A 230686-nucleotide genomic window follows, 5' to 3' on the forward strand; every position below is an offset into this window, starting at 1 on the left:
GAACTACCGCGTACGCATCGCGATTCCCGCAGACTCCGCCGAATCCCCATGAGCCTCAAGACCCTGATCGTTGACGACGAAGCCCTGGCCCGTTCGCGCCTGCGCACGCTGCTGCGCGACTGCAGCTCGCCCGCCGCCGAGGTGACGGCCGAAGCCGCGCAGGGCGAGGAGGCGCTGGCGCACCTGGCCGCGATGGACCTCGACCTGGTGCTGCTCGACGTGCACATGCCCGGCGTCGACGGCATCGAGGTGGCGCGCGCGCTGCGCAGTCGGCCCGACGCGCCGGCCGTGGTGTTCGTGACGGCGCATGCCAGCCACGCGGTCACGGCCTTCGAGCTGGAGGCGGTCGACTACCTCACCAAGCCCGTGCGCGCCGAGCGGCTGCAGCAGGCGCTGCAGAAGGCCGAGCGCTTCCTGAAGGAGCGTCGCGCGTCGCAGCCGGCCGCCGAGGCCACGCCCGAGTCCGTACTCATCCAGGACCGGGGCCGCGCCGAGCGCGTGCCGCTGTCCGAGGTGCTGTATCTCAAGTCCGAATACAAGTACCTCACGGTGCGCACCGCCACGCGCAGCCACATCCTCGACGGCTCGCTCAATGACTTCGAAGAGCGCTACCCGAACCGCTTCCTGCGCGTGCACCGCAACGCGCTGGTGGCGCGCTCGGCCATCCGCGCACTCGAGCGCTACGACGACGGCGAAGACGCCGAAGGCTGGGCGCTGCGGCTCGATTCGGTGCCCGAGCCCGTGGCGGTGTCGCGCCGCCAGCTGGCCGCGGTGCGCGAGATGCTCAAGGAATCGCGATGACCGACGAGACCGCGGGCGGCACGACGCCGCCGCCTGAGCCCCGGCCCCCGGCGTCCGAGGTGCCGCCGCCCGCGCCGCAGCCCCCGCCCGAACCACCGGCGCCTGCGCCGGTGGAGGCGAAGGACGAGGCGCCGGGCGAAGACGCCACGACCGCCACGACCGCCGCGCGCCGGCGCTTCGTGCTGCACATGCCGGTCGACGTGCGCAGCGCCTCGCTCGTGGTGCTGGCCGTGCTCGCCAGCGTCTTCGCGCTGCGCTGGGGGCAGGCCGTGTTCGTGCCGCTGATGCTGAGCCTGATGCTGAACTACGCGCTGTCGCCGCTGGTCGAGCGCCTGCACCGCTGGCACGTGCCGCGCTGGATCGGTTCGGCGGCGATCCTGCTGGGCCTGTTCGGCGGGCTCGGGTGGACCGGCTATTCGCTCTCGGGCAGCGCCTCGCAGCTGCTCGACTCGCTGCCGGTCGCCGCGCAGAAGCTGGGCCAGGCCATGCGCCGCGACAAGAACGCCAGCGCCACGCCGCTGGACAGCGTGCAGCAGGCCGCCGCCCAGCTCGAAAAGGCGGCCGAGGAAAACTCCGCGCGCGTCGCCTCGCGCAAGGGCGTGGCGCGCGTCGTCATCGAGCGGCCGGGCTTCAACGTGCGCGACTACCTGCTCAGCGGCACCGTCGGCCTGCTCAACGCGATGGGGCAGCTCACGCTGGTGGCCTTCCTCACCTACTTCGCGCTGTGTTCGGGCGACACCTTCCGGCGCAAGCTCATCAAGATCACCGGGCCCAGCCTGCAGAAGAAGAAGGTCACGGTGCACGTGCTGGACGACATCACGCGCAACATCGAACGCTACCTGCTGGTGCAGATATTGGTGAGCGCGCTGGTGGGGCTCGCCACCGGCTTGGCGTTCTGGCTCATGGGCGTGGAGAACGCGGCCGTGTGGGGAATCATCGCGGCCGTGACCAACCTCATCCCCTACATCGGCTCGGTGATCGTGCTGGTGGCGGCGGGGCTCATGGCCTTCCTGCAGTTCAGCAGCATCGAGATGGCGCTGCTGGTGGGCGGCGTCTCGCTGGCCATCCACACGGTGGTGGGCAACCTGCTCATGCCCTGGCTCACCAGCCGCACCAGCCGCATGAACCCCGTGGCGGTGTTCGTGGGCGTGATCTTCTGGGGCTGGCTGTGGGGCATCTGGGGGCTGCTGCTGGGCATCCCGATCACCATGGTCATCAAGTCGATCTGCGACCGGGTGGAAGACCTGCAGCCGATCGGCGAGCTGCTGGGCGAGTAGGCCGGAGGGCCTTCAGGAAAGTGCGCCGTTCGGTGCTATAAATTATTGCGAATCAATTCGCAATAATTCAATGTCCGACGTTTCATCCGCCTCCTTGCCACCCCGCGCCGGCGCCCCGGCCCGGCTGCTCTCCATCGACGCGCTGCGCGGCCTCGTGATCCTGTTCATGCTGCTGGACCACGTGCGCGAAACCTTCTACCTGCACCACCAGGTGCCCGACCCGATGCTCGTGGCGCAGACGCCGCCGGCGCTGTTCTTCGGCCGCCTGCTGGCGCACCTGTGCGCGCCGGTGTTCGTGTTCCTGACCGGGCTGTCGGCCTTCCTCTACGGCGCCAAGCAGGCGGACGGCCGCGCGGCGGCGTCCTCGTTCCTGTGGAAGCGGGGCGTGTTCCTCGTGGTGCTGGAGGTCACGGTCGTCAACTTCGCGTGGACCTTCCAGTTCCCGCCGGCCACGGTGTTCCTGCAGGTGATCTGGGTGATCGGGCTGTCGATGCTGGCGTTGTCGGCGCTGGTGTGGCTGCCGCGCCGGGCGCTGGTCGTGTTGGGCGTGGTGCTGGTGGCGGGGCACAACCTGCTCGACGGCCTGCACTTTCCCGTGGGCCATGTGTTGCACGTGCCCTGGGCCGTGCTGCACGACCGGGGCTGGATCGAGGTGTCCGACGCCTTGAGGCTGCGCACGTCGTACCCGCTGCTGCCGTGGATCGGCGTGATCGCGCTGGGCTATGTCGCCGGGCCGTGGTTCCTGCCCGGCGCCGATGCGCCGCAGCGCCAGCAGCGGCTGCTCGCGTGGGCCGTGGGCCTGCTCGTCGGCTTCGTGTTGCTGCGCGCACTCGACGTCTACGGCGACAAGCCCTGGGTGGCGGGGGACAGCGCGCTGACGACCGCGATGGCCTTCCTGAACATCACCAAGTACCCGCCGTCGCTGCTGTTCATTGCACTGACGCTCGGCGTGGGGCTGTGGCTGCTGCGCCTGTTCGAGCGCCGGCAGGGCGCGGCATGGCTCGCGCCGCTGGCCGTGTTCGGCGCGGCGCCCATGTTCTTCTACGTGCTGCACCTGTACGTGCTCAAGTTCCTCTATCTGGGGGCCGAGGCGACATGGGGCCCCAACCAGGGCCGCTTGTTCGGCTTCGACGCTGTCTGGATGGTGTGGCTGACCACCGGGGCGCTGGCCTTTGCGCTGTACCCGGCGGTGCGCGCCTTCGCGGCCCTGAAGGCGCGGCGCCGCGACATCGCGTGGCTCAAGTACCTGTGAGCGACGGGCGATGAGGCGGGTCTGCGGCGCGGCCCTCGCCATGCTGGGCACCACCGCCCTGGCGGCCGAAGGCGGCGGCTTCGTCGAGGACACGCGCTGGCGCGTGCTCCAGCGCAGCGTGTACGAGCACCGGAGCTATCTGCACGGCGACCGCAGCAACGGCGGGCGCAATGCCTCGTTGCCCCGGGCGCGGCGCAGCGACCACGCGCAGGAGTGGGGCTACGGCGTCATGGGCACCCTCGAGTCCGGCTTCACGCCGGGCTGGATCGGCTTCGGCGTGGACGCGCATGCCTCGTTCGCGCGCAGCCTCGACGGCGACGATCTGCGCGTCGGCAAGATCCGCATGCTGCCGGTGGACGGCGCGGGCTACGCGCAGGACGGCATCGCGCGCGGCGGCGTGGCGCTGAAGGCGCGCATCTCCGCCACCGTGCTGGCGGTGGGCGAACAACGTGTGAAGACGCCGGTCTTCAGTGCATCCGACACGCGCCTGCTGCCCGAGACCATGCGCGGCTGGTTGCTCACCAGCCGTGAGTTCGACACGCTCACGCTGCAGGTCGGCCGCTTCACCGGGTCGACCGACCGCCATGCGCGCGGCACGAACCATCCGCTCATCGTCAATTACCTCGACCCGAAGTCACCGCGCGGCGACGTGTTCGACTTTGCCGGCGGCACCTGGAAGGGAAGCGCTTCGCTGTCGCTCACGGCCTACGTCGCGCGCCTGAAGGACACCTGGAACACCGGCTACCTGGGGGCCCACTACACGGTGCCGCTGGCAGACAAGCGCGCGTTGTCCTTCGACCTGCACGTGTACCGCAGCAAGGACACGGGCCGTGCGCTGGCCGGCCCGGTGGACAACACCACCGCCAGCCTCATGTCCACCTACACCCACGGCCCCCACCGCGTGGGCCTGGGCTGGCAGAAGGTCGCGGGCGACACGCCGTTCGACTATGTGACGCGCGGCGCCGTCTGGCTCGGCAATGCGGCGCAGCTGTCCGACTTCAACGCGCCGCACGAGCGGTCGTGGCAGCTGCGCTACGAAGTCGATGCCGCGCGTTGGGGCGCGCCCGGGTTGAGCCTGGGCGCCGCCTACATCCGCGGCAGCGGCATCGACGGCAGCCGCGCGCCGGCGCGCGGAGGCTACGCATGGCTGGGCTACGGGCAGGGCGGCCGGCACTGGGAGCGCGACTTGTGGCTGCGCTACACCGTCCCGCAGGGCCGCGCCAAGGGCCTGGCCTTCCTGCTGCGCTATGGCGAGCACCGCAACAACAAGGCGCAGGCCGAACTCAACACGCGCCAGATCCGCGTCGCGCTGGAGTACCCGATCGGCAATGACTGAGCGGGCGGCGCCGTCAGGCTGAGGTGACGGGCAGCTTCTTCACGAAGGTCACGGCGGGGTCGAGCGGCTGGCCGTCGCGCGTGCGCAGGTCGATCGGCGCCACCGGCTCGCCGTGCTCGCGCTCCAGCAGCACCGAGTGCGGCTCGCCCGGCGCGAACAGGTTCGCCTCGCCCCAGTGCCGCAGGCCGACCACCACGGGGAACAGGCCGCGGCCCTTGGCCGTCAGCGCGTACTCCTGGTAGAGCGAGCCGTCCGAGGCCGGAACGAGGTCGAACACGCCTTCCTGCACCAGCCACTTCAGCCGGTCGGCCAGGATGTTCTTGGCCACGCCCAGGCTCTGCTGAAATTCGCCGAAGCGCCGCATGCCGTCGAAGGCGTCGCGCACGATCAGCAGCGACCACTGGTCGCCGACGATCTCGAGGGCGCGCGCCATCGGGCAGGCGTCGAACCTCAGACTTTTTCTCCTGGCCATCGTGTGTGTTTCCTGTGCGTCCCTGGGATGGCGGGATTAGACCGTAGCCCTGGATTGGTTGCAAATTAAAACTGATGCGGCTAGCATCCATCTAGTTTTAATTTGAAACCTGAAATGACCATGACCGTTCCAGCAAACATTCCTTCCGGCGGCGACGCCGTGCCCGGCCTGCGCGCCAGCCCCGTGCGCGTGGCCGTCGTGCAGTTCGACCCGCAGGTCGGCGTCGAGAACCTCGCGCGCAATGCCGCCGCCGTGCGCCAACAGCTCGAGGCTGCCGTGGCCGGCGGCGCGCAGCTCATCGTGCTGCCCGAGCTGGCGACCACCGGTTACTGCTTCAACGGCCGCGCCGAGGCCTTCGCCCACGCCGAGCCCGTGCCGCACGGCCCCACCGTGCAGGGCTGGGTCGCGTTCGCGGCGCAGCACGGCGTGTACCTCGTCGGCTGCCTGGCCGAGCAGGACGGCATGCAGCTGTTCGACACGGCCGTGCTCGTCGGCCCCGAGGGCTACATCGGCCGCTACCGCAAGACGCACCTCTGGAACAACGAGAAGCTGTGGTTCACGCCCGGCAACGAGGGCTACCGGGTGTTCGAGACGAAGATCGGCCGCATCGGCCTGCTCGTGTGCTGGGACCTCTGGTTTCCCGAGGCGCCGCGCATCGTGGCGCAGCAGGGCGCCGACATCATCTGCGTGCCCACGGGCTGGGTCTGGACGCCGCCACCGCTGTACGACGCCAGCGGCGTCTGCATGCCGGCCTACCTGACGATGGCGGCTGCGCACACCAACAACGTCTTCATCGCCACCGCCGACCGCGTGGGCCAGGAGCGCGGCACGGGCTTCATGGGCAACTCGCTGATCGCGGGCACCAACGGCTGGCCGATGGGACGCATCGCCGGGCCCGAGGAAGAAACCATCCTCTACGCCGACGTCGACCTGGGCGCCGCGCGTTCGGCGCCGATCTGGACGCCGCTCAACGACCTGCACCGCGACCGGCGAACCGATCTGTATGACGCGATGCTGGGGTACCGGGGCGGGGTGGCACTGCCGCGTTGACTTGCGCCACGCTGAAAGAAACGGGCGACCCTCCACGGCCCGCGCCCGACCGGGTTGCACCCGCCCCGCAGCGCGGGGGCGTGGGCGTGGTCAGCGCAGTTCACGCTGCATCAGCACGGTGTCGACCCACTGGCCGAACTTGAAGCCGACGTTGCGCAGCACACCGACCGTCTCGAAACCCAGGCCCGCGTGCAGCCGCTGCGAGCCCGCGTTGCCGCTGTGGCCGATGCACGCGACCATCTGCGTGAAGCCGGCCTCGGTGCAGCGGTCGATCACCGCCTGCAGCAGCGCCGTGCCGATGCCGTGGCCGTGCATGTCGGGCGCGACGTAGATCGAGTCTTCCACCGTGTGCCGGTAGGCCGAGCGCGCACGGTAGGGGCCGGCGTAGGCGTAGCCGGCCACCTCGCCATCTTTCAGTGCCACGAGATACGGCAGGCCGCGTTCCTGCACGTCGATGCGGCGTGCCTGCATCTGCGCGAGGGTGAGCACTTCTTCTTCGAACGAGCACAGGTCGTGCTGCACGTAGTGGCTGTAGATGGCCTGCACGCGGGCCATGTGGTGGGGCGCGGCATCGGCAATGTCGAGTGCGGCGGAAGCGATGGAAGAGGAGGACATGGCCCGATCTTGACGAGCCAGGATCTATAAGTGAAGCTGGGTCCATCTATGCAGCGCATAAGAAATACTTTGGAAAAAAACCTCAACCTCGACCAGCTCGCCACCTTCGGCCTGGTGATCGAAACCGGCAGCTTCTCCGCCGCGGCCGACCGGCTCGGCCTGTCACAGCCGGCCGTGAGCCTGCAGGTGCGCCAGCTCGAACGACGGCTCGCAGTGCGGCTCATCGAGCGCGTCGGCAAGCGCGCGCGGGCCACGCCGGCCGGCGCGGAGCTGCTGCGCCATGTGCCGCAGATCGAGGCGGCGGTCGAGAACGCCATCGACGCGCTGGCCGACCACGCGCGCGGCATCACGGGCCGCGTGCGGTTGGGCACGGGCGCGACGGCCTGCCTGTATTTCTTGCCGGCAGTGCTGCGCCAGTTGCGCGAGGAATTCCCGGCGCTCGGCGTGGTGGTGAGCACCGGCAACACCGACGAGCACGTGCGCAAGGTGGAAGACAACAGCATCGATCTCGCGCTGGTCACGCTGCCCGCCGCGGGGCGCTCGCTGAGCGTGATGCCGGTGTGCGACGACGCGTTCGTCGCCATCGGCCGTGCCGACCTCGCGCCGCTCAAGGCCCGCGTGACGCCGGCTGACCTGGCGACGCTGCCGCTGGTGCTGTTCGAGCCTGCAGCCAACACGCGCAAGCTGGTCGATCGCTGGTTCGCTGCCGAGGGGTTGCAGCCGCAGCCCGTGATGGAGCTGGGCAGCGTCGAGGCGATGAAGGAGATGGTGGCCGCGGGGCTGGGCTACGGCCTGGTGCCCGGCATGTCGATGGCGGGGCGCGGTGCCCATCCGGCGCTGAAGGTCAGCCGCCTCGCCCCGCGCATGCACCGCACGCTGGCGGTGGTGGTCCGTCGCGACAAGCCGCTCAACAAGGCGCTGCGCACGGTGCTCGAGGCGATCGTGGCGGCCGGCAAACCGCGTCGCTCACGCTAGAGCGCGGGTGCTTCGCTCACCGGGGCGGCGGTGTGCCTGGGGGCGACGGTGACGAGCTTGTAGCCGCAGCCGTAGATGGCGCGCAGCACGAATCCGTTGTCGACCTCCAGCGCCAGCTTCTTGCGCACGTTCGCCGCGCAGACGTCGATCACCCGGCCCACCACGCGCTCGGGCGGGGCCTTCCAGATCGCGTTCCACAGCCACTCCCGCGTCAGCACCGTGTCGGCGTTCTGGAACAGCGCCGATGCGAAGGCGAAGCACTGGGGCGGCAGGTAGATCTCGCGATCGCGCAGGCACACCGTGCCGGACGCGTCGTCGATGAACCGGTAGGCGCCCCGGACCATCTTCGTGTGCAGCAGGGCCTGCGCCGGCGGCTCCGATGGCGCCGCCGGAGGGCCCTGCAGCAGCACGTCGTTGTACATCGGCAGGCCTTTCCAGGGCTCGCCTGGCGGCACCACCAGCATCGGCATGCCCAGCACCTCGCATGCGGCGTGCAGGCCCTTGTGCGTCACTTCGTCCCACGAGGCCAGCAGGATCAGGTCGAAGCGACGCCCGTTGCCCAGCGCGGTGAGCAGGGCTGCGGCGCTCGCGAACTCGGTCACCCGGTGGGGCATCGTTCCCAGCCGGTCCTGCACCGCCGTGCCGCGGGCATTCGCTTCCTGCAGCAGCGCCAGCGACAACGGGCCGCGCAAACCGAAGGTCATCCGATGTCGCGCGTACACCCGGGCGGCAGACGGCGGGCGATGCGCGTCAATTGAACTCATAGCCCACGCCCACCCCGATGTTGAACTTGACGCCGCTGTAGCCGCCGTTGACCTTGTAGATCCACTTGCCGCTGTCCGAGCGCGACGAGAAGCCCAGGGCCAGCGCGCTGTAGCCCGCGTAGTTGCCCACGCCGACCGCCAGCAGGGTCTTGCCGGGTGTCATCGCCTGCGGCATCGTGCTCATCGCGGTGGCCATGGCCACGCCCGAATAGGCAATGCGCTGCGTGCTGGCGAGCTGGCCTTGCAGTTGGGCCTGCGCGGCGTTCAGCTGGCCCAGGTTGACCGCATCGCCCGGCAGCACGCCTGGCGCCACGTTGCCGATGCGCGTGCCGCCTGGCGCTTCGCCGGCGCCCAGCGTGATCTGGTTGTAGTTCACCGACCCGTCGGGGTGGGTGGCGTACTGCACGGTGCTGGCCTTCGACGCTGCCGAGGCCGCCTTCAACTGCGCCACGTTGGTCGCGTCGCTGTCGGCCGTGCCGGCCGCCACGCCCGTGATCTGGCGGAACTGGCCGCTGGCTGCGTCGCCCACCGACACCGCGCCCTGCGTGCTGGTCGTGGCCCGGATGGCCGCGGCCTGCGCCGCATTCGCGCTGCCCGGCACGTAGCCGGCCACGCCCGCCGCCGTCGAGGCCACCGAGTTCGCCCCCAGAGCCACACCGCCGGTCTGCTGCACCACCGCGCCGAAGCCGATGGCCGTGCCTTGCGAGATGTTCTGCGCCTTGCTCAGCGGCGTGCCGCCAGCGTCGGCACTGTCGCCGAAGGCCGCGCCGCCGCCGCCGGCACGGGCGTTCGCGCCGAAGGCCTGCGAGCCCGTGGCCAGCGCCCCGGTGCCGATGGCGATGGCGTTCGTGCCCGTGGCCTGCGCCCCGAAGCCCACCGCCACTGCACCGTCGGCCGTGGCCTTCGCGCCGTTGCCGGCGGCGAAGGCGTTGGCGCCGCTGGCCTCGGAACGCGGCCCGATCGCCACCGCTTCCTGGCCGCTGGCCACGGAGTCCGCCGCCTTCGAGTTGGCGTGGAAGTACTTCGTGCCCCCGTTGTAGATGTCGGTGACCGCCGTGCTCAGGGTGCTGACGTTCTGGTTCGTGGTGCCCAGCCCCGTGGACAGGCTGCCGACGCCGCTGGTCAGCGTGCTCAGGCCGGTGGAGGTCGAGGTCGACAGGCTGCCCACACTGCTGTGGGTGGTGCTCAGACCCGAGGACAGGCTGGAGATGCCGCTCGTTGCCGTGCTCAGGCCCGTCGATGTGGAGGTCGAGAGGCTGGCGAGGCTGCTGTCCGTCGTGCGGAGGCTCGTGGACAGGCTGTCGATGCTGCGGGTCGCGGTGCTCAGACCCGTCGACGTCGACGTGGAGAGACTGCCGATGCTGCTGTTCGTGCTGCTCAAGCCCGTCGAGAGGCTGCCCACGCTGCTGTTCGCCGTACTCAGGCCGGTGGAAGTCGACGTCGACAAGCTGCCGATCACGCTCACCGAAGTGCTCAGGCCGGTCGACAGGCTGACGAGCCTGCTGTCGGTGGTGCTCAAGCCCGTGGAGAGGCTCGAAATGCCACTGGTCGCCGTGCTCAGGCCACTCGACGTTGACGTCGACAAGCTGCCGATGTTGCTGCTTGTGGTGCTCTGGCCTGTGGACAGGCTGTCGATGCGGCTCGTGGCCGTGCTCAGACCCGACGATGTCGAAGTCGACAGGCTGCCCACGGTGCTGTTTGTCGTGCTCAGGCTCGTGGAGGTCGACGACGACAAGCTCGCGATATGGCTGGTGGCGGTGCCCAGGCCGGTCGATGTGGAAGTCGACAGGCTGCCCACGCTCTCGTTGGTGGTGCTCAATCCGCTGGACAGGCTGGCCATGCCGATGGACACCGCGGTCGACAGCGAGGTCAACTGGCCGAAGTTCACGGCGTCGGTGGGGTTCACACCCGCAGCGACGTTCGTGAGGATGACTGGCGTTGTCGCGCCGGCGCCGCCCAGCGTGACCCGGGTGTGGCTGGCGTCGTCGTACTGGACGGAATTCGAAAGACCCGTGGACAGGCTGCCGATGCTGCTGTGGGCCGAGCTCAGGCCGGTCGACAGGCTGCCGATGCCGCTCATGGCGGTGCTCAGCCCCGTGGACGTCGAGGTCGACAGGCTGCCGACGCTGCTCGTGGCGGTGCTCAGGCCCGTCGAGGTGGAGGTCGAGAGGCTGTCGATGCCGCTGACGGCCGTGCGCAGGCCGGTCGATGTCGAGGTCGACAGGCTGCCGATGCTGCTGCTGGTGGTGCTCAACCCCGCGTAGAGCTGGCTGCCGTTGACCGCATCGGTCGACGTGGCCGTGAGGCGACCCGCGGCGACGTTCGTCACCTGGCGCTCGGCGCCTGCCGCGCCCACGCTGACGACGCCGACCGGCGCGGCGCCTGCGAAGTTGCCGTAGGTCACACCGTCCACCGTGGCATCGGGCACCGGAGTGGCCGTGGCGGTGGAAGCGCCATCGCCCAGCGCCACGCTGCGCGCGTGGCCCGATGTCGCACCGCGACCGATGGCGATGCCCGAGTCGGCCTGTGCAGCGACGGAGGACTCTCCGCCGATGGCGATCGAATCGGTCGCCGCCGCCCACGCGCCGGCAGTGGGGTTCGTGCCGAGCGCCGTGGCGCCGGCGGCGGAAGCCTTTGCCGTGCGGCCGAGCGCCGAGGAATAGTCGCCGGTGGCATTGGCGCCGGAGCCGATGGCCAGGCTGCGATCTGCCGTCGCGGTCGCATTGGTGCCGAGCGCCAGGGCGTTCGTTCCGCCGGCATTCGCGGCGTAGCCGAACGCGGCGGACGTGGGGCCGGTGGCCAGTGCGAGCGTGCCGAAGGCCGTGGACCCGCTGCCGGTGGCGTTGGACGAGTTGCCGAATGCCGTGGAGGGCGCCAGGCCGCTCGCATCGCCGACGGCGCGCGCATTCGTGCCGACGGCCATGTCGTTGCCGAACGCGGCGTTGGCGTTGTTGCCGACAGCCATGGCGCCGCCGCCGTTCGCCTTGGCACCGGCGCCGACCGCCACCGTGTTGGAGCCACTGGCATGGGCGTCCAGGCCGATGGCCAGTGAACCCACCGACGCGGCGGTTGCGCGCGTGCCCAGCGCGATCGAATCGTCGCCGAGTGCTGATGTCGCCGTGTCGCCGCCGCCGATCGCCAGCGCGCGGTTGCCGGAGGCGGCGTCCAGCGTGGCGGTGCTGCCGATGCGCATCGCGCGGGTCGGGCTTGCGCCGCCGAGTCCCAGGTTGCCGGAGTTGACGAACAGGTCGCCGCCGAGGCTCAGCGAGTTGGCGCCGGTGCCGTCGCCGTAGAAGAGCGCACGAAGGGCCTGCGTGGCCTTGTCGCCTGCCGTACAGCGGGTGTCCGCGGTTCCCAACTGGGCGAGGGTGGGAACGCCGTTGTTCGCGCCGCCATAGCTACCGCCTGCCGTGTTGTTGCCGCCGGAATTCGCACCGTTGGGCGCCGTCGTGCCTGCGTACAGGCCGATGGGAGAGAGGCCTTGCGTGTCGAAGGTCCACAGGCATCCGTTGTCGGTGCCGTCATTGATGAAGATGCCGTAGCTGGCCGCAGCGGGCAGGCTGGCCAACCCCAGGCATGCCGCGAACGCCGCACCCGATACGGCTGCAAGGCGGAATCGCTGTCGGACGGGGCTTGCGCTGCGGCGGTGCACGCTGCCGGAGGGTTTGCCCCCGGCACTGACAACTTCCGCCACGGCCACCCAGGCGCCAAGCGATTCGTTCCACACCGAACGGTAGATCTTGTTCATATCCAGTCTTCTCCCAGTGGTTGCAGGATGTGCAGGCGCGGGCGTTCTGGAGCCCGTCGTCATCGCGTGCGCTGGTTCAACGACAGGTCGTGAAACAGGGGCACTCCGGCTTCGTTGAAACCCGGTTGCAGCCCACCGATGCACCCGACGCGATCACACAGCGCGTCGATTGGGTGTTGTGCCGTCCCTGTTAACTTTTGTTTTGAATCCGCAGCGGCGCGAGTCTAGGAGTCGTGATTGCTTCTTTGCATTGGCTTTTGCTCACCATTGCGTACTTTGATAGCGTTTGTTAACACTAGTTATTTTTCAAAATCAATTTGAAGTTCTGCGCGATCTTCCAAGGGAGGAAGAGCGAAATGGAGAGGAAGAAGCGCAGCGGAAAGTAATGAGGCGAGGCGCCTGAAATTCCCCATCGAGGCAAGAAATTGATTACTTGAATGAATCATTTCTTTGGCAATGAAAGGGCGCCGAACGGCCGACAAACGCCAAAACGCCGGCCCTGCAGAGCAGTCCGGCGAAATGAAAGAAAGAAGAACCCGGCACTGTGTCCGGGAGGCATGCACGGGGCCCGGCGCACCGGGCCCGTGCAGCGCAGGCGCGTTATTCCGGAATGGCCGCCAGCGGCGCCGCACCGCCGCGTGCGCGGCCCAGCGTGCCGACGATGAGCGCGGCGATCAGCACCAGCACGCCGCTGAGCACCATCGTGGGCGAGATGCCGCGGCTGTCGACCATGAGGCCGCCGATCAGCGCGCCCGAGGCGATCGCGACCTGGAAGCCCGTCACCAGCAGGGCCTGGCCGGCTTCCTGCGCGTCGGGCACGGCTTCCATCATCCAGCCGGTGAGCGCCACCGGAATCAGGCCAAAGGCCACGCCCCAGATCACCACCACCACCGCGCCGGCCACCATGCCGGTGCCGATGAACGTCGACAGCAGCAAGGCCGTCGCGAGCATCAGCGCCGCCAGCAAGGTGGTGCCGCGCACGCTGCGCGCCACCAGGCTGCCGCCGAGGAAGGTGCCGATGAAGCCGACCGCGCCGTAGACCAGCAGCAGCGTCGAGACCCCGTTGGCCTGCAGGCCGAACACCTGCTGCAGCAGCGGCTTCAGGTAGGTGTAGGCCGCGAAGTGGCCGGCAATGAAGAACAGCACGGCGAGCAGGCCGACCTGCGCCATGCGGCGCGTGAGCGGCGTGAGCAGGTCGCGCGCACCGATGGCGCGTTGCGGCGGAATGGCCGGCAGCAGCCACAGCTGCGTCAGCAGCACGGCCGCGGCCAGCGCGCCGGTCACGGCGAATGAGGCGCGCCAGCCGAACATCGTGCCCAGCCACGAGCCCGCGGGCACGCCGAGCACCGTGGCGGCCGACACGCCGGCCAGCACCAGCGACATGGCGCGGGGCTTCGAGGCATCAGGCACCAGCTGCGTGGCAGCAGCGGGGGCGAAGGTCCAGAAGCCGCCGACAGCCAGGCCGAGCATCAGGCGCGCGACCACCATCGTCGTGAAGTTGGGCGCGAACGCGGCCAGCAGGTTCGAGGCGATCAGCAAGAGCGTGAGTGCGATCAGCACCGTGCGCCGGTCGAGCCGGCCCGAGGCGACGATCAGCGCCGGCCCGGCGAAGGCGGCGAGCACGCCGGGCATGGTGATCATCAAGCCGGCCGTGCCGTCCGACACGTTCAGGCCGCGCGCGATGTCGGTGAGCAGGCCGATGGGCATGAACTCGGTCGACACCATCGCGAAGGTGCCGACGGCGATGGAGCCGACCGCGAGCCACGCGGAACGGGTAGGGGCGGCCACGGCTGATTCGCGCGCGGGCGCTGCCAGGTCGTCGATGCAGGGGTTGCTGCCGGAAGAATTCATCATGGAGATGCTGTCCTTGAACGCATCGGCGATGAAGGCGCCAATGCCGGTGAGGGGGCATTGGAGTGTGCGAGTTGAGCGCCCTGCGACCAAGGGGCGGTGGAGCAGTAGACAGTTTCCCTGCGGCGAACAATCGACCCTTTGGGTGCCTGAAGCCACCCAGTGACGCGGCAATGGCGCCTTTCGCCATCACCGTTTTCGTGTGCTGCGGAAATTAGGTGTTGGCGGGGCGCAACTCGAGCGCCCGTCCATCGGCCACGAACGCCTCGTCGACCAGCACGCGAAAGGCCGTGCCCTGCGGAAACTTCGGCTGCGCGACGGCCGGCGAGAGGAATTCGATGTCGAGCGCAATGGGCGTGCCGCGCACCAGCGATTCGCCCTGCGGCACGCGCCAGCGCACCGAGAAGCCTTCCTTGTCGAGCACCAGCGCGCCCCGGTATTCGCCGGGGCCCAGCGGCACGTCCTGCGACGGCACCGAGGGGCGGCGGAAGGTCAGCTCCGCTTGCAGGTGCGGCGTGAATGCGGGCAGTGCGTCGAAGCCCGCGGGCGGCGCCTGCTTGGGCGTGCGGCGCGGCAGCTTGCCGATGAGCCACGTGATCACGTTGCCGATGATCGGCACCCACAGCACCATCAGCAGCGTGGCGATGTCGCGCGTGGTGGTGCCGGGCGCCGCGTAGTGCCGCACGATGCCGCCGCCCACGGCCACGCACAGGAGGATCAGGACGATGACGCGTCGGCGGAACTGGATTTTGGTCATGAAGGCGCGGAGAGGGCGGGGGTGAAAGCGGCTTCGGACCTTACCCTACCCGCAGCACCGCATCCGCCGGCAGCGCCTGCCAGTCGGTCCATTCGCCCACCGCCACATGGTGCGTGGGCGCGGCGGTGCCTTCGACGGTGCCCCACTGCAGCGTGAGCCGGCGCTGGCCGAGCCGCAGCGCGAGCTCGAAGCCCGGCCAGTGCGCGGGCACATGCGGCGTCATCGACAACTGCCGGCCCTTCACGTTCAGGCCCAGCAAGGTCTCGACGGCCGCGCGGTGCAGCCATGCGGCCGAGCCGGTGTACCAGCTCCAGCCGCCCCGGCCCACATAGGGCGCGGCGCCGTAGACATCGCCCGCCATCACATAGGGCTCCAGCTCGTAGACCGGGCCACGCGCGGGGTGCTTTGCGCGGTGGGCCGGGCTCAGGCCTTCGAAGCTCTGCCAGGCCGCTTCATGGTCGCCCTGCAGCGCCTGCGCCATGAGTGCCCACACGGCGCCGTGCGAGTACTGGCCGCCGTTCTCGCGCACGCCGGGCGGATAGGCCTGGATGTAGCCCGGGTTGTGGGTCGAGTTGGCAAACGGTGGCGCCAGCAGCCGCAGCAGGCCGGCCGGCTCGTCGTGCAGGTGCGACTGGATGGCGGCCATGGCCGGGCCGGTGTGGGCCGCGTCCGAGGCGCCCGAGAGCACCGACCAGGCCTGTGCGATCAGGTCGATGCGGCACTCGCTGTTGATCGACGAACCCAGCGGCGCGCCGTTGTCGAAGAAGGCGCGGCGGAACCAGGCGCCGTCCCAGCCGGCGTCGTGCAGCGCGGCGATCCAGCCCGTGCGCGCCGCGGTCCAGCGCGCGGCGCGTTCGTGTTCGCCGCGTGCTTCGGCGATGGGCGCGAAGCGCTCGACCACGCTGCACAGGAACCACGCGAGCCACACCGATTCGCCGCGGCCTTCATGGCCGACGCGGTTCATGCCGTCGTTCCAGTCGCCGGTGCCCATCAGCGGCAGGCCGTGCACGCCGGTGGTCAGGCTGCGGTCGATGGCGCGCGCGCCATGGTCGAACACGGTGGCCATGCGGCCGCTGTTCTGCGGTGCGTAGTAGGCGTCTTCGGCGCCCTCGGGAATGCCGGGGCCTTCGATGAAGCCGACCATTTCGTCGAGCAGCGAGGCATCGCCCGTCACCTCGACGTAGTGCGCCGACGCATACGGCAGCCACAGCAGGTCGTCGGAGAAATGCGTGCGCACGCCGGCGCCGCCGGGCATGTGCCACCAGTGCTGCACGTCGCCCTCGGGGAACTGGCGCGCCGCGTTCACGAGGATCTGCGCGCGCAGGCGCGGCGGGTCGGTGAGCGCGAAGGCCATCGCGTCCTGCAGCTGGTCGCGAAAGCCGAAGGCACCGCCGGCCTGGTAGAAGCCGGCCTTCGACCAGAGCCGGCAGGCCAGCGTCTGGTACACGAGCCAGCGGTTGACCAGCGCATCGAACAGCGGGTCGGGCGTGCGCACCTGCAGGCGGCCGAGCAGGTCGTCCCAGAAGCCGCGCACCTGCGCCAGCGCTTCGGGCACGTCGCGCTGCCGCCAGCGGCGCGCAAGCTCGAGCGCCGCATCGGCATTGCCCGCGTGGCCCAGCACGAAGCTGAAGCTCGCGGTCTCGCCGGCCGCCACGACGAATTCGCCGCCAATCGCCGCACAGGCGTCGAGCCCGCTGCCGGCGCGCCGTGCCAGCGTGTCGGGCACTTCGACGATGCCGCGGCCGGCGAAGAATTCGCTGCGGTCGCAGGTCCATTGCGTGGCCCCGGTCGTCGCGCCTTGCAAGCCGGCGAGCAGCAGGAAAGCCGCGCTGCCGCCGAAGCCCGCGCTCGATTCGCGCTGCTGGCCGAACACGGCCGGCTGGTCTTCGGGCTTCCAGCAATGCACGGTGCGCCGTTCGCCGCGCGCGGCGCCCAGTTGCCACTCGACCATCGCGAGCGCGCGCAGGCGGCGCTGGCCGGCGCCTTCGTTGCGCACGCGCACATGGACCAGCTTGACGGCTTCGTCGCGGTCCGCGAAGAAGGTGGTCTCGAGCACGAGGTCGCCTTGGCGGCACTCGAAGACGGTGTAGCCCTGGCCGTGCCGTACGCGGTGGCGTGTGGCGCCATCGTTGCCACCGGCGGGCGTGAGCGGCAGCATCTCGCGCGTCGCCACGTCCTGCAGCAGGTAGTGCTCGAAGGCCGGGTCCTGCACCGGGTCGTTGGACCACGGCGTGACCTGGTGCATGCGGCTGTTGCCGGCCCAGGTGTAGCCGGTGCCCCATTCGGACACCTGGAAGCCGAAGGTGGCGTTGGCAATCACGTTGATCCAGGGGCGCGGTGTGCGGCGGTCGGGGCCGACCTCGAAGCGGAACTCGCCGGTCTCGGCGTCGAAGTCGCCGGCGGCGGTCGTGGACGTCGACGAGGCGGCCTGCTTCGTCAACAGCGGCGTGCGGTGCTGCACTGGCGCGCTGCTGTCGTCCGCAATCGTCGGGCTGCGTGCCTCGTGCAACGCCGCCACCTGCACTTCGAGCGCGCGGCCGTCGGCGGTGAACACCACGCGCGCCAGGCTGGAGAGCGCGGCCTTTTCCGACGGCACCACGTCCTGGTCGCGCAAGAGGTAGAAGCCGGCGGTGTCGTTGCGCGGAAAGCTGTTCTGCGTCTGCTGTGCGACGCGCGTGCGCAGCATCTCGATCTCGCGCTGCAGTGGCATGAGGTACGAGTTCGGTTCGCTGTTGAGCACCACCAGGTCGCAGGCCACGCCGCCGAAGCCCCACCACGGCTGCGCGCGCAGCAGCGTGTTGATGAGGCCCATGCCGTTCATCGAGTGGATGTAGACCAGCACGATGGGCTTGTCGCCCGAAATGCCGAAGCGCCAGATCTGGCGCAGGTCGATCAGCCCGCGGTCGCTCATCACGCGCGGCGTGGTGTAGGTGAGGATGGTCGTCAGGTCTTGCAGCGCGAGGTTCTGCGCGGGCGCGATGCTCAGGTCGCGCAGCCGCACCTGCGCCAGCGTGGCGGCCATGCGGGTGGCGCGCTCCACGTGCATCGGCTGCAGGTAGCGGTCGATGCTGGGCATCAGCGCCTCGATGCTCTCGTCGGCGGCGGTGGCAAAGCTCAGGCGCGCGGTGGTGCCCGGCGCAATCGACAGGCGCACACGCAAGCAGGCGATGGGGTCCAGGCCGTTCACCTGCTTGCCCTGGGCCGTGAGCGGTTGCGCATCGAGCGCGGGGTCGGCCAGCGTGCGGTTGCGGCCGATGAAGGCGCGCCGGTCGGTCATGCAGTCGATCGACAGCACGTGGGCATCGACCGAGGCCACGAAGTGCACCGCGGCCACCACCGCATCGCCATGCAGGCGCGGCTTGCGCGACAGCAGCAGCGCGCGCCACGTGGGCTCCCAGCGCGATTCGACGAACAGGTTGGCAAAGGCCGGATGTGCCTCGTCGGCCTTGGGGTTCGACAGCACGGGCTCGAAGTACGAGACGAGTTCGAGCGTGCGCGTTTCGTCGCCGCTGTTGTGCAGCGTGATGTTGCGCAGCTCGGTGTCGTCCTCGGGGCTGATGAGCACCGTGGTGCGCACCTGCAGGCCGGGGCCGGTCGCATCGAACTGCACCTGGTCGGCCAGGAAGCGGGTGCGGTAGTGCCAGTCGGCGCCGGGCGCGGGCAGGGCGGTGAGCGAGGTGAGTTCGCTGTTGCCTTCGTCGCGCACGTAGAAGAAGGTGCCGTAGCTGTCGCGCAGCGGATCGTCGCGCCAGCGCGTCACGTTGAACGCGCGCCAGCGGCTCACGCCCGCGCCGTTGGCGCGCAGCGCCACCGTGTAGCGGCCGTTCGACAGCAGGTGCGTGGGCTGGAAGCCGGGCCCCGTCGGGTCGACCAGGCGCGGCTGGAACAGCGGCGCCAGCTCGGTCTGGCTGGGCTCGGGCGGCGTGCGCGGGTCGGCGCTGCCGATGATCTGGCGCGGCGTGCGCTCGTGCAGCAGCGACTCGTGCGCCTGCACCAGCGCCGCGCTGCCGAACCAGCGGCGCGGTGCGTCGTCGCGCAGCACGTTGCACAGCGCCACCAGCGACATGCCCTGGTGGTGCGCCATGAAGTTGCGCACGACAGTGAAGTCCTGGCCCTCGGTCTGGCGCGAGGCGGTGAAGTCGATCGCGTCGTGAAAGCCGAACTCGCCGCGCGCGCCGAGCGATTCGAGCAGCGCGAGGTTGATGACGGCCGCTTCGGGCGCGAACGGCGCGGCCATCAGGCTGGCGTAGGGCGCCACCACGCGGTCGGTCGGCGGCGTGCGCCGCAGCGCCAGGCGCGGCACGCCGAAGGGCGAGTACTGGTAGGCCAGCGAATGGTCTTGCGCGAAGTAGGCCGACTCGGACACGCCCCACGGCATGTTCTGCGCGCGGCCGAAGGCTTGCTGCTCGGCGATGGCCGCGGCGTTGGCCACCTGCAGCAGGCCGTCGGTGGGCTCGGTCATCACGAGCGCCGGCATCAGGTACTCGAACATCGAGCCTGACCACGATTTGAGGCTGGGCTGGAAGCCCACCAGCAGGAACGGCCGGCCGAGCGCCATCCAGTGGCGGCGCGGCACGTCGCCCTTCGCAATCGCCAGAAAGCTCAACAGGCGCGACTCGGAAGCCAGCAGGTCGTAGTAGCTCGCGTCGAGCACGTTCTCTTCGACGCGCAGGCCGATGTGGAACAGGTGGCGCTTGGCGTCGTAGAGGCCGCTGAAGTCCATGCCGTCGTGCAGCGCGTCGCAGCGTCGGGCCAGTGCTTCCAGTGCGGGTGCTTCATGACTCTGGCAGCCTTCTTCCGCCGCGAAGGCGCGGCAGGCCTGCGCGACGGTGACGAGGTGGCCCGCGAAGTTGCCGCTGTCGACGCTCGACACATAGTCGGGCGGCAGCGGCTTGAGCGTCTGCGTGTCGTACCAGTTGAACAGATGGCCGTTGTGCTTCTGCATGCGGTCGACGGTGTCGAGCGTGGCGGTGATGCGCGCCAGCAAAGCTGTTGTGTCGAGCCAGCCGAACTCGCGCGCGCAGCAGGTGGCCAGCAGGTACATGCCGATGTTGGTCGGCGAGGTGCGGTGCGCAAGCGTCGGCTGCGGCTCGAGCTGAAGGTTGTCGGGCGGCAGGTGGTTGTCGTCCGGGCCGACCACATGCTCGAAGAAGCGCCAGGTGTCGTGCGCCAGCGTCTCGAGGTAACTGCGTTGCGCGGGCGCGAGCGGGTCTTCGGTTTGCACATCGACGCGGCTGCCCCACCAGGCTGCGATGGGCGCCAGGGACCAGAGCACGAAGAGCAGGGGCCCGAGCACCGGGTAGGCGCTCCAGTTCGCGAGGAGGGCCAGCACCAGGCACACCGCGCTGCTGAGGGCCGCGCTGCGCACGAAAGGCTTCAGGCGCTGGCTCGATTGCGCTTGCGCCTGGTCGGCCGTCGTCCATTGCAGCAGGTGCCTGCGGCTGACGACCACCCGCCAGGTGGCGAGGAAGGCCGCGTCGAGCAGCAGGCGCGTCTGCGCCGCCAGCTGCACGAACTGCCAGGCCGCGCCGGCCATGGCGCGCAGCAGCTCGACCGCGCCCACGTCGAAGAAGTGGCGCAGCTCGATCGCGCGGCGTGTCGGCACCAGGCCGGCCAGTGCGCCCAGCAGCGGGCCGAGCGTGAGCGCCGCACCGACGGCCGCCAGCGCCCAACCGAGCGGCATGGCCTGCGTGAAGATCACCAGCACCAGCAGCGCGAACGACGCCGGTGCGACCAGCGAGCGGCGCAGGTTGTCGCACATTTTCCAGAGGCCCAGCGCGTCGATGCCGAAACGGCGTGCGCGCCACATCAGCGGCAGCAGCTGCCAGTCGCCGCGCACCCAGCGGTGCACGCGCGAGGCGGCCACGCCGGCATGGTGCGGATGGTCTTCGACCAGCACCACGTCGCTGACCATCGCGCAGCGCGCGACGCTGCCTTCGAGCAGGTCGTGGCTCAGCACGGCGCTGTCGGGCAGTCGGTCGTTCAGCGTAGCGTGCACCGCGCGCACGTTGAGCAAGCCCTTGCCGGTGAAGGAGCCGCTGCCGAACACGTCCTGGTAGATGTCGGACGCGCCGCTGCCGTACGGGTCGAGCCCGCACTGCCCGGCGAACACCCAGTGGAAGAAGGAGCGCTCGCTGCGCATCGGGAACGGCGTGACGATGCGCGGCTGAAGAATGCCGAAGCCCGCGACCACGCGCCGGCTTGGCATGTCGATCTCGGGCGCGTTCAGCGGATGCGCGGCAATGGACACGAGGTCGCGCAGCGCGCCGGGCGGCAGGCCGGTGTCGCTGTCGAGCGTCAGCACATAGGGCGTGCGGCCGGGCGCGAGCTGCTGGCCCGGTGCGAGCGGCAGAAAGCCGCTGGCGTCGCCGCTGGCCAGCAGGCGCATGAGCATTTCGAGCTTGCCGCGCTTGCGCTCCCAGCCCATCCAGCGTTGTTCGGTCTCGCTCCAGCTGCGCGGGCGGTGCAGCAGCAGGAAGCGCGGTGCAGTGCCTTCGGCCGGCGGGTACTTGGCGTTGAGTGCGGCGATGCGTTGCTGGGCATCGTCGAGCAACGGTGCGTCGCCGGGCAGCGCCGCTTGCGAAGCGTCGGCCCAGTCGGTCAGCAGCGCGAACTGCGCGTGGGCCTCGCGGTTGGCGAGCCAGTGCAGTTCGAGCCGGTGCGCGAGCTTGGCGTTGTTCGCGGTCGAACCCAGCATCGTGGGCATGACGACGAGCGCGCGGTGCCGCTCGGGAATGCCGTTCGCGAAATCGAGGCGTGGCAATGCCTGCACGCGCACCGACTCCGCCATGATGCGTTGCGCCAGCGCAATCAGCGCTTCGGACAGCGGCCATGCGAGCAGCAGCAACGCCGCGACGGTGGTCCAGTCGCCGCGATGCGGCAGGCCGTGCACCACGGCCGCCAGCAGCAGCGCGGTGCCGAGGGCGACGGAGCCCACGTAGACGGGCAGGCGCCAGCCGCGATGGCTGCGCGCGGGGCGCTTGCTTGCGGTGCGTGCGGCTTGGCCTGCCGTTCCGTTCGCCTGCAGCGAAGCGATCAGCGCGGGCCGGCCCTGGCCGAAGAGGTAGTAGCCGGCGGTGCCGTCGGCGCGGTCGGTCTCGGCGCCGGCTTCGTCGGCCGGCGCGCTGGAGGCCAGCGTGACCACGGCCTGTGCCACTTCGCGCTCGGGCCGTTCGGTGCTGCGCGCCACCTGTTCCATCGCATGCGTGATCTGCTGGCGTGTGAGTTCGCTCTCGTTCGCAAAGCTCGGCAGTTCGCGCAGCACGCGCAGCGAGCGGCTCACCGGTTCGATGAGGTCGCTCCACTCGACCTGGCCGATCATGCGCAAGGTCGTGATGATGTTGCCGACCGTGAGGTTGGCCGCGGCCTGCGCGTTCTGCGCGTCGTCGATCAGCGCCGGGCCGTTGGGGCAGTGCTGTTCGGTCCAGCGCACCAGCGCGGGCATGTCGTCGCCGTGCTCGACGGGCAGGCGCTGCCACAGCTGCGTGAGGTAGCTGTCCTGCAGGCCGTGGCTTTGCAGCGCGCGGTAGAGCACGTCGAGGTCCTGCACCGAGAGGTGCGGCGCCGCGTCCCACGCGGCATGCGCGATCTCGCGCGCGACCTTGTTCTCGGCAATGCGCTCGGCCACGCGGCGCAGGTTTTCGAGCAGCACCACGCGCAGCGTGGTGGGCAGTGCCCACAGCTCGCCGAGCATGAGCTCGTCGATGTCCTGGTAGGCGTTGGGGAAGGCCGTGAACAGCGTCTTGTTGAGCACGCTGTCGGTGTGCGCCACATAGGCCCACGCAATGCCGTACACGCGCGGCAGCCCCGCCAGCGGCGGCGTGACGAGCTTGGGCAGGCGCGCGTAGTAGCTGCGCGGCACGCCGTCATGGATCTGCTGGAGCTGCGCCTCGACGAGGTGGAAGTTGTCGAGCAGCCATTCGGCCGCCGGCGACACATAGCGCCCGCTCAGCGAGATCAGCGCGATGTAGTCGAAAGCGGCGCGCAGCGACTCGAGGTTCTCGTCGACACGCGGAAAGAAGGGCGCGCCTTCGCGCGCGCGGTGGTGTTCGTCTTCCACCACCTGGGCACGGGCCAGGCTGTGGCCGTGCTGTTCGAAACGTTGGGCACCGAAGAGTTCGGCGCGGATCGGGAGAGCTACCGGGTCGTGCGGACCGAGCAGAAGGGTCCGGGCGTAGTGACTGAGCCCTTGGAGGCGGTCGACGACGGCAGCGGCGCTCAAGTGACCGCGAACAGGCCGATGCCCAACACCACGGCCACGCAGGCCATCGTGACAATGCGGCCCGCAGCGAGCGCGCGCACACGTTGCATGTGGCTTCGCAGCGAGAACCATCGCCCGTGGGCACGTGCACAGTGGTGCATGTGTGAAGCCAGGGCTTCGAAATCGCTGCCGACAAAATCGATCTGCGAATGGGAAAGGGACTGCGGGACGGACATTGCAACGGGCTCCTGTGAAACGACTTCGAGCTGCCGCGCGATTGCGAGAACTGGGAACGTGTCCCGACCGTACCCTTTTAAATGACCTTACAGGTACCTCATTGCCGACAGCGCTCGTAGGAAAGGGCGCACAAGGCGCCCTTTGTTCATCGAGGCTGCGTGCAGATCAGCCCGTGTTGCGCAGCCCCGCCGCCACCCCGTTGATCGAGATGTGGATGCCGCGCTGCAGCCGCTCGCCACCGTCGCCCGCGCGATAACGCCGCATCAGCTCGACCTGCAGATGGTGCAGCGGGTCGATGTACGGGAAGCGGTGGCGCACCGAGCGCTGCATTTCGGCATTGCCCTCGAGCCGTTGCTTGGCGCCCGTGATGAGCGTGAGCGCGTCCGAGGTGCGTTGCCATTCGCTCTCGATCATCGAGAACACCTTCAGGCGCAGCTTGCGGTCGGTGACCAGCTCGGCATAGCGCGAGGCCAGCGCGAGGTCGCTCTTGGCCAGCACCATGTCCATGTTCGACAGCAGCGTGCGAAAGAACGGCCACTGCGCATACATGCGCTGCAGCAGCGCCACGCGTTCCTTCTTGCCCGCGGCGTTGCCGGCGGCGGCCAGGAACTGCTCCACGCCTGAACCGAAGCCGAACCAGCCCGGCAGCGTGAGGCGGCACTGGCCCCAGCTGAAGCTCCACGGCACCGCGCGCAGGTCGTCGATCTTGTGGCTCGGGTTGCGCGAGGCGGGGCGCGAGCCGATGTTGAGTTCGGCAATTTCGCGGATCGGCGTCGAGCCGAAGAAGTAGTCGCCGAAGCCCGGGGTCTCGTACACCAGCTTGCGGTACGCGGCCATGCTCGCGGTCGAGAGTTCGCCCGCGGCCGACAGGAAGTTCGCAGGTGCCGACTTGCCCTGCGGCAGCAGCGTGGCTTCGAGCGTGGCGGCCACCAGCGTCTCGAGGTTGCGCCGGCCGATCTCGCGGTTGGCGTACTTGGAGCCGATGACTTCGCCCTGCTCGGTGAGGCGGATCTGGCCGCGCACCGTGCCGGGCGGCTGCGCCAGGATGGCCTGGTAGCTCGGGCCGCCGCCGCGTCCCACCGTGCCGCCGCGGCCGTGGAACATGCGCAGGCGGATCGGGTTCTTTTTCTTCTTGTTCAGCTCGTCGAACAGCGACACCAGCGCGATGCCCGCGCGGTACAGCTCCCAGTTGCTGGTGAAGATGCCGCCGTCCTTGTTGCTGTCGCTGTAGCCGAGCATCACGTCCTGCTCGCCGCCCGAGCGCTCGATGAGCGCCTGGATGTTCGGCAGCGCGTAGAAGGCGCGCACGATGGGCGCGGCATTGCGCAGGTCTTCGATGGTTTCGAACAGCGGCACCACGATCAGGTCGCAGGTCGCGTTGCTGTCCATCGCGCCGCGCAGCAGGCCCACTTCCTTCTGCAGCAGCAGCGCTTCGAGCAGGTCGCTCACCGTTTCGGTGTGGCTGATGATGTAGTGGCGGATGGCCGCCGCGCCGTAGCGCGCACGCGCGGTGCGTGCGGCCGCGAAGATGGCCAGCTCGCTTTTCGCAAGCGGCGAGTAGTCGGCGTCGGGCACGCGCAGCGGACGCGCGTCGTCGAGCAGCTTGAGCAGCAGCGTCTGCTTGGCCTCTTCGGCCAGCGAGGCGTACGAGGGCTCGATGCGCGCGGTGGCCAGCAGCTCGGCGATCACGGCCTCGTGCTTGTCGGAGCTCTGGCGCAGGTCGACGGTGGCCAGGTGGAAGCCGAACACCTCCACCGCGCGGATCAGCGGGCGCAGGCGCGGCGCGGCGAGCACGGCGCCGTGCTTCTCGACCAGCGACTCTTCGATGGTGCGCAGCTCGGCCAGAAACTCTTCAGCATTGGCATACGGGTTCTGCGGCGCGACCGCATGGCGCGCGGCCTCGCCGCCGCTGAGTTCACGCAGCGTGGCGGCCAGGCGCGCGTACACGCCCGTGAGCGCGCGGCGGTAGGGCTCGTCCTTGCGGTGCTCGCTGGTGTCGGGCGAACGCTCGGCCAGCGCCTGCATCTCGACCGACACGTCGACCAGCGTGGCCGACAGCGACAGCTCGCCGCCGAGGTAGTGCACCTCGGTGAGGTAGTGGCGCAGCGCCAGTTCCGACTGGCGGCTCAGCGCGTACTCGAGCGTCTCGGCCGTGACGTTGGGGTTGCCGTCGCGGTCGCCGCCGATCCACTGGCCCATGCGCAGGAAGGGCGCGACCGAGGGCGTGACGCCGCTCTGGACCAGGGCCTTTTCGAGGTCGGCGTACACGCGCGGGATTTCGCGCAGGAACGTGGCTTCGTAGTAGCTCAGCGCGTTCTCGATCTCGTCGGCCACGGTGAGCTTGGAGAAGCGCAGCAGGCGCGTCTGCCAGATCTGCGTGACGCGGATGCGCATCTGGGTTTCGTTCTCGGCCAGCTCGATGGGCGAGAGCGCGTCTTTGCCGCCTGCATAGGCGTTCTGGCGCAGCTTGATCTCGTCGCGCGTGGTGAGCAGCAGGGCGATGGCGCGCTCGGCATCGAGGATGCTCTTGCGCTGCACTTCGGTCGGGTGCGCCGTGAGCACGGGCGACACGTAGCTGTGGGCCAGCGAGGCGACGATCTCGTCGGGCTTGATACCGGCCTTGCGGATGCGCACAAGGGCGGTCTGCAGGTCGCCGTCGGCCTGCACGCCTTCGCGCTCGGCCTCGGTGCGGCGGCGGATCTGGTGGCGGTCTTCGGCCAGGTTGGCCAGGTGGCTGAAGTAGGTGAAGGCGCGGATCACGCGCACCGTTTCGGCGGCGCTCAGGCCCTTGAGCAGGTTCTTCAGTGCGCGGTCGGCGGCATGGTCGGCGTCGCGCCGAAACGACACGGAGAGGGTGCGGATCTTCTCGACCAGCGCGTAGGTTTCGTCGCCCTCCTGCTCCCGGATCACGTCGCCGAGGATCCGGCCTAACAGCCGGATGTCGTCGATCAATGGCTGGTCTTCGGTCTGGCGGCGCTTGGCGGGGATGGCAGGAGTCTTGCTGGCTTTCATTCGATGTTGTTCCTGGGGACTTGAATGGACGCGCCGCCTCCGTTGCTGCGGCGCAACATGCTAGCATTCCGGAGGTCAGAAACCACGTACTTTTTGGGAGCGATCTTGAGCAATATCGTGATCGCCACGCGCGAAAGCCGGCTGGCCCTGTGGCAGGCCGAACACGTGCAAACGCTTTTGCAAGAACGCGGCCACACCGTCAGCCTGCTGGGCATGACGACCCGCGGTGACCAGATCCTGGACCGCACGCTGAGCAAGGTCGGCGGCAAGGGACTCTTCGTCAAGGAACTCGAAGCCGCGCTCGAAGACGGGCGCGCCGACATCGCCGTGCATTCGCTCAAGGATGTGCCGATGGAGCTGCCCGAGGGCTTCACGCTGGCCTGCGTGCTGGAACGCGAAGACCCGCGCGACGCGCTGGTGTCGCCCGGCTACGCCTCGCTCGAGGAACTGCCGCAGGGCGCGGTGGTTGGTACCTCGAGCCTGCGCCGCGTGGTGCTGCTGCGCGCGCAGCGGCCCGACCTGCGCATCGAACCGCTGCGCGGCAACCTCGACACCCGCCTGCGCAAGCTCGACGAAGGCCACTACGACGCCATCGTGCTCGCGGCGGCCGGGCTCAAGCGGCTGGGCCTCGAAGACCGCATCCGCGTCGCCTTCGATCCCGACACCATGCTGCCCGCCGCAGGGCAGGGCGCCCTCGGCATCGAGGTGCGCGCCGACCGCCAGGACCTCATCGACCTGCTGGCCCCGCTGGCGCACCGCGGCGACTGGCTCTCGACCACCGCCGAGCGCGCCGTGAGCCGCGCGATGGGCGGCAGCTGCTCCATGCCGCTCGCGGCCCATGCGCGTCGGCAGGCCGACGGCACGCTGCGCATCGACGCCGCCTGGGGCGACCCGGAAGGCGACGCGCCGCTGGTGCGCGTGCACGCCCAGGCCGAGGCCGGCGACTTCGCGACGGCCGATGCGCTCGGCCAGCACGCCGCGAGCCTGCTGCGCGACGCCGGTGCCCACTGATCGCCGTGGGCGCTGAGCGATGAGCGCGGGGCCCGTCATCGTCACGCGGCCCGCGCATGAAGCGGCGGCGTGGGTGCGCGATTTCCAGTCGGCCGGGCTTGATGCCGTGGCGCTGCCGTTGATCGCCATCGCACCCGCGCTCGATGTGGAACCGCTGCGCGCGGCCTGGGCGCGGCTCGCGGACTACGCGGCGCTGATGTTCGTGAGCGCCACCGCCGTCGATCATTTCTTCCAGCACCGGGGCACCTCGGCACTCGCCGGTTGCCGCTTCTGGGCCACCGGCCCCGGCACCGAGCGCGCGCTGCTGCGCGCCGGCGTGCCGCCCGCCGCCATCGACGCGCCGCCACCCGGCGCCACGCGCTTCGACTCCGAGGCGCTGTGGGCGCTGGCGCACGGGCAGGTGTCGCCCGGTGTGCGCGTGCTCATCGTGCGCGGCGGCGATGAAGCGGGCCAGCCGGCCGGCCGGCAATGGCTCGCCCGGGAGATCGATGCCGCCGGCGGCGTGCGCGACACCGTCGTGGCCTACCGGCGCCTCGCGCCTGCGCTCGACGATGCACAGCGCCGCATCGCGACCGAAGCCGCCGCCGGACACGGCATCTGGCTCTTCAGCAGCTCGGAAGCCATCGGCAACCTGCAGCGCGCGCTGCCGGGCACCTCGTGGCAGGCCGCACGCGCCATCGCCACCCATGCACGCATCGGCGAAGCCGCACAGGCCGCGGGTTTCGGGGCGTTGCGTGTCTGCACACCCCTGCGGGAAGCGCTGATCGCGTCGATAGAATCCTTCGCATGAGCGCCGCGTCCCCGTCCGACGACCTTTCTCCCCCTTCCGCCCCCACGGCGCACCCCTCGGTGCATGTGCCCGCCACGGTGGCGCCGCACCAGACGCCCGCCGCCCAGGCGGCCGCGGCCACCCTGCTGGCGCGCATCGGCATGGGCCTCGTGGCCCTCGTGGCGCTGATCGCGCTGCTGTCGACGATCGCGCTGTGGCAGAAGGTCAGCGGCATGAAGGAACAGCTCGCGCGCCAGAGCGCCGAGGCCACCGCCCAGTCGATGGAAGCGCGCACGCTGGCGCGCCAGGCCAGCGACACGGTGCGCGATGCCGCCGCCCGCGTGGCCCTCATCGAGACCCGTGTGGCCGAAGTCGCGCTGCAGCGCTCGCAGCTGGAAGAACTCATTCAAAGCCTCTCGCGTTCGCGCGACGAGAACCTGGTGATCGACATCGAATCCGCCGTGCGCCTCGCGCTGCAGCAGGCACAGGTCACCGGCAGCCTCGAGCCGCTGCTCGCCGCGCTCAAGGCCGGCGACCTGCGCATCGGACGCGCCGCGCAGCCCCGGCTCGCGCCCGTGCAGCGCGCCATGCAGCGCGATGCCGACCGCCTGCGCAGCACCGCCAGCACCGACGGCGCCGAAGCGTTGCAGAAGCTCGACGAGCTGGTGCGCAGCGTGGACGACCTGCCCACGCTCAACGCGGTCGCCGTGCGCGGCACCGGCGTCAACGCCTGGCGTCCCGAACCCATTCCCGCCGATGCGCCCTGGTGGCAGCGCGTGCTGCTGACCATCCGCGGCGAAGCCCGTTCGCTGGTGCGCGTGGGCCGCATCGAGAGCCCCGAAGCCGTGCTGCTGGCGCCCGAGCAGTCGTACTTCCTGCGCGAGAACCTCAAGCTGAAGCTGCTCAATGCACGGCTGTCGCTGTTGTCGCGCCAGATGGACGCCGCGCGCGGCGAACTGGGCCAGGTCACCGCATCGCTCAACCGCTATTTCGATCCGGCCTCGCGCCGCACGCAGGCCGCGGCCACGCAGCTGCAGCAACTGCAGCAGCTCGTGCGCAGCACGGAGCCGGTGCGCATCGACGACACGCTGGCCGCGCTGACCACCGCGGCCGCAGGGCGCTGATCCGTTCATGCGCGCTGCAATCTGGCTCCTCGCGCTGTTCGCCGTCGCTGCGGCGGTGGCGCTGTTCGCCGGCAACAACCAGGGCACGATCACCGTGTTCTGGCCGCCGTGGCGGGTCGACCTTTCGCTGAACCTCGTGCTCGTGATCCTGTTGCTGACCTTCGTGCTGCTGCACGTTGCGTTGCGCGCGCTCGCGGCACTGTTCTCGCTGCCCACGCAGGCGCGCCACTGGCGGCTGCAGCAGAAGGAACGCATGCTGCACTCCGCCTTGCTCGATGCGATGGTGCAGCTGATTGCCGGCCGCTTCTCGCGCGCACGCAAGGCCGCGCAGGCCGCGCTCACCCAAGAAAAGACACTGGCTGCGCTTGGCGCCGACCTGCCGCAAGCGCAGCAGGTGCGCGTGCTGTCGCATCTGCTGGCCGCCGAAGGCGCACAAGCCCTGCAAGACAAGGCGGCGCGCGATGCGCATCTGCAGCAGGCCCTGAACGAAAGCGCTGACCGCACCGTGCTCGCGAGCCCGGAAACCCGCGAAGGCGTGCAGCTGCGCGCCGCCCGCTGGGCGCTTGACGACCGCGACCCCACGGCCGCGCTCGCGCGGCTCGAAGAACTGCCGCAGGGCGCGCAGCGTCGCACGCTGGCGCTGCGGCTGCGGCTCAAGGCCGCGCGCCAAGACCGTCGCACGGTCGAAGCACTCGACACCGCGCGCCTGCTGGCCAAGCACCGCGCCTTCTCCGACGCGGCGGCGCAAAGCATCGTGCGCGGCCTCGCGACCGAACTGTTGACCGGCGCACACGACCCGGCGCAGCTGCTGCGTGCGTGGTCCGAGCTGGATTCCGCCGAACGCCAGATGCCCGAGGTGGCCATCCACGCGGCCCAGCGCATGGTCGCGCTGCGCGGTGACCTGGCACTGGCACGCGGCTGGTTGCTGCCGGCCTGGGAACGCATGGTGGCGAACCCGCGCGGCCTCGGCGATGCGCTGCGCGTGAAGCTCACGCGCGCGCTCGAAGCAGGGCTCGACTCGGTCGACGCCGACTGGCTCGCACGCATCGAGAGTGCGCAGCGCAACAACCCACGCGACCCGAACCTGCAGTACCTCGCCGGCATGGCCTGCATGAAGCGCCAGCTGTGGGGCAAGGCCCAGCAGCTGCTCACGCAAGCCGGGCTCGGCTTGCAGGACCCCGACCTCTACCGGCGCGCGTGGCTCGCGCTGGCCCAACTGGCCGAGGCGCGCGAAGACCACGCGCAAGCCGCCGACGCGTGGAAGCGCGCGGCGCAGATCGACAACACCCCCTGATCGTTTTCTGGGTCCGTCGTGCGCCCTGGCCTCAGGAGCACGCGGATTCCTTGGCGGCCGCCAGGCCCGTTGTTCGCACCGATGGCTTGCCGTTGCCGAAGATCAACAGGCTGAGGCCGGCCAGCACCCACACCCCGATGCCGCCGTAGAGCATCACCCACCCGAAGCTCTGCACCAGCGCCGCATGCACGACGGCGCCCGACGGGTCGGCCTGCGACAGCACCGGAAAGGTCTCGGGCAGCGACGCGAAGCTGCCCGCCGCGACCTTCTCCGCCAGCGCGCGCAGCTGCTCTGCATCGAGCGATGCCGACAGGGCGCTTTTCAGGTGTGCATGAATGCCTTCGAGCAGCAGGAACCCCATCAGCGCGATGTTGATGGCCAGCGTGATCAGCCGCGCGCTCATGTCCATGCCCGAGGCCATGCCCGCGCGTGCGCTCGACACCGAGCCCGTGGTGGTGTTGGTCACGGGCGTGTTCGTCAGGCCCAGCCCGATGCCGGCCAGCAGGCAGCCGGGCAACAGCGTGAGCCAGCTCGCGTGCGCCACGCCGCTGCCCCAACGCATCGCGATGAAGCCGAGTCCGATCACGAACAGCCCCGCCGGGATGACCACGCCGGGCCGGTAGCGCATCGACAGGCGCTCGGCCAGCGGCGGCAGCACGAGCGTGGGCAGCGTGTAGGCCAGCAGCGCCGAGCCGGCCGTGACGGCGTCGTAGCCCAGGCCGCTCTGGAAGTAGATCGGCAGGTAGATCATGAACGGCCAGAAACTGAAGTTCATGCCGATGGAGCCGACGATCGAGCCCGAGAAATTGCGGATGCGGAAGACCGAAAAGTCGAACATCGGGTGCGGGTTGATCGTCTCGACCCACAGGAAGACGGCGAAGCTGGCCAGCGTCGCCACGAGGATGCCGATGGCCGCGGGGCTCGCGAAGCCGAGGCCCGGCCCCTGCGTGATGTAGTAGGTGAGGCCGAACACCGCCAGCGACAGCGTGACGATGCCCGGCAGATCGAGCCGTTTCGCGTCGGGGTCACTCGACTCTTCCACGCTGCCCCACACGAGCGCCAGCGCCACCACGGCCAGCGGCACGTGGACCAGGAACACCCATTGCCAGCTCGACAGCGCCACGATCGCGCCGCCGACGATCGGCCCGAAGCCCAGCCCCATGCCGAACACCACGCCCCAGATGGCGAAGGCCTTGCTGCGCTCCTTGCCTTCCTGGAACTGGTGCGACAGCACCGCGAGCTGGCAGATCAGCATCGCGCCGCCGGCCAGGCCCTGCAGGAAGCGACTGACGATCAGCACCCATGCGTTGCCTGCGATGCCGCACGCCAGCGAGGTGAGGCCGAACAGCACCACGCCGACGATCAGCACGCGCTTGCGGCCGTAGCGGTCGGCCACGGTGCCGGCCGCCATCAACACCGTGGTGCAAGCGAGGGTGTAGGCGTTCATGATCCACTGCATGTCGCTGAAGTCGCCGTGCAGTGATTTTTCGAGCGTGGGAAGAATGACCGGCACGCTGGAGATTTCCAGGCCGAACATCAAGGCAATGAGGCAGACCGCGGACAGGGCGATCCGGTTCTTGCCGGCGGGAGAGAGAGGCATCAAACGGCTTTCCAGAAGAGGTTCATGCGATTCTGTTGAAACCCTCTTCATGATGGAAATGATTTGATTTCCTAGAATTCATTAGGAACCATCATTTATCCAGGATCGCCATGGACTTCGACCCCACGCTGTTGCGCGCCTTCGTGGCCGTCAAGGAAACCGGCGGCTTCACGCGCGCCGCCGAGCGCCTGCACCTGACCCAGTCGGCCATCAGCCACCAGATCCGCAAGCTCGAGGCGCAGGTGGGCCGGCCGCTGCTGCACCGCACGACGCGCCGCCTCACGGTGACCGAAGACGGGGAAGACTTCCTGCGCTACGCGCAGCAGATTCTCGACACGCTCGACGCCATGACGCGGCGCTTCCAGCCCTCGCCGATCTCGGGCGTGGTGCGCTTCGGCGTGCCGGACAACTTCATGGGCGACCGCCTACCGCCGCTGCTCTCGCAGTTCGCGCGCGGGTTTCCGGCGGTGCGCATGGAGGTCTGCGTGAGCATGCACATCGACCTGCGCGCCGCCATCCGCGCCGGCGAGCTTGACCTTGCGGTCGTGATGTCGCCGCCCGAGGTGGTGGAGGGCACGTGCCTGCGGCGCACCCAGCTCGTGTGGGCCGCGGCCGAAACCTTCGAAGCGCCGAAGGGCGCGTCGCTGCCGCTGGCGTTTTTTCCGAAGCCTTGCGTCAATCGGCAGGTGGCCGGCTCGGCGCTCGACCTGGCGTCGCTCGACTGGCACGTGGTCTTCACCTCGGCCAGCCCGCAGGGCATTCGCGCGGCGGTGCTGGCGGGGCTCGCAGTAACGGTGCTCACGCGCGAAGAGGTGGAGCCGGGCATGAAGATCGTCGACGGCCGCTACGGCCTGCCGTCGCTGCCGAGCGTGAACTTCTCGCTGATCTGGAGCGAGAACGGGAAGACGCCGTGCGCCTGTCGGTTCGGGCAGCTGATCCTGGAGATGCCGGACCTGCCCGGTGTCGAGGCACTACCGCAGCAGGCCTGAACTTTGAAGCAAAAAAAACGGCGCCACGAAGGCGCCGTTTTTACTTGCGAGGAAGCAGGGCTCAGAGCGAGCGCTGCTGTTCCTGCGGCTGCTGTTGCTGTTCGAACGGCAGCGCCATCGAACCGAGGTCGCGGCGGGTTTCGACCAGCACCAGCGGACCTTCGTCGAGCACGATCACGGGCGGGCGCTCACGCGGCACGTGGACCGGCTTCGGCTCGGCGGCTATCGCGGCGCGCGCTTGCGCGATGCGGTCGGCATCCGAGTTGACCCACTGCAGGCCCGAGCTCTCGGCGATCTGCGCGAGTTCGTTCAGCGGCAGCTCGAAGGCCTGCACCTTGGGCAGTGCGCGGCCGTTGCCGGCGGGCGCTGCGGCTGCGGCGGGCTTGGCTGCCGTTTCCACCACGATGGGCGCTGCGGCGACAGGTGCCGGTGCGGGTGCAGCGGGGCGCTCGAAGCGCGGTTGCTCTTGCACCTGCGGTGCGGGTTCGCGCACTTCGACAGCGGTGGCCACCACAGCCACGGCAGCGACTTCCGCCACCAGCGGCAGTTGCTGCTGAGGCTGGCGCTCGGCCTGGCCTTCGGCAGCAGCCACGGCGCCTTCGGCGACCGGTGCGGCTTCTGCGGCATTGGCTTCGTTGCCACCGTTGCCGGCGTCGTCACGCGGACCGCGTTCGCGGCGGTCACGGCCGTAACGGTCACGCGAACGGCCGCGGCGCTCTTCGCCGTCGCGGCGCGGGGCTTGCTGCTCGTTGCCTTCGTTGTTGTTGCCTTGCTCGGCGTCGCCGGCGGCAGCCGATTCGACCACGCGTGCGTCGCCTTCGTTGGCTGCAGGTGCGTCGTTGCGGCGCTCGCGGCGGCCGTCGTTGCGCTCACCGCGCTCACCGCGCGGGCCGCGCGACTCGTCGCCACGGCCGTTGCGGGGTTGGCGCTCGCCGTCGCCGGCGGGTGCTGCCTCGTCGTCGCGCGGCTGTTGCTGCTGCGCGTCGCCGCTGCGTTCACCGCGGTCGTTGCGGTCGCCGCCACGTTCACCACGCTCGCCGCGCTCGCCACGTTCACGGCGCTCGCCGCGGGCGCGCGGTGCGCGTTCCGCTGCGGCATTGCCGTTCTCGTCGCCGCCGGGTGCCGGCTGCTGTTGCTGCGCGTCGAGGTTCAGGTTGCCGTCGAGCAGGGCTTCGGCCGGCGCGTTGCGGCCTTCGCCACCTTCGCGGCGCTCGCCGCGACCGCCACGGCGCTGTTCGCCGTCACGCGGGGCGCGTGCTTCACGTGCCTCGCGCGGTTCGCGTTGCTCGCGTGCCGGGTTGGTGCTGTCGTTGCGTTGCTCGGTGTTGCGAGCCTCGCCGCGGCGTTCGCCACCGCCGCCTTCACGGCGCTCACCGCCGCGTCCGCCACGGCGCTCGCCGTCGCGACCGCCCGAACGGCCGCCGCCTTCGCCACGGCCTTCGCCGCCGCGTCCGCCGCGGCGCTGTTCGCCGTCGGCGCCGCGCGCGCCGCGCGCTTCGCCGTCACGGCCTGCACCACGGCCACCATCGCGGCGGGGCTTCGGTGCTTCGACCGGAATGGCGCTGGGCGCCGGAGCCGGTGCGGGCGCCGGCGAGCCGCCGCCGAAGAAGCTCTTGATCCAGGCCATGAAGCCGGTCTGTGCCGGGGCCGGTGCGGCCACCACGGGCGGGGCCACCGGTGCCGGGGCGGGCGCAGCTGCGCGCACCGCTTCGGGCTTGGGCGGCACCACCGGCGCGGGTGCGTCGGGCAGCACGCCCTTGATGACCGGCGTCTGCTTGTTGGTGGGTTCTTGCGAACGGCGCGTGACCGAGGTCGGGTCTTCGATCTCGTCGGCCATCTTGTAGCTGGCTTCGATGTGATCGAGACGCGGATCGTCGTGCTTCAGGCGCTCGAGCTTGTAGTTCGGCGTTTCGAGCGTCTTGTTGGGCACCATCAGCACGGTGACGCGCTGCTTGAGCTCGATCTTGGCGATTTCAGGGCGCTTTTCGTTCAGCAGGAACGAAGCGACTTCCACGGGCACCTGCACATGCACGGCGGCCGTGTTGTCCTTCATGGACTCTTCCTGAATGATGCGCAGGATTTGGAGCGCGCTCGATTCGGTGTCGCGGATGTGGCCCGAGCCGCCGCAACGGGGGCAGGGGATCGACGAACCTTCGGACAGCGCCGGCTTCAGGCGCTGGCGGCTCATTTCCATCAGGCCGAACTTGCTGATCGAACCGAACTGCACGCGGGCGCGGTCTTGGCGCAGCGCGTCGCGCAGGCGGCTTTCGACTTCGCGGCGGTTCTTCGACTCGTCCATGTCGATGAAGTCGATGACGATCAGGCCGCCCAGGTCGCGCAGGCGCATCTGGCGGGCCACTTCGTCGGCGGCTTCGAGGTTGGTGCGGGTGGCGGTTTCTTCGATGTCGCCGCCCTTGATGGCGCGGGCCGAGTTCACGTCGACCGAGACCAGTGCTTCGGTGTGGTCGATGACGATGGCGCCGCCCGAAGGCAGCTGCACGGTGCGGGCGTAGGCCGATTCGATCTGGTGCTCGATCTGGAAGCGGCTGAACAGCGCCGCGTCGTCGCGATAGCGCTTCACGCGGGCGGCATGCTCGGGCATGACGTGCGCCATGAACTGCTGCGCCTGGTCGTAGATGTCGTCGGTGTCGATCAGGATGTCGCCGATGTCGTGATTGAAGTAATCACGGATGGCGCGGATCACGAGCGACGATTCCTGGTAAATCAGGAAGGCGCCCTTGCCGCCCTTGCCCGCGCCGTCGATGGCGGTCCAGAGCTTGAGCAGGTAGTTCAGGTCCCACTGGAGTTCGGGCGCCGAGCGGCCGATGCCGGCGGTGCGCGCGATGATGCTCATGCCCTTCGGGTACTCGAGCTGGTCCATCGCCTCCTTGAGCTCGGCGCGGTCGTCACCCTCGATGCGGCGCGACACGCCACCGCCACGGGGGTTGTTCGGCATCAGCACGACATAGCGGCCGGCCAGCGAGATGAAGGTGGTGAGGGCGGCGCCCTTGTTGCCGCGTTCTTCCTTTTCGACCTGGACGGTGAGTTCCTGGCCTTCACGGATCACGTCCTGGATGCGGGCCTGGCTGGCCGACACGCCTTCGGCGAAATACTGCTTGGAGATTTCCTTGAACGGCAGGAAGCCGTGGCGGTCTTCGCCGTAGTCGACGAAACAGGCTTCGAGCGAAGGCTCGACGCGGGTCACGACCGCTTTGTAGATGTTGCCCTTGCGCTGTTCACGCCCTTCGATCTCGATTTCGTAGTCGAGGAGCTTTTGCCCGTCGACGATGGCCAGGCGCCGTTCTTCCGGCTGCGTGGCATTGATCAGCATCCGCTTCATGATGCGTTGTCCTTATATGTATCGTTCTACCGGCTCATGACGAGCCAACGATGCACGGACGACGCCCGCGAAACCAGGGAATTGCCGCTTGGCCCCGGATGCTGTGACTGCCGCGCCAGGCGCGAACAGGCCTCTCGAGCGTCAGCTCAAGAAGACAGCCGGGGTGGGGGCGCGTGGATGGGCGCGAGCCAGATTCGGTGTTGGGTGGCTGTCTTATTGACAGCCGGTTGCGCAAGGGTGGCGCGCACTGCGGGCAATTCAATGCCTGAGGCGACTGGTCGAAACCAGGTCGACCAGCGCAGGCATATTTGAATCAGCAGCATCAACACAACAAGGGACTCGCTTCGATCCGCCTGCAGCTTGGAAGCTGCAGGCTGGGTATTCCGTATCGGTGTTTCGTGGGTGTCGGCTTGACTTGGGTGCCTGGCCTGCCACTTTGCGCGATTGCGCGGGGTTTGCGGGCTGGACGCCAAAGCGGCATCGACCTCACAGCATGGTCGTCAGTGCTCTAAACTTCTGTCTAATCAAGCACTTACACGACCGCGCTGGTGAAAAACATTATAGGTGCGAAGAAAAGCCCCACGGGGGCTCCAAATCCCGCGGATCGACCCGCGGGCGCCGACACCGGCACGCCGCACGCGGCCATCCACTTCCTGACCGTCGACGCCGAATCGGCAGGGCAGCGTCTCGACAATTTCCTGTTTCGCCATCTGAAAGGCGTGCCGAAGACGCACGTCTACCGGATCATCCGGTCGGGCGAGGTGCGCATCAACAAGGGCCGTGTCCAGGCCGACACCCGAATCGAGGACGGCGACCAGGTCCGGATTCCGCCGGTGCGGATTTCGCCGCGCGCCGAAGAGGGCGCCACGCCACCCGCGCCGGCGCGGGAGTTTCCGGTGCTGCTCGAAGACGAGGCCGTGCTGGCCATCGACAAGCCGGCCGGTGTCGCGGTGCACGGCGGCAGCGGCGTGAGCTTCGGCGTGATCGAGCAATTGCGCACGGCGCGTCCGGGCGCCAAGTTCCTCGAACTGGTGCATCGGCTCGACCGCGAAACCTCCGGCATCCTGCTGGTCGCCAAGAAGCGCAGCGCGCTGGTGGCATTGCAGGACCAGTTCCGCGAGCGTGAAACCGGCAAGACCTACCTGGCGCTGGTCGAGGGCGACTGGCCCTCTAACAAGAAGGTGCTCGACGCGCCGCTCGCCAAGTACCTGCTGCCCGACGGCTCGGGCGCTGGTGCCGGCGAGCGCCGCGTGCGCGTGGTCGCCAAGGACCACCCCGACGCGATGCGCGCCGTCACGCTGGTGCGCGTGCTCGCGCGGCTCACGCTGCCGGGCGACGCGACGCCACTGTCCTTGCTGGCGGTGACCATCAAGACGGGGCGCACCCACCAGATCCGCGTGCACCTGGCCTCGGCCGGGCATCCGATTGCCGGCGATGACAAGTACGGCGAGTCCGATCGGCAGCGCGCCTTGCACAAACTCGGCCTCAAGCGCATGTTCCTGCATGCGTGGCGGCTGCAATTCAACCACCCGGCCAGCGGCGAGCGCATCGCGCTGCAGGCCGGACTGCCGCCCGAGCTGCACACGCTGATGTCGCGTGCGGCGCTCGAGGCGATGGCGCAACACCCCACCCCCACGGCCCATGACTGATTCTTCCGCCCGCCCTGCACGTTCCCCTCGTTTCGACCTGATCGCCTTCGACTGGGACGGCACGCTCTATGACTCCACCCGCCTGATCGTGCGCTGCATCCAGGCGGCCGTGGTCGATGTCGGCGGCGCCAAGCCCAGCGAGGACGATGCCGCCTGGGTGATCGGCCTGGGTCTGGCCGAGGCGCTCGCGCGCGCGGCGCCCGACGTGCCGAAGGAAAAGTACCCCGAGCTCGGCGCCCGCTATCGTTACCACTTCCTGCAGCACCAGGACGATCTCGTGCTGTTCGACGGCGTGCTGCCGATGCTCGATGCGCTGCGCGCGCGCGGCCACAAGCTGGCCGTGGCCACGGGCAAGTCACGCCGCGGCCTCAACGAAGCCTTGAAGACGGTGGCGCTGCGCGACCGCTTCGACGCCTCGCGCACCGCCGACGAAACCTTCGGCAAGCCGCATCCGCGCATGCTGCTCGAACTCATGGAAGAACTCGACGTGCCGGCCGAGCGCACGCTGATGATCGGCGACACCACGCACGACCTGCAGCTGGCGCAGAACGCCGGCTGCGCCAGCGTGGGCGTGGGCTTCGGCGCGCACGCGTCGTCGACCTTCGACGAATTCAAGCCGCTGTACGTGGCGCAGTCGATCGCCGAGCTGCAGGCCTGGCTGCTCGACAACGCCTGAGGGGGCGCGCATGAGTGATCAGCGCATCCCGTTGTGCAATGCCTCGGACCTGGTCGAGGGCGGCAACGCCGTGCCCTTCGACGTGGTTCATGGCGGCGAAACCTGCCGCGCCTTCGCGGTGCGCTTCGAAGGCCTGCCGCATGCGTACCTCAACCGCTGCAGCCATGTGGCGATGGAGATGGACTTCCAGCCCGACCGCTTCTTCGACGACTCCGGCCAGTGGCTGCTGTGCGCCACCCACGGCGCCGTCTACGCGCCCGACACCGGCGAATGCGCGGGTGGGCCGTGCCGCGGCGGGCTCGTCAAGATCGCGCTGAGCGAAGAAGACGGCGTGGTGCACTGGCATACTGACTGGAACCTCCAACCTCTTTCCTTCTGACATGACCGATCCGAACCGCAGGGAGCCCCAAGGTTTCGAACCGCTGGAGCCGGTCGCCCCCCTCACGACATCACAAGACAGCCCGAACACCATGGCCCAAGATCCCACGCAGCGCCCCGGGTGGGAGCGCGCCACCCTCGAAAAACTCGCCTTTGCCTCCCTGAACGAGCAGAAGGCCACGCGACGCTGGAAGACCTTCGTGCGCCTGGGCTGGTTGGCCTTCTTCGTGTTCCTGGCCTGGTTCGCGTTCTCGCGCAGCACGCCCAGCACCGCCAAGACCACGGCCCACACGGCCGTCGTCGAGATCAAGGGCGAGATCGCCAACGGCGGCGACGCCAGCGCCGAGTTCGTGATCGCCGCCATGAAGACGGCCTTCGAGGACGAGGGCGCCAAGGGCGTGGTGCTGCTGATCAATTCGCCGGGCGGCAGCCCGGTGCAGGCCGGCATCATCAACGACGAGATCAAGCGCCTGAAGGCCAAGCACAAGAAGCCGGTCTATGCCGTGGTCGAAGAAACCTGCGCCTCGGCGGCGTACTACATCGCCGCCGGCGCCGACAAGATCTTCGTCGACAAGGCCAGCATCGTCGGCAGCATCGGCGTGCTGATGGACGGCTTCGGCTTCACCGGCGTGATGGAAAAGGTCGGCGTCGAGCGCCGGCTGCTGACCGCCGGTGAGAACAAGGGCTTCCTCGACCCGTTCAGCCCGATGAGCGACGCACAGCGCGCGCATGCCCAGACGATGCTCAACCAGATCCACACGCAGTTCATCAACGTGGTGAAGACCGGTCGCGGCGACCGCCTCAAGCTCGACACCCCGGGCCTGTTCAGCGGCCTCTTCTGGAGCGGCGAGCAGGCTGTCGAGTTCGGCCTGGCCGACCAGTTGGGCAATGTCGACTTCGTGGCGCGCGAGGTGATCAAGGCCGAGGAAGTCATCGACTACACGCGCCGCGACAACGTGGCCGAGAAGCTGGCCAAGAAGTTCGGCGCCGCCATGGGCGCGGCCTCGGTGAGCGCGCTGAAGACTTCGCCGGCGCTGCGCTGAGCGGCGCGGCTTTTATCAGGCGGTGTTGTTGTCGCCGCTGTCGGTGAACCGGGCCGAGGCCGCCAGCGCAGCGGCAAAGGCCACCACCACATAGAGCGCGGCGGTCAGCGAGCTGACCCGCGCCAGCAGGCCGATCACCGCGGGCCCAGCCATGAACCCCAAGTAAGCGATGGCCGACACGGCGGCAATGCCGTTGGCAGGCGCCACGCCCGGCACGCGGGCCGAGGCGCCGAACAGGATCGGCACCACGTTCGCGAAACCGACGCCGACGCCCGCGAAGCCGAGCAATGCGAGCCAGGGCAGGTCGGTCAGCAGCACCAGCGTCATCGCCGCTGCGGCGAGCAGGCCGCTGCCGCGCAGCAACGCGGTGGGGGAGAAGCGGGCGCGCATCGCATCGCCACCGAAACGCGCCGCCGCCATCGCGGCGGAAAAGCTCGCGTAGGCCAGTGCGGCCTGCTGCTGCGGGCTGCCCAGTTCCTGCTGCATGTAGAGCACGCTCCAGTCGTAGATGGCGCCCTCGGCGATCAGCCCCAGCGCGGCCAGCACGCCGAGCACCGCAAGCACACCGCGCGGCAGGCGAAAGCCGTGGTCCGCCGCGGCCGCACCGTCAGCGGGGGCGGTCGGCGTGGGCAGCATGCGCGTCGACGCGATTGCGACCACCCCGATCATCACCACGGCCACTGTCCACAAGTGCGTCTGCGGGGCCATGCCGGAGGCCAGCGCCGCGCTGCCGCTCGCAGCGCCGACCATGCCGCCGAGGCTGAACATGCCGTGCATGCCGCTCATCAGCGGCTGGTTGCCGCGCAGTTCGAGCTGCGCGGCCTCGGTGTTGATCGCCACGTCGAACACGCTGGTGACGAGGCCGAACACCGCCAGCAGGCCCAGCAGTGCGGCGTAGCCCGGCATCGCGATGAGGCCGGCGATCAGCAGGGCGTAGATGCAGCCGCAGAGCGCGGCCATGCGGCGCGGGCCGTGGCGGCCGATCCAGCGCCCGGCGCTGGTCAGGCCGACCATCGCGCCGGCGCCTGCTGCGAGCATGGCGAGCCCGAGTTGCGCCTCGTCGATGGCGTAGTGCGCCTTGACCGTCGGCACGTGCACGCCCCAGGTCGCAAAGATGAAGCCCGACGCGAAGAACTGGGCGCGCGACGCCCAGCGCGTACCGGCCGTGACGCCCGGCCCCACCGTCAGCGCCCGATCGCGAACACGGCGGGCAGGCGCTCGTCGGTCGCGGCCTGCGGCTTGGCGGCGCGCCAGGCTTTCACCGTCTCGCTGCGCACCTGTGCGGTCGCCAGCGTCAGGCCGCGCGCGACCGCCAGCCGGGTGTTGTGCTGCAGCGTCTGCACCAGCGCCTGCAGCAGGGCTGCGTTGCGGTACGGCGTTTCGATGAAGAGCTGCGTCTGGCCGGTCTTGAGTGCGAGCGCCTCGAGTTCGCGGATGCGCGCCTGGCGTTCGCCGCCGTCCTGCGGCAGGTAGCCGACGAAGGCGAAGTTCTGTCCGTTCAGGCCGCTCGCGGCGAGCGCCAGCAGCAGCGATACCGGGCCGGTGAGCGGCACGACGGTGATGCCCAGGTCGTGCGCGGCGCGCGCCACCGACGAGCCGGGGTCGGCCACGGCGGGCATGCCGGCTTCGCTCAGCAGGCCGATGTCATGGCCTTCGAGGGCCGCAGCCAGCAGCGGGCGGGCGTCGAACTGGCCGGCGTGGTCGCCTTTCTTGTGCACTTCGCGCGGCAGTTCCTGGATGTTCTGCGCCTGCAGCGGCGCGGCCAGCGGGGCGACTGCGTCGATGCGCTTCAGGTAGGCGCGCGCCGACTTGGCGTTTTCGCAGATCCAGTGCGTGATGCCGGCGGCCGTCTGCAATGTGCCCAGCGGCAGGGCGTCCTGCAGGGGCGCCTGGAGATCGCAGCCGAAATCGAGCGGCGCGGGGACGAGGTAGAGCTTGCCTGGGGTGGTCACAGCAGGTCGACCCCCGCGGCGCGCAGCATCCGGCAGGTGCGGATCAGCGGCAGGCCGACCAGCGCGGTCGGGTCGTCGCTGTCGATGGCGTCGAGCAGCGCAATGCCGAAGCTCTCGCTTTTGGCGCTGCCGGCGCAGTCGTAGGGCTGCTCCGCTAATAGATAGCGCTCGATGGCGGCGTCCGAGAGGTCGCGGAACACCACGCGCACGGGGGCGATGTCGCGCTGGACGAAGCCCGTGGACTGGCAGACGACGGCCACGGCGGTCTGGAAGATCAGCGTCTGGCCGCGCATCCGACGCAATTGGGCCGTCGCCCGTGCGTGGTCGCCGGGCTTGCCGAGCGCTTCGCCCGCCAGGTCGGCGACCTGATCGGAGCCGATCACCACCGCGTCGGGAAAGCGCGCGGCCACGGCGTTGGCCTTTTCCAGCGCCAGGCGCTCGGCCAGCGCACGGGGCGTTTCGCCTTCGCGCGGGGTCTCGTCGACGTCGGGCGCGTGCACGTCGAAGGGCAGATGGAGGCGGGTGAGCAGTTCGCGGCGGTAGCGCGAGGTCGAGGCAAGGATCACGGTGCGTTGCATGCAGCGATTGTGCGTGAGCGACCGGACCCGACCCGTCCGGTGGGTTGCTCGCCTGGGAAGCCGGCCGGCACGCTAGACTGGGACAGATGAAGAGAGAATTTGCCCCCGAAAGGCTCAATGTGCCCGCGTTCACCGCGGCAGCGGCCACCCTGGACGGCGACGACCCGGTTCCGGGCTTTGCGCGTCTCGTCGCCGAACTGGCAACGCCGGCCGCCGACGCCGTCATCCACTGGGAAGCGACCGGCGAGGAGCGCCCCGGCGCCGACGGCAAGGCGACGTCCTGGCTGCACCTGGACGTCGAAACCACCGTGCCGCTGGTGTGCCAGCGCTGCCTGTCGCCGGTCGATACCGAACTGTTTGTCGATCGCTGGTTCCGTTTTGTGGCCGACGAGGCCACGGCCGAGGCGGAAGACGACGAGTCCGACGAAGACCTGCTGGTGATCAGCCGCGATTTCGATCTGCGTGAGCTCATCGAGGACGAACTGCTGATGGAAATCCCCACCACGCCGGTCCACGACGTGTGCCCGACACCGGTGCGCCTGTCGTCGAGCGACGACGATTTCCAGGCGGCCGAAGAGGCCAAGCCGAACCCCTTTGCCGTGCTCGGTGCGTTGCGTCCGCGCAAGCCCGAAGAGGGCAAGTAGCCCTTTCTCTGCGGCTGGGCTATAATCATGGGCTTCGCGCGCGCCGCCGTGAGCAGCAATGCATACAAGGCAAAGGCAGAACGTGGCATTCCATGCATGCCGCCGGAGCTTTCGCCTCATTGCCACCGCTTGAGCCCGCATCCAGTCACCCACCTAACCGTCCAGGAGCCATCATGGCCGTCCAGCAAAACAAGAAGTCGCCTTCCAAGCGCGGCATGCACCGTTCACACAACGCTCTGGTTGTCCCCGGCATCGCCGTGGAGCCGACCACCGGCGAAACGCACCTGCGCCACCACATCAGCCCCAACGGTTTCTACCGTGGCCGTCAGGTGCTCAAGAACAAGTCCGAAGCCTGATCTCGAATCCCAAGGCCGAGGCCCGAAGCTACTTTTGCTGTAGCGTCGGGCCTTTGTTTTGATGGCTGCGCCTTTTTCTCCCGAACTCACTGCTGCGCCCGCCGCAATCACGCTCGCCGTGGATTGCATGGGGGGTGACCATGGGCCGCGTGTCACGCTCGCGGCCTGCCGCGCGTTTCTCGCGCGGCACAGCGAAGCCTCGTTGCTGCTCGTCGGTGCGCCGGCCGCACTGGCGGGGTTTGCCGATCATCCGCGCGCCCGCATCGTGCCGGCCAGTGAAGTGGTCGGCATGGACGATCCCATCGAAATCGCGCTGCGTAAGAAGAAGGACTCTTCGATGCGCGTTGCAATCCAGCAGGTGAAAGATGGCACTGCGCAAGCGGCCATATCTGCTGGCAACACGGGTGCATTGATGGCGATTGCACGCTATCTGCTCAAGACGCTCGATGGCATCGACCGTCCTGCCATCGCTCCCCAGCTGCCGAATGTGAAGGGCGGGGCGACCACCGTGCTCGATCTCGGTGCGAACGTCGATTGCGACGCCGAAGACCTGCTCCAGTTCGCCGTTCTTGGTTCGGCGCTCGTTTCGGCGTTGACCGGCAACGAATCGCCTTCGGTCGGTTTGCTCAATATTGGCGAAGAAGCCATCAAGGGCAGCGAAACCATCAAGAAGGCGAGTCAACTGCTGCGTACGGCTGCCAACTCCAAGGATCTGAACTTCTACGGCAACGTGGAAGGCAACGACATTTTCAAGGGCACGACCGACATCGTCGTGTGTGATGGATTTGTCGGCAATGTGGCGCTGAAGGCCAGCGAGGGCGTCGCCTCGATGATCGGTGAGTTCATTCGCGTCGAGTTCTCGCGGAACATCTTTACCAAACTGGTTGCAGTTGTCGCTTACCCGGTTCTAAAAGCGTTCAAAGGTCGCCTGGATCACCGTCGCTACAACGGCGCGGCCTTGCTGGGCCTGCGCGGGCTGGTGTTCAAGAGCCATGGCTCGGCCGACGAAGTGGCTTTCGGCCATGCGTTGGATCGCGCTTATGATGCCGCTCGCAACAACCTGCTCGATCGCGTGCGGGCCCGCATCGCCCACGCCGCGCCTTTGCTCGCGCGGCAGGAGTCGGCGGCGCCGGCCGACGCGACAGCCCTTCACGCTTGATGACCCCTTTTTCGCGCATTACCGGCACCGGCAGCTACCTGCCCCCACGCCGCGTCACCAATGACGACCTTGCCAAGGATCTGGCGACTCGCGGCATCGAAACTTCCGATCAGTGGATCGTCGAGCGCACCGGCATCCACGCGCGCCATTTCGCGGCGCCCGATGTCAACAGCAGCGATCTCGGCCTCGAAGCCGCGAAGCACGCGCTGGAAGCCGCCGGCCGCAAGGCAAGCGATGTCGATCTGATCATCGTCGCGACCTCGACGCCGGACATGGTGTTCCCGTCGTCGGCCGCGATCCTCCAGCACAAGCTCGGCATCGCCGGCTGCCCGGCCTTCGATGTGCAGGCGGTCTGCAGCGGTTTCGTCTATGCACTGACGGTGGCCGACGCGATGATCCGCACGGGCACCGCGCGCTGTGCGCTGGTGATCGGCGCCGAAGTGTTCTCCCGCATCCTCGACTTCAACGATCGCACGACCTGCGTGCTGTTCGGCGACGGCGCGGGCGCGGTGGTGCTCGAGGCCTCCGACGAGCCCGGCATCCTGGCCAGCGACCTGCATGCGGACGGCAAGCACGTCGGCATCCTGTGCGTGCCGGGCCATGTGTCGGGCGGCAACGTGCTCGGCACGCCGCTGCTGCACATGGACGGCCAGGCGGTCTTCAAGCTGGCGGTCCGCGTGCTCGAAGAAGCCGCGCGCGCCACGCTCGCCAAGGCTGGCAAGACCGAAGCCGACATCGACTGGCTGATCCCGCACCAGGCCAACATCCGCATCATGGAAGGCACGGCCAAGAAGCTGAAGCTGCCGCGCGAGAAGCTGGTGGTCACGGTGCACGAGCACGGCAACACCTCGGCCGCCTCGATCCCGCTGGCGCTCGACGAAGCCGTGCGCTCGGGCAAGGTGAAGAAGGGTGAGACCCTCATGCTGGAAGGCGTGGGCGGTGGCTTCACCTGGGGCGCGGTGCTATTGAATCTGTAGTGCGTTGCGGCGCCCCGGAGCGGGCGTCGGCGCGGTGACGAAGAAACAACAATGAAATCCTTTGCTTTTGTCTTTCCGGGTCAGGGCTCGCAGGCGGTCGGCATGCTCGACGCCTGGGGCGACCACCCGGCTGTGGCCGAGACCCTGCGCGAAGCCTCTGATGCGCTGAGCGAAGACATCGGTGCACTGATCAAGAGCGGCCCGAAAGAAGAACTGGCGCTCACCACCAACACGCAGCCCGTGATGCTGGTGGCCGGTGTGGCCGCATGGCGCGCTTGGCTGGCCGAGGGCGGCGCCGCGCCGTCCGTCGTGGCGGGTCACTCGCTGGGCGAATATTCGGCACTGGTCGCCTCGGGCGTGTTGACGCTCGCACAGGCCGCGCCGCTGGTGCGTTTCCGTGCACAGGCCATGCAGCAAGCGGTGCCGGTCGGCGTCGGCGCGATGGCGGCGATCCTCGGCATGGCGTCGGACAAGGTCATCGCCGGCTGCGCGGAAGCCACCGCCACGTTCGGCCCCGGTAGCGCCGAGGTGGTCGAGGCCGTGAATTTCAACGATCCGATGCAGACCGTGATCGCCGGCAGCAAGGCTGCGGTCGACAAGGCCTGCGAGCTGCTGAAAGCCAATGGCGCCAAGCGCGCGCTGCCGCTGCCGGTGTCGGCACCGTTCCATTCGAGCCTGATGAAGCCGGCGGCCGAAGCCCTGCGCGAAAAGCTCGCGAGCGTGGTGCTGGCTGCCCCGCAGATTCCGGTGCTCAACAACATCGACGTGGCCGTTGAAACCGACCTCGACCGCATTCGCGACGCCCTGGTGCGCCAGGCCGCCGGTCCGGTGCGCTGGGTCGAAAGTGTTCAGGCCTTGAAACTGCGCGGTGTAGCCGCCATCATCGAGTGCGGTCCCGGCAAGGTGCTGGCCGGCATGGTGAAGCGCATCGCCCCCGAATTGGAAGCCGCGTCGGTGTACGACCCGGCCACCCTTGCGGACGTTCGACAATCGCTCGCCGGCTGAACGCCGCCAGGCCCCGATACTCTTTCTCTTCTATGAGCACTCCCAAATTCGAAGGCCAGGTTGCCCTGGTCACCGGCGCAACGCGCGGCATCGGCGCTGCCATTGCGCTTGAGCTCGCGCAGCGCGGCCTCAAGGTCGTGGGCACCGGCACCACCGACGACGGTGCTGCCAAGATCACCCAGGCGCTGAGCGCGTTCGACGGCCGCGGCCGTGCACTCGACGTGAACGACGGCGCTGCCGTCGAGGCCCTGATCGACGAGATCGTGCAGGCTTACGGCGCGATCCACGTGCTGGTCAACAACGCCGGCATCACGCGCGACACGCTCGCCATGCGCATGAAGGACGACGATTGGGATGCGGTGCTCGACACCAACCTCAAGGCTGTTTTCCGTCTCTCGCGCGCGGTGATCCGTCCGATGATGAAGCAGCGCTATGGCCGCATCATCAGCATCACGAGCGTGGTGGGCGCGTCCGGCAATGCCGGCCAGGCCAACTACGCGGCCGCCAAGGCCGGCGTGTCGGGCATGACCCGTGCGCTGGCCCGCGAACTCGGCAGCCGCAACATCACGGTCAACTGCGTCGCGCCGGGTTTCATCGAAACCGACATGACGGCCAGCCTGCCGGAAGCCCAGCAACAGGCGCTGCTCTCGCAGATCCCGCTGGGCCACCTGGGCAAGCCGGCCGACATCGCGCATGCAGTGGCCTACCTTGCATCGCCGCAGGCGTCGTACGTGACGGGGCAGGAACTGCACGTCAACGGCGGCATGCACATGTAGCCGAAAGGCGCAATCTTTTTCCGTACCGGAGCGCGGGGCAAATGCCACGGGCCGCCCGGCTAAAATCCACCAGTTACCTACAACCCTTAGAGGGAATCAAATGAGCGATATCGAAGCACGTGTCAAGAAAATCATCGCCGAGCAGCTCGGCGTGGAAGAGTCCCAAGTGACGAACGAAAAGGCTTTCGTGGCCGACCTCGGCGCTGACTCGCTCGACACGGTCGAACTCGTGATGGCACTCGAAGACGAGTTCGGCATCGAGATCCCCGACGAAGACGCAGAGAAGATCACGACGGTGCAGAACGCCGTCGACTACGCCACCAAGAATCAAAAGGCCTGATCGGCCAGCTGACACTGCAACGACGGCCGGCGGCTCTTTTTTAACCGCCCGCGCCGCTCGGCAGTGGTCCAGCGCTTCCAGAAAGGTTTGCCGGCATGACCAAACGCCGCGTCGTCGTGACCGGACTCGGTTGCATCGCTCCTGTCGGAAACACCGCAACCGAATCCTGGACCAACCTGTTGGCCGGGAAGTCGGGCATTGCGAACATCACCGCGTTCGATGCAAGCGCCTTCGCCTGCAAGTTCGCCGGTGAGGTCAAGGGTTTCGACATCACCCAATACATCTCGGAGAAAGAAGCGCGTCACATGGACCGCTTCATTCATCTGGGACTCGCCGCCGCCATCCAGGCGGTGCAGGACAGCGGACTGCCGACCGGCGACGCGCTGCCCTATGAAAAGGCCGTGCGCATCGGCTGCAACATCGGTTCGGGCATCGGCGGTCTGCCGATGATCGAACAGACGCATGGCGAATACGCGAGCCGCGGCCCGCGCCGCATTTCGCCGTTCTTCGTGCCGGCGTCGATCATCAACATGATCTCCGGCCACGTGTCGATCAAGTACGGCTTCAAGGGCCCGAACATCGCCGTCGTGACCGCCTGCACCACCGGCCTACATGCCATCGGCACGTCGGCACGCATGATCGAGTACGGCGACGCCGACGTCATGATTGCGGGCGGTGCCGAATCGACCATCTCGCCGCTGGGCATCGGCGGCTTCACCGCGCCTCGCGCGCTGAGCACGCGCAACGACGATCCCGCCACGGCCTCGCGCCCGTGGGACAAGGACCGCGACGGCTTCGTGCTGGGCGAGGGCTCGGGCGTGCTGGTGCTCGAAGAGTACGAACACGCCAAAGCGCGCGGCGCCAAGATCTATGCGGAAGTCTCCGGCTTCGGCATGACCGGCGACGCGTACCACATGACCGCGCCCGACGTCGACGGCCCGCGCCGTTCGATGGCGATGGCACTGGCCAATGCGGGTGTCAACGCCGACGAGGTCCAGTACCTGAACGCGCACGGCACCTCGACGCTGATCGGTGACCTCAACGAGACCAACGCGGTCAAGCTGGCGTTCGGCGATCACGCGAAGAAACTCGTCGTCAATTCGACCAAGTCCATGACCGGCCACCTGCTGGGCGGCGCGGGCGGCATCGAATCGGTGTTCACGGTGCTGGCTCTGCATCACCAGAAGAGCCCGCCGACCATCAACATCTTCAACCAGGATCCGGAGTGCGATCTCGACTACTGCGCCAACGAGGCGCGCGATCTGAAGATCGACGTCGCGGTCAAGAACAACTTCGGCTTCGGCGGTACCAACGGTACGCTGGTGTTCAAGCGCGCTTGAGCGTCGCTCTCCCATGTACAGCGCACCGTCGGTGACCTATCCGGTGGGGCGCACCCGCGGCGCGACCCGGATTCTTCTGGCCCTTTGGACCCTGGGCGTCTGCTGCGCGGGCGCGGCCTGCTATCTGTTCGATAGCAATGGCTGGCGCCAGCTGCTGCTGCTCCTCAGCGTCGTCTTTTCTGGTGTCGCCGCGGGTTTCGGCCTGCGACGGGACGGTGCGGCCACGCTGCACTTCGACGGATTGCACTGGTCGCTGACCGGTGCCGATCCGTCGCGCGGCGTGCTCGCTGCACGCGCCATCGTGGCGCTCGACTTCCAGTCGTTGCTGCTGATCCGATTGGCCGAACCCGGCCGCGCAGCGCGCTGGGTCTGGCTCGAGCAGCGGGCCATGCCCGAACGCTGGCGCGACGTGCGCCGTGCGGTCTATGCGCGGCCCCCGGCGGCCGAACCGGCCGGCGACCCCTGGCGCGCGACCGCTCCGGCCGATGCGCCCTGACCCCTTTCGATGACCACTTCCTTGCCGCCCGCGCCTCCGGAGTCCGCGCTGCCCGATGGGGCGGCCGAGGCGCCGCGCCCGGGTGAGGTCGACTTCCAGCTGGTTCAGCGCACCGTTGCGGGCGACCAGAAGGCGTTCGAGCTGTTGGTCATCAAGTACCAGCGCCGCATCGAACGCCTGATCGGGCGCATGGTGCGCGATGTCGATCTGGTCGAGGACATCGCCCAGGAAACCTTCATTCGCGCCTACCGCGCGCTGCACCAGTTCCGCGGCGAGGCGCAGTTCTACACCTGGCTGTACCGGATCGCGGTGAACACCGCCAAGAAGGCGCTGGTGGACATGAAGCGCGATCCGACCGTCTCCGAAAGCGCACTGCGTTCGTCCTCGGACGACGAAGATGAAACTTACCGCCCTGGAAACGAACCAACCACCGATGAAACCCCCGAATCGGTCATGGCGGCGAACGAAATCGCCAGTGCCGTCGAGGCTGCCATGGAAGCGCTCCCTACCGAGTTGCGCCAGGCGGTCACGCTGCGCGAGATCGACGGGATGAGTTACGAAGAGATTGCCGAGGTCATGGATTGTCCGATCGGCACGGTGCGTTCGCGTATTTTCCGGGCGCGCGAGGCCATTTCGGCCAGGGTCAAGCCGCTGCTGGACAACCAGTCCGGCAAGCGTTGGTAGATCAGCAGGTGAATGACATGAATCAGACGATGACGGTTCGGGAACAGGTGTCCGCACTCGCGGACGGCCATTTGCAGGGCGAAGCGTTCGCGCGTGCGATCGAATCCGTCTGCGCTGAAGACGATTCGCGCGACGCCTGGCACGCGTACCACGTGGTGGGCGATGTGCTGCGCTCGTCGGCGCATTCGCGCTGCAGCGACACGTCGGCCTTCCTGGCGCGCTTCCAGCAGCGGCTCGCGCAAGAGCCAGTCGTGATCGCTCCGCCCGCGGCCGTGGCGCCGCTCGCCGCCGTGCCGGCCGCGATGCCCGAGCGGCAACGCGCCGAGGCGGCCAACGAGCCGGTGTTCCGATGGAAGCTGGTGGCTGGCGCCGCGTCGTTGATGGCCGTGGCGGCCATCAGCTGGACGCTGGTCGGCAACGGTGCCGCGGTGCCGAGCGGCGGTGCCCAATTGGCAGCGACGCAGCAACCCGTGGCGAACTCGGTTCTGGCGGCAGCAGCCGGTGGCAGCGCGTTGCCCGGCAACGGCGTCCTGACGCCCACCCGCGTGCTGGTCGGCAATGGCAACCCGCAGGTCATGCTGCGCGATCCGCGCCTTGACCAGCTGCTCGAAGCCCACCAGCAGGCCGGTGGTGCATCGCAAATGCCGTCCGGTTTCCTGCGCAACGCCACCTTCGAGGGCCCCACGCGCTGAATGCGCGCCCGTCGCCGCCTGCAATGACCGTTCACATGCCGATTTCCGCACGCACCTTCGTGCTCGTGTTCGCCGTTCTCTGCCTGGGGCAGATGGCCGCCGCGCAGACCCGCTACGGGCCGGCCAACACGAAGAGCGTGCCCTCGGCGCAGAACGACGAGCCGCCGGCCATGGGTGTGACCGAGTGGCTGCAGCGCATGCACGCGGGCGCACGGCAGCGCAGCTACGTGGGCACCTTCGTGGTGTCGGCCCCGGGCGGTGACCTGTCGAGCGCGCGCATCTGGCATGTGCGCGACGGCGATCACCAGCTGGAGCGCATCGAAGCGCTCTCGGGTCCACCGCGCTCGACCTTCCGGCGCAACCGCAATGTGATGACCTTCCTGCCCGAGGCGAAGGTCGTGAAGGTCGAGAAGCGCGAGAACCTCGACCTCTTCCCCAATCTGCCCGACAAGCCCGACTCGTCGGTGGGCGACTACTACGACGTGCGCGCCATTGGCAAGGACCGCGTCGCGGGCTTCGATGCCGACGTGGTGCAGCTGGTGCCGCGCGACGGGCTGCGCTTCGGCTACCGCATCTGGAGCGAACGACGCTCCGGCCTCGTGGTGAAACTTCAGACCGTCGACAGCGACACGCGCGTGGTCGAGCAGTCGGCGTTTTCCGAACTGCAGCTCGACGCGCCCGTGAAGGCGCAGGCGCTGGTGCAGATGATGGCCAACACCAACGGCTACCGCATCGAGAAGCTCGAACTCGAGCGCAGCACTGCGCAGGACGAAGGCTGGATGCTGCGCACGCCCGTGGCCGGATTCAAGCCCCGAAGCTTCTTCCGACGGCCCGCGCTGCCCAGCAGCGACGGCAAGCCGCCCAAGCCCGAGGCGACCACCGTCCAGTGGACCTTCTCCGACGGCCTCGCGACGGTCTCGCTCTTCATCGAACGCTACGACCCCACGCGCACGCCGGGCGACGGCGTGCTGACCATCGGTGCCACCAATGCGATCCGCAGGCGACTGCCCGCACCGGCCAGCGACTGGTGGCTGACCGCGGTCGGCGAGGTGCCGCAGCAGACGCTCAATGCCTTTGCCCAGAGCCTTGCGCGCACGCGCTGACGGGCGATGGGCTGACGCCATGCAGGCGCCCATGCTGAACCAAGCCGACGCTGACTACTCATAGCCTCTGTCGTTATTTGCAGCTCTGTTCTTTTTGAAAGACAACCGATGATGTTCAAAGTCGAGGGACACAAGCTTCGTTCCGGTCTGCTGGCCTGTGCGCTGGCGCTGACGGCCGGTGCCACTTTCCTGCCGGTCGAGTCGGTGCATGCGCAAACGCGCACGCTGCCCGACTTCACCGACCTGGTCGACCAGGTCGGTCCGTCGGTGGTCAACATCCGCACGGTCGAGAAGGTCGCGCAACGCGGCGGCGGCAATGGCGAGATGGACGAGGAGATGCAGGAGTTCTTCCGCCGCTTCTTCGGCCAGCCGGCGCCGGGCACCCCGCGCCAGGGACCGCGCCCGAACCGTCCGCAGCAGGAAGAAGAGCGCCCGCGCGGCGTAGGCTCGGGCTTCATCCTGACGGGCGACGGCTACGTCATGACCAACGCGCACGTGGTGGAAGACGCCTCCGAGGTGCTCGTCACGCTGCCCGACAAGCGTGAGTTCAAGGCCAAGATCATCGGTGCCGACAAGCGCACCGACGTGGCCGTGGTCAAGATCGAAGCCACGGGCCTGCCCGCGGTGAAGGTGGGCGACATCTCCAAGCTGCGCGTCGGCGAATGGGTCATGGCGATCGGCTCGCCCTTCGGCCTCGAGAACACCGTCACGGCCGGCATCGTGAGCGCCAAGCAGCGCGACACGGGCGAGTACCTGCCCTTCATCCAGACCGACGTGGCCATCAACCCCGGCAACTCGGGCGGCCCGCTGATCAACATGCGCGGCGAAGTGGTGGGGATCAACAGCCAGATCTATTCGCGCTCGGGCGGCTTCATGGGCATCTCGTTCTCGATTCCGATCGACGAAGCCATCCGCGTGAGCGAGCAGCTGCGCACCTCGGGGCGCGTCTCGCGCGGCCGCATCGGCGTGCAGATCGACCAGGTCACCAAGGACGTGGCCGAAGCCATCGGCCTGAGCAAGGCGCAGGGTGCGCTGGTGCGCGGCGTCGAAGCCGGTTCGCCGGGCGAGAAGGCCGGCGTGGAGCCGGGCGACGTCATCACCAAGTTCGACGGCAAGGCGATCGAGAAGCCGAGTGACTTGCCGCGCCTCGTGGGCAACACCAAGCCGGGCACCAAGAGCACGCTCACCGTGTTCCGTCGCGGCAGCGCGCGCGACCTCAGCGTGACCATCGCCGAGATCGAGCCCGACAAGCCGGCCAAGCGCGCGAGCGATCGTGACGAGCCGGCCGCGAAGCCGTCGGCTTCCGCAGCCTTGAAGTCACTGGGCCTCGGGGTCAGCGATCTCACCGACGCGCAGAAGAAAGAACTCAAGCTCAAGGGCGGTGTGAAGGTCGATGCCGCCAACGATGCGGCCGCGCGGGCCGGTCTGCGCGAGGGCGACATCATCATGGCCGTGGGCAATCTCGAGGTGGCGAATGCCCGCGAATTCGAGGCGGCGGTCGCCAAGGCGGACAAGGGCAAGCCGCTGAGCGTGCTCTATCGCCGGGGTGACTGGGCGCAGTACGCCCTGATCCGACCCGCACGCTGATACGGCGCCGGCGTCAAGTGGCCCCACCCGGCAGTCGGGTTTGGGGCCATTTTTTCGAGGTGTTTACGACGCTTCGGCGCCGGCCTCTAAAAAAATCCGGGGCCTCGAAAACGCCAAGATTTGTTTGCAATCACTAACTTATAAAAGGCCTAAGGACGAATTTCGGTAGAATAGACAGCTTCTGGCGGCCAGTCAGCGCATAAAGAGGGCGATGGCCTTCACGATGCGAGATGTCAGACAGCCGTCCACCGGTGCTCCACAGATCGCCCACAAGTTGTTCAGTGAGTGCTCCACCTATCTTGTGGATAACCTGTTTGTATCTTTGATGTTGTGGACCTGCAACGAGCCCTTTGGACCCTGTTCCCGGATGTACGTGCTTCCCTTTTTGCCTACAATGAAGTTCCAACTACTGCAGTTGCCATTGCTTGTTGGTTCAGGGCGCGTCTCCAGAAGACGCGCCCTTTTTTCTTGGCCCCGCCCCTCGGCGCCCGAGCCAATTCAAGTACTTAAGCGTTCCCGTTGATGAATCACATCAGAAATTTTTCGATCATTGCGCACATCGACCATGGCAAGTCGACACTCGCAGACCGTTTGATCCAGCGTTGCGGCGGTCTCGCTGAACGCGAGATGGAAGCGCAGGTGCTCGACTCGATGGACATCGAAAAAGAGCGTGGGATAACCATCAAGGCGCAGACCGCCGCGCTGCACTACAAGGCACGCGACGGACAGGTCTACAACCTCAATCTGATCGACACGCCGGGCCACGTCGACTTCTCGTACGAAGTGAGTCGCTCGCTGTCGGCATGCGAAGGCGCATTGCTCGTCGTCGATGCATCGCAAGGCGTCGAAGCGCAGACGGTGGCCAACTGCTACACCGCGCTCGACCTCGGCGTCGAAGTGATCCCGGTGCTCAATAAGATCGATCTGCCGAACGCAGACCTCGACAACGCGCGCACCGAAATCGAAGACGTGATCGGCATCGACGCGACCGACGCGATTCCGTGCTCCGCAAAAACCGGCGTCGGCATCGACGAGATTCTCGAGACCATCGTCGCGCGCATGCCCGCGCCGCGCGGCAATCCCGACGGCCCGCTGCGCGCGATGATCGTCGACAGCTGGTTCGACGCCTACGTCGGCGTGGTCATGCTGGTGCGTGTGGTCGACGGCCGCCTCGTGAAGGGTGAGCGCATCAAGATGATGGCGTCGGGTGCGATGTACAACGCCGACAGCGTCGGCGTGTTCACGCCCGGCAACGAGCCGCGCCCTTCGCTCGAAGCCGGCGAGGTGGGCTACATCATTGCAGGCATCAAGGAGCTGCAGGCGGCCAAGGTCGGCGACACGGTCACGTTGATCCGGCCCGGCACCGGCGGTGCGGCCGCCACGGCCACCGAGGCGCTGCCCGGCTTCAAGGAAATCCAGCCGCAGGTGTTCGCAGGCCTGTACCCGACCGAAGCCAGCGAGTACGACTCACTGCGCGATGCGCTCGAGAAGCTCAAGCTCAACGATTCGTCGCTGCGCTACGAACCCGAAGTAAGCCAGGCGCTCGGCTTCGGCTTCCGCTGCGGCTTCCTCGGCCTGCTGCATATGGAGATCGTGCAGGAGCGCCTGGAGCGCGAGTTCGACCAGGACCTGATCACGACCGCGCCGAGCGTGGTCTACCAGGTGGTGCGCAACGACGGCGAAGTCATCATGGTCGAGAACCCGTCCAAGATGCCCGACGTCGGCAAGATGGCGGAAATTCGCGAGCCCATCGTCACCGTGCACCTGTACATGCCGCAGGAATACGTCGGCTCCGTCATGACGCTGGCCAACCAGAAGCGCGGCGTGCAGCTGAACATGGCTTACCACGGCCGCCAGGTCATGCTGACCTACGAGATGCCGCTGGGCGAAATCGTGCTCGACTTCTTCGACAAGCTGAAGTCGGTGAGCCGCGGCTACGCCTCGATGGACTACGAGTTCAAGGAGTACCGCGCGTCCGACGTGGTGAAGGTCGACATCCTGCTCAACGGTGACAAGGTCGATGCGTTGTCGATCATCGTGCACCGCAGCCAGTCGCAGTACCGCGGCCGGGCCGTGGTCTCGAAGATGCGCGAGATCATTTCGCGCCAGATGTACGACGTGGCGATCCAGGCGGCCATCGGGGTCACCATCATTGCGCGTGAGACAATCAAGGCGCTTCGCAAGAACGTGCTCGCCAAGTGCTACGGCGGCGACATCTCCCGCAAGAAGAAGCTGCTCGAGAAGCAGAAGGCGGGCAAGAAAAGAATGAAGCAGATCGGCTCCGTCGAAGTCCCGCAAGAGGCCTTCCTCGCGATTCTGCAAGTCGAAGACTGATCACCACGAACATGGCATACCTCACCACCCTGGTTCTCGCGGCGTTCGCCAGCTACGTCGGCGCCTGGTATTTCGGCGCGCTCGAAGGCAACTTCGCGCTGCTGCTGTTCGTGGCCACGGTGGTCACCGGGGTCTACTGGCTGGCCGAGCGCTTCTACTTCCTGCCGAAGCGCGAACGTGCCGCCGCCGCACTCGACAGCGCCATCGCCGAGCGCAACACGCGGCTGGCAGGGCAGGGCATCACCCAGGTCGACACCACCGACGCCAAGGCCAGCGAGCGCCTGCTGATGCAGCCCTGGTGGCTCGACTGGACCGCGGGCCTGTTCCCCGTGATCCTGGTGGTGTTCCTGCTGCGCTCGTTCCTGTACGAGCCCTTCAAGATTCCCTCGGGCTCGATGATGCCCACGCTGCTGACCGGCGACCTGATCCTGGTCAACAAGTTCACCTACGGCCTTCGCTTGCCGGTCATCAACACCAAGCTCACCGACGGCACGCCGCTGGCGCGCGGCGACGTGGTGGTGTTCCGCTACCCGCCCAAGCCCAGCATGGACTACATCAAGCGCGTGGTCGGCATTCCGGGCGACGAAGTGGCCTACCTGAACAAGAAGCTCACGATCAACGGCCAGCCGGTGGGCAAGGCCCCGATCGCCGACTACCTCGATGGCGAGTCGATGCGCATCCTGAAGCAGTTCAACGAAGACCTCGGCGGCAAGCAGCACAAGATCCTCAACGACGAGAACGCCCCCGCCTTCGTGCCGGGCGCCAGCGACTTCCCGTTCCGCGAGAACTGCCGCTACTCGGTTGAAGGCGTGGTGTGCAAGGTGCCCGAAGGCAACTACTTCATGATGGGCGACAACCGCGATAATTCGGCCGATTCCCGTTTCTGGGGATTCGTGCCGGACAAGAACATCGTGGGCAGGGCCTTCTTTGTCTGGATGAACTTCGGCGATCTCGGTCGCATCGGTCCGTTTCAATAATTAATCAACAGTCAACGACACTGTTCGAGGGGTAAGAGGGCATGAGAACCAACAGTCGGTCCATCCGTGGCAGTGCCGCGCACCAGCGCGGCATCTCTTTCATCGGTTTGCTGTTCGTCGCGGTGGTGCTGGCCTGCGCAGGCGTCGTCGTCGCGCAGGTCATTCCGACGCTGATCGAATGGCAGGCGATCGACAAGGCTGCCAACAAGGCCAAGGAAGGCGCGACGGTGCCCGAGATCCGCGCGATCTTCGACCGCGCCCAGGCCATCGACGACTTCAAGTCGGTCAGCGGCAAAGACCTCGAGATCAAGAAGGTGGGCGACAAGGTCGTCGTGTCGTATGCGTACGAACGCGAGATCCCCCTGTTCGGGCCGGCCTACCTGACGCTCAAATACAAGGGCGCGTCCCGCTGACCGCGGTGTCGCACAAGAAGGTGGACGGCAGCCTCGTCGCGCTGCAGGCGCGCCTTCAGTACACGTTCTCGGACCCGCGGCTGCTCCAGCTCGCGCTCACGCACCGCAGTTTCTCGGCCGACCACAACGAGCGCCTCGAGTTTCTCGGCGACTCGGTGCTGAACCTGGCCGTCTCGCACCTGCTGTACATCCGTCTCTCGGAACTGCCCGAGGGCGACCTGTCGCGCGTGCGGGCCAACCTGGTCAAGCAGGACACGCTGCACCGGCTCGCGCTGGGGCTGGCGCTGTCGCCGCTGCTGCGCCTGGGCGAAGGCGAGGCCCGCTCGGGTGGCCCGAACCGGCCCTCCATCCTGGCTGACGCGCTCGAAGCGCTGATCGGTGCGGTCTACCTCGACGCCGGCTTCGCGGCCGCGCAGTCGCTGGTGCATCGGCTCTACGAGGCGGTCGAGATCAATCCGCGCATGGACGCCGCCGCGAAAGACCCGAAGACCGAATTGCAGGAATGGCTGCAGGGCCACAAAATGAAGCTGCCGGTGTACCGCGTGGCAGCGACGCTGGGTGCAGCGCACAAGCAGACCTTCGATGTCGAGTGCGAGGTGCCCGAGCTGGGCCTTCGCGAGCGCGGCATCGGCGGCTCGCGCCGCGCCGGCGAGCAAGCTGCCGCGGCCGCCATGTTGATCCGGCTCAAGGCACGCGGCGCCGCGTGAAATCAGAATGAACGACGTTATTAATCCCGAAGCGGAACCCGAAGACACCGCAGGCGACACGCCTGCCACCGGGCCGCAGCACTGCGGCCTGATCGCCATTGTCGGCAAGCCCAATGTGGGCAAGTCGACGCTGCTCAATGCGCTGGTCGGTCAGAAGATCAGCATCACCTCGCGCAAGGCGCAGACCACGCGCCACCGCATCACCGGCATGCGAACGATCGGGGCCACGCAGTTCGTGTTCGTCGATACGCCGGGCTTCCAGACCCTGCACGCCAACGCGCTGAACAAGTCGCTCAACAAGACCGTGCAGGGCGCGGTGGGCGATGTGGACCTGATCCTGTTCGTGGTCGAGGCCGGCAGCTTCACGCCGGCCGACGAGCGCGTGCTCAAGCTGCTCGGCAAGGGCATCCCGACCGTGCTGCTGGCCAACAAACTCGACAACGTGCACCGCCGCGGAGACATCGCACCCTGGCTGCAGACCATGCAGGCCAAGCACAGCTTCGCCGAATTCGTGCCGATGTCGGCCAAGAACGCGAAAGACGTCGAGCGTCTGTTCGGCATCTGCGAGAAGTACCTGCCCGAGCAGCCCTGGTTCTACGACGAGGACGAACTCACCGACCGCAGCGAGAAATTCCTTGCTGGCGAGCTGGTGCGCGAGAAGCTGTTCCGTTTGACAGGCGACGAGCTGCCCTACACCTCGACCGTCATCATCGACAAGTTCGAGGAAGAGCCGCCCCAGAAGAAGGGCCAGAAGCGCCTGCTGCGCATCGCCGCCACCATCGTGGTCGAGCGCGACGGCCACAAGGCCATGGTGATCGGCGACAAGGGCGAGCGCATCAAGCGCATCGGCATGGAAACCCGTGTCGAGCTCGAGAAGCTGGCCGACGCCAAGGTGTTCCTGGAGTTGTGGGTGAAGGTGCGCTCCGGCTGGGCCGACGACGAAGCCCGCGTCCGTTCGTTCGGCTACGAATGAAGTGGCCGCCGCACATCGCGTTTCGCATGAACCGGCTTACGTGCTCCATCGCTACGACTGGAGCGAGTCGAGCCTGATCCTCGAGGTCTTCACCCGCCACCACGGGCGCATCGCGCTCGTGGCCAAGGGGGCGAAGCGGCCGAGTTCCAATTTCCGTCCGGTGCTGCTGCCGCTGCAGCCGCTGCAGCTCAACTACGGCGGCGACGCCGAGATCCGCACGCTGAAAGGCGCCGAGTGGATGGGCGGCCACGTCATGCCGACCGGCGAGGCGCTGCTCTCGGGCTACTACGTCAACGAACTGCTGCTGCGCCTGCTGGCGCGCGACGACGCGCACGAGGCGCTGTTCGACGCCTATGCCGGTGTGGTGCAGGTGCTGGCCGGCGACCACGCGGGCGCCCAGGCGGCGACGCAGGCCGCCGCACTGCGCGCCTTCGAGCTGCTGCTGCTGCGTTCGGTCGGCCTGCTGCCTTCGCTCGACGTGCAGACGCTCACCCTGGAGCCGCTGGCGGCTCGCACGCGCTACTGCCTCGTGCCCGAAGCCGGCCTGCGGCAGGCGGCCAAGGACGAGGCCGCGCTGGCCGGTGCCGACTGGCGGGCGCTTCAGGATGTGCTCGACGACCGCACGCCGTTCACTGCCACCCTGCGCGAGGTCGCGACCATGAACGCCGGCAGCAACAGTGCCCTGCGCAACCAGCTGCGCGCCTTGCTCAACTACCATTGCGGCGTGACCACGCTGCGCACGCGGCAGATGATGAGAGACCTGCAAGCGCTCTAGTCCGGCGCGCGATCGATCGAAACGCCAACCTGAGAACCGAAGCCATGCGTCTGGGTGTCCTCGTCTACGTCGACGACAAGAAAGAAATCGTCGACGAGTTCCACTGGCTGTACCGGAGCATGATCGTCTCCGGCGTCTTTGCGCGCGGCGGCGAGCTGATCGCGGTGTGCCACCCGAACGTCATCGCCCAGTTGCCCACCGACGAGCGCATCGTCGTGATTTCGGGCCTGCCCTATGCCGACCAGCACGCCGAGTGGGCGGGCTACGGCTACATCAATTCGATCGCGAACCTGTGCGACCCGGCGGTGCTCGCCGTGTGCCGCAACTACGACGCGGTCCTCAAGACCGACTGCGACACCTTCGTCACGCCGGCGCTGGCCAGCTTCGAGCCGACCGGCCTGTGCTTCGGCTTCGGCGCCTATGCGTACCAGGAAGAGGTTCGCCGCAAGCTGTCCGAGTGCAGCGCGCGCTGGGGCTTTCCGCATTCGGGGCTGCACAACGTGGGCGCCTCGGTGCTCGGACCGACCGAGTTCGTGGGCAACTTCGTGCAGGCCCAGCTCGACTACTGCCACAAGCTGCTCGACGAGGAGTTTCGCGATTTCCAGGGCGAGTGGCCCGGCTGGTGCAAGAACGTGCTCACCATGTACGCCGGCGAGCTGGCGTTGCGGCGCACCTACCCGCAGCGCTGCTCGCTGGGCCTGCTCGACCACCTGCCGTACGCCGACCGCACCCTGGGCGGCGACGTGCTGCACATCCACGGCTGGCATACCGACCAGTACTGGTCGAAACATCATTTCCGTGCCGGCGCCTACGACCACATGGCGCCCGGCGACATCGACAGGACGACGCTCGGCGGCTACTGTCACTGGCTTGCCGTCACCCCCACCGACGACCTCCGGGCCGGCGCGGGCGGCGCATGAACGAAGAGAAGAAAGCGATTGCGTCCATGAGCGATACCTCCGGCACCTCCTACCTCCCTCGCACCACCACGGCCCTGTCGGTCAACCTCAACAAGGTGGCTTTGGTGCGCAACACGCGCCACCTCGGCATCCCGAGCGTGGTGGGCGCCGCCCAGGCCTGTCTGGCCGCAGGCGCGCAAGGCATCACCGTGCACCCGCGCCCCGACGCGCGCCACATTCGTGGGCATGACGTGAGCGACCTGTCGGAACTGCTGGCACGCGATTGGCCGGCCATCGAGTTCAACATCGAAGGCAACCCCTTCCACAACCTGATGGACTTCGTGCGCGACCTGAAGCCGCACCAGGCCACCTTCGTGCCCGACAGCGAAACCCAGTCGACGAGCGACCACGGCTGGAGCTTCCCCGAAGACGCCGAGCGTCTGCGCCCGCTGATCGCCGAAGCCAAGGCGCTGGGCGTGCGCGTGAGCCTGTTCATGGACCCGATTCCCGAGATGATGGCCGCCGTCAAGGCCGTGGGTGCCGACCGCGTCGAGCTCTACACCGAGGGCTACGCCGCTTCGCGCGGCACGCCGCAGGAAGCCGCCGTGCTCGCGCGCTACGTGGCCGCGGCGCAGGCCGCCCACGCGGCGGGCCTGGGCGTCAATGCCGGCCACGACCTGAGCCGCGACAACCTCACGCCCTTCCTGCGCGCGGTGCGCGGCGTGCACGAGGTGTCGATCGGCCATGCCTTCGTCGCCGATGCGCTCGAACTCGGGTACGCCGCCACCACGCGCGACTACCTGCGCTGCATCGCCGACGCCGCATGATCTACGGCATCGGGACCGACATCTGCGATGTGCGCCGCATCGCGGCCACCTTCGAGCGCCAGGGCGAGCGCTTCGCCCGCAAGGTGTTGAGCGATGCCGAATTCGCCATTTGGCAGGCCCGCGCCGCGCGCTGGCCCAAGCGCGGCCTGAGCTACCTCGCCACGCGCTTTTCCGCCAAGGAAGCCTTCAGCAAGGCCATTGGCCTGGGCATGCGCATGCCGATGAGCTGGCGCCTGTGCGAGATCGCCAACCTGCGCAGCGGCAAGCCGGTGATCGTCCTGCACGGCGAGCTGAAAGACTGGTTCGAGGCACAGGGCCTGACGGCGCACGTGACCGTCACCGACGAAACCGAGTACGCCGCCAGCTTCGTGGTGGTGGAAAAGGCCTGAACGAAGCTCCGGCGCCACGCCGACCGATTGACCGATCGACAGACATGACCGAACTGAACCACGCGCCGCTTCTCATCGATGTGGCTGGCACCGAACTCACCGCAGCCGACCGCCGGCGCCTTGCCAACCCGCATGTGGGCGGCGTGATCCACTTCACCCGCAACTGGCAGGACCGCGCGCAGATGACGGCGCTCAATGCCGAGATCAAGGCGATCCGGCCCGACCTGCTGATCTGCGTCGACCACGAAGGCGGCCGCGTGCAGCGCTTTCGCACCGACGGTTTCACGCGGCTGCCCTCGATGCGCAGCCTGGGCGAACTGTGGATGCGCGATGCCCTGCGCGCCACGCAGGTCGCCACCGCCGCTGGGCAGGTGCTGGCCGGCGAGCTGCGGGCCTGCGGCGTCGACTTCAGCTTCGCGCCCGTGCTCGACCTGGACTACGGCGGCAGCAGCGTGATCGGCGACCGCAGCTTTCACCGCGACCCGCGCGTGGTCGCGCTGCTCGCCAAGAGCGTGATGCACGGCATGCTGCACATGGGCATGCGCAACTGCGGCAAGCACTTTCCGGGGCATGGCTTCGTGCAGGCCGACTCGCACGTCGAGATTCCGGTCGACCGGCGCAGCCTCAAGGCCATCCTGGCCGACGACGCGCAGCCCTACGACTGGCTGGCAGGCACGCTCGCGGCCGTCATGCCCGCGCATGTGATCTACCCGAAGGTCGACAAGCGGCCGGCGGGTTTCTCGTCGAGATGGCTCAAGGCAATCCTGCGCCAGCGCTTCGCGTTCGACGGTGCCGTGTTCAGCGACGACCTGAGCATGGAGGCGGGGCGCTACATCGACGGTGAACTGCTGAGCTATACCGATGCTGTGCTGGCGGCCCTCGCGGCGGGTTGCGACCTGGCGCTGCTGTGCAACCAGAGCATCGGCGAAGGCCGGCCGCTCGACGAAATGCTCGACGGCTTCACCGCCGCGGCGGCCGACGGGCGTTGGCAGGGCGATGCGGCCAGCGAAGCGCGGCGCCGGTCGCTGCTACCGGGCGATGAGCCACTCGACTGGCAGGCGCTCACGGCTTCGACGCGCTACGTACAGGCGCAACGCCTGCTGGCCGGCGCTCAGTCCCGGAAGGGCCGCACCGGCAGCTGATTCGCTGCGGGGCCGAGCAACACGGCCACCTCGGGCGTCTCGAACAGCGACTCCAGCCAGGGCTTGTCGGCCAGGCCGGCCTGGAAAAACACCTGCAGCAGCCGCAGCGCTTCGGTGCGCAGCGCGCGCGTCAGCATTTCAGCGTCGATCCGCGGCGTGCCAGCAGGCGTGGCACAGGCGTGCGCCACGGCGCGCAGCAGCTGTTCGGCAAAGTCGCGCTGCGGCGGCCACAGGTGCGCGTAGAGCTGGGCGATCAGATCGATGTCTTCCACGCGGCTGCGCGGCAGCAGATGGCGCAGCACCGCGCGCCGCGCGCGCATGGCGAGCGAGGCGGCGTGCGCGAGGTCGGTCGGCGGCGCGACCGGCGCGGGGCGGTGCAGCACTTCCGGCATGACCGCGAAGCGCGCGCCGGCCACGATGCAGCGGCAGAGCATCTGCAGGTCGTCGTGCACCGCGAACTCGGGGTCGTGGCGCACGCCGGTGCGTGCCAGGAAGCCACGGCGGACCAGGCAGGCCGACAGCTGCAGCGGCTCGGAGCCCAAGGCTTCCGCCACGATCTCGTCATGCCGCTGGGCGGATTTCAGCGGTCCGGCCAGTGTCTCGCTCCAACAGCCGACGATGTCCAGGTCGGGGCAGGCGGCGAGCAGCGCGGCCTGGCGCTGCAGGCGGCCGGGCAGGGCGCAGTCGCCCGCATCGGCGAAGACGACGTGGTCGCCGGTGGCCTGTGCGAGCGCGAGGTTGCGCAGGGTGGCGCGGTCGCAGGCCACGGGCAGTGCGATCCATCGCAGGTTGGGGGCGATGGCGCGCGCCTCGCTTTCGGCCGCTGCAGGCAGACCCGCCGCCACCACGACCAGCTCCAGTGCTACGTCGGTCTGTGCCGTCCAGTCGCGCAGGTCCTCCAGCCAGTCGTCGCGGCTGCCGTCGGGTGTCAGACAGACCGTCACGCGCGGCATCGCCACGGGCGGCACGCGGTCGGGTTGCTGGGCGCGCCACGCGAAGTAGCGTTCCAGCGCGGGGCCGATGTCCGGTGGTGCGAAGGCCCGCTGGAGCTTGTCGAGCCCGTCGCGTTCGAGTTGCGCGCGGCGCGGCGCATCGGCGACCAGCGCGACCACGGTGTCGACCAGCTGGTCGTAGGGCACGCCCACCACTGCGTCGCGGAAGGCGGGATCGACCTCGCTGTCGGGGTAGAGCTCGCAGACCACGGCCTTGCGGTGGCGCAGCAGGATCGACAGCCGGGGCGTTTCGACCACGCGGGATTCTTCCCAGTTGTGCAGGTTCAGCATGACCTTGGCGCGGCGCATGCGGTCTTCGCGCTCGGCCTGGGTCCAGAACCCGCCGCGCGTCATCTCGACGCGCAGGCCGCGCGCCATCAGCGCCTCCAGCACGTCGATCCGGCGCTGCGTGAACGAGCCGAAGAAGCAGACATCGATGTCGCGCTCTTCTTCGGGCAGCACCTCGGACCACGGCAGGATGCGCGCGGCGTCGGGTTCCCAGCCGAGCGGCACGTAGTCCGCGTTCTGGTAGCCGAGTTCGCGGTGGCGCTGGAAGTTGGTCTTGCTGTACTCCCACACGTAGCAGCGCGGGAGCAGGTCGAGGTAGCGGTCGTTCCAGGCGTGCGTGCCTTCGACCATCGGCTCGAAGTTGACGACGATGCAGTTCGGGTGGAACGGCTCGAGGCTCTTCCAGGGGAAGTTCCAGAAGAAGAACAGGATGTTGATCGCGCTCGGATCGACATTCGCCGGCGCGTAGGTCGTCGGGTAGCCCAGCCGCTCCGCCGCCAGCCGGTAGGTCCGCACGATGTCGCCGCAGACTGCGTCTTCGGACAGTGACGTGAAGTTCAGCCGTGGCAGGGTCATGGGCGACGACTGTACCGGGTCAGTCTGCGGCCGGCGCGCCTGGCGCACCCACGGCTGCGGGCCACAGCGGTGCGCCCCCCGCCTCCAGGTATGTCAGGTACAGCCGCAGCTCGAACTCGAAGCGGTGGTACTCGGGCTCCATGTGCGTGCACAGCGCGTAGAAGGGCTTGTCGTGGTTCTTCTCGCGGCTGTGCGCCAGCTCGTGCACGACGATCATGCGCAGCCATTCGAGCGGCACGGTCTTGAACAGGCTGGCCACGCGGATCTCGCGCTTGGTCTTGAGCTTGCTGCCCTGCACGCGCGCGATGGTGGTGTGGGTGCCCAGCGCATGGCGCACCACGTGCAGCTTGTTGTCGAACACCGCCTTGGCCAGGGGCTCGGCCTTGCGCATGTACTCGCCCTTGAGCTCGCAGGCGTAGTCGTACAGCGCGCGGTCGGTGCGGATGTCGTGCAGGCCGGCGTAGCGCCCGCGCAGCAGGGCGCCGAGCTTGTCGGCGGCCATCAGCTCGCTCACCTGCGCCAGCAGCGCGGGCGGGTACGCGGACAGGTACTTCATCGGCGGCTTACCCCGCCGTGCGCGCCGAATAGGCGAGCCCGGCCGCCACGCCGCCGAGCAGGTCGCCTTCGATGAGCGGCACGCCGGCGAAGCTCGCGCGCAGCGCCCGCTGGAAGGGGCGCAGGGCCGACGAGCCGCCCGTGAGGTAGATGGCGTCGAGGTCGCCGCTGCGCAGTCCGGCGCGCTTCACGCAGGCGTGAGCGCAGGCCACCACGTTCTCGAGCGGCGCCGCGAGCTGCTGCGCCATGTCGGCCGGCGTCAGTGCCGAAACCAGCCCCGTCTCGATGCACGACAGGTCGATCTGCACCTCGGCGTCGCTGACCGAGCCGTTGATCTTGGCCTGTTCGACCTCGCTGGCGATGCGGTGGCCGTGGCGTTCCTCGAGCACCGTCATCAGGCGGTCGTGCAGCTGCCGGTCGCTGTAGCTGGTGCGCAGCTCGCGCGCCTGGCGCACGGCCTTCGGGGCGTAGAGCCAGTTGATCAGGTGCCAGGACGACAGCTCGAAGAACACCTTGCTGGGCACCTCGCGCCCGCTCGCGCCGAGATGGCGCAGCCCGAGCAGCGGCATCACGCGCTCCAGGTTCAGGCGCTGGTCGAAGTCGGTGCCGCCGATGTGCACGCCGCTGGTGGCCAGCACGTCGTCGGCGCGGTCGGCGCGCGCCATGCGCTCGGGGCCCAGGCGCACCACGGTGAAGTCGGAGGTGCCGCCGCCGATGTCGACGATCAGGATCAGCGACTCGCGCGTGACGCGCTGCTCGTAGTCGAAGGCCGCGGCAATGGGTTCGTACTGGAACGACACGTCGCGCAGGCCGGCGGCGCGCGCGGCGTGGCGCATGCTTTCTTCGGCGCGCTGGTCGCGCTTGGCGTCGTCGTCGACGAAATGCACCGGGCGGCCGATGACCACGCGCTCGGGGCGCTGGCCCAGTTCGCGTTCGGCGCGCGACACCAGCTCGTGCAGGAAGCGCGCGATGATGTCCTCGAAGCTGACCAGCCCGTCATAGACGGCGGTCTTCTCCTGCATCAGCGGGCTGCCGAGCAGGCTCTTGAGCGAGCGCATGAGCCGGCCTTCGACGCCGGACAGGTACAGCGCGATGGCGTCGCGGCCGAAGTGCGTGCTGCGGTCCTCGGCGTTGAAGAAGAGGGCGGTCGGCAGGGTGGTGGCGCTGCCTTCGATGGGCAGCAGGCGTGCGGCCTCGCCGGGGGAGGCGTAGGAGACCGCGGAATTCGAAGTGCCGAAATCGATGCCGATGGCCGGGGTGCGTAGGGGATTCATTCAAGCAGGAAATCGGAGGGCCCAAGAGTGTAGAGGGTCGGCCGGAGCGCGCGATAGACTGCGGCCCAATGACCACCCCACCCGGAAGCCGTCGATGCCGCTGTGCCTGACATTCTTCGACCGGTTCGACGAGCCGGTGCTGCGCAATCACGGGCACTACTGCCGCCGTTTCGGCTACCCCCACGCCTGGGTGGAGAGCGACCGTGCCGGGCACCCCGCGCTGCGCGATTGCGCGAAATACGCCGAGATGCTGCGCCGCCTGCGCGGGCTCGACGAAGGCGACTGGCTGCTCTTTCTCGACGGCGATTCGGTGGTGTTCCATCCGGTGGCCGTCGAGCTGCTGATGGAAGGCCGCGACCTGCTCGTGGTCGACGGGCCCAAGGGCCTGCCGCTCGTCAACCTGATGATCCTGCGCAACACGGCGGTCAACCGTGCGCTGTTGCATGCGCTCATCCGGGCGGCGAGCCAGGTCGTTGCGCGCGTCACGCCCCGTCTCGACGCGGCCGAGCTGCTGCGCCCGGCCGGTCTGCTGCCGTGCAATGGGCTCATCGGCGACTGCTATGTGAACGTCTCGTGGCGCATTGCAGCCTGGTTCGGCGCTCGCATCTTCGTGGTGCACCTGGCGGCCCTGCAGGAGCTGGATGCCGAGGGCCGTGTGCTGGAAGAGCTGCTGCACGACGCGAACCTGCAGCGCCTGCTGGTGCGCCGGGTGAACGCGGCATTGATCGACGGCGAGCCCGTGCTGCCGCCGCCGGCCTACCCGGCGATCTCGGAGGACGCGTATTCCTGCGTCAACCCGCAGGCGTCCGTCGCCTTCGTCACGCTGTACACGCACCACATCAATGCCTACGCGCGCGTGTCGGAGCACAACGTGCGGCGCTACTGCGAACGGCACGGGCACGGCTACCACGTCTACCGCGCGATCCCGGACGAACTCGACCCGTCGATCAGCGGCGCCTGGGTGAAGAGCTGGCTCGTGAGGCGTCACCTCGCGCAGCACCAGTGGGTGGTGTGGATCGACGCCGACACCCTGTTCGTCAACCAGGCAAAACGCATCGAGCCGCTGCTCGAAGGCCGAGACCTGCTGTTCGCCAAGGACATCGGCGCGTGGGACGTCAACTCGGGCGTGATGGGCTTCCGGAACACGGAGCGCAACCTCGAACTGCTCACACAGCTGTGGGAGCGCATCACCGGCGTCGACGACAAGTCGACCGTGTACGCCAGCCAGGGCGACCAGTACTACACGAACGTGGTGCTGGGCGAGCATGGCCTGATCGGCGATGCGGTCGTGACGGACCTGCTGAGCATCAACACGCCGCCGCACCTGGCGGGCGACGACAGCCTGCTGGTGCACTTCGTGGGGCTCGGGGAGCCTTACCGGTCGGTGTACATGGCGGACGTCGACGCGCGGTCGAAGCGCCTGGGCTGAGCGGGTGGCGCGCGCCGCGCTTCAGCCGCCGAAGGTGTAGGTCGTCGGGTAGCTGTTCGACGCCATCTCGCGCTCGTGGTCGTCGCGGAAATCGCCGTGATGGGGGCTGATCAGGTAGAGGTTGCGGTCGGCGCACAGCCGCGCCAGGTCGTCGGCCGATGCGACCTGCAGCGAGAGCCCGCCCAGCGTCAGCACCAGGGGGAAGGGCTCCGCCTGGTGGCGCTCGTAGATATCGCGGCCCTGGCCGAGGTAGTCGAGCCGGTGGTCGAGCACGCGGTACCCGGTCTGATAGAACATCTTGCGCGCATCGAAGTCCGTGAAGAAGCGCAGGTGCGTGAAGTCGAGCAGACCCCAGTGGGTGTAGCGCCAGTGTCCGCGCATGGCGTCGTACAGCATCGGCAGGTTGGACGCATTCGGCAGGCTCACCAGAATCTGCGCATCCGGCGCGACGATGCGCTTCAGGCCGCTGAGCAGCTGCCACGGATTGACGAGGTGCTCCAGCACGTCGAACAGGCACACGAGGTCGAAGGGGCGGGTGAGCCCCAGCGCAGCGAAGTCGACCGTTTCCACGTCCTGCTCGACCACCTTGTCGAAGTGTTCGCGCGCCACCTGTGCCGCCGAGGCGTTGAACTCGCAGCCCCAGAGTTCGACGCCGGGGTGGCGCCGGCGCAGTTCGTGGCCGACGCCGCCGGAGCCGCAACCGATGTCGAGCGCGACCGTGGGCGGGCGCTGGACCATGTCCAGGCACTCAGGCCTGGGGTTGAACGGGTAGACGTACTCTTTCTTGTCGCGGTCTTGCCAGAGAAAGTCAGTCACGGACAGCGTCCCCGTCGGGTGGGTCAGAGTTCGCGGCGCAGCGCGGGGAACAGGATCACGTCGCGGATGCTCGGCGAATCGGTCAGCAGCATCATGAGGCGGTCGATGCCGATGCCGCAGCCGCCGGTGGGCGGCATGCCGTACTCGAGCGCGCGCACGAAGTCGTGGTCGTAGAACATGGCTTCGTCGTCGCCGCTGTCCTTGGCAGCCACCTGCGCGTTGAAGCGCGCGGCCTGGTCTTCGGCGTCGTTCAGCTCGCTGAAGCCGTTGCCGAATTCGCGGCCCGTGATGTACAGCTCGAAGCGCTCGGTGACCTCGGGGCGGTCGTCGTTGGCGCGCGCCAGCGGCGAGATCTCGGTCGGGTGTTCCATGATGAAGGTCGGCTGCCAGAGCTTCTCTTCCACGGTTTCCTCGAAGTACATCACCTGCAGGCTCGCGAGGCTGCGCTGCGAGAGCTTGTCTTTCTCTTCGCTCAGGCCGAGCTTGCGCAGGGCATTGATGAGCCAGGTGGTGTCGTCGACCCCGTCACCTGCCTCGGTGTGCTTGAGGATTGCTTCGCGGATCGTCAGGCGTTCGAAGGGCTGCGTCAGGTCGACCGGCTTGCCGCCGTAGGTGAGCTGCTGCGTGCCCACGGCCTTGTCGGCGATGGTGCGGATCAGCGTCTCGGTGAAGTCCATCAGGTCGCGGTAGTTCCAGTAGGCCGCGTAGAACTCCATCATCGTGAACTCGGGGTTGTGCCGCACCGAGATGCCCTCGTTGCGGTAGCTCCGGTTGATCTCGAACACGCGCTCGAAGCCGCCGACGATCAGGCGCTTGAGGTACAGCTCGGGCGCGATGCGCAGGAACATCTCCTGGTCGAGCGCGTTGTGGTGCGTCTTGAAGGGCTTGGCGTTGGCGCCGCCCGGAATGGGGTGGAGCATGGGCGTCTCGACTTCGAGGAAGTCGTGCGACACCATGAACTCGCGCAGCGCGCTCACGGCCTTGCTGCGCGCGGTGAAGCGCACGCGGGCCGACTCGTCGGTGATCAGGTCGACGTAGCGCTGGCGGTACTTCTGCTCCTGGTCAGCCATGCCGTGGAACTTGTCGGGCAGCGGGCGCAGGCTCTTGGTGAGCAGGCGCAGCTTGGTCACCTTGACCGACAGCTCGCCGGTCTTGGTCTTCATGAGCGTGCCTTCGGCGCCGAGGATGTCGCCGAGGTCCCAGCGCTTGAAGTCGGCGTACGCCTCTTCGCCGATGGCGTCGCGCGTCACGTACAGCTGGATGCGGCCGGTGGCGTCCTGCACGGTCGCGAAGCTGGCCTTGCCCATCACGCGCTTGAGCATCATGCGGCCGGCCACGCTGACGGCCACGGCCTGCGCTTCGAGCGCCTCGGGCTCGGTGCTGCCATGCTGTTCGGCCAGGGCCGCGGCGCGGTGGCCGGGCTTGAAGTCGTTCGGGAACGCGACCCCCTTGCCTTCGGTCTGCGCCGTGCGCAGCAGCTTGAGCTTTTCGCGGCGTTCGACGATGAGCTGGTTGTCGTCGGCCGTGGACGTGGGAGAAGAGGAGGGCAGTTGTTCGTCGGACATGGGAGGCGTGTGGGGGCGCAGCAAGAAGAGGAAGGGTGTGCGCGGGCCGTGCATTTTAGCCCATCGGCCTTGAGCGGAATCGGCCTGAAGCGCCCGTCAGTTCTGTGAGGATTGCTATCAAAAGTGGAGCTGAATCCTCAGCGTTTTCAGCCGTTCGGCGGTGTCGCGGGGTCTGGCGCGCCTGCGTGGCGGCGCGCGATCTGTTGTGCGTCGTGCTGCATCACCAGCGTGCGCAGGCGATCCGGGTAGCCCATGTAGTGCAGCATGAAGCTGTCGCCGTCGTACAGCGCGGGGTGCGAATTGAAGGACACGCCGTCGGAACGCGGCATGACCGCGTCGCCGCCGGCCTCGGCCCAGGCGGCAACGAAGAAGGCCTGGTCGCCGCCCGAAGCGTAGACGCCGCGCTTGTCCTGCACGTCGTCGATGAGCGCCTGCACGCGTTCGAGGTACGTGATGCAGGCCGGCGTGTTCGAGAACACCATGAAGCCGCTGTTGAATTCGTAGCCCGACACGTCGCGCGCCAGCGCCACCGGCCGGCCGCGCAGGATGGATGCGAGCGGCCGTGTGCGGTCGTGGATGAGGATGTCGGCATCGACCCACGCGACCTGCGCGTGTTCGGCCAGGTGCTTGAGCAGCAGCCGGGGCTTGATCCAGTTGCCGGCCACCTGGCCCCGCAGATCGGCAGGCAGGTCGCGGTAGACGTGGTGGGTGTAGCCGTGGTGGTCGGCGTACGCGGCGATGTTGCGTTCCGACAGGGCGGCGTAGCCGGCGATGTTGGGCGTGTAGCTGGTGAGCAAGGCGACGGGCTGGCCGGGGTTGCGCACCGCGTAGCCGGGCTCGCCCGTGGGCGCGGGCGGCAGGTCGTCGTAGAGCTGGCCGTCGCGCGCCAGCACCGCGTTCAGGTGCGCGACCAAGATGCTGCGCACGCGCATGTCCTGGACATCGATGTGGACTGTGGGGTTGAACGAGAGCACGAAGGCCGAGACCTCCGGCAGGTAGTGGCCGAAGCGGGCGAACAGCAGGTTGGGGTAGTGCCGGCCGTCGATGAGTTGGTGGTGCGGGTGGGCCGCAAAGCCTTCGAGTTCGCGGTGTGCCCAACGGTCGGTGCCTGCGTCGGGCGCGACGCGCAGACGGTCGAGCACGGAGGCGACCAAGGCCGTGGCCTCGGGGCCGGCGCGCAGCATGAAGCAGCTGCCTTCGGGGCGGTGGTGGTGTTCGTTCTCGGCGATCCAGTGCGTCGCGTCGCCGATCACGGCCGGCGCCGGCAATGGGGCGAGAAAGGCCACGTCGTCGTCCGCGAAGACCAGCAGCGTGCCGTCGGGCGCATCGGCCAGCGCGGCGCTCACCACGCTGTACTTGTAGACCAGCAACGTGCGCGCGCTGTTGTGCGGCGTGCCGATGGCGTGCAGGCGGTGCGCGTAGCCCCAGCGGGCGCAGTAGGCGCGGTGGTTGTCCGCGAAGGCGTCCGAACCCGCGCGCAGCAGGATCGAGTGGAAACGGACCGGCGCCGGGCTCATCTCGCCAACCGATTTATTCAGTGATGCCGGTGCGCGTCAGCAGGTCGCTGACCAGCTCCAGGCGCATCAGCGGGCTGTCGAGTTCCATGAGGCGCTGCTTCAGCGTGAGCTGCATCGGCACCAGCTCACACCAGCGGTTGGCCACCCAGCCGCAATCGTCCAGGCGGTAGGGCGCGCCGATCGGCAGGCGCACCGTGTCGCCTTGCGCGCGGCGGCGCTCTTCGAGGGTGTCGAGCAGGCGGCGCAGCGCGGTGGCGGTGTGCTGCAGGTCGTCGGGAATCTCGAGCGCGACGTCGTCGGCGATGGCGTCGACCTCGGCAATCCACAGGCCGTGCTTCTGCAGCTCGCTGCTGCGCACGCGAAAGCGCTGCGTGCCGACGCATTCGATCTGCAGCAGGCCGCTCTGCGGGGCGTCGAAGGTGCGGATGTCGGCGAGCGTGCCGACGGCGGCAAAGCTTTCGGCCTCGGCGCCGGCCTTGCGCACTTCGGCGCCGCTCGTCAGGCTGACCACGCCGAACGGGGTGCCGGCCTTGCGGCACTTGCCGATCATGTCGAGGTAGCGGACCTCGAAGACACGCAGCGGCAGCAGGCCATCGGGGAACAGAACCGTACCGAGCGGAAAGAGAGGAATGAGCACGTTGGAAAAGACCGGGTCACACGCCGCGGTCAGCTGGGTTGAAGGATCAGGTTGAGGACGGTCGCGTGTTCGGGCCGCAGTATCCCCTGCGCCTGGAACGCATGGCGCGCGTGGTTGAGCAGGTTCAGGATCGACTGCTGGCATTCGCCGGCGCTCTGGCCCCAACGCGTGTCGACCTCGGACAGGGCGCTGTGCGCCGCGCGATGCAGGTCGACCAGGTGCGCCAGCGTCTGGGGCATGTCGCCAGGGCTGCGGTACAGCGTCAGCAGCTGTTCGCACTCGCGGCCCTGCAGGCGCGGGAAGACCTGCGGCAGCAGGCGGCGGTAGATGCGGTCCTTCGAGGCGTAGAGCCGGTCGCGCGGCAAGGTGCGGGAGGTCATGCCCGGGTGGATGCGGTAGCGCGTCAGCGGCTCGGGCAGGTTCGCGAAGCGCGCGCCATGCAGCATGCAGTCGACCCAGAAACCGAGGTCGTCGACGGCGTAGAGGTTGGGGTCGAACTGCAGCCCGTGCGCGCGGTAGAAGTCGAGCCGTCCGGTCGTGCTCTGGTTCGCGAGGTAGTCGTAGCCTTCGACCATGCGGGCCTTGATCGTCGCGTCGTCCAGCGGCAGGCCGGTGATGCCGGCCTGGTCCTGGAAGTGCTCGAGCTGGCTGCCGACGACGGTGACCGACGGGTTGTCTTGCAGGAAGGCGACCTGCTTCGCGAAGCGGTCCGGCGTGGCGCAATCGTCGTGGTCGACGCGCGCCAGGTAGGTGCCCCGGGCCATCGCCATGGCGATGTTCATGTTGGTCGGCAGGCCGACGTTGCAGGCGTTGCGGTGCCGTCGGATGCGCGGGTCGTCGAAGGCGGCCAGGCGTTCCCAGGTGCCGTCGGTGCTGGCGTCGTCCATGACCAGCAGCTCGAAGTCGGTGAAGGTCTGTGCCTGCAGCGACTGCAGCGTCTCGGCCACGAACTCGCCGCTGTTGAAGGTGGGCAGCACGACGCTGAGCAAAGGCATGGGGTTCCGTAGGGCGGTGTGGCCGGGGGCGAGGCTTGTGGTCCAGAATCGGAGCAGTCGCGCGCGTGCGCACCTCTCTGCCCATCCGACATGTTGTACCAGATACCCTCGTTTCTTCTCGACGTGATCGTCGGCCTGCTCGGTGGCGCCTGCCTGCTGCGCCTGTACATGCAATACCACCGCGTGCCCTTCGGCAATCCGCTGGGGCGCTTCGTGTTTGCCGTCACCGACTGGATCGTGCTGCCGCTGCGGCGCATCGTGCCCGCCGTGAAGCGCTGGGACCTCGCGAGCCTGATCGCGGCCTGGCTGCTGGTGATGCTCAAGTTCCTGGTGCTGTGGCTGCTGGCCGGCAGCCTGGCGCGGATCACGGCGCTGCCGCTGGTGTCGCTGGTCGGCCTGCTGCAGCTGGCGGTGTCGGGCCTCACGGCGCTGCTGGTGGTGTACGCGGTGCTGTCGTGGATTCCGGGCGCTTCGCCGATGCTGCTCGACCTGATCTCGCGCCTGGCCGAGCCGCTGGTGCGGCCGTTCCGCCGCTTCATCCCGCTGATCGGCGGGGTCGACCTGTCGCCGCTGGCCGCGATTGTGGTGCTGCAGGTGGCGGCGATCGTGCTGGGCAACCTGCTGGTCTTCGCGTTCCGGCTCGGCGCCTGAGGGCATTCACCTCGGAAAGTAAAACGCCCGCTCCGCCTTCACGGCGTGCGGGCGTACAGGCCGGAGCCCGTAGCGGTCAGAGCACCGCGTCGGCCGGCTGGCGCAGCAGCATGGCCAGCGTGCTGGCGATGGTCTTGCGCAGTTCGCGGCGGTCGCTGATGAAGTCGATCGCGCCCTTGGTCTGCAGGAACTCGGCGCGCTGGAAGCCTTCGGGCAGGGTCACGCGCACGGTCGACTCGATCACGCGCGGGCCGGCAAAGCCGATCAGCGCCTTGGGCTCGGCGATCACCACGTCGCCCACGAAGGCGAAGCCGGCGCTCACGCCGCCCATGGTCGGGTCGGTCAGCACGCTGATGTAGGGCAGGCCCTTCTTCGCCAGGCGCGTGAGCGCGGCGTTGGTCTTGGCCATCTGCATCAGCGAGAGCAGGCCTTCCTGCATGCGTGCGCCACCGGTGGCGGTGAAGCAGATGAAGGGCACCTTCTGCTCGATGGCGGTCTCGACGCCGCGCACGAAGCGCTCGCCGACCACGCTGCCCATGGAGCCGCCCATGAACTCGAACTCGAAGCAGGCCACGACCACGCTGATGCTGTGGACGGAGCCGCCCAGCACGACCAGCGCGTCGGTCTCGCCGGTGTTCTCCAGGGCTTCCTTCAGGCGCTCGGGGTACTTGCGGCTGTCCTTGAACTTCAGGGCATCGACCGGCAGCACTTCCTGGCCGACTTCGTAACGGCCTTCGGAGTCCAGGAAGGCATCCAGGCGCGCGCGGGCGCCGATGCGGTGGTGGTGGCTGCAGCTCGGGCAGACGTTCTGGTTGTGCTCGAGGTCGGTCTTGTACAGAACGGTCTCGCAGGCCGGGCATTTGATCCACAGGCCCTCGGGCACCTGGCGGCGCTCGGACGGGTCGGTTTGTGCGATCTTGGCGGGTAGCAGTTTTTCAAGCCAGCTCATAAGACTCCGGAATTAGCTCCCCTGTCCCGCATGCGCGACAGGGGCTGGGGGTGAGGGCAACCGAGATTATCGGCCAGCCGCATTCTTGGGGGTAGCTGCCGGCAGGGCGTCCAGTGCTTCGCGGATGCCGGCGAGGAATTCGCGCACCACCGGCACCACCTTGTTGCGTGGCTGGTCTTCAATGAGTTGAATGATCTTCGTGCCGATGACGACCGCATCGGCCGCCGAGCCGACGGCCTGCGCCGTGCGCGCGTCGCGGATGCCGAAGCCCACGCCGACGGGGATGCTCACGTGCTCGCGGATGCGCGGGATCATGCGCCCGACCGCCTCGGTGTCGAGGTGGCCGGCGCCGGTCACGCCCTTGAGCGACACGTAGTACACGTAGCCGCTCGCGATGCGCGCCACCTGCGCCATGCGCTCGGCGGTGCTCGTGGGGGCCAGCAGGAAGATCAGGTCGATGCCGGCGGCCTTCAGGTCGGCGGCGAAGTCCTCGCATTCCTCGGGCGGGTAGTCGACGACCAGCAGGCCATCGACGCCGGCCGCGGCCGCGTCGCGGATGAAGGCCTTCTTGCCGTGCACGAGGTCGTAGCGCTCGACTGGGTTGGCGTAGCCCATGAGCACGACCGGCGTGGTCGTGTCCTGGGTGCGGAACGCCGCCACCATGGCGAGCACCTGCTTCATGCCGACACCCAGCGCCAGCGCGGCTTCGCCGGCTTTCTGGATCACGGGGCCGTCGGCCATCGGGTCGGAGAAGGGCACGCCCAGCTCGATCACGTCGGCACCGGCCTCGACCATGCCGTGCATGAGTTCGGGCGTGATGTCGGCAAACGGGAAGCCTGCGGTGACGTAGGGAATCAGGGCCTTGCGGCCCTGCGCCTCAAGCGTCTTGAAGGTGGCGGCAATGCGGCTCATCACTTGCCTCCCTTCACGCTCAGGCCGCGCATCGAGGGGCGGTCGTAGAAATCGACGCCCGACAGGTCGGCGACGGTGCCGATGTCCTTGTCGCCGCGGCCCGAAAGGTTGACCAGGATCGACTGGTCGGGGCGCATAGTCTTGGCGAGTTTCATGGCGTAGGCCACGGCGTGGCTGGATTCGAGCGCGGGAATGATGCCCTCCGTGCGACACAGATAGTGAAAGGCTTCGAGCGCCTCCATGTCGGTGATGCCGACATACTCGGCGCGGCCGATGTCGGCCAGGTAGGCGTGCTCGGGGCCGACGCCCGGGTAGTCGAGGCCTGCGCTGATGCTGTGCGTCTCGGTGATCTGGCCGTCGTCGTTCTGCAGCAGGTAGGTGCGATTGCCGTGCAGCACGCCCGGGCTGCCGCGCAGGATCGAGGCCGAGTGCTTGCCGCTGTCGAGCCCTTCGCCGGCCGCTTCGACGCCGATCAGGCGCGTGTTGGCGAACGGAATGTAGGGGTGGAAGATGCCCATGGCATTGCTGCCGCCGCCCACGCAGGCGACCACCACGTCGGGCTGCTTGCCCTCGGCTTCGCCGGTGATGCCGTCGGCCGCGAGCATGGCGGGCATCTGGTCGATGCACTCGGTGCCGATCACGCTCTGGAAGTCGCGCACCATGGTCGGGTAGGGGTGCGGCCCCGCCACCGTGCCGATGATGTAGAAGGTGTTTTCGACGTTCGTGACCCAGTCGCGCATCGCTTCGTTGAGCGCGTCCTTCAGCGTCTTGCTGCCCGATTCGACGGGCACCACGGTCGCGCCCAGCAGGTTCATGCGGTAGACGTTGGGGCTCTGGCGCTTCACGTCCTGGCTGCCCATGTAGACCACGCATTCGAGGCCGTAGCGCGCGCAGATGGTGGCGGTGGCCACGCCGTGCTGGCCGGCACCGGTTTCGGCGATCACGCGGGGCTTGCCCATGCGGCGCGCGAGCATCGCCTGGCCGATCACGTTGTTGATCTTGTGCGCGCCGGTGTGGTTGAGGTCTTCGCGCTTCAGGTAGATCTGCGCGCCGCCCATTTCACGGCTGGTGCGTGCGGCGTGGTAGATCGGCGAGGGGCGGCCGACGAAGTGCTTCAGTTCGTAGTGGAACTCGGCCAGGAAGGCCGGGTCGTCCTTGAACTTCGCATACGCGTCGCGCAGTTCGTTGATCGCGTGGGTGAGCGTTTCGCTCGCGAAGGTCCCGCCGTAGTTGCCGAAGTGGCCGCTGGCGTCGGGTTGCTGGTAATCCTGGAAATTGCTTTGCATGGTTCTCTCGATCGTTGGGCCGCAGCCCGAATGACGATCGGGTGCGGCGGCTAACTAGAGAAGGACGTGTCGGCGGCTCTTACGGCGGCGACGAATTGCCGGATCTTTCCGGCGTCCTTCAGGCCCTTGTTCCCCGGGCCGTCGATTTCGACGCCCGAGCTCACATCAACGGACAGCGTCTTGCAGCGCGTCCGCAGGCTGTGAATGCCATCGCTCACGTTTGCAGGTGTGAGCCCACCACTCAAGACGAGGTGAGCGTCGACGGCGGGTGGAAGAAGTGACCAATCGAAAGCCTTGCCGCCTCCGCCATAACCTTCGACATGGGCGTCGAGCAGGATGGCCTGGGCGTGGGAGTAATCGGACGCGTATTTTACGAGGTCGAAGCCGGCCCCGGCCGCACCGAGCGGAATGCGGGCGGCGCGCATGTAACGAAAGGCCCCCGGACCGGTGGCTTCCTCACATTGCTCGGGCGTCTCTTCGCCGTGGAACTGCGCGATGGCGCCTTTCACACGGGCCAGCGATGCTATGACTTCAGTAGCAGTCTCGTTCACGAACAGCAGCACGGGCGTGATGAAGGGCGGCAGGCGCGAGGCCAGTTCGGCGGCGCGCTCGACGCTCACGGCGCGCGGGCTCTTCGGATAGAGCACGAAGCCGATCGCGTCGGCGCCGGCTTCCACCGCCGCGTCCACGTCGGCCTCACGTGTGAGGCCACAGATCTTGATGCGGGTGCGCGGGGCGAGGAAGGCGGGGGATGTCATGGCGGGCCATCATACGAAGCCCGGTCGCCCTGGAACGTGGCCTCGGCCGGCAGACCCCACTTGGCGTCGTACAACGGGCCGAGGAAGTACAGGCCGTCGGCGGAGAAGGTGGGCGCCGCGACCTTGCGGCTGCGCGCCTCGAGCACCTCGGTGATCCATTCAGGCCGTTCGTCGCCGCGGCCGATGCGCACGAGGCTGCCCATCAGGTTGCGGATCATGTGGTGCAGGAAGGCGTCGGCCTCGAATTCGAAGTGCCAGCGGCAGCGTTCGCCGTCGCCCAAGCGCGTGATCTCGAGGCGCCGCAGGTCCTTGACCGGCGAGAGGGCCTGGCAGGCCGAGGCGCGGAACGAGCTGAAGTCGTGACGGCCCACCAGCAGCGCCGCAGCGGTGCGCATCGCATCGCCATCGAGCGGGTACATCGACCAGCCGACCCGGCCCGCATCGAGGCTGGGCCGCACGGGCGACTGCGAGAGCACGTAGACGTAGCGACGCGCCAGGGCACTGGCGCGGCAATGGAATTCGGCGGGTACCGGGTGCGCCCACTGCACCGCGATGTCGTCGGGAAGGTAGCGGTTGGTGCCGCGCATCCAGGAGAAGGGGTCGCGCTCGATGTCGGTGTCGAAGTGCACCACCTGCATGAGCCCGTGCACGCCGGCGTCGGTGCGGCCGGCGCACAGCGTGCCGACCCTGCTGCCGGCGGGCAGCCCGGCGAACTTCGCGAGGGCTGCTTCGAGCTTGTCCTGCACCGTGCGGCCCGAGCGCTGGCTCTGCCAGCCCTCGTATGCCTGGCCGTTGTAGCGGATGCCGAGTGCCAGCCTCACGAAGCGATCAGAAGGGCAGTCGGCAACCGGCTCAGCGCAGTTCGGCGAGCAGTTGCTTGGCTTGCGACTTGAGGTCGCCAGCGCTTTCGGCTTCGACTTCCTCGACCAGCGAGCGCGCGCCTTCGACGTCGCCGATGGCCTGCAGTTCGCGGGCCAGCGAGAGCTTCACGGCGTGCGGGTTGTCGTCGCCGTCGTCGTCCAGCGCGGACGGCGAGGTGGCCACAGCCGCAGAGCGCGGAGCTTCAGCGACGGCGGAGCGGGCCGGCAGGCCGGCGAGGGCGCTCATGTCGAACTCGATGAAGCCCGAATCAGCGGGCAGCGTGTCACGCAGCATGGCTGGGCGGGTGTTGTGCTCCGCGTCGTTCAGCGACGAGGGGCGCGTGTGGGCGGTCAGCGCGCCGGGGGCCGTGTCGAAATCGTTCTCGAGGTCGACAGGTGCCACGGCATGGCCGTTGCTCAGCGGGGCCGGTGCGGCCGTCGGCGCGTAGACCGACTTCGGCAGGCTGGCACCCACCGGCGCAGGCGCCGGTGCGGGCGGCTGGGTCAGGTCGAGGTCGAAGTCCAGCGGCGCGACCGAGGGCATGAAGGCCGGCGGGGCCGACGCGACGGGCGGTGCGGCCGGGGGCGGCGGTGCCACGACGGCTGCTGCGGCTGCGACAGCCGGCTTGGCCGCGGCTGCCAGTGCGCCTGCGAACGCGGCGGTTTCGGCCTGGCTGGCGCCACGCGCGGTGCCCGTGCCCGATTCGTACAGCGGATTGCCCGGATCGAGGTCCTTGCCCATGTCGACCACGCGGTTCCATTCGGAGCCGGCGCCGTTGGTCAGCTTGTGCACTTCGGTGGCCAGGCCGTCGAAGGCGCGCACGTCGCGGCGCTTGGCGTGGATCTCGAGCAGCTTGAGGTGGATCGCGGTGCGGTCCGGGTTCAGGCGCAGCGCTTCACGCAGGATTTCCTCGGCCTGCAGATCGCGGCCGTAGGCGAGGTACACGTCGGCTTCGGCGACCGGGTCGACATCGCCCGCGTCGAGCTGGCTCGGCGAGTACGACAGCGACGACACGGTGGAGTCGCCGCGGTTCTTGGTGTCGACCGATTCGCCGCCGCTGGCGCCGAAGAACGAGTCCTTGGGAATGCGGCTCTCGAGGAACACGCTTTCGCTCATCTCTTCGCGACGGCGGCCCAGCACGCGGTACAGCAGGAAGCCGATCAGCAGCGCGATCAGCGCGGCGCCCGCGAGCATCAGCGGGTTGTCGAGCAGTTCGTCGAGGAAGCTGCGCTCCGGCGGGGGCGGTGGCGGCGAGGCCTTCACCACCGGCTTGGGCGCGACGATGGGGGCAGCGGCGGCCGCGGCGCTGGCAGCGGCCGCCACGGGGAGGGCGGCTGCGTCGGTGGCGGACGGTGCGGCTGCTGCGGCGGGTGCAGCAGCAGAGGCCGCGGCGACAGGGGGCGTTGCAGCGGGAGCGGCTGGTGCAGCGACCGGAGCTGGCGTTGCCGGTGCGGTGGCAGCGGCTGCGGGGGCAGCGACAGGAGCAGGAGCAGCCGGGGCCGCCGGCGTCGTGGCGCCGGTCAACGGCGCGGGAACGGCGATGCCGGGCGTGGTGGCCGGCGCTGCAGGCGCGGTGGCGGCAGCGGACGATCCGGTGCCGGTGCCGGCACCGGCCTTGAGCTTGTTCAGCTCGTTGATGTTCTTCGAAAGCTCGGCGACGCGGTTGCTGCTGTCCTGCGCCTGGCGGGCCTGCGCGACCTTTTCGTCGGCGGCGCGTGCGGCGGCGTTGCCTTGCGACACCGTGAGCTTGTCGGGTGCGCTGGCGGCGGCGTTGCGGTCTTCCACGCTGGCCTGCAGCTTGCCCGAGGCCTGGCGGCTCGCGGCGGCCACGTTGGTGGTCGGGGCGTTTTCGGCGAGGCGCTGGCGGTAGCTGCCGAAGTCGCGGCTTTGCGCGGTGATCGTGCGGCGTGCGTCGGCGGCTGGCACGGCACTCGCTGCGGCAGCGTTCGGCAGGTCGAGCACGGCACCGGCCTTCATCCGGTTGACGTTGCCGCCGACGAAGGCGTCGGGGTTGGCGTTCAGCAGTGCGACCAGCATCTGGTCGAGCGACACATCGGCGGGCTTGTGAGCGGAGGCGATCTTGCCGGCGGTGTCGCCACGGCGCGTTGTGACTTGCTCGCCACTGCCGCCACTGGGCGCGGCGACGGCGGCACGTGCCGGCGCAGGAGCCGGTGCGGCAGCAGGGGCCGGCGCAGCCGCAGCGGGTGCGGGCGTTGCGGCAACTGCGGGCGCAGGCTCGCGGCGCACGCGCGGGGCCGGCGCGGGGCGCTCGACCGGCGTGGCGATCTGCGGTGCGATGGGCGCGACCGGTGCGGCTGCCGCCTGGCGCGTGGCCGGCGGATCGAGCAGCACGGTGTAGTCGCGCACGATGCGGCCCGAGGCGCCATTGGCTTCGAGCAGCAGGTCGATGAAGGGGTCGTTGAGCGGGCGGTTGCCGGCCAGGCGCACCACGTATTGGCCACCGGCGCGGCGTTGCAGCGTGGCTTTCACGTCGCCCAGGGCCGCGTTGTACGGGATGCCCGCGTTCTTGAAGGCTTCGGCCGTGGCGATGTTGATCTTCAGGCCTTCCGCTTCATTGGCAGCCATTTCGGTGACATCGATCTCGGCGCGCAAGGGTTCGCCCAGTGCCGACTGCACCCGCAGCGGCCCGAGCGCGAAAGCGCTGGCGTCAGGGCTGGCGAGCCCCAGCGTCAGGGCGGCGGCAGCGCCCAGGATGGAAAGGCGCCAGCCATTTGACGGCAGGGCGGGGCGGGCGGCCGAAGGGCGGGCCGCGGGCAACAGATGTCTTGTCATGCTGATAGGGGCGGCTCAGGCCCTGAATTTGTAAGAGGACGTTAGCATCATCAACATGCACTGACAAGGCAATGCGCCTGATCTACCCAGTGCGCGCATACTTCCGATGACATCCAGTGTTGCCTTTCGGCAACATTTTTGTATTCCAAGGCCCTGAGCTGCCCGCATCAGGCTTCGAGCAGGATGCGCAGCATGCGGCGCAGCGGTTCGGCGGCGCCCCACAGCAGCTGGTCGCCGATGGTGAAGGCGCCGACATACTCGGGGCCCATTGCCAGCTTGCGGATGCGGCCGACCGGGATGTCCATGGTGCCGGTCACGGCCACAGGCGTCAGGTCCTTGACCGTGGCTTCGCGCGTGTTCGGCACGACCTTGGCCCAGGGGTTGTCGGCGGAGATCATCGCTTCGATGTCGGCCACCGGCACGTCCTTCTTCAGCTTGAAGGTCAGCGCCTGGCTGTGGCAACGCATCGCGCCGATGCGCACGCAGAAGCCGTCCACCGGCGTGGCGGCGGTACCGAAGCCCGCGCCCTGGCCGAGGATCTTGTTGGTCTCGGCGCCGCCCTTCCACTCTTCCTTGGACATGCCGTCGCCCAGGTCCTTGTCGATCCAGGGGATCAGCGAGCCGCCCAGCGGCGCGCCGAAGTTGGCGATTTCGGAGGCGCTCAGGTTCTGCTGCTTGTGCAGCACCTTGCGGTCGATCTCGAGGATGGCCGACTTCGGGTCGTCGAGCAGCGCGCGCACTTCGGCGTTCAGGGTGCCGAACTGGGTCAGCAGCTCGCGCATGTGCTGCGCGCCGCCGCCCGAGGCTGCCTGGTAGGTCATGCTGGTCATCCACTCGACCAAGCCGGCCTTGTAGAGGGCGCCCACGCCCATGAGCATGCAGCTCACGGTGCAGTTGCCGCCGACCCAGTTCTTGCCGCCCTTGGCGAGCGCGTTCTGGATCACGGGCAGGTTGACGGGGTCGAGCACGATGATCGCGTCATCGTTCATGCGCAGCGTGGAGGCCGCGTCGATCCAGTGGCCGTTCCAGCCGGCGGCGCGCAGCTTGGGGAACACCTCGCTGGTGTAGTCGCCGCCCTGGCAGGTGATGACGATGTCGCACTTCTTCAGTGCCTCGATGTCGTTCGCATCCTTCAACGCGGTTTCGTTCTTGGCCATCGCCGGGGCCTTGCCGCCGGCGTTGGAGGTCGAGAAGAAGACCGGCTCGATGAGGCCGAAGTCGCCTTCGGCCTGCATGCGGTCCATGAGGACCGAGCCGACCATGCCACGCCAGCCTACAAGGCCGACCAGAGGTTGCTTGGATGCGTTCGCCATTTCAGTTTGCCCTTAGTGAAGAAAGAAAAAATCAGTCTTTTTTGCCCCCGACTCGTCGGCCGGGGGAGGGCGTGACGAAGCGGGCTGCGGTTAGCCGGTAATCGTCTTTTTGGTGATGGCTGCTACGACCGCGTCGCCCATTTCGCGGGTGCCGACGCGCTTCGTGCCTTCGGACCAGATGTCGCCCGTGCGCAGCCCGGAGGCAAGCACGTGCTTGACCGCCGACTCGATTCGGTCGGCAGCTTCGGGTTGGTTCAGGGAGAAGCGGAGCATCATGGCAGCGGACAGGATTGTAGCCAAAGGATTGGCAACCCCTTTGCCGGCAATGTCTGGCGCGCTGCCGTGGCTCGGTTCGTACAGGCCCTGGTTGCTCGCATTGAGCGAGGCCGAGGGCAGCATGCCGATGGAGCCGGTGAGCATCGCGGCCTCGTCCGAGAGGATGTCGCCGAACATGTTGCCGGTGACGACCACGTCGAACTTCTTGGGCGCCTTCACGAGCTGCATGGCCGCGTTGTCGACGTACATGTGGTCGAGTTCGACGTCCGGATATTCCTTGCCGACCTCGGTCACGATGTCCTTCCAGAACTGGAAGGTCTCGAGCACGTTGGCCTTGTCCACGCTGGTCACGCGCTTGCTGCGCTTGCGAGCGGCCTCGAAGGCCACGCGGGCGATGCGCTCGACCTCGGGGCGCGAGTAGCGCATCGTGTCGAAGGCTTCTTCAGCGCCCGGGAAGTGACCGTCGGTGGCGATGCGGCGGCCGCGCGGCTGGCCGAAGTAGATGTCGCCGGTCAGCTCGCGGATGATGAGGATGTCCAGGCCCGCGATCAGCTCGGGCTTCAGGCTCGAGGCGTCCACCAGCTGCTCGTAGCAGATGGCCGGACGGAAGTTCGCGAACAGGCCCAGGTTCTTGCGCAGCCCCAGGATGGCCTGCTCGGGACGCAGCGGGCGGTCGAGCTTGTCGTACTTCCAGTCGCCGACGGCGCCGAACAGCACCGCGTCGGATGCCTTCGCGAGCGCGAGCGTCGACTCCGGCAGCGGATGACCGTGCGCCTCGTAGGCCGCACCGCCGACGAGCGCCGACTCCATCTCGAACTTCAGGTCGAGGACTTCGAGCACCCTGACGGCTTCCGCCACGATTTCGGTGCCGATGCCGTCACCCGGGAGAACTGCGATTTTCATAAGTTGGTCTGAGGTTTTTTGAAAACGGAAATGCGGTGAACGCTCACGAGATCATCGTGTGCGCGAGCCAGGGCTTCTGCGCCAGGCGCTCGGTCTCGAAGGCCTTGATCTTGTCCTTGTGGCGCAGCGTCAGGCCGATGTCGTCCAGCCCGTTGATCAGGCAGTACTTGCGGAAGGCCTGCACGTCGAACGAGAGTTCGCCGCCGTCCGGCTTCACGACCACCTGGCGCTCCAGGTCGATGGTCAGCGCGTAGCCGGGGAAGGCCAACGCTTCGTCGAACAGCTGCGCAACCTGCGCTTCGCTCAGCACGATCGGCAGCAGGCCGTTCTTGAAGCTGTTGTTGAAGAAGATGTCGGCGTAGCTCGGCGCAATGATCGCGCGAAAGCCGTACTGGTCGAGCGCCCACGGCGCATGTTCGCGCGACGAGCCGCAGCCGAAGTTCTTGCGCGCCAGCAGCACCGAGGCGCCTGCGTAGCGCGGCTGGTTCAGCACGAAGTCGGGGTTCGGCTTGCGGCTGGCCGGGTCCTGGCCCGGAAAGCCGGCGTCCAGATAGCGCCACTCGTCGAACAGGTTCACGCCGAAGCCGGTCTTCTTGATCGACTTGAGGAACTGCTTGGGAATGATCGCGTCGGTGTCGACGTTCTCGCGGTCCATGGGGGCCACGAGGCCCTTGTGCACGGTGAATTTCTGCATGTGATGTCTCCAGATCAGGCGAAGGTGCGCACGTCGACGAAGTGGCCGTGCACGGCGGCAGCGGCGGCCATCGCCGGGCTCACGAGGTGGGTGCGGCCACCGGCGCCCTGGCGGCCTTCGAAGTTGCGGTTCGAGGTCGATGCGCAGCGCTCGCCGGGCTCCAGGCGGTCGGCGTTCATTGCCAGGCACATCGAGCAGCCGGGCTCGCGCCATTCGAAGCCCGCGGCCTTGAAGATCAGGTCGAGGCCTTCGCGTTCGGCCTGTTCCTTCACCACGCCCGAGCCGGGCACGACCATCGCGAGCTTCACGTTCTTTGCGACCTTCTGGCCGAGCTTCTTCACCACGGCGGCGGCTTCGCGCATGTCTTCGATGCGGCTGTTGGTGCACGAACCGATGAACACCTTGTCGATGAAGATGTCGTTCATCGCTTTGTTGGGCTCCAGGCCCATGTAGACCAGCGCGCGCTCGATGGCGCCGCGCTTGCTGGCGTCCTTTTCCTTGTCGGGATCGGGCACGCGGCCGTTGATGTCGACCACCATCTCGGGCGAGGTGCCCCAGGTCACCTGCGGCGGGATCTGCGCAGCGTCGAGCTCGACCACGGCGTCGAAGGCCGCGCCGGGGTCGGACTGCAGCGTGCGCCAGTAGCCCACGGCCTGGTCCCATTCAACGCCTGTGGGCGCGAGCGGGCGGCCCTTCACGTAGGTGATGGTCTTCTCGTCGACCGCCACCAGCCCGGCGCGCGCGCCGGCCTCGATGGCCATGTTGCAGACCGTCATGCGGCCTTCCATGCTCAGGTCGCGAATCGCCGAGCCGGCGAATTCGATGGTGTAGCCCGTGCCACCGGCGGTGCCGATCTTGCCGATGATGGCCAGCACGATGTCCTTGGCCGTGCAGCCCAAGGGCAGCTTGCCTTCGACCTTCACGAGCATGTTCTTGGCCTTCTTGCCCAACAGCGTCTGCGTGGCCATCACGTGCTCGACCTCGCTGGTGCCGATGCCGTGCGCGAGCGCGCCGAACGCGCCGTGCGTGGAGGTGTGCGAGTCGCCGCAGACGACCGTCATGCCCGGCAGCGTCGCGCCGCTTTCCGGGCCGATCACGTGCACGATGCCCTGGCGCTTGCTCAGGAACGGGAAGAACGCGGCGGCGCCGAATTCGGCGATGTTCTTGTCCAGCGTCGTGACCTGCTCCTTGCTGGTCGGATCGGCGATGCCTTCGTAGCCGCGCTCCCAGCCGGTGGTCGGCGTGTTGTGGTCGGCCGTGGCCACCACCGAGCTGATGCGCCACAGCTTGCGGCCGGCTTCGCGCAGGCCTTCGAAGGCCTGCGGGCTGGTCACTTCGTGCACCAGGTGGCGGTCGATGTAGAGGATCGCGGTGCCGTCTTCCTCGGTGTGGACGACGTGTTCGTCCCAGATCTTGTCGTAGAGCGTGCGTGCCATGTCGGTCTCTTCTTTCGTGGGAAAATGGATTGTCTGTCGACGCGGTCTAGGCCGCGAGTCGTTCGGTGGCGTTGGCCGAATCGGCCGCCGCGTGCAGGTGGTTCACCAGCGTGCGCGCTGCCACCGGCAGGGTGGAGAAGTCGCGCGCCACCAGCCGGATTTCGCGCGCCGCCCAGGTGTCGTTGAGCGTCACGCTCACGAGGCCGCGGCCGATGCCGTTGTGCATGAGTTCGAAGGCGCGCTGCGGCATCACGCCGATGCCCAGCCCGTTGTCGATCATCCGGCACATGGCGTCCAGGCCCGTGACGTGGATGCGCAGTTTCACGCTGCGGCCGGCGCTCAATGCGGCTTCGTGCATCGCCACGTAGATCGAGCTGTTGGTGTGCAGGCCCACGTGGTCGAAGGCCAGCGAGTCGATGAAATCGATCGCGTCCTGCGCGGCCAGCGCGTGTCCCTCGGGAACGATCAGCGCGAGGCGGTCGTGCCGGTAGGAAAGGCTCTGCAGTTCGCCCGCGCCGCCGGCCACGTGGCACACGCCGAGGTCGGCCGCGCCTTCCTGCACCGCGCGGATCACCTCGCTGCTCAGGTGCTCCTCGAGGTCGATCTTGATGGCCTCGTGCGCGCGCGAGAACACGCCCAGGTCTTCCGGCAGGAACTGCACGATGGCCGAGATGTTGGCGTGCACCCGCACATGGCCGCGCACGCCGTCGGCGTATTCGCTGAGCTCGCCCTGCATTTTCTCGAGGCTGTAGAGCACAGAGCGGGCGTGGTGCAGCAGGCTTTCGCCGGCCGGCGTGAGGTCGACGCCGCGCGCATGGCGGTAGAGCAGGGCGGTGCCGAGCGTGGCTTCCAGGTCGGACAACCGCTTGCTGACGGCCGAGGCCGCGATGAACTCGCGCTCCGCCGCGCGCCCGATGCTGCCCAGCTCGCACACGGCCACGAACAGCTGCAACGACGTGAGGTCGATGCGGCGGGCGAAGTTGCGTTCGGAGGTGCTCATGGGGGGCTTGGGCATCGCGTTTGGCGATGAGTTGGCTATTTTCTTCCTGTTTTAAAGCCATTGCCATCGCGATGCACGATGGCCTTGCTGCCGGCCTGCGAGGAGGGGCATGCCGAACGGGCAATAAAAAAGCTGCCCGGAGGCAGCTTTTCAGGGAGCGAAGGTTCCGCAGTCGATCAGCGGGCCGAGATCGGCTTCACGTCACGCTTGGGCGAGCCTTCGAACAGCTGGCGCGGGCGGCCGATCTTGTACTCGGGGTCGCCGATCATTTCGTTCAGCTGGGCGATCCAGCCGACCGTGCGGGCCAGCGCGAAGATCGCGGTGAACAGCGGCACGGGGATGCCGATGGCGCGTTGCACGATGCCCGAGTAGAAGTCGACGTTCGGGTAGAGCTTCCGCGACACGAAGTACTCGTCTTCCAGGGCGATCTTTTCGAGCTCCTTGGCGAGCTTGAACAGCGGGTCGTTTTCCAGGCCCAGCTCGGTCAGCACTTCGTTGCAGGTTTCCTGCATGAGCTTGGCGCGCGGGTCGTAGTTCTTGTACACGCGATGGCCGAAGCCCATCAGCTTGACGTTCGAGTTCTTGTCCTTGACCTTCTTGATGAACTCGCCGATCTTTTCCACGCCGCCTTCGCGCTGGATGTCGTACAGCATGTTCAGCGCCGCTTCGTTGGCGCCGCCGTGTGCCGGGCCCCACAGGCACGCCACGCCGGCTGCAATGGCCGCGAAGGGGTTGGTGCCCGACGAGCCGCACAGGCGCACGGTCGAGGTCGAGGCGTTCTGCTCGTGGTCTGCGTGCAGGATGAAGATGCGGTCGAGCGCGCGCTCGAGCACCGGGTTCACCTTGTACTCTTCGCACGGCGTGGCGAACATCATGTGCAGGAAGTTGCCTGCATAGCTGAGTTCGTTCTTCGGGTACATGTACGGCTGGCCGACGGTGTACTTGTAGGCCATGGCCACGAGCGTGGGCATCTTCGCGATCAGGCGGATCGCGGCGATCTCGCGGTGCTCGGGATTGTTGATGTCCGTGCTGTCGTGATAGAAGGCCGACAACGCGCCCACGAGGCCGGTCATGATGGCCATCGGGTGGGCATCACGGCGGAAGCCGCGCAGGAAGAATTGCATCTGCTCGTTGACCATCGTGTGGTTCGTCACGAGCTTGGTGAAGCTGGCCTTCTTGCCTGCGTCCGGCAGTTCACCGTACAGCAGCAGGTGGCAGGTCTCCATGAAGTCGCAGTTGGTCGCGAGCTGCTCGATGGGGTAGCCGCGGTACAGCAGCTCGCCCTTGTCACCGTCGATGTAGGTGATGGCCGACTGGCAGGCGGCGGTCGACATGAAGCCCGGGTCGTACGTGAACATGCCGGTCTGTGCATACAGCTTGCGGATGTCGATCACGTCAGGGCCGATGGTGCCCTTGTAGATCGGCAGTTCGACGTTGTCGCCGCCATTGCTGAACGACAGCGTGGCCTTGGTATCGGATGCTTTCATTTCGGTTTACTTTCAGAGGAGGATTCAGGACGAAGGAGAGATTGCGGGACGCTGCGCGCCATCGGTACGCATCAGATGCAGCAATGCGACCACCTCGGCGCCGGCCCATTCGGGCTCGGGCTCCTTTCTGCGCAGCAAAAGGTCCAGGAGGTCGTTGTCCGACAGGTCCATCAATGTCTCCATCGCTCCCGCCTGACCGTTGGTCATGTGGGATTCGTGCCGCTCGAAGAAGCGGGCGATGAACAGGTCGTTCTCGAGCAGGCCGCGCCGGCAACGCCATTTCAGTTTGCTCAGCGCACGTTCGCTGAGCGGCTGCTGGAGTTCGTCGGCGGTTTGCATGGTGGTGTCTTGAAAAAAGGTCAGATGGCGCGACGCACCATCAGTTCCTTGATCTTGCCGATGGCCTTGGTGGGGTTCAGGTTCTTCGGGCACACGTCGACGCAGTTCATGATCGTGTGGCAGCGGAACAGGCGGTACGGGTCTTCCAGGTTGTCCAGGCGTTCGGCGGTGGCTTCGTCGCGGCTGTCGGCGATGAAGCGGTAGGCCTGCAGCAAGCCGGCCGGGCCCACGAACTTGTCGGGGTTCCACCAGAAGCTCGGGCAGCTTGTGGAGCAGCTCGCGCACAGGATGCACTCGTACAGGCCGTCGAGCTCTTCACGCTCTTCGGGCGACTGCAGGCGTTCCTTTTCGGGCGGCACGGTGTCGTTCTGCAGGTACGGCTTGATCGAGTTGTACTGCTTGAAGAACTGGGTCATGTCGACGATCAGGTCGCGGATGACGGGCAGGCCCGGCAGCGGCTTGAGCACGACGGTGCCCTTGAGCGTGTTCATGTTGGTCAGGCAGGCCAGACCGTTCTTGCCGTTGATGTTCATCGCGTCGGAGCCGCAGACGCCTTCGCGGCACGAGCGGCGGAACGACAGCGTGGGATCCTGCGCCTTGAGCTTCATCAGGGCGTCCAGCAGCATGCGTTCGTGGCCGTCGAGTTCGACCTCGATCGTCTGCATGTAGGGCTTGGCGTCCTTGTCCGGGTCGTAGCGGTAGATCTGGAATGTGCGCTTCATCGTATGGACCTTGTAAATATTCTTAGAACGTGCGGACCTTGGGTGGCACGGATGCCACCGTCAGCGGCTGCAGCTTGACGGGCTTGTACGAGAGGCGGTTGTCCGCGCTGTACCAGAGCGTGTGCTTCATCCAGTTGGCGTCGTCGCGGCCCAGCGGTGCGACCGGGTCGTCCGCGGGACGCTCGTAGTCTTCCACCGTGTGGGCGCCGCGGCATTCCTTGCGGGCGGCGGCCGAGACCATGGTGGCCTGCGCCACTTCGATCAGGTTGTCGACTTCCAGCGCTTCGATGCGGGCGGTGTTGAACACCTTGGACTTGTCCTTCAGGCCGATGCTCTTGACGCGTTCGCGCACGGCGGCGATCTTGACCACGCCTTCGTCCATCGAGGCCTGCTTGCGGAACACGGCGGCATGCTGCTGCATGACGGCGCGGATCTCGCCAGCCACGTCTTGCGCGTACTCGCCGCCGGTGGCGGCTTCGAGTTCGTTCAGGCGCTGCAGCGTGCGGTCGGCCGCATCCTTGGGCAGTTCCTTGTGTTCCTTGAGCTTGTCGTTGAACTCGACGATGTGGTTGCCGGCCGCACGGCCGAACACCAGCAGGTCGAGCAGCGAGTTCGTGCCCAGGCGGTTCGCGCCGTGCACGCTCACGCAGGAGCATTCGCCCACGGCGTAGAGGCCGTTCACGATGGCGCTGTTGTCTTCACCCTTCTGGATGACGACCTGGCCGTTGATGTTCGTCGGAATGCCGCCCATCTGGTAGTGGATGGTGGGCACCACAGGAATCGGTTCCTTGGTGACGTCGACGTTGGCGAAGTTGATGCCGATCTCGTAGACCGACGGCAGCCGCTTGTGGATGGTGTCGGCGCCCAGGTGGTCCAGCTTCATGTGGATGTAGTCCTTGTTGGGACCACAGCCACGGCCTTCCTTGATTTCCTGGTCCATCGAGCGCGAGACAAAGTCGCGCGGTGCCAGGTCCTTCAGGGTGGGCGCATAGCGCTCCATGAAGCGTTCGCCGTTGCTGTTCAGCAAGATGGCGCCTTCACCGCGGCAGCCTTCGGTCAGCAGCACGCCCGCGCCGGCCACGCCGGTGGGGTGGAACTGCCAGAACTCCATGTCCTGCAGCGGGATGCCCGAACGCGCGGCCATGCCCAGGCCGTCGCCGGTGTTGATGAACGCGTTGGTGGACGCACCGAAGATGCGACCTGCGCCGCCGGTGGCCAGCAGCACGGTCTTGGCCTGCAGGATGTGCAGGTCGCCGGTTTCCATTTCGAGGGCCGTGACGCCGACCACGTCGCCTTCGTCGTCACGGATGAGGTCGAGCGCCATCCATTCGACGAAGAACTGGGTGCGGGCTTCCACGTTCTTCTGATAGAGCGTGTGCAGCATCGCGTGGCCGGTGCGGTCGGCCGCGGCGCAGGCGCGCTGCACGGCCTTCTCACCGTAGTTGGCCGTGTGGCCGCCGAACGGACGCTGGTAGATCGTGCCGTCGGGGTTGCGGTCGAAGGGCATGCCGAAGTGTTCGAGCTCGTACACGACCTTCGGGGCTTCACGGCACATGAACTCGATCGCGTCCTGGTCGCCGAGCCAGTCGGAACCCTTGATCGTGTCGTAGAAGTGGTAGTGCCAGTTGTCTTCGCTCATGTTGCCGAGCGAGGCGCCCACGCCGCCCTGGGCAGCGACGGTGTGCGAACGCGTCGGGAACACCTTGGAGAGCACGGCCACGTTGAGGCCGGCACGGGCGAGTTGCAGCGAGGCGCGCATGCCGGAGCCGCCGGCACCGACGATCACGACGTCGAACTTGCGCTTGGTGATGTTTTCTTTTGTGTAGGTCATGGTGGGTCAGATCTTCCAAAGCACTTGAATAGCCCAACCCGCACAACCGACAAGCCAGACGATGGTGAAAACTTGCAGCACGAGACGGATGGCGACGGGCTGGACATAGTCCATCCACACGTCGCGCATGCCGACCCACACGTGATAGAGCAGGGCAACGATCACGGAGAAGGTGAGCACCTTCATCCACTGTGCGGCGAAGATGCCGGCCCACAGGTCGTAGCCGATGGGGCCGCGCGAGAAGACCACCTGCGCGAGCAGGATGATCGTGAAGAGCGCCATCAGGGCGCCGGTGATGCGTTGGCTGAGCCAGTCGCGCAGACCGTAGTGCGCGCCGACGACGATGCGCTTGGAGCCGTAATTCACAGACATGGGGGGCTCCTTCTCAGTACAGGCCGAACAGCTTGGCGCCGAGCGCCAGCGTGAGGATGATGCTCGCGCCCAGCGTGAAGAGGGCGGAGGTGTGGCCGAACTCCTTGGTCACGGCGGCGTGGCTCACGTCCATCCAGAGGTGACGCAGGCCGGCGATGAAGTGGTGCAGGTAGGCCCAGATGAGCGCCAGTGCGATGAGCTTGAAGAACCATCCCGGAGCGAAGCCGACGCCGATGTTGAAAACAGACTTGAATTTCGCGAACGAATAGTCAGATGACAGCGAGGTGTCGAACATCCAGATGATGAAGGGCATCAGCAGGAACATGATCACGCCGCTCACGCGGTGCAGGATCGACACGATGCCGGCCGGCGGCAGCCGATAGGTCGTGAGATCGGTGAAGGCATTGATGTTCCGGAATTCGCGACGCGGCGGCCGGGGGGGAGTTGCAAGCTCTGTCATAGGGAGATGGCTTTCGTGGCTTTGTGACTTGTTGGCTTGTTCTGAGAGCGAACGCTTTTGTTTCTTCTGCGGAATGCAAACAACGCAAAATTCTATTGCAATGCACCATCGCGCATCGGACGCACAGGAGTCAACGCACTGCGGCAGTCGGATGCTCGGGGATTGAGCTTGCATTGCGCGGGCTGAGTGTGCGCGTTTGTGCCCGCGCGGGCGAGGTTCTTCGGCGCCATCGGGTCAGCCCAGCTGGTTGCGGTAATGGTGGGTGTCGGTGCGGTACAGGCCGCGTCGCAGTTCCATCGGCATGTCGTGGTACGTGTGCGCCACGCGCTCCACGCTCAAGAGCGGCATCTGCAGCGGCACGTCGAGCAGCTGGGCCTGTTCGGCATCGGGCAGCACGGCGCGGATCTTTTCTTCGGCGCGCACCATGCGCACGCCGAATTCGGTTTCGAACATGGCGTACATCGGGCCGGGCCAGGCGCGCAGCCGGTCGGCCGTGAGGCCCTTGAAGGGCGCGCCGGGCAGCCAGAGGTCTTCGAGGATGGTCGGCACGCCCGCGTAGGCGAGCACGCGGCGCACCTGCAGCACGGCGTCGCCGGTGCGCAGGCTCAGTGCGCGCGCCACGTCGGCCGAGGCGCGCAGGCGCTTGCAGTCGACGATGGTGCGCTCGGCCGGGCCTTCGGCGCTCGGGCTGCCGGCGTCGGGCACCAGCTTCAGAAATCGGTACTGCACATGCTGCTCGGCATGCGTGGCGACGAAGGTGCCCTTGCCCTGGCGGCGTACCACCAGGTTTTCGGCCGACAGCTCGTCGATCGCCTTGCGCACCGTGCCCTGGCTCACGCGGTAACGCACCGCCAGGTCCATCTCGCTGGGGATGGGTTCGCCCGGCTTCCACTCGCCGGCCTGCAGGCTCTGCAGGATCAGGGTCTTGATCTGCTGGTAGAGCGGACTGAAGGACGGCGTCGTGGGCTCGTCGAGGGTGGAGGGCGTGTTCATGGCAGCGGTGGGGTGCGCCGTGGCGGACCCCCAGAGGATATCTTATATAAGACATAAGACGGCCTTTGTCGATTCGGCTTAAAATGTGGCCCGGTCCCGCGCCGCGGGAAAGCTTCCCCCCGCAGGACCGCTGGCGCCCCACGAGAGCGCAGCCCCGTTTCACTACCTTCTGGAGTCTTCCCATGAGCAAAAAGCCTGTCCGCGTTGCCGTTACCGGTGCCGCCGGTCAAATCGGTTATGCCCTGTTGTTCCGTATCGCTTCCGGCGAAATGCTCGGCAAAGACCAGCCGGTCATCCTGCAACTGCTCGAAATCCCCGACGAGAAGGCCCAGAAGGCGCTCAAGGGCGTGATGATGGAGCTCGACGACTGCGCCTTCCCGCTGCTGGCCGGCATGGAAGCCCACGGCGACCCGATGACCGCCTTCAAGGACGCCGACTACGCCCTGCTGGTCGGTTCGCGCCCCCGCGGCCCCGGCATGGAACGTGCCGAGCTGCTGGCAGTCAACGGCGCCATCTTCACGGCACAAGGCAAGGCGCTGAACGCCGTCGCCTCGCGCAACGTGAAGGTGCTGGTCGTCGGCAACCCCGCCAACACCAACGCCTACATCGCCATGAAGTCGGCACCGGACCTGCCGCGCAAGAACTTCACCGCCATGCTGCGCCTGGACCACAACCGCGCTGCCAGCCAGATCGCCGCCAAGACCGGCAAGGCCGTGGCCGACATCGAGAAGCTCACCGTCTGGGGCAACCACTCGCCCACGATGTACGCCGACTACCGCTTTGCGACCATCAACGGCGAAAGCGTCGCCAAGATGATCAACGACCAGGAATGGAACGCCAACACCTTCCTGCCGACCGTCGGCAAGCGCGGCGCGGCCATCATCGAAGCACGCGGCCTGTCGTCGGCTGCTTCGGCCGCCAACGCCGCCATCGACCACATGCGCGACTGGGCCCTGGGCACCAACGGCAAGTGGGTCACGATGGGCATCCCGTCGGACGGCCAGTACGGCATTCCGAAGGACGTGATGTTCGGCTTCCCGGTCACCTGCGAAAACGGTGAATACAAGCTGGTCGAAGGCCTCGAGATCGACGCATTCAGCCAGGAACGCATCAACAAGACGCTCGAAGAGCTCGAAGGCGAACGCGCCGGCGTCGCCCACCTGCTGTAAGTCAAGCCAACCCGCCCGCATGCTCGACTGGAACCCCGCGCTCTATCGTCGCTACGAGGACGAGCGCACCCGGCCCGCACAGGAACTCCTGGCGCGGGTCCCGCTTGCCGAGGCCGCCCATGTGGTCGACCTCGGATGCGGACCGGGCAATTCCACCGAGCTGCTGGCACATCGGTTCCCCACGGCGCAAGTCACGGGCACCGACAACTCCGAAGCCATGCTGGTCAGCGCGCGCGAGCGCCTGCCGGCGGCGCGCTTCGAGCTGAGCGACATCGCGACCTGGGCGCCGCGTGAACAAGAAGCGCCCGATCTCATTTATGCCAACGCGTCCCTGCAATGGGTGCCGGATCACGAGACGCTGATCCCCCGCCTGTTCGACGCGCTGGCCCCGGGCGGCGTGCTCGCCGTCCAGATGCCCGACAACCGCCAGGAGCCCACGCACCGCCTGATGCGGGCGGTGGCGGCCGAAGCGCCCTGGGCCGAGCCCATCGGCGACGCCGACAAGCTGCGCACCCTGCTGCTGCCGCTCGGCGGTTACTACGACCTGCTGGCCGCACGTGCGGCCCATGTGGATGTCTGGCACACCATTTACCAGCACCCGATGGCAGATGCCGCGGCCATCGTCGAATGGGTGCGCAGCACCGGGCTGAAGCCTTTCGTCGACCGGCTGCCGCCCGACCTGCAGGCGAGCTATCTGGCCGAATACGAACGCCGGGTGGACGAGGCCTATCCGGTGCGCACCGACGGCAAGCGCCTGCTCGCTTTCCCGCGCATGTTCATCGTGGCGCACAAGAAAAAAGACGCATGACCACCCAGACCGCCACCGCCGCCCATCCCGCGGACGTGCTGCTCGGCGCACAGGCCGGCGCCGTGACCCTGCCGGTGTGCGACCACTACAGCGGCGTCGAAGCCCGCATGAAGAAGAGCCTCGCGCTCCAGGCCGAGATGGCCGACGAGTTCGGCGCCTGTGTGTTCGACGTCACCCTCGACTGCGAAGACGGCGCCCCGGTCGGCGGCGAGGCCGAGCATGCCGCGCTCGTCACCGAGCTCGCGCTGGCCGCGAAGCCCGGCATGCGCGTCGGTGTGCGCGTGCACCCGGTCGACCATCCCGCCTTTGCCGGCGACGTGATCACCATCGCCGGACGCGCCGGCCATCGGCTGAGCCACCTGATGGTGCCCAAGGTCGAATCCGTGGCCGATGTGTTTCAGGCTGTTGCCGCGCTCGACGCCGCCGATGCCGCCACGCTGCCGCTGCACGTGCTCATCGAATCGCCGCTGGCGGTGCACAACGCCTTCGAGATCGCCGCGCATCCGCGCGTGCAATCGCTGAGCTTCGGCCTCATGGATTTCGTGTCGGCGCATGCCGGCGCCATTCCCGCCGACGGCATGGGCGCGGCGGGGCAGTTCAGCCATCCGCTGGTCGTGCGTGCCAAGCTGGCACTGGCCTCGGCCGCGCATGCCTACGGCAAGGTGCCCTCGCATTGCGTGGTCACCGAGTTCAACGACATGGACGCAATGCGCACCGCGGCCCGCAAGGCGGCCACCGAATTCGGCTACACGCGCATGTGGAGCATCCACCCGAACCAGATCCGTCCGATCCTCGAGGCCTTCGCGCCCGACGAGGCGCAGATTCAAATTGCCACAAAAATCATTACAAAAGCCGCAGACGCGGATTGGGCACCGACACAAATTGATGGCACATTGCACGACCGCGCGAGCTACCGCCACTTCTGGCAGGTCCTGACGCGCGCCCACGCAACAGGGCGCGCGTTGCCCCCCGAGGCGAAAGCCTGGTTTGCATCGCGGTCTCCTGAAACCCACTGAATCAGCCTGAAGGAACCCCGCACATGAAGAAAATTGCACTGATCGCCGCCGTTGCACTGGCCCTGCCGTTGGCCGCCGTGGCGCAGAACGCCACTGCCACCAAGCCGGCCGCCGCCAAGGCCGAAGCCAAGAAGGCCCCGCCGAAGCGCCAGGTGACCCGCAAGGCCGCCAAGGCCGTGGAAGAAGTGACGCCGATCAACACCGACACCGATGTCGTTCTGAATGACGCCGACCTGGCTGTCGCACAGCGCGTGTCCACCGGCAAGGCCCAGTGCGAACTGGGCGCCGACGTCACCGTCACGCCCGACGAGAAGAAGCCCGGCTTCTTCAACGTGACCACCAAGGGCCTGAAGTACCGCATGCACCCGGTCGAAAGCCGCACCGGCGCCATCCGCCTCGAAGACCCGCGTGCCGGCGCCATGTGGCTCCAGCTCGGCAACAAGTCGATGCTGATGAACCAGAAGGCCGGCCTGCGCATCGCCGACGAATGCCAGACCGCTGCCCAGGTCGCCTTCGCCGACGAGATGAAGAAGAACCCCCGAAGGCCCTTTTCGAAGGTGCCGACGCAGCCAAGAAGTAAGAAGAGCACCGAACCCGGGGTGCGGCGCGGCTCTTGCTTGGCCGCTCGAGACCGTTCCGCACGCCCGATAGCCTAGTTTCCGGAGAAAAGAAGATGTTGCAAGCCTACGTTGATCATGTTGCCGAACGCGCCGCGCTCGGTATCCCGCCGCTGCCCCTGAGCGCGAAGCAGACCGCCGAAGCGATCGAGCTCCTGAAGAGCGCGAATGCCAAGGACGGCGCCTTCCTGCTGGACCTGCTCACCTACCGTGTGCCCGCCGGCGTCGATGACGCCGCCAAGGTCAAGGCGAGCTACCTCGCGGCCGTGGCCCACGGCACCGAGAAGAACGCGTTCATCACGCGCGCCCGCGCCACTGAACTGCTCGGCACCATGCTCGGCGGCTACAACATCAGCCCCATGATCGACCTGCTGGATGACGCCGAAGTCGGCGCCGTGGCGGCCGAAGGCCTGAAGAAAACCCTGCTGATGTTCGACCAGTTCCACGACGTCAAGGAAAAGGCCGACAAGGGCAACGCCCACGCCAAGGGCGTGCTGCAAAGCTGGGCCGATGCCGAGTGGTTCACCAGCCGCCCGGAAGTGCCGCAAAGCATCACCGTCAGCATCTTCAAGGTGGCTGGCGAAATCAACACCGACGACCTGTCGCCCGCACCCGATGCGACGACGCGTCCCGACATTCCGATGCACGCCCTGGCGATGCACAAGAACGCCCGCCCCGGCATCGTTCCTGAAGAGGACGGCAAGCGCGGCCCGGTGAAGTTCATCGAAGACCTGCGCGCGCGCGGCCACCTCGTGGCCTACGCCGGCGACGTGGTCGGCACGGGTTCGTCGCGCAAGAGCGCCACCAACTCGGTGCTGTGGTTCACCGGCGAAGACATTCCCTTCGTGCCGAACAAGCGTTTCGGCGGCGTCTGCCTCGGCGGCAAGATCGCTCCCATCTTCTACAACACGATGGAAGACTCGGGCGCACTGCCCATCGAGCTCGACGTGACGCAGATGAACATGGGCGACGTGGTCGAGCTGCGTCCCTACGAAGGCAAGGCGCTGAAGGACGGCAAGGTCATTGCCGAGTTCACCGTCAAGAGCGACGTGCTGTTCGACGAAGTGCGCGCCGGCGGCCGCATTCCGCTGATCATCGGCCGCGGCCTCACGACCAAGGCGCGCGAAGCACTGGGCCTGCCGGTCTCGACGCTGTTCCGCCTGCCGACCAGCCCGGTCGACACCAAGAAGGGCTTCTCGCTCGCACAGAAGATGGTCGGCCGCGCCTGCGGCCTGCCCGAAGGCACGGGCGTGCGCCCGGGCACGTACTGCGAACCCAAGATGACCTCGGTCGGCTCGCAGGACACCACCGGCCCGATGACCCGCGACGAGCTGAAGGACCTGGCCTGCCTGGGCTTCTCGGCCGACCTCGTCATGCAGTCGTTCTGCCACACAGCGGCGTACCCGAAGAAGGTCGACGTCAAGATGCACCACGAACTCCCCGAGTTCATGGCCAACCGCGGCGGCGTGTCGCTGCGTCCGGGCGACGGCGTGATCCACAGCTGGCTCAACCGCCTGTTGACGCCCGACACCGTGGGCACGGGCGGCGACAGCCACACCCGCTTCCCCATCGGCATCAGCTTCCCCGCGGGCTCCGGCCTCGTGGCCTTCGCAGCCGCCACCGGCGTGATGCCGCTGGACATGCCCGAGTCGGTGCTCGTGCGCTTCAAGGGCAAGATGCAGCCCGGCGTCACGCTGCGTGACCTGGTCAACGCCATTCCGCTGTACGCCATCAAGTCGGGCCTGCTGACCGTGGCCAAGCAAGGCAAGAAGAACATCTTCTCGGGCCGCATCCTCGAAATCGAAGGCCTGCCCGACCTGAAGGTGGAGCAAGCCTTCGAACTGAGCGACGCCTCGGCCGAACGCTCGGCCGCCGGCTGCACGGTGCACCTGAACAAGGAACCGATCCAGGAGTACATCAACAGCAACATCACGCTGATGAAGTGGATGATTGCCGAAGGCTACGCCGACGCCCGCACGCTGGCACGCCGCATCGCCGCGCAGGAAGCCTGGCTCAAGGACCCGCAATTGCTCAAGGGTGACGCCGACGCCGAATACGCCGCCGTGATCGAGATCGACCTGGCCGAGATCCACGAACCCATCGTGGCCTGCCCGAACGACCCCGACGACGTGAAGACGCTGAGCGACGTGGCCGGCGCCGTGATCGACGAAGTGTTCATCGGTTCGTGCATGACCAACATCGGTCACTTCCGCGCCGCATCGAAGCTGCTCGAAGGCAAGCGCGACATCCCGGTCAAGCTGTGGATCGCACCGCCGACCAAGATGGATGCGCAGCAACTCACCGAAGAAGGCCATTACGGTGTGTTCGGTAACGCCGGCGCTCGCACCGAAATGCCGGGCTGCTCGCTGTGCATGGGCAACCAGGCACAGGTGCGCGAAGGCGCGACGGTGATGTCGACCAGCACCCGCAACTTCCCGAACCGCCTGGGCAAGAACACGAACGTGTACCTGGGCTCGGCCGAACTGGCCGCCATCTGCTCGCGCCTGGGCCGCATCCCGACCCGCGAGGAGTACATGGCTGCGACGGGCGTGCTCGATGCATCGAGCAGCCAGATCTACCAGTACCTGAACTTCGACAAGATCGAAGACTACAAGGGCGTGGCGGACACGGTCGCGGCCTGAAGGTCGCAGCAGCCGGCAATCGATCGAACGATCGGTTCGCCGGGCTCATGAAAAAGCCCCGCTTCGGCGGGGCTTTTTCATGGGCGGTCGTTCGGTGGTGGTGTCAGCCGTGCGGCGGGTTGGACTTGAGGTGCTCCTGGCCCTTCAGCACCATCGTCATTCCAGCGGGAGCGCCGACCGCGTAGGGCAGCGACGCCTGCAGCGACTGCGCGAAGTCCCCCCGGTACAGCTTGGCGCCCTGGTGGGTCAGGTTCGAATTGACATCGATGTAGATCGACTCGCCCAGGCCCGACCACAGCCGGCAGAAACCGTAGTCTTCCGACAGGTAGCGCCGCGTGACCGGGTCGACCATCACATCGAAGAAGCGGTAGTGCAGCCCGCGGTCGGCCTCGCCGATGCTGTCGGGCACATACTGCAGGTCAGGGTAGGCAGCCATGAGCCGTTCGAATACGCCGCGCCGGATCACCATGAAGCCCGTGGGTGCCTCGGCCATCTTCATGAAGCCGTCGGGCTGCACCTCAAGCTCGATCTGCGTCGCGCCTTCTTCCGCCGTGGCATTGACCGTGTAGCGCGTGAAGGCGGCCTCGAACTGCTGCTGTGTGGTGCCTGCCGCCACACCATCTTGCGGCCAGTTCTCGCGCTTCAGTGGGTAGACGCCGGCGGCGATGTCGTAGCCCGACAGCAGCAACCGGAACGCCGCATCGGCCGAGAAGCCGATGTCCGCATCGATCCAGAACAGGTGGGTCCACTCCGTGTTGGCCAGGAACTGGGCCACGCAGTTGTTGCGCGCGCGCGTGACCAGGCTCTCGCCCTGGTGCATCAGCACTTGCACCTTCATGCCGGCGCGTTCGGCGCTGATGGTGAAGTTCAGCAGCGACGCCACGTAGTTCTGGAAGAACTTGCCGTCGTGGCTCGGTGTCACGATCACGGGATAGAACTGCCGGAGTTCGGACGGGTCGAGCATGCGAGAGGGCTCCGTGGGTCTAGCGGGCAGGGCGCTGCATCAGACCCTGCAGCAGCGTGTTGTAGGTCTGAGTGGCCGCCGCATCGCCGGGCAGGTAACGCGCGATGAGCGCGCGCTGCCGTTCGCGATAAGCCTGCGCCTGGGCGTCGTGCCCGTCGATGGCCTCGATCACACGCGCACTGCCTGCGGCCACGTCGTTTTCTGCGTAGTAGTAGCCCAGGTCCGCGCACAGGTGCGCGTTGTGTACCAGCGGATAGCCTTGCCAGCAGGTCTCGAGGTAGAAGTAGTTGAGCGGGTTCTCCCACTGGTGGGAGACCACGATGTCGGTGTTCTGCGCCAGGAACACCGGGGTTTCGTGCCGGCCCAGGAAGACCGCCTTGTGCTGGCGCACCAGGTCGAGCTGGTTCATCAGCGTGATGAACTCCATGCTGTCCTTGGCCATGCGCTCCACGTTCGTGACCTGCAGCAGTTCGATCGCCTCGGGCCGGGCGCGGTACGCCAGCTCGGCGATCAGGATGGGATAGACGCAGAACTTCACCACGTTGATGTTCGGCTCCATCACGCTGAGCCGCCGCGGGCCGCTGCGCGGCTGGTAGGCGCCGCCATCGGGCAGCGCTCGGGCGCGTTCTTCGAGGAACACCGGGCTCCAGACGAAGGGCACGGCGCGCGCCTCGGCGCGGCGCAGTACCTCGAAGTACGGCTGGCTGATGTGGGCCACCTGCGGAACCATCCAGATGTCGTCGTAGCGCTGGTTGATGAACAGGTTGCGCCCCCACAGCGGCTTGCCGAACAGCATCGACTCCATCGCGTGCACGTACTCGAAGCCGCAGCAATACGACACCAGCCGCGCGCCGCGGCGCTTCAGGTGCTCGGTCTGGTCGGCGTCGATCTGGCCGCCCAGCTCGATCAGCACATCCACGCTGTCCTTGGCCGCCTCGAAAGTCACGGTCGGCCAGCGGGCCCGGTCCCAGGGCAGGGCGGAAGTGATGGGGGTGGCGGTGGTGTTGACCAGCACCACGGAGGCGACGCTGGGGCAGTGCTTCAGCGCCTCCGCCAAGAACACGGCGTTCTGCTTGATCCCGTTGTTCCAGAGGGTCTCGGCCTCGTGGTGAAGGCCGATCGTGATGCCGATGCGCAGGCCGGCACCCGAGGCGGTGGTCATTGGTTTTCGCGGGGGATGTAGCCGGTCAGGCGCCAGCCTTGGGGTTCGAGGCGGAAGCTAACTTTTTCGAAGACGGTCTTGTTGTTCTCAAGGCGCGTGGCGAAGTCAACGTTGGCATACAGGCCGGCGGGAATGCCGGTGCTGTCATCAGGGTAGAGAAACCGTGTGACGCCCGCCCAGTCGCGTTTCGCCACGACGCCCACGTTCTGACGCGCTCGTTGTGTATTGGCCACAAAGTCGGCTCTTGGAAACCGGGTCTTCACGAATGCCGACGCGTCGTCCCAGATTTCACCTGATCGACCCTCATCGATCTGTTTGAGGCTGTTGAGGCCCGCCCGGATGAGTTCGTCGGCGGAAGTGCCGTCCTGTGCCAAGGCGCAAGAACTGGCGATGGCCAGCGTACATGCGGCCAGAAAACGGAAGGAAAACGCCTTCATTCGGAGAACCTTTGTGAAGAAAACCGCTATGGCAAACGGCGGCCGCGATTCTAGGCGGCGCGTTTGAACCAGCGTTTCACACCGCATCCGCCTCGAACCAAATTTGTCGCCAATCGTGAAAGTTTGTGAACTAAATCATCATTTGACGGTTTCCGGTAGTCCGAAATGGCTGCAAATGTAAACGGCTGCGTACATTACCGCGTCCATTGTGAACGTCAGGGTAACTACGCCCTGCATGGGGCGGCGACCACGGGCGGTCGTTGCTCTTCCTCCGCCGTTGATAGCGCGCCCGCCCTCTGTGAACCGAGCTCGAAGAATATGAACAAGTCTTACCGAAGTATCTGGAATGAAGCCCTGGGGGCCTGGGTTGCGGCGTCTGAACTGACTTCGGCGCGGGGAAAGAAAAGCAAATCGCGCGTGGCGAAGGTGGCAGCTCTGGTAGTGGCGGGGGCTGCGGTGGGCTACGGGGCCGGTGCATTGGCTCAATATGCGCCACCTGGTAATACGACATCCACCAATTGGGGCGTTGCAACTGGCGAGTCGGTAGCCATTGGCAGCAGCAGCGGCACGGACAGGGCTTTTTCGTCTGGCAACGGATCTGTCGCGCTGGGTCAAGGTGCGAACGCGAATGGCAATGGCGGCTCAGCTATCGCCATTGGCGGCAGTGCAAACGCGGTAGGTGCGGCGGGCTCCACAGCCATTGCCATCGGGCAATCGGCGACTGCGGCAAGCGGTGGCATCGCCTTGGGATATGCCGCCTCCGCGCCGCAGAACGCAGCTGTCGCAATCGGATGGAGTGCGAATGCCACTGGATCGGCCTCGGGCATCGCCATCGGGGATCGTGCCAACGCGACGGGGACCAATGCGATTGCGATCGGAGGTAACGCCAACGAGACGGCCACCTCGGCGAATGGCGCCGGCGCCCTTGCGGTAGGTTCTGGTGCGCAGGCCAACGGTACGGGCTCGGTGGCGTTCGGCGGCTTGGGTGGTGCAGCCGGTGGCTCCCGCGCCACCAATACGTATGCCGTCGCCATCGGTGCCGCGGCCCAGGCGACGGGTTCCGGGGCTGTAGCGCTCGGCGGCGACGCCACCGGTGCCGCGGTCGCGGCCGGCACCAACTCCCTGGCTTTCGGCTCGGGCGCCAAGACGAATACAGGCACGACCGGCGCCGTAGCGATGGGCGCCAACGCCCAGGCCACGGCCTCCGACGCGTTCGCCATGGGTACGGGGGCCAAGGCCAATGTCGCTGGCGCAATGGCATTGGGCTTGAACGCGCAGGCGATCTCGGCCAACGCGGTTGCTATCGGTGCCAACGCGATTGCTGACACTGCGACTGCGACGTCCAGCGCGACGATCGGCTCGGTGACCTACTCGGGCTTCGCCGGCGCTGCGCCCATTGGCGTGGTCAGTGTGGGCTCGGCCGGTAACGAGCGGCAGATCACCAACGTGGCGGCTGGACGGATCACTGCGACCAGCACGGATGCCATCAATGGCAGCCAGCTGTACTCGACGCTGAGCACGACCAACAGCAGCATCGGCAGCCTGTCGACGTCGACATCGACGGGTCTGAGTACGGCGAACAGTCGCGTCAACAGCCTCTCGACGTCCACATCGAGCGGTTTGAGCACGGCGACGAGCGGCATCGCGAGCCTGTCCACGGGCCTGAGCACCACGAACAGCAATGTCAGCAGCCTGTCGACCTCCACGTCGTCGGGCCTGAGCACGGCCACGAGTGGCATCTCCAGTCTGTCCACTGGCTTGAGCACTGTGAACAGCGAACTGGACAGCCTGTCGACTTCCACGTCGAGTGGTTTGAGCACGGCGACCAGCGGCATTTCCAGCCTGTCGACCGGCCTGAGCACGACGAACAGCAACGTCGGTAGCCTGTCGACATCTACATCGTCGGGTCTGAGCACCGCGAGCAGCCGCATCAACAGCCTGTCGACGTCGACGTCGTCCGGTTTGAGCACGGCCACGAGCAGCATCTCGAGCCTGTCCACGGGACTGAGCACCACGAACAGCAACGTCGGCAGTCTTTCGACCTCCACGTCAACTGGCCTGAGCACGACCAACAGCAACGTCAGCAGCCTGTCGACTTCGACGTCGTCCGGTCTGAGCACAGCGACCAGCGGTATCTCCAGCCTGTCCACGGGGCTGAGCACGACGAACAGCAATGTGAGCAGCCTGTCGACCTCCACGTCGAGTGGCCTGAGCACGACCAATAGCCGCGTCGACAGCCTGTCGACTTCGACGTCGTCCGGTTTGAGCACGGCGACCAGCGGTATCTCGAGCCTGTCCACGGGCCTGAGCACCACGAACAGCAACGTCAGCAGTCTTTCGACCTCCACGTCGAGTGGCCTGAGCACGACCAACAGCCGCATCGACAGCCTGTCGACTTCGACGTCGTCCGGTCTGAGCACTGCGACCAGCGGTATCTCCAGCCTGTCCACGGGCCTGAGCACGACCAACAGCAATGTCAGCAGCCTGTCGACCTCCACGTCGAGCGGCCTGAGCACGGCTGCGAGCGGCATTTCGAGTCTGTCCACGGGCCTGAGCACCACGAACAGCAATGTCGGCAGCCTGTCGACCTCCATGTCGTCCGGGCTGAGCACCAGCAACAGCCGCATCGACAGTCTCTCGACGTCGACTTCAAGCGGTCTGAGCACGGCGGCCAGTGGCATTTCCAGCCTGTCGACCGGCCTGAGCACGACCAACAGCAACGTTGGCAGCCTGTCGACGTCCACGTCGTCGGGTCTGAGCACAGCAAGCAGCCGGATCAACAGCCTGTCGACTTCGACGTCGACTGGTCTGAGCACGACGAACAGCAACGTCAGCAGTCTTTCGACCTCCACGTCGTCGGGCTTGAGCACGGCCACCAGCGGTATCTCCAGTCTGTCGACGGGTCTCAGCACGACGAACAGCAACGTCGGCAGCCTGTCGACGTCGACTTCGTCCGGACTGAGCACGACCAACAGTCGCATCGATAGCCTTTCGACTTCGACGTCTTCGGGCCTTAGCACGGCTACGAGCAGCATCTCCAGCCTGTCGACGGGTCTGAGCACTACGAACAGCAACGTGAGCAGCCTGTCGACCTCGACGTCGTCGGGTCTGAGCACGACCAACAGCCGGGTCGACAGCCTTTCGACCTCCACATCGAGCGGCTTGAGCACCGCCACCAGCGGCATCAGCAGCCTGTCGACGGGTCTCAGCACCACGAACAGCAACGTCAGCAGCCTGTCGACCTCGACGTCGTCGGGTCTGAGCACGACCAACAGCCGCGTCGATAGCCTTTCGACCTCCACATCGAGCGGCTTGAGCACCGCCACCAGCGGCATCAGCAGCCTGTCGACGGGTCTCAGCACCACGAACAGCAACGTCAGCAGCCTGTCGACCTCGACGTCGTCGGGTCTGAGCACGGCCAACAGCCGCGTCGACAGCCTTTCGACGTCGACGTCCTCGGGCTTGAGCACGGCTACCAGCGGCATCAGCAGCCTGTCGACGGGTCTCAGCACCACGAACAGCAACGTGGGCAGCTTGTCGACGTCTACGTCGTCCGGTCTGAGCACGGCCAACAGCCGTGTCGATAGCCTTTCGACCTCCACATCGAGCGGCTTGAGCACCGCCACCAGCGGCATCAGCAGCCTGTCGACGGGTCTCAGCACCACGAACAGCAACGTGGGCAGCTTGTCGACGTCTACGTCGTCGGGTCTGAGCACGGCCAGCAGCCGCGTCGACAGCCTTTCGACCTCCACGTCGAGTGGCTTGAGCACCGCCACCAGCGGCATCAGCAGCCTGTCGACGGGTCTCAGCACCACGAACAGCAACGTGGGCAGCTTGTCGACGTCTACGTCGTCCGGTCTGAGCACGGCCAATAGCCGTGTCGACAGCCTTTCGACCTCCACATCGAGTGGCTTGAGCACCGCCACCAGCGGCATCAGCAGCCTGTCGACGGGTCTCAGCACCACGAACAGCAACGTCAGCAGCCTGTCGACGTCTACGTCGTCCGGTCTGAGCACGACCAACAGCCGCGTCGATAGCCTTTCGACCTCCACATCGAGCGGCTTGAGCACCGCCACCAGCGGCATCAGCAGCCTGTCGACGGGTCTCAGCACGACGAACAGCAACGTGGGCAGCTTGTCGACGTCTACGTCGTCCGGTCTGAGCACGGCCAATAGCCGTGTCGACAGCCTTTCGACCTCCACATCGAGCGGCTTGAGCACCGCCACCAGCGGCATCAGCAGCCTGTCGACGGGTCTCAGCACCACGAACAGCAACGTCAGCAGCCTGTCGACCTCGACGTCGTCGGGTCTGAGCACGACCAACAGCCGCGTCGATAGCCTTTCGACCTCCACATCGAGCGGCTTGAGCACCGCCACCAGCGGCATCAGCAGCCTGTCGACGGGTCTCAGCACCACGAACAGCAACGTCAGCAGCCTGTCGACTTCGACGTCGTCCGGTCTGAGCACGGCCAATAGCCGTGTCGACAGCCTTTCGACCTCCACGTCGAGCGGCTTGAGCACGGCTGCCAGCGGTATCGACAGTCTGTCGACGGGCTTGAGCACGACGAACAGCAACGTGGGCAGCTTGTCGACGTCTACGTCGTCCGGTCTGAGCACGGCCAATAGCCGTGTCGACAGCCTTTCGACGTCGACGTCCTCGGGCCTGAGCACGGCTACGAGCAGCATCTCCAGCCTGTCCACGGGTCTCAGCACGACGAACAGCAACGTCAGCAGCCTGTCGACCTCGACGTCGTCAGGTCTGAGCACAGCGACCAGCAGCATCGGCAGCCTGTCGACTGGCCTGAGCTCCGCAACGAGCGGGATCTCCAGCCTGTCGACGGGACTGAGTGCGACCAACAGCAGCCTGGACAGCCTCTCGACATCTACTTCGAGCGGGTTGAGTACAGCCGCAAGCAGTATCGGCAGCTTGTCGACGTCTGTGTCCTCGGGTCTGAGCACGACGAACAGCAACGTCAGCAGCCTCTCGACTTCGATGTCGTCGGGGTTGAGCACTGCCACGAGCAGCATTGGAAGCCTGTCGACATCCGTTTCGTCTGGCCTGAGCACCACGAACAGCAACGTGAGCAGCTTGTCGACCTCGACGTCGTCTGGCTTGAGCACGGCTACCAGCAGCATCAGCAGCCTGTCGACGTCTACGTCGTCGGGTCTCAGCACTGCTACCAGCAGCATCGGAAGCCTGTCGACGTCTGTCTCGTCCGGCCTGAGCACGGCGAACAGCAATGTGAGCAGTCTGTCGACTTCGACGTCGAGTGGGTTGAGCACGACAAACAGCCGCGTCGACAGCCTGTCGACGGGCCTGAGCACCACGAACAGCAACGTGAGCAGCTTGTCGACATCGACGTCGTCGGGCCTGAGTACGGCCACGAGCAGCATCGGAAGCCTGTCGACATCGGTGTCGTCTGGCCTTAGTACGACGAACAGCAATGTCAGCAGCCTCTCGACCTCGACGTCGTCTGGCTTGAGCACGGCCACCAGCAGCATCGATAGCCTGTCCACCGGCCTGAGCACGACAAACAGCAGCGTGAGCAGCCTGTCGACTTCGACGTCGAGTGGTCTGAGCACGGCCACGAGCAGCATCGACAGTCTGTCGACGGGCTTGAGCACGACGAACAGCAACGTCAGCAGCCTGTCGACGTCCACGTCGTCTGGCCTGAGTACGGCTACCAGCGGCATTGACAGCCTCTCGACGGGTCTGAGCACGACGAACAGCAACGTGAGCAGCTTGTCGACATCGACGTCGTCGGGCCTGAGCACCGCCACGAGCAGCATTGGCAGCTTGTCGACGTCTGTCTCGTCTGGGCTGAGCACCACGAACAGCAACGTGAGCAGCTTGTCGACATCGACGTCGTCGGGCCTGAGCACCGCCACGAGCAGCATCGGCAGCTTGTCGACGTCTGTCTCGTCTGGGCTGAGCACCACGAACAGCAACGTGAGCAGTCTGTCGACTTCGACGTCGTCTGGCTTGAGCACGGCCACCAGCAGCATTGAGAGTCTGTCGACGGGTCTGAGCACGACGAACAGCAATGTGAGCAGCTTGTCGACCTCGACGTCGTCTGGCTTGAGCACTGCCACGAGCAGCATCGGCAGCCTGTCGACATCCGTTTCGTCTGGCCTGAGCACGACCAACAGCCGCGTTGATAGCCTGTCGACGTCTACGTCGTCTGGCCTCAGCACGGCTACCAGCGGCATTGACAGCCTCTCGACGGGTCTGAGCACCACGAACAGCAATGTGAGCAGCTTGTCGACCTCGACGTCGTCGGGTCTCAGTACGGCGACCAGCAGCATCGACAGCCTGTCGACTGGCCTGAGCACCACGAACAGCAATGTGGGAAGCTTGTCGACCTCGACATCGTCGGGTCTGAGCACCACCAACAGCCGTGTCGACAGCCTCTCGACTTCCACGTCGTCGGGTCTGAGCACCACGAACAGCAACGTCAGCAGTCTGTCGACCTCGACGTCGTCTGGCCTGAGCACCGCCACGAGCAGCATCGGCAGTCTGTCGACATCTGTCTCGTCTGGCCTGAGCACGACGAACAGCAATGTCAGCAGCCTCTCGACCTCGACGTCGTCCGGGTTGAGCACGGCCACCAGCAGCATCAACAGCCTGTCGACATCCGTTTCGTCCGGTCTGAGCACCACGAACAGCAACGTGAGCAGCCTGTCGACCTCGACGTCGTCGGGTCTCAGTACGGCGACCAGCAGCATCGACAGCCTGTCGACTGGCCTGAGCACGACGAACAGCAACGTCAGCAGTTTGTCGACTTCGACGTCGTCTGGGTTGAGCACTGCCACGAGCAGCATCGGCAGCCTGTCGACGTCTGTTTCGTCCGGTCTGAGCACCACGAACAGCAACCTGGACCGCCTCTCGACGTCTACGTCGTCGGGTCTCAGCACCGCCGCCAGCAGCATCGGCAGCCTGTCGACTTCTGTCTCGTCTGGGCTGAGCACGACGAACAGCAATGTGAGCAGCCTGTCGACCTCGACGTCGTCCGGACTGAGCACTGCCACGAGCAGCATCGATAGTCTCTCAACGGGCCTGAGTACGACGAACAGCAACGTCAGCAGCCTGTCGACCTCGACGTCGTCCGGGTTGAGCACGGCCACCAGCAGCATCGATAGCCTGTCCACCGGCCTGAGCACGACCAACAGCAACCTGGACAGCCTTTCGACGTCCACGTCGAGTGGGCTGAGCACAGCTGCGAGCAGCATCGGCAGCCTGTCGACGTCCGTCTCGTCTGGCCTGAGCACGACCAACAGCAACGTCAACAGCCTCTCGACCTCGACGTCGTCCGGCCTGAGCACGGCCACGAGCAGCATTGACAGCCTGTCGACGGGTCTGAGCACGACGAACAGCAACGTGAGCAGCCTGTCGACTTCCACGTCCTCGGGTCTGAGCACGGCTGCCAGCGGTATCGACAGTCTGTCGACGGGCTTGAGTACGACGAACAGCAACGTCAGCAGCCTGTCGACCTCGACGTCATCCGGCCTGAGCACGGCCACGAGCGGCATCAACAGCCTGTCGACCGGCCTGAGCACGACCAACAGCAACCTGGACAGCCTCTCGACCTCGACATCGTCTGGCCTGAGCACGGCCACGAGCAGCATCGGCAGTCTGTCGACATCGGTCTCGTCCGGCCTGAGCACGACGAACAGCAACGTGAGCAGCCTGTCGACTTCGACGTCGAGCGGCCTGAGCACGGCCACGAGCAGCATCGACAGTCTGTCGACGGGTCTGAGCACCACGAACAGCAACGTCAGCAGCTTGTCGACTTCGACGTCGTCTGGGTTGAGCACAGCCACGAGCAGCATCGGCAGCCTGTCGACGTCTGTTTCGTCCGGTCTGAGCACCACGAACAGCAACCTGGACAGCCTCTCGACGTCTACGTCGTCGGGTCTCAGCACCGCCGCCAGCAGCATCGGCAGCCTGTCGACTTCTGTCTCGTCTGGGCTGAGCACGACGAACAGCAATGTCAGCAGTCTCTCGACCTCGACGTCGTCTGGCTTGAGCACTGCCACGAGCAGTATCGGCAGCCTGTCGACATCCGTCTCTTCTGGCCTGAGCACGACGAACAGCAACGTCAGCAGCCTCTCGACCTCGACGTCGTCTGGCTTGAGCACTGCGACCAGCAGCATCGACAGCCTCTCGACGGGTCTGAGCACGACGAACAGCAACGTCAGCAGCCTGTCGACCTCGACGTCGTCCGGCCTGAGCACCGCCACGAGCAGCATCGGCAGCTTGTCGACATCCGTTTCGTCTGGCCTGAGTACGACGAACAGCAATGTGAGCAGCCTCTCGACTTCCACATCGAGCGGGTTGAGTACAGCGACCAGCAGCATCGATAGTCTGTCGACGGGCTTGAGCACCACGAACAGCAATGTGAGCAGTCTGTCGACGTCGACGTCGTCGGGCTTGAGCACGGCCACGAGCAGCATCGGCAGCTTGTCGACATCCGTTTCGTCTGGCCTGAGTACGACGAACAGCAATGTGAGCAGCCTCTCGACTTCCACATCGAGCGGGTTGAGTACAGCGACCAGCAGCATCGATAGTCTGTCGACGGGCTTGAGCACCACGAACAGCAATGTGAGCAGTCTGTCGACGTCGACGTCGTCGGGCTTGAGCACGGCCACGAGCAGCATCGGCAGCTTGTCGACGTCCGTGTCGTCCGGCCTCAGCACCACGAACAGCAACCTGGACAGCCTCTCGACGTCGACGTCGTCGGGTCTCAGCACCGCCGCCAGCAGCATCGGCAGCCTGTCGACCTCTGTCTCGTCTGGGCTGAGCACGACGAACAGCAACGTCAGCAGCCTTTCGACCTCGACGTCATCCGGCCTGAGCACCGCCACGAGCAGCATTGGCAGCTTGTCGACGTCCGTTTCGTCTGGTCTGAGCACGACGAATAGCAACGTCAGCAGCCTCTCGACTTCCACATCGAGCGGGTTGAGTACGGCGACCAGCAGCATCGGCAGCCTGTCGACGTCTGTCTCGTCTGGGCTGAGCACCACGAACAGCAACGTCAGCAGTCTGTCGACCTCGACGTCGTCGGGTCTGAGCACAGCCACGAGCAGCATCGGCAGTCTGTCGACATCTGTCTCGTCCGGCCTGAGCACGACGAACAGCAACGTCAGCAGCCTGTCGACGTCCACGTCGTCTGGCCTGAGTACGGCTACCAGCAGCATTGACAGCCTCTCGACGGGCCTGAGCACCACGAACAGCAACGTCAGCAGCTTGTCGACTTCGACGTCGTCTGGGTTGAGCACTGCCACGAGCAGCATCGGCAGCCTGTCGACGTCTGTTTCGTCTGGTCTGAGCACTACGAACAGCAATGTGAGCAGTCTGTCGACATCGGTGTCGTCCGGCCTGAGCACGACGAACAGCAACCTGGACAGCCTCTCGACTTCCACATCGAGCGGGTTGAGTACGGCGACCAGCAGCATCGGCAGCCTGTCGACGTCTGTTTCGTCCGGTCTGAGCACCACGAACAGCAACGTGAGTAGCCTGTCGACCTCGACGTCGTCTGGCCTGAGCACGACCAATAGCCGTATCGACGGCCTCTCGACGGATCTGAGCACCACGAATAGCAACGTCAGCAGCCTCTCGACCTCGACGTCGTCCGGGTTGAGCACGGCCACCAGCAGCATCGATAGCCTGTCCACCGGCCTGAGCACGACGAACAGCAATGTGAGCAGCTTGTCGACCTCGACCTCGTCCGGTCTGAGCACGGCCAACAGCAACCTGGACAGCCTTTCGACGTCCACTTCGAGTGGGCTGAGCACAGCTGCGAGCAGCATCGGTAGCCTGTCGACCTCGACGTCGTCCGGCCTGAGCACGGCCACGAGCAGCATTGGCAGCTTGTCGACGTCCGTTTCGTCTGGTCTGAGCACTACGAACAGCAATGTGAGCAGTCTGTCGACATCGGTGTCGTCTGGCCTGAGCACGACGAACAGCAACGTGAGCAGTCTCTCGACTTCCACGTCCTCGGGTCTGAGCACGGCTGCCAGTGGTATCGACAGTCTGTCGACGGGCTTGAGCACGACGAACAGCAACGTGAGCAGCCTTTCGACTTCGACGTCGAGTGGTCTGAGTACGGCCACGAGCAGCATCGATAGCCTGTCGACGGGTCTGAGCACCACGAACAGCAACGTGAGCAGCCTGTCGACCTCGACGTCGAGCGGCCTGAGCACCGCTACCAGCAGCATTGATAGCCTGTCGACGTCCGTTTCGTCTGGTTTGAGCACGACGAATAGCAACGTGAGCAGTCTGTCGACTTCGACATCGTCTGGCTTGAGCACGGCCACCAGCAGCATTGAGAGCTTGTCGACGGGCCTGAGCACCACGAACAGCAACGTGAGCAGCCTGTCGACCTCGACGTCGTCCGGCCTGAGCACGGCCACGAGCAGCATTGGCAGCTTGTCGACGTCTGTCTCGTCTGGGCTGAGCACCACGAACAGCAACGTGAGCAGTCTGTCGACTTCGACGTCGTCTGGCTTGAGCACGGCCACCAGCAGCATTGAGAGTCTGTCGACGGGTCTGAGCACCACGAACAGCAACGTGAGCAGCCTGTCGACCTCGACGTCGAGCGGCCTGAGCACCGCCACGAGCAGCATTGGCAGCTTGTCGACGTCCGTTTCGTCTGGTTTGAGCACAACGAACAGCAACGTGAGCAGTCTCTCGACTTCCACGTCGTCGGGTCTGAGCACGGCTGCCAGCGGTATCGACAGTCTGTCGACGGGCTTGAGCACGACGAACAGCAACGTGAGCAGCCTTTCGACGTCCACGTCGAGTGGTTTGAGTACGACCAACAGCCGCGTTGATAGCCTGTCGACGTCTACGTCGTCTGGCCTCAGCACGGCTACCAGCGGCATTGACAGCCTCTCGACGGGTCTGAGCACGACGAACAGCAACGTGAGCAGCTTGTCGACATCGACATCGTCGGGTCTGAGCACCACCAACAGCCGTGTCGACAGCCTCTCGACTTCCACGTCGTCGGGCTTGAGCACTGCGACCAGCAGCATTGACAGCCTCTCGACGGGTCTGAGCACCACGAACAGCAACGTGAGCAGCCTGTCGACCTCCACGTCGAGCGGCCTGAGCACCGCCACGAGCAGCATCAGCAGCTTGTCGACGTCCGTTTCGTCTGGTTTGAGCACCACGAACAGCAACGTCAGCAGCCTGTCGACGTCCACGTCGTCTGGCCTGAGTACGGCTACCAGCGGCATTGACAGCCTCTCGACCGGCCTGAGCACGACCAACAGCAACCTGGACAGCCTCTCGACCTCGACATCGTCTGGCCTGAGCACGGCCACGAGCAGCATCGGCAGTCTGTCGACATCTGTCTCGTCCGGCCTGAGCACGACGAATAGCAATGTCAGCAGCCTCTCGACCTCCACGTCGTCGGGTCTGAGCACGGCTGCCAGTGGTATCGACAGTCTGTCGACGGGGCTGAGTACGACGAACAGCAACGTGAGCAGCCTGTCGACGTCTACGTCGTCGGGCCTCAGCACGGCTGCCAGCAGCATTGACAGCCTTTCGACGGGTCTGAGCACGACGAACAGCAATGTGAGCAGCTTGTCGACCTCGACCTCGTCCGGTCTGAGCACTGCCACGAGCAGCATCGGCAGCCTGTCGACATCCGTCTCGTCTGGCCTGAGCACGACGAACAGCAACGTGAGCAGTCTCTCGACTTCCACGTCGTCCGGTCTGAGCACGGCTGCCAGCGGTATCGACAGTCTGTCGACGGGCTTGAGCACGACGAACAGCAACGTGAGCAGCCTTTCGACCTCCACGTCGAGCGGTCTGAGCACTGCTACGAGCAGCATTGACAGCTTGTCGACGGGGCTCAGCACCGCAACCAGCGGCATCTCCAGTCTGTCCACCGGCTTGAGCACCACCAACAGCAATGTGAGCAGCCTGTCGACCTCCACGTCGAGCGGTCTGAGCACTGCTACCAGCGGCATCTCCAGCCTGTCCACGGGCCTGAGCACGACGAACAGCAATGTCAGCAGCCTGTCGACCTCCACGTCGTCCGGACTGAGCACTGCTACGAGCGGCATCGACAGCCTGTCGACGGGTCTCAGCACTGCTACCAGCGGCATCTCCAGTCTGTCGACCGGTCTGAGCACGACCAACAGCAACGTCAACAGTCTGTCGACCTCCACGTCGTCGGGTCTCAGCACGGCAACGAGCGGCATCTCGAGCCTGTCGACGGGCCTGAGCACCGCCACCAGCGGCATCTCGAGCCTGTCCACAGGCCTGAGCACAACGAACAGCAACGTGAGCAGCCTGTCGACCTCGACGTCGTCGGGTCTCAGTACGGCGACTAGCAGCATCGACAGCCTGTCGACTGGCCTGAGCACGACGAACAGCAACGTGAGCAGCTTGTCGACTTCGACGTCGTCTGGGTTGAGCACCGCCACGAGCAGCATCGGCAGCCTGTCGACGTCTGTTTCGTCCGGTCTGAGCACAACGAACAGCAACGTGAGCAGCCTGTCGACCTCGACGTCGTCGGGTCTCAGTACGGCTACCAGCGGTATCGACAGTCTGTCGACTGGCCTGAGCACCACGAATAGCAACGTGAGCAGCTTGTCGACTTCGACGTCGTCTGGGTTGAGCACTGCCACGAGCAGCATCGGCAGCCTGTCGACGTCTGTTTCGTCCGGTCTGAGCACCGCGAACAGCAACGTGAGTAGCCTGTCGACCTCGACGTCGAGCGGCCTGAGCACCGCTACCAGCAGCATTGAGAGCTTGTCGACGGGCCTGAGCACAACGAACAGCAACGTCAGCAGCCTGTCGACGTCCACGTCGTCTGGCCTAAGTACGGCTACCAGCGGCATTGACAGCCTCTCGACGGGTCTGAGCACGACGAACAGCAATGTGAGCAGCTTGTCGACCTCGACCTCGTCCGGTCTGAGCACGGCCACGAGCGGCATCAACAGCCTGTCGACCGGCCTGAGCACGACCAACAGCAACCTGGACAGCCTCTCGACCTCGACATCGTCTGGCCTGAGCACGGCCACGAGCAGCATCGGCAGTCTGTCGACATCGGTCTCGTCCGGCCTGAGCACGACGAACAGCAACGTCAGCAGCCTGTCGACCTCCACGTCGAGCGGTCTGAGCACTGCTACGAGCAGCATCGACAGCCTGTCGGCCGGCCTGAGCACCACCAACAGCAACGTCAGCAGCCTGTCGACGTCCACGTCGTCTGGTTTGAGCACCGCCACGAGCAGCATTGACAGCTTGTCGACGGGGCTCAGCACTGCGACCAGCGGCATCTCCAGTCTGTCGACCGGTCTGAGCACGACGAACAGCAATGTGAGCAGCTTGTCGACGTCCACGTCGAGCGGCCTGAGCACGGCTACGAGCAGCATCGACAGTCTGTCGACCGGCTTGAGCACAGCGACCAGCGGCATCTCCAGTCTGTCCACAGGTCTGAGCACCACCAACAGCAACGTCAGCAGTCTGTCGACGTCCACGTCGAGTGGCCTGAGCACGGCGACGAGCAGCATCGACAGCTTGTCGACGGGTCTGAGCACTGCGACCAGTGGCATCTCCAGCCTGTCCTCGGGCCTGAGCACCACGAACAGCAATGTCAGCAGCTTGTCGACCTCGACGTCGTCGGGCTTGAGCACTGCCACGAGCAGCATCGGCAGCCTGTCGACGGGCCTGAGCACGGCGACCAGCGGCATCTCCAGTCTGTCCACAGGTCTGAGCACCACCAACAGCAACGTCAGCAGCCTGTCGACCTCGACGTCGTCCGGTCTGAGCACGGCCACGAGCGGCATCGACAGCCTGTCGACGGGGCTCAGCACGACGACCAGCGGCATCTCCAGTCTGTCCACGGGCCTGAGCACAACGAACAGCAACGTGAGCAGCCTGTCGACGTCCACGTCGTCTGGTCTGAGCACGGCCACGAGCAGCATCGACAGCCTGTCGACGGGGCTCAGCACGACGACCAGCGGCATCTCCAGTCTGTCCACAGGTCTGAGCACCACCAACAGCAACGTCAGCAGTCTGTCGACGTCCACGTCGAGTGGCCTGAGCACGGCGACGAGCAGCATCGACAGCTTGTCGACGGGTCTGAGCACTGCGACCAGTGGCATCTCCAGCCTGTCCTCGGGCCTGAGCACCACGAACAGCAATGTCAGCAGCTTGTCGACTTCGACGTCGTCGGGCTTGAGCACTGCCACGAGCGGCATCGACAGCCTGTCGACGGGGCTCAGCACGACGACCAGCGGCATCTCCAGTCTGTCCACGGGCCTGAGCACAACGAACAGCAACGTGAGCAGCCTGTCGACCTCGACGTCGTCCGGCCTGAGCACGGCGACCAGCAGCATCGACAGCCTGTCGACTGGCCTGAGCACCACGAACAGCAATGTGGGCAGCTTGTCGACCTCGACATCGTCGGGTCTGAGCACCACCAACAGCCGTGTCGACAGCCTCTCGACTTCCACGTCGTCGGGCTTGAGCACTGCGACCAGCAGCATTGACAGCCTCTCGACGGGTCTGAGCACCACGAACAGCAATGTGAGCAGCCTGTCGACCTCCACGTCGAGCGGTCTGAGCACCGCCACGAGCAGCATCAGCAGCTTGTCGACGTCCGTTTCGTCTGGTTTGAGCACCACGAACAGCAACGTGAGCAGTCTCTCGACTTCCACTTCGTCGGGTCTGAGCACGGCTGCCAGCGGTATCGACAGTCTGTCGACGGGCTTGAGCACGACGAACAGCAACGTCAGCAGCCTGTCGACGTCCACGTCGTCTGGCCTGAGTACGGCTACCAGCGGCATTGACAGCCTCTCGACGGGTCTGAGCACGACCAACAGCAATGTGAGCAGCCTGTCGACGTCCACGTCGAGCGGCTTGAGCACGGCGACCAGCGGCATCTCCAGTCTGTCCACAAGTCTGAGCACCACCAACAGCAACGTCAGCAGTCTGTCGACGTCCACGTCGAGCGGCCTGAGCACGGCCACGAGCAGCATCGACAGCCTGTCGACTGGCTTGAGCACGGCAACCAGCGGTATCTCCAGCCTGTCCACCGGCCTGAGCACGACGAACAGCAACGTCAGCAGCCTTTCGACCTCCACGTCGAGCGGTCTGAGCACTGCTACGAGCAGCATCGACAGCTTGTCGACTGGCTTGAGCACGGCAACCAGTGGTATCTCCAGCCTGTCCACGGGCCTGAGCACGACGAACAGCAACGTCAGCAGCCTCTCGACCTCGACGTCGTCCGGTCTGAGCACGGCGACCAGTGGCATCTCGAGCCTGTCCACTGGCTTGAGCACCACCAACAGCAACGTCAGCAGTCTGTCGACGTCCACGTCGAGTGGCCTGAGCACGGCCACGAGCAGCATCGACAGCTTGTCGACTGGTTTGAGCACCGCAACCAGCGGCATCTCCAGTCTGTCGACCGGTCTGAGCACGACCAACAGCAACGTCAGCAGCCTGTCGACTTCGACGTCGAGCGGCCTGAGCACGGCGACCAGTGGCATCTCGAGCCTGTCTACGGGCCTGAGCACGACGAACAGCAACGTCAGCAGCCTGTCGACCTCGACGTCGAGCGGTCTGAGCACGGCCACGAGCAGCATCGACAGCCTGTCGACGGGTCTCAGCACCGCAACCAGCGGCATCTCGAGCCTGTCCACTGGCTTGAGCACCACGAACAGCAATGTGAGCAGCCTGTCGACTTCGACGTCGAGTGGCTTGAGCACGGCCACGAGCAGCATCGACAGCTTGTCGACTGGTCTGAGCACCGCAACCAGCGGCATCTCCAGTCTGTCGACCGGTCTGAGCACGACCAACAGCAACGTCAGCAGCCTGTCGACTTCGACGTCGAGCGGCCTGAGCACGGCGACCAGTGGCATCTCGAGCCTGTCTACGGGCCTGAGCACGACGAACAGCAACGTCAGCAGCCTGTCGACCTCGACGTCGAGCGGTCTGAGCACGGCCACGAGCAGCATCGACAGCCTGTCGACGGGTCTCAGCACCGCAACCAGCGGCATCTCGAGCCTGTCCACTGGCTTGAGCACCACGAACAGCAATGTGAGCAGCCTGTCGACTTCGACGTCGAGTGGCTTGAGCACGGCTACCAGCAGCATTGACAGCTTGTCGACTGGTCTGAGCACTGCGACCAGCGGCATCTCCAGCCTGTCCACGGGCCTGAGCACGACGAACAGCAACGTGAGCAGCCTGTCGACCTCCACGTCGAGCGGTCTGAGCACTGCCACGAGCGGCATCTCCAGCCTGTCCACAGGCCTGAGCACGACGAACAGCAATGTCAGCAGCCTGTCGACCTCGACGTCGTCCGGTCTGAGCACGGCCACGAGCAGCATCGACAGCCTGTCGACGGGTCTGAGCACTGCGACCAGCGGCATCTCCAGTCTGTCCACCGGTTTGAGCACCACGAACAGCAATGTGAGCAGCCTGTCGACTTCGACGTCGAGTGGCTTGAGCACGGCTACCAGCAGCATTGACAGCTTGTCGACTGGTCTGAGCACTGCGACCAGTGGCATCTCCAGCCTGTCCACAGGCCTGAGCACCACGAACAGCAACGTGAGCAGCCTCTCGACGTCCACGTCGAGCGGCCTCAGCACCACCACGAGCAGCATCGGCAGCTTGTCGACCGGTTTGAGCACCGCCACCAGCGGCATCTCGAGCCTGTCCACTGGCCTGAGCACCGCCACCAGCGGCATCTCCAGCCTGTCGACCGGCCTGAGCACCACCAACAGCAACGTCGGCAGCCTCTCGACCTCCACGTCGTCCGGCCTCAGCACCGCCACGAGCAGCATCGACAGCCTGTCCACCGGCCTCAGCACCACGAACAGCAACGTCGACAGCCTCTCGACCTCGACCTCGTCGGGCCTGAGCACCGCCACCAGCAGCATCGACAGCCTGTCGACAGGCCTGAGCACGACGAACAGCAACGTCAACAGTCTGTCCACCTCGTTCTCGTCGGGACTGAGCACCGCCAACAGCGGCATCTTCAGCCTGTCGACGGGCCTGAGCACGACGAACAGCAACCTGGGCAGCCTGTCGTCCTCGACCTCGACCGGCCTGAGCACTGCGAACAGCGGCATCGGCAGCCTGTCGTCGGGCCTGAGCACCGCCAACAGCGGTATCGGCAGCCTGTCGACCGGCCTGAGCACCGCCAACAGCGGCATCGGCAGCCTGTCGTCCGGCCTGAGCACGACCAACAGCAACGTCGGCAGCCTGTCTTCGGGCCTGAGCACGACGAACAGCAACCTGAACAGCCTTTCGACCTCCACGTCGACCGGCCTGAGCACGGTCACGAGCAGCGTCAACAGCCTGTCCAGCTCGGTGTCCACGGGTCTGAGCACGGTGAACAGCAGCGTCGACAGCCTGTCGACCGGGCTGAGCACGACGAACAGCAACGTGGGCAGCCTGTCGTCGGGCTTGAGCACGACGAACAGCAACGTCAGCAGTCTGTCGACCGGCCTGAGCACGACGAACAGCAACGTGAGCAGCCTGTCCACGGGCCTGAGCACGACCAACAGCAACGTCAACAGCCTGTCGACCGGCCTGAGCAGCACCAACAGCAACCTGGACAGCCTGTCCACCAGCGTGGGCGGCGCGGCCAGCGGCATCGCCAGCCTGTCGACCTCGACGTCGACCGGCCTGAGCACCGCCACGAGCAGCATCAGCAGCCTGAGCACGACGGTCAACACGATCAACGACAAGGGCACGAAGTACTTCCACGCCAACTCGACCAACACCGACTCCAAGGCCAGCGGCCAGGAAGCGGTGGCGATCGGGCCGCGTTCCGAGGCCAGCGGCGCCAACTCCTTCGCCGCCGGCAACGGCGCGAAGGCCACGGCCGACGGTGCGGTGGCAGTGGGCTTCGGGGCGCAGGCCACGGGCACGAACGCCATCGCCATCGGCACCGGGGCACTGGCCACGGGCTCGCAGGCGATCGGCGCCAACTCCCGTGCGGGCGGCGGCGGTGTGGCCCTGGGCGACAAGGCCGATGCCGGCGGCACGCCGCTGAGCAAGGCGCAGAACGTGGCGCAAGGCACGGCCATCGGCTGGGGCGCGGTGGTGCAGCAGACCGGCGGCGTGGCATTGGGTGCGAACTCGGTGGCCTCGACGGCGGCGGGCGTGGCCGGCTACGTGCCGGGCAGCGCGAACGCGGAGCAGGCCGCGGCCATCCGGGCCACGACCGGCACGCAGGGCGCTGTGTCGGTGGGCGATGCAGCCAGCGGCCAGTTCCGCCAGATCACTGGGGTGGCAGCCGGTACGGCCGACAGCGACGCGACCAACGTGGCGCAGCTGAAGGCGGCCTCGGCGGCGTCGAAGGCCAGCAGCGTGCAGTACGCCACCAACCCCGACGGGTCGGTGAACTACAACCAGATCACGCTGGGCGCCGGCGAAGCGGCAGGCGGCACGCGCATCAGCAACGTGGCGCCAGGCGTGCTGCCAGGCGATGCGGTCAACCTGGGCCAGCTGCAGCAGGTGCAAAAGCAGGTGGGCGACGTGGCGCGCATCGCCTACTCGGGCTCGGCGATGGCCTTCGCGATGTCGGGCACGTACCTGCCTACGCTCTACCCGGGCGAGAAGACCGTCGGCATCGGCTTCGGTTCGTACCAGGGCTACAGCGCCGTGGCACTGACCTTCAAGGCCCTGTCGGACGACGGCAAGATCTCCTGGGGGGCGGGCCTGAGCACCACCGGCAAGGAGTGGGGCGTGAACGCGGGCATCGGCTGGAAGTGGAAGTAAAAAGCCGCTAGGCCGACGCCCCCGACCCCGGTGGCTCCCGCGCCCTGCGCGCGGGAGCCATTGTTTTTTTGGTACACACTTCGCCCATGCGCATCGGAATTTCAGTCCTCTCCCACGCGGGGCAGAACATCTGGGAAAACGGCATGGGACAGAACGTCCTGTTCCTGGCCCGGCTGCTGCAACGCATCGAATTTGTCGAGTCCGTCACGCTCATCGACGCGGGCGACCAGCAGGCCATGCCGCCGCAGGTCGACCTGTCGGCGATGGGCCTCACGCTGGGCCGCGCCCGCGAGCTGACCGACGCGCTCGACGTGGTCATCGAAATGGCCGGCGCCCTCGACCTGCAGTGGCTGTCGTACTTCCGCGCCTGCGGCGGTCGCGTGGCCTTCCACGGTGTGGGGCAGCCTTTCGTGGCGCTGGCCGAGCCGATCGTCTTTGCCGACAAGGGGCACTTCGGCGCCACCGACCGCTGCGACGAGATCTGGCTGCTGCCCAAGGACGCGGGCTTTGCGCCGATGATGCGCACGCTGCACCGCTGCCCGGTGCACGAGGTGCCGTACCTCTGGTCGCCGCAGTTCCTGGCGCAGCGCGTCGACGAGGTGCTGGCGCAGGGCTTCCGTTTCGGCTACCAGCCGCGCACGGCGGAGCAACCGGGTTTTCGGGTGGCGATCTTCGAGCCGAACATCTCGGTGGTGAAGTCGTGCAGCATCCCGATGCTGATCACCGACGAGGCCTACCGCGCCAACGCGGAGCACGTGGCGGCAATGCACGTGCTCAACACGCTGCACCTGAAAGACCACCCGACGATGCTCTACCTGGCGAACTCGCTGGACATCGTGCGCCAGCACAAGGCCACCTTCCACGGGCGACACGACTTCGCGGGCTTCATGGTGCAGCACGCCGACGCGGTGGTGTCGCACCAGTGGCAGAACGACCAGAACTACAGCTACCTCGACGCGCTGTACGGCAACTACCCGCTGGTGCACAACTCGCCCTGGCTGCGCGACGCCGGCTACTACTACCCCGACTTCGACATCGCCGTCGGCGCCGAGCAACTGGCCGCGGCCGTGCGCGGCCACGACGCGCAGCTCGATGACTACCGCGCGCGCAGCCAGCGCGTGTTCGACGCGATCGATCCGATGCACCCTGCCAACATCGACGGTTACGCGCAGCGGCTGCTGCACCTGGTCGGTGGTGACCCGGCGTTCCGTGCTGGCAACGCGAAGGTGGCGGCATGAGCGACGTGCAGAACCACACCGCAGGCCCGCGCGCGGCCGCTTCACCGACCCGCCTGAAGGTCGGCGTTTCCATCTTCATCCGCAAGGGCGAGCAGAGCCTGTGGGAGAACGGCGTCTACCAGAACTGCCTGTTCCTCGTGATGCTGCTGCTGCGCTCGCCCTGCGTCGAGCGCACGGTGCTGGTGGCGGGCGGCGGCGACGGCGGTCCGGCCGACGCCACCAACTTCCTGGCCGATTCGCCGGTGCCGATCATCGACATGGCCACCGCCGCGCAGGAGCTCGACCTCATGATCGAGATGAGCGCGCAGCTCGGGCGTGACTGGTCGGTGGCGTTCCGCGAGCGCGGCGGAAAAATCGTGTCGATGCGCGTGGGCAACGACTACGTGATCGACATCGAACGGATGATCTTCAACAAGCCGCATGGCATGCTGGTCAGCGGCGCGCCGTACGACGAGGTCTGGACGCTGCCCGAGTACGAAACCTCCTGCAAGCCGTACTTCGCGAGCACCTTCCGCGCACCCACCAAGCTCATGCCGCACCTGTGGAGCCCGATGGTGGTCGAGAAGGCGATGGCGCGCGGCGCCGAGGGCAAGCGCTTTGCCTACGAGCCGGGGCGCAAGCAATGGCGCGTGGCCATCTTCGAGCCCAACATCTGCATGGTGAAGACCAGCTTCATCCCGATGCTGGGCTGCGAGTCGGCGCACCGCGCGCAGCCGCGCCTCATCGAGAAGATGTGGGTCTACAACAGCTTCCACCTGAAGGACAAGCCGAACTTCGTCGCCTTCGCCCAGAGCCTCGATCTCGTGCGGCACGGCCTGGCGACTTTCGAAGGGCGCTTTCCGCTATACCAGGTGCTGCCGGGCGCGATCGACGCGGTCTTTGCGCACCATTGGGAGAACGCGCAGAACTACCTCTACTACGAGGCGCTGTACGGCGGCTGGCCGCTCATCCACAACTCGCACCTGATCGGCGACTGCGGCTACCGCTACCACGGCTTCGACTGCGAGGAGGGCGGGCAGGCGCTGCGGCGCGCGTTCGCCGAGCACGACGCCAACCTGCCGGCCTACCGCGAGCGCGCCCGCGCACTCATCGCCAAGCTCGACCCGGAAGGCGAGGAGAACGTGCGCCTCTACTCGGCGGCCATTGAGAGCCTCTACGCGTGAAGGCGACACCGATGAGGACCCTTGTCCGCTTCACCGCCGCAGCCTGCGTGCTCGCGATCGCCGGCAGCGCGCTTGCGCAAGGCGTGCTGGCCCCGCCCGCGCCGCCGCAAGACACGCTCACGCGCGCCGCCGCCAGCGTGGGCGTTCAGCGCTGCCTGCCGGCCATCACGCGGCTGGCGACGCTCACCGTGCAGGGCAGCCGTGCACACGATGTGCTGCTCGACTGGGACCGCAAGCGCCCCGACGCCGGCCCGGTGTTCTCGCTGATCGGCATCCAGTTCCCGAATGCCGGCGTGGCCGCGTCGATCACCGCCATTCCTGACGACAGCGGTGCCTGCACCGTGTCGGCCGAGCGCATCTCGGTCGCGCCCTTCACCTGTGCCAGCGTCGCCGAGCAGGAGCTGAAGAACTACAAGCGCACGCCGCTGCTGCCGATCTACACGGTCTACACCGACGACAAGGAGCCGACCTCGTCGGTCTCGCTGATCGATTCGCCGCCGGGCTGCCTCGTGATCCGTCGCTACGTCGAGTACGGATGGCGCGACCCGAACGCGCCCATGCCCGCCGCCGCGCCGGCGGGGCAGGCGCCCAAGCGCCGCTGATCCACGGGGCGCGCGGGCCCATCTCCGACACGCGCGAACGCCCTTGACCGGCCCGGCGTGGGCCGCGTTCGCCCAAGAATGGGCGGACGCCGCGCGCTCCGATGCGGCGCAAGGAGACCCCATGCCACTGGCGACCCTGATCGGCCGATGGGCGATGCAGCCTTTCTCCAAAGCCCTGCCACCGCTGGGCGACACCGAGCGCGCCGCGCTCGAGGCCGGCACGGTCGGGTTCGAGGGCCAGCTCTTCGCCGGGCGCCCCGATTTCGATGCGCTCACGGCCGTCGGCCCCAACCAGCTCAGCGCGCGCGAAGAAGCCTTCTTGTCGAACGAGGTGCCCACGCTGTGCCGCATGCTCGACGACCACGCCATCGACCAGGCGCGCGACCTGCCGCCCGAGGTGTGGCGCTTCCTGCGCGAGAAGCGCTTCTTCGGAATGATCATTCCCGAGGCCTTCGGCGGCCTGGGCTTCGGCCACTTCGCGCATGCCTCGGTGGTGGCGCGCATCGCGAGCGTCAACGTCGCCACGGCCGTCACGGTGATGGTGCCCAACTCGCTCGGGCCGGCCGAGCTGCTGCTGCGCTACGGCACCGACGCGCAGAAAGACCACTACCTGCCGCGCCTGGCCGACGGCCGCGAGCTGCCGTGCTTCGGCCTGACCTCGCCCTATGCGGGCTCCGACGCCGCCGCCATTCCGGACCGCGGCGTGCTGGTCGAGCGCGAGTTCCAGGGCCGGCGCACGCGCGGCTTCCTGGTCGATTTCGACAAGCGCTACATCACGCTGGCACCGGTCGCCACCGTGGTCGGCCTCGTGTTCCATGCCATTGACGAAAGCCGGCCCGAAGGCCAGCGCGAACTGGGCATCACCTGCGCGTTGATTCCGGTGCCGCACGAAGGCATGGAGATCGGCCGACGCCACCGCCCGATGGACAGCGCCTTCATGAACGGCCCGATCCGCGGCCGGCAGGTGTTCGTGCCGATGGACTGGGTCATCGGCGGCGAGCCGCAGGTGGGGCAGGGCTGGCGCATGCTGATGGAATGCCTGGCCGCGGGCCGTGCCATCTCGCTGCCCGCGCTGGGCTCGGCCATGCAGCAGACGGCGCTGTACGTGAGCAACGCCTACGGCCAGATCCGCGAGCAGTTCGGCCTGCCGGTCGGCAAGTTCCACGCGGTGGCGGGGCTGGTCGCGCAGATGTCGGCGCAGCTGTATGCGACCGATGCCGCGCGGCGCTTCACGGCCGCCGCGCTCGACAACGGCGAGCGGCCCAGCGTGGCCAGCGCGATCCTCAAGGTGCAGCTCACCGAGGCCGGGCGCCGCGCGGTCAACCATGGCATGGACATCCTCGGCGGCAAGGGGATCATCTCGGGCCCGTCGAACCTGCTCGGCGTCGCCTACCGGCAGGCGCCGATCGCGATCACGGTGGAGGGCGCGAACATCCTCACGCGCGCGCTCATCGTGTTCGGTCAGGGCGCGGTGCGCTGCCACCCGCACGTGCTCAATGAAATGGCGGCGGTGCAGGCGAAAGACGAAACGGCACTGGGCCAGGCGCTCATCGCGCATGGCAAGCACGTGGCCGTCAACCTGTGGCACAGCCTCTTCGGTGCGCCGGTGCTCGGCAATCCGCCCGAGGCGCTGGCGGGCGAAGCGCGGCTCATCGCGCGCATGAGCGCCAAGTACGCGCTCACCGCCGACCTGGCCATGGGGCTGCTCGGCGGCAAGCTCAAGCGCATGGAGCTGCTGTCGGCGCGGCTGGGCGACGTGCTGGCCCACCTGTACCTGGCGAGCGCCTGCGTCTGGCGCTACCGCGTCGATGCGGCGCCCGAGCTGTTGCCGTTTGCGCAGGCGGCGATCCGGCTGCAGCTGGACGAGGCCGGCAAGATCCTGCGCGACCTGTACGCCAACCTGCCGACGCCGGGGCGGCGCCTGCTCGGCGCGCTGGTGCTGCGCCGCACCGCGCACCTGGCGCCGTTGCGCGACGTGCAGCTGATGGCGCTGGCCGAGCTGTTGCGCACGCGGCCGGACGTGGTCGCGCGGCTCGTGCCCGATCTGGCCGAGCCCGGCCCGGGCGGCCTGCGCGACCTGATGCAGGCGATGGCACTCGGCGCGCGGCTGGGCGACGAAACCGCTGCGCTCAACAAGGTGCTGCGCCGCACGCGCTCGCTCGACGAGGCCGCGCGCTCGGCCACCGACCCCGCGCTGGCGCTGGCCTACCTGCAGGCGGCCGACAAGGTCATCCAGGTCGACGACTTCGACGGGCCGGCGCGCAATGCGGACGGCACCGCCGCAGACCTCAGCCGCGCGCCTGCTGCTGCGCAGCCGCCAGCGCCGTCAGGGCCGCTGCCGTCTGTTCGTCCGCCGGAAAGAACGACTCCACCGCGAGTTCCTGCAACGTGACGTCCACCGGCGTGCCGAAGATCGTGATGGTGCTGATGAAACTCAGCACGCCACTCGGCATGACCACCTGGAACGGCACGGCCACGGCCGACAGCGCGGTGTCGAGCAGCGGCGCGTCGTGGCTCACGGCGGGCGGCGGATAGCCTTCCAGCTCGTCGTGCAGCGCCTGCAGCACGGTGTCGCCGGTGGCGGCGATCTGCTGCAGCAGCCGTTCGAGCAGGTGCGTGCGCCACTGCGCCAGGTTCGCGATGCGCGGCGCCACGCCGTCGGGGTGCAGGCTCAGGCGCAGCACGTTGATCGGCGGCTTCAGCAACTCGGCCGAGCAGCCTTCCATGAGCAGCGGCACCAGCGCGTTGTGCGCGACCAGGTTCCAGTGGCGGTCCACGGCCAACGCGGGGAAGGGCTCGTGGCCCTTCAGCACCAGGTCGATGGCGCGGCGCGCCGAGGCCATGGCCGGGTCGTCGAGCGAGCGCTGGCGGTACATGGGCGCGAAGCCGGCGGCCACCAGCAGCGCATTGCGCTCGCGCAGCGGCACGTCGAGCCGCTCGGCCAGGCGCAGCACCATCTCGCGGCTGGGCGCGGCGCGGCCGGTTTCCACGTAGCTCAGGTGGCGGGTCGAGACCTCGGCCTCCTGCGCCAGGTCGAGCTGGCTCAGGCGGCGGTGGGTGCGCCAGTGCCGCAGGTGGGCGCCGAACGGATCGCGCGCGCCGGGAAGGCCGGCGGCGGCGGCCTTGGACGAATGGGGGCGGGGGGTGTTCATGGACCCGCATTCTGGCGCGACGGCGGCGCCGCGCCATGACCTCCCAGGTCATCGACGCAATCCACGCCCTGCGGAATCATCGACCCCAACGCAGCAGGACTGGCCTGCAGCGTAACCACCCAGGAGATTCACATGTCTGTTTTCGCTTCCCCCCGCTTCCTGTCGAACGTGATGTGGGCCGATGCCGCTTCGTGCGCCGCGACCGGCGCGCTGCAGGTGGCGTTCACCGACGTTCTTGCCAGCCTGACCGGCCTGCCGGCCTGGCTGCTCATGGGCACCGGCGTGTTCCTGCTGGCCTATGCGGCCGCCGCCGCCTTCATGGCCAGCCGCGCCACGCCGCCGCGCACGCTGATCGGCCTCGTGATCGTCGGCAACTTCGCCTGGGCCGTGGCCTGCGTGGCGCTGCTGGTGAGCGGCGTGTTCGCGGTCACCGCGCTCGGCATGGCCTGGGTGCTGGCCCAGGCGCTGTGCGTGGTCGTGCTGGCCGAGCTGCAATGGACGGGGCTGCGCCGCACGCGGGGCGCCTCCGGCATGGCGATGGCCTGAGCGCCTGACCATCCGCCCCAGGTTCGCTCCACGCCCGCCGCACCCCGTGCGGCGGGCGTTTTTGCTATGAGAACGATAGTTCCGGGAGAGCCCGACAAGGAAGACTGACTACAACGATTGACATTGATCCCCGCTATCCTTGAGAGGCTTCCACGAACACACAGGAGTCCTCTCATGGCCAAAGCCCCGGCGCACGCGTTTGCGTCCACCCTCAAGACCTTCAAGACCGCGTCGGGAAAGTCCGGCAAGTACTGGTCGCTGAAGGAACTGGCCAAGCAGTACCCGTCCGTGGAGCGCCTGCCGGTGTCGATCCGCATCGTGCTCGAGTCGGTGCTGCGCAACTGCGACGGCCAGAAGGTGTCGGCCAAGCACGTCGAAGAGCTGGCCCACTGGGCGCCCAATGCCGAGCGCACCGACGAAATTCCGTTTGTCGTCACCCGCGTGGTGCTGCAGGACTTCACCGGCGTGCCGCTGCTGGCCGACCTGGCCGCCATGCGCAGCGTGGCCGCCAAGCTGGGCAAGTCGCCCAAGACCATCGAACCGCTGGTGCCCGTCGACCTCGTGGTCGACCACTCGGTGATGGTCGACTATTACGGCACGCCCAAGGCGCTCGACCTGAACATGAAGCTGGAGTTCCAGCGCAACAACGAGCGCTACCAGTTCATGAAGTGGGGCATGCAGGCCTTCGACACCTTCGGCGTCGTGCCGCCGGGCTTCGGCATCGTGCACCAGGTCAACCTCGAGTACTTTGCGCGCGGCGTCTACAAGAGCCCGGCCGACAAGAGCGACACGCCGGTGTACTACCCCGACTCGCTGGTGGGCACCGACAGCCACACCACCATGATCAACGGCGTCGGCGTGGTCGGCTGGGGCGTGGGCGGCATCGAGGCCGAGGCCGCCATGCTGGGCCAGCCGGTCTACATGCTCACGCCCGATGTGGTGGGTTTCGAGCTCACCGGCAAGCTGCGCGAAGGCGTCACGGCCACCGACCTGGTGCTGTATGTCACGGCCATCCTGCGCGGTGAAAAAGTGGTGGGCAAGTTCGTCGAGTTCTTCGGCCCCGGTGCCGCGTCCATCGCCGTGCCCGACCGCGCCACCATCGGCAACATGGCGCCCGAGTACGGCGCCACCATGGGCTTCTTCCCGGTCGACGAGATGACCGTGGCGTACTTCGAAGGCACGGGCCGCACCAAGGAAGAGGTCGAGCGCTTCGCCGCCTACTACAAGGCGCAGGGCCTGTTCGGCATGCCCGCGCCGGGCGACATCGACTACACCAAGATCGTCAAGCTCGACCTGGGCACCGTGTCGCCGAGCCTGGCCGGCCCCAAGCGCCCGCAGGACCGCATCGACCTGGGCCACCTGTCCACCAAGTTCGCCGAGCTGTACAGCAAGCCCAACGACGCCAACGGCTTCAACCAGCCGGCCGAGAAGCTCAAGCAGCGCTACCCGCTGGTCAGCGCCGGCCAGGGCGGCGACGAAGAGGTGGCGCCGCCGCCCGCTGGTTCGCCGCGCGAGCTGGTCGAGATGGTCGCCAACCGCTCGACCAAGGCAGCGGCCCACACCAGCGCCACGGCACCGTCGGCGCCCAAGGGCGACATCACCATCGGCAACGGCGACGTGCTGATCGCGGCCATCACCTCGTGCACCAACACCTCCAACCCGAGCGTGATGCTCGCGGCTGGCCTGCTGGCCAAGAGGGCGGTGGAAGCGGGCCTGAAGGTGCAGCCGCACATCAAGACCTCGCTGGCCCCGGGCTCGCGTATCGTCACCGAATACCTCGAGAAGGCGGGCCTGCTGACGTACCTGGAGAAGCTGGGCTTCTACCTCGCGGGCTACGGCTGCACCACCTGCATCGGCAACGCCGGCGACCTCACGCCCGAGATCAACGAAGCGATCACCAAGAACGACCTCATCGGCGCGGCCGTGCTCTCGGGCAACCGTAATTTCGAGGCGCGCATCCACCCGAACCTGAAGGCCAACTTCCTGGCCTCGCCGCCGCTGGTGGTGGCCTTTGCCATCGCGGGCAACGTGCTGACCGACCTCATGACCCAGCCCGTGGGCAAGGGCAAGGGCGGCAAGGACGTGTACCTGGGCGACATCTGGCCCACGCCGAAGGAAATCGACGACAACCTGCGCTTCGCGATGAACGCCAAGTCGTTCCGCGCGAACTACGAGAAGGTCAAGAGCGATCCGGGCAAGTTCTGGACGAGCATCAAGGGCACGACCGGCCAGGTGTACGACTGGCCGAAGTCGACCTACATCGCCGAGCCGCCGTTCTTCGAAGGCTTCCAGATGCAGCCGCACGCGTCGGACGCGGGCATCCAGGGCGCGCGGATCATGGCGCTGTTCGGCGACTCGATCACCACCGACCACATCTCGCCGGCCGGCTCCATCAAGGAAAGCTCGCCCGCGGGCATCTGGCTCAAGGCGAACGGCGTGCCCAAGGCCGACTTCAACAGCTACGGCTCGCGCCGCGGCAACCACGACGTGATGGTGCGCGGCACCTTCGCCAACGTGCGCATCAAGAACCTGATGATTCCGCCGGACGCCAACGGCACGCAGGAAGAGGGCGGCGTCACGCTGTTCCAGCCGGGCGGCGAGAAGATGTTCATCTACGACGCCGCCATGAAGTACATGGAAGCGGGCACGCCCACCGTGGTGTTCGGTGGCGAGGAGTACGGCACTGGCTCGTCGCGCGACTGGGCCGCCAAGGGCACGCAGCTGCTGGGCATCAAGGCCGTGGTGGCGCGCAGCTTCGAGCGCATCCACCGCGCCAACCTCGTCGGCATGGGCGTGCTGCCGCTGCAGTTCCGCGGCGCCGATTCGTGGCAGACGCTGGGCCTCACGGGCGAGGAAAAGATCGACGTCGTGATCGGCGGCGAACTCAAGCCGCAGATGGACGTGAAGCTGGTCGTGCACCGCGCCGACGGCACGCACCAGGAGGTGACGGTGCGCCTGCGCATCGACACGCCGATCGAGGTCGATTACTACAAGCACGGCGGCATCCTGCCGTTCGTGCTGCGGCAGCTGCTGGCGGCCTGACGGGTTGGGCTTGATCCGCGTCGGGCTCATCTCCGACACCCACGGCCTGCTGCGTCCGCAGGCCGTGGCGGCCTTGCAGGGCAGCGACTTCATCGTGCACGGCGGGGACATCGGCGACGCCGGCATCCTCGACGCACTCGCCGCGATCGCGCCGCTGACGGTGGTGCGCGGCAACAACGACCGCGAGGCGTGGGCCGGGGCCATTCCAGAGACGGCATTCCTGAAGGTCGGCGACGTGTATGTCTACGCGATCCACGACCTCTCCCAGATCGACATCGACCCCGCCGGTGCCGGCGTGCGTGTCGTGATCTCCGGCCACTCGCACAAACCCAAGGTCGAAGAACGCGGCGGCGTGCTCTACGTCAACCCGGGCAGCGCCGGCCCGCGCCGATTCAAGCTGCCTATCGCCGTGGCCGAGCTGATCGTCGACGGCGACACGGTCAGCGCGCGCATCGTCGAACTGCCCCTGTGAGCGGGGCGGGGTCGAATACCCATAATTGAGAATAAATCTTATTTGATGGGGTATCCTCGGGCCGTTCTTTGAAAAATGCACCACATCGGGGCATTTTCAAAGGACATTCTTCTGCTCCGAGATGCTCATTCCCTTTCTCATCATGCTGCGCGAAGGCATCGAAGCCGCGCTCATCGTCGGCATCGTTGCCAGTTACCTGAAACAAAGCGGACGCGGCGTGCTGATGCCCGCGGTGTGGGTCGGCGTGCTGCTGGCCACCGCGCTGTCGCTGTTCGCCGGCGCCGGCCTGCAACTGCTGGCGGCCGAGTTTCCGCAGAAGCAGCAGGAACTGTTCGAAGGCGTGGTCGGGCTCATCGCCGTCGTCATGCTGACCACGATGGTGTTCTGGATGCGCAAGGCGGCCCGTTCCATCAAGGGCGAGCTGCATGCGTCGATCGACAAGGCGCTGGCGCAGCATGCCGACGGGCAGGGCTGGGCGCTCATCGGCATGGTGTTCCTCGCGGTCGCGCGCGAGGGGCTGGAGTCGGTCTTCTTCCTGCTGGCCGTGTTCCAGCAAAGCACCGGGTGGGAGGCGCCCGTGGGCGCGCTCGCGGGCATCGCCGTGTCGGTGGTGGTCGGCTGGGGCATCTATTCGGGCGGCGTGCGGCTCGACCTGCGCCGCTTCTTCCGCTTCACGGGCCTGTTCATCCTGCTGGTCGCGGCCGGGCTGCTGGCCGGCGTGCTGCGCAAGCTGCACGAGGCCGGCGTGTGGAACCAGCTGCAGACCGTGGTGTTCGACATGAGCGAAACCCTGCCGATGGACAGCCCCGTGGGCGCCGTGCTGTCGGGCCTGCTGGGCTACCAGGCTGCGCCCGTGGTGGGCGAGGTGATCGTCTACCTGGCCTTCCTGGCCGTGGCCCTGTTCTTCTTCCTGCGCCCGGCTGCTGCTGCGGCGCCGCGCACGGCCACTGCCGGCTGATCTCTTTCCCCGATGTCTTCTTCCTCTTCTTCTTCGTCATCGACGCTCATGCGCGTCGCCGTGGGTGCCTCGGCGCTGCTGGTCGTCGCCGGCCTCGCGGCCTTCTGGTACGCCTCGAACCAGGCGCGCAAGGCGCCGCCCAAGGCGGTCGACCACGCCGTCACCGTCACCATTCGCGGCAACGCCTGCGACCCCAACGAGATCACCGTGCCCGCAGGGCGCACGACCTTCACCATCGTCAACCAGTCGAACCGCGCGCTCGAGTGGGAAATTCTCGACGGCGTGATGGTGGTCGAAGAGCGCGAGAACATCGCGCCCGGCTTCTCGCAGACCCTGACGGTCAAGCTCTCGCCGGGCGATTTCGCCATCACCTGCGGCCTGCTGAGCAACCCGCGCGGCAAGCTGCACGTCACGCCGTCGGCGGCCTCGCTGGCCGAAGAGGCACGGCCGTCGCTCGTCAACTATGTGGGCGCACTGGCCGAGTACCAGGTGTTCCTGCGGCTGGAGGCCGCCACGCTCGACGACGCGGTGCGTGCGCTGGCCGATGCCGTCAAGGCGGGCGACCTGGCGCAGGCGCGCGCGCTCTACGCGCCGGCCCACCAGGCCTACAAGCGCATCGAGCCGATGGCCGAGCTGTTCGCCGACCTCGACGCGCGCATCAACGCCCGCGCCGACTACTTCGAGAAGCGCGAGGCCGACCCGGGCTTCAGCGGCTTCCACCGCATCGAGTACGCGCTGTACGGCCAGGGCGACGCGAAGGCGCTGGCACCGGTTCTCGACCAGCTGCTGGCCGACACCGAGACGCTGCAGACGCGCTTGCGCGCGTTGAGCGTGCCGCCCGAGCGGCTCGCGAGCGCCGCCTCGAAGCTGCTGCGCCGCGTGGCCGACAACCTGCCGGCTGGCGGCGAAGACCACTACGGCCATGCCGAGCTGGTGAACCTGCAGGGCAGCTACGAAGGCACGAAGAAGATCGCCGACCTGCTGCAGCCGCTGCTCGTGAAGGCCGCGCCCGCGCAGCAGAAGGCCGTGGACGAACGCTTTGCCGCCTTCGACGCCGCCTTGGCGCCGTACCGCGAGGGCGAAGGCTTCAAGCCCGCACCGCTGGACGACGCACAGCGCCAGGCGCTGGCTGTGTCGGTGCGTGCGCTGGCCGAGGAACTGGGCAAGGTGAACGCCGCGCTCGGTCTGGAATGAGTTGAGAACGAACCCCATGGAACCGACGAAGAAGAACGACCCCGTCGCGGGACATCCCGCCTCGCCGCACCGCCGCCGCATGCTCGGCGCCGCGGGCGTGGCCTTTGCCGGGCTCGCCGCCTCCGCGCGTGCCGGCGCGGCCACGCCGGGCACGCCCGACACCGGCGCACAGGTCACCGACGCCCCGCAGAGCACCCACACGCAAGACCGCGTGCCCTTCCGCGGCAAGCACCAGGCGGGCGTCGTCACGCCGCGCCCGACGGCCGGCATGATCGCTTCGTTCTACGTGCTGGCCGAGAACCGCGCCGACCTGGAGCGGCTGATGCGCACGCTCACCGAGCGCATCGCCTTTCTCACGCAGGGCGGCCCGCAGACCGACCCCGACCCGAAGCTGCCGCCCGCGGGCTCCGGCATCCTCGGCCCGGTGGTGCAGCCCGACGGGCTGACTGTGACCGTGTCGGTCGGTTCGTCGCTGTTCGACGAGCGCTTCGGCCTCGTCAAGAAAAAGCCGCTGCGCCTGAACCCGATGCAGCGCCACCCGAACGACGCGCTCGACGCCGCGCTGTGTCACGGCGACCTGTCGATCCAGTTCTGCGCCAACACGCCCGACACCAACATCCACGCGCTGCGCGACATCATCAAGAACACGCCCGACCTGCTGGTGCTGCACTGGAAGCAGGAAGGCTCCGTGCCGCCGATTCCGGCCGTGGCGGGCCAGCCCGCCGAGAGCGCGCGCAACTTCCTCGGCTTTCGCGACGGCTCGGCCAACCCCGACTCGGCGGACGACACGCTCATGAACAAGCACGTCTGGGTGCAGCCGAACGGTGACGAGCCGGCCTGGGCCGTGGGCGGCAGCTACCAGGCGGTGCGCATCATCCGCAACTTCGTCGAGCGCTGGGACCGCACGCCGCTGCAGGAGCAGGAGGCCATCATGGGTCGCCTGAAGCCCAGCGGCGCGCCGCTGGACGGCGGCAAGACCGAGCACGACGTGCCCGACTACACGAAGGACCCCGAAGGCAAGGCGACGCCGATGGACGCGCACATCCGCCTGGCGAACCCGCGCACCAAGGCCTCGGACGCCAACCTGATGCTGCGCCGGCCCTTCAACTATTCGAACGGCGTCACCAAGTCGGGCCAGCTCGAGATGGGGCTGCTGTTCATCTGCTACCAGGCCGACCTCGAGAAGGGCTTTGTCGCCGTGCAGACGCGCCTCGACGGCGAGCCGCTCGAGGAATACATCAAGCCCATCGGCGGCGGCTTCTTCTTCACGCTGCCCGGCGTGCAGGGCGCCGACGACTGGCTCGGGCGCAGCCTGCTGGCCGCCTGATCCTTGCTTTCCTTTTTCATCACCCTCACCGCATCGCACCCAAGGAGATCCATGACCGTGCAGTTCCGCCGCCGCTTCCTCGCCGCTTTCGTCGCAGGCTTTGCCGGCCTTCATGCCGTGGGCGCGCAGGCCGCCGTGTCGCCGCTCGAGCTGGTCGGTCCGATCTCGGACTACAAGATCTACGTGACGCAGAACGTGCGCAAGCTGGCCGCCGACGTGCGCGTGTTCACCGCCGCCGTGAAGGCCGGCGACATCGAGAAGGCCAAGAAGCTCTACGCGCCCACGCGCACCAGCTACGAACGCGTCGAGCCCGTGGCCGAGCTGTTCACCGATCTCGACCAGTCGATCGACTCGCGCGCGGACGACCATGAAAAGGCCGAGAAAGACCCGGCCTTCATCGGCTTCCACCGCATCGAGTACGGCCTGTGGACGCTCAAGAGCACCAAGGACCTGAACCCCGTGGCCGACAAGCTGCTGGCCGACGTGCTCGAACTGCAAAAGCGCCTGGGCGCGCTGACCTTTCCGCCCGAGAAGGTCGTGGGCGGCGCCGCCGTGCTGATGGAAGAGGTGGCCGCCACCAAGATTTCCGGCGAAGAAAACCGCTACAGCCACACCGACCTGTGGGATTTCCAGTCGAACTTCGAGGGCGCCTACAAGATCGTCGAGCTGCTGCGCCCGCTGGTCGTGAAGCAGGACAAGCCGTTCGCCGAGAAGGCCGACGCCAACTTCAAGGTGGTGTTCGACACACTGGCCAAGTACCGCACCGCCGACGGCGGCTTCGAAACCTATTCGAAGCTCACCGAGCGCGACCGCAAGATGCTGGCCGGGCGGGTCAACACGCTGGCCGAAGACCTGTCGAAGCTGCGCGGGATGCTCGGATTGAACTGAATCCGGCCCGGGGGGGGCGTCGTTTCCTGACTGACCCACGACTTTTTGGGGTTGGTCAGGTTTTCGCGAGTGAGAATTGCTAGCATCTGGCTTTTGCTTACTGGCGTGCCCCGGGGTTTCCGGGGGGCGCACCCCCACCGTGCGAAACAACGACCTCGGCGCAGCGCCGACCACCACCGCGCTGAGCCTCGACCAGCTTCCGTCCCATCAGTGGGCCACCGTGCTCGACGTGGCCCGCCCCGACAGCGCGGACGACCGCGAGCTGGTGCTGCGCCTGACCGAAATCGGCTTCGTGCCGGGCGAGGCCGTGCGCATCGTCGCCACGGGCTCCCCGGGCCGCGAGCCGCTGGCCGTGCGCCTGGGCCACACCACCTTCGCGCTGCGCCGCCACGAGGCCGCGCTGATCCACGTCATGCCGGGAGCCGCGAACCATGGTTGAAGCCGTCATCCAGGGGCCGGGCCGCCTCGGCGCCACCGCACAGCCCGGGCGCATCGCGCTGCTGGGCAACCCGAACTGCGGCAAGACCGCGCTCTTCAACCTGCTGACCGGCAGCCGCCAGAAGGTGGCCAACTACGCCGGCGTGACCGTCGAGCGCAAGGAAGGCACGCTGCGCACACCCACCGGCCGCCGCGTGTTCGTGCTCGACCTGCCGGGCGCCTACAGCCTGAATGCCCTGAGCGCCGACGAGGCCGTCACGCGCGACATCGTCACCGGCAAGAGCAAAGAGGCACTGCCCGACCTGCTCGTGTGCGTGACCGACGCCACCAACCTGCGCCTGAACCTGCGCCTGGTGCTCGAAGCGCGCCAGCTGGGCCTGCCGATGGTGGTGGCGCTCAACATGACCGACATGGCCAAGAAGCAGGGCATCACGGTCGACACGGCCGTGCTCTCGCGCGAACTCGGCGTGCCGGTGATCGAGACCGTGGGTGTCCACACCGGCGGCGCGAAGCACCTGCTCGAGGCGCTCGACGCACCGGTCGCCGCCGCCGCGCCGCAGCCTTGGCAGGCGCCCGGCCTGGACGACGTGCTCGCCACGCAGCGCGAAGTGCGCCGCATCCTCGGCCTGGCCGTGAAGGAGCCCGTGGGCAGCCTGGACACCAGCGACCGCATCGACCGCGTCGTGATGCACCCCGTGTGGGGCATGCTGGTGCTGGCCGTCACCATGTTCCTGATGTTCCAGGCCGTGTTCAGCTGGGCCAACGTGCCGATGGACGCCATCAAGGCCGGCACCGAAGGGCTGGGCAATCTCATCAAGACGCACATGCCCGAAGGCATGCTGCAGAGCCTGCTGGTCGACGGTGTCATTGCCGGTGTGGGCGGCGTGATCGTGTTCCTGCCGCAGATCCTGATCCTGTTCCTGTTCATCCTGGCGCTGGAAGACTCCGGCTACCTGCCGCGCGCGGCCTTTTTGCTCGATCGCGTGATGGGCACCGTGGGCCTGTCGGGCCGCTCGTTCATTCCGCTGCTGTCGAGCTTTGCCTGTGCCATTCCGGGCGTGATGGCCACGCGCACCATCAGCAACTGGCGCGACCGCATCACGACCATCATGATCGCGCCGCTCATGACCTGCTCGGCGCGGCTGCCGGTGTATGCGCTGCTGATCGCGGCCTTCATTCCGGCGCGCGAAGTGGGCGGCATCTTCAACCTGCAGGGTGTGGTGCTGTTCGCGCTGTATGTGTTCGGCATCGTCTCGGCGATGGCCGTGGCCTGGGTCATGAAGCGCTTCCGCGACAGCACGAAGCATTCGCCGCTCTTGATGGAACTGCCGGCCTACCGCTGGCCGAATCCGCGCAACCTGCTGCTGGGGCTGTACGAGCGGGCATGGATCTTCATTCAGCGCGTGGGCACGATCATCCTCACGCTGACCATCCTGCTGTGGTTTTTGTCGACCTTCCCGTCGCCGCCCGAAGGCGCGACCGGCCCCGCCATTCAATACAGCCTGGCCGGCATCATCGGGCGCGGGCTGGAGCACATCTTCGCGCCCATCGGTTTCAACTGGCAGATTTCCATCGCGCTGGTGCCGGGCATGGCCGCACGCGAAGTCGCGGTGGGCGCGCTGGGCACGGTGTACGCGCTCTCGGCCACCGGCGACGACGTGGCCACCGCGCTGGAGCCGCTCATCGCCGGCAGCTGGTCGCTCGCGACCGCGCTGTCGCTGCTGGTCTGGTACGTGTTCGCGCCGCAATGTTTGTCAACGTTGGCGGCCGTCAAGCGCGAAACCGGCTCGTGGAAATACGTGTGGATCATGGCGGGCTACTTATTCGCCCTGGCATACGTGGCATGCTTCTTGACCTATCGCATTGCACTCGCTTTCGGAGCGGGGTAAAACCACAGGGAAAGGGTTGAAGAAGACATGACACAGCAACTGATCGTCGGATTGATCGTCGCGGCCGCCGCGCTCTACGCGGTCTGGCGCTGGATGCCTGCCGGCTGGCGCCGCGGTGCCGCCCGCAAGCTCGCGGCCGGCACGCAGCGCACGGGCCTCATCGATCAGACCCGAGCCGATCAGCTCGCCGCCTCGCTGGCCAAGACCTCGGGCTGCGGCTCATGCGACAGCTGCGGCAGCTGCGCCCCCAAGAAACCCGTTGGCGCCGACCCCGTCGACAGCCACAGCCCCACGCCCAGCACCGGACGCTGAGTCCGATGCCCGCGCACATCCTCGTCGCCGGGGGCGGGATCGGAGGGCTGGCCACGGCGCTGGCGCTGTCCCGCGCCCATCACCGCGCCGACGTTTTCGAACAGGCCGCCGACTTCGGCGAAATCGGCGCCGGCGTGCAGCTCGGCCCCAACGCCACCCGCCGCCTTCACCAACTCGACCTCGGCCGCGGCCTCGCAGCCATCGCGGCGCGCCCCGATGCGCTGGTGGTCCACAGCGCCGGCAGCGGCGCCGAACTGGCCCGCATGCCGCTGGGCGACGCCATGCAGCAGCGCTACGGCGCGCCGTACTGCTGCGTGCACCGCGCCGACCTGCACACGCTGCTGCTCGATGCCGTGCGCGCGCAGGGCACGGGCTCGCTGGTCACGGCCGCGCGCATCCGGCAGGTCGAGACCAGCGACGACTTGGTCTGCGTATCGAGCACCGACGCGCGCGCGTGGGAAGGTGAGGCGCTGGTGGGCGCCGACGGTCTGTGGAGCCTGGTGCGCGCGCAGCTCGAATCCGAATCCGCCGAAGCACCGCCGCGCGTGACCGGCCACACGGCGTGGCGTGCGCTGGTGCGTCAGGCTGATCTGCCTGCGGCGCTGCGTCGTTCGCGTGTCGATGTGTGGCTCGGGCCGCGTTTGCATGCGGTCGCGTACCCGGTGCGTGCGGGCGATGCGCTCAACGTCGTTGTGATTGCCGAATCTGCTCCCGCTGGCGATGCGCGCGATTGGGATCAGGCCAGCAGCCTTGTGGCGCTGAAGCAGGCGATGGGTCGCAGTTGTGCGAGCCTTCAGTCATTGCTCGATGCGATGCCAAGCTGGCGCGCGTGGACGTTGAGCGATCGCGCGCCTGTGGCCGGTCCTGGCGACATGGCGCATGAGCGTGTGGCGCTGGTGGGCGATGCCGCGCATCCGATGGTGCCGTACCTTGCGCAGGGCGCGGGCATGGCGATTGAAGATGCAGTCGCATTGGCGGATGCTTTGGGCGACACCTCGGCGCTGGGCGTGCCGGCTGCGTTCGCGCGCTATGCCGAGGCGCGCTGGGAGCGCAATGCGCAGGTGCAGGCGCGGGCGCGTCGCAATGGCGAGATCTTTCATGCCACGGGTGCGGTGCGCTTCGGGCGCGATGTGGCGATGCGGGTGCTGGGGACTCGGCTGCTGGATCAGCCCTGGTTGTACGGCGGTTGATTCAGGGCGCGTGATCGTCGCCCTGAAAAAGCGTCAGAGCCGGAACGTCTGCAAGTGCTCGATGCGCTCAGCCAGACCTTCCTGCCCCAGGTAGTGCCCCTGCGTTCCATCGCGCATCTGCGCGAGCGTGGTTTCCAGTTCGACCAGCATCGCATCGCGATCGGCCACGAAGGCCGGTGGCACGTCGATGCCGATCTGCGTGCAGGCGTCGGCGATCAGATGCGCGCTGGCGGGCGCACCGCAGGCCGCGCATTTCACGATGGCCGCCACGGTCGGCTCGGCGCCGTTGTCCAGCAGGGCGCTCGTGAGTTCGGGCGAGATCTGACCGTCGATGTTGCGCAGCACGTCGGATGCCACCGGCGCGCCTGCACGCACCAGCGCTGCCGCAGCGGCGAAGGCGCTGTGTCCCACGGCCACGTCGGTGGCGAGCGCGCTGCCTTCATGCGGACCTTCGAAATTCAAGCCCGCGGCGGCGAGTTCGGCGACCAGCGTGGCGTCGTCGGCCGCAATGGCGTGGCGCAGCGCCGCGCGCGCGAGCGCCGGCTGATGGCGCAGCGTGCCGTCGGCGAGCGGCGTGCGCCAGTCGACGATGGCGCGGCAATAGAAGGTGACCAGCTTGTCCATCAGGTCCAGGTCGAGCCCGTACCCTTCGTGGCGGTCGTCGAGGTAGGCGAGCAACGTCTGCCCCGAGAAGTAGTCGCTCGTGGGGGCCAGCGGGTCTTCGTCGAGGTGCAGCGCCGCGAACGCGCCGTGCAGGTCGGCCGCGACGGGGCTCAGGCCGTCTTCGTGCAGCGCGTGGGTCCAGGCCGGCGGCAGGCCTTGCTTCCACGCAATGATCTGGCCGTGCGTGGCGCCGGGCTCGACCACCGCATAGACGCGGTCGCAGTACTCGAAGCCGCCGAAGGGCAGGTGCGTGAGCTTGCCGCTCCAGGGCGTGCCGCTGTCTTCGGCCGCTTCCCCGGCGAGTTCCTGTTCGTGTTCGATCCAGCCCTGCAGGTCGCGGTAGCCGTCGCTGCCATCCCAGAACAGCTCCGACCAACTGACGCTCTCGACGTTGCCGTTCATCGGTAGCGCGAGGTCGTAGTCGAGACGCCCGCCCGCGGTGTGCTGCCACAGCGCGACCAGCGCTTCGGGCAACGGGCCGGCGCACAGCGCCTGCACGGCATCGATCTGCTGCTGCGGCATCGGCGGCTGCGCGTCGAAGATCACGCGATCGGCAAAGAGCACGACGCCATGTTCGCGCAAGGTGGAAAGCTCTTCGATAGAGAACGAGGTGTTGTTGTTCATGGCAGCAGCCTCCGTGTTCTCCAAAATGTAGCGCTTTGCGCCGATGGAGCAACCCTCGTTCGCCCGGGGCTGCCGCGAGCCCCGCGCATCTCGCACTACAGATCGGTGCGCAACTTCCAGATCTCAGGGAACAGCACCACGTCGAGCATCTTGCGCAGGTAGCTCACGCCGCCCGTGCCGCCGGTGCCGCGCTTGAAGCCGATCACGCGTTCGACCGTGGTCACATGGCGGAAGCGCCAGAGGCGGAAGGCGTCTTCGAGGTCGGTGAGTTTTTCGCCGAGCTGGTACAGGTCCCAGTGGTCGTGCGGGTTGCGGTAGACGACGAGCCACGCCGCTTCGACGCCGTCGCTCGATTCGTAGGGCTGGGTCCAGTCGCGCTCCAGTCGGTCGGCGGGCACGGGCAGGCCGTGGCGTGCGAGCAGGCGCAGCGACTCGTCGTACAGCGAGGGCGCGCGGTAGGCGGCATCGACCTGCGCGAGCAGGTCGGCGCGGTGCGCGTGCGGCTTGAGCATGGCGGCGTTCTTGTTGCCGAGCAGGAACTCGATGCAGCGGTACTGCGCGCTTTGAAAACCGCTGGAGTTGGCGAGGTAGGGGCGCATCGCCGTGTACTCGGGCGGCGTCATGGTCGAGAGCACGGTCCACGCGCTCACCAGCTGTTCCATGATGCGACTCACGCGCGCGAGCATCTTGAAGGCGTCGGGCAGCCGCTCTTGTGCGATGCAGCGCACGGCGGCGTGCAGCTCGTGCAGCATGAGCTTCATCCAGAGTTCGCTGGTCTGGTGCTGCACGATGAACAGCATCTCGTCGTGCGCGGGCGACAGCGGGTGCTGCGCGTTCAGGATCTCGTCGAGGTGCAGGTAGTCGCCGTAGCTCATCGACGCGCTGAAATCCAGCTGCGCCTTTTCTTCGTGGACGATCGTCTCGGGGGTCTTGTTGTTGTCGTGGTCGGTGCTCATGTCACTGCGTTCTTGCGGTTGAATTCAGCGCGTCGCCACTCGCCGGTTTCGAGCACCTGCACGAGGTGTTCGACCGAGTGCCACACATCCTCGAAACCGACATACAGCGGCGTGAAGCCGAAGCGCAGGATGTCGGGCATCTGCGAATCGCCGGCGCGGTAGTCGCCGATCACGCCGCGTGCGATCAGCGCCTGCACGATGGCGTAGGCGCCTTCCTCGCGGCTGAGACACACCTGCGAGCCGCGCAGTGCATGGTCGCGCGGCGTGACGAGCGAGAGGCCTTGTCCTGCGCAGCGTTGTTCGACGAGCTGGATGAACAGGTCGGTGAGCGCGAGCGACTTGGTGCGCAGGGCGGCCATCGCACCGCCGGTGCCGTTGAAGGCTTCGGCGGCGAGCACGGTGTCGAGCCCGCATTCGAGGCCGGCCAGCGCAATGACCGGCTGTGTGCCGCACAGGTAGCGGCCGACGCCCGGGGCGGGGCGGTAGTGCGGCGTGAACTCGAAGGGCGCCGCATGGCCCCACCAGCCGGACAGCGGCTGCTCGAACTGGCCTGCGTGCTTGGTGTTCACCCAGGCGAAGGCCGGCGCGCCGGGGCCGCCGTTGAGGTATTTGTAGCCACAGCCGATGGCGTAGTCGGCGTTGCTGTCGTTGAGCGCCACGGGCACGGCGCCCGCGCTGTGCGCCAGGTCCCACACGGTGAGCGCGCCCACGGCGTGCGCGGCGGCGGTGACGGCCTTCATGTCGTGCATGGCGCCGGTGCGGTAGTTGACGTGCGTGAGCATCAGCACGGCGACTTCGTCGGTCAGCGCCGAATCCGGGCCTTGCAGTTCGCTCGCATCGATCAGCTTCAGTGTGAAGCCGCGTTCACGGCACAGCGATTCGGCGATGTACAGGTCGGTGGGGAAGTTGCTGCGCTCGCTGACCACCAGCTTGCGTCCGCTCGCCTTCTGCTGCGAGAGCGCGGCGAACAGCACCTTGTAGAGATTGACGGAGGTGCTGTCGGTGCACACCACTTCGCCGGGCGCGGCACCGATCAGGCGGGCCACCTTGTCGCCCAGGCGCTGCGGCAGGTCGAACCAGCTCGCGGTGTTCCAGGAGCGGATCAGGCCTTCGCCCCATTCCTTGGCGACCACTTCGGCGATGCGCGCGGGTGCGGCCGTGGGCAGCACGCCGAGCGAGTTGCCGTCGAGGTAGAGCACGCCTTCGGGCAGGGTGAATTGGTCGCGCAGGGCGCGCAGCGGGTCTTGCGCGTCGAGGGCGCGGCAGTCGGCGAGGGTCGTCGTCATGGGCAGGAGGAGGGTGTCAGCGGGGAAGTTTGCGCAGCACGGCGCGCACGGGGGAGGCATCGGCGCTCGTCAGCTTCAACGGCAGCGCGATGAGTTCGTAGTCGCCCTCGGGCACGGTGTCGAGCACGAGGTTCTCGAGCACGCGCAGGTCGAGGTGGCGGATGCGCTGGTGGCTGTCGAGCGTCTTGCTGTCGGCCGGGTCGATGCTGGCGGTGTCGATGCCGATGAGCTTCACGCCCATGGCCGCCAGCCGCTCGACGGTGGCGGGTTCGTAGGCCGCGAGCTGCGGGTCCCAGCGGTCGACCGGCATGGTTGGGTAGGTGCGCACGAGCACGCGCGGGGGCAGCGTGTCGGTCACGGCATGCGCGATGTGCTCCCAGGTGATCAGCGGACCGCGGCCGATCGCGTGGATCACGCGGCAGGGGCCGAGAAAGGGCGAGAGGTCGATCTGGCCGATGGTCTGGCCTTCGGGGGCGTAGTGCAGCGGCGCGTCGGCATGGGTTCCCACGTGCGGCGACAGCGTGATCGCGCTCACGTTGACCGGGCAGTCGGGCCCGATGGTGGCGCACCACTGCTGCGAATACGGCGTGTCGCCCGGGAACACCGGGCTGCCGGCGTGCACGGGGGCGGAGATGTCCCAGAGTCGGAGCGGGGCGGTCATGGCGGGCGGCAAGGCGAAGGAAGGAAGAAAGAAAAAAGGGCAGTGTGGGCCGGTTGGAGGCGCTCCACAAGGGGCCGGCGGGTGCCGAATGCTATGCGCAGTGACTGCCTTGAGTCGAGAAGTTATCCATCAACCATTGAAAGATTGAATAATCTATTCAATCAACGGGAAATGGAGAACAGATCATGCAAGCCGACCTCGACCGAACCGACCTGCAGCTGCTGCGCGCGCTGCAGGACAACGCCCGCCTGACCTCGGGCGAGCTGGCGCAGATGGCGCACCTGTCGCAATCGCCGTGCTGGCGGCGGGTGAAGAAGCTGGAAGACGACGGCGTGATCGGCGGCTACCACGCGGGCCTGAACCGGCGTGCGCTGGGCTTCGGCGTGCTGGCCTTCGTGATGGTGGGCATCGACCACCAGACCGAGATTTCGTCGCGCGCTTTCGAGGACGCGGTGTGCGCCATTCCCGAGGTGGTGATGTTCCACGGCATCTCGGGGCCGGCGGATTTCATCCTCGTGGTGGTCGCGAAGGACCTCGACGCTTATTCCGACCTGCTGCAACGCAAGCTGCACCGCCTGCCGGGCGTGCGCCACATGCAGACGCATTTCTCGCTGCAGGAGTTCAAGGGGCAGTTGGGCGGGCTGCCGGTGCCCGTCGCTTGAATCGTCAGTGCAGGTCGTCGGACAGCATCGCCAGACCATGCCGCAGGCGCGCGCGCTGGCAGGCGTCGCTGCCGGCCTGCAGCTCGTGGCAAGGGTTCGGCCGCCATTCGTAGATGCCGCAGGCCACCGACTGGCCGATCTTGCCGGTGAGTGCGGCGCAGCGCGGCGGCGTGTGGTCGGTGCCGCGCATGCGGCACAGGGCGTCGTTCACGTCGACCGCCAGGCCCGAGGGCACGCGGCCCCCGTTGTCGTCGAGCTCGTGCACGCTGAAGTCGACGCGGTAGGCGGCGCAGCAGGCGCCGCAGGTCTGGCAGGGATTCATGAGGCGAGCAGCGCGGCGTCACGCACGCGCTGCAGCATGCGGCGGCGGATCAGCCCGCTCGCGGGGCGGATCAGCAGCCAGTAGGCGGTGAAGCGGCGTTGCGCGGCGGCATCGCCGCACCAGACCCGGGTGCGGGTGGTGAGGCGCGTGCCCGTGCCTTCGGGCTCGGCCGTGAAGTGGAGCACCAGCTTGGCGAGGCCCGTGGCATCGAGCGCGGCGAAGGCCGGGCCGTCGGCCAGCGGGACCAGCCCGTAGTCGAAGCGCCAGAAGCGGCCGGCCAACCCGAAGGCCAGTTCGCGCTCGCCGTCGCGTCCCAGCGGCGTGAAGTCGGAGAAGCCGAAGGCCTCACGCTGGCGCAGCGTGGGGGCGGCGAGGCCGAGCCGGCTGGCGAGCCGGTTCGGCAACTCGCGCAGCGCGATCAGTCGGCGCGCCACGGGGTCGTCGGTGATCTCGGGTCGGGCCGCCACGTCGAGCACGCGCGCGGGCGACGCGGGCACATGGAGGCTGTGCGTCTCCGCGAACTGGTAGCGCGGCAGGTAGCGGTTCATCAGCTCCATGCGGCGCCTGGGTGGTTCTGCGGTTCGGTGTCTGTCAGAGCCTGCCGAGCAGCAGGAACTCCATCAGCGCCTTCTGTGCGTGCAGGCGGTTCTCGGCCTCGTCCCACACGACCGACTGCGGACCGTCGATGACCTCGGCCTGCACTTCCTCGCCGCGGTGCGCGGGCAGGCAGTGCATGAAGAGGGCGTCGGGTTGGGCAATGCGCATCATGTCCTCGTCGACGCACCAGTCGGCGAAGGCCTTGCGGCGCGCCTCGTTCTCGGCTTCGTAGCCCATGCTGGTCCAGACGTCGGTGGTGACGAGGTCGGCGCCGCGGCAGGCTTCCATCGGGTCCTTGAAGACCTTGTAGCTGTCGCCCGATCGGATGCCGGCGATCGACTGGTCGACCTCGTAGCCGCTGGGCGTGCTCACGTGCACGGTGAAGCCAAGAATTTCAGCGGCCTGCAGCCAGGTGTTGGCCATGTTGTTGCCGTCGCCGACCCACGCCACGGTCTTCCCCTGGATCGATCCACGGTGCTCGATGTACGTGAAGATGTCCGCCAGGATCTGGCAGGGGTGGAACTCATTGGTCAGGCCGTTGATGACGGGCACGCGCGAGTGCGCGGCAAAGGTGTCGATCTTGGTCTGCTCGTAGGTGCGGATCATCACGAGGTCGACCATGCGGCTGATGACCTTGGCGCTGTCCTCGATGGGCTCGGCACGGCCCAACTGGCTGTCGCCCGTGGTCAGGTGCACCACGCTGCCGCCGAGCTGGTACATGCCGGCCTCGAAGCTCACGCGGGTGCGCGTGCTGGCCTTCTCGAAGATCATGGCCAGCGTGCGATCGGTCAGCGGCTGGTGCTTTTCATACGTCTTGAACTTCTTCTTGATGATCGCCATGCGATCGAAGAGGTAGACGTACTCGTCGGCCGTGAGGTCCGAGAACTGCAGGTAGTGGCGCAGGGCGTTCGGTGCGGCGGCGGTCGTCATTGCGCAACGGGCTCCGAGAGGAAGGTCTTGACGATCGGCGCGAGGATCGCAACGATCTCGTCGGCTTCGGCAATGCTCAGGATGAGCGGCGGCACGAGGCGGATCACCTTGTCGGCCGTGACGCTCAGCAGCAGGCCGGCGTCGCAGGCGCGGTTCAGGATCACGCCGCAGGGACGGTCGAGCTCGATACCCAGCATCAGGCCCTGGCCGCGGATTTCCTTCACGCCCGGCAGGCCGCCGATTTCGCGTTCCAGCGCGGCCTTCAGGTGCGCGCCCACGGTGGCGGCGTTCTCGAGCAGCTTGTGCTCTTCCATGATGCGGATGGTTTCCACACCGGCGCGCATCGCCAGCGGGTTGCCGCCGAAGGTGGTGCCGTGGTTGCCCGGGCCGAAGATGTTGGCGGCCTTGGGGCCGGCGACCACGGCGCCGATCGGCACGCCCGAGCCCAGGCCCTTGGCCAGCGGCATCACGTCGGGCTTGATACCGGCCCACTGGTGGGCGAACCACTTGCCGGTGCGGCCCATGCCGCATTGCACTTCGTCGATCATCATGAGCCAGTCGCGCTCGTCGCACAGCGCGCGCACCTGCTTCAGGTACTCGACGCGCATCGGGTGGATGCCGCCTTCGCCCTGGATGGTTTCGAAGAACACGGCGACCACGTTCGGGTTGCCTTCGGTGGCCTTCTTCAGCGCCTCGATGTCGTTCAGCGGCACGCGGATGAAGCCCTCGACCAGCGGGCCGAAACCGGCCTGCACCTTGGGGTTGCCGGTGGCCGACAGCGTGGCGATGCTGCGGCCGTGGAAGGCGGCTTCGTAGACGACGATCTCGGGGCGCTCGATGCCCTTGTCGTGGCCGAACTTGCGCGCCAGCTTCAGCGCGGCTTCGTTGGCTTCCAGGCCGGTGCAGCAGAAGAAGGCGTTGGTCAGGCCCGACAGCTCGGTGAGCTTGGTGGCGAGCTGTTCCTGGCCGGTCACGTGGTAGTAGTTGGAGCTGTGGATCAGCTTGGTCAGCTGGTCCTGCAGCGCGGGCACCAGCTCGGGGTGGTTGTGGCCCAGTGTGTTGACGGCAATGCCGCCCAGACCGTCGAGGTAGGCCTTGCCCGTGGTGTCCCAGACTCGGCAGCCCTGGCCGTGCGACAGCGCGATCGGCAGGCGACCGTAGGTGTTCATGACGTGGGGCGAGGTGGGTTGCTGGGCGGTGGCGCTCATTCGGTACTCCAGATAGGGAACACGAATTCTAGGCGTGCGATTTGACGGCTTCGTTGAGGATTCCGCATCACAGCAATGCCCCCCATTCAGGATGCAAAAAGGGCGCCGGATACAATCGCTTGCTGCACCGCAGCACCTGTTCCGGTCGCCTCACTTCACGATGATTTCCCCCAACGCCAAAGAAATCTTCATCCAGGGCATCACCCACGATGGCCGCACTTTTCGCCCCAGTGACTGGGCCGAACGCCTCGCCGGCGTCATGTGCTCCTTCCGCCCCGGCGGCGCCTACCCGGGCAGCCACCTGAGCTACTCGCCCTGGTGCATTCCCACGACCATCAACGGCGTGAAATGCGTGGTGGTGAACCGTGCCCTGCGCGACGCCGAACCCATGGCCTGGGACTTCTGCGTGAACTTCGCGAAAGACAACAACCTCCAGGTGGCCGAGGCCTGCCTGGTGCCCGATCCGGCGGACACGCCGCCCCCTCCCAAAAAGACCTGACTTCCAGGTCTTTTTTTTTGGGCTGCACGGGTTGCCCTTGCCTTGTCGGTTTTCGAACGCCCATGAAAAAACCGCCCGAAGGCGGTTTTTCACTTTTGCTTGCTGCAGCGCACCCCGATCAAACGGCGGACCGGAGAATTCCGGTCCGGGCTTGCCTGACAGGTGTCAGGCGGCGGCCTTTTCAGGCGCGAGGGCGAGGGCCTTGACCTTGGCCGACAGGCGGCTCTTGTCGCGGGCTGCCTTGTTCTTGTGGAAGATGCCCTTGTCGGCGACGGTGTCGACGATGCTCTGGGCCTTCGCGAACAGTTCGCTTGCCTTGGTCTTGTCGCCAGCCAGAACAGCCTTTTCGACGTTCTTGACAGCGGTACGGTATTTGGAGCGCAGCGAGGTGTTCGCAGCGTTGAGCTTGACGTCCTGGCGGACGCGCTTGCGGCCCGACGCGAGGCGGGGGTTCTTCTTCTTGGGCTTGGCGGATGCCATATTTAGTGTTCCTTAGGTGTCTGAGGATGATGCAGCAAAGCCCTCCATTATAGGCCGGGTTCCGGTTTTTGCCGAATTGCCTGCTTTTGTCACCTTTCGGAGCCCTACACTCGCCCCCGTGTCCCTGTTCAAATCCGCCTCCACCGTCTCCCTGCTGACCCTCGCTTCGCGGATCACGGGCCTCGTGCGCGACGTGCTTTTTGCCTCGGTCTTCGGTGTCAGCGCGCTCACCGACGCCTTCAACGTCGCCTTTCGCATCCCCAACCTGTTTCGCCGCGTGTTCGGCGAGGGCGCCTTCAGCCAGGCCTTCGTGCCGGTGCTGGCCGCGCGCAAGGCCGAGGCAGGACAAGAGGGCGCCCGGGAGCTGGTCGACCACGTCGCCACGCTGCTGACCTGGGCCCTGGTGGTGCTGTGCGTGGCGGGCGTGGCCGGCGCGCCGCTGCTGGTCTGGGCGATGGCCAGCGGCCTGCAGGGCTTCGACGCCGCCGTGGTCATGACGCGCTGGATGTTCCCCTACATCGGCTTCATGTCGCTGGTGGCGCTGGCGGGCGGCATTCTCAACACCTGGCGCAAGTTCGCGGTGCCGGCGGCGTCGCCGGTGCTGCTCAACATCGCGCTGATCCTGTCGATCTCGGTCGGCGCGCCGCTGTTCCGCCGCTACGGCATCGAGCCGATCTACGCCCAGTGCGTGGGCGTGATGGTCGGCGGCGTGCTGCAGCTGGCCCTGCAGATTCCGGCGCTGCGCGCGCTGGGGCTGATGCCGCGCATCGGCGCCAGCTTCAAGGCGCTGCGCACCACGTGGAACGATCCGACCACCCGCAAGGTCATGAAGCTCATGCTGCCCGCGCTGCTGGGCGTGAGCGTGGCGCAGATCTCGCTGCTCATCAACACGCAGATCGCCTCGCACCTGGCCACGGGCAGCGTGACCTGGGTCACCAATGCCGACCGCCTGATGGAATTCCCCACCGCCATGCTCGGCGTGGCGCTCGGCGTGGTGCTGATGCCGCAGCTCGCCGGCGCCCGCGCCGCCAAGGACGACGCGCGCTACTCGTCGCTGCTCGACTGGGGTCTGCGCCTCGTGGTGCTGCTGGCCGCGCCGTGCGCCGTGGCACTGCTGCTGTTCGCCAAGCCGCTCGTGGCCGTGCTGTTCCACAACGGCGCCTACACCGGCGAAGACGTCGGCCGCACCACCGTGGCGCTCATGGGCTACGGCGTGGGGCTGGTCGGCCTCGTGGCGGTGAAGGTGCTCGCGCCCGGCTACTACGCCAAGCACGACACGCGCACGCCCATGCTGATCGCCGTGTGCGTGCTGGTGCTCACGCAGGTGCTCAACTTCTTCCTGGTGCCGCTGCTGCAGCACGCGGCGCTGACGCTGACGATTGGCATTGGTGCATTGGTCAACGCGCTCTGGCTGCTGATCGGCCTGGTCCGCCGCGGCAGCTACACGCCCGAGCCCGGCTGGGGCAAGTTCGCGCTGCAGGTGCTGCTGGGCACCGTGGTGCTGGCGGTCTTGCTGGCCTGGGGCGCCCACTATTTCGACTGGGTCGGCCTGCGCGCGCAGCGCCTGCACCGCATCGGCCTTCTGGCCGCGCTCATCGCCGGCGCCGCGCTGCTTTATTTCGCCGTGCTCACCGCCGCAGGCGTGCGCCTGCGCAGTTTCATGCGCCGCTGAGGCGCCGTTGGCGAGCCGGAAAACACTGCCTTGACGCTCCCCGCGGGCTCCTCTACAAAGCCATATGACGTTCAGCTACCAGGTTCCCACGGCACTGGAATATTTCGAGTCGCTGGTCGGCAGCGATGACCACTTTCCGCTGCTCGAAGCGGCCGCCAGCATCGCGCAGGACGAATACCCCGAACTCGACGTGCAGCAGGTGCTGGGCGACGTCGACCAGTTGCTGGCGCGCCTCAAGCGCCGCCTGCCGGCCGACGCCGCGCCGCTGGCCCGGCTGCGCGCGCTGAATCAGTTCTTCTTCAGCGACCTGAATTTCGGCGGCAACGTCAACGACTACTACGACCCCGACAACAGCTACCTGAACGCCGTGCTGCGCACCCGCCGCGGCATTCCGATCTCGCTGGCCGTGCTGTGGATGGAACTGGCGCAGGGCCTGGGCCTGCAGACGCGCGGCATCGGTTTCCCGGGGCATTTCATGATGAAGGTGACGCTGCCCAAGGGGCAGGTCGTGATCGACCCGTTCACCGGCAAGTCGCTCTCGCGCGAGGATCTGAGCGAGCGGCTCGAACCCTACAAGCGCGGCAACGGGCTGGTCGGCGACTTCGACGTGCCGCTGGGCCTGTACCTGGAGCCCGCGAGCCCGCGCGAGATCATTGCGCGCATGCTGCGCAACCTGAAGGAAGTGCACCACGCGCAGGAAGACTGGCCGCGTTACATCGCGGTGCAGAACCGCCTCATTGCGCTGCTACCCAGCGCCTGGGGCGAGCACCGCGACCGCGGCGTGGCGCATGCCGAGCAGGGCCATGCGGCGCTGGCCGTGTTCGATCTCGAAACCTACCTCGCCAACGCCGAAGACGCGCTCGACATCGACGCGATCGCCGAGCGCGTGGCGCTGCTGCGGCGCCTGGCCAACTAGCAACAAGCCCATGACCGACACCCGCACCGGCGTGAGCGCGGCGCCTCCCGATCTGGGCACGCTGCACGAATTCCACGGCGTGCAGCCCGTGTTGCCGGTGTCCGACGTCTCGCGCGCCGCGCGCTGGTTTTCCGAAGTGCTGGGTTTCGAGATCGACTTCATCGCCGGCGAACCGCCCAGCTATGCGCGCGTGAAGAAGGGCGACCGCAGCTACGGCGACCCCGTGTACCTGCGCCTGTGGCAGTGCGGCAGCCGCGAAGCCCGGCCCTGGCGCGGCGAAATCGTGATCCACGTCGGCAAGGACATCGACGGGCTGCATGCCGCCTACGTGAAGCGCGGCGTGACCATCATCGAACCGCCGACGTCCCAGCCCTGGGGCCTGCGCGAGTTCGCGATCCGCGAACCCGACGGCCACGTGCTGCGGTTCTGCGGCTATCTCTGAAACACAAAATTACAAGCCGATCGATGCAGTCGTGTCGATCCGTTGTCCGCTCGTGCGACGTGTGAACAGGAGCGCGCAAATTTCGGCGCCTCCCGACCCTCATCAACCCACAGGAGAAACGACATGCGATTCATGGTTCTGGTCAAGGCGAGCCCCGATTCCGAAGCCGGCGTGATGCCGAGCACCGAGATACTGACCGAGATGGGCCAGTTCAACGAAGAACTGGTCAAGGCCGGCGTGCTGCTGGCGGGCGAGGGGCTGCACCCGTCGGTCAAGGGCGCGCGCGTGCGCTGCGAAGGCAAGAAGCGCACCGTCATCGACGGTCCCTTCACCGAGACCAAGGAGCTGCTCGCGGGCTTCTGGTTGCTGCAGGTCAAGTCGAAGGAAGAGGCCATCGAGTGGATCAAGCGCAGCCCGTTCCAGGAAGGCGAGATCGAGATCCGCCAGGTCTTCGAGGCCACCGATTTCGGCGAGGCCATGACGCCCGAGCTGCTGGCGCAGGAAGACCGCCTGCGCGCCGAGTCCGCTGCCAAGGCCGGCCGCTGAACTTCGTCAACCTCCTCAAGGAGAAACGACCATGCGATTCATGCTGCTGATGATTCCCCACGGCTACGAAAGCGCGGCGCCCGGCACCGTGCCCGACGACGTCGAACGCGTGGGGTCGATGATGGCCTTCAACGAGTCCCTGCAGAAGGCCGGCGTGCTGATCGGCTGCGAGGGCCTGCACCCGCCGTCGATGGGCGCGCGCGTGAGCTTTCCGGGCGGCAAGCCGAAGGTGGTCGACGGCCCCTTCGCCGAGGTCAAGGAAGTGCTGGGCGGCTACTGGCTGATCGATGTCGCCTCGCGCGCCGAAGCCATCGAATGGGCGAGCCGCTGCCCGGGCAGCGAGAACGAGGTCATCGAGATCCGCCAGGTGCAGGAGATGGAAGACTTCTCGCCCGCCGTGCAGGACGTTGCGAGCGAATTCACGTCGATGCAGCAGACCCTGAAGAAGTGAGCAGCACTTTCATCTAGTCAGTCTTCCCGCACCAGCCGGATGCCCACGAGCGTGTAGCGCGTGCCCGGCGCATTCCAGTTGCGGTAGGACGAGCGGGCGTAGAAAGCCCAGGTGTGCCAGGAGCCGCCGCGGCGCACCCGCACGGTGCCCGTGGCGGGGCCTTGGGGGTCGTCGACCGGTGTGCGCGCGTAGTATTCGTCGCCATGCCAGTCGGCCACCCATTCCCACGCATTGCCGTGCATGTCGTAGAGGCCCCAGGCGTTCGGCGCGAAGCTGCCGACCGGGGCGGTGAAGGCAAAACCGTCGTCGCCCGCGAGCGCCATCGCGCGCCAGCGCGGCCAATGGGCGGCGCTGCGCGTGTCGAACACATTGGCCCCGCGCAGCAGCGTGGCCGGCTCGTTCCCCGTGCTGTAGCGCGTGCGCGTGCCGGCGCGGCAGGCGTACTCCCACTCGGCCTCGGTCGGCAGGCGGTAGCGCCGGCCCTCCGTTTGGCTCAGCCATGCGGCCAGCGCCTGCGCGTCGTTCCAGCTCACGTTGACGACCGGGTGGTTGTCGTCCTGCGCGAAGCCCGGGTTGCGCCACGAGTAGCGCGGGTTGCGGCCTTCAAAAGCGTCGCCGCGCCGCGTGGTGGCGGGGTCGTAGTCGGCGCGCCAGCCGTAGCCGCCGGTGCCGTCGGCCACCGATTCGGGCACATGGCCCGAGGCCTCGAGAAAGCGGCGGAACTGGCCCACCGTCACCTCGTGCTGTCCCATCCAGAACGCCCGCGTGATGCGCACCTTGTGCACCGGCCCTTCGTCGGCCAGTTGGGTGAAGCGCTCCTTCGGCAACTCGGGGTAGTCGCGTGCCAACGCCTCGGGCGCCTCGTCGCTGCCCATGAGGAATTCGCCGGCCGGCAATCGCACGAAGGCCATGCCGAGGCTGTTGCGTTCCACCGTGAGCTCGCCGGCCCAGGCACCGCCGCAGGCGAGGCTGAATGCAAGGCCCAGGCTCCACAAGACGAGGCGTGGTGTCATGGCTGCATGCTATCCGGCGCATCGATCGGAGGGGTCGCATGAGCGACGCGCCGGGCCGCCCCAAGCAAGCTCGCACCGCAGTGCGAAGCACGAAGGTATGCCAATGAGCGACGGTCGGGACCCTGCCGCCATCCACCGCGCCATCGAGGCGGTCTGGCGCATCGAGTCCGCGAAGATCATCGCCACGCTCGCGCGCAAGGTGCGCGACGTGGGCCTGGCCGAAGAGCTGGCGCAGGACGCGCTGGTGGCCGCGCTCGAGCAATGGCCCGTCGAGGGCCTGCCCGACAACCCCGCCGCCTGGCTCACGCAGGTGGCCAAGCACCGCGCCCTCGACCGCCTGCGCCACGTGCAGCTGGCCGAGCGCAAGGCGCCCGAGATCGGCCGCGAACTCGACGCGCTGCACACCATGGCCCAGGCCGACTTTGCGCAGGCAGTCGATGCAGCACTCGATGACGACATCGGCGACGACCTGCTGCGCCTGGTGTTCACCGCCTGCCACCCCGTGCTCTCGACCGAGGCGCGCGTGGCGCTCACCTTGCGGCTGATGGGCGGCCTGACGACCGATGAGATCGCGCGCGCCTTTCTCGTGCCCGAAGCCACCGTCGCGCAGCGCATCGTGCGCGCCAAGCGCACGCTGGCCGAGGCGTGCGTGCCTTTCGAGGTGCCGCGTCGCCACGAGCTCGAAGCCCGGCTGGCCTCGGTGCTCGAGGTGGTCTACCTGATCTTCAACGAGGGCTACTCGGCCACCGCTGGCGACGACTGGATGCGCCCCACGCTGTGCGACGAGGCCCTGCGCCTGGGCCGCATCGTGGCCGAGCTGGTGCCCGGCGAAGCCGAGGTGCACGGGCTGGTCGCGCTGATGGAAATCCAGGCCTCGCGCACCGTCGCGCGCGTCGGCGCCTCGGGCGAGCCGGTGCTGCTGCTCGACCAGAACCGCGCGCGCTGGGACCCGCTGTTGATCCGCCGCGGTTTGGCGGCGCTGTCGCGTGCCGAATCGTTGGGCGGCGCGCTCGGCCCCTACGCATTGCAGGCCGCCATCGCCGCCTGCCACGCCCGCGCGCGTACCGCGGGCGAGACCGACTGGGCGCGCATCGCGTCGCTGTACGACGCGCTGGCCGCGCTGTCGCCGTCGCCCGTCGTCGAGCTGAACCGCGCGGTCGCGCTGTCGATGGCCTTCGGGCCGGCGGCCGGGCTGGAGGTGGTCAATGCGCTGAGGGACGAGCCTGCGCTGAAGGGCTACCACCTGCTGCCGACCGTGCGCGGCGACCTGCTCTTCAAGCTAGGCCGCCACGACGAGGCGCGCCGGGAGTTCGAGCGCGCCGCCTCGCTCACGCGCAACACGCGCGAGCAGGCGTTGCTGCGCGCGCGTGCCGACGCCTGCGGCGGCAACAAACCCTAGCGCGACTCCCAGAACCCCCGGTGGGTGGCGATCATCTCGTCGGCCACTTCGGGCACGGGGCCGATCACCTCGACGGGCTTCTGCCCGCGCGCGAAGACCTCGCGACAGGGCAGGCTCAGCGTCGGGTTCTCGGGGTGGTCGCCGGTGAGTGCGAGCAGCGCGGATTCTTCCGCGCCGTACACGATGCGTCCGATGTTGGCCCAGTAGCTCGTGCCCGCGCACATGGCGCAGGGCTCGAAGGTGGTCACCAGCGTGCACTGCCACAGGTACTCGGCCGGCCAGTTCTGCGCCGCATGGCGCGCGAGCGTGGCCTCCGCGTGATGCACCGTGTCGATGTTGCCCTGCTCGGCGAGGATGGTCTCGCCGTCGGGGGCGACGAGCACGGCGCCGAAGGGGTGGCGGCCCATGGCCATGACGCGTCGCGCCACGGCGTCGGCGCGACGCAGCGCGCGGGTGATCTGTTCGGGAGTCATGCCCCCATTATTTATGCGTTCTGCGAGCCGCGATGCGCCCAGCCGGTGGTGTGCTTCTCGATCAGGCTGAAGAGTTCGTACATGACCATCGCCATCGCGCCCACCACCATCAGGCCCGCGAAGGCCAGGCCCATCTGCATGGCCGAGCCGGCCGAGATCAGCAGGTAGCCGATGCCCTCGTTGGCCGCCGTCATCTCCGACACCGTGGTGCCGACAAACGCCAGCGTGATCGCCACCTTCAGCGAGCCGAAGAAGTAGGGCATGGAGCGCGGCAGGCCGATCTTGATGAGCACGTCCCAGCGCTTGGCGCCCAGCACGCGCAGCACGTCTTCCAGCTCAGGTTCGAGCGTGGCCAGGCCGGTCGCGATGTTCACCATGATCGGGAAGAAGCTGATCAAGAACGCCGTGAGAATCGCCGGCCCGATGCCGATGCCGAACCACACGACCAAAATCGGCACGAAGGCCGCCTTGGGCAGTGCGTTGAAGGCCGTCATGAGCGGGTAGATCGCCGCATAGGCCAGGCGCGAGCTGCCGATCACGAAGCCCATGAGCACGCCCACCACGATCGCCAGGCCGAAGCCCGCCATCGTGACCCAGTAGGTGCGCCACGCGTGGCCCGCGATGATGGCCTTGAACTCCCAGAACTGCTCCCAGATGCGCAGCGGGCTCGGAAAGATGAAGTCCGACACGCCGAAGCCCGCGCAGATCACCTGCCACAGCAGGAGCACCGCCACGAGCAGCAGCCAGGGCGACCAGCGTTCGAGTTGTTTGCTGTTGTTCATTTGCCGCCTCCTCAGTGCGTGGCCGCCGCAGCGGAGGTGGCGGCGTTGCCGCGGATCGCGCCGATGTGGCTGCGCAGTTCGAGCACGATGTCGGTGAACTCCTTGGTGTAGGTCAGCTCCAGCTCGCGCGGGCGCGGCAGGTCGATCTCGCGCTTCACCACGAAGCGCCCGGGGCTCTTGCTCATCACGTACACCGTGTCGGCCAGGAACACCGATTCACGCAGGTCGTGCGTGACCAGGATCACGTTGAACTGCTGCTCGGTCCAGAGGTCGCGCAGGATGCACCACAGCTCTTCGCGCGTGAACGCGTCGAGTGCGCCGAAGGGCTCGTCGAGCAGCAGCATCTTGGGTTCGTGGATGAGCGCGCGGCAGATGCTCGCGCGCTGCTGCATGCCGCCCGAAAGCTGCCACGGAAACTTGTCTTCGTAGCCGCCCAGGCCCACCTTTTGCAGCAGGCGGCGGGCGCGCTCGACGTACTCCTTGCGCTTGGCCTTGAAGTTCGAGCGGTAGGGCTCGACGATTTCCAGCGGCAGCAGCACGTTGTCGACCGTGGTGCGCCACGGCAGCAGCGAGGGCGCCTGGAAGGCCATGCCCGAGATCTTCAGCGGCCCGGTCACGGGCTGGCCGTCGATGCGGATCTTGCCCATCGAGGGCATCTTCAGCCCCGTGGTGAGCTTCATGAAGGTCGACTTGCCGCAGCCCGAGGGGCCGACGATGGCGATGAACTCGCCGCGCGTCACCTTCAGGTCGATGGCCTCGACCGCGAAGTGGTTGGCGCGCAGCAGCTCTTCGTTGTAGGCGAGCCAGACGTCCTGGAAATCGACGAAGGGGGCGGCTGCGTCGGGTGTCGTTGCGCCGGCCGCCATCACTTGCGCAGGATTCCGCTGAGCTCGGCCGCGGGCGGGAGCATGGCCGCGGTCCACACGGCGTCGGGGCTCACGCGCGTCTTGGTGTTGAAGGCGTCCGACACCTGCGAGGCCATGAGCGACATGCGGCCCGCATTGACGGCGCCGAAGCCTTCGCTGCGCGCGTCGGCGCTGTTGATGACGGTGTCGATGGCCAGCTGCAGGCGGCGCGTCTCGAGCTTGCTGTCGATGATGCCGTCGCGCGCCTTCACCGACTCGATGGCCACGGCCGGGTTGGCGATGACTTCCTTCGCGCCCTTGGCAAAGGCCGACAGGAACTTCTTCACTGCCGCCGGGTTGTCCTTGAGCAGCTTGGGCGACGCGATGATCACGTTGCCGTACAGCTTCACGCCGTAGTCGGGGTAGGGCAGGATCACCACGTCGGCCGCCTTGGCGCCGCGCGCTTCCAGGTTGAGCAGCGAGGTGAAGGTGAAGCCCGTGATGGCGTCGATGTCGCCGCGCACCAGCATGGTCTCGCGCAGCGTCGGGTCCATGGCGGTCCAGTTCACGGCGCCGATGTTGTTGGCCTTGGCAAAGATCGGGAACGCGCGGCGGCCCGCATCGAACACCGGCGCGCCGAGCTTCTTGCCGGCGAGGTCGGCCGGCTTGGTGATGCCGCTCTTCTTGAGCGCCATGACCGAGGCCGGCGTGTTGTTGTAGACCATCATCACGGCGACCGGCTTGTTCGGGCTGTCGGGGTTGTTGGCGTGGAACTCCATCAGCGCCGCGAGGTCGGCAAAGCCCATGTCGTAGGCGCCCGAGGCCACGCGCGTCACGGTGCCGCCCGAGCCGTTGCCGGCGTCGATGGTCACGTCCAGCCCAGCGGCCTTGAAGTAGCCCTTGGCCGCGGGGTGCAGGAACAGCGCGGCCGGTCCTTCGAAACGCCAGTCGAGCTGGAACTTGATCGGCGTCGGGCTCTGGGCAAAGGCCGAAGACAGGCCGAAGCTGAGGGCCGAGGCGGCGAGGAAGGACTGGAGCAGGTGACGCTTGTTCATGAAGGTTCCGAAATGTGAATGCTTCGGCATTCAAGCAAAAACGGTGCCCGCACGCGATTGGTGCGAACCCTTCCGGTGAATCACCGAGGTGCGCGGCCCGCCCAAGGCGTGTGCGGCGTGCACCGCACCTGGGAATTCGAGCCTTGGACTGTCGTCAGAGCGTCGCGCCGATCTTGCGCAGCTCGGCGATCTGCGGCGCCTTGGGCAGCCAGACCTTGTCGAACTCGGCGATGACCGGCGCGGGGTTGTAGTTGCTGGCGCTCTTGAACGCGATGCCGCTGGCCTTGAACTTGTCGATCAGGCCCAGCTCGGTGGTCACGATGTCCTTGATCTGCGCGTCGAGCTGCTGCTTCACGAGGTCGGTGATGAGCGCCTTGTCTTTCGCGTCGAGCGTCTGCCAGATGCGGCCCGACACCAGCGGTGCGAAGGGCATGAACAGCGCGTTCATCGGCAGCAGCGTTTTCGAGACGCGGTCGAAGCGCTGGTTCCACGAGAACTCGATGTCGGCTTCGAGCCCGTCGACCTGGCCGTTGGACATGGCGTCGAACACGCCCGGCGTGGGAATCGGCGTGGGCGCGGCGCCCAACAGTTGGTAGAAGTCGCGGTACACCGGCGTGGGGTTGATGCGCAGCTTCATGCCCTTCAGGTCGGTGGGCGAGGCGATGTCCTTGGTCGCGAACACCACGCGCATGCCGGTGATGCCCCAGCCCAGGCCGATGGTGCCGGTCTCGCGCGGCAGCACATCGAGCAGCTTGAGCGCCGCGGGCGTGCGCACGAGCGAGGCGACGTTGGTGGTCGAGCGCACGAGGTAGGGCGCGTTGATGGCCGCCACGCTCGCCACGCGCGAGCCGAGTTCCGCGGCTTGAATCCAGCCCATATCGAGCGCGCCCGACTGCAGCTGCTGCATCATGGCCGACTCGTTGCCGAGCTGGCCCGAGTGAAACACCGTGGCGCTCAGGCGGCCGTCGGTGGCCTTCTTCAGCGCCTCGCCGAAGCTCACTGCGGCGCGGTTCCACGAATGCCCCGCGGGCGTGATGAGGCCCAGGCGGAATTCCTTGGCGGCGGCGGCACGCGACACGGTGCCGAAGAGGGCGGTCGATGCGGCAGCGGTGCCGGCGGCGGCCTGGACGAACTGGCGGCGGGAGAGGGGCATGCGAAGCTCCGGTTGGGTGAGGTGAAGTGAAGGAACGGGAAAGAGAGCGGATCAGCGCTTACTTGATGAGCGCGAGAGAAAGACTCGGGAACAGCGACAGCAGCACCAGCGCCGCGCAGCAGATCAGGAAGAAGGGCAGCGTGACGATGAACATCTTTCCGGGCTTGGCGCCTGTCACCGCCGACGCCACGAAGAAGCTCAGCCCCACCGGCGGCGTCATCAGCCCGAGCACGAGGTTGATGACCACCACCACGCCGAAGTGGCGCGGGTCGATGCCGTAGATTTCCGTCGCAATGGGCAACAGGATCGGCACGGTCATGATCAGGCCGGGAATGCCGTCGATCACGGTGCCGATCACCAGCAGGATCACGTTCACCAGCAGCAGGAAGGCGATCGGGTCTTTTGCCACGGTCTGTATCCATGCGGCGGTGGCCTGCGGCACCTTGCCGTAGATGAGCAGCCACGAGAACACCGCGGCCGCCGCCACCAGGAACAGCACCACCGCCGAGTAGATCGCCGACTTCAGCAGGATCTGCGGAATCATCGCGAAGCGGAATTCCTTGGTCACGTAGCGGCCCACCAGCACCGCGGCCACCGCGCCCACCGCCGCCGATTCGGTGGGGTTGGCCAGCCCGCCGAGGATCGAGCCGACGATCACGATGGGAATGAGCAGCGTCGGGCAGGCCGTGAGGATCGTGTGCAGCCGCTGTTTGACGGTGCGCTTCTCGGTGCGCGGGTAGTTGTAGATCAGGCCCATGCAGGCGATGACGATGAAGAACAGCACCGTGAGGATCACGCCGGGGATGATCCCCGCGATGAGCATGTCGCCCACCGCCACCTGCGCGAGCACGCTGTACACCACGAACATCACCGAGGGCGGAATGATCGGGCCGAGCATGCCGCCGTACACCGTGATGCCGGCCGCGAAGGTCTTGTCGTAGCCCTGCTTCTCCATCTCGGGCACCATGATCTGGCTCATGATCGCCACCTGCGCGGTGGCCGAGCCGATGATCGACGACACCAGCATGTTCGCCAGGATGTTCACGTAGGCCAGGCCGCCTTTCACCGAGCCGATGAAGGCCAGCGCCAGGTCGACCAGCCGCTTCGTGATGCCGCCGCCGTTCATGATTTCGCCGATCAAAATGAACAGCGGAATCGCAATGAGGCTGTAGCTGTCGACGCCGCCGAACATCTGCACCGGGAACGACTGGAACAGCACCGTGTCGCCCGAGTTGAGGATGTAGACGATGCCCGACAGGCACAGGCAGGCACCGATCGGCACGCCGACCAGCATGATCAGCAGGAAAAAGGCAGAGGTCAGCATTTCAGTTCACGGCGTCCGCGTTGGCGACATGGAACTCGTCATGCGTGCGCTTGGGCTGCAGGCCGAGGTCTTCGAGGAGGTTGGCCAGCGCATGCACGCTGAGGGTGAGCGAGAAGATCGGCAGGATGAGCTGCACCAGCCACGTCGGCCAGTCGAGCGTCTGCGTGCGCTCGGTGTAGAGAAAGTTGAAGCTCTCGGCGGCGAACTCCTTCGCGTCGAAGCCGTGGCGCACGATGCCGGCCGGGTCCATCCACAGCCAGCACATCGCGAGCAGGGCCAGCCCGAGCAGCAGCACACCGCTCGAGGCGCTGGCCTTGGCGATGCGCGCGGCCCGGGTGCCGAGCTTGTCGGTGAGCAGCGTCACCGCAAAGTCCAGCCGCAGCCGCGTCATCGCCGACGCACCGATGAAGGTGAGCCAGACCACGCAGTACACCGAGGCCTCGTCCACCCAGTAGATCGGAAAGCCACCGTAGCGCGTGACCACGTTCAGCAGCACCAGCACGATGAGCAAGCCCATCAGGCTGCTGAGCAGGTGGCGCTCGCAGCGCAGGACAAAGTCCGACGCGTCGAGCACACGGCGGGACAGGCCGCCGCTTTCTTTCAAGGCGTTTTCTTGCATGGTGTTCTGGGCCTTGGGGTGCGTCGTATGCGGCGGCTCAGGCGACCGATTGGTATTGCGTGGGCCGCGTGGCCAGCGCCTTGCCGACGACCTTCTCGATGAAGGCGCGCTCTTCGCCGATGAGCGGCAGGCGCGGGCGGCGCATGTGCTCGGTGCCCACGCCGACCAGCAGGTCGATGAGCTTGAGGTTCTGCACCAGCTTGGTCGACACGTCCAGATGCAGCATCGGCGTCATCCACTGGTAGAGCTTGAGCGCTTCAGCGAACTTGCCGGCCTTCATCAGGTCGTACAGCGCCACCGTTTCGCGCGGGAAGGCACAACCGACACCGGCCAGCAGGCCATCGCAGCCCAGGGCGAGGCCTTCGTAGGCCAGGTCGTCCACGCCCAGGAACAGCTGGTAGCGGTCGCCCACGGTGTTGCGCAGGTCGGTGATGCGGCGGATGTTGTCGGTGCTTTCCTTGATGGCCGCGATCCACTCGCAGTCGGCCAGTTCGACCATGTGCTCGGGCTTCAGGTCCACGCGGTAGGCCACCGGGTTGTTGTAGACCATGATGGGTTTCTGGGCCGCGTTGGCGATGGTGCGCACGTTGAGCATCGCTTCGCGCGCATCGGCCACGTAGATCACCGAGGGCATGACCATGTAGCCGGCCACGCCCAGCTTGTTGGCGCCGTCCACGTAGCGAAGGGCTTCGCGGGTGCTGGTCTCCGACACGTTGGCCAGCACGGGGATGCGGCCGTCGGCGGCATCGAGCGCGATCTTGGCGACCTGCAGCTTTTCTTCCAGCGTCAGCGTGCTGGCTTCGCCCAGCGAGCCGCAGGTGACGAGGCCATGGATGCCGTTGCGGATCTGGAAGTCGATGTGGCGGGCGGTGCCCTCGGCGTCGATGCTTTCGTCGGCGTGGAACTTGGTGGTGATGGCGGGGAAGATGCCTTGCCAGCGGGGATTGCTCATGAGCGTGTACCTCGAAAAAGAAAAGAAAGGACGCTGCGGACAGCGGGTGGAACCAGGGTCTGAAGGCTTGGTTTCTAAATATATTAGTAAGATATGTGAAATATCCGCTCAGGGTATTAGCAGATTGCATGCCAACCGAAATGGTGGTTGGAGGCGCTTGAAAAGGGCGATCGGGCGTCGGGAAGCACCGCCTTGGCGCACCCTGCGCACCGGGGCGCCTCACGATGCAGCGGACGAAAAAAAGCCCCGCGGCGGTGAACGCGGCGGGGCGTGCGGCTGGCGCCGGCGCGGTGCTCAGGTCGGCGTCGTCGCCCCGAAGCCCAGCCAGTACGGATCGCCCACGCGCTTGCCCACGCTGCTGGCCGCGTCGCGCACCGTGGCGCCGAAGCGCGCCACCAGCGGTTCCGACAGCTGCTCCGCGGGCAGCGCGATGCCGAAGGCGTAGGTCTGCCGCGTGGCGGGGTCGAGCACCGCCGACGAGATGCCCGCCACGTTGGTCACGTACTCGCCGCGCGACAGGGCCCAGCCCGTGTCGCGGATCACGGCCAGGCGCGCGAGCAAATCCTTGCGGGTCTTCGGTGCGTGGCCGCGGCCCTGGTCGAGCCGTGCGCCGATCAGCGCGCCCACTTCGTCGTCGCCCAGGCGGGCCAGCAGCGCGCGGCCCATGGCGCTGGAGTAGGCGGGCGCGCGGCTGCCCGGCGGCGTGTAGATCTGCAGCGCGCCGGCGCCGGTGCGCATCTGGATCACCAGCGTGTCGGTGCCGTCGAGCACGTTGATGTAGCCCGTGTAGCCCGTCTCGCGCACCAGCGCATCGAGCGCTTCCTCGACCAGCGAGGCCGTGTTGCGCGAGGCGCGGAAGTGGTACGAGGCTTCCATGATCACGCCGCCCGGGCGGTAGGCGCGCGTGGCCGCGTCGCGGTCCAGGAAGCCGTAGCCGGCCATCATGCTCAGCGTGCGCGAGGCCGAGCTCTTGGGCAGGCCCAGCTCGGTCACGACGTCCGTCACCGTGATGTCGCGACGCAGCCGCGCGATCAGCTTCAGGACGTCCATGGCGTTGGCAAGGGTGCTCATCGTGTTCGGTAGGTTGGGGTGGGAATCATAGGTTCGGCGCCGGTGCGTCTTTTCGGCCGACCCGGGTGAACGCCCGCTTGACAGCCGAAAGTACGGTTTTATCATTCAGTCCAAGTTTATTGGACATGGTTCCAAAATATGGAACTAACAAGGAATGACCATGCACCATGAAGTGACGGCCGCCGCGCCGCTGGAAGACAAGGGCGACGCGCATGCCGGGCTGCACCCGAAGGCGCTGGCGCCCGCCAATCTGATCCTCACCGTGGTGCTCAGCGTGTTCGGCGCCATCGTCGGCATCCAGATGCTGGCGAGCCTGGGCATCACGCCGAGCACCTCGCTGATCGGCGCGCTCGCGGCGATGTCGCTGGCGCGCGTGCCGCTGGCCATGTTCCGGGGCTTTCGCTCGGTGCATGCGCAGAACCTCGCGCAGACGAGCATCTCGTCGGCCACCTTCGGTGCGGCCAACAGCCTGTTCCTGCCGATCGGCATTCCGTTCCTGTTCGGCCTGCCGCAGATGGTGGTGCCGATGCTCATCGGCGTGAGCCTTGCGATGCTGCTCGACGCCTGGCTGCTCTATCGCATGTTCGACACGCCGGCCTTCCCGGCCAAGAACCCGTGGCCGCTGGGCATCGCCGCGGCCGAGGCCATCAAGGCCGGCGACAGCGGCGGCAAGCAGGCCTGGCTGCTGCTGGGCGGGCTGGCCACCGGCGTGGCGGGCGCGGTGTTCAAGCTGCCGATGTCGGCCTTCGGCGTGGCGCTGATCGGCGGGCTCGGCGCCATGACCGCCTTCGGCATCGGGCTGCTGGTGCGCGGCTATTCGGCGCCGCTGTTCGGCGTCGACATCGGCACGCGCTACGTGCCGCACGGGATGATGATCGGCGCCGGCCTCGTCGCGCTGGTGCAGGTGGCGCGCGTGGTGCTCAAGAAGCACGAGCGCGCGGCCGACGGCCCCGGCGTGACGAAGGAAGCGCTGGCCGAGGCCCGCGGTGCCACGGTGCTCGGCCGCTCGTTCAAGCTGGGCGGCGCGGGCTACCTGGCGATCATGGTGCTGCTGTGCGCGGGCACCGGCATCTACACCGGCATGTCGCCGGGCATGCTCGCCTTGTTCATCGTGTACGGCACCTTCGCGGCCTTCGTGCACGAACTCATCGTGGGCATCGCGGCCATGCACTCGGGCTGGTTCCCGGCCTTCGCGGTGGCGCTGATCTCGCTGCTGCTGGGCATCCTGATCGGCTTTCCGCCCGAGGCGCTGGTGGTGCTGGCCGGCTTCTCGGCCGCCACCGGCCCGGCCTTTGCCGACATGGGCTACGACCTCAAGGCCGGCCACCTGCTGCGCGGCGAGGCCTCGGGCTCGGCCTTCGAACTCGAAGGCCGGCGCGAACAGATGATCGCCGGCATGGTCGGCTTCGGCGTGGCGATCGTGGTGGTCGCCTGCGCGTACCCGCTGTTCTTTGCCAACCACCAGACCGCACCGATCAACGCCGCCTACGTGGCGGCGATCAAGGCTGGCATCTCGGGAGAGACCGCGCGCAACCTCGCGCTGTGGGCCGTGCCCGGCGCGCTGCTGCAGTTGGCGGGCGGGCCGCGCCAGCAACTGGGCGTGCTGTTCGCCACCGGCCTGCTCATCGCCAGCCCGATGGCCGGCTGGATGGTCGCGGCGGGCATCGCCTGCCGGCTCGCGGTGCATGCCGTGCTCGGCGCCGCCGCGCGCGAACGGCTCGAGGTGTTCGCCGGCGGCGTGATCGCGGGCGATGCGCTCTACAGCTTCTTCTCGGGCGTGGTGAAGAGCGTGCGCAAGTAGCGCTGCTTCGCCTTCCTTCTTTCCTTCCTTTCATCACACACACAGGAATCGAATTCATGAAACGCAATCTGACCAGCGACGACGTCCGCGCGGCCATCTGGGGCGGCGCCATCCTCGGCGGCGGGGGCGGCGGGCTCATTGCTGCCGGCGAGCGCGCCGCGCGCCTGGCGCTGCAGGTCGGCACGCCGCAGCTGTGGAGCGTCGACGAGTTCGACGAAGCCGCGCTCACCGCCACCATGGCCCTGGTCGGTGCGCCGGCCGCGCCCGATCCGCACGTGCAGCCGGCGCACCTGCTGCGCACGCTCGACCTGCTGCGGCGCGAGCTGCCGGCGGGGCAGACGCTGGTCGCGCTGCATGCCAACGAGAACGGCGCCGAGACCACGGTCAACGGCTGGTTCCATGCTGCCATGACCGGCCTGCCCGTGATCGACCTCGCGTGCAACGGCCGCGCCCACCCCTCGAGCGTGATGGGCGCACTGGGCCTGCACACCGAGCCCGACTACCTCTCGGTGCAGGCCTACGCGGGCGGCGAGCCGCACCGCTACGTCGAAGGCGTGGTGTCGGGCCGGCTCGAACAGACCTCGGCCGTGGTGCGCCGCGCCTCGGTGGAGGCGGGCGGCCTCGTGGCGGTGGCGCGCAACCCCGTGACCGTGGGCTACGCGCGCCAGCACGGCGCGCCGGGCGCCATCAGCCACGCCATCGCGCTGGGCCAGACCTTCCTGGACGGCGGCGTCGACGCCGTGGCCCGATCGCTCGACGGCCGCCTCGTCGCCGAAGGCACCGTGCGCACCTACCGCTGCGAGCAGCAGGAAGGGCTGGACGTCGGCGTGGTCGAGCTCGACGACGCGGCCGGCACCACGCTGCGCTTCATCAACGAGTACATGCTGCTGGCGCAGGGTGGCGAGCGCATCGCGCGCTTCCCCGACCTGATCATGACCTTCTCGGACGACGGCCAGCCCGTGGTGTCGGCCCATGTGCGGCAGGGCGCGCGGCTGCGCGTGTTGGTGGCGCCGCGCGCGCGGCTGCTGTTGTCGCGCACCATGTTCATGCCCGAGCTGTACCGCCCGCTCGAGAAGTCGCTGGGCGAAGCCTTCGCGCCGGCCTGAACGGAGAAGCCACATGACACTGCGCATCCGCTGGATTCGGGCCGTCGGCAACGACACCTACAACGCGCGCTTCGCGCAAGAGTTTGCCGAGGTGAAGAACCCCGGCACCGAGGTCGAGGTGGTGTCGCTGCGCAACGCGTCGGTGCAGCACCACGTCGAGTACCAGAGCTACGAGGCGCTGCTGGGCGCCGACATCGTGCGCGCGGTGCGCGACACCGCGCAGCAGGGCTTCGACGCCGTGGTGGTCGGCTGCTTCTACGACCCGGTGCTGGTCGAGGCGCGGGAGATCTCCGGCCAGACCGTGGTGGTTGCGCCCTGCCAGGCCTCGTTCGAGATCGCGTCCAACCTGGCGCAGAAGGTGTCGGTGATCGTGGGGCGGCGCAAGTGGGTGCCGCGCATCGAGGCGCGCGTGCGCGAGTACGGCCACGCGCACCTGATCGCCTCGTTCCGCGCGCTCGAACTCGGCGTGGAAGACTTCCAGCGCGACCGCGACGAAACCGTGCGCCGCATGATCGCGCAGGGCCGCCGCGCCATCGACGAGGATGGCGCCGAGGCGCTCATCCTCGGCTGCACGCTCGAGTTCGGCTTCTACCGCCAGCTGCAAGATGCGCTGGGCGTGCCCGTCATCGATTCGGCGCTGGCCGCCTTCAAGCGCGCCGAGGCGCTGGCCGATACGAAACAGCGTTTCAACTGGACGCCCAGTCGCGTCGGCAGCGGCGAGCCGCCGCCCGAAGAGAGGGAGCTGCTGGCCTGGAACGTGTTCGACCCGGCGGACGTTCCCATCGCCTCGCCGGTCCACGCCTGAACACGGCCGCTCCATGAAAAACGCCCCGCCGCGGAGACCGCGACGGGGCGTTGTTGTTTCAGGGAAGAAACGTCGGCGTCAGCCTCAGTCCTGCGCCTTCACCTTCGCCACGGCCAGCGCCGTCATGTTGATGATGCGGCGCACCGTCGCCGAGGGCGTCAGCACGTGGGCCGAGCTCGCGGCGCCCAGCAGGATCGGGCCGACCGTGATGCCGTTCGCGCCGGTCATCTTCAGCACGTTGTAGAGGATGTGCGCCGAGTCGAGGTTCGGGCACACCAGCAGATTGGCCTCGCCGCTGAGCGTGGTCTCGGGCAGGGCGGTGCGGCGGATTTCGTCGGACAGCGCGGCGTCGCCGTGCATCTCGCCGTCGCACTCGATGTCGGGCGCCATCTGCGAGAACAGGTCGCGCGCCAGGCGCATCTTGCGCGCCGAACCGCGGCTGGAGGTGCCGTAGTTCGAGTGCGACAGGAAAGCCACCTTCGGCGGCAAGCCGAAGCGGCGCACTTCCTCGGCGGCCATCACGGCGATGCTGGCCAGCAGTTCGGCGCTCGGGTCTTCGTTCACGTTGGTGTCGGTGATGAACACCGTGCGCTTCTCGAGCGTGAGCGCATTCAGCGTGGCAAAGCCGGGCGCGCCGCGCTTCAGGCCGATCAGGTTGCGGATGTGCTCCAGGTGCACGTCGAAGCGCCCGACCAGGCCGCAGATCATCGCGTCGGCGTCGCCCAGATGCAGCATCAGCGCGGCGATGGTGGTGTTGGAGCGGCGCACCATCGTCTTGGCGGCCTCGGGCGTGACGCCGCGGCGGCCCATGAGCTTGTGGAAGCTCTCCCAGTAGGTGCGAAAGCGCGGATCGTCTTCGGGGTTCACGATCTCGAAGTCGACACCCGAGCGTATGTGCAGGCCGGCCTTCTGGATGCGTGCCTCGATCACGGCGGGGCGGCCCACCAGGATGGGCTGGGCCAGGCCTTCGTCGACCGCCCACTGCGCGGCGCGCAGCACGCGCTCGTCTTCGCCCTCGGCGTAGGCCACGCGCTTGGTGGTGGAGATTTTTGCGGCGCTGAACACCGGGCGCATGAACATGCCCGTCTGGTAGACGAAGCGCGTCAGGTGCTGGCGGTAGGCCTCCATGTCCTCGATGGGGCGTGCAGCCACGCCCGAGGCGGCAGCCGCCTTGGCCACGGCCGGCGCGATGCGCAGGATCAGGCGCGAATCGAAGGGCTTCGGAATGATGTAGTCGGGGCCGAAGGCCAGCTCCTGGCCGGCGTAGGCGGTGGCCACTTCTTCGCTGATGTCGGCCTTGGTGAGGTCGGCAATCTCGCGCACGCAGGCCAGTTTCATTTCTTCCGTGATCTTGCTCGCGCCGCAGTCGAGCGCGCCGCGGAAGATGTACGGGAAGCACAGCACGTTGTTGACCTGGTTCGGGTAGTCCGAACGGCCCGTGGCAATGATGCAGTCGGGCCGCACGGCCTTGGCCAGCTCGGGGCGGATTTCAGGCTCGGGGTTGGCCAGCGCCAGGATGATCGGCTGCGTGCCCATGGTCTTGACCATCTCGGCGCTCATGACGCCGGGGGCCGAGCAGCCCAGGAACACGTCGGCGTCCTTCACCACGTCGGCCAGGGTGCGGGCACCGGTGTCCTTCTGGGCGTAGCGTGCCTTCGATTCGTCGAAGCCGCCCGCGCGGCTCATGTAGATCAGGCCCTTGGAGTCGCAGGCGTAGATGTTGGCGGGCTTGGCGCCCAGGCCGACCATCACGTCCAGGCAGGCGATGGCGGCAGCGCCCGCGCCCGAGACGGCGATCTTGACGTCTTCGATCTTCTTGCCGACCAGTTCCAGGCCGTTGAGCAGCGCCGCGGCCGAGATGATGGCCGTGCCGTGCTGGTCGTCGTGGAACACCGGGATGTTCATGCGCTCGCGCAGCTTCTTCTCGATGTAGAAGCACTCGGGCGCCTTGATGTCCTCGAGGTTGATGCCGCCCAGCGTGGGCTCCAGCGCCGCAATGATGTCGACCAGCTTGTCGGGGTCGTTCTCGGCCAGCTCGATGTCGAACACGTCGATGCCGGCGAATTTCTTGAACAGGCAGCCTTTGCCTTCCATCACGGGCTTGGAGGCCAGCGGGCCGATGTTGCCCAGGCCCAGCACGGCGGTGCCGTTGGTGATGACGCCCACGAGGTTGCCGCGGGCGGTGTATTCGGCCGCGAGCGACGGGTCGGCCGCAATGTCGAGGCAGGGGTAGGCCACGCCCGGCGAGTACGCCAGCGACAGGTCGCGCTGGTTCAGCAGGGGCTTGGTGGGGGTGATCGAGATCTTGCCCTTGACGGGCGAGCGGTGGTATTCGCGCGCTGCTTCTCGAAGTGCTTCTTCAGCGGGGGACAGGGATGCAGCCATTTGAAAAGTCTCCTTGGTTCTGGCGGGCAATGAGGCTACCGCAAAAGCGCAGCCTCTTCTCTCGGGGGGAACGACGAGACCCTCTATCTTCCGCCTGATCGAGAGGGTCTGCCGACTCGCTAAACTTCAACACCCCTGTTTTTGAGGGGCAAAAATCCGTGCCGCACGGGCGGTGCGGCGAACCATCGTCCTGGAACGACAGAGCGACAGAACAACACGGAGGGACATCGAATGACACCCGGACCTTTCACTGGCACCGAACCGGACGTCGTGGTCATCGGCGGAGGCCCCTCGGGCTCCACGGTGGCCGCCTTGCTCGCAGACAAGGGCCACGACGTGGTGCTGCTCGAGAAGGCGCAGCACCCGCGCTTTCACATCGGCGAATCCCTGCTGCCGATGAACATGCCGCTGTTCGACCGGCTCGGCGTGCGCACCGAGGTCGAGGCCATCGGCCTGCGCAAGCACGGCGCCGAATTCGTCTCGCCCTGGCATGACCACACCAGCCACTTCGACTTCGGCCAGGCGATGGACAAGAGCTTTCCCTATGCGGTGCACGTGCGCCGTTCGGAGTTCGACGAGCTGCTGTTTCGCCATGCCGGCAAGCGCGGCGCGCGCACCTTCGAAGGCCGGCGCGTCACCGGCGTCGACATGGACGCAGGCAAGGGAACGCCCGACAACCGGCCGCTCGTGAAGGTCAAGGCCGACGACGGCACCGAGACCGAATGGCGCCCGCGCTTCGTGATCGACGCCAGCGGGCGCGACACGCTGCTGTCGAACCAGTTCGATGCCAAGCAGCGCAACCGCAAGCATGCGAGCGCGGCGCTGTACGGCCACTTTGCCAACGCCGAGCGCCGTCCGGGCCGCTTCGAGGGCAACATCTCGCTGTTCTGGTTCGACCATGGCTGGTTCTGGTACATCCCGCTGAAGGACGGCACCGTGAGCGTCGGCGCGGTGGCCTCGCCGGCCTACTTCAAGCGCCGCAAGGGCTCGCTCGAAGACTTCCTCATGGAAACCATTGCGCTTGCGCCCAAGCTGGCCGCGCGCCTGAAGAACGCCACGCTGATGGAAGGCGCCACCTCCACCGGCAACTACGCCTACGACTCGAAGTTCTGCCGCGGCGACCGTTTCATGATGGTGGGCGACGCCTATGCTTTTGTCGACCCGATGTTCTCGTCGGGCGTGTACCTGGCGATGAACAGCGGCTTCGAGGCCGCGGCCTGCGCAGACCACTGGCTCAAGGGCGAGGCGAAAGAGGCCGAGAAGGCCTTCCGCCATTACGAGAAGGTGATGAAGCACGGCCCGAAGATGTTCTCGTGGTTCATCTACCGCATCACCTCGCCCGCCATCCGCCGCCTGTTCATGGCGCCGCGCAACATCTGGCGCATGCAGGAGGCGCTGCTGTCCATCCTGGCCGGCGACCTGTTCCGCAACACGCCCATCGGGCCGCGTTTCTGGGGCTTCAAGGTGACGTACTACGCGTCGTGCATCGGCATCCTGCCGCAGGCCGTGAAGACCTGGGCATGGCGCCGACGCAACCTGAAAGAGTCTCTGGACGCCGCAAAGACCTAGTTTCAGTCTGGGGTGACCGTGTGCTGGGCGAGGGCTTCCAAAGCCTTCACCAGCGCCGAGTGGTCCAGCTGGCCGTAGCCCATTGCCGCGCAGGCGTTCATCAGCTGCGCCGCGTTCGCGGTCTGCGGCAGCGCCACACCCAGCGAACGCGCGCTCTGCATCGCGAGGTTCAAATCCTTCTGGTGCAGCGAAATGCGGAAGCCCGGCGCGAAGGTGCGCTTGATCATGCGTTCGCCGTGCACTTCGAGAATGCGGGAGCTGGCAAAGCCGCCCATCAGCGCCTGGCGCACCTTGGCGGGGTCGGCGCCGGCCTTCGAGGCGAACACCAGCGCTTCGCTCACGGCGGCGATGTTCAGCGCCACGATGATCTGGTTGGCCACCTTGCAGACCTGGCCGTCGCCCGCGCCGCCCACCAGCGTCACGTTCTTGCCCATCTTGTCGAGCAGCGGCTTCACGCGGCCGAAGGTGCCTTCGTCGCCGCCGCACATGATCGTCAGGCTCGCGGCCTTGGCGCCCACTTCGCCGCCCGAGACCGGCGCGTCGATGTAGCCGGCGCCCAGCGCGACGATGCGGCGTGCGAATTCCTTGGTGGCGATCGGGTCGATGGAGCTGCAGTCCACCACGATCTTGCCCTGCGAACCCTTCAGGCCGTCGGCCACGCCTTCCGCGCCCGGCACGCCGAACAGCACCTTTTCCACGTCTGGGGTGTCGGGCACCATGATGAAGATGATGTCGGCCTTGCGCGCCACTTCGGCGGCCGAGCCGCAGATGGTGGCCTTCGAGACGAAGGGCTCGGGCGTGTTGCCGTGCGTGTTCACGAAGAGCTCGTGGCCTGCGTCGAGCAGGTGGCCCGCCATGGGGGCGCCCATGATGCCCAGGCCGATGAATCCGATTTTTTGTGCGCTTGCTGCTGCAGTGGTCATGTCTCTGTTTCCTTCGTGAACGTTCATTGCTTCTTCGTGAGGGCTTCGCGCCAGCCGAGGCCTTCCACCGTGGTGGCGCGGGGCTTGTACTCGCAGCCGATCCATCCGTCGTAGCCCAGCGCATCGATGTGCTGGAACAGCCACGGGTAGTTGATCTCGCCCGTGCCCGGCTCGCCGCGGCCGGGGTTGTCGGCCAGCTGGATGTGGCCGATGCGTGCCAGCTGCTTCGTGAGCGTGTTGCCCAGCTCGCCTTCCATGCGCTGTGCGTGATAGATGTCGTACTGCACGCGCAGGTTGTCCGAACCCACCTCGTCGATCAGCGCCAGCGCCTGGTCGGTGCGCGTGAGAAAGAAGCCGGGGATGTCGAAGGTGTTGATCGGCTCGATCAGCAGGCGCAGGCCCGCGGCTTCCAGCTCGCGCGCGGCAAGGCGCAGGTTCTCGACCACGGTCTTGTGCGCGGCATCGGTGCTCACGCCCGCCGGTACCTTGCCGACCAGGCAATTGAGCTGCGGGCAGCCCAGCGCCGTGGCGTAGTCGATGGCCAGCGCGATGCCTTCGCGGAACTCGCCGGTGCGGTCCGGGTGGCAGGCGATGCCGCGCTCGCCCTTGTCCCAGTCGCCGGCCGGCAGGTTGTGCAGCACCTGCTGCAGGCCATTCGTGCGCAACGCGGCCGTGAGTTCCTTCTTGTCGAAGGGGTAGGGGAAGAGGTACTCCACCGCCTCGAAGCCGGCCTTGGCGGCCGCCTCGAAGCGCTGCATGAACGGCAGCTCGGTGAAGAGCATCGTGAGATTGGCGGCGAACTTGGGCATGTCTCTTGTCTCCTCGATCAGTCCAGCATCGCCACCGCGAGGGCGGTCGGTGCGTCGGCCATGCTTTCGGCCAGCGGTTCGAATTCGTTGATGGCGTCGATCTCGGTGCCCATCGCGATGTTGGTCACGCGCTCCAGCATCACTTCGATGACGACCGGCACCTGGAACTCGGCCATGAGCGCTTCGGCGCGGGCGATGGCGGGCGCCATCTCTTCCTGCTTGTGCACGCGGATCGCCTTGCAGCCCAGGCCCTCGACCACCTTGAGGTGATCGACGCCGTAGCTGCCTTCGATGCCGGCGTCGGCCGGTGCGTTGATGTTGTCGAACGCCAGCTGCACGCAGTAGTCCATCTCGAAGCCTCGCTGCGACTGGCGGATCAGGCCGAGGTAGGAGTTGTTGACCACGATGTGCAGGTAGGGCAGCTTGAACTGCGCGCCCACGGCCAGCTCTTCGATCATGAACTGGAAGTCGTAGTCGCCCGAGAGCGCGACGATCTTGCGCGTCGGGTCGGCGGCACGCACACCCAGCGCGGCAGGAATGGTCCAGCCCAGCGGGCCGGCCTGGCCGCAGTTGATCCAGTGGCGCGGGTTGTACACGTGCAGGAACTGCGCGGCCGCGATCTGCGACAGGCCGATGGTGCTCACGTAGCAGGTGTCGCGGTCCAGGTGGTTGTTCATGCACTGGTACACGCGCTGCGGCTTCATCGGCACGGTGTCGAAGTTGGTCTTGCGCAGCAAGGTCTTCTTGCGCTCGCGGCATTCGCCGGCCCAGGCGCCACGGTCGGTGAGCTTGCCCGCGGCCTTCATTTCCTCGGCCACTTCGACGAAGAGTTCGAGCGCGGCCTTGGCGTCGGAGACGATGCCGAAGTCGGGCGTGAACACGCGGCCGATCTGCGTGGGCTCGATGTCCACGTGCACGAAGGTGCGGCCCTTGGTGTAGACGTCGACCGAGCCGGTGTGGCGGTTGGCCCAGCGGTTGCCGATGCCGAGCACGAAGTCCGAAGCAAGCACGGTGGCGTTGCCGTAGCGGTGGCTGGTCTGCAGGCCGCACATGCCGGCCATCAGCGGGTGGTCATCGGGAATGGTGCCCCAGCCCATGAGCGTGGGGATCACCGGCACGCCGGTGGCTTCGGCAAAGCGCACGAGCAGGTCGGATGCGTCGGCGTTGATGATGCCGCCGCCGGCCACGATCAGCGGGCGCTCGGCCGCCTGCATCATGCCGATGGCCTTCTCGATCTGGGCGCGCGTGGCGGCCGGCTTGTAGGGCTTGAGGGGCTCGTAGGCGTCGATGTCGAACTCGATCTGCGCCATCTGCACGTCGAAGGGCAGGTCGATGAGCACGGGGCCGGGGCGGCCCGAGCGCATGAGGTGGAAGGCCTGCTGGAACACCTGCGGCACCTGGCCGGGTTCGCGCACGGTGACCGACCACTTGGTGACGGGCTTGGAGATCGACTCGATGTCGACCGCCTGGAAGTCTTCCTTGTAGAGGCGTGCGCGCGGTGCCTGGCCGGTGATGCAAAGAATGGGAATGGAGTCGGCCCAGGCCGAGTACAGGCCCGTGATCATGTCGGTGCCCGCCGGGCCCGAGGTGCCGATGCACACGCCGATGTTGCCGGCGATGGCGCGGGTGTAGCCCTCGGCCATGTGCGAGGCGCCCTCGACGTGGCGCGCCAGAATGTGCGCGATGCTGCCGCGCTGGCGCATCGCCGAGTACAGCGGGTTGATTGCTGCGCCCGGCACGCCGAAGGCCTGCGTCACGCCTTCTTTTTCCATCACCAGAACTGCGGCCTGGACCGCTGTCATCTTTGCCATTGAAAGTCTCCTTGAGGTGGCCTCACTGTAGGAAGCGGGGCGCATTCCAAGAAGACGGCTGGGGACCATAAAACCTATTCCGCCATGGAATAACTGGCTACCATGGTCGCCGCCGGGCCGCCCCAAGGCGACCGGCCCCCTCGGGGGGCAGCGATACACGAAGTGATGAGCGATGGGGGTAAGGAGTATTCATGGACCGACTACTGGCTATGGAAATGTTCGTGCGGGTCGTCGAGACTGGCAGCTTCTCGAAGGCGGCGCGCGAGTTCAACACCACGCAGCCCACCGTGACCAAGCAGGTCGCGGCCACGGAGGCGCGCCTCAAGGTGCGGCTGCTCAACCGCAACACGCGCGGCGTGAGCCTCACGGAGCCGGGCGCGCTCTACTACGAGAAGTGCAAGACCATCGTGCGCGACGCCGAGGAGGCCGACAGCATCGTGCAGCTGCGGCAGAACCAGGCGCAGGGCCTGCTGCGCGTGGGCACCTCGGTGGCTTTCGGGCGACGCGTGGTGGTGCCGCTGGCGCTGGAGTACATGCGCCGGCATCCGCAGGTGCAGCTCGACCTGAGCTTTGAAGACCGTTACGTCGACCTCATCGCGCAGGGCATCGACGTGGCGATCCGCATGGGCAAGCTGGCCGACTCGTCACTGGGTGCGCGCTACCTCGGCGCGAACCCGTGGGTCATGGTGGCGTCGCCGGCCTACCTGAAGAAGCACGGCACGCCCAAGCGCGCGCAAGACCTGAGTGCGCACGTGGCGCTGATCTACAGCAGCGTGGTGGGCGACGAGTTCTGGCGCATGCACACGCCGAAGGGCGATCCGGTGACGGTGCCTGTGTCGGGGCGCTTCCGTTCCAACAACCTGTCGGCGGTGCTGGCTGCGGCGCGTGATGGGTTGGGGATTGCGCTGATGCCTCGTTACGTGGCGAGTGAGTCGCTGGCTGCGGGGAAGGTGAACGCCGTCCTTGGGGACCATGCGTTGCCTGAGCAGGAGATTCACGCGGTGTTTCCTTCGCCCAAATTAGTGCCGGGGAAGGTGTCGGGGTTTGTGGCGTTTCTGCAGGGGCGGTTTGATGAGGGGTGGTGGGACGCCTGACGTGGTTTGTTCAGGGCGTGTGCACAGGACATCGGGTACTCCCCTCCGCGAATGTCCCCCGCTTCGCTCCTCCTTGATTTCGCTGCGGGGAGCACCCAATGCCCTGCGCACTTGGGCACGCGGCGAGTGATCTGCCCATCAACCACCGTCGGCGTGAGCGTCGCCCTGAACGACAACGCTCACGCCCTGTTCAGGCCTTCACGAAGGCACCGTGCAACCCCAGCGGCAGCGCATAAGGCAGCGTCGCCTGCGCCACAGGCCCAGCGGCCAAGTGGTCGGCTGCAAAGCACGACAGCACCGTCCGCTGCCGACCGAAGTCCAGCGCCGTGCCCAGCACCCAGCCGGGCTTCGCGCCATCCGGCACGAAGACATGCTCTTCCACGATGGCCTGCACGCCGTAGCTGAAGCGCTGGCTGCGCCCGGTCTCGATGTCGGTGCGCGCGACCGCGCCGAAGCCCGGCACGTCGGCGCGCGTCTGTGTGGCGTGGACCACCTGGCGGTGGCGCATGCCGACGCGGCGCGGATCGATGCGCGGGAACTCGGCTTCCATGGGCAATTCGCGCTGCGTGGCCTTGCCAGTGCCCAGGTCGAGCGTGGCGACAGTCAGGCGTGGTTCGTTGCGGCGCACGCGGCGCGCGCGCATCACCTCGCGGTTGCTGGTGAACACCGACTCGGCGTTCTGCGTGCGCACGTAGTCGACGTGGATGCGCGCACCGCGGGGCGTGTTTTCTTCCCAGGCATTGCCGACGTGGAACAGGAAGCCGGCCGGCAGCTCGAACAGCTGGCGCTTGTCCCAGTTCTGCTTGTCGACCACCAGCGCGCGCATGCCCAGTTCAGGCCGCCAGACGTGGGCGTCGAGGAAGCTTGCGCCGGCCTCCTTGCGCTTGCTGTCGTACACCAGCGGCGGCATGAGGAACACCAGGTGCCGCGCGGTCACGGCGAAGTCGTGGACCATCGGCAGCTCGGGCACCGGCACGACGGCCGCGCGACGCAGCGCGCCGCCGGGCGCGATCTCGTACAGCGCGAGCAGGCTTTGGCCCGAGCTCACGCCGAAGTTCCACACGGTGCCGTCCGGGTCGACCTTGGGGTGGGCCGAGAAGGGCATGCCCGCGAGGTCGGCGCGCCAGGTCTTCACGCCCAGCGTGTCGAGCGTGCGCGCATCGATGCGCGTGGCCGAGCCGCCTTCCCACAGCGCGAGCACCTCGCCCTGCATCGGCAGCACGCTGGTGTTGGCGACGTTGATGGCATCGGCCGAGGTGGGCGGCTCCACGCCCGGCGGCATGGTGCCGAAGGCCTCGGTGAGGCGGCGGCCGGCCTTCACTTCGGCCACGCGTTTGGGCGTGGCGACATAGCGGCCCTGGTGCCGCACGTCGGCGCCCTCGATGACGAAGCGGTGGACCATGCCGTCGCCGTCGAACCAGTGGTGGTAGCGCTCACCGCCCAGGTCGTGGCCGGCCGGGCCGATGCGGAACAGCGTGCCGGCCACGGCGTCGGGGAAGCGACCGCGCACGGTGGCGCGGGTCAGCGGCAGGTCGCCCGGGGGCGTGGCGAAGCCGATCTTCCACGGGGCGTCGGCGGCTTCGAACTGGGCTTGCCAGTTGTCGTCGGTGGTGCCGGCAGCACGCGCCAGCGGGCTGAAGAGGGGCAGGGCGCCGGCGGCGGCCAGCAGGCGCAGGAGTTCGCGTCGTTCCATGGCGGTGCTCCTCAGCGCAGATGGATGACGGCCTGCGCGTCGGCATCGACGCGGAAGGCCGCGGCCTCGAAGTCGGGCGCGCCACGGTTGCCCTTGGCGTCGTTCGAGAAGCCATAGCGTTCGATCGGCATGCCCACCAGGTTGGTGTCGAGCTTGCCGTTGCCGTTCTCGTCGGCGAACACGCGCAGCGCGTAGCGCCCCGGTGCCAGGTCGGTGAAGACGAAGCGGGCCTTGCCTTCGCGCATCGGCGCGGTCTGAGAGGCGACGGCCTTGCTCTCGGTATAGCCGGCGGCGTCGTTGTACAGCGCGACGTAGAGCGTGGCGCCGGCGGCCGGGCCGTCGGCGATGCTGAGGTTCAGGTCGGCGGCCAGGGCGCCGAGCGGGGCGAGCGCGGCGGCCGCGAGAAGAGCGCGCGCGGCGGGGCGGGAGAGCAAAGCGGGAAGGTGCATGGCAGGCCTCGTGGTGGATGGAGGGCCCGACGATCCCGCAGTCGCCGGGCGGTGCCCAGCGTCATGCGACGGAATGCGTGAATGCGCGCGCGAAATGCGCGCAGAAGGAGCGAACGCCGCGGCCTGAGTGAGGTCCGGCGCGCTGTCAGGTCTTGTCCCGCCCGTTCTTCGGGGCTTCTGCGGCCTCTTCGATCGCGTGCCCGGTGCCCACGTGGCCCGAGTCCGCAAAGAGGCTCCAGGCGGCCATGAACAGCGCCGCGATCACCGGCCCGATCACGAAGCCGTTGATGCCGAAGATCGCCATGCCGCCGATGGTCGACATCAGCACGATGTAGTCGGGCATCTGCGTGTCCTTGCCCACCAGCACGGGGCGCAGGATGTTGTCGACCAGGCCGATCACGAACACGCCGATGAAGATCAGCACGCCGCCCTGCCAGAAGTGTCCCGTGGCCAGGTAGTAGATGGCCACCGGCCCCCAGATGAGCGCCGCGCCCACGGCCGGCAGCAGCGACAGGAAGGCCATCAGCACGGCCCACAGCAGCGCGCCCTGCACACCGAGGAACCAGAACGCCAGCCCGCCGATGGTGCCCTGCGCAATGGCCACGGCCACGTTGCCCTTCACGGTGGCGCGGATCACGGTGGTGAATTTGTTCAGCAAGTAGTGCGTGTGCGGCTTGGCCAGCGGCACGGCGTCGCGCATCGTCTTGGACAGCGTCGCGCCGTCGCGCACCAGGAAATACAGCAGGTACAGCATCACGAAGAAGCTGATGACGAAGTCGAAGGTGTTCTGCCCGATGGCCAGCGCCTGGCTCGCAATGAGCTGGCTGGCCTGGCCCGCCATGGTCGAGATGCGTTCCTGCCAGGCTGCCATGTCGCCCAGGTTGAAGCGCTCCACGATGTTCATCAGCCACTGCGGCGTGGCGTCCAGGATCTGCTGGAAGTAGGCCGCGAAGTTGATCTGGCCCGAGCGGATGCTCTGCGTGATCAGCGACACCTCCTGCACCAGCGACACGCCCAGCATGGCCAGCGGCAGGATCACGATGAACAAGCAGATCGCCAGCGTCGAGAGCGCTGCGGCGTTGTGCCGGCCGGGCATCTTCTTGAGCAGCCACTTGAACAGCGGCGTGAACAGAATCGCCAGCGCCACCCCCCAGAGCACCGCGCCGAAGAACGGCATCAGCACCCACAGAAAGGCGACGGTGACAGCAGCAAGCAGGGCGAGGAAGACGCCGCGCTGAAGTTGGGGAGAGTTCATAAGTGTCTCGGACTGTAGCCGAGCCGGAACCCGTCGCCGTGTCAGCCGGCGCGCCCTTGTGCGGCGCAGCAGGCTTGCCCAGAAAAAACGCCGCAGGCGCAAGACCGGCGGCGAGTGTCAGCTATTCAATTGATAGCTGGCGGTGGCACAAATGCACGACAGGGCACAGCTTCAGCGCTTGGCCGCGCGCGGCAGCGCCACGGGCGCCAGCGTGGCGCGCAGCCGGCTCGGGGCATCGGGCTCGGCGGTCGCGTCGACCTCCAGCGCCCGTTCGACATTGCCGATGTGGTCGAGCATGAGCTGGCGCGCCTGCGCGATGTTGCCGGCCTCGAGCGCCTCGACGATGGCGCCGTGCTCCGCGCACGACTGCCCGGCCTCGTGCTTCGACTGGTAGAGCGTGGCGGCCAGCGTGGTGCGCGCCGTGAGGTCGCGCAGCACGTCGACCAACAACTGGTGGCCCATCTGCTCGGCCAGGCAGACATGGAAGTCGGCCAGCAGGAAGGCGCGCGTGGCGGCATCGGCGCCTTCGATGGCGCGCTGCTCGTCGGCGATGTGGTCGCGCAGCTTGCGGATCACTTGGCCCAGCGGCCGGCCTTCGCTGGCCGCGAGGATGCCGGCCTCGACGATGCGGCGCGCCGAGAAAGCGTCGCGCGCTTCCTCGGCCGAGGGCTCCACCACGTACCAGCCGCGGCGCGACTGCACCTCGACGAAACCGCGCGCCTGCAGCTGCATCAGCGCCTCGCGCACCATGGTGCGGCTGACCGAGAAGTTCTCGGCCAGCGCCTGCTCGCCGAGCCGGTCGCCGGGCGCGAGCTTCTGCGCGAGGATGGCCTCGACGACGCGTTCGGCGATGGCGGTGGGGCTGACGTCGGCGGGCATTTTTTTCAGTGGGCGGTGGAAGCGGCGGTGCCGGTGTTTACCACGGGCGCTTCGGTCAGCGGCTCGTCGTCGGGCGAGTAGGTGCCGTTGAGCACGGCATGCGCACGCTCGCGGTCGATGTCGCCTTCCCAGGCTGCGATGGCGACGGTGGCCACGCAGTTGCCGATCAGGTTGCCCAGCGCGCGGGCGATGCCCATGAACCAGTCGACCGACAGCACCAGCACCAGGCCGATGGCGGGAATCGCCGGAATCGCATGCAGCGTGGCGGCCAGCACCACGATGGCCGAGCCCGGCACGCCATGCGCGCCCTTCGAGGTGACCAGCGCAATCGCCAGAATGGTCAGCAGGTCGGCCATCGAGATCGGCGTGTTGGTCGCCTGCGCAATGAACACGGCCGCCAGCGTGATGTAGATCGAGAACGCGTCCAGGTTGAACGAGTAGCCCGTGGGAATCACCAGGCCCACCGTCGAATCGCGGATGCCCATGCGGCGCAGCTTGGCCATGATCTGCGGCAGCACGCTGTCCGACGAGGTGGTGGCGAACACGATGGCCAGCTCTTCGCGCAGGTAGCGCAGCAGCTTCCACAGGCTGAAGCCCGAGAAGCGCATCACCAGCCCCAGCACCACGAACACGAAGATCAGCACCGCGCCGTAGAAGAGCGCGACCAGCATGCCCAGCTGCTTGAGCGAGCCGATGCCGTACTTGCCGACAGTGAAGGCAATGGCACCCAGCACGCCCAGCGGCGCCAGCTTGATGATGATCCCCATGATCTTGAACAGCACCAGCGAGAGCGCGTCGACCACCGCCGCCACCGGCGCACCGCGGTCGCCCAGCAGCGAGAGCGCGCAGCCGAACAGCACCGCGAACAGCAGCACCTGCAGTACGTCGCCGGTGGCGAAGGCGGCCACCACCGTGGTGGGAATGAGCTTCATCAGGAACTCGACCGTGCCGCCGCTCGTGAGCTTGTCGGCGTTGGAGGCGTAGGCGCTCATGGCGCTGGCGTCGAGCGTCTTGGGGTCGACGTTCATGCCCACGCCCGGCTCGAACACGAAGGCCAGCACCAGGCCCATCGCCAGCGCGATGGTGGTCAGCACCTCGAAGTAGATCAGCGCCTTCACGCCGACCCGGCCCACGCGCTTGAGGTCGCCCGCGCCGGCGATGCCATGCACCACCACGCAGAACACCAGCACGGGAATGATCATCTTGATCAGCTTGATGAAGCCGTCGCCGAGTGGCTTGAGCTTGGCGGCGAACTCGGGCGCAAAGAGGCCGACGAGCACGCCGATCACCAGTGCGATGACCACCTGTCCGAAGAGCGATTTGGCAAAGCGAGGCATGGAAATCTCCTGTCGTTGTCGTGTCGAGGTTTTGCATGCAAGGATCGCTTTTTCTTGCATACAAGAACTGTAGGCAAGAAGACTTCAAGGGGTTCAGAGGGTATTCCCGGGGCTTTTTGAGGGGCTTCGAGGGCCGGGACGAAGCGCTCCCATGGATGGGGGAGGCGGCGTTTTGAAGCGGCTCCTAGCATCCGCCACCCACAACGAGGAGAGCCCCCGATGAAGATCGCCTTTACTTCCTGCTTCAGTGCCCAGACCTTCAAAGACCAGCCTGTCTGGACACAGGTTGGCGCTTCCGGCGCGACGCACCTGGTGCTGCTGGGCGACTCGGCCTACTACGACGCGGACGGTTCCGACATCGGCGCGATCAAGGCAATGGGGGCGAACGACTTCGCGATCCATGCCTTCGGTCGGCTGCGCGACCAGTTGAACCAGAAGGAGTTCGCCAAGCTGGTGAGCAAGACCGACCTGCAGATTCATCCGATCTGGGATGACCACGACTTTCTGTGGAATGGCGCCTGTGGTGCGCAAATCGAGGGGCAGCCGTCGTACCGGCACTTGCTGGACCCGACCCGCGCGGCGTTTCAGGAATACCGCAAGGCGCTTGACTCACACGATCCGAAGAAATTTCCCAAGGCCGGCGATCCCTGGGCCTCCGGCGTCCCCGAGCCGGGCTATCGGCCCCTCATGCTGAGCAACGCCGGCGACCCGGACGGGGCCGTGATGCTGCACCTCACGGACGGCCGCAGCTACAAGACCAAGGGCGGCGAGGACGCCGTGCTGGGCAGCGCGCAGATGAAGAAGCTGAAAAAGGCCATCGAAGACTCGGACGAGAAGACGGTGCACCTCATCGCCAGCGGCCTCACCTTCGAATCCCGCCACGGCGAGACCTGGATGGATTGCGCGGCCGAGCATGCCGCGATCCTCAAGCTCGCGGAAAAGCGCCGCATCCTCATCCTGAGCGGCGACGTTCACGAGAACCGCTTCGCCGTGCCGTGGCCGGCCGGTGCCTGGAGCCTGTTCGAAGCCACGTCTTCCGGCGCCGCGCTGCGCACCGGCGTCACCATCGGTGCGCTTCAGCGCAACTGGGGGCTGGTCGACATCACGAAGGACCAGGTGACCATCGAGCTGTCGCAGCTGAACATGGACACGCGCCGGCGCGTCATCGACCGCAAGAAGTGGAAGATGCTCTGAGGCACGCAATGAACGACAAGGGGCGGCACACGGCCGCCCCCGTCCCTCAAGCGACCACCGGCTCCGCGCGCGCAGTCCGCGCAGGCGCCACGGTATCGAGCTGCCCACGCAGCATCGCCCACCGCACGCGCGCCGACACGATGCTTTCTTCCTTCACATGCCCGAATCCGCGGATCTGCTCCGGCAGGCGCGCCAGCGACAGCGCGGTGTCGAAGTCGATGCGCTCGAAGCGCGCGAGCAGGTCTTCGACCATCGCGCGGTAGTCGGCAACGAGCTGGCGCTCCATGCGGCGCTCGGCAGTGCGGCCGAACGGATCGAGCGCCGTGCCGCGCAGGCCGCGCAGCTTCGCGAGCACGCGGAAGGCGCCGAGCATCCACGGGCCGAAGCTGGTCTTCAGCGCGCGGCCTTCGGCATCGCGACGGCCCAGCACCGGCGGCGCCAGGTGAAAGCGCAGCACGGGCTTGCCTTCGAACTGCTCGCCGAGTTTTTCCATGAAGCGCGGGTCGGCGTACAGGCGCGCCACCTCGTACTCGTCCTTGTAGGCCATGAGCTTGAAGAGGCCCGAGGCGACGGCCTTGGCGAGCACGGTGCTGCCGCGCGTGCGTTGCTCGGCGTCGCGCACGCGTTCGACGAGGTCCGCGTAGCTGCGTGCGTAGGCCGCGTTCTGGTACGACGTGAGGAACGCGGTGCGGTCGGCCACCAGCGCCTCGAAACTCTGCGGCTTCTGCAGCGACACCACCTGCGCCGGCGCAGCCTGGCGCGTGACGGCCGCGAGGTCGAGCGCGGCCTTGCGGCCCCAGCGGAACGCGGCCTGGTTGGCCTTCACGGCCACGCCGTTGATCTCGATGGCCTTGTCGAGCGCTTCGGCCGACAGCGGCACAAACCCCTTCTGGAACGCGAAGCCCAACAGGAACAGGTTGGCCGCGATGGCGTCGCCCATGAGGCGCGTGGCCAGTTGCGTCGCGTCGATGAAGTCGGCGCGGCCTTCGACCGATTCCTCGATGAGCGCACGCACCTGCGCGGCCGGAAACTCCCAGTCGGGCTGCTGCGCGAAGTGCCCCGTCGGCTGCTCGAAGGTGTTGACCAGCGCATAGGTGCGGCCCGGCCGCATGCGCGCGATGGCGTCGGGTGCGCCGGCCGTGAGCATGTCGCAGCCCAGGATCAGGTCGGCCTCGCCGGTGGGAATGCGTTGCGCCTTCAGCTGTGCCGCGTCGCGCGCGATGCGCACGTGCGACGTGACCGAGCCGTTCTTCTGCGACATGCCCGTCATGTCGAGCACGCTCACGCCCTTGCCTTCGAGGTGCGCCGCCATGCCGATCAGCGCGCCGATGGTGATCACGCCCGTGCCGCCGATGCCGGTGATCAGGATGTTGTGCATGCCGTCCAGCGCGAGCGGCACCGGCGCGGGCAGGGCAGGTTCTTCGGCGGCCTTCACGGCCACGGGCGCGTGCTTGCGCGGCTTCACGCCTTCGACCGTCACGAAGCTCGGGCAGAAGCCCTTGATGCACGACTCATCGGCGTTGCACGCGCTCTGGTCCACGCTGCGCTTCAGGCCCAGCTCGGTTTGCTTGGGCAGGAGGGCGGTGCAGTTCGACTGCTCGCCGCAGTCGCCGCAGCCTTCGCACACGGCGTCGTTGATGAACACGCGCCGCGCTGCGGGCGGGAACTCGCCCTTCTTGCGGCGGCGGCGCTTCTCGGCCGCGCACACCTGGTCGTAGATCAGCACCGACACGCCCTCGAAGCCGCGCAGCTCGCGCTGCACTGCATCCATGTCGTCGCGGTGGTGCACGCTCAGCGAAAAGAGCCCGTCGCGGTCGGGCGGCAGCAGGCTGCGATCGGCCCAGCGCGTCGGGTCTTCGGCCACCAGCGCGAGGCGCTTCACGCCTTCGGCGGCGACCTGGTGCGCGATGCGCGGCACGGTGATCGGCCCGTCGACCGGTTGGCCGCCCGTCATCGCGACCGCGTCGTTGTAGAGGATCTTGTAGGTGATGTTCACGCCTGCCGCCACGGCTGCGCGGATCGCCAGCGAGCCCGAGTGGTAGTAGGTGCCGTCGCCGAGGTTCGCGAACACGTGTTTGCGCTTCGAGAACCAGGCCTGCCCCAGCCACGGCGCGCCTTCGCCGCCCATGTGCGTGGTGGTGCGGTTGTGCTCGGGGTAGATGGCCGTGGCCATCACGTGGCAGCCGATGCCCGCGAGCGCCAGGCTGCCCTCGGGCACCTTGGTCGAGGTGTTGTGCGGGCAGCCCGCGCAGTACCAGGCCGGTCGCGAGGGCGTCGCCACGGCCTTGCCGAGCACCACGTCTTTCGCGTCGAGAATCGCCAGCCGCATGCGGATGCGGTCGCTGGTGTGAAAGCGCGCCACGCGCCCGGCAATGACACGCGCGATCTGCGCCACCGAGAAGTCGGCCGTGGCCGGCAGCAGCCACTGGCCGCGCGGGTGCGCGCCCCATTCGCCCTGCTCGTCGAACTTGCCGATCACGCGCGGGCGCACGTTCTCGCGCCAGTTGTACAGGTGCTCCTTGAGCTGGTACTCGACGATCTGGCGCTTCTCTTCGACCACCAGAATCTCTTCGAGCCCGTCCGCAAACTCGCGGATCGAGTCGGGCTCCAGCGGCCAGGGCATCGACACCTTGAACAGCCGAATGCCGATGCGCGCGGCCTCGTCGGCGTCGATGCCAAGCTCTTCGAGCGCTTCGAGCACGTCGCGGTACGACTTGCCCGAGGCTACGATGCCCAGCCGCGCCTGAGGCGAATCGATGGTCACGCGGTTCAGGCGGTTCTCGCGCGCGTAGGCGATGGCGGCGTAGATCTTGTAGTCCTGCATCAGCGCTTCCTGCTTGCGCGCCTGCACGCCGAGCGTGTCGGTCGACAGCCGCGCATGCACGCCGCCGGGCGGGAACGCGAAGTCCTTCGGCAGGCGCGTGTGCACGTCGAGCGCGCCGGCGGCAATGGAGCCCGACGACTCCACCGTGTCGGCCAGCGCCTTGAAGCCGACCGGCAGGCCGGCAAAGCGCGACATCGCAAAGCCGTGCAGGCCCAGCTCGATGTATTCCTCCACGCTCTGCGGATAGAGCATGGGAATCATCGAGGCCGCGAACAAGTGATCGCTCTGGTTGGGCAGGGTAGAGGACGACGCGCCGTGGTCGTCGCCCGCCACCAGCAGGATGCCGCCCTTCGGCGACGTGCCTGCGTGGCTCATGTGCTTGAACACGTCGCCGCAGCGGTCCACGCCGGGCGCCTTGCCGTACCACATGGCAAACACGCCATCGACCGCGCTTTCGCCGGTCAGGTGCACCTGCTGCGTGCCCCACACGGCGGTGGCGGCCAGCTCTTCGTTCACGCCGGGCAGGAACTTGACGGCGTTGGCTTCGAGCTGCGGCTGGGCTTTCCACAGCGCTTCGTCCAGGCCGCCGAGCGGCGAGCCGCGGTAGCCCGAGACAAAGCCCGCGGTGTTCAGGCCGACCTGCTGGTCGCGCCATTTCTGCACGAGCATGAGGCGCACCAGCGCCTGGATGCCGCTCAGGTAGATCCGGCCTTCGGTGGCCGTGTATTTGTCGTCCAGCGCAACGCTGGCGAGTTCGTGGGATGCCATGAGAGAGAAGACTCCGGGTAGGACTCGTGGAATGCGGGCGTGGCCCCGGTAGAGGGCCGGCCCGCGAAACGCCTCGCCGGGGTTGCCGCCGAGACAGCGACGATTCTTTCGCACCGCGAGCCGAAAGTGCTTCTTCGTTTCGAGGGGGAAACCCGCATTCCGGAAGAACCATCGCCGCGGAAGTCGATTCGCCGAAAGGCCTTCGGTCATGCAGGCGCCAGCGCGCAGGCCCGACAATGTCCGCCCGATCGACCGAGGACCCGATGAGACCCGACCTGGATTCGCTGGCGCTGTTCCTGCGCGCCATTGAGCACGGCAGCCTGTCGAAGGCCGCCGCCGAGAGCCACATGGTGCTGTCGGCCGCAAGCCGGCGCCTGGCCATCCTCGAGAGCCAGCTCGGGGTGGGGCTGCTCAACCGCACCTCGAAGGGCGTGACGCCCACGGGCGCGGGCGAGTCGCTGGCCATGCATGCGCGTCAGATCCTGCGCGACGTGGACCGCATGCGCGCCGACCTGTCCGACTACGCGCAGGGCGCCACCGGCCGTGTGCGGCTGCACGCCAACGCGTCGGCGATGGGGCAGTTCTTGCCCGACGACGTGGCGAGCTTTCGGCTGCGCTACCCCGAGATCCGCGTGAGCGTGGAAGAGCACCGCAGCGTCTACATCGTGCAGGCCATCCGCGACCGCCAGGCCGATGTGGGCGTGATCACCAGCGAGGCGGTCGAACCGGCGCTGCATTTCATTCCGTACCGCACCGACCGGCTCGTGGCCATCGTGCGCCAGAAGCATCCGTGGCGCGGGCGCGAGGTGTCGTTCGAAGAGCTGCTCGACTTCGACTTCGTGGGGCTCGAAGACGACTCGGCCATCTCCCGCACCATGGAAGACGCCGCGATGAGCGCGCGCAAGGTGCTGCGGCTGCGTGTGCGGGTGAAGAGCTTCGAGGCCGTGTGCCGGATGATCGAAGCAGGGATGGGCGTGGGCATCCTGCCCGAGGGGGCGGCGGTGACTTACCGCAAGGAGATGAAGCTGCGCTTCATCAACCTCACCGATGCGTGGGCTTCACGCCGGATGTACCTGTGCACGCGGCAGGAGGCGTTGAGTTTTCCACAGCGTCGGTTGGTGGACCATCTGCTGGCGCGCGGGATGCCCTAGTTTTTTGCGGGGTGCCTTTGCGCTGCGGTCGCTGTTGTTCGGGGCGACGCCCACGCCGACGGCGTACTCCCCTCCGCGAATGTCCCCCGGCCTGCGGCCTCCTCCTTGATTTCGCTGCGGGGAGCACACCATCGACGTGAGCGTGTTCGGCGCTGCTGCGGACTGGCATGGCGCCGTGAGGCCCGTGCGCGGCGCATGGCGGAAGCTGCATTTGTTGGCGCGCTTCGAGACTTCGTGCCGCACGAAATCGGCACTGCGCCGCGCTCTTCTCTAAAGTAGCTGCCCCTGCCACTCAAAACCCCACCAAGGGGACTCGGAAGACGCCACACACACAGCCATCGAAATGTTGGAAGGCTGCTTGCCTCGCGGCAGGTTGTCGGTGCGAAAGCAGCGATGCAAATGCGAGGTATCAAAAGGCGACGGCCGGGGTGTTAGAGCACCCCAGCCGTCTAACCAAAGACGTGCAATCACCTTGGAAGGAACGCACAAAAATGGCTACCAAGACTATAGCCCGGCCTCGCACGCCGGTACCTCCCGCCGGAATCGCCCACCAAGATCCGGCGAATCTCCTCGAAAACACACTCGCCCAACTCGAAGCCCTGCTGTGGGTCTGCCACGGGGAAGACATCGACTGGTGCAGCGGCGAAGGGCCTCGACAACTGGACAACCTGCTGTGGCTTGCGGCGGAGCTGGCGCGCAAGGCGGGGGAGTTGTTTCAGGCGAGTGAGAGGGCGCGGCGCGGAGCGGCTGAGGCCGGCGGTTAGCGGCGGGTCTGCGGGCTGCGGAGCTGAAAAACGCAGCGGCGAATCGCTCCGCCTATGATCAGAAACGTTCTTGTGGAGGAGGCCGTGACCGGAAGTTCCGCGCTGCTCAGCTTGTCTCTCAGGTCGTGCGTCATACATTGCATGAGTCACATGGAAGTCCTATGAGAAAAACCTTGCCTCTCTGCACCCTCGTGTTGCTGTTCGCCCTCTCGGGTCAGGCCGTCGCAGGTGCAAATACGGCGCAACTGAACTGCACCGGGAGTCACGCGGGACAGGCACTCACCTTGGCGGGTGATGTTCCCGCCTCCATTGTCGAGGTCGATCTGAAACTCTCCTACCGCGGGCAAACCATCCGCTTGGTTTCACCACAGGCAGAGACCTCTGAGTCCACTGATTTCCGTCGTGGCATCTACACGGTGGAGGCTGCGCTGTCCGGTTCAAACAGGCTCCAGCTTCAAGCCAAGCCCAAGAGCATCAAGTACAAAGGCAGCATGGGTGGCGGCAAACTCAACGCCAGCTTTGGCGCCGTCCTCAAGGATGCGCCTGAACCCTTTAGATCCGCACTGAAAGGGGCTGAGCTCAGTTGCACCTATGCATATGAAGTTTGAGCAAGGGCTCACAAATCGTTCGATCGGACAAATAGCTGCTGTGCAGTTGTTTGTCGGTTAACTCCAACGTTGGACCTTGGGTGCCGTCTGACGATGGTCTGCACGCGGCCAGGAGCCGTCATTCAATTGGACAAGCCAATAAAAAAATCGAAAACATGGACCGTATAGAGCGCGCCATCACCAAGATTCTTCGACCCAAACTCGCAGAGCATGGCTTCGAGCTCTCAAAAAAATGGGACTGCTTCGTTCGGAAGCAAAACAGCGGTGAGGATTCGTTCGTGGTCGTAAACCAGGGCACCGCAAAGGGGGCCGGGAAGTTCTACGAAATCAACTGCTTCGCCGACGTACGTCACGAACGGGTCGAACTCCCTTGGAACACGTTGGGGATGGTCTACGGCGAGGACCAGATGCACACCTGGACCTTGCAATACAAGCCCAGGGAGCGACATCTACCTCCCATGACTGTCTCGCTGACTTCGGTCGAAGCGGATGTCGAACACGTCGCTGGTCAGCTCGCGGGCCTCCTTGACCATTCGGAGAAGGTCTTTTACCCGCGCTTCGCTGACCTTAAGGAGGTCGAGGAATGGGTAAACAAGAACCCTTTGGCTGATACAAACCCGACCGCCGGCGGCCCCATTGAGCATCTAGCGATGAGAGCCTTGATACTTGCAAAACTCGTGAACCCTCCCCGATACGCTGCGGTGCGGGAAGCATTCTTGGCTTTGGACAAGGGCATGTTTCCGCGTGAAAGACGGATGGCGATGCTGCAAAGGGTAGACGAGATGAGTCTCTGAACGACCGCTCTCGAGCACTCGGCAAAGCCCGCTTTGGGCCCTTTCTGTCAACAGCCCGTACGGCTACAGCCGGCCACAAGCAGCCGCTCGGCGAGCTCATCGAATATGAAAACCGAAGATCGCTAGATCGAGTTCCGGCGCCGCCTCAAGGCTGCTGGCAAGAAGGTAACTGGCCTGATGCCTGGCACTAACGCAGGTTGGCGCAGGAGCAGAGACTATGCAGCCGGGCGATCACTTGACATGAATTCTGGGCGAGAACTTTGCCATCGGCGAGCTCGCCTCGCACGTCGGCATGCCAGCCAAATACCGCGCCATCGTGCCGATGTCCGTCTCTGAAAGGGTCGTGCCGTTAGTCGCACCGTATCCGAGCTATCGACCGAAAACTTCCAATCACTGCATGGCCAGGTCCAGACCCATCCAATTGCAAAATTCAAAGGTGAGGAAGAGCACGAGGAACGCAGAAGCGACAAACGCCCCGCCCACCTTGATGGATGTCAGTACCACTGCAGCTGTCTTTTGATTCTTGTCCTTCTGTCCTCGATCGTAGTGCCACTTGACGGCTAAATACATGCCCAAGCTGAGCACGAGAACCTTGAAAATAACAAAAGAGATAGGGATTGAATTCATGATTGAAGGGATATCAATGGTGACAGGCGGCGAAGTGCCCGAGTGCGGCGAGTAGCTCAATAGATCGATGAAGAAACGGAAATTCAATCAATCAATCAATCTAACGAAACGGTTGCGGTGAGCTAAATGGGCGTCCGCAAGGCGCGTCGAAAAGCACGCAATACATGGGTCGAAAGGCGGAGCAGTCTGCCTGCACCACAGAAGCACTCTCATCGTGCTGTCGAGTGTTCATCTTCTAGGCTGATACGTACAGAACCAGATCAGCTGAAAATTTCCGTATCAGATGCAAGGAGGCCGGTAGTCGCTCCGGGGCAGGCCGACATCTGATACGAAAATCTCGGGATCGGTCCAGAACGACCGTATCAGAAAGAGATGCCCATGAACCGCTACGAGAAGCTTGCCGACAACATCGCTCAGCGTATTCGCGCGGGTAGCCTGAAGGCGAACGATCGCCTTCCCTCCGTGCGCGAACTGAAGTCGCAAATGGGCATCAGTGCGTCCACCGTGTTCTCTGCTTACTACCTGCTGGAGGCGCAAGGGCTTGTCGAAGCTCGGCAGCGGTCGGGATACTTCGTTCGAGCGGGCGCGGAAATGCCGGCCAACGAACTCGCCGCCAGCGAGCCTGTCCTGCGGTCCATGTCGGTCGACGTCTCGTCGCTTGTCTTTCAGGTCCTTGCACAGGCTCGCGAGCGCGATATGGTCCCGCTCGGCTCGGCCTTTCCGTCGCCAGAGCTGTTTCCCTTCGAGCAACTTGCCGCCGGCCTGACGCGAGCGCTCAAGCGGATGGATCCTTGGCAGACCGTCGAGGATTTGTCACCAGGAAACGCCCTGTTGCGCCATCAGATTTCCCTCCGTTACGGCAGCGTCGGGATGGATGTTCCTGCGTCTGAACTGGTCATCACCAGCGGGGCGATGGAAGCCCTCAATCTTGCGCTCGAATCGGTGACGCAGCCAGGCGACCTCGTGGCGATCGAAACGCCAACCTTTTATGGTGCGTTGCAGGCACTGGAGCGGCGCGGTCTTCGCGCGGTCGAGGTTGAGACCCACCCGCGAACAGGCGTAGATCTCGACTCTCTTGCTCGCGTGATCGACCAGCATCCGGTGAAGGCCTGCTGGTTCATGCCGACCTTCCAGAATCCAATGGGCTGCACCATGAGCGACGCAGCCAAAGAGCAATTGGTCAGCATGCTCGCCACCCGCGCCATACCGCTGATCGAAGACGACGTGTACGGCGAGCTCGCGCATGGGGCTCGGAGACCGCCACCAGCCAAGGCCTGGGACCGGGACGGCTGGGTGCTGCACTGCAGTTCTTTCTCGAAATCCCTGGCACCCGGATATCGCATCGGTTGGGTAGCGGGCGGTCGCTTTGCAGCCACTTTGGGTCGCAACAAGTTGATGAGCTCGCTGGCGACGGCACTCCCCTCGCAACTGGCGTTGCAGGAGTACCTGCAACACAAGAGTTTCGATCGCCACCTGCGCGCCCTGCGGCATTCGCTCAGCCGCCAGCAGGCTGCATGCTTGCGACTTGTCGATCGATACTTTCCAACTGGAACGCGGGTCACGCGCCCCGAGGGTGGTTATTTCCTGTGGCTCGCGCTGCCAGAAGGTGTCGACTCGCTCGCACTGCACCAGGACGCTCTTCGGCTCGGCATAGGCGTAGCGCCGGGCCATTTGTTTTCAGCCGACCGCCGATACACCCGGCACCTGCGCATTAACTACGGGTATCTCGGCGACCCGCGCTTGGAAGGGGCTATCAGGAGTCTTGGAGATCTCGCCAACGCGCAGCTGAAATCTACAACTGGAAATTCGGGGCCAATCTTCGAGGAACGTTCGTCGAGACCCTAGTTAGCGTCAACGCAGGTCGAGGTCCGCCGCCTTCGACTGACTCTCAACGTCACGCGTGCCGCTTCTGCCCAGTCGTCGACGCTTCGCCGCAAGATGGCACGAAGGCCTAAAGTGGTAGCCCCGACTTCTTGGCGACAAGATTGAGGGCGTCGTGGACGACTGCGCTTTACACGTTGCCGAGTGGCCAGTTGAGAATTCCTTGACTCATTGAGACTCGTCCACCTTCGCTAGCAGCGAGTGCTTTTTTCAGACTTTGACGGCCTCCTCAGGGCCCATTCCATATCTTCGGTCGAGCGACCGCTTTCAGGAGGGCCCAATGTCTGCAATCGGCCCACTGCGCTCTTCCGACATTGTCCAAAGCTGCCGGTCGTCGCGCCAAAGCTAAGAGACATCTCCTTCCAGGCATTGTCCAGCCAGGCAGGCTGAATAAAATCCAGTCTTGTCCGCCGCTTTAGTCCCACGCCCCCAGTGCACCGCTTGCCTGCGCCCGCTCAGCGCCTGCATTTGCCGCTGGGTCGCACCCACCGCCCACGCGGTGGAGGTACTGGTGCTGCAGCACCCGCTGGAGGTACACCAGACCAAAGGCAGTGCCCGCCTGCTGCACCTCAGCTTGGCGCACTGCCGCTTGGTGGTGGGGGAGGCATTTGCCGTGCCCGTCTGGCCGGTGGACGGCAAGCACACGCTGCTGCTGTACCCGGACAGTCTGCAAGATACCGCCCCGGACCTGCGAGCTCCACCCCCGCTGCCGCCCGAGTGGCCGCAAGCCCCGTCGCGCCTGCGCCTGGTCGTGCTGGACGGCACCTGGCGCAAAAGCCGAAAGATGCTCTACCAAAGCCCGGCACTGCAACAGTTGCCCCGATTGGCCCTGCACAACATGCCGCCTTCGCACTACCGTATCCGCAAAGCCCATGGGCCCGACCAACTGTCCACGCTGGAGGCGACCTGCTACGCCTTGTGCCAACTGGAGGGCGGTGCGGCGCGGTTCCAGCCCTTGTTGAATGCCTTCGACGGGTTTGTAGAGTACTTGGAGCAGGCTGGCGGGCAGCGAAACGCGCAAACCGACAAGTCCTGCCCTCGACCAAGGGTTACGGGGGCATTTAAGTGACCCGCTAAATGGCTGGTTTTGGCCGACAGCTACCAGCGCTTCTGATTGGCCGCAAATGACGGCCCGCCAAATTACGTCGGACTTCCCGGCAACGCACCGAGCTGCTGCATGAGACCCAGCGTGTCCATGAGAATTCGCGTGGATTTGACCTTCGCTCCCTCGAAGCGGTCGATGACCATGCCCGAGACGCGGACCGACCTCTGCGTAGGAGGAATTCCAAAGAATGTGCCCTGATGCGTTCCGTGCCACACAAAGCGCGTCAGGACCCGGTTGTCTTCTGCTATCTGCTCTTCAACATCCCAGCGCATGTCGGGAAACGCCAGTCGCAGCGCAACCAAGGTTTCCTTGAGGCCGGCAAGGCCAGGACCTTGCCCTGGCAACGGAACCTCCTCCACCATGTCGGTGTGAAAGTAGTCGCCGGTCGCGGCAATGTCGCCGAGGGAGAGTACCCGGTACAGGAACTCTTTCACAATTGCCTTGTTCTGTTCGAGCACGATATTCCCCTGGGGGTACAGAGTCGAGGTTCCGCATGATATCGGTTGCGTTCAGCGGAGCGAAGTATCAAGAATGGAAGCGCGCACGACTTTCGCTATTCCTGCGAGACCAGCGACAGGGTCCCCTCATCCGAGGCACAACACGACGGGGCTGAAGCGCGACGCTGAACGGCCGGTTGTGGCCGACTGTCGTCGGTCGCACCGCCGTCATGAGCGGGCCCATAGCGGGTGCCGGGCGCTCCCCGGAAGCAGTCGTTCAACGCTCCCGTTCAGCCGCGGGCCGCGCAGCGGACCGTCCACCGCAACCGATGGTTAGCCGCGCGCGCGCCGGTAATGCATTGCGACCGCGCCGTTGCTGAGCGGCTTCGCCGAGACCAGCTCAAGCCGTCGCGTATTCGGCAGCCCGCTCTGGTACAGGGTCGGGCCGTGCCCGGCGATCCTGGGGTGAACGAGGAACTTGTATTCGTCGATCAGGTTCAGCCGGTCCAGCTCGGTCGCGAGCTTGCCGCTGCCGAGGAGCACGCCGGCCGGGGTCGCGTCCTTGAGCTTTTGCACGCCCGAGCGCAGGTCGCCGGCGATGTGGTGGCTGTGGGTCCACGGGAAGTCCGTTCGCGTCGACGACACGACGTACTTCGGCTTGGTCTCCAGCTTGAGCGCCCATTCACGCAACGCCGGCGGCGCCTCCACATCGCCGCGGGCGACCGCCGGCCAGTAGCTCTCCATCATCTCGTAGGTGGTGCGGCCCCACAGCATCGCGCCACCTTCGTCCATGAGACGGGTGAAGAAGGCGTGCGTTTCGTCGTCGGCGATGCCCTCCTGGTGGTCGACGCAGCCGTCCAGGGTGACGTTGAGGCTGAAGGTTAGAAGTCCCATGCGAGTCTCCTTCGGGTTGGGCGGTTCGCTGAACTGTCGCTTGTCTACGAGTACCTGCTCGGTCTGCTGGACCGGCTGCTTTCGGCACGCGGGCGGCACCGTGAATGACCGTTCGTGGCCGCATTCTGCCCGCCAGCTGATAGGCTGCGCACGCACGCCCAGCTCGCGGTTTTCCTGCGAGTGCGGGGCATCGGCATCGAGGACAAGTCAATGGGTACGGACAGCCGCATCATCGTTTCGCTCGACTTCCCTACCGCCGCATTGGCGGCGGACCTCGTGACGCAGCTGGGCGCAGCGACGACGTTCTACAAGGTAGGCCTGCAGCTGCTGACGGCGGCAGGACCTTCGGTCGTTCGCGAGCTCGTAGATGCGGGGAAAAGTGTTTTCCTCGACCTCAAGCTGCTGGAAATTCCAAGCTCGGTGGCTGGCGCGGTCACCGCGGCCGGACATCTGGGGGCTTCGATGGTGACGGTGCACGCCTGCGGCGGTTCCGCCGTGCTTCGCTCGGCCGTTCAGGCCGCGAGCCAGTTCCCTCAGCTGAAGATTCTTGCGCTCACGGTCATCACCAGCATGAGTGATCAGGATCTGGAAGAGGTCGGCGTCGCCTCGACGGTTCCGGAGCAGGTCGTGCGACTGGGCCGTCTTGCAGCCGCAGCTGGTTGCCATGGCGTTGTCTCGTCGCCGTTGGAGGCGAGGCTGCTTCGTGAGGTCCTGCCGCCCGGTGCGCTTGTCGTGACGCCAGGCACGCAGCTCTCAGGCGATGAGCAGAATGACCATGCGCGGGCTGCAACTCCCGCGCAGGCCATCGAGGCTGGCGCGACGCATGTGGTCATTGGTCGCCCCATATCGCGTGCCTCGAATCCCGCTGCCGTGTTCGCGGCCGTGCGCGCTGAGCTGGCTACCGCTATCCCGCAAAGCTGAAGCGGCCAGGAGCTTCATCCGAAACGCGGGTCAGGTCTGCGCGGAAATCAACAGGCGCATTTACAAGCGCCGTACGCACGACACAGCGCCATACAAGCCACCGCACAGATGCCTTCACAGTGCTCTTCCGCCGTCGCCGGCGCCGTTGCCACGGTGTTCGCGCAGGCCACCCCACAACGCCCTTCGGTCACCTTGCCGAGGGGTCTCGGAGCACAAGTCGTGTCGTCACAGAAAAAGAACGCCGCCTTCCGCGTCTGGATCTCGGGCCACCGCCTCCCGGCGTGGCTGTGGAGCGCAGGAAGAAGCAGGCCTCGTTCGCGTACACCGGCCGGATCTGGCGCGCAGGAAAGTAGCGCTTTTTAGTTAATGCCATGTAACGCCATCGGGCGTTACCGACAGGCCAACCCAGCGCTTGGACGCACGCGCACGGCTGAACGCATGCCGACCGCGCGACGTCAGAGGGGCATGTCATGTTCACCCGCTACGCCATCCGCACGCTGCTGTGCCTTGCCGTCGTGCCCGCCATCTCCGAGGAGCCCCCACCCATCCATGGCCGCGTGTTTCTGAGCAAAGCCGAGATCGAGACCACCTTGATCGGCAAGCCCATCGTTTCAAGCAATCTGTCGACCGGCATGGTCTCGCGCTGGCAGTTCCATTCGGATGGCCGCGTCGACTTCGTCAACCAAAGCGGGCCTGGCAAGGCGTCGGGCAAGTGGGTGCTCAACGCCGACGGCTCGATGTGCGTGACGATGATTTCTCGAACCGGGTGCCGCTACTGGTTCAGGAACGAAAAAGACGGCGCCATCGCGAATGCCAAGACCAGGGAGCCGAGTGCGCCGACTGTCGCCGAGATACGGTTCGAGTGAGGGTGCGAGAGGGGGCGGCTCAGTGCTGCGCACGCCCCCGAAGAACTTCAGCGCAGCGCTTCGACCAGATCCAGCACCATGCGATCCGGCCCGAAGACTTCAACCCCGTGGGCCAGCAAAGCATCGACAGCCTGCGCGATGCCATGGCTCGAAGAAGACTGCTCCGCCATGTCGTTGTAGTACCCCAGGTCCTTCTTCGCATTCGCCATCGAGAACTTCAGCGAATCGGTGCTGCCCGTCAGCAGCTTGGGCTTGAGGCGTTCCAGCGCCACGCCGTTGCCGCCGCCCTTGGCGAGCACGTCCACGAACACCTCGGGCTTCACGCCGGCGCGTTGCGCACAGGCCGCGGCCTCGCACAGCAGCGCCACGGTGCCCAGCGATACGAAGTTGTGCAGCAGCTTCATCGCATGGCCCGCGCCGACGTCGCCGACGTGCGTGACGTTCTCGGCAAAGCAACGCAGCAGTGGCAGGCACGAGGCCAGCACTTCGGCGTCGCCGCCCACCAGCAGGTTCAGGCGGCCTTCGGCGGCCTCCTTGGCGGTGCGGGTCATCGGCGTGTCGAGGAAGCGGCCGCCCTTGGCGTGCACAGCTTCGGCGACCTTGGCGGTGGAGGCGGGCACGGCGGTGGAGCAGTCGATCACCACGGTGCCGGGGCGCAGGGTCGTCAGCGCGCCGGCGTCGCCGAGCATCACGGCCTCGACCTGCGGCGTGCCGGTGACGCACAGGATCAGCACGTCGACCTGCGCGGCCAGCGAGGCCACGTCTTTCACCGACGTGGCGCCGGCCTTCAGCAGATCATCGATCGGCTGGTTGCCCGCGTGCTCCAGCACGGTGAGCTGGTGGCCGTGCTTGACGATGTTGCTGGCGATGCCGTGGCCCATGAGGCCGACGCCGACGAGGCCGACTTTGCGCGAGGTTTGTTGTTCAGTAGTCGTCATGGGTTGTCTTCATCCGTGCTTGATGGCGATGGTCTTGAGGGTCGTGAAGCCGAGCAGGGCCTCGAAGCCCTTCTCGCGGCCGAAGCCACTCGATTTCACGCCGCCGAACGGCAGTTCTACACCACCCGCCGCGCCGTAATTGTTGACGAAGACCTGGCCGCAATGCAGCTTGTGCGCCATGCGCAGCTGGCGCGCGCCGTCGCGCGTCCACACGCCGGCCACCAGGCCGAAGTCGGTGCCGTTGGCCAGGCGCACGGCCTCGGCCTCGTCGGCGAAGGGCATCACGGCGAGCACCGGGCCGAAGACCTCGCGCTGGGCCAGGTCGCTGTCGTGTGGCACATCGCGGAACAGCACGGCCTCCTGGTAGTAGCCGGTGGACGGCGCCTGCGGCGACACCGTGCCGCGCGCGGCCACCTTCATGCCGCTCGCTTCGGCGGTCGCGACCATGTCACGCACCTGGCGGAACTGCTTCTCGTTGATGAGCGGGCCCATGTCCAGGTCTTCGGCGGGCGTGCCCGCGCGCACGGCCGTGAAGCGCTTGGCGAGGCGCTGCACCACCTCTTCGTACACCGATTGTTCGACCAACACGCGGCTGCCCGCCGAGCAGGTCTGGCCGGCGTTCTGGATGATGGCGTTGAGCAGCACGGGCTCGGCCGCGTCGAGGTCGGCGTCGGCGAACACGATCTGCGGCGACTTGCCGCCCAGCTCCAGCGTCACGGGGCAGTGGCGCTCGGCCGCGGCCAGGCCCACGCTGCGGCCGGTCATGGTCGAGCCGGTGAACGAGATGTGGTCGATGCCCGGGTGCGCGCACAGCGCCGCGCCGGCTTCCTTGCCGTAGCCGGTCACCACGTTGAGCGCACCGGCCGGAAAGCCGACCTCGGTGGCGATCTCGGCCAGGCGCAGCAGCGACAGGCTCGCGTCTTCGGCCGGCTTGACCACGCAGGCGTTGCCCGCGGCAAGCGAGGCGCCCACGCTGCGGCCGGCGATCTGCATCGGGTAGTTCCAGGGAATGATGTGGCCCGTCACGCCGTGCGGGATGCGCACGGTCAGCACGGTGTAGCCACGCTCGTAGGGCAGGGTGTCGCCGTGCAGCTTGTCGCAGGCGCCGGCGTAGTACTCGAAGTAGCGCGCCAGCGCGGTCGCGTCGTTGCGCGCCACGCGCAGCGCCTTGCCGGTGTCGCGTGCCTCGAGCTGGGCCAGTTCTTCGTGGTGCTGCATCACGGCGGCGCCGAGCTTGGCGAGCAGCCGGCCGCGTTCGAGCGCGGTGGTGGCGCCCCAGGGGCCGTCGAAGTGCTCGCCCATGGCCTGGCGTGCGGCGCGCACGGCGGCGTCGATTTCGGCGGCGGTGCCGCGTGCGATCTCGCCGAATTTCTGGCCGTCGCTCGGGTCGATCACGTCGATGGTGGCGTCGGCTTCGGACGCCACGCGGCGGCCGTCGATGTAGTGGGTGGCGTTCATGGGATGTGTGTCTCCGTGTGGCGGATCAGGTCGGATCAAGTCGGTTCGGGCCAGGGTTTCTGCGCGTCGCGAATCTGCTCGAAGGCGCGGCTGAACTGCAGCACGCCCAGGTCGTCGAAGCGGCGACCGGCCACCTGCAGGCCGATGGGCAGGCCTTCGGCCGAGTAGCCGCAGTTGACCGACGCCGCGGGCTGCTCCGACATGTTGTAGGGCACCGTGAAGCCGATGTGCTCCAGCGGCCGCATCGGGTCGTTGGTGGGCGAGGCGTGGTCCGCGGGCGCGGGCATGTTCGGGGACACCGGCGAGATCACGAAGTCGTACGCCTTGGTGGCGGCGACCGTGGCCGCGCGCGTGGCGACGAACTGGCTGTAGCCGTCGAAGACGTGCGCGCCCGAGAAACCGGCCGCGCTCTCGGCCCATTCGCGGATGTACGGCAGGATCTTCGCGCGCTGCTCGGCGCTCATGGCCTGCATGTCGAGGCACGAGCGCATGCGCCAGAAGTGGTCCATGCCCTCCAGCATCTGCGGCGTCATGAAGGCCGGGATCTCTTCGACGTGCGCACCGGCGGCTTCGATGCGCTTTGCGGCAAGGCGAATGGCCTGCGCGATCTGCGGATCGAGCGGCAGGCCGCAGCCCGCGTCCATGTGCAGCGCCACGCGCTTGCCCTTGAGAAACGACGGATCGACTTCGAAGGCCGTCCAGTCGATGCCCGGTGCCGGCAGCTCGGAATAGTCGCGGTCGTCGGGCTGCGCGACCGAAGCCATCATCAGCGCCGCATCGGCCACGGTGCGCGTCATCGGGCCGGCGCAGCGGCCCATGTAGGGCGAGCTCAGCGGAATGCGGCCGAAGCTGGGCTTGAGCGTGAAGATGCCGCACCAGCTCGCCGGCAGGCGCAGCGAGCCGCCGATGTCGGTGCCCACGTGCAGCGGGCCGTAGCCTGCCGCAGCAGCCGCGCCGGCGCCGGCGCTGGAGCCGCCCGGCGTGCGCGAGGTGTCCCACGGATTGCGCGAGAGGTCGTGAAAGCTCGACAGGCCCGACGACAGCATGCCCAGGTCGGGCATCGTGGTCTTGGCCACCATCACCGTGCCGTCGGCCTTCAGGCGCGCGGCGGGCGGCGAGTCGTACGTCATCGGCACGAGCGCGTAGGCGGCGGTGCCCAGCGGCATCGGGTCGCCCTCGGTCGCGAGGTTTTCCTTGATGGTCACGGGCACGCCGTCGAGCGTGCCGCGCGGCGTGCCGGCGAGCCAGCGCGCCTCGGAAGCACGCGCCTGTTCGAGCGCGGCTTCGGGGCGGAACAGCCAGGTGGCGCGCAGCTGCGGCTCGCAGGCCGCGATGCGTTCATTGACCGCGCGCGTCACCTCGACCGGCGAGAGTTCCTTGGCGGCGTAGGCCGCGTGCAGTTCCTGCACGCCCAGGGCATACAAAGGCTTCGTCATGGCCGCATCAACCCCACGAGATCGCAGCCAGGTCGTTCGCGACGATCGGCATGTTCGGCCACAGGCCCTTCACTTCCTTGCGCGCGACCGTGGGGAACACGGCCTGGAACAGGAAGCCGTTGACGGCATCGTTCGCGAGCATCTTCTGCGCCTCGCCAAGCAGCGCGTTGCGCTTTTTCTCGTCGGGCTCGCTCTGCACCGAGGCGTACAGGTCGCGGAACTTCTTCGAGTCGTAGCCCCAGTAGTAGTCGGGCTCGGTGTACTTCACGAGGTCGAAGGGTTCGACGTGCGCAACGATGCTCAGGTCGAAGTCGTGCCCGCCGCCGAAGGTGCCGCTGAGCCACTGGGCCCATTCGACGTTCTGGATCTTCACGTTGATGCCGATGGCCGCGAGCTGGGCCGCAATCACCTCGCCGCCCTGGCGTGCGTACGAAGGCGGCGGCAGCGTCATGCGCAGTTCGAGCGGCGTCTTCACGCCCGCATCGGCCAGCAGCTTCTTCGCCTTGGCGATGTCGAAGGGGTTGATGCCGGTGGTGTCGACATAGCCCGGCGCGCCGATCGGGTAGTGGCTGCCGATGGCCTTGCCGAAACCGTCGGCCGCGCCCTGGATCACCACGTTGCGGTCCACCGCGGCCAGGATGGCGCGGCGCACGCGCACGTCGTCCAGCGGCTTGCGCTTGTTGTTGATCGCCAGGATCACCTTGCTGCGCGTGCCCACTTCCAGCACGCGAAAGCGCGGGTTGGCGCGGAACTGGCCCACGCTGCGCGTGCCGGCGCGCGGGAAGATGTCGATGTCGCCGGCCATCAGCGCCGCGGTCTGCGCGGCCGAGTCGGACATGAACTTGAAGACGAACTTGTTGACCTTGGCCAGCGCCGGGTTGCGGTACGTCGGCGACTTGACCAGCGCGCACGCCGAGCCGCGCTGCCAGCTGTCGAGCTTGTAGGGGCCGGTGCCCACGGGCTTGGTGGCGTTGGTGTCGGCGCTCTTGGGTTCGACGATGCAGGCGGTGGCCTGGCCGAGCATGAACAGCAGGTCGGGGTTGGGCTGTGCGGTGGTGATGACGACGGTGTCGGCGTCGGGTGTCTTCAGGCTGATCTCGCTGAAGAAGCGCTTGTCCTTGTTGGTGCTCTTCTCGCCGGCCGCGCGCTCGAAGCTGAACTTGACGGCGGCGGCATCGAAGGCCTCGCCGTTCTCGAACTTCACGCCCTTGCGCAGCTTGAAGGTGTGGGTCTTCAGGTCGGGCGACACGGTCCAGCTCTCGGCCAGCAGCGGCGTGACGCTGCCGTCGGCGTTGATCTTGGTCAGTGTTTCGAAGATGTTGTAGTGCGCGATCTCGGCAATGGCCGAGGCGGCAGCGGTCGTCGGGTCCAGGCCCGGCGGTTCCAGCGGCATGCCGATGGTCAGCATGTTCTTGCCGGTCTGGGCCTGCGCGAACAGCGGAAAGGCGCCGGGGATCGCGGCGGCGATGGCGGTGCCCATGAGGGTGCGACGCTTCAACATTCTGTGGTTCTCCTGGAAGACAAAAGCAGGGCGATCGGTTCAGACCGATCGGGCCTATCGGGACGGCGTGTGCAGCACGGCCGACAGCAAGGTGCGTGTGTATGGGTGTTGCGCATGGGCAAAAAGTTCGGCGGGCTCGCCACGTTCCACGATCTGGCCCTTGAACACCACGCACACGTCGTCGCACAGGTGGTTGACCACGGCGAGGTCGTGGCTGATGAGCAGGTAGCTGATGCCGAACTGCTGCTGCAGGTCCTGCATGAGGTTGAGCACCTGGGCCTGCACGGACACGTCGAGCGCGCTCACGGGCTCGTCGGCGACGATGAGCTTGGGGCGCGTGATGAGGGCGCGCGCAATCGCGATGCGCTGGCGCTGTCCGCCAGAGAACTCGTGCGGGTACTTGTCGAGGTCGGTGGTGCGCAGGCCGACGGCGGCGAGCGCTTCGGCGGCGCGTTCGCGCTGCTCGGCACGTCGCGTTTCGGCCAGTGCTTCGAGCGGTTCGGCGACGATGCGTGCGACGGTCTGGCGCGGATCGAGCGAGCCGTACGGGTCTTGAAAGACCATCTGGAAGTCGCGCCGCGCCGTGCGCAGGTCGGCCTTCGAGAGCGTGTGCAGGTTGCGGCCTTCGAGCGCGACGCTGCCCGAGGTCGGCGTGTCCAATGCCATCACAAGGCGCGCGATGGTCGACTTGCCAGAGCCCGATTCCCCGACGATGCCCAGGCTCTTGCCGGCCTGCACCTCGAAGCTCACGCCGTTGAGCGCTTTCACGGTGGGTGGCGGGCCGAAGAGCTTTTCGCGCGGCAAGGCGTAGTGCCGCACGAGGTCGGTCACCTGCAGCAGCGGGGTGGAAGAAGCGGGCGTCGAAGTCATCGGGGTGCTCATGCGGCGGCCAGCGTGGCGTGCGCGGCGACGGCGTCGAGATGCAGGCAGCTCACCGCATGGCCGTTGGGTTGGCGGGCCACCGGCGGCTTCGTGGTGTGGCAGGCGTCCGTGGTGAAGTCGCAGCGGCCCGCGAAGCCGCAGCCCCGGGGAATGTCGACCAGCTCGGGCACGCTGCCGCGGATGGTGGGCAGCCGGCCCGCGCGCACGGCGCCGAGCGCGGGGCGCGCCGCGAACAGGCCGCGCGTGTAGGGGTGGGCGCGGTCGGCAAAGACCGCGTCGGTCGGGCCGCTTTCCACCGCGCTGCCGCCGTACATCACGAGCATGCGCTGCACGCTGCTGGCGATCACGCCGAGGTCGTGCGAGATGAGGATCAAGGCCATGCCCATCTCCTTGACCAGGCTCTGGATCAGGTCGAGCACCTGCTTCTGGATCGTCACGTCGAGCGCGGTGGTGGGCTCGTCGGCAATCAGCAGGTCGGGCCCGCAGGCCAGTGCCATGGCGATGCCGATGCGCTGGCGTTGGCCGCCGGAGAACTGGTGCGGGTACGCATCGAGGCGCGAGGCGGCGTCGGGAATGCCGACGCGGTCGAGCAGGTTCAGTGCTTCCTTGCGCGCCTGCGCCTTGGTGAAGCCGCGGTGCAGCATCAGCGGCTCGCCGACCTGGCGTGCGATGGTGTGCACGGGGTTCAGGGCCGTCATCGGCTCCTGGAAGATCATGCCGATGCGGTTGCCGCGCAGCTGGCACAGCTGCTTCTCGGGCAGGCCGACGAGTTCCTGGCCGTCGAGCTTGATGCTGCCGGTGACCTTGGCGGTGGACGGCAGCAGGCCCATGAGCGACATCACGGTGATCGACTTGCCGCAGCCCGATTCGCCGACGATGCCCAGCGTTTCGCCGCGCTCCAGCGAGAAGGAAATACCGCGCACGGCTTCGGCCGGTCCGCGCTGCGTCTGCAGGCCGATGTGGAGGTCGTTGACTTCGAGGAGGGGCATGGCGGTCTACCTTGCGCGTGCCAGGCGCGGATCGAGCAGGTCGCGCAGACCGTCGCCCAGCAGGTTGAGGCCGAGCACCGCGAAGGCGATGGCCATGCCCGGGAAGACGGCCAGCAGGGGTTGCTGAAACATGAGGGTCTGGGCTTCGCTGAGCATGCGGCCCCATGACGGTTGAGGCGGCTGCGTGCCGAGGCCGAGATACGACAGCGCCGCTTCCGCCAGGATGGCGATGGCGAAGCGGATGGTGATCTGCACGATCAGCACGGCGGAGATGTTGGGCAGCACGTGCTGCATGGTGATCGCGAACGATCCCTTACCGCAGGCGCGTGCGGCGGCGACGTACTCGCGCGACCAGATGGCGTTGGCCGAGGCGCGCGTGATGCGCGCGAAGGTCGGGATGTTGTAGATGCCGATCGCGACGATGGCGTTGACGATACCGGCGCCGAACACGGCGGTCATCATGATGGCCGAGAGGATGGCGGGGAAGGCCAGCGTGAAGTCCGACAGGCGCATCACGGCTTCTTCGACCCAGCCGCGCCTCGCAGCAGCGAGCAGGCCCAGCGCCGTGCCGACCACGAGGCCGATGCCCACAGCGATCACGCCGACGAGGATGGACGCACGCGCACCCACCAGCAGCAGCGAGGCCACGTCGCGACCGAAGGCATCGGTGCCGAGCCAGTGCGTCGCTGAAGGGCCCTGCATCTTGTTCGCCATGTCCATCGCGTAGGGCGACCAGGGCGTCCAGACGAAGGAGATCAAGGCGGCCAGCAACAGCAGCAGCGCGAACACACCGCCGATGACGAAGCTGCGGTGCTTGACCGCGCGGCGCCAGAAGCCAGGCGCGAGGGGCGCAGCAGAAGCGGGTGCCACGGGAGAGAGGATGGCGCTCATATGTCGCTAGCCTTGATGCGTGGGTCGATCACGGCGTACAGCACGTCGACCACGAAGTTCACGATGACCACCATGGCTGCGAGCAGCATCACGCAGTTGCGCACCACGATCAGGTCGCGGTTGCTGATGGCCTGGAAGATGAGACGCCCCAGACCCGGCAGGTAGAACACGTTCTCCACCACGATGGTGCCGGCCAGCAGCTCCGAGAACTGCATGCCCATGACCGTGATCACCGGGATCATCGCGTTGCGCAGCACATGGGTCCACAGCACCATGCGCTGCGACACGCCCTTGGCGCGTGCTGTGCGAACGAAGTCTTCGCGCATGACCTCGAGCACAGCCGAACGTGTGATGCGCGCGAGGATGGCGGCCTGCACCACCGCGAGCGAAAGCGCTGGCAGCAGCAGCGACTTGAGCCCCGCAAAGATGCCTTCACCCCAGCCCTCGAAGCCGCCCGCGGAGAACCACTGCAGCTGCACAGAGAACACGAGGATCAACAGGATTGCGAACCAGAAGTTGGGAATGGCGATGCCGACTTGCGCCATGCTCATGAGGCCGACGTCGCCGAGCTTGTTGTGGCGCGCGGCGGCCGTCACGCCCACGAGCAATGCGATGACGACCGTCAGGCTCATCGCCATCACGGCCAGGGGCACGGTGAGGGCCAAACGTTCGAGGATCAGGTCGATGACGGGCGAGCTGTAGGCGTAGCTGTCACCGAGGTTGCCGGTGAGCATGCCGGCGATCCAGTGCCAGTAGCGGGTCCACGCGGGCTGGTCCAGGCCGAGCTTGGTGGCCAGGGCCGCGACGGCGTCGGGCGAGGCGTCGGGGCCCATGAGCATCTGCGCTGCGTTGCCCGGGAGAATTTCGAGCACCAGGAACACGATGACGGATGCGCCGATCAGCGTGCCGAGGAGCGTCAAGGTGCGCTTGAGCAGGAAGAGGCCCATGGTTCAGTGGCTCCGGTTGGCTTTGCGGTTCGGGGCGCGTGCACAGGACACCGGGTACTTCCCTCCGCGAATGTCCCCCGGCCTGCGGCCTCCTCCTTGATTTCGCTGCGGGAAGCACCCAGTGCCCTGAGCACGGGGACGCAGCGCGTTTCGTCTAACGCAACGAGGAAGGCCGGGCGGCGTCATGCCGAAGCGATGCACTCGGCAATCGCACGCCCCACGTCCACCGTGGTGGCGGTGCCGCCCATGTCGCGCGTGCGCGGACCTTCGCTCAGCACGGTCTCGATCGCCGAGATCACGGCGGCCGAGGCCTGTGCGTACACGGGGTCGTTGTCGCCCAGGTGGTCGAGCATCAGTGCGGCCGACCAGATCTGGCCGATGGGGTTGGCGATGCCCTTGCCTGCGATGTCGGGCGCCGAGCCGTGCACGGGTTCGAACAGCGAGGGGAACTTGCGTTCGGGGTTCAGGTTGGCGGAGGGCGCGATGCCGATGGTGCCGGTGCAGGCCGGGCCCAGGTCGGAGAGGATGTCGCCGAACAGGTTGGAGGCCACGACCACGTCGAACCAGTCGGGGTGCTGCACGAAGTGCGCGCACAAAATATCGATGTGGTACTTGCTCGTGGCCACGTCGGGGTAGCGCGTGGCGATCTCGGCCAGGCGCTCGTCCCAGTAGGGCATGGTGATGGAGATGCCGTTCGACTTGGTGGCGGCCACCAGGTTCTTGCGCTTGCGGCGGTTGGCCAGCTGGAACGCGTAATCGATGATGCGGTCGACGCCCACGCGGGTGAACACGGCTTCCTGGATCGCCATTTCGCGCGGCGTGCCTTCGAACAGGCGCCCGCCCACCGAGGTGTATTCGCCTTCGGTGTTCTCGCGCACGACGAGGAAGTCGATGTCGCCGGGCTTGCGGTGCGCCAGCGGGCCGGGCACGCCGGGCATCAGGCGCACGGGGCGCAGGTTGACGTACTGGTCGAAGTCGCGGCGGATCTTGATGAGCAGGCCCCACACGGCGATGTGGTCGGGCACCTTGGCGGGGTCGCCCACGGCGCCGAAGTAGATGGCGTCGTGGCCCTGGATCTTGTCGGCCCAGTCGGCCGGCATCATCAGGCCGGTGCGCACATAGTGGTCGGAACCCCAGTCGAAATGGTCGTACGCGAAATCGATGCCGAAGCGCCGACCGACCGCGTCGAGCACCCGAAGGCCCTCGGGCATGACTTCGACGCCGATGCCGTCTCCGGGAATGACGGCAATCCTGTGCTTTTGCTTCTGCTGCATTGACTCAACCTGTTCCTGAACCGTTTCGAAAAAAGCGCCGACGCTTGTGACACCGAGCCGTCAAAAAATTCTAGGAGCGGGTGGGGTGCGCGCGATGGGGGTTGGCACCCACGGGGTGTTGACAATATGCGAAGGCCAAAACATCGAATCACGGCGGAAGATCAGCAGTTGGTGGTCATCAAACTGACTTTATCTTCGAAAAATTAGAAGGCGTCGGGGCGGAAAACCCGCATCCGAACACCCGACATGGGCGCCTGCGTAGCATGGGCGCCATGCGAACACTTTCACTCCCCACCGGCGGCGAGATGCCGGTTCTTGGTCTCGGCACCTGGCGCATGGGCGAAGACGCCACCCGCCACGCGGCCGAGGTGGCGGCGGTGCGCGAGGCCATCGGCCTGGGCTACCGCCTCATCGACACGGCCGAGATGTACGGCGAGGGCGGCGCTGAAACGGTGGTCGGCCAGGCCGTGGCCGAAGCGCTGCGTGCGGGCGACGTGCGGCGCGACGAGCTCTTCGTCGTCAGCAAGGTCTACCCGCACAACGCCAGCCGCCGCGGCACGGGGCAGGCCTGCGAACGCAGCCTGGCGCGGCTGGGGCTGGAGCGCATCGACCTGTACCTGCTGCACTGGCGCGGCAACCACCCGCTGGCGCACACGGTCGAGGCCATGCACGAACTGGTGGCGGCAGGCCGCATCGCGCACTGGGGCGTGAGCAACTTCGACACCGACGACATGCAGGAACTGGCGCAGGTCGTCGGCACCGGCCCGGCCTGCGCGGCCAACCAGGTGTACCTGTCGCTCGGCGAGCGCGGCCCCGAGTTCGACCTGCTGCCCTGGCAGCGCGAACGCGGCATGCCGCTCATGGCCTACAGCCCGATCGACCAGGGCGCATTGGCGGGCGACGAGGCGCTGGGCGCGCTGGCGGCGGAGCTCGGCGTGAGCGCCGCGCAACTGGCGCTGGCCGCGGTCATCGCGCGGCCGGGCGTGGCGGCGATTCCGAAGGCGGTGCGCAGCGCCCACCTGAAAGAAAACAGGGCCGCCGCCGAGCTGCAGCTCGATGCGACGACCCTGGCGGCGCTGGACCGGATCTATCCGGTGCCGAAGCGCAAGACGCCGTTGGCGATGATCTAGTTAGCGCACGGTTCGGCTCAGTGCGCGTCGGCGTGCTTGGCCGCCGCGATCACCGCCTCTTCGTCGTGCTTCGCACCGTTGAGGAACAGGTTCAGCAGCACGGCGGTAATCGACGCCAGCAGAATGCCCGACTCGATCAGCGAGTGGATGGCATGCGGCATCCATTGCTTGAAGTTGGGGGCGATCAGCGGAATCATGCCGACGCCGATGGCCACGGCGACGATCATGGCGTTGTGGCGGTTGGTCTTGAAGTCCACGCCCGAGAGGATGCGGATGCCGGTGGCGGCCACCATGCCGAACATCACGAGGCCGGCGCCGCCGAGCACCACGGTGGGCAGCGACTCGATCAGCGCGGCCATCTTGGGCAGCATGCCCAGCACGATCAGGATCACGCCGCCGGCCACGCAGACGTACCGGCTCTTGATGCCGGTGACGGCCACGAGGCCGACGTTCTGCGAGAAGCTGGTGTACGGAAAGGTGTTGAAGATGCCGCCGATGAGCGTGCCCAGGCCGTCGGTGCGCAGGCCCTTGGCCAAATCTTTCTGGCTGATCTTGCGGTCGGTCATTTCGCCGAGCGCGAGGAACATGCCGGTCGATTCGATCATCACGACGATCATGATGAGCGTCATCGTGAGGATCAGGATGGGGTCGAACAGCGGCATGCCGAAGTGGAAGGGCAGCACGATGTCGACCCAGGCGGCCTTGCCGACCTTCTCGTAGGTCATGAGGCCGGTGATCGACGCCACCACCGCGCCGATCACGATGCCCAGCAGCACCGAGATGTTGGCGATGAAGCCCTTGGCGTACTTCACGATCAAGAGGATCGACACCAGCACCAGCGCGGCCACGCCGAAGCCCGACAGATCGGCGTACTTGGGGTTGGGCACGGTGGGCATGATCGCGAAGCCCTTGGGCACCGCGGGGATCGAGCTGCCCGGCGAGGTGACCTCGGCCAGCCACTTGGCGTACACCGGGTCGACCAGCGCGGGCGCCGTCGGGCCCACGGGATTGCCGAAGATCCAGTTGATGCCCACGCGCATCAGGCTGATGCCGATGACCGCGATGATCGTGCCCGTCACCACCGGGGGAAAGAACCGCAGCATGCGGCTCACCAGCGGTGCGATCAGTATCGATATGACCCCCGCGCCGATGATGGCGCCGAACAGCAGCTGCGCCCCGTTCTGCCCGGGGTTGGCGTTGGCGATGGCGACCATGGGCGCCACCGAGGCGAAGGTCACGCCCATCATCACGGGCAGCTTGATGCCGAACCACTGCGTGGCGCCCAGCGCCTGGATCAGCGTGGCGATGCCGCAGCAGAACAGGTCGGCCGAGATCAGCAGCGCGACCTCGTCGGGCGAGAGCTTGAGCGCACGGCCCACGATGAGCGGCACCGCGACGGCGCCTGCGTACATCACGAGCACGTGCTGCAGGCCGAGGGCCGCGAGCTTGCCAGAAGGCAGGCGCTGGTCCACGGGATGGACATTGCTGGAAAGGGAATCTGCCGTCATCGTTGTCTCCTGGCGCGGCGAGGGGAACGGGAGCAGTGATGCGCGCCGGAGATCCGTCGCGCACACCAGTTGTGTACGCGAAACTGTATACAATTTATGCGGCAATCCAGATTCAGGTAAACCCGAATCAGTCTCCCATCTTCAGTCGCCGCATGAGCCAGTTCGCCGTGAACTCGAAGTGCTCGCTCATGTTCGATTCCGCCGTGTGGCCGTCTTCCCCGAAGACCAGTTGCGTCACGTTGAAGCCCAGCGCCGCAAGCGCGGCGGGCTCGTCCTTGGAGACAAGGTCTTCGAGCGCGCCGTTCACCATGAGGATGGGTTTGCGCAGCTGCACCGCGGTGGGGTTCTTCAACTGGCGTGAGAGCTGGAAGGCTTCGTAGTAGGCGCACATCGCTTCGCGCGGCGTGGTTTGCGGATTCATGTTCGCGAACACGGTGTAGGGCGCGACGATCCAGGCAGGCGCCACCTTGCAATGCGCTTGTCCAAAGCTCACATCGCTGGGGCCGCCCACATTGACGACGGCCTTGTAGAAGTCGTTGCTCAAGCCGCCGAGCGTTCCCAGGTAGCCGCCCATGCTCCAGCCGTAGACGGCGACCCGGCTCGTGTCCAGGTCGCTGCGGGTCTTGATGTAGTCCGCCACGGCGTCGAACATCACGTGCGATTCCGGACGGAACGCCAGCGGGTTCTCGCCGGTGTCCGGGTTCTCCACGATGAAGGTGGCGAAGCCCCGACCCATGAAGTAATCGCTGTGCCGGATCATCTCGGTCTTCAGGTTGTCGAGGCCACCAAGAATCACCAGCACCGGCAGCTTCTCGTTGCGGCCCGGCCGTGCGGGCGGCGCACGGAAGTAGCCGGTGAACTCTTTCGCGCCGGCCTTGAATGCGATGCGTTGCAGCGGCTTTCCCAGCAGCGCATGGGCGCGTTCGGTCGCCTGCAGATCGGGCGTGGGCACACGCTTGGGAAGCCGGTTCATCCGCAGGTAGAAAGCGGCCTTCTTGTACTCGGCCGATGCGGCGGCGTTGTCGGCTTGTGCTTCGAATGCGCGGGCGCGTTCCAGGTGCAGTTGGGCGGGCGTGTTGAACGTCCCCTGCCAGACCGCCTGCGACGGCCCGGTGTGTTCCGGCAACGCTGCGGCGATGTCGTCGAAGGTGCGTGCTTCGATGCCGGCATCCTCGAGCCACCAGCAGATGTTGAATTTGAACGAAGGGTGCATGCGAGCGACGCCGTCCGGATACTCGGCCTGCCCCTTGTTGCAGAACTCGGCCATGCTGGGCGCGGCCTTGGCAGCCGGGAGGCTCCGGGCCGCGGATGCGTGCGGCGCTGCCGCGATGCAAAGAACAGTCGCGAAGGCCGCCGAGAGTTTCAGGATCAATCTGTTTGTCATGGTCTTTTTTCTTCGTTCAGGATTCGGTTCGGGTCGGCACACCGGGCAGCCAGCCATTGCCGCGGTACCAGGCGAGCGTGTCGGCCACGGTTTGCTCGACCGGGCGAAACTTCAGCTGAAGCTTCTGCTCGCTCTTCGTGTGATTGAAGTGGCTGCGTCCCGCCTCTTTGCGCATGAGCCGCACGGTGGCCAGGCTGAGCAAGATGGGCTTGCCGGTGGCCCGCGCATAGAGTTCCTGCACGGCTGCCAGCAGGTACAGGAGCGGAAAGGGCAGGTTGCGTGTCGGCGTGCGGATGCCCGCGATCTTTCCCACCAAGGGCACCAATTCCTGCATCGTCATGTGGCGACCGGCTGCCAGATAGCGCTCGCCGCGCTGGCCGTGTTCCGCGGCCGAAATTTGCGCCTGTGCCACGTCGCGGGCATCGACCACGGAAAAGCTGCCGGGCACCAGCCCGGGCAGTTTTCCGAGCACCACATCGTTGACGAACTGTCCTGACGAGGTGGGACCGATGTCGGCCGGTCCCCACATCCATCCGGGCAGGACAAAACTCGCATGCATGTCCGGGTGCGTGCCCAGAAAGGCGAGCACGACCTGGTCGGCCATGATCTTGCTTCGGTAGTAGTCGTCACTGGCATCCGCCAGGTCGCGCAGGCAGGTCTCGTCCATGGGCACACCCGGCTCGCCGTTCAGCACCGCGATGGACGAGGTCTGCACGAAGCGCCGGATGCCGGCACCGTAAGCCCGTTCGATGAGCTGCCGGGTGCCGTCCACGTTGATGCGCTTGAGCTCTGCCCAGTGGCTGCCTCCCTTGAAGTTGTCCCGGAAGAACGCGGCGGTGTGGAACACCACGTCGCATCCTTGCAGCGTGCTGGAGAACGCGCCCACATTGGCCATGTCGCCCTGCACCAGCTCGACGCCCTTCATCCCCGCAAACTGCTGCTGGCCCTTGGCCTTCGAGCGAACAAGGGCCTTGACGAAGACGCCGCGCGCGACGAGTTCGCGCACGAGGTTGTTGCCGAGAAGGCCGGTCGCGCCGGTGACGAACGCGGTTCTCAAGGCCTTGGATTTTTCCATATCAATCGAATTTCAAAAATCAAACGAGTTTTGAATGTAGCGTTGCCGTTCCTAAATATCAAGTGATATTCGAAAGCGAGTTCCGGGCTGCGCGCCGAGCGGGCGGGGGCACGCATCTGCTATCCAAAGTTCATGTGATATCTTTTCGGCATGACCCCTACGACAGCCAAAACGCGCCTGACCCGCGAGGAAAGCAGGGCGCAGACGCGCGAGCGCCTGATCGAAACCGCGCAGCAGCTGTTTGTGTCGAACGGCTATGGGGGCGCGTCGATCCGCGACATCGCGGACAAGGCGGGCTACTCCCAAGGCGCCTTCTATTCGAACTTTTCAAGCAAGGAAGACGTCTTGCTGGAGCTGCTGCGCCGGCACATGGAAGCGGAAGCGCTGCAGCTTTTCAAGGCCATGGGCGACGAGCGGCAAGAGCCCGAGCAGATGCTTGCAGAGCTGGAAGCCTGGGCTTCCACACTCAATCACGATGCCGACTGGTGCATGCTGTCCATCGAGCTTCAGCTGCATGCCAACCGCAGTCAAAGCTTCGCGCAGGAATACAAGAAGGTGTGGGACCGGCACCGGTCCGAAATCGGCGGCGTGATCGGTCAGTTGTTCGACAAGCTCGGGCGCACGCTGCCCGCCGCACCGGAAGAATTGGCCGCAGCCTTCATGGCCCTGTCGCACGGGCTGGCATTGCAGCGCATGAGCACGCGCCCCGATCCCTCGGGGCGGCTGATCATGGTGTTCCTGCGCGGACTGATTGCAAGTGCGGAACGCCTGAAAGAGGTCGTCGTCCCAACGGATGACCCCGCTGCGCGCGCCCCCAAGAAGCGCCCGGCGAAAGCCAAGCCCAAGCGCTGAGGCGGGGCAGGGGCCCTTTCAGGCCAGCAGCGCTTTCACCAGGTCGAGCTGGCGGTCGGGCTTCTCGGTGCCCAGTTCGAGGCTCGCTTCGATGCGCTCGAGGTGTTCGATCATGCAGGTCACGGCCGCTTCCACGTCGCCCTTGCGGCACAGGCGCAGGAAGTCGGAGTGCTCGTCGGACGAGCAGTGCGGGTCGTTCGACGAGTGATACAGCATGGCGATCAGCGAGCTGCGCGCCACCAGTTCGCGCACCATCTCGGCCAGCGTGTGGTTGCCGGTGGCCTCCGCCAGCGCCACGTGAAAGTCGCCCAGCAATTTCTCGCGCACCGTGCCCATGGTGCTCTGGCGCAGCGCGGTGCGTTCGAACTTGATGTGCTGCTCGAGCGTCTGGTAGTCGCGTGGCCGCGCATTGGCGATGAACAGGCGCACCACCTCGCGCTCGAGGATGCGGCGCACGGCGAACACCTCGCGTGCCTCGTCGACCGTGGGCTGGCAGACGAAGGCGCCCTTGTCGGGAATCATCTCGATGAGCTTGTCCTTCGACAGCATCAGCAGCGCCGCGCGCACCTTGGTGCGGCTCACCGAATAGACGCGGCCCAGCGCTTCTTCGCGCAGCCAGGTGCCGGGCGGCAGGCGCTTCTCGACGATCGCGGTGGCGATGTCGTTGGCGATGCTTTCGATGGAACTGTTCTTGTCGGCCGGCGCCGCGCCGTTCTCGGCCGGTGCGGCAACGGGGGCGGCGGAGGAGGCGGATGGTTTGGAACTGGCGCGGGGCATCCGTCGATTGTGGCTCAGCGCGTCAGCGTGAAGCCTTCGAGCGCGCCAATGATGGGCTTGGGCAAAGGCTTTGCGAGTTCGCCGCGCTTGCTGGTGCGCAGCTTCAGCGCCACCAGCGATTCGATGAGCTTGGTGCCCGCGGCCACGCCGTCGATCACCGGCACGCCGAGCACCTGCTCGATGTGCGCGCACAGGTCGGTCATGCCGGCGCAGCCGAGCACGATGCAGTCGGCGCCGTCTTCTTCGAGCGCGCGCCGGCACTCGTCGACGATGCGCTCGCGCGCGTTGGAGCCCGGCGCTTCCAGCTCGAGCACCGGCAGCTCGCAGGCGCGCACGTTGGCGCAGAAGCGCTCCATGCCGTAGATCTCGGCCAGGTGCCAGGCCTGGCCCATGGTGCGGCCCAGCGTGGTCACCACGCTGAAGCGGCTGCCGATCATGCTGGCCAGGTGCATCGCCGCCTCGGCGATGCCCACCACGGGACCGCTCGCCAGCTCGCGTGCGGCCTTCAGGCCCGGATCGCCGAAGCAGGCGATCACGTAGCCATCGATGCCGTCGCGCTCGCCCGCCGCAATCTCCTGCAGCAACCCCGGCACGGCCAGCGCCTCGTCGTAATGGCTCTCGATGGAGACCGGCCCCATGGCCGGGCTCACGGCCACGATCTCGGTGCCGGCGTGCGCCACCGCGCGGGCGCAGGCACCGATCTTCTCGGTCATGCGCCAGGTGGTGTTGGGGTTGATGATCTTGATGCGCACGGCGCGGTCCCTTCTTCAGTCAGTGTTTCAAGTCTTGTGGTTGCGGTTCAGCAGCACGTAGAGCACGAAGCCCAGGGCCATGCCGATGAACCACGCATAGTTGGCGGCGCCGCGCAGCGTCGGCACCATCACGCACAGGATGGGCACGAGGGCCGAGGGCACCAGTGCCTGGATCGCCTTCGGGTTGTAGCCGCCGCTGTACCAGTACTTGCCCTGCTTGCTCATCGTGTAGAGCGAGTCGACGTCGATCTGCTGCTTGCGCACGATGTAGTAGTCGGCAATCAGAATGCCGAACAGCGGCCCGATGAACGAGCCCAGCACGTCGAGCGTGTAGTGAATGACCTCGGGGCTGTTGTAAAGGTTCCAGGGCGTGAGGAAGATGGAACCGACCGCGGCGATCATGCCGCCCGTGCGCCAGCTGATGTGCTGCGGCGCCACGTTCGAGAAGTCGAAGGCCGGCGACACGAAGTTGGCCACGATGTTGATGCCGATGGTCGCAATCATGAAGGTCAGCGCGCCCAGCACGACGGCGGTGGTGCTGTCGATCTTGCCCACGGTGTGCACCGGGTCGGTGATCAGTTCACCAAAAACGGGCAACGTGGCGGCCGTGGTGATCACGGTCAGCAGCGAGAAGAACACGAAGTTGATCGGCAGGCCCCAGAAGTTGCCCTTCTTCACTGCGTCGAAGCTCTTGCCGTAGCGCGAGAAGTCGCCGAAGTTGAGCATCGGGCCGCTGAAGTAGCTCACCACCAGCGCAATGGCCGAGAGCATCACGGGCAGCGCGTCCCAGCCCTGGAACTTGATGCCGCCCAGGTTCAGGTCGATGTTGCTCCAGCCGGCCTTCCACACGAGCCAGCCGCACAGCACGGCCATCACCACGTACACCGCCGGGCCGGCCCAGTCGATGAACTTGCGAATCGCTTCCATGCCGTGCCAGAACACGAAGGCCTGCAGCACCCACATGACCATGAACGCCACCCAGCCCAGGGCCGAGAGGCCGACGAAGCCGTGCTGCGCGACATCGGCATACGGCGCCAGGCTCGGTGCCATGTGCAGCGCCAGCACCATGAAGGCCGCCGAGGCGAGGTAGGTCTGCACGCCGTACCACGCCACCGCGATCAGCCCGCGGATGATGGCCGGGATGTTGGCGCCCAGCACGCCGAACGAGGCGCGGCACACCACGGGGTAGGGCACGCCCGTCACCTGGCTGGGCTTGGCCACGAGGTTGCAGAAGAACTGCACGATGACGATACCCACCAGCAGCGACACCAGCACCTGCCAGCTCGACAGGCCCAACGCAAACAGGCTGCCGGCCGTGATGTAGCCGCCCACGCTGTGCACGTCGGACATCCAGAACGCAAAGATGTTGTATTGACCCCAGGTCTGCTTCTTGAGCGGTGCGAGGTCCTCGTTGGTCAGGCGCGGGTCGTAGCCCGGCTTGATGAGGGCGTTCGATTCCGCGTGCGGCGCGATGCCGGCTTCGCTGGCCCCGGCGGGGGCATGGCTGGCGACTGTGCTCATGGTCTTTCCTCGTGCATGGTTGGGATGAGGGACTTTTTGACGCAAATTTCGCGCCGTCTTTATGGGTGCGTTATTTGTATACAAAAATTGAACTCAATCAAGACCATGCGGGGAATCATATATCCGTAGATTCCCTGATGCGGGGGCGGGCCTGTGCGCTGGAATCAGGTGGGTCGGGAAGCAAGGTGCGCCGGAAAAAAGCGCCACCGGCGTTGCACCGGGGCGTGAGCGACCGTCCCCTGGGGGCCAATGAAGCTCTGCAAAGGTCAGAAGCCGGCGGAATCCAACCTCCCGGCCGTCCGGTTTTTCGTCCGCACCGGCACGAAATCCTCGCTCAACAGCACACGCCGTGTCCGGCGAGTTGGCCGGGACAGCGTCTCCTCAGGGCTGGATTTCCAGAAATGCCACTTCGCGATGGCTCTGGTCATCGCCGTGAAGGTGCAAGGGGTAGCGGCCCGCGTGCAGCGCCGCGATGTGGAGAGAGACCGTCTGGCCCGCCGCCACGGGCACCATCTCCTGCATATAGCCATGGACCATCAACTGCCCAGGCTGCGCCGAGGTCACGGCGATGGAGACCACATCGCCCCGGGCGATTCGCAGCAGCGGCAGTGGCGCACCTTCGGGGTCGGCGGTCGCAGCGATCTGAACAGCGAACCGCGAGCCGCTTCGTTTCTGCGCGCGGTCTTGCGCCGCCGGGTTGGGTGACGGGCGCGCCGCGAAATAGCCGCCCGCCATCAGCGCAGCGACAACGATGCCGATGGCGGCGCAGATCAGTGGAAATTTCATGTCGGGTCCTGAGCGTGCGAAGGGTGGGGCGGGCGGCGGCATGGCGATCGCCTATCTCGCCAGCGGCAACGAAAGAATCCAGAGCCCCACGGCCGTCAGTCCGACCATGAGCAGCAGCATCGGCACCTGGCTCGCGAGCGCGCGCCCCCTGTGGCGAAAGATCCGCAGCGCCTCGGCGTGCGCCAGCACCACGCTTGCGATGTGCCCGGCCAGGATCAATCCGACCTGGGTATGCCAGACGATGTCGAGGTCGATGATGCGTGGCGGCATCGCCTGCGAGGCCGCTGTGAAGAGGTGCCAGCTGCGCCCCAGCGGATCGGACAGCAGCGACGGCAACTGTGCGCCCTGGGACCACAACAGCGTGTAGTAGTGCGTGGCGTGGTAGACGAACGCGATCGGCACCAGCGTGAGCGCGAAGCGGCAGGCCAGTGCGCGTGTCGAAAGCGCCGTGGCCGTCACGCGCCGGGTGAGCGCCAGGAAGAACAGGTAGACGCCGTGATAGACCCAGGGAGAGAGGCACAGCGCGAGCCATTGCCAGCCTTGAAAGAGGCTGGCTGCCACCGCATAGGGTTGGGTGCTGCTGGCCTTCACGGTGGGCTCGATCCACGGATAGATGTGCTTCCAGAACAGCCGGCTCCAGGGCTGTGTCTCGTGCGCCCCGTCGTAGGCGGTGGACGAGAGCATGAAGAGGATGAAGAGCACCAGGCTGATGTGCTTCGGATACTTCCCGAGCAAGCCCGACAGCGGCGGGCGCCAGTGCACAGCGATGCCCAGCCGTCTTGTTCGCCGGTAGCCGATGGGCGCCATCCGGCCCACCAGCGACAGAACGAGGCCGAAGAATTCGCCGTGCCGAAACCAGGCCGCGATGCCGAAGAGCCAGGCCATCGCAACAGTCAGCAGCGTGTAGGCAACCAGCGCCACGGCCAGCCGCCACGGCGTGCTGTGGCCGAACAGCTCGATCCAGATGAAGCCGATGTACAGCGCCAGTGCCGGATACCACGCGAGCCAGGCCGGGTAGGCGAGGCGTCCGCGAAAGTCCATGCCGCAGCGATCCCGCAGCGCCTCGCAGACGAGGCGCCAGGGGTTGCAGAAGCTGAACACGTCGCCGACCACCGCGGTGGCGTAGGTGAGGCCCAGCACGAACACGATCCAGAACAGGGTCATGTTGAGGTTGCGGAACGGGTTGTCGGTGCCGAAGACGCCGCAGCCGATGGTCAGCGCGAGCAAAAACACCGACGTGGCCTGCAGTGTCCGCACGACCAGGGCGGGCAGGCGGGCCCGGGTGCGCGGATGCCGCCTGTGCGCCGTTGCTGCCCTGTCCTGTGCGGGCGGAACGGCGGCGAAGAATCCCACGATCACGAACGACAGCACCAGGGCTGCCGTGGCGCCGTAGGCATACATCCAGAACGGAACCGGCAGCGTGTATTGCACGCCGAAGGAGTGTGCGAGGGCGGTTCCCGGCAAGCCGCCGATGGCAAGAACGCCGGCGCGCCAGCGCGCAGGTGCACGCATCACGGACGCGCCTTTCGCAACTCGGCCGTCGACGACGCCTGTGCGGACGGCAGCGCAGGCAGCGCGGGTGTATGACAGACCTGCGTCTCCATCAGATGGAAGAAGCGTGCGTTGCGGTCGGCCCGCGCCAGTTCGGTCGCGAGCAGTCCCGCCAGCCCAACCCAGGCTGTCGCCAGCACCAGCGCGACCGCGTGCCGCCCGATCCACCTGCGCAAGCCTTCCATGGTCGCGTGGCGAAAGGGCGTACTCAGGACGCGCGCATTCGCCATCAATGGTCCACCATGGTCAGCAGCGAATCCAGCGACCACCCGCTCGCGCTGCGCCGCGCGATCAGCACCAGTTCGTCGTAGGGCGCATGCCGCAGCTTGACTGTGGCCATCATCCGGGGCTCGCCATTCGCCAGCGGCGGCAGCGCTCGCACGACGTAGGGCAGCAGCGGCGATGCGTACGGTTCGATGGCCATCAGCGGAAAGAACGCATCGGCCAGGCGCGGGTAGTGCGCATAGGCCTGGCCGCCGCGCACGAGTTCGTCGGTGCGTCGCAGCTGCGCGCGCGTGAGTGGCGACGCTGCATGCGCCAGTGACGCGGCGGCGCCATGGTCCCGCATCCGCCAAAGCCTGAGCCGGGCCGCGAGTTCCCGCTGTGCCGGCGTGCGCTCGCCTTTCACCGGCCCCAGCGCCAGGGCCGGATCGCCATCGCCCAGCCAGGTCGCAAAGAAAGCCTCGAAGAAGCCGAGCACCTCGTGCGGCACGCCGTGCTGCGTCGAGACTGCTGCCTGCAGGCGGGGCAGCCGGCGGCCGGACCAGGTACCGCTCCATGGCGTCCGTCCGTCGGGCAGGCTGATGCCTTCGAGAAAGCCGACGTCCGCCATGCCGTGTTCGCGGAACCAGGCCGCCTTCGCTGCCTTGGTCGGCGCCGCGAGGAAGCCGTCGAGCTGCGCTTCGACGCGCGGCCATTCCGCCGCAACGCGTGGCGCGCTGGTGATCGGTGGATAGCGTTGCAGCCATCCGAAGGTGGCACGCGCCATGGCGAGGGCGGCGGTGGGGTGCGCCGCGGTGATGTCGGCGCGATGCGCCTTGTCGCCGTCGTTGCTTTCCGCCTGCAAGGGCATCAGCCCTGGATCGCAAGGAAGCCCCGCCAGGTTCGACGGGACGCTTGCGCCCGCCCCCTCGTGCGCCCAGGAATCCTGCAGCGGATGCAACGCCTCCCCCAGCTTCAGCAGCAGGGACGCCGCTTTCGGCACCGCGCCCGGCAGCAGCGCGCGCAAGGCATGCGTCGATGCCCCGCCGCCCGCCTGCACGGGGCGTTGCGCGGGCGGTGCCGGCACCGCCTGTTCGCTCGGGAAATGCAGCCGCTGTGCCGCCCGCGCCGTCTCGGCGTCCGGGCTGCTGCAGGCGTACTCGGTCGCGAGGTTCATGGTTTCCATTGCACCGAAGTCCGCGCGCTGGTTGCCTGTGGCGATCGCGTCGGCCTGCGGCCCGGTGAAGCCAGCCTGGGTCGCGAGCCAACGCGTCAGGCCGAAGTGCACGTCGGCCTCCCAGGCAGCCGACGTGGCGGGCAGGCAACTCGCCACGAAGGCAGCGAGCGCCATCGTCCGTGCGAACGCGCGCGGCATGGAGCCGTCCATCGGGTGCGCTGTTCTCAGTTCTGCAGCGTGGACGGGGTGCTCTGCGCGAAGGGCCACGTGCCCTTGGCGAACTTCAACACCAGCAAGCCGTTGTCCTGGCACATCGTCGTCAGCAGCCCGCGGTCGAAGTCGAAGTCCGCACGCGAGGCGCACCAGTCCGGCCCCCCGGAGACGGCCGCGCCCAGTTCGCTGTGCAGGGAGCCGGCGCGTGGCGTCGTTGCGCCGGCCGGGTTGTAGTAGGCGATCTCCTTGGGGCGTGCCGGATTGCGGATGTCGAAGACGCGCACCCCCGAGTTGAAGTACGAACAGGCCAGCGCGGTGCCGTTGTCGCGGTTGTCGACCGAGCAGTAGTGACTGCCGTAGGTGAAGATCGACAGGCCGGCGATGTCCGGGAGCACCTTGTCGCAGTTCGCCGGATCGTGCGTCTCGAGCATCAGCTTGGAAACCAGCACCGGCTTTTTCTCGTCGCTGATGTCGTAGATGCGCGCCATCGGATAAGCCACCTGCTTCGCATCGCAGGCCTGCTTGACGCTGGCCGTGCCGCTCAGTCCTGCAGACCCGGCCTCGTCGACCATCACCAGGTGCGGCTTGCCACCGATCGTCACCGGGATGGTGTGCTGCGCCACGCTGCCGTCCTTGAATGTCACCGAGGAGATCACCTTCATCTGCGCATCGGGCACGCGCGCCTGCACTTCGGAGGTGTCGAGGATGAGGAAGCCGTTGCGCGCGGGCGCGTCCGGGTCGAGCATTTCCGAGGGCGTGGCGACGTGGCTCGACACCACGTAGGCGCGCTTGCCGTCCTCGCTCACCGACAGCCCGTGTGGCCCTCCAAGACCGGTGGTCGCCATGTCGAAGGATGCGACCAGGCGTGGCTTGGTCGAGTGGGTGATGTCGACCGCGTGGTAGCGGCCCCCGAGGAAGTCGCCGATGTAGTAGGTCAGCCCGTCGGGCGATACGTTGCCCTCGTGCCCCGCGGGCCGCTGGGGTGGCTGGATGCCGCCATCCTTGCCGGTGCCGACCTCCATGCTCGCCAGCAGTTGCGGCGTGCGGCAATCCGCGGAGAGGTCGTAGACATCGATCTCCGGGCCGCCCATGTAGCCGACGTTGCCGCCGTTGTCCGCGATCAGCAGTTGGCGGCGCGCGTTCACGCGCAGCGACTCCCAAGGGTCGAGCATTGCGGGCGTGACCAGCGACTGGGTTCGCCAGGGCTTGGCGGGGTCCGTGATGTCGATGACCGGGACCCCGGGGTTCACGCGTCCGCGCGAGGTGCCGTTGAGGTCTTTCATTGGATGCGCGGTCGCGTGGTAGGCGCACGTGCGTCCGCCCGGATCGCGGAACGATGCCGACGACCAGGTGCCGCCTTCGCCCTCGTACTGGCCCACAAGCTGGAGATTGCAGGAGAACCCCTTGAAGCCGACCTGCCGCATCGCGGCCGGAACCTGGCCCTGAAGCGCCGATTCGGGCGTGCCTCCCTCAACGCAGACTGCTTTCGCGACGGTGAGCGGCGGCGGTTCTTCGGCGACCGGCGGCGTGTCCGGGGGGGCGTCAGGGGGCGGGGAGGGCACGACCGCTGCGGGTGTCGGCAAGAAGGGCACCGCCGAGTTGTCGTTGCTGCCACCGCATGCCGCGAGAAGTGCCGTCGCCGATGCGACGGCGCAGATGAGCCTTGCGCGTTTCATTCCGATGTCTCCGTTGTTGTGAGCCACGGCCTGGGCGCGCAGCGCACGCCGCCGCGGTCCGGCGCGTGTGGCCTGAAGTATTCGCGGCGAGGCGATCCGGCGCTTCCGGAGAATTGCAGGCTGTCGCGGGCGTGCCCGCCCGTTGCGCCACCGGTGCACCGCCATGCATCGCGGCGGGTTGGCTTCCGGAAAATTGCAGCGCGTCGCGCGTTTCGCGCCTGGCCACGAACCCGTCAGCGCGATGTAAGTCCGCTCGCAAACCATCGCCGGCCGGAGACATACAACCACAAGGACATGCCATGGGCGTTCGGCAACGCGTGCAGACCCGGCGTCAGCCGGCCGGCACCGACCACGGCTTCGGTCGGCTTCTCTTCGATGCCCGATGGGAAGGCATCCTCCTCGAACACGAAGCTGCCGATCCCATCGACCATGGCGAGGGCTGCCTGATCCGCCATTGCATCTCGCTCAATCTCGGCGGTCCCGCGCGCTTCGAGATGCGGATGCACGACGAGCGCTTCTGGTCCGAGGTCGCCCAGCCGCTCGGAGTCACCATCCTTCCGGCAGGCGGGCAGATCAAAGGCCGCACCTGGGACCCGTGCGAATCGCTCACGCTGAGCATCGATCCGCGGCACTTCCTGAGCGCGGGCCATGGCGACGCAGGCGACAGGGCGCTTGTTCCGTGCTGCAACGTGACGAGCCCGTTGATCGCGCAGTTGCTGCTCGCACTGCACGCCGATGCGAAAACCGGTCAGCCCGAAGGACCGGGCTACAGCGAGACGCTGCTGGTCGCGCTGATCGCGCATCTGCGGCAGACGCACACCGCCGTCCAGAACGACGCGCGGGCCGAGGGCCTGCTGTCGAAGACGGCGCTTCGCCGTGTCGAGGAGCACATCAAGAGCCAGATCGAACACGGCGTGTCGCTCACGGCGCTGGCCGGACTGCTCGACATGAATCCCTATGCCTTCCTGAGATCGTTCAAGTGCAGTACCGGCGTGACGCCTCATCAGTACCTGATTCGCGCACGCATCGAGCACGCCAAGCAAATGCTTCACTTCACGCGGCTACCGGTGACGGACATCGCATTGCGCTGCGGATTCGCGAGTCCCAGTCATTTCGCCGACACCTTCAAGAAGGTCGAGCGGCGCACCGCGCTCGAGTATCGGAGCTGCCGCGCTGAATAGCGGCCCGCCTCGACGGAACTACATGCCGAGGCATCGAAGCAGGACCACTGCTTCCCCGCCCAGCGCCACGGATGAGGCTGGGCGTGAGGAAGGGCGGCTTACTGCGCCGCCACCTTCACGAACACCGGATTCGAATAGAACCACAGGTCGTTGTAGTTGCGCGCATTGATCGCGTTGAAGCGCGTCACCGGGTCATCACCGGCCGGCGTCGACGTGCGCGCATCGAACAAGGGCTCGCCGCCGGCGGTCTCCTGAGGCACGTCGGTGCCGAGGTTGGTGCCTCGCAGGCGGAAGTACTGGTTGTTGCCGGCCTTCACGGTGTAGGTCACCGCGAAGTAGCCTTCGGTGTCGAGCGTCCAGTCGGCGCGGGTGAAGCGCTTGACCACGCGGGTCGTCGGGTTGGTGTCGCGCGCGTAGCCGGGCGTGCCCGGGAGTTCGCGGCCGGTGACGTCGCCGGCGATGAGGTCGATGTGGTCGACCACGGGCTTCACGTTGGCATACACGCCGCTGCCGAGCTGGTACTCGAAGTTGTTGCGCTCGGGGCTCTTGAAGCGGATGGTGATCTTCAGGTCTTCGCCCGGCTTGGCGCTCACTTCGGTGCCCATCTCGCCCGCGCCCTTGGCGCTTTTCACCTTGAAGTCGAGCGCGTTGATGAGGCTGCCGTTGACCGCGAAGAGCTTGCCCGAACGCATCGCCGTGAGCAGCGACTTCGGGTCCTTGATGTCGCCCCAGAGGTGGTTCTTCGCGTACTCGCCGGGCGCGTAGCCGCTGCTGTACAAGCCCTTCGAGGTCGTGAAGTGGTAGTCGGAATCGGCCGTGTTCCAGATGTGGCGGCCTTCGGACAGCAGGGCGTCCCAGGTGCCGCCGAGTTTGGCGACGAGGTAGTCGACGCCGCCGTAGGTGCGTGAGGGCAGGTTGGCCGGCGTGTAGGCGCTCTCGTAGCCGCCGCGGTCGGGCTCCATCTGGTTGCCGACCATGCCTTCGAGCGAGAACACGATGTCGGGCGCGGCGTCGTTCATCTCGCGCAACTGGGTGGCCGTGTATTTGCCGGGGCTGCGCGAGGGGTGATTGATCTGCAGGTAGCTGGAGTCGGGGTAGTTCTTCTTCAGCCACGCGATGGCCTTGAGCACGTCTTCGTGCGTCGTGGAGGCGCGTGCGTCCTTGGCGTTCCAGGCCGCGACGTCGGCGGCAGGGAACAGCGCGGGGTCGCGGTTGGTGAACAGGTATTCGAACTGGCTCACGGCCTTGAGCGCCGCGTCGGACATCGGGCTGTCGGTCAGGATGCCGACGTTGCCGTGGTCGTGCGTGGCCATGTCCCATTCGAAGGACGCGAAGATCGTCTTGTCGGCGTACTTGCCGCCGGCCTGCAGTGCCTTGATGCGCGGCACCTGATAGAGGGCCATGCCTCGCGAGAACGGAATCGCTGGGTCGAGCTTGCGGCCGTCGTTGTCATAGGAAGACAGGCGCAGGTGGTCCGAGAGCGCGACCCAGTCGAGGCCGAAGGTGTCGAAGGCCTTGGCGAGCACCTGGTCGAGCGTGGAAATCTGTTGCGTGTCCTCCGACTGGATGGTGTGGACGTGCAGGTCGCCCACAGTCCAGCGGCCGGCGGGCGCGGCCGGTGGCGGGGGTGTGGCGGGCGAGGGCGCCGGCGCAGGGGCCGGCGGTGCGATGGGCAGGCCGGCGAACGGCGCACCGCCGCCGGAGCCGCCGCCGCACGCGGTCAGCAGGGCCGCGCCGAGCGCGAGGGTGGGAAAAAGGGACGAGCGAAAGCGGGGCGCAGGAGGCAGGATTTTCATGGCGACACAAACAGCAACGGCCAGCGCATGGCGGGCCGTCGCTTCGGGATTTCAATGAGGCGGAACGCATGAAAGCGCGTCCGCCGGAGAAGCCCGGAGTCTGAAATCCTGTCGTGACGATTCGATGAAACTGCGATGAAAGTTCACACCCGAAGGCGCGCACTTTCAATCGCGTTTCAGAGTGGTCAGGCGAGCAGGTCGCTCAGCGTGCGCGCCACCACCTTGGTTGCGCGGCGCAGGTCTTCGAGCACCACGCGTTCGTCGCTGCGCTTGGCATGCGACTCGAGCACGGTGCGCGGGCCGGCGCCGTAGATCACGCCCGGAATGCCGGCTTCCACGTACAGGCGCACGTCGGTGTACAGCGGCGTGCCCATGGCCTTGATGGGTTCGCCGAACAGCTCGCCGCCATGCTTCTGGATGGCATCGACCAGCGGTTGGTTGCCGGCCAGCGGCTTCATCGAATTGGCGAGCAGCATGCGCTTGATGTCGACCGTGATGCCCGCGCTCTCGGCGGCGGCATCGGCGATCACCTGGCGGATGTTGGCTTCGACCTCGACCGGGTTCTCTTCGGGGATCATCCGGCGGTCGAGCTTGAACACGACCTTGCCGGGCACGACGTTGGTGTTGGTGCCGCCCTCGATGCGGCCCACGTTCAGGTAGGGGTGCGTGATGCCCTCGACCTTCGACGTGACCTGCTGGTAGAGCGTGTTCTGCGCGTACAGCGCATTCAGAATCTTCGTGGCGCCCTGCAGTGCGTCGATGCCGGTGGTGGGCACGGCGGCGTGTGCCATCTTGCCGTGCACGGTCACTTCCATCTGCAGGCAGCCGTTGTGGGCGGTGACCACTTCGTAGCTGAAGCCGGCCGCGATCATGAGGTCGGGCTTGGTCAGGCCCTTCTCGAGCAACCAGCCTGGGCCGAGGATGCCGCCGAACTCTTCGTCGTAGGTGAAGTGCAGTTCGATGCTGCCCTTGGTGGGCTTGGCCACGGCTTCGAGCGCGCGCAGCGCGAAGGTGAAGCTGGCGAAGTCGCTCTTGCTGACGGCGGCAGCGCGGCCGTACAGGCTGCCATCGACGATCTCGCCGCCGTACGGGTCGTGCGTCCAGCCTTCGCCGGGGGGCACCACGTCGCCGTGGGCATTGAGCGCGACCGTCAGGCCGCCGCTGCCGTATGTGCGGCGCACGATCAGGTTGGTGATCGATTCGAGGCCGTAGTCCTTCACCTCTTGCGCGGGCACAGCGTGCTTCTCGGCATCGAGGCCGAAGTCTTTCAGCAGCTCGGCGGTGCGTTCGGCGTGCGGCGCGTTGTTGCCGGGCGGCGTGTCGGTGGGCACCTGCACCAGTTGCTGCAGGAACTGCACTTCCTCGTCGAAGTGGGCGTCGATCCAGGCGTCGAGTTTGGCGTAGTCGGTCATGGTGGTTCTTCTTGTGGGGTTGGTCAGTGGGCTTGTTCAGCGGCGAGGTTGTCCAGCAGCAGCTGGAACGCTTGCACGGCCAATTGAATGTCGTCGTTGGTGCTCGATTCGAGCGGGTTGTGGCTGATGCCCGAGTTGATGCCGCGCACGAAGAGCATGGCCTGCGGCATCACTTCGTGCAGCTTCATCGCGTCGTGGCCGGCGCCGCTGGGCATGCGGAAGAGCGGAATGCCCAGTGCATCGACGGCCTGTTCCCAGCGTTGCTGCCAGGCCGGCGCGCTCGGCGCGGCGGCGGCGCGCATGGTTTCCTCGAGCTCGTAGCGCACGCCGCGGCGTTCGCAGATGTCTTTCAATGCGGCGACCACGTCGTTCGCCAGCGCGTCGCGCTGTGCGTTGTTGGGCGCGCGCAAGTCGAGGCTGAACTTGCAGCGGCCGGGCACGACGTTGATCGAGCCGCTCGGCACTTCGAGCATGCCGACGGTGCCGACCGAGTCGCCGTCTTTCGCGGCGCGCTGCTCGGTGTAGAGGATGAGTTCGGCCACGGCGGCGGCGGCATCGCGGCGGCGGTCCATGGGCGTGGTGCCGGCGTGGCTGGCCATGCCGATGACTTCGCCCACGTAGCGCACGCTGCCGTTGATGGAGGTGACGATGCCCAGCGGCAGGTCGAGTTCGGTGAGCACGGGGCCCTGCTCGATGTGCACCTCGACAAAGCCGAGGTAGCGCGCCGGGTCGCGCTGGATCTTCGGAATGTCTTCTTCCTTCAGGCCGGCGTGCTGCATGGCCTCGCGCATGGTGATGCCGTCGGCATCTTTCTGGTCGAGCCAGCGCGTGTCGAAGTGGCCGATGAGCGCGCCCGAGCCGAGGAAGGTGGCCTTGTAGCGCTGGCCTTCTTCTTCGGCGAAGCCGACGACCTCGAAGGCGAAGGGCAGGCGGCGGTTCTGGCGCTTGAGTTCGCGCACGCAGGCCATGGGCACGAAGATGCCCAGGCGGCCGTCGTACTTGCCGCCGTTGCGCACGGTGTCGTAGTGCGAGCCGGTGAGCAGGGTCTTGGCATCAGGCTTGGCGCCTTCGTAGCGGCCGACCACGTTGCCGACCGCATCGATGTGCACGGAGTCGAAGCCGCAGTCGCGCATCCAGCCCGAGATGTTCGCAGCGCAGGCGCGGTGCGCGTCGGTCAGGTAGGTGACGGTGAGCTGGCCCTTCTCGGCATAGCCGGGGTCGGTGTGCACCGACAGCTGCTCCTGCCAGTCCCACACGTCGTTGCCGAGCGTGATGTCAGCGCCGAACTTGTCGTTCAGGCGGATCTCGGCGATGCGGTGGATGTTGCGCAGCGCTTCGCCGAGTTCGAAGCTCGGGTGGTTGTGCAGCCGGCGCGCGAAGGTCTCGATGATCTCGCGCTTGGCGAGGCCCGTGCCGCGCGGGCCGCGCACGGCCAGGATGAACGGAAAGCCGAACTTCGCGTTGTAGTCGGCGTTGAGCTGCTGGATCTGCGCGAACTCTTCGGGCGTGCAGTCGGTCAGGCCGGCCTTGTTCTGTTCGTTGGTCGACTCGGCGGTGAGCGTCTTGCTGACCATGGCCTTGCCGGCGAGCTCGGGGTGGGCGCGGATGAGGCCGATCTGCTCATCGGCGGACGACGCGGCCAGCGCCTGCACCAGCGCGTGCTTGAGGTGCGCGAGCGAACGGAAGGGGCGCTGCACCAGCGCGCGCTGCGCGATCCAGGGCGAGTGCTCGTACACGCCGTCGAGCATGGCGACGGCAGCGGCCGGCCCCGCGGCGTTGAGTTGGGCAAGGGTGAGGAGAGGGGTGCTCATGATGCGGCTCCGGCTTCGAAGGGGTGCGCCTGCTTCCAGTGGCGCGCGATGTCGACGCGGCGGCAGACCCAGACCTTGTCGTGCGTGGCGATGTGATCGAGAAAACGCTGCAGCGCCGTGATGCGGCCGGGGCGGCCGAGCAGGCGGCAGTGCATGCCGATGCTCATCATCTTGGGGCTGTCGTCGCCGTTCGGATCGCCTTCGGCGTACAGCGCGTCGAAGGTGTCCTTCATGTACTGGAAGAACGGGTCGGCGTGCGAGTAGCCCTGCGGCAGCGCAAAGCGCATGTCGTTCACGTCGAGCGTGTAGGGCACGATGAGCTGCGGCACCACGCTGCCGTCGGTCTTCTGCACCTTCATCCAGAAGGGCAGGTCGTCGCCGTAATAGTCGCTGTCGTATTCGAAGCCGCCGTAGTCGGCCACGAGGCGGCGCGTGCGCGGGCTGTCGCGGCCGGTGTACCAGCCGAGCGCGCGCTCGCCGGTGAGCTTTTCGATCGCTTCCATGCCCAGGCGCATGTGCTCGCGCTCGGTGGCTTCGTCGAGGTTCTGGTAGTGAATCCAGCGCCAGCCGTGGCAGGCGATTTCGTGGCCGAGTTCCTTGAATGCGGCCGTGAGCTCGGGGTAGCGCTCCAGTGCCATGCCCACGCCGAACACGGTGAGCGGCAGGCCGCGCTTTTCGAACTCGCGCAGGATGCGCCACACGCCGGCGCGCGAGCCGTACTCGTAGATGCCTTCCATGCTGATGTGCCGGTCGGGGAAGCTCGCCGGATTGAACATCTCGGAAAGAAACTGCTCCGAACCCGCGTCGCCGTGCAGCGTGGCGTTCTCGCCGCCTTCTTCGTAGTTGAGGACGAACTGCACCGCCACGCGCGCGCCGCCGGGCCAGCGGGCGTGGGGCGGGTTGCGGCCGTAGCCGACGAGGTCGCGTGGGTAGGGCTGGGTGGTGTCGTAGACAGTCATATCAAGAACGATCGTGGCAGTGGTCGTGACCCATTCGCGAAACACCGTGGAACCGGCTTTGCCGGGCCACTGGTGTTGCCCCCTTGAGGGGGGAGGCGGCTACACGAAGTGAGCAAGCAACGGGGGTGGTCATGAGAGCGCGAGGGCGATGTCGTTGGTCGGGACCTTGCGGTCGAAGGTGAGGTTGGCCTCGACGTGTTCCAGGTGCTCGGTCATGAGGCGCACGGCGAGTTCTTCGTCGCGTGCGGCCAGCGCCTTCACGATGTCGGCGTGCTCGTCGTTGGAGTGCTCGGCGGCGCTGGTGCTCTGGTACATGAGCGTGATGAGGGCGCAGCGCGAGATCAGCTCGCCCAAGATTTGCGCCAGCACCTGGTTGCCCATGAGCTCGGCCATGCGCACGTGGAAGTCGCCGAGCAGCTCGGTACGGCCCGAAACGTCTTCGCCGCCGACGGCTGATTTCTCGAGCGCCACGTGCTCCTTGAGCGCCTTGATCTTGGCCGGCGTGACGCTGCGCACGAAGGCTCGGGTCATTTCGGCCTCGAGCATGCGGCGCACGGCGAACACCTGCTTGGCCTCGTCGACGGCGGGCGCGGCCACGAAGGCCCCGCGTGCCGGCTCGAGCCGGATCAGCTTGTTCTGCGAGAGCTGGAACAGCGCCTGGCGCACCAGCGTGCGCGACACGCCGAAGTGATCGGCCAGCTTCTGCTCGGCGAGCTTGGTGCCGGGCTGAAGGCGGTGCTCGACGATGGCCTTCGTGAGGGCATCGACGATCGAACGGGTGGTGGAGGACTCCATGTTTTTCATGATAGACCCAAAGCCGGTAACTGTATACACTTTTGTCCACCGGAATTTCCCACCCCTCTGGTCTCCCCGATCTCACCGATCCGGCACCATTTTTTGAAGGAACGCCCCATGGGTTTGAGCACTCACGTACTGGACACGATGCACGGCGGCCCCGCGGCCGGCATGGAGGTGGCGCTGTACACCACCGACGGCGACGCCGCGACGCTGGTGAAGCGCTTCACGCTGAATTCGGACGGCCGCAGCGACGGCCCGCTGTACGACAACCACTCGATCAAGGTCGGCACCTACCGCTTGGTGTTCGACGTGGCGGGTTATTTCAAGGCCCGCGGCGTGACGCTGCCGGAGCCGAACTTCCTGAACAAGGTGGCACTGGACTTCGGTGTGGCGCACACCGACCAGCACTACCACGTGCCCTTGCTGGTGAGCCCGTGGAGCTACTCCACGTACCGCGGGTCTTGATGCTCGCCCCCAGGCTTCGCGCACTTCGTGTCGCTTCGCCAACCCCCTATCGGGGGCGGGCCGGCCGCTTCGGGCGGCCGTGCGCGGCGGCCCCCTCGCGAATGCCTCCGGCCGCGTTCTCAGTCGCCTTGCTGTTGGCCCTCAGTCAGGGTGTCGAGCTGGAAGCGCCCGCTCTTGTCCCACAGCCAGGTGTCGGTCCACGTGACCGCGCCCAGGCGCTGGGCGGGCGGGAAGGGCGCGGCTTGCAGCACGGCGCGTTCGATCTCGGCGATCACTTCGGGCGCGTGCTTGGGCGCGCGCAGCCAGTGCATCGAGACCACCTTGCCGCCCGTGTCGAGGTTCACCTGCAAGGTGCCGACCGCGTACAGCAGGGGCGGCATCTGGCCCTTGTAGATGCGCGAGGGGTTGGCGTTGTAGATGTGGCGTGCCGCATCGCGGCGGTAGTCGCGCGCGGTGGCCGCGCTCGAAGCGCGCGGTGCGGGCCCGCTGCCCTGCGCGCTGCTGGTGCCGCTGAGCTGGCCGGGCACCGAGCCCGTCGAGCCGCAGCCGGCGAGCCACAAGGCGGAAAGAACAGTGGCGGCCCAGGCGAGGCGGCGCGGCGTAAGCTGGCGGTTCGTCATCATCGCCGGGGTTATACCGTGAGTCGTTGCGGTCCAGGCAACCGAAGGTATCGGGCATGCGCAGCGCCGGGCCGCCCCAAGCAAGCTCGCACCGCAGCGCGGAGCGCGGAGGTTTTCGAATGACCGGTGCGGTCGATCAATTGCTGATGCGTCTTCGCCATGAAGACGCCGTGCTGGTGCGCGTCGAATCGACGCAGGGCTCGGCCCCGCGCGAGGCCGGCACCTGGATGGCCGTGTGGGCCGACGGGCTCACGGCCACCATCGGCGGTGGTCAGCTGGAGTTCCAGGCCACGCAGGAAGCACGCGAGATCCTGGCCGGCACGCGCAGCCTCGACGGCGTGCAGCGCTACCCGCTGGGCCCAAGCCTGGGGCAGTGCTG

At 67.1% G+C, this 230686-nt stretch carries 192 protein-coding genes and 1 pseudogene (2 of these 193 only partly in view); 89 read left to right on the forward strand and 104 right to left on the reverse strand.

Annotated elements, in window-relative coordinates; all coding sequences use genetic code 11:
• From CLU95_RS21860 to CLU95_RS21880, 5 genes are all read left to right on the forward strand, one after another.
• A protein-coding gene (locus tag CLU95_RS21860; protein WP_099797425.1) for a sensor histidine kinase crosses the window boundary here: on the forward strand, window positions 1–52 show its 3' portion. 1034 nt of this gene lie to the left of the window's left edge; only the last 52 of its 1086 coding nucleotides appear in the window; its start codon lies beyond the left edge, outside the window; its stop codon occupies window positions 50–52.
• Window positions 49–801, forward strand: a complete 753-nt coding sequence (locus tag CLU95_RS21865; RefSeq protein WP_099795533.1) for a LytR/AlgR family response regulator transcription factor — start codon at window positions 49–51, stop codon at window positions 799–801. Before CLU95_RS21860 ends, CLU95_RS21865 begins: the two co-directional genes overlap by 4 nt.
• Window positions 798–2078: an AI-2E family transporter gene (locus CLU95_RS21870; RefSeq protein WP_099795534.1), complete on the forward strand. Its 1281-nt coding sequence runs from the start codon at window positions 798–800 to the stop codon at window positions 2076–2078. Before CLU95_RS21865 ends, CLU95_RS21870 begins: the two co-directional genes overlap by 4 nt.
• A gap of 70 nt (window positions 2079–2148) precedes the next feature.
• Window positions 2149–3330: a DUF1624 domain-containing protein gene (locus tag CLU95_RS21875; RefSeq protein WP_099795535.1), complete on the forward strand. Its 1182-nt coding sequence runs from the start codon at window positions 2149–2151 to the stop codon at window positions 3328–3330.
• A gap of 40 nt (window positions 3331–3370) precedes the next feature.
• A complete protein-coding gene (locus CLU95_RS21880; RefSeq protein WP_218967441.1) occupies window positions 3371–4666 on the forward strand; it encodes an OprD family outer membrane porin in 1296 nt (431 codons plus the stop codon).
• Between the two features lie 13 nt (window positions 4667–4679).
• Here CLU95_RS21880 and CLU95_RS21885 read toward each other — a convergent pair whose 3' ends face one another.
• Complete coding sequence (locus CLU95_RS21885; protein WP_099795537.1) at window positions 4680–5138, reverse strand: winged helix-turn-helix transcriptional regulator; 459 nt, start codon at window positions 5136–5138, stop codon at window positions 4680–4682.
• A 120-nt stretch (window positions 5139–5258) separates the two neighbouring features.
• On the opposite strand from CLU95_RS21885, the gene CLU95_RS21890 reads away from it, so the two are divergent.
• Complete coding sequence (locus CLU95_RS21890; RefSeq protein ID WP_099797426.1) at window positions 5259–6188, forward strand: nitrilase family protein; 930 nt, start codon at window positions 5259–5261, stop codon at window positions 6186–6188.
• A gap of 90 nt (window positions 6189–6278) precedes the next feature.
• Here CLU95_RS21890 and CLU95_RS21895 read toward each other — a convergent pair whose 3' ends face one another.
• Window positions 6279–6803, reverse strand: coding sequence for a GNAT family N-acetyltransferase (locus CLU95_RS21895; protein ID WP_180288656.1), 525 nt, complete (start codon window positions 6801–6803; stop codon window positions 6279–6281).
• Window positions 6804–6851: 48 nt separating this feature from the next.
• Here CLU95_RS21895 and CLU95_RS21900 point away from each other — a divergent pair, with 48 nt between their 5' ends.
• Window positions 6852–7778: a LysR family transcriptional regulator gene (locus CLU95_RS21900; protein WP_099795538.1), complete on the forward strand. Its 927-nt coding sequence runs from the start codon at window positions 6852–6854 to the stop codon at window positions 7776–7778.
• Here CLU95_RS21900 and CLU95_RS21905 read toward each other — a convergent pair.
• From CLU95_RS21905 to ppc, 7 genes are all read right to left on the reverse strand, one after another.
• Window positions 7775–8482 carry a winged helix-turn-helix domain-containing protein gene (locus tag CLU95_RS21905; protein ID WP_180288657.1) on the reverse strand — a complete coding sequence of 236 codons (708 nt, stop codon included), beginning with the start codon at window positions 8480–8482 and terminating at the stop codon, window positions 7775–7777. The two genes, CLU95_RS21900 and CLU95_RS21905, sit on opposite strands and share 4 nt — an antisense overlap.
• 46 nt (window positions 8483–8528) lie before the next feature.
• On the reverse strand, window positions 8529–12290 hold the full coding sequence (locus tag CLU95_RS21910; protein ID WP_180288658.1) for a YadA-like family protein: 3762 nt from the start codon (window positions 12288–12290) through the stop codon (window positions 8529–8531).
• A 600-nt stretch (window positions 12291–12890) separates the two neighbouring features.
• Window positions 12891–14144 carry an MFS transporter gene (locus tag CLU95_RS21915; protein ID WP_099795541.1) on the reverse strand — a complete coding sequence of 418 codons (1254 nt, stop codon included), beginning with the start codon at window positions 14142–14144 and terminating at the stop codon, window positions 12891–12893.
• Window positions 14145–14355: 211 nt separating this feature from the next.
• Complete coding sequence (locus CLU95_RS21920; RefSeq protein ID WP_099795542.1) at window positions 14356–14898, reverse strand: hypothetical protein; 543 nt, start codon at window positions 14896–14898, stop codon at window positions 14356–14358.
• 40 nt (window positions 14899–14938) lie between these two features.
• Window positions 14939–23119, reverse strand: a complete 8181-nt coding sequence (locus tag CLU95_RS21925) for a GH36-type glycosyl hydrolase domain-containing protein (protein WP_099795543.1) — start codon at window positions 23117–23119, stop codon at window positions 14939–14941.
• Window positions 23116–23334: a hypothetical protein gene (locus CLU95_RS21930; RefSeq protein WP_062474298.1), complete on the reverse strand. Its 219-nt coding sequence runs from the start codon at window positions 23332–23334 to the stop codon at window positions 23116–23118. The genes CLU95_RS21925 and CLU95_RS21930 overlap by 4 nt, the downstream gene beginning before the upstream one ends.
• A gap of 166 nt (window positions 23335–23500) precedes the next feature.
• Complete coding sequence (gene ppc, locus CLU95_RS21935) at window positions 23501–26347, reverse strand: phosphoenolpyruvate carboxylase (protein ID WP_099795544.1); 2847 nt, start codon at window positions 26345–26347, stop codon at window positions 23501–23503.
• Window positions 26348–26404: 57 nt separating this feature from the next.
• Between ppc and hemC the strand changes: the two genes are divergently transcribed.
• From hemC to CLU95_RS21955, 4 genes are read left to right on the forward strand one after another with little or no spacing between them, the layout of a single operon-like run.
• Window positions 26405–27358 (forward strand): hydroxymethylbilane synthase, encoded by a 954-nt coding sequence (gene hemC / locus CLU95_RS21940; protein WP_099797428.1) that lies wholly within the window; start codon window positions 26405–26407, stop codon window positions 27356–27358.
• A gap of 19 nt (window positions 27359–27377) precedes the next feature.
• A complete protein-coding gene (locus CLU95_RS21945; protein WP_099795545.1) occupies window positions 27378–28148 on the forward strand; it encodes a uroporphyrinogen-III synthase in 771 nt (256 codons plus the stop codon).
• A complete protein-coding gene (locus CLU95_RS21950; RefSeq protein WP_099795546.1) occupies window positions 28145–29251 on the forward strand; it encodes a uroporphyrinogen-III C-methyltransferase in 1107 nt (368 codons plus the stop codon). The genes CLU95_RS21945 and CLU95_RS21950 overlap by 4 nt, the downstream gene beginning before the upstream one ends.
• 7 nt (window positions 29252–29258) lie before the next feature.
• Entirely contained in the window at window positions 29259–30545 is a 1287-nt protein-coding gene (locus CLU95_RS21955) for a heme biosynthesis protein HemY (protein ID WP_099795547.1), read from the forward strand.
• Between the two features lie 31 nt (window positions 30546–30576).
• Here CLU95_RS21955 and CLU95_RS21960 read toward each other — a convergent pair whose 3' ends face one another.
• Window positions 30577–32145: an MFS transporter gene (locus tag CLU95_RS21960; protein ID WP_099795548.1), complete on the reverse strand. Its 1569-nt coding sequence runs from the start codon at window positions 32143–32145 to the stop codon at window positions 30577–30579.
• A gap of 110 nt (window positions 32146–32255) precedes the next feature.
• Between CLU95_RS21960 and CLU95_RS21965 the strand changes: the two genes are divergently transcribed.
• Window positions 32256–33134, forward strand: a complete 879-nt coding sequence (locus CLU95_RS21965) for a LysR family transcriptional regulator (protein ID WP_099795549.1) — start codon at window positions 32256–32258, stop codon at window positions 33132–33134.
• Between the two features lie 61 nt (window positions 33135–33195).
• Here CLU95_RS21965 and CLU95_RS21970 read toward each other — a convergent pair whose 3' ends face one another.
• Window positions 33196–36474, reverse strand: a complete 3279-nt coding sequence (locus tag CLU95_RS21970; protein WP_099795550.1) for an Rne/Rng family ribonuclease — start codon at window positions 36472–36474, stop codon at window positions 33196–33198.
• A 548-nt stretch (window positions 36475–37022) separates the two neighbouring features.
• On the opposite strand from CLU95_RS21970, the gene CLU95_RS21975 reads away from it, so the two are divergent.
• Genes CLU95_RS21975 through CLU95_RS21990 form a run of 4 tightly spaced genes read left to right on the forward strand, consistent with a single transcriptional unit; the run spans window position 37023 to window position 40220 of the window.
• Window positions 37023–38123 (forward strand): RluA family pseudouridine synthase, encoded by a 1101-nt coding sequence (locus CLU95_RS21975; protein WP_099795551.1) that lies wholly within the window; start codon window positions 37023–37025, stop codon window positions 38121–38123.
• Window positions 38116–38799 carry an HAD family hydrolase gene (locus CLU95_RS21980; RefSeq protein ID WP_099795552.1) on the forward strand — a complete coding sequence of 228 codons (684 nt, stop codon included), beginning with the start codon at window positions 38116–38118 and terminating at the stop codon, window positions 38797–38799. The genes CLU95_RS21975 and CLU95_RS21980 overlap by 8 nt, the downstream gene beginning before the upstream one ends.
• Before the next feature lie 10 nt (window positions 38800–38809).
• A complete protein-coding gene (locus CLU95_RS21985; RefSeq protein WP_099795553.1) occupies window positions 38810–39178 on the forward strand; it encodes a Rieske (2Fe-2S) protein in 369 nt (122 codons plus the stop codon).
• A 1-nt stretch (window position 39179) separates the two neighbouring features.
• Entirely contained in the window at window positions 39180–40220 is a 1041-nt protein-coding gene (locus CLU95_RS21990) for a S49 family peptidase (RefSeq protein ID WP_099795554.1), read from the forward strand.
• A 15-nt stretch (window positions 40221–40235) separates the two neighbouring features.
• On the opposite strand, the gene CLU95_RS21995 is transcribed toward CLU95_RS21990, so the two are convergent.
• The 3 genes from CLU95_RS21995 to CLU95_RS22005 are packed head-to-tail and all read right to left on the reverse strand — an operon-like array spanning window position 40236 to window position 42750.
• Window positions 40236–41402, reverse strand: a complete 1167-nt coding sequence (locus tag CLU95_RS21995) for an MFS transporter (RefSeq protein ID WP_099795555.1) — start codon at window positions 41400–41402, stop codon at window positions 40236–40238.
• Window positions 41403–41404: 2 nt separating this feature from the next.
• The gene (locus CLU95_RS22000; RefSeq protein WP_180288659.1) at window positions 41405–42172 is read right to left on the reverse strand and encodes an SAM-dependent methyltransferase; all 768 of its coding nucleotides are present in this window, start codon (window positions 42170–42172) and stop codon (window positions 41405–41407) included.
• The gene (locus CLU95_RS22005; protein ID WP_099795556.1) at window positions 42169–42750 is read right to left on the reverse strand and encodes a Maf family protein; all 582 of its coding nucleotides are present in this window, start codon (window positions 42748–42750) and stop codon (window positions 42169–42171) included. The genes CLU95_RS22000 and CLU95_RS22005 overlap by 4 nt, the downstream gene beginning before the upstream one ends.
• Before the next feature lie 86 nt (window positions 42751–42836).
• On the opposite strand from CLU95_RS22005, the gene CLU95_RS22010 reads away from it, so the two are divergent.
• The 23 genes from CLU95_RS22010 (at window position 42837) to nagZ (ending at window position 63345) form a co-directional block, all read left to right on the forward strand.
• Entirely contained in the window at window positions 42837–43394 is a 558-nt protein-coding gene (locus CLU95_RS22010; RefSeq protein ID WP_099795557.1) for a YceD family protein, read from the forward strand.
• Between the two features lie 173 nt (window positions 43395–43567).
• Window positions 43568–43750 (forward strand): 50S ribosomal protein L32, encoded by a 183-nt coding sequence (gene rpmF / locus CLU95_RS22015; RefSeq protein ID WP_007830466.1) that lies wholly within the window; start codon window positions 43568–43570, stop codon window positions 43748–43750.
• Between the two features lie 61 nt (window positions 43751–43811).
• Window positions 43812–44909 carry a phosphate acyltransferase PlsX gene (gene plsX, locus CLU95_RS22020; protein WP_099795558.1) on the forward strand — a complete coding sequence of 366 codons (1098 nt, stop codon included), beginning with the start codon at window positions 43812–43814 and terminating at the stop codon, window positions 44907–44909.
• Window positions 44909–45886, forward strand: a complete 978-nt coding sequence (locus tag CLU95_RS22025; RefSeq protein ID WP_099795559.1) for a beta-ketoacyl-ACP synthase III — start codon at window positions 44909–44911, stop codon at window positions 45884–45886. Before plsX ends, CLU95_RS22025 begins: the two co-directional genes overlap by 1 nt.
• A 51-nt stretch (window positions 45887–45937) precedes the next feature.
• A complete protein-coding gene (fabD, locus tag CLU95_RS22030) occupies window positions 45938–46891 on the forward strand; it encodes an ACP S-malonyltransferase (protein ID WP_099795560.1) in 954 nt (317 codons plus the stop codon).
• Window positions 46892–46923: 32 nt separating this feature from the next.
• Complete coding sequence (gene fabG / locus CLU95_RS22035; RefSeq protein WP_062475549.1) at window positions 46924–47667, forward strand: 3-oxoacyl-ACP reductase FabG; 744 nt, start codon at window positions 46924–46926, stop codon at window positions 47665–47667.
• Window positions 47668–47767: 100 nt separating this feature from the next.
• Window positions 47768–48007 (forward strand): acyl carrier protein, encoded by a 240-nt coding sequence (gene acpP, locus CLU95_RS22040; protein WP_007830471.1) that lies wholly within the window; start codon window positions 47768–47770, stop codon window positions 48005–48007.
• A gap of 95 nt (window positions 48008–48102) precedes the next feature.
• A complete protein-coding gene (fabF, locus tag CLU95_RS22045; protein ID WP_099795561.1) occupies window positions 48103–49347 on the forward strand; it encodes a beta-ketoacyl-ACP synthase II in 1245 nt (414 codons plus the stop codon).
• 13 nt (window positions 49348–49360) lie between these two features.
• The gene (locus CLU95_RS22050; protein ID WP_099795562.1) at window positions 49361–49843 is read left to right on the forward strand and encodes a hypothetical protein; all 483 of its coding nucleotides are present in this window, start codon (window positions 49361–49363) and stop codon (window positions 49841–49843) included.
• Window positions 49844–49852: 9 nt separating this feature from the next.
• Window positions 49853–50527, forward strand: coding sequence for an RNA polymerase sigma factor RpoE (gene rpoE / locus CLU95_RS22055; protein ID WP_099795563.1), 675 nt, complete (start codon window positions 49853–49855; stop codon window positions 50525–50527).
• Window positions 50528–50544: 17 nt separating this feature from the next.
• On the forward strand, window positions 50545–51219 hold the full coding sequence (locus tag CLU95_RS22060) for a sigma-E factor negative regulatory protein (protein WP_099795564.1): 675 nt from the start codon (window positions 50545–50547) through the stop codon (window positions 51217–51219).
• 23 nt (window positions 51220–51242) lie between these two features.
• Complete coding sequence (locus CLU95_RS22065; RefSeq protein WP_099795565.1) at window positions 51243–52322, forward strand: MucB/RseB C-terminal domain-containing protein; 1080 nt, start codon at window positions 51243–51245, stop codon at window positions 52320–52322.
• Window positions 52323–52430: 108 nt separating this feature from the next.
• On the forward strand, window positions 52431–53909 hold the full coding sequence (locus tag CLU95_RS22070; RefSeq protein WP_099795566.1) for a DegQ family serine endoprotease: 1479 nt from the start codon (window positions 52431–52433) through the stop codon (window positions 53907–53909).
• A gap of 522 nt (window positions 53910–54431) precedes the next feature.
• Window positions 54432–56243 (forward strand): translation elongation factor 4, encoded by a 1812-nt coding sequence (gene lepA / locus CLU95_RS22075; protein WP_099795567.1) that lies wholly within the window; start codon window positions 54432–54434, stop codon window positions 56241–56243.
• 11 nt (window positions 56244–56254) lie between these two features.
• Window positions 56255–57220, forward strand: coding sequence for a signal peptidase I (lepB, locus tag CLU95_RS22080; RefSeq protein ID WP_099795568.1), 966 nt, complete (start codon window positions 56255–56257; stop codon window positions 57218–57220).
• A 41-nt stretch (window positions 57221–57261) separates the two neighbouring features.
• The gene (locus CLU95_RS22085; RefSeq protein WP_099795569.1) at window positions 57262–57633 is read left to right on the forward strand and encodes a DUF4845 domain-containing protein; all 372 of its coding nucleotides are present in this window, start codon (window positions 57262–57264) and stop codon (window positions 57631–57633) included.
• A gap of 20 nt (window positions 57634–57653) precedes the next feature.
• The gene (gene rnc, locus CLU95_RS22090; RefSeq protein WP_099797430.1) at window positions 57654–58340 is read left to right on the forward strand and encodes a ribonuclease III; all 687 of its coding nucleotides are present in this window, start codon (window positions 57654–57656) and stop codon (window positions 58338–58340) included.
• A gap of 7 nt (window positions 58341–58347) precedes the next feature.
• Window positions 58348–59313 (forward strand): GTPase Era, encoded by a 966-nt coding sequence (era, locus tag CLU95_RS22095; RefSeq protein WP_099795570.1) that lies wholly within the window; start codon window positions 58348–58350, stop codon window positions 59311–59313.
• 1 nt (window position 59314) lies between these two features.
• Window positions 59315–60088, forward strand: coding sequence for a DNA repair protein RecO (gene recO / locus CLU95_RS22100; protein ID WP_099795571.1), 774 nt, complete (start codon window positions 59315–59317; stop codon window positions 60086–60088).
• Between the two features lie 44 nt (window positions 60089–60132).
• Window positions 60133–61008, forward strand: coding sequence for a DUF7164 domain-containing protein (locus CLU95_RS22105; protein ID WP_099795572.1), 876 nt, complete (start codon window positions 60133–60135; stop codon window positions 61006–61008).
• 26 nt (window positions 61009–61034) lie between these two features.
• A complete protein-coding gene (locus tag CLU95_RS22110) occupies window positions 61035–61814 on the forward strand; it encodes a pyridoxine 5'-phosphate synthase (protein ID WP_099797431.1) in 780 nt (259 codons plus the stop codon).
• Window positions 61811–62203 carry a holo-ACP synthase gene (acpS, locus tag CLU95_RS22115; protein WP_099795573.1) on the forward strand — a complete coding sequence of 131 codons (393 nt, stop codon included), beginning with the start codon at window positions 61811–61813 and terminating at the stop codon, window positions 62201–62203. The genes CLU95_RS22110 and acpS overlap by 4 nt, the downstream gene beginning before the upstream one ends.
• A gap of 44 nt (window positions 62204–62247) precedes the next feature.
• Window positions 62248–63345: a beta-N-acetylhexosaminidase gene (gene nagZ / locus CLU95_RS22120; RefSeq protein WP_099795574.1), complete on the forward strand. Its 1098-nt coding sequence runs from the start codon at window positions 62248–62250 to the stop codon at window positions 63343–63345.
• On the opposite strand, the gene CLU95_RS22125 is transcribed toward nagZ, so the two are convergent.
• The 3 genes from CLU95_RS22125 to CLU95_RS22135 are packed head-to-tail and all read right to left on the reverse strand — an operon-like array spanning window position 63315 to window position 67030.
• Window positions 63315–65201 (reverse strand): glycosyltransferase family 2 protein, encoded by a 1887-nt coding sequence (locus tag CLU95_RS22125; protein ID WP_099797432.1) that lies wholly within the window; start codon window positions 65199–65201, stop codon window positions 63315–63317. The genes nagZ and CLU95_RS22125 overlap by 31 nt on opposite strands.
• Window positions 65202–65220: 19 nt before the next feature.
• Window positions 65221–65757, reverse strand: a complete 537-nt coding sequence (locus CLU95_RS22130) for a YgjP-like metallopeptidase domain-containing protein (RefSeq protein WP_099795575.1) — start codon at window positions 65755–65757, stop codon at window positions 65221–65223.
• A 7-nt stretch (window positions 65758–65764) separates the two neighbouring features.
• Window positions 65765–67030, reverse strand: coding sequence for an Hsp70 family protein (locus CLU95_RS22135; protein WP_099795576.1), 1266 nt, complete (start codon window positions 67028–67030; stop codon window positions 65765–65767).
• 94 nt (window positions 67031–67124) lie between these two features.
• Between CLU95_RS22135 and CLU95_RS22140 the strand changes: the two genes are divergently transcribed.
• Window positions 67125–68459, forward strand: a complete 1335-nt coding sequence (locus CLU95_RS22140) for a galactosyl transferase GMA12/MNN10 family protein (RefSeq protein ID WP_099795577.1) — start codon at window positions 67125–67127, stop codon at window positions 68457–68459.
• Between the two features lie 21 nt (window positions 68460–68480).
• Here the strand turns inward: CLU95_RS22140 and CLU95_RS22145 are convergent, their stop codons facing one another.
• From CLU95_RS22145 to CLU95_RS22165, 5 genes are all read right to left on the reverse strand, one after another.
• The gene (locus CLU95_RS22145) at window positions 68481–69275 is read right to left on the reverse strand and encodes a class I SAM-dependent methyltransferase (protein ID WP_143606036.1); all 795 of its coding nucleotides are present in this window, start codon (window positions 69273–69275) and stop codon (window positions 68481–68483) included.
• Window positions 69276–69298: 23 nt separating this feature from the next.
• On the reverse strand, window positions 69299–70840 hold the full coding sequence (lysS, locus tag CLU95_RS22150) for a lysine--tRNA ligase (protein WP_099797433.1): 1542 nt from the start codon (window positions 70838–70840) through the stop codon (window positions 69299–69301).
• A 146-nt stretch (window positions 70841–70986) separates the two neighbouring features.
• A complete protein-coding gene (locus CLU95_RS22155; RefSeq protein ID WP_099795579.1) occupies window positions 70987–72357 on the reverse strand; it encodes a hypothetical protein in 1371 nt (456 codons plus the stop codon).
• Window positions 72358–72370: 13 nt separating this feature from the next.
• The gene (locus CLU95_RS22160) at window positions 72371–72994 is read right to left on the reverse strand and encodes an LON peptidase substrate-binding domain-containing protein (RefSeq protein WP_257214696.1); all 624 of its coding nucleotides are present in this window, start codon (window positions 72992–72994) and stop codon (window positions 72371–72373) included.
• A gap of 29 nt (window positions 72995–73023) precedes the next feature.
• Window positions 73024–73989 carry a glycosyltransferase family 2 protein gene (locus CLU95_RS22165; RefSeq protein WP_099795581.1) on the reverse strand — a complete coding sequence of 322 codons (966 nt, stop codon included), beginning with the start codon at window positions 73987–73989 and terminating at the stop codon, window positions 73024–73026.
• A gap of 90 nt (window positions 73990–74079) precedes the next feature.
• Between CLU95_RS22165 and CLU95_RS22170 the strand changes: the two genes are divergently transcribed.
• Window positions 74080–74640, forward strand: a complete 561-nt coding sequence (locus CLU95_RS22170) for a YggT family protein (RefSeq protein WP_099795582.1) — start codon at window positions 74080–74082, stop codon at window positions 74638–74640.
• A gap of 76 nt (window positions 74641–74716) precedes the next feature.
• On the opposite strand, the gene accD is transcribed toward CLU95_RS22170, so the two are convergent.
• From accD to CLU95_RS22260, 18 genes are all read right to left on the reverse strand, one after another.
• The gene (gene accD / locus CLU95_RS22175) at window positions 74717–75589 is read right to left on the reverse strand and encodes an acetyl-CoA carboxylase, carboxyltransferase subunit beta (RefSeq protein ID WP_099795583.1); all 873 of its coding nucleotides are present in this window, start codon (window positions 75587–75589) and stop codon (window positions 74717–74719) included.
• A 66-nt stretch (window positions 75590–75655) separates the two neighbouring features.
• A complete protein-coding gene (trpA, locus tag CLU95_RS22180) occupies window positions 75656–76501 on the reverse strand; it encodes a tryptophan synthase subunit alpha (protein ID WP_099795584.1) in 846 nt (281 codons plus the stop codon).
• Entirely contained in the window at window positions 76501–77787 is a 1287-nt protein-coding gene (gene trpB / locus CLU95_RS22185) for a tryptophan synthase subunit beta (protein WP_099795585.1), read from the reverse strand. Before trpB ends, trpA begins: the two co-directional genes overlap by 1 nt.
• Before the next feature lie 50 nt (window positions 77788–77837).
• Window positions 77838–78545 carry a phosphoribosylanthranilate isomerase gene (locus CLU95_RS22190; protein WP_099795586.1) on the reverse strand — a complete coding sequence of 236 codons (708 nt, stop codon included), beginning with the start codon at window positions 78543–78545 and terminating at the stop codon, window positions 77838–77840.
• Window positions 78542–79366 carry a tRNA pseudouridine(38-40) synthase TruA gene (truA, locus tag CLU95_RS22195; RefSeq protein ID WP_099795587.1) on the reverse strand — a complete coding sequence of 275 codons (825 nt, stop codon included), beginning with the start codon at window positions 79364–79366 and terminating at the stop codon, window positions 78542–78544. The genes CLU95_RS22190 and truA overlap by 4 nt, the downstream gene beginning before the upstream one ends.
• A gap of 31 nt (window positions 79367–79397) precedes the next feature.
• Window positions 79398–82199: a FimV/HubP family polar landmark protein gene (locus tag CLU95_RS22200; RefSeq protein ID WP_099795588.1), complete on the reverse strand. Its 2802-nt coding sequence runs from the start codon at window positions 82197–82199 to the stop codon at window positions 79398–79400.
• A 167-nt stretch (window positions 82200–82366) separates the two neighbouring features.
• Complete coding sequence (asd, locus tag CLU95_RS22205; RefSeq protein WP_099795589.1) at window positions 82367–83512, reverse strand: aspartate-semialdehyde dehydrogenase; 1146 nt, start codon at window positions 83510–83512, stop codon at window positions 82367–82369.
• Between the two features lie 90 nt (window positions 83513–83602).
• The gene (gene leuB / locus CLU95_RS22210) at window positions 83603–84691 is read right to left on the reverse strand and encodes a 3-isopropylmalate dehydrogenase (protein ID WP_099795590.1); all 1089 of its coding nucleotides are present in this window, start codon (window positions 84689–84691) and stop codon (window positions 83603–83605) included.
• A gap of 43 nt (window positions 84692–84734) precedes the next feature.
• Window positions 84735–85385, reverse strand: a complete 651-nt coding sequence (gene leuD, locus CLU95_RS22215) for a 3-isopropylmalate dehydratase small subunit (protein WP_099795591.1) — start codon at window positions 85383–85385, stop codon at window positions 84735–84737.
• A gap of 14 nt (window positions 85386–85399) precedes the next feature.
• Window positions 85400–86821 (reverse strand): 3-isopropylmalate dehydratase large subunit, encoded by a 1422-nt coding sequence (gene leuC, locus CLU95_RS22220; RefSeq protein WP_099795592.1) that lies wholly within the window; start codon window positions 86819–86821, stop codon window positions 85400–85402.
• A gap of 46 nt (window positions 86822–86867) precedes the next feature.
• Window positions 86868–87821: a LysR substrate-binding domain-containing protein gene (locus tag CLU95_RS22225; protein ID WP_099797434.1), complete on the reverse strand. Its 954-nt coding sequence runs from the start codon at window positions 87819–87821 to the stop codon at window positions 86868–86870.
• 176 nt (window positions 87822–87997) lie between these two features.
• Entirely contained in the window at window positions 87998–89308 is a 1311-nt protein-coding gene (gene gltA / locus CLU95_RS22230; protein WP_062479703.1) for a citrate synthase, read from the reverse strand.
• 24 nt (window positions 89309–89332) lie between these two features.
• On the reverse strand, window positions 89333–89647 hold the full coding sequence (locus CLU95_RS22235) for an FAD assembly factor SdhE (protein ID WP_099795593.1): 315 nt from the start codon (window positions 89645–89647) through the stop codon (window positions 89333–89335).
• A 20-nt stretch (window positions 89648–89667) separates the two neighbouring features.
• On the reverse strand, window positions 89668–90369 hold the full coding sequence (locus CLU95_RS22240) for a succinate dehydrogenase iron-sulfur subunit (protein WP_099795594.1): 702 nt from the start codon (window positions 90367–90369) through the stop codon (window positions 89668–89670).
• 22 nt (window positions 90370–90391) lie between these two features.
• A complete protein-coding gene (gene sdhA, locus CLU95_RS22245; protein ID WP_099795595.1) occupies window positions 90392–92200 on the reverse strand; it encodes a succinate dehydrogenase flavoprotein subunit in 1809 nt (602 codons plus the stop codon).
• Between the two features lie 6 nt (window positions 92201–92206).
• Complete coding sequence (sdhD, locus tag CLU95_RS22250; RefSeq protein ID WP_099795596.1) at window positions 92207–92572, reverse strand: succinate dehydrogenase, hydrophobic membrane anchor protein; 366 nt, start codon at window positions 92570–92572, stop codon at window positions 92207–92209.
• A 13-nt stretch (window positions 92573–92585) separates the two neighbouring features.
• Window positions 92586–93032, reverse strand: coding sequence for a succinate dehydrogenase, cytochrome b556 subunit (gene sdhC / locus CLU95_RS22255; RefSeq protein ID WP_099795597.1), 447 nt, complete (start codon window positions 93030–93032; stop codon window positions 92586–92588).
• Window positions 93033–93266: 234 nt separating this feature from the next.
• The gene (locus tag CLU95_RS22260; protein WP_099795598.1) at window positions 93267–94025 is read right to left on the reverse strand and encodes a GntR family transcriptional regulator; all 759 of its coding nucleotides are present in this window, start codon (window positions 94023–94025) and stop codon (window positions 93267–93269) included.
• Window positions 94026–94207: 182 nt separating this feature from the next.
• Between CLU95_RS22260 and CLU95_RS22265 the strand changes: the two genes are divergently transcribed.
• From CLU95_RS22265 to CLU95_RS22285, 5 genes are read left to right on the forward strand one after another with little or no spacing between them, the layout of a single operon-like run.
• Entirely contained in the window at window positions 94208–95194 is a 987-nt protein-coding gene (locus CLU95_RS22265) for a malate dehydrogenase (protein ID WP_042578072.1), read from the forward strand.
• Window positions 95195–95213: 19 nt separating this feature from the next.
• Window positions 95214–96002 (forward strand): trans-aconitate 2-methyltransferase, encoded by a 789-nt coding sequence (tam, locus tag CLU95_RS22270; protein ID WP_099795599.1) that lies wholly within the window; start codon window positions 95214–95216, stop codon window positions 96000–96002.
• Entirely contained in the window at window positions 95999–97018 is a 1020-nt protein-coding gene (locus CLU95_RS22275) for an HpcH/HpaI aldolase/citrate lyase family protein (RefSeq protein WP_099795600.1), read from the forward strand. Before tam ends, CLU95_RS22275 begins: the two co-directional genes overlap by 4 nt.
• Window positions 97019–97041: 23 nt before the next feature.
• Complete coding sequence (locus CLU95_RS22280) at window positions 97042–97674, forward strand: hypothetical protein (RefSeq protein WP_180288660.1); 633 nt, start codon at window positions 97042–97044, stop codon at window positions 97672–97674.
• 17 nt (window positions 97675–97691) lie between these two features.
• Window positions 97692–100277 carry a bifunctional aconitate hydratase 2/2-methylisocitrate dehydratase gene (locus CLU95_RS22285; RefSeq protein WP_099795601.1) on the forward strand — a complete coding sequence of 862 codons (2586 nt, stop codon included), beginning with the start codon at window positions 97692–97694 and terminating at the stop codon, window positions 100275–100277.
• 103 nt (window positions 100278–100380) lie between these two features.
• Here CLU95_RS22285 and CLU95_RS22290 read toward each other — a convergent pair whose 3' ends face one another.
• The 5 genes from CLU95_RS22290 to CLU95_RS31410 form a co-directional block, all read right to left on the reverse strand.
• Window positions 100381–101241 carry a hypothetical protein gene (locus CLU95_RS22290; RefSeq protein WP_099795602.1) on the reverse strand — a complete coding sequence of 287 codons (861 nt, stop codon included), beginning with the start codon at window positions 101239–101241 and terminating at the stop codon, window positions 100381–100383.
• Between the two features lie 19 nt (window positions 101242–101260).
• Window positions 101261–102403: a DUF2827 domain-containing protein gene (locus tag CLU95_RS22295; protein WP_099795603.1), complete on the reverse strand. Its 1143-nt coding sequence runs from the start codon at window positions 102401–102403 to the stop codon at window positions 101261–101263.
• Window positions 102400–102840 (reverse strand): DUF4019 domain-containing protein, encoded by a 441-nt coding sequence (locus tag CLU95_RS22300; RefSeq protein WP_099795604.1) that lies wholly within the window; start codon window positions 102838–102840, stop codon window positions 102400–102402. Before CLU95_RS22300 ends, CLU95_RS22295 begins: the two co-directional genes overlap by 4 nt.
• Window positions 102841–104207: 1367 nt before the next feature.
• Window positions 104208–120890 (reverse strand): hypothetical protein, encoded by a 16683-nt coding sequence (locus CLU95_RS31405; RefSeq protein ID WP_143606037.1) that lies wholly within the window; start codon window positions 120888–120890, stop codon window positions 104208–104210.
• 84 nt (window positions 120891–120974) lie between these two features.
• Window positions 120975–121190, reverse strand: coding sequence for a hypothetical protein (locus tag CLU95_RS31410; protein WP_257214697.1), 216 nt, complete (start codon window positions 121188–121190; stop codon window positions 120975–120977).
• Window positions 121191–121670: 480 nt separating this feature from the next.
• Here CLU95_RS31410 and CLU95_RS22310 point away from each other — a divergent pair, with 480 nt between their 5' ends.
• The 4 genes from CLU95_RS22310 to CLU95_RS22325 all read left to right on the forward strand — a co-directional run bounded on the left by CLU95_RS22310 (window position 121671) and on the right by CLU95_RS22325 (window position 126979).
• Window positions 121671–122822 carry a DUF2827 domain-containing protein gene (locus tag CLU95_RS22310; protein WP_099795605.1) on the forward strand — a complete coding sequence of 384 codons (1152 nt, stop codon included), beginning with the start codon at window positions 121671–121673 and terminating at the stop codon, window positions 122820–122822.
• Window positions 122819–123985: a DUF2827 domain-containing protein gene (locus CLU95_RS22315; protein ID WP_099795606.1), complete on the forward strand. Its 1167-nt coding sequence runs from the start codon at window positions 122819–122821 to the stop codon at window positions 123983–123985. Before CLU95_RS22310 ends, CLU95_RS22315 begins: the two co-directional genes overlap by 4 nt.
• A gap of 11 nt (window positions 123986–123996) precedes the next feature.
• A complete protein-coding gene (locus tag CLU95_RS22320; RefSeq protein ID WP_099795607.1) occupies window positions 123997–124587 on the forward strand; it encodes a hypothetical protein in 591 nt (196 codons plus the stop codon).
• 121 nt (window positions 124588–124708) lie between these two features.
• On the forward strand, window positions 124709–126979 hold the full coding sequence (locus tag CLU95_RS22325; RefSeq protein ID WP_099795608.1) for an acyl-CoA dehydrogenase: 2271 nt from the start codon (window positions 124709–124711) through the stop codon (window positions 126977–126979).
• Here CLU95_RS22325 and CLU95_RS22330 read toward each other — a convergent pair.
• Window positions 126876–127739: a helix-turn-helix domain-containing protein gene (locus tag CLU95_RS22330; RefSeq protein WP_099795609.1), complete on the reverse strand. Its 864-nt coding sequence runs from the start codon at window positions 127737–127739 to the stop codon at window positions 126876–126878. The genes CLU95_RS22325 and CLU95_RS22330 overlap by 104 nt on opposite strands.
• A 132-nt stretch (window positions 127740–127871) precedes the next feature.
• On the opposite strand from CLU95_RS22330, the gene CLU95_RS22335 reads away from it, so the two are divergent.
• The 11 genes from CLU95_RS22335 (at window position 127872) to CLU95_RS22385 (ending at window position 139995) form a co-directional block, all read left to right on the forward strand.
• Window positions 127872–128285, forward strand: a complete 414-nt coding sequence (locus CLU95_RS22335) for a hypothetical protein (protein ID WP_099795610.1) — start codon at window positions 127872–127874, stop codon at window positions 128283–128285.
• Between the two features lie 174 nt (window positions 128286–128459).
• The gene (locus CLU95_RS22340) at window positions 128460–131327 is read left to right on the forward strand and encodes an aconitate hydratase (protein ID WP_099795611.1); all 2868 of its coding nucleotides are present in this window, start codon (window positions 128460–128462) and stop codon (window positions 131325–131327) included.
• A 10-nt stretch (window positions 131328–131337) separates the two neighbouring features.
• On the forward strand, window positions 131338–131799 hold the full coding sequence (locus CLU95_RS22345) for a metallophosphoesterase family protein (protein WP_099797436.1): 462 nt from the start codon (window positions 131338–131340) through the stop codon (window positions 131797–131799).
• A gap of 121 nt (window positions 131800–131920) precedes the next feature.
• Window positions 131921–132757 carry an iron uptake transporter permease EfeU gene (gene efeU, locus CLU95_RS22350; protein ID WP_099795612.1) on the forward strand — a complete coding sequence of 279 codons (837 nt, stop codon included), beginning with the start codon at window positions 131921–131923 and terminating at the stop codon, window positions 132755–132757.
• Between the two features lie 12 nt (window positions 132758–132769).
• On the forward strand, window positions 132770–133951 hold the full coding sequence (gene efeO, locus CLU95_RS22355) for an iron uptake system protein EfeO (protein WP_099795613.1): 1182 nt from the start codon (window positions 132770–132772) through the stop codon (window positions 133949–133951).
• A 16-nt stretch (window positions 133952–133967) separates the two neighbouring features.
• Entirely contained in the window at window positions 133968–135278 is a 1311-nt protein-coding gene (gene efeB, locus CLU95_RS22360) for an iron uptake transporter deferrochelatase/peroxidase subunit (RefSeq protein ID WP_099795614.1), read from the forward strand.
• A 51-nt stretch (window positions 135279–135329) separates the two neighbouring features.
• Window positions 135330–136166 carry an iron uptake system protein EfeO gene (efeO, locus tag CLU95_RS22365; RefSeq protein WP_099795615.1) on the forward strand — a complete coding sequence of 279 codons (837 nt, stop codon included), beginning with the start codon at window positions 135330–135332 and terminating at the stop codon, window positions 136164–136166.
• A 139-nt stretch (window positions 136167–136305) separates the two neighbouring features.
• Complete coding sequence (locus tag CLU95_RS22370) at window positions 136306–136605, forward strand: FeoA family protein (protein ID WP_099795616.1); 300 nt, start codon at window positions 136306–136308, stop codon at window positions 136603–136605.
• Window positions 136598–138493 carry a ferrous iron transporter B gene (gene feoB / locus CLU95_RS22375; RefSeq protein ID WP_099795617.1) on the forward strand — a complete coding sequence of 632 codons (1896 nt, stop codon included), beginning with the start codon at window positions 136598–136600 and terminating at the stop codon, window positions 138491–138493. Before CLU95_RS22370 ends, feoB begins: the two co-directional genes overlap by 8 nt.
• A gap of 27 nt (window positions 138494–138520) precedes the next feature.
• Complete coding sequence (locus CLU95_RS22380; protein ID WP_099795618.1) at window positions 138521–138805, forward strand: DUF6587 family protein; 285 nt, start codon at window positions 138521–138523, stop codon at window positions 138803–138805.
• Window positions 138806–138810: 5 nt separating this feature from the next.
• Window positions 138811–139995: an FAD-dependent monooxygenase gene (locus CLU95_RS22385; protein WP_099795619.1), complete on the forward strand. Its 1185-nt coding sequence runs from the start codon at window positions 138811–138813 to the stop codon at window positions 139993–139995.
• A 33-nt stretch (window positions 139996–140028) separates the two neighbouring features.
• Here CLU95_RS22385 and CLU95_RS22390 read toward each other — a convergent pair whose 3' ends face one another.
• The 4 genes from CLU95_RS22390 to kynB all read right to left on the reverse strand — a co-directional run bounded on the left by CLU95_RS22390 (window position 140029) and on the right by kynB (window position 144185).
• On the reverse strand, window positions 140029–141282 hold the full coding sequence (locus CLU95_RS22390; protein WP_099795620.1) for an SMI1/KNR4 family protein: 1254 nt from the start codon (window positions 141280–141282) through the stop codon (window positions 140029–140031).
• Window positions 141283–141377: 95 nt separating this feature from the next.
• A complete protein-coding gene (gene kynA, locus CLU95_RS22395) occupies window positions 141378–142238 on the reverse strand; it encodes a tryptophan 2,3-dioxygenase (RefSeq protein WP_099795621.1) in 861 nt (286 codons plus the stop codon).
• Window positions 142235–143524, reverse strand: coding sequence for a kynureninase (gene kynU / locus CLU95_RS22400; RefSeq protein ID WP_099795622.1), 1290 nt, complete (start codon window positions 143522–143524; stop codon window positions 142235–142237). Before kynU ends, kynA begins: the two co-directional genes overlap by 4 nt.
• A 16-nt stretch (window positions 143525–143540) precedes the next feature.
• The gene (kynB, locus tag CLU95_RS22405; protein WP_099795623.1) at window positions 143541–144185 is read right to left on the reverse strand and encodes an arylformamidase; all 645 of its coding nucleotides are present in this window, start codon (window positions 144183–144185) and stop codon (window positions 143541–143543) included.
• A 185-nt stretch (window positions 144186–144370) separates the two neighbouring features.
• Here kynB and CLU95_RS22410 point away from each other — a divergent pair, with 185 nt between their 5' ends.
• Complete coding sequence (locus tag CLU95_RS22410; protein ID WP_099795624.1) at window positions 144371–144847, forward strand: Lrp/AsnC family transcriptional regulator; 477 nt, start codon at window positions 144371–144373, stop codon at window positions 144845–144847.
• A 4-nt stretch (window positions 144848–144851) separates the two neighbouring features.
• On the opposite strand, the gene CLU95_RS22415 is transcribed toward CLU95_RS22410, so the two are convergent.
• From CLU95_RS22415 to CLU95_RS22430, 4 genes are read right to left on the reverse strand one after another with little or no spacing between them, the layout of a single operon-like run.
• Window positions 144852–145169 (reverse strand): YkgJ family cysteine cluster protein, encoded by a 318-nt coding sequence (locus CLU95_RS22415; RefSeq protein WP_099795625.1) that lies wholly within the window; start codon window positions 145167–145169, stop codon window positions 144852–144854.
• Window positions 145166–145726: a DUF2867 domain-containing protein gene (locus CLU95_RS22420; protein WP_099795626.1), complete on the reverse strand. Its 561-nt coding sequence runs from the start codon at window positions 145724–145726 to the stop codon at window positions 145166–145168. The genes CLU95_RS22415 and CLU95_RS22420 overlap by 4 nt, the downstream gene beginning before the upstream one ends.
• Before the next feature lie 34 nt (window positions 145727–145760).
• Entirely contained in the window at window positions 145761–146696 is a 936-nt protein-coding gene (gene argF / locus CLU95_RS22425) for an ornithine carbamoyltransferase (RefSeq protein WP_099795627.1), read from the reverse strand.
• Window positions 146693–147904 carry an aspartate aminotransferase family protein gene (locus CLU95_RS22430; RefSeq protein ID WP_099795628.1) on the reverse strand — a complete coding sequence of 404 codons (1212 nt, stop codon included), beginning with the start codon at window positions 147902–147904 and terminating at the stop codon, window positions 146693–146695. The genes argF and CLU95_RS22430 overlap by 4 nt, the downstream gene beginning before the upstream one ends.
• Before the next feature lie 160 nt (window positions 147905–148064).
• Here CLU95_RS22430 and CLU95_RS22435 point away from each other — a divergent pair, with 160 nt between their 5' ends.
• Window positions 148065–148403, forward strand: a complete 339-nt coding sequence (locus CLU95_RS22435) for a DUF3579 domain-containing protein (RefSeq protein ID WP_062477206.1) — start codon at window positions 148065–148067, stop codon at window positions 148401–148403.
• 165 nt (window positions 148404–148568) lie between these two features.
• Here the strand turns inward: CLU95_RS22435 and rpsT are convergent, their stop codons facing one another.
• A complete protein-coding gene (rpsT, locus tag CLU95_RS22440; RefSeq protein ID WP_056571937.1) occupies window positions 148569–148883 on the reverse strand; it encodes a 30S ribosomal protein S20 in 315 nt (104 codons plus the stop codon).
• Window positions 148884–149001: 118 nt separating this feature from the next.
• Between rpsT and murJ the strand changes: the two genes are divergently transcribed.
• From murJ to CLU95_RS22465, 5 genes are all read left to right on the forward strand, one after another.
• Window positions 149002–150555 (forward strand): murein biosynthesis integral membrane protein MurJ, encoded by a 1554-nt coding sequence (gene murJ / locus CLU95_RS22445; RefSeq protein WP_099795629.1) that lies wholly within the window; start codon window positions 149002–149004, stop codon window positions 150553–150555.
• A 64-nt stretch (window positions 150556–150619) separates the two neighbouring features.
• Window positions 150620–151471, forward strand: a complete 852-nt coding sequence (locus tag CLU95_RS22450; protein ID WP_099795630.1) for a SirB1 family protein — start codon at window positions 150620–150622, stop codon at window positions 151469–151471.
• A 10-nt stretch (window positions 151472–151481) separates the two neighbouring features.
• Window positions 151482–151913 carry a bleomycin resistance protein gene (locus CLU95_RS22455; protein ID WP_099795631.1) on the forward strand — a complete coding sequence of 144 codons (432 nt, stop codon included), beginning with the start codon at window positions 151482–151484 and terminating at the stop codon, window positions 151911–151913.
• Between the two features lie 123 nt (window positions 151914–152036).
• The gene (locus CLU95_RS22460; RefSeq protein WP_099795632.1) at window positions 152037–152459 is read left to right on the forward strand and encodes a YciI family protein; all 423 of its coding nucleotides are present in this window, start codon (window positions 152037–152039) and stop codon (window positions 152457–152459) included.
• A 31-nt stretch (window positions 152460–152490) separates the two neighbouring features.
• Window positions 152491–152910, forward strand: a complete 420-nt coding sequence (locus CLU95_RS22465; RefSeq protein WP_099795633.1) for a YciI family protein — start codon at window positions 152491–152493, stop codon at window positions 152908–152910.
• 17 nt (window positions 152911–152927) lie between these two features.
• Here CLU95_RS22465 and CLU95_RS22470 read toward each other — a convergent pair whose 3' ends face one another.
• Window positions 152928–153923, reverse strand: coding sequence for a formylglycine-generating enzyme family protein (locus CLU95_RS22470; protein ID WP_099795634.1), 996 nt, complete (start codon window positions 153921–153923; stop codon window positions 152928–152930).
• 103 nt (window positions 153924–154026) lie between these two features.
• On the opposite strand from CLU95_RS22470, the gene CLU95_RS22475 reads away from it, so the two are divergent.
• A complete protein-coding gene (locus tag CLU95_RS22475) occupies window positions 154027–155322 on the forward strand; it encodes an RNA polymerase sigma factor (protein WP_373669491.1) in 1296 nt (431 codons plus the stop codon).
• Here CLU95_RS22475 and CLU95_RS22480 read toward each other — a convergent pair.
• The 9 genes from CLU95_RS22480 to CLU95_RS22520 all read right to left on the reverse strand — a co-directional run bounded on the left by CLU95_RS22480 (window position 155319) and on the right by CLU95_RS22520 (window position 163596).
• On the reverse strand, window positions 155319–155795 hold the full coding sequence (locus CLU95_RS22480; RefSeq protein ID WP_099795636.1) for a nucleoside deaminase: 477 nt from the start codon (window positions 155793–155795) through the stop codon (window positions 155319–155321). The two genes, CLU95_RS22475 and CLU95_RS22480, sit on opposite strands and share 4 nt — an antisense overlap.
• Before the next feature lie 11 nt (window positions 155796–155806).
• Complete coding sequence (locus tag CLU95_RS22485) at window positions 155807–156577, reverse strand: ABC transporter permease (protein ID WP_099795637.1); 771 nt, start codon at window positions 156575–156577, stop codon at window positions 155807–155809.
• Between the two features lie 11 nt (window positions 156578–156588).
• Window positions 156589–157443, reverse strand: coding sequence for an ABC transporter ATP-binding protein (locus tag CLU95_RS22490; RefSeq protein WP_099795638.1), 855 nt, complete (start codon window positions 157441–157443; stop codon window positions 156589–156591).
• Complete coding sequence (locus CLU95_RS22495; RefSeq protein WP_099795639.1) at window positions 157443–158477, reverse strand: ABC transporter substrate-binding protein; 1035 nt, start codon at window positions 158475–158477, stop codon at window positions 157443–157445. The genes CLU95_RS22490 and CLU95_RS22495 overlap by 1 nt, the downstream gene beginning before the upstream one ends.
• A 154-nt stretch (window positions 158478–158631) precedes the next feature.
• Entirely contained in the window at window positions 158632–159630 is a 999-nt protein-coding gene (locus CLU95_RS22500) for a TRAP transporter substrate-binding protein (protein ID WP_099795640.1), read from the reverse strand.
• Between the two features lie 58 nt (window positions 159631–159688).
• Window positions 159689–160954, reverse strand: a complete 1266-nt coding sequence (locus tag CLU95_RS22505; RefSeq protein WP_099795641.1) for a TRAP transporter large permease — start codon at window positions 160952–160954, stop codon at window positions 159689–159691.
• Window position 160955: 1 nt separating this feature from the next.
• On the reverse strand, window positions 160956–161573 hold the full coding sequence (locus CLU95_RS22510) for a TRAP transporter small permease (protein ID WP_099795642.1): 618 nt from the start codon (window positions 161571–161573) through the stop codon (window positions 160956–160958).
• Window positions 161574–161610: 37 nt separating this feature from the next.
• A complete protein-coding gene (locus tag CLU95_RS22515; RefSeq protein ID WP_099795643.1) occupies window positions 161611–162525 on the reverse strand; it encodes a dihydrodipicolinate synthase family protein in 915 nt (304 codons plus the stop codon).
• A gap of 294 nt (window positions 162526–162819) precedes the next feature.
• On the reverse strand, window positions 162820–163596 hold the full coding sequence (locus CLU95_RS22520; protein ID WP_099795644.1) for an IclR family transcriptional regulator: 777 nt from the start codon (window positions 163594–163596) through the stop codon (window positions 162820–162822).
• A gap of 160 nt (window positions 163597–163756) precedes the next feature.
• Between CLU95_RS22520 and CLU95_RS22525 the strand changes: the two genes are divergently transcribed.
• The 3 genes from CLU95_RS22525 to CLU95_RS22535 are packed head-to-tail and all read left to right on the forward strand — an operon-like array spanning window position 163757 to window position 167308.
• Window positions 163757–165397 (forward strand): OPT/YSL family transporter, encoded by a 1641-nt coding sequence (locus CLU95_RS22525; RefSeq protein ID WP_099797437.1) that lies wholly within the window; start codon window positions 163757–163759, stop codon window positions 165395–165397.
• A 56-nt stretch (window positions 165398–165453) separates the two neighbouring features.
• Window positions 165454–166503, forward strand: coding sequence for an S-methyl thiohydantoin desulfurase domain-containing protein (locus CLU95_RS22530; protein ID WP_099795645.1), 1050 nt, complete (start codon window positions 165454–165456; stop codon window positions 166501–166503).
• A 13-nt stretch (window positions 166504–166516) separates the two neighbouring features.
• The gene (locus CLU95_RS22535; RefSeq protein ID WP_099795646.1) at window positions 166517–167308 is read left to right on the forward strand and encodes an aspartate/glutamate racemase family protein; all 792 of its coding nucleotides are present in this window, start codon (window positions 166517–166519) and stop codon (window positions 167306–167308) included.
• Window positions 167309–167392: 84 nt separating this feature from the next.
• Here CLU95_RS22535 and CLU95_RS22540 read toward each other — a convergent pair whose 3' ends face one another.
• A complete protein-coding gene (locus CLU95_RS22540; protein ID WP_099795647.1) occupies window positions 167393–169693 on the reverse strand; it encodes an NADP-dependent malic enzyme in 2301 nt (766 codons plus the stop codon).
• A 231-nt stretch (window positions 169694–169924) separates the two neighbouring features.
• Between CLU95_RS22540 and CLU95_RS22545 the strand changes: the two genes are divergently transcribed.
• Window positions 169925–171262, forward strand: coding sequence for an NAD(P)/FAD-dependent oxidoreductase (locus CLU95_RS22545; RefSeq protein ID WP_099795648.1), 1338 nt, complete (start codon window positions 169925–169927; stop codon window positions 171260–171262).
• A 2-nt stretch (window positions 171263–171264) separates the two neighbouring features.
• On the opposite strand, the gene CLU95_RS22550 is transcribed toward CLU95_RS22545, so the two are convergent.
• Genes CLU95_RS22550 through gcl form a run of 3 tightly spaced genes read right to left on the reverse strand, consistent with a single transcriptional unit; the run spans window position 171265 to window position 174805 of the window.
• Window positions 171265–172185: a 2-hydroxy-3-oxopropionate reductase gene (locus CLU95_RS22550; protein ID WP_099795649.1), complete on the reverse strand. Its 921-nt coding sequence runs from the start codon at window positions 172183–172185 to the stop codon at window positions 171265–171267.
• Between the two features lie 23 nt (window positions 172186–172208).
• Window positions 172209–172994: a hydroxypyruvate isomerase gene (gene hyi / locus CLU95_RS22555; protein WP_099795650.1), complete on the reverse strand. Its 786-nt coding sequence runs from the start codon at window positions 172992–172994 to the stop codon at window positions 172209–172211.
• Between the two features lie 17 nt (window positions 172995–173011).
• Window positions 173012–174805, reverse strand: a complete 1794-nt coding sequence (gene gcl / locus CLU95_RS22560) for a glyoxylate carboligase (protein ID WP_099795651.1) — start codon at window positions 174803–174805, stop codon at window positions 173012–173014.
• Window positions 174806–174996: 191 nt separating this feature from the next.
• On the opposite strand from gcl, the gene CLU95_RS22565 reads away from it, so the two are divergent.
• Window positions 174997–175899, forward strand: coding sequence for a LysR family transcriptional regulator (locus tag CLU95_RS22565; RefSeq protein ID WP_070062397.1), 903 nt, complete (start codon window positions 174997–174999; stop codon window positions 175897–175899).
• 190 nt (window positions 175900–176089) lie between these two features.
• Here CLU95_RS22565 and CLU95_RS22570 read toward each other — a convergent pair whose 3' ends face one another.
• From CLU95_RS22570 to CLU95_RS22590, 5 genes are all read right to left on the reverse strand, one after another.
• Window positions 176090–177592, reverse strand: a complete 1503-nt coding sequence (locus CLU95_RS22570; RefSeq protein WP_099795652.1) for a carotenoid oxygenase family protein — start codon at window positions 177590–177592, stop codon at window positions 176090–176092.
• 11 nt (window positions 177593–177603) lie between these two features.
• Complete coding sequence (locus tag CLU95_RS22575; RefSeq protein WP_099795653.1) at window positions 177604–178041, reverse strand: DUF2141 domain-containing protein; 438 nt, start codon at window positions 178039–178041, stop codon at window positions 177604–177606.
• A 145-nt stretch (window positions 178042–178186) separates the two neighbouring features.
• Window positions 178187–179296: an AI-2E family transporter gene (locus tag CLU95_RS22580; protein WP_099795654.1), complete on the reverse strand. Its 1110-nt coding sequence runs from the start codon at window positions 179294–179296 to the stop codon at window positions 178187–178189.
• 171 nt (window positions 179297–179467) lie between these two features.
• Window positions 179468–180175: a GntR family transcriptional regulator gene (locus CLU95_RS22585; RefSeq protein WP_099795655.1), complete on the reverse strand. Its 708-nt coding sequence runs from the start codon at window positions 180173–180175 to the stop codon at window positions 179468–179470.
• A gap of 5 nt (window positions 180176–180180) precedes the next feature.
• Entirely contained in the window at window positions 180181–181512 is a 1332-nt protein-coding gene (locus CLU95_RS22590; protein ID WP_099795656.1) for a C4-dicarboxylate transporter DctA, read from the reverse strand.
• A 219-nt stretch (window positions 181513–181731) separates the two neighbouring features.
• Here CLU95_RS22590 and CLU95_RS22595 point away from each other — a divergent pair, with 219 nt between their 5' ends.
• Window positions 181732–182706, forward strand: a complete 975-nt coding sequence (locus CLU95_RS22595) for a hypothetical protein (protein WP_099795657.1) — start codon at window positions 181732–181734, stop codon at window positions 182704–182706.
• A gap of 46 nt (window positions 182707–182752) precedes the next feature.
• Here CLU95_RS22595 and CLU95_RS22600 read toward each other — a convergent pair whose 3' ends face one another.
• A complete protein-coding gene (locus CLU95_RS22600) occupies window positions 182753–186298 on the reverse strand; it encodes an indolepyruvate ferredoxin oxidoreductase family protein (RefSeq protein WP_099795658.1) in 3546 nt (1181 codons plus the stop codon).
• Window positions 186299–186561: 263 nt separating this feature from the next.
• Here CLU95_RS22600 and CLU95_RS22605 point away from each other — a divergent pair, with 263 nt between their 5' ends.
• The 4 genes from CLU95_RS22605 to CLU95_RS22620 all read left to right on the forward strand — a co-directional run bounded on the left by CLU95_RS22605 (window position 186562) and on the right by CLU95_RS22620 (window position 189615).
• Window positions 186562–187449, forward strand: coding sequence for a LysR family transcriptional regulator (locus CLU95_RS22605; RefSeq protein WP_099795659.1), 888 nt, complete (start codon window positions 186562–186564; stop codon window positions 187447–187449).
• A gap of 491 nt (window positions 187450–187940) precedes the next feature.
• Window positions 187941–188213 carry a hypothetical protein gene (locus CLU95_RS22610; protein WP_099795660.1) on the forward strand — a complete coding sequence of 91 codons (273 nt, stop codon included), beginning with the start codon at window positions 187941–187943 and terminating at the stop codon, window positions 188211–188213.
• Window positions 188214–188374: 161 nt separating this feature from the next.
• Window positions 188375–188821, forward strand: coding sequence for a hypothetical protein (locus CLU95_RS22615; RefSeq protein WP_099795661.1), 447 nt, complete (start codon window positions 188375–188377; stop codon window positions 188819–188821).
• A 155-nt stretch (window positions 188822–188976) separates the two neighbouring features.
• Window positions 188977–189615 (forward strand): hypothetical protein, encoded by a 639-nt coding sequence (locus tag CLU95_RS22620; RefSeq protein ID WP_099795662.1) that lies wholly within the window; start codon window positions 188977–188979, stop codon window positions 189613–189615.
• A gap of 390 nt (window positions 189616–190005) precedes the next feature.
• Here the strand turns inward: CLU95_RS22620 and CLU95_RS22625 are convergent, their stop codons facing one another.
• Window positions 190006–190329, reverse strand: a complete 324-nt coding sequence (locus CLU95_RS22625; protein WP_099795663.1) for a hypothetical protein — start codon at window positions 190327–190329, stop codon at window positions 190006–190008.
• A gap of 291 nt (window positions 190330–190620) precedes the next feature.
• On the opposite strand from CLU95_RS22625, the gene CLU95_RS22630 reads away from it, so the two are divergent.
• Window positions 190621–192087 carry an aminotransferase-like domain-containing protein gene (locus CLU95_RS22630; protein ID WP_099795664.1) on the forward strand — a complete coding sequence of 489 codons (1467 nt, stop codon included), beginning with the start codon at window positions 190621–190623 and terminating at the stop codon, window positions 192085–192087.
• Window positions 192088–192526: 439 nt separating this feature from the next.
• On the forward strand, window positions 192527–193192 hold the full coding sequence (locus CLU95_RS22635) for a tRNA-uridine aminocarboxypropyltransferase (protein WP_099795665.1): 666 nt from the start codon (window positions 192527–192529) through the stop codon (window positions 193190–193192).
• 71 nt (window positions 193193–193263) lie between these two features.
• Here the strand turns inward: CLU95_RS22635 and CLU95_RS22640 are convergent, their stop codons facing one another.
• Both CLU95_RS22640 and CLU95_RS22645 read right to left on the reverse strand, forming a co-directional pair.
• On the reverse strand, window positions 193264–193686 hold the full coding sequence (locus CLU95_RS22640) for an ester cyclase (RefSeq protein WP_180288661.1): 423 nt from the start codon (window positions 193684–193686) through the stop codon (window positions 193264–193266).
• Window positions 193687–193998: 312 nt separating this feature from the next.
• Window positions 193999–194559, reverse strand: coding sequence for a dihydrofolate reductase family protein (locus CLU95_RS22645; RefSeq protein WP_099795667.1), 561 nt, complete (start codon window positions 194557–194559; stop codon window positions 193999–194001).
• A 114-nt stretch (window positions 194560–194673) separates the two neighbouring features.
• Between CLU95_RS22645 and pyrF the strand changes: the two genes are divergently transcribed.
• Window positions 194674–195480, forward strand: coding sequence for an orotidine-5'-phosphate decarboxylase (pyrF, locus tag CLU95_RS22650; RefSeq protein WP_257214698.1), 807 nt, complete (start codon window positions 194674–194676; stop codon window positions 195478–195480).
• A gap of 470 nt (window positions 195481–195950) precedes the next feature.
• A complete protein-coding gene (locus CLU95_RS22655; protein ID WP_099795668.1) occupies window positions 195951–196346 on the forward strand; it encodes a hypothetical protein in 396 nt (131 codons plus the stop codon).
• A gap of 47 nt (window positions 196347–196393) precedes the next feature.
• On the opposite strand, the gene CLU95_RS22660 is transcribed toward CLU95_RS22655, so the two are convergent.
• The 9 genes from CLU95_RS22660 to CLU95_RS22700 form a co-directional block, all read right to left on the reverse strand.
• Window positions 196394–197284, reverse strand: coding sequence for an NAD(P)-dependent oxidoreductase (locus CLU95_RS22660; protein WP_099795669.1), 891 nt, complete (start codon window positions 197282–197284; stop codon window positions 196394–196396).
• Between the two features lie 9 nt (window positions 197285–197293).
• Window positions 197294–198742 carry an aldehyde dehydrogenase family protein gene (locus tag CLU95_RS22665; protein WP_099795670.1) on the reverse strand — a complete coding sequence of 483 codons (1449 nt, stop codon included), beginning with the start codon at window positions 198740–198742 and terminating at the stop codon, window positions 197294–197296.
• Between the two features lie 35 nt (window positions 198743–198777).
• Window positions 198778–200178, reverse strand: coding sequence for an amidase (locus CLU95_RS22670; RefSeq protein WP_099795671.1), 1401 nt, complete (start codon window positions 200176–200178; stop codon window positions 198778–198780).
• Between the two features lie 7 nt (window positions 200179–200185).
• Entirely contained in the window at window positions 200186–201679 is a 1494-nt protein-coding gene (locus CLU95_RS22675) for an ABC transporter substrate-binding protein (protein ID WP_099795672.1), read from the reverse strand.
• A gap of 54 nt (window positions 201680–201733) precedes the next feature.
• Window positions 201734–202561, reverse strand: a complete 828-nt coding sequence (locus CLU95_RS22680) for an ATP-binding cassette domain-containing protein (RefSeq protein WP_099795673.1) — start codon at window positions 202559–202561, stop codon at window positions 201734–201736.
• Complete coding sequence (locus tag CLU95_RS22685) at window positions 202558–203550, reverse strand: ABC transporter ATP-binding protein (protein ID WP_099795674.1); 993 nt, start codon at window positions 203548–203550, stop codon at window positions 202558–202560. Before CLU95_RS22685 ends, CLU95_RS22680 begins: the two co-directional genes overlap by 4 nt.
• Window positions 203551–203556: 6 nt before the next feature.
• Complete coding sequence (locus CLU95_RS22690) at window positions 203557–204441, reverse strand: ABC transporter permease (RefSeq protein ID WP_099795675.1); 885 nt, start codon at window positions 204439–204441, stop codon at window positions 203557–203559.
• Window positions 204438–205388 (reverse strand): ABC transporter permease, encoded by a 951-nt coding sequence (locus CLU95_RS22695; RefSeq protein ID WP_099795676.1) that lies wholly within the window; start codon window positions 205386–205388, stop codon window positions 204438–204440. The genes CLU95_RS22690 and CLU95_RS22695 overlap by 4 nt, the downstream gene beginning before the upstream one ends.
• A 182-nt stretch (window positions 205389–205570) precedes the next feature.
• Window positions 205571–206662 carry a tartrate dehydrogenase gene (locus CLU95_RS22700; RefSeq protein WP_099795677.1) on the reverse strand — a complete coding sequence of 364 codons (1092 nt, stop codon included), beginning with the start codon at window positions 206660–206662 and terminating at the stop codon, window positions 205571–205573.
• A 272-nt stretch (window positions 206663–206934) separates the two neighbouring features.
• On the opposite strand from CLU95_RS22700, the gene CLU95_RS22705 reads away from it, so the two are divergent.
• On the forward strand, window positions 206935–207792 hold the full coding sequence (locus CLU95_RS22705; RefSeq protein WP_099797439.1) for an aldo/keto reductase: 858 nt from the start codon (window positions 206935–206937) through the stop codon (window positions 207790–207792).
• Window positions 207793–207809: 17 nt separating this feature from the next.
• On the opposite strand, the gene CLU95_RS22710 is transcribed toward CLU95_RS22705, so the two are convergent.
• From CLU95_RS22710 to CLU95_RS22720, 3 genes are all read right to left on the reverse strand, one after another.
• Complete coding sequence (locus CLU95_RS22710) at window positions 207810–209300, reverse strand: nucleobase:cation symporter-2 family protein (protein ID WP_099795678.1); 1491 nt, start codon at window positions 209298–209300, stop codon at window positions 207810–207812.
• Between the two features lie 127 nt (window positions 209301–209427).
• Complete coding sequence (locus tag CLU95_RS22715) at window positions 209428–210684, reverse strand: alpha/beta hydrolase family protein (RefSeq protein ID WP_099795679.1); 1257 nt, start codon at window positions 210682–210684, stop codon at window positions 209428–209430.
• Window positions 210685–210700: 16 nt separating this feature from the next.
• A complete protein-coding gene (locus tag CLU95_RS22720) occupies window positions 210701–211759 on the reverse strand; it encodes an SDR family oxidoreductase (RefSeq protein ID WP_099795680.1) in 1059 nt (352 codons plus the stop codon).
• 150 nt (window positions 211760–211909) lie between these two features.
• Here CLU95_RS22720 and CLU95_RS31190 point away from each other — a divergent pair.
• Both CLU95_RS31190 and CLU95_RS22725 read left to right on the forward strand, forming a co-directional pair.
• Window positions 211910–212104, forward strand: a pseudogene (locus CLU95_RS31190) (TetR/AcrR family transcriptional regulator); the annotation flags it as partial.
• Window positions 212105–212611: a TetR family transcriptional regulator C-terminal domain-containing protein gene (locus CLU95_RS22725; protein WP_257214828.1), complete on the forward strand. Its 507-nt coding sequence runs from the start codon at window positions 212105–212107 to the stop codon at window positions 212609–212611.
• 18 nt (window positions 212612–212629) lie between these two features.
• Here CLU95_RS22725 and CLU95_RS22730 read toward each other — a convergent pair whose 3' ends face one another.
• From CLU95_RS22730 to CLU95_RS22765, 8 genes are all read right to left on the reverse strand, one after another.
• Window positions 212630–213388: a GntR family transcriptional regulator gene (locus CLU95_RS22730; protein WP_099795682.1), complete on the reverse strand. Its 759-nt coding sequence runs from the start codon at window positions 213386–213388 to the stop codon at window positions 212630–212632.
• 14 nt (window positions 213389–213402) lie between these two features.
• The gene (locus tag CLU95_RS22735) at window positions 213403–214140 is read right to left on the reverse strand and encodes an aspartate/glutamate racemase family protein (protein ID WP_099795683.1); all 738 of its coding nucleotides are present in this window, start codon (window positions 214138–214140) and stop codon (window positions 213403–213405) included.
• Between the two features lie 27 nt (window positions 214141–214167).
• Window positions 214168–215661 (reverse strand): NCS1 family nucleobase:cation symporter-1, encoded by a 1494-nt coding sequence (locus CLU95_RS22740; RefSeq protein ID WP_099795684.1) that lies wholly within the window; start codon window positions 215659–215661, stop codon window positions 214168–214170.
• A 381-nt stretch (window positions 215662–216042) separates the two neighbouring features.
• Window positions 216043–216447: a hypothetical protein gene (locus tag CLU95_RS22745; protein ID WP_099795685.1), complete on the reverse strand. Its 405-nt coding sequence runs from the start codon at window positions 216445–216447 to the stop codon at window positions 216043–216045.
• 51 nt (window positions 216448–216498) lie between these two features.
• Window positions 216499–217959, reverse strand: a complete 1461-nt coding sequence (locus CLU95_RS22750) for a hypothetical protein (protein WP_099795686.1) — start codon at window positions 217957–217959, stop codon at window positions 216499–216501.
• Entirely contained in the window at window positions 217959–218228 is a 270-nt protein-coding gene (locus CLU95_RS22755; RefSeq protein ID WP_099795687.1) for a hypothetical protein, read from the reverse strand. The genes CLU95_RS22750 and CLU95_RS22755 overlap by 1 nt, the downstream gene beginning before the upstream one ends.
• Window positions 218228–219586, reverse strand: coding sequence for a hypothetical protein (locus tag CLU95_RS22760; RefSeq protein ID WP_099795688.1), 1359 nt, complete (start codon window positions 219584–219586; stop codon window positions 218228–218230). The genes CLU95_RS22755 and CLU95_RS22760 overlap by 1 nt, the downstream gene beginning before the upstream one ends.
• Before the next feature lie 14 nt (window positions 219587–219600).
• On the reverse strand, window positions 219601–220872 hold the full coding sequence (locus CLU95_RS22765; protein WP_257214699.1) for an LVIVD repeat-containing protein: 1272 nt from the start codon (window positions 220870–220872) through the stop codon (window positions 219601–219603).
• 692 nt (window positions 220873–221564) lie between these two features.
• On the opposite strand from CLU95_RS22765, the gene CLU95_RS22770 reads away from it, so the two are divergent.
• Window positions 221565–222446 (forward strand): helix-turn-helix transcriptional regulator, encoded by an 882-nt coding sequence (locus CLU95_RS22770; protein WP_099795690.1) that lies wholly within the window; start codon window positions 221565–221567, stop codon window positions 222444–222446.
• 98 nt (window positions 222447–222544) lie between these two features.
• Here CLU95_RS22770 and CLU95_RS22775 read toward each other — a convergent pair whose 3' ends face one another.
• The 5 genes from CLU95_RS22775 to CLU95_RS22795 form a co-directional block, all read right to left on the reverse strand.
• Window positions 222545–224242 (reverse strand): S-layer protein, encoded by a 1698-nt coding sequence (locus CLU95_RS22775; RefSeq protein ID WP_099795691.1) that lies wholly within the window; start codon window positions 224240–224242, stop codon window positions 222545–222547.
• A 185-nt stretch (window positions 224243–224427) separates the two neighbouring features.
• The gene (locus CLU95_RS22780) at window positions 224428–225654 is read right to left on the reverse strand and encodes a M20 family metallopeptidase (RefSeq protein ID WP_099795692.1); all 1227 of its coding nucleotides are present in this window, start codon (window positions 225652–225654) and stop codon (window positions 224428–224430) included.
• A gap of 23 nt (window positions 225655–225677) precedes the next feature.
• Window positions 225678–227465 (reverse strand): 2-oxo-4-hydroxy-4-carboxy-5-ureidoimidazoline decarboxylase, encoded by a 1788-nt coding sequence (uraD, locus tag CLU95_RS22785; protein ID WP_099795693.1) that lies wholly within the window; start codon window positions 227463–227465, stop codon window positions 225678–225680.
• Window positions 227462–228424, reverse strand: a complete 963-nt coding sequence (gene puuE, locus CLU95_RS22790) for an allantoinase PuuE (RefSeq protein ID WP_099795694.1) — start codon at window positions 228422–228424, stop codon at window positions 227462–227464. Before puuE ends, uraD begins: the two co-directional genes overlap by 4 nt.
• A gap of 129 nt (window positions 228425–228553) precedes the next feature.
• The gene (locus CLU95_RS22795) at window positions 228554–229228 is read right to left on the reverse strand and encodes a GntR family transcriptional regulator (protein ID WP_099795695.1); all 675 of its coding nucleotides are present in this window, start codon (window positions 229226–229228) and stop codon (window positions 228554–228556) included.
• Window positions 229229–229336: 108 nt separating this feature from the next.
• On the opposite strand from CLU95_RS22795, the gene uraH reads away from it, so the two are divergent.
• The gene (gene uraH / locus CLU95_RS22800) at window positions 229337–229687 is read left to right on the forward strand and encodes a hydroxyisourate hydrolase (RefSeq protein WP_056574070.1); all 351 of its coding nucleotides are present in this window, start codon (window positions 229337–229339) and stop codon (window positions 229685–229687) included.
• A 119-nt stretch (window positions 229688–229806) separates the two neighbouring features.
• Here uraH and CLU95_RS22805 read toward each other — a convergent pair whose 3' ends face one another.
• A complete protein-coding gene (locus tag CLU95_RS22805) occupies window positions 229807–230310 on the reverse strand; it encodes a hypothetical protein (protein ID WP_099795696.1) in 504 nt (167 codons plus the stop codon).
• Between the two features lie 116 nt (window positions 230311–230426).
• On the opposite strand from CLU95_RS22805, the gene xdhC reads away from it, so the two are divergent.
• A protein-coding gene (xdhC, locus tag CLU95_RS22810) for a xanthine dehydrogenase accessory protein XdhC (protein WP_099795697.1) crosses the window boundary here: on the forward strand, window positions 230427–230686 show its beginning. The gene runs 547 nt beyond the window's last position; 260 of the gene's 807 nt are visible here — the first part of the coding sequence; it begins with the start codon at window positions 230427–230429; its stop codon lies off the right edge, out of view.

Source organism: Variovorax sp. 54 (assembly GCF_002754375.1).
In the GTDB taxonomy this organism is placed as follows: Bacteria; Pseudomonadota; Gammaproteobacteria; order Burkholderiales; family Burkholderiaceae_C; genus Variovorax.

Coding starts and splice junctions, on each gene's coding strand:
- CLU95_RS22280 (WP_180288660.1), top strand. CDS start 97,042: ATGAAGAAAATTGCACTGATCGCCGCCGTTGCACTGGCCCTGCCGTTG.
- trpB (WP_099795585.1), bottom strand. CDS start 77,787: ATGCAAAGCAATTTCCAGGATTACCAGCAACCCGACGCCAGCGGCCAC.
- CLU95_RS21895 (WP_180288656.1), bottom strand. CDS start 6,803: ATGTCCTCCTCTTCCATCGCTTCCGCCGCACTCGACATTGCCGATGCC.
- CLU95_RS22060 (WP_099795564.1), top strand. CDS start 50,545: ATGAATCAGACGATGACGGTTCGGGAACAGGTGTCCGCACTCGCGGAC.
- CLU95_RS22140 (WP_099795577.1), top strand. CDS start 67,125: ATGCCGCTGTGCCTGACATTCTTCGACCGGTTCGACGAGCCGGTGCTG.
- CLU95_RS22705 (WP_099797439.1), top strand. CDS start 206,935: ATGCGAACACTTTCACTCCCCACCGGCGGCGAGATGCCGGTTCTTGGT.
- CLU95_RS22430 (WP_099795628.1), bottom strand. CDS start 147,904: ATGAGCGCCACCGCCCAGCAACCCACCTCGCCCCACGTCATGAACACC.
- CLU95_RS22490 (WP_099795638.1), bottom strand. CDS start 157,443: ATGGCGGCCGGCGCAACGACACCCGACGCAGCCGCCCCCTTCGTCGAT.
- CLU95_RS22125 (WP_099797432.1), bottom strand. CDS start 65,201: ATGACCCTGCCACGGCTGAACTTCACGTCACTGTCCGAAGACGCAGTC.
- CLU95_RS22070 (WP_099795566.1), top strand. CDS start 52,431: ATGATGTTCAAAGTCGAGGGACACAAGCTTCGTTCCGGTCTGCTGGCC.
- CLU95_RS22715 (WP_099795679.1), bottom strand. CDS start 210,684: ATGACAAACAGATTGATCCTGAAACTCTCGGCGGCCTTCGCGACTGTT.
- CLU95_RS21950 (WP_099795546.1), top strand. CDS start 28,145: ATGAGCGCCGCGTCCCCGTCCGACGACCTTTCTCCCCCTTCCGCCCCC.
- CLU95_RS22465 (WP_099795633.1), top strand. CDS start 152,491: ATGCGATTCATGCTGCTGATGATTCCCCACGGCTACGAAAGCGCGGCG.
- CLU95_RS22590 (WP_099795656.1), bottom strand. CDS start 181,512: ATGCCTCGCTTTGCCAAATCGCTCTTCGGACAGGTGGTCATCGCACTG.
- CLU95_RS22670 (WP_099795671.1), bottom strand. CDS start 200,178: ATGACGAAGCCTTTGTATGCCCTGGGCGTGCAGGAACTGCACGCGGCC.
- CLU95_RS22170 (WP_099795582.1), top strand. CDS start 74,080: ATGTTGTACCAGATACCCTCGTTTCTTCTCGACGTGATCGTCGGCCTG.
- CLU95_RS22260 (WP_099795598.1), bottom strand. CDS start 94,025: ATGAACACGCCCTCCACCCTCGACGAGCCCACGACGCCGTCCTTCAGT.
- CLU95_RS22470 (WP_099795634.1), bottom strand. CDS start 153,923: ATGACACCACGCCTCGTCTTGTGGAGCCTGGGCCTTGCATTCAGCCTC.
- CLU95_RS22620 (WP_099795662.1), top strand. CDS start 188,977: ATGGACCGTATAGAGCGCGCCATCACCAAGATTCTTCGACCCAAACTC.
- CLU95_RS22585 (WP_099795655.1), bottom strand. CDS start 180,175: ATGCCCGCCGACGTCAGCCCCACCGCCATCGCCGAACGCGTCGTCGAG.
- leuC (WP_099795592.1), bottom strand. CDS start 86,821: ATGGCACGCACGCTCTACGACAAGATCTGGGACGAACACGTCGTCCAC.
- rpmF (WP_007830466.1), top strand. CDS start 43,568: ATGGCCGTCCAGCAAAACAAGAAGTCGCCTTCCAAGCGCGGCATGCAC.
- CLU95_RS22155 (WP_099795579.1), bottom strand. CDS start 72,357: ATGAGCCCGGCGCCGGTCCGTTTCCACTCGATCCTGCTGCGCGCGGGT.
- fabF (WP_099795561.1), top strand. CDS start 48,103: ATGACCAAACGCCGCGTCGTCGTGACCGGACTCGGTTGCATCGCTCCT.
- CLU95_RS22675 (WP_099795672.1), bottom strand. CDS start 201,679: ATGTTGAAGCGTCGCACCCTCATGGGCACCGCCATCGCCGCCGCGATC.
- CLU95_RS22265 (WP_042578072.1), top strand. CDS start 94,208: ATGAGCAAAAAGCCTGTCCGCGTTGCCGTTACCGGTGCCGCCGGTCAA.
- sdhD (WP_099795596.1), bottom strand. CDS start 92,572: ATGTCTGTGAATTACGGCTCCAAGCGCATCGTCGTCGGCGCGCACTAC.
- CLU95_RS22605 (WP_099795659.1), top strand. CDS start 186,562: ATGAGACCCGACCTGGATTCGCTGGCGCTGTTCCTGCGCGCCATTGAG.
- CLU95_RS21955 (WP_099795547.1), top strand. CDS start 29,259: ATGCGCGCTGCAATCTGGCTCCTCGCGCTGTTCGCCGTCGCTGCGGCG.
- CLU95_RS22730 (WP_099795682.1), bottom strand. CDS start 213,388: ATGCCCCGCGCCAGTTCCAAACCATCCGCCTCCTCCGCCGCCCCCGTT.
- CLU95_RS22660 (WP_099795669.1), bottom strand. CDS start 197,284: ATGACGACTACTGAACAACAAACCTCGCGCAAAGTCGGCCTCGTCGGC.
- CLU95_RS22570 (WP_099795652.1), bottom strand. CDS start 177,592: ATGGAACGACGCGAACTCCTGCGCCTGCTGGCCGCCGCCGGCGCCCTG.
- CLU95_RS22760 (WP_099795688.1), bottom strand. CDS start 219,586: ATGGACGGCTCCATGCCGCGCGCGTTCGCACGGACGATGGCGCTCGCT.
- CLU95_RS22580 (WP_099795654.1), bottom strand. CDS start 179,296: ATGAACTCTCCCCAACTTCAGCGCGGCGTCTTCCTCGCCCTGCTTGCT.
- CLU95_RS22315 (WP_099795606.1), top strand. CDS start 122,819: ATGAGCGACGTGCAGAACCACACCGCAGGCCCGCGCGCGGCCGCTTCA.
- kynU (WP_099795622.1), bottom strand. CDS start 143,524: ATGACGACGACCCTCGCCGACTGCCGCGCCCTCGACGCGCAAGACCCG.
- CLU95_RS21985 (WP_099795553.1), top strand. CDS start 38,810: ATGAGTGATCAGCGCATCCCGTTGTGCAATGCCTCGGACCTGGTCGAG.
- efeB (WP_099795614.1), top strand. CDS start 133,968: ATGGAACCGACGAAGAAGAACGACCCCGTCGCGGGACATCCCGCCTCG.
- CLU95_RS22455 (WP_099795631.1), top strand. CDS start 151,482: ATGACCGACACCCGCACCGGCGTGAGCGCGGCGCCTCCCGATCTGGGC.
- era (WP_099795570.1), top strand. CDS start 58,348: ATGAACGACGTTATTAATCCCGAAGCGGAACCCGAAGACACCGCAGGC.
- argF (WP_099795627.1), bottom strand. CDS start 146,696: ATGACGACCGCCGCCGCACCGAACGCCCTGCGCCACTACCTGCAGTTC.
- CLU95_RS22690 (WP_099795675.1), bottom strand. CDS start 204,441: ATGAGCGCCATCCTCTCTCCCGTGGCACCCGCTTCTGCTGCGCCCCTC.
- CLU95_RS22795 (WP_099795695.1), bottom strand. CDS start 229,228: ATGAAAAACATGGAGTCCTCCACCACCCGTTCGATCGTCGATGCCCTC.
- CLU95_RS22295 (WP_099795603.1), bottom strand. CDS start 102,403: ATGACCACCGCCTCGGGTGCCGGCCTGCGCATCGGCATCACGATCGGC.
- CLU95_RS22745 (WP_099795685.1), bottom strand. CDS start 216,447: ATGAAATTTCCACTGATCTGCGCCGCCATCGGCATCGTTGTCGCTGCG.
- CLU95_RS22685 (WP_099795674.1), bottom strand. CDS start 203,550: ATGCCCCTCCTCGAAGTCAACGACCTCCACATCGGCCTGCAGACGCAG.
- plsX (WP_099795558.1), top strand. CDS start 43,812: ATGGCTGCGCCTTTTTCTCCCGAACTCACTGCTGCGCCCGCCGCAATC.
- CLU95_RS22805 (WP_099795696.1), bottom strand. CDS start 230,310: ATGATGACGAACCGCCAGCTTACGCCGCGCCGCCTCGCCTGGGCCGCC.
- CLU95_RS22240 (WP_099795594.1), bottom strand. CDS start 90,369: ATGAAGCGCACATTCCAGATCTACCGCTACGACCCGGACAAGGACGCC.
- rpoE (WP_099795563.1), top strand. CDS start 49,853: ATGACCACTTCCTTGCCGCCCGCGCCTCCGGAGTCCGCGCTGCCCGAT.
- uraD (WP_099795693.1), bottom strand. CDS start 227,465: ATGAGCACCCCTCTCCTCACCCTTGCCCAACTCAACGCCGCGGGGCCG.
- CLU95_RS22750 (WP_099795686.1), bottom strand. CDS start 217,959: ATGCGTGCACCTGCGCGCTGGCGCGCCGGCGTTCTTGCCATCGGCGGC.
- CLU95_RS22700 (WP_099795677.1), bottom strand. CDS start 206,662: ATGCAGCAGAAGCAAAAGCACAGGATTGCCGTCATTCCCGGAGACGGC.
- puuE (WP_099795694.1), bottom strand. CDS start 228,424: ATGACTGTCTACGACACCACCCAGCCCTACCCACGCGACCTCGTCGGC.
- sdhC (WP_099795597.1), bottom strand. CDS start 93,032: ATGACAGAGCTTGCAACTCCCCCCCGGCCGCCGCGTCGCGAATTCCGG.
- CLU95_RS21870 (WP_099795534.1), top strand. CDS start 798: ATGACCGACGAGACCGCGGGCGGCACGACGCCGCCGCCTGAGCCCCGG.
- CLU95_RS22655 (WP_099795668.1), top strand. CDS start 195,951: ATGTTCACCCGCTACGCCATCCGCACGCTGCTGTGCCTTGCCGTCGTG.
- acpP (WP_007830471.1), top strand. CDS start 47,768: ATGAGCGATATCGAAGCACGTGTCAAGAAAATCATCGCCGAGCAGCTC.
- hemC (WP_099797428.1), top strand. CDS start 26,405: ATGCTAGCATTCCGGAGGTCAGAAACCACGTACTTTTTGGGAGCGATC.
- CLU95_RS22085 (WP_099795569.1), top strand. CDS start 57,262: ATGAGAACCAACAGTCGGTCCATCCGTGGCAGTGCCGCGCACCAGCGC.
- CLU95_RS22110 (WP_099797431.1), top strand. CDS start 61,035: ATGAGCGATACCTCCGGCACCTCCTACCTCCCTCGCACCACCACGGCC.
- CLU95_RS22235 (WP_099795593.1), bottom strand. CDS start 89,647: ATGCAAACCGCCGACGAACTCCAGCAGCCGCTCAGCGAACGTGCGCTG.
- ppc (WP_099795544.1), bottom strand. CDS start 26,347: ATGAAAGCCAGCAAGACTCCTGCCATCCCCGCCAAGCGCCGCCAGACC.
- CLU95_RS22320 (WP_099795607.1), top strand. CDS start 123,997: ATGAGGACCCTTGTCCGCTTCACCGCCGCAGCCTGCGTGCTCGCGATC.
- CLU95_RS22475 (WP_373669491.1), top strand. CDS start 154,027: ATGAGCGACGGTCGGGACCCTGCCGCCATCCACCGCGCCATCGAGGCG.
- CLU95_RS22190 (WP_099795586.1), bottom strand. CDS start 78,545: ATGACATCCCCCGCCTTCCTCGCCCCGCGCACCCGCATCAAGATCTGT.
- CLU95_RS21875 (WP_099795535.1), top strand. CDS start 2,149: ATGTCCGACGTTTCATCCGCCTCCTTGCCACCCCGCGCCGGCGCCCCG.
- CLU95_RS22290 (WP_099795602.1), bottom strand. CDS start 101,241: ATGCTCGACCCGTCCGAACTCCGGCAGTTCTATCCCGTGATCGTGACA.
- CLU95_RS22740 (WP_099795684.1), bottom strand. CDS start 215,661: ATGAGCACAGTCGCCAGCCATGCCCCCGCCGGGGCCAGCGAAGCCGGC.
- CLU95_RS21970 (WP_099795550.1), bottom strand. CDS start 36,474: ATGAAGCGGATGCTGATCAATGCCACGCAGCCGGAAGAACGGCGCCTG.
- CLU95_RS21965 (WP_099795549.1), top strand. CDS start 32,256: ATGGACTTCGACCCCACGCTGTTGCGCGCCTTCGTGGCCGTCAAGGAA.
- CLU95_RS22565 (WP_070062397.1), top strand. CDS start 174,997: ATGGACCGACTACTGGCTATGGAAATGTTCGTGCGGGTCGTCGAGACT.
- accD (WP_099795583.1), bottom strand. CDS start 75,589: ATGAGCTGGCTTGAAAAACTGCTACCCGCCAAGATCGCACAAACCGAC.
- kynA (WP_099795621.1), bottom strand. CDS start 142,238: ATGAGCACCGACCACGACAACAACAAGACCCCCGAGACGATCGTCCAC.
- acpS (WP_099795573.1), top strand. CDS start 61,811: ATGATCTACGGCATCGGGACCGACATCTGCGATGTGCGCCGCATCGCG.
- CLU95_RS22520 (WP_099795644.1), bottom strand. CDS start 163,596: ATGAGCACCCTTGCCAACGCCATGGACGTCCTGAAGCTGATCGCGCGG.
- kynB (WP_099795623.1), bottom strand. CDS start 144,185: ATGACCGCCCCGCTCCGACTCTGGGACATCTCCGCCCCCGTGCACGCC.
- CLU95_RS22765 (WP_257214699.1), bottom strand. CDS start 220,872: ATGAAAGACCTCAACGGCACCTCGCGCGGACGCGTGAACCCCGGGGTC.
- CLU95_RS22610 (WP_099795660.1), top strand. CDS start 187,941: ATGGCTACCAAGACTATAGCCCGGCCTCGCACGCCGGTACCTCCCGCC.
- CLU95_RS22485 (WP_099795637.1), bottom strand. CDS start 156,577: ATGAACAACAGCAAACAACTCGAACGCTGGTCGCCCTGGCTGCTGCTC.
- CLU95_RS22545 (WP_099795648.1), top strand. CDS start 169,925: ATGACACCCGGACCTTTCACTGGCACCGAACCGGACGTCGTGGTCATC.
- CLU95_RS22105 (WP_099795572.1), top strand. CDS start 60,133: ATGCGTCTGGGTGTCCTCGTCTACGTCGACGACAAGAAAGAAATCGTC.
- CLU95_RS21890 (WP_099797426.1), top strand. CDS start 5,259: ATGACCGTTCCAGCAAACATTCCTTCCGGCGGCGACGCCGTGCCCGGC.
- CLU95_RS22710 (WP_099795678.1), bottom strand. CDS start 209,300: ATGACGGCAGATTCCCTTTCCAGCAATGTCCATCCCGTGGACCAGCGC.
- CLU95_RS22275 (WP_099795600.1), top strand. CDS start 95,999: ATGACCACCCAGACCGCCACCGCCGCCCATCCCGCGGACGTGCTGCTC.
- gcl (WP_099795651.1), bottom strand. CDS start 174,805: ATGGCAAAGATGACAGCGGTCCAGGCCGCAGTTCTGGTGATGGAAAAA.
- CLU95_RS22135 (WP_099795576.1), bottom strand. CDS start 67,030: ATGAATCCCCTACGCACCCCGGCCATCGGCATCGATTTCGGCACTTCG.
- CLU95_RS21990 (WP_099795554.1), top strand. CDS start 39,180: ATGACCGATCCGAACCGCAGGGAGCCCCAAGGTTTCGAACCGCTGGAG.
- CLU95_RS22775 (WP_099795691.1), bottom strand. CDS start 224,242: ATGAAAATCCTGCCTCCTGCGCCCCGCTTTCGCTCGTCCCTTTTTCCC.
- CLU95_RS22285 (WP_099795601.1), top strand. CDS start 97,692: ATGTTGCAAGCCTACGTTGATCATGTTGCCGAACGCGCCGCGCTCGGT.
- efeO (WP_099795615.1), top strand. CDS start 135,330: ATGACCGTGCAGTTCCGCCGCCGCTTCCTCGCCGCTTTCGTCGCAGGC.
- CLU95_RS22495 (WP_099795639.1), bottom strand. CDS start 158,477: ATGAACAAGCGTCACCTGCTCCAGTCCTTCCTCGCCGCCTCGGCCCTC.
- CLU95_RS21885 (WP_099795537.1), bottom strand. CDS start 5,138: ATGGCCAGGAGAAAAAGTCTGAGGTTCGACGCCTGCCCGATGGCGCGC.
- CLU95_RS22595 (WP_099795657.1), top strand. CDS start 181,732: ATGAAGATCGCCTTTACTTCCTGCTTCAGTGCCCAGACCTTCAAAGAC.
- CLU95_RS22325 (WP_099795608.1), top strand. CDS start 124,709: ATGCCACTGGCGACCCTGATCGGCCGATGGGCGATGCAGCCTTTCTCC.
- CLU95_RS22755 (WP_099795687.1), bottom strand. CDS start 218,228: ATGGCGAATGCGCGCGTCCTGAGTACGCCCTTTCGCCACGCGACCATG.
- sdhA (WP_099795595.1), bottom strand. CDS start 92,200: ATGACCTACACAAAAGAAAACATCACCAAGCGCAAGTTCGACGTCGTG.
- CLU95_RS21900 (WP_099795538.1), top strand. CDS start 6,852: ATGCAGCGCATAAGAAATACTTTGGAAAAAAACCTCAACCTCGACCAG.
- CLU95_RS22630 (WP_099795664.1), top strand. CDS start 190,621: ATGAACCGCTACGAGAAGCTTGCCGACAACATCGCTCAGCGTATTCGC.
- CLU95_RS21920 (WP_099795542.1), bottom strand. CDS start 14,898: ATGACCAAAATCCAGTTCCGCCGACGCGTCATCGTCCTGATCCTCCTG.
- CLU95_RS21865 (WP_099795533.1), top strand. CDS start 49: ATGAGCCTCAAGACCCTGATCGTTGACGACGAAGCCCTGGCCCGTTCG.
- fabD (WP_099795560.1), top strand. CDS start 45,938: ATGAAATCCTTTGCTTTTGTCTTTCCGGGTCAGGGCTCGCAGGCGGTC.
- CLU95_RS22460 (WP_099795632.1), top strand. CDS start 152,037: ATGCGATTCATGGTTCTGGTCAAGGCGAGCCCCGATTCCGAAGCCGGC.
- efeO (WP_099795613.1), top strand. CDS start 132,770: ATGTCTTCTTCCTCTTCTTCTTCGTCATCGACGCTCATGCGCGTCGCC.
- asd (WP_099795589.1), bottom strand. CDS start 83,512: ATGGCGAACGCATCCAAGCAACCTCTGGTCGGCCTTGTAGGCTGGCGT.
- CLU95_RS22450 (WP_099795630.1), top strand. CDS start 150,620: ATGACGTTCAGCTACCAGGTTCCCACGGCACTGGAATATTTCGAGTCG.
- CLU95_RS22615 (WP_099795661.1), top strand. CDS start 188,375: ATGAGAAAAACCTTGCCTCTCTGCACCCTCGTGTTGCTGTTCGCCCTC.
- CLU95_RS22420 (WP_099795626.1), bottom strand. CDS start 145,726: ATGGAGCTGATGAACCGCTACCTGCCGCGCTACCAGTTCGCGGAGACG.
- CLU95_RS22680 (WP_099795673.1), bottom strand. CDS start 202,561: ATGAGCACCCCGATGACTTCGACGCCCGCTTCTTCCACCCCGCTGCTG.
- CLU95_RS22130 (WP_099795575.1), bottom strand. CDS start 65,757: ATGAAGTACCTGTCCGCGTACCCGCCCGCGCTGCTGGCGCAGGTGAGC.
- CLU95_RS22780 (WP_099795692.1), bottom strand. CDS start 225,654: ATGACCGACTACGCCAAACTCGACGCCTGGATCGACGCCCACTTCGAC.
- CLU95_RS21915 (WP_099795541.1), bottom strand. CDS start 14,144: ATGATGAATTCTTCCGGCAGCAACCCCTGCATCGACGACCTGGCAGCG.
- CLU95_RS22500 (WP_099795640.1), bottom strand. CDS start 159,630: ATGCCCCTCTCCCGCCGCCAGTTCGTCCAGGCCGCCGCCGGCACCGCT.
- feoB (WP_099795617.1), top strand. CDS start 136,598: ATGGTTGAAGCCGTCATCCAGGGGCCGGGCCGCCTCGGCGCCACCGCA.
- lepB (WP_099795568.1), top strand. CDS start 56,255: ATGGCATACCTCACCACCCTGGTTCTCGCGGCGTTCGCCAGCTACGTC.
- CLU95_RS21905 (WP_180288657.1), bottom strand. CDS start 8,482: ATGACCTTCGGTTTGCGCGGCCCGTTGTCGCTGGCGCTGCTGCAGGAA.
- CLU95_RS21880 (WP_218967441.1), top strand. CDS start 3,371: ATGCTGGGCACCACCGCCCTGGCGGCCGAAGGCGGCGGCTTCGTCGAG.
- CLU95_RS22515 (WP_099795643.1), bottom strand. CDS start 162,525: ATGAGCAATCCCCGCTGGCAAGGCATCTTCCCCGCCATCACCACCAAG.
- CLU95_RS22200 (WP_099795588.1), bottom strand. CDS start 82,199: ATGACAAGACATCTGTTGCCCGCGGCCCGCCCTTCGGCCGCCCGCCCC.
- CLU95_RS22505 (WP_099795641.1), bottom strand. CDS start 160,954: ATGCTGACCTCTGCCTTTTTCCTGCTGATCATGCTGGTCGGCGTGCCG.
- hyi (WP_099795650.1), bottom strand. CDS start 172,994: ATGCCCAAGTTCGCCGCCAATCTCACGATGCTCTTCACCGAGCTGCCG.
- CLU95_RS22025 (WP_099795559.1), top strand. CDS start 44,909: ATGACCCCTTTTTCGCGCATTACCGGCACCGGCAGCTACCTGCCCCCA.
- CLU95_RS22300 (WP_099795604.1), bottom strand. CDS start 102,840: ATGAAGGCGTTTTCCTTCCGTTTTCTGGCCGCATGTACGCTGGCCATC.
- CLU95_RS21945 (WP_099795545.1), top strand. CDS start 27,378: ATGAGCGCGGGGCCCGTCATCGTCACGCGGCCCGCGCATGAAGCGGCG.
- CLU95_RS22165 (WP_099795581.1), bottom strand. CDS start 73,989: ATGCCTTTGCTCAGCGTCGTGCTGCCCACCTTCAACAGCGGCGAGTTC.
- gltA (WP_062479703.1), bottom strand. CDS start 89,308: ATGAAAGCATCCGATACCAAGGCCACGCTGTCGTTCAGCAATGGCGGC.
- CLU95_RS22410 (WP_099795624.1), top strand. CDS start 144,371: ATGCAAGCCGACCTCGACCGAACCGACCTGCAGCTGCTGCGCGCGCTG.
- CLU95_RS22530 (WP_099795645.1), top strand. CDS start 165,454: ATGAAACGCAATCTGACCAGCGACGACGTCCGCGCGGCCATCTGGGGC.
- CLU95_RS22330 (WP_099795609.1), bottom strand. CDS start 127,739: ATGAACACCCCCCGCCCCCATTCGTCCAAGGCCGCCGCCGCCGGCCTT.
- CLU95_RS21910 (WP_180288658.1), bottom strand. CDS start 12,290: ATGAACAAGATCTACCGTTCGGTGTGGAACGAATCGCTTGGCGCCTGG.
- CLU95_RS22510 (WP_099795642.1), bottom strand. CDS start 161,573: ATGCAAGAAAACGCCTTGAAAGAAAGCGGCGGCCTGTCCCGCCGTGTG.
- CLU95_RS22005 (WP_099795556.1), bottom strand. CDS start 42,750: ATGCAACGCACCGTGATCCTTGCCTCGACCTCGCGCTACCGCCGCGAA.
- lysS (WP_099797433.1), bottom strand. CDS start 70,840: ATGTCCGACGAACAACTGCCCTCCTCTTCTCCCACGTCCACGGCCGAC.
- CLU95_RS22645 (WP_099795667.1), bottom strand. CDS start 194,559: ATGGGACTTCTAACCTTCAGCCTCAACGTCACCCTGGACGGCTGCGTC.
- CLU95_RS22540 (WP_099795647.1), bottom strand. CDS start 169,693: ATGGCTGCATCCCTGTCCCCCGCTGAAGAAGCACTTCGAGAAGCAGCG.
- CLU95_RS22550 (WP_099795649.1), bottom strand. CDS start 172,185: ATGACCACTGCAGCAGCAAGCGCACAAAAAATCGGATTCATCGGCCTG.
- CLU95_RS22695 (WP_099795676.1), bottom strand. CDS start 205,388: ATGGGCCTCTTCCTGCTCAAGCGCACCTTGACGCTCCTCGGCACGCTG.
- CLU95_RS22525 (WP_099797437.1), top strand. CDS start 163,757: ATGCACCATGAAGTGACGGCCGCCGCGCCGCTGGAAGACAAGGGCGAC.
- CLU95_RS22310 (WP_099795605.1), top strand. CDS start 121,671: ATGCGCATCGGAATTTCAGTCCTCTCCCACGCGGGGCAGAACATCTGG.
- nagZ (WP_099795574.1), top strand. CDS start 62,248: ATGACCGAACTGAACCACGCGCCGCTTCTCATCGATGTGGCTGGCACC.
- leuD (WP_099795591.1), bottom strand. CDS start 85,385: ATGCAGAAATTCACCGTGCACAAGGGCCTCGTGGCCCCCATGGACCGC.
- CLU95_RS22050 (WP_099795562.1), top strand. CDS start 49,361: ATGTACAGCGCACCGTCGGTGACCTATCCGGTGGGGCGCACCCGCGGC.
- CLU95_RS22535 (WP_099795646.1), top strand. CDS start 166,517: ATGACACTGCGCATCCGCTGGATTCGGGCCGTCGGCAACGACACCTAC.
- CLU95_RS22335 (WP_099795610.1), top strand. CDS start 127,872: ATGTCTGTTTTCGCTTCCCCCCGCTTCCTGTCGAACGTGATGTGGGCC.
- CLU95_RS22575 (WP_099795653.1), bottom strand. CDS start 178,041: ATGCACCTTCCCGCTTTGCTCTCCCGCCCCGCCGCGCGCGCTCTTCTC.
- CLU95_RS31405 (WP_143606037.1), bottom strand. CDS start 120,890: ATGGCCGTGCCTTGCGCCACGTTCTGCGCCTTGCTCAGCGGCGTGCCG.
- CLU95_RS22380 (WP_099795618.1), top strand. CDS start 138,521: ATGACACAGCAACTGATCGTCGGATTGATCGTCGCGGCCGCCGCGCTC.
- CLU95_RS22600 (WP_099795658.1), bottom strand. CDS start 186,298: ATGGCATCCCACGAACTCGCCAGCGTTGCGCTGGACGACAAATACACG.
- CLU95_RS22665 (WP_099795670.1), bottom strand. CDS start 198,742: ATGAACGCCACCCACTACATCGACGGCCGCCGCGTGGCGTCCGAAGCC.
- CLU95_RS22720 (WP_099795680.1), bottom strand. CDS start 211,759: ATGGAAAAATCCAAGGCCTTGAGAACCGCGTTCGTCACCGGCGCGACC.
- CLU95_RS22480 (WP_099795636.1), bottom strand. CDS start 155,795: ATGACTCCCGAACAGATCACCCGCGCGCTGCGTCGCGCCGACGCCGTG.
- rpsT (WP_056571937.1), bottom strand. CDS start 148,883: ATGGCATCCGCCAAGCCCAAGAAGAAGAACCCCCGCCTCGCGTCGGGC.
- trpA (WP_099795584.1), bottom strand. CDS start 76,501: ATGAGCCGCATTGCCGCCACCTTCAAGACGCTTGAGGCGCAGGGCCGC.
- CLU95_RS22770 (WP_099795690.1), top strand. CDS start 221,565: ATGGGCGTTCGGCAACGCGTGCAGACCCGGCGTCAGCCGGCCGGCACC.
- tam (WP_099795599.1), top strand. CDS start 95,214: ATGCTCGACTGGAACCCCGCGCTCTATCGTCGCTACGAGGACGAGCGC.
- fabG (WP_062475549.1), top strand. CDS start 46,924: ATGAGCACTCCCAAATTCGAAGGCCAGGTTGCCCTGGTCACCGGCGCA.
- CLU95_RS22385 (WP_099795619.1), top strand. CDS start 138,811: ATGCCCGCGCACATCCTCGTCGCCGGGGGCGGGATCGGAGGGCTGGCC.
- CLU95_RS22225 (WP_099797434.1), bottom strand. CDS start 87,821: ATGAGCACCTCCGAACGCAACTTCGCCCGCCGCATCGACCTCACGTCG.
- lepA (WP_099795567.1), top strand. CDS start 54,432: ATGAATCACATCAGAAATTTTTCGATCATTGCGCACATCGACCATGGC.
- CLU95_RS22010 (WP_099795557.1), top strand. CDS start 42,837: ATGAAGAGAGAATTTGCCCCCGAAAGGCTCAATGTGCCCGCGTTCACC.
- CLU95_RS21980 (WP_099795552.1), top strand. CDS start 38,116: ATGACTGATTCTTCCGCCCGCCCTGCACGTTCCCCTCGTTTCGACCTG.
- CLU95_RS22415 (WP_099795625.1), bottom strand. CDS start 145,169: ATGAATCCCTGCCAGACCTGCGGCGCCTGCTGCGCCGCCTACCGCGTC.
- CLU95_RS22390 (WP_099795620.1), bottom strand. CDS start 141,282: ATGAACAACAACACCTCGTTCTCTATCGAAGAGCTTTCCACCTTGCGC.
- efeU (WP_099795612.1), top strand. CDS start 131,921: ATGCTCATTCCCTTTCTCATCATGCTGCGCGAAGGCATCGAAGCCGCG.
- leuB (WP_099795590.1), bottom strand. CDS start 84,691: ATGAAAATCGCAGTTCTCCCGGGTGACGGCATCGGCACCGAAATCGTG.
- CLU95_RS21960 (WP_099795548.1), bottom strand. CDS start 32,145: ATGCCTCTCTCTCCCGCCGGCAAGAACCGGATCGCCCTGTCCGCGGTC.
- CLU95_RS21930 (WP_062474298.1), bottom strand. CDS start 23,334: ATGTCCGTCCCGCAGTCCCTTTCCCATTCGCAGATCGATTTTGTCGGC.
- uraH (WP_056574070.1), top strand. CDS start 229,337: ATGGGTTTGAGCACTCACGTACTGGACACGATGCACGGCGGCCCCGCG.
- CLU95_RS22340 (WP_099795611.1), top strand. CDS start 128,460: ATGGCCAAAGCCCCGGCGCACGCGTTTGCGTCCACCCTCAAGACCTTC.
- CLU95_RS22065 (WP_099795565.1), top strand. CDS start 51,243: ATGACCGTTCACATGCCGATTTCCGCACGCACCTTCGTGCTCGTGTTC.
- CLU95_RS22435 (WP_062477206.1), top strand. CDS start 148,065: ATGATTTCCCCCAACGCCAAAGAAATCTTCATCCAGGGCATCACCCAC.